Genomic DNA, 230,686 nt, shown 5'->3' on the forward strand with positions numbered 1-230,686 from the left:
GCCATCTTTTCGTAATAAGGCATTACAGTTTTGAGCTGCATATCCTTAATGTCTTGTGGCATGTAACCAAGTTCTACAGCTTTACCAAAAATCTCATCCATATATTCAACGTTGTTCATGTCAATGAATACGCCAATAACAGCGGCAGAAGTCAAAACCTGATTTTGATTGAATCTTGCAAGAGGAGCAAGCTTTTCTTTGCCTTCAGCTGTATCTACAACCAGAAAACGCCAAGGTTGCAAATTGATCGAAGATGGTGCACGGGAAGCTTCTGACAGAATTTCTGTCATTTCTTCACGGCTGATTTTCACTTCAGGATCATACAGTTTAACAGAACGACGACCGTAGGTAATCTCGTTAAAATCATTTGTTTTTTGGAATTTGCTTTGAATCGTACTCATGAATGGATCTCTCCTCTATATATGGGTTAAAAATTGTTCTGCATACGTTCGAGGAAATCAGCGAGCGCTTGAACCTCGTCTTCACTGAAATCCTGCAAAATCTGATTGATGAAATTCGTCTTCTCGGCTTTATAACCTTCAATCTGCTTTCGACCGTGGTCCGTGAGACGAACAAAAGTTACCCGATTATCTTCAGGGTTTTTACGTCTTGTGACCATCAGGTCTGCCTCAAGCTGCTTCAAGTGGCGTGTAATCGCAGCACTATCAATGTTAATGATTTTCTGCAGCATGGACTGGTTGATCTCATCGACCTGATCCAGTTCATGGAGAATCTCAAAGCGTGAGGAACTGATACCTGTGCAACGTTCGAACTTGGGACTGATTTTGTTGCCCAACACGTTCAGCAGGTTGATGATCTGTTCTTCTTTGGAAACAATACGTGTCATGACTAGACCTCCCGGGTGAATCTGAATCATGAACAACGGCGTATGTTAACCAATAAATGATGTTACAGTATACAATGCCATTGCCTAATGATTATTTGTATGCTCTCGATCATTGATGTATCAATAGTTGATGCCTCAATCATTGATGGCTCAATTAATATATCATGCCTTTTATGATTTTGCAACAGGTTATGAAGAAAAGATGATTATACCTGGATTATCCCGGTCCAGAAGCATGTCTTCTGTATAGGATGTCCATCTGCATGAGTTTATATCTATGGGCCATGTTATTGAGAATTATTATCAATTGATCTATAATAAGAAGACATGGCATATCGAGCGAACGCAACAGGCAGCAGTTCATACAACAGCTGAGCAGGCATGAAGGTGGATATGGATCGGAGGGTAAGTACAGAAGATATGAATTTGAATGATCACATCAAGCTGTGGAATCGCTGGATACGATCACAAACATATTACGGAAAGCAAAATAATAGAGCTTAGTCAGGCGAGTATAGGCTTCGATCCGACAAGGGAAGGGACGTCAGCATGAACGAAAATGATTGGATCAAACAAATGGAGCAACTACATTTCTCTGCTGTCCACGTCTGCCAGTACTCTAGCAATCCGGGGACTCTCAGCCGCAGGGTCTGGAAGAGGTACGCCATTTGCAGGATTATTGCTGGCAAGGGATCTTTGACTATGAATAACGTTATACATACGGTGTCCCAAGACGATTGGTTTTTGTTGAAGCCAGGAATGCATGTGGAATTTCAGACAGATATGGAAGCCCTGGTCCGATATCAGATCATTTTATTTTCCTGTGTGACACTTACCCGGAGTCGAAATGCTTGGCATAGCGATACAGTTGATTTTCCTGTTACAGGCAAGCTTAACATTTCTTCCAACGCGTCTGATATTCGGGAGAGCATGGATACCCTGGTACATGGAAAAGACTCTTTCACGAGTCTGGAAAAGACGCGCAGGAAACATCTTTTGCATCAGTTATTGATTCAGCTAATGATACACGTGAATGAAGCAGCTCCCCCTTTAGCGGGGATGGATCGGGCACTTGAATACATGACGCATCAGTATATGAAGGACATTCGAGTCGATCAGATGGCCGGCATGGCAGGGCTTAGTGTGAATCATTTTATAAGAACGTTCAAACGGCAATTAAATATGACTCCGATCGAATACATCCTGAAACAACGTATGGCGAAAGCCAAGCAGCTATTGTTTTCTTCAGATAAAATCAAGGAAATTGCGGAGCAGGTAGGCTATAGGGATGAGCACTATTTCAGCAGAGTCTTCAAGAAAAACGAAGGTGTCGCCCCGACATTGTATATGAAAAATAAAGTGAGTCGCATTGCCACATTGTATTACGGGTTGGATGACTACGTAATAACGCTTGGTATGACGCCAGTGTCCGCACTATCTTATGGTCAGAGAGTGGCTCGCCATGTTGCTGTTCCTGAGCTTCAAGTACACAGTCATCAGGGACTTATCCTGGACAGCTTCAATCAGAACTATGACGGGTTGAGGCGAGTCCAACCGGATCTGATCATTACAAGTAATCGTTTAGAGCCGAATGCATCCCTGCATCATATCGCCCCCACCACTATGCTGGAACATACCAACCATTGTGGTGAAAGACTACTGTATATAGCGGACATTATGGGACGTACCGAACAGGCTGTGCAGTGGATTGAACAACATGCGAACCTGAGTCAGGTGCTTCGAAGACGAATTCAATCGAGATGGGGGAAACAGAGTGCCATGTTCATCCGGGTGACTTCTCATTTCTACCGAATGTATGGATTAAATAACCAGACAGGAGCCCTATTGTATGATGATTTAAGATTCCATTTGCCTAGCCATTTCCCGGAAAATCAGTGGGCTGTGGAGACGCAAGTTAGCGATTTGCAGTTATATGACGCGGATCATGTGTTTGTAATGGTCGATCCCACGGAAGAGGCGCACGCTCAACTACGGCAATTGCAGCAATCTAGTGAATGGTTGGCATTAAAGGCTGTTCAAGAAGGCCATGTCTATAATGCAGGAGATATTTTCTTCAAGACGCTGGGGCCAACCGGACGGACGTGGGCTATGCGATATGTAGCAGAGCAGCTTGGTATTACTGTACGGTGATATTGTGCAAGTGAAGAGCGTGGAATAATCCATGGCAAGCTTGTTTGCTTTTCCCTACTATAATGATAATGATTATTATTATTAAATAGTAGAGGAGATTCACTACAAATGGTAAGACAGAGAGTAGCAACGATGGTACTATTGGCCTTGCTTATATTCGTACTGGCCGCATGTGGCAAGACATCGGAAGTAAATGAAGCAATGCCTGAGCAACAGGATACACCTTTGGAAGAGAGTGGTACACAAACGATCGAGCATCTTAAAGGAACAGCGGTTGTACCGCAAAAAATAGAGCGTATGGTTGTGTTGTCTGCCGCTTACATCGATCACATGTTAACGATTGGTGAGAAACCAGCAGGCGTTAATGTAGAAGTTCGTTATGGCGGAGATTATCTGCCTTATCTTGCAGATCAGCTTGCTGATGTGCCAACAGTAGGGTCGGCAGATAGTCCTAATCTGGAGGCTATTCTTCAGATCAATCCGGATGTCATCGTTGTTGAGAGTCGAACTGCTGAGAGTACATATGAGCAGTTGGAGAAAATTGCTCCGACGATTGTACTGGGTAACGAATGGCTGGATTATGAAGATGACACAACGTATTGGACACAGGATCTGTTGTCCATAGCCGGGTTGTTCAACAAGGTCGATCTGGCCAAGGAGAAAATCGCAGAGGTGGAGCAACAGGCGGAACAACTAAAAGCTAAGATCGAACAATTGGATCAGAAAAAGCTGGCTTACTTGCGTGTCAGAGAGAAGACTTTGCAAATTTATGCGGAAAAAGGGCATCCAACCAACACACTGTTGTATCATGATCTTGGATTTGTGCCCACTGCTGTGACGCCTGGCGAACAGCGTGAGGACCTTTCCATAGAGAAAATTGCGGATATCGATGCCAATTTCGTCGTTCTTGAGGTTGATCCGAATGCCGAGGACTATCTAAACAACATCCATGCAAGCTCACTCTGGAAGAAAGTTCCGGCTGTTGGTGAAGATCAGGTCTTTACGACAGACTCGTTCTGGTTATTTAAGGGCTGGGGAGCAATCGGTCGCAGCGAGATTATTAACGAAGTTGAAGATATGATTCAATAGATGGGACGTTATCCAGGACATAACCATTCAGAGATGTCGGAAGTATTACAGCAATTTTTTGTGACGACGATCCGAGCAGACTGCAATGATTCCAAGTATCCTTTCCGAGTGAAGGATTTGCTGGATGAAGAGAAACGAGACTTAATATTGCGTGAGCAGGCTATGCAACAAGGGCTTCAATTGGATGGAAAAGGGAGTGTAGCTGTCGGTACACTTTTTGCCAAGCGTTATTCGGTGTTGGTAATGGCCGTAATCTCTGCATTCAGTCTATACGACACTACACTTAGTATGGCCGATGATGATATACGGTTCGCATTGAATGGATCAGGCGGCATGCGATATGAGACTCTGCTAGAGAAAACCTTTCTGGCAGGTCCCGATCCTGTCCAGCGCAGGTCAGAGAGTACCTTGCTCAAGAAGAGAATGCTGTTACATATGATACCTGTTCTGCGAGCGGTAGCCATTAGTACAGGGGCAAGTGATAAGGTCATGTGGTCTCTGGTTGCGCATAATGTGCAACAATTATATGAACGCATGATTAATGATCAAAGAATATGGAAGACGGATCAACGGCTTGCACAGATCAAGGAAGATCAGAGCATATGGCTTGACGAACAAAATGAAAATGCATTTACATTTGCCATGGAGCTGAATCACTTTGATCACCCAGAGTGGCAAGGAGCGCCGTTCTTGATACGTCGATATTGTTGTTTGGCTTATCAAGTTGGAGACGGCAGTCATACACATGGTTATTGCAACAGTTGTCCGAAGCTGGATTCGGAATCCCGATTGCATAATCTTCTACAGGAGTGAACTGACATTTTCGTACCGCATCGTCGTATCTGCTTCGACGATCCTGGTTCTCTTCGAAACTGACGCCAGAGGCTTGGGCGAGACCATGTCCCCAAATCCTCTTTATAAAGAATCGGTCTGGACATCGACATGTTCCATAACCTGCAGCCGCTTAAGCCAGCGTCTGCGGGTTTGTTGGTTTTGGACGAGAAAGTTCAGGCAAACGTAGGGATAAAATCCGAGTAAGCTCAAAAATGAATGATTTTTCACGTTTTTGGATTTTGCGTTGATTACCTGGATCGGATATACTTCAAGTTATTGATCAATTCATAACTGTGCGTTGGAAGGGGAAAAATGATGGCTAAAGATACAGCAGCATCGGTTAATCGGCGAAATGATATTATCTCTGCAGCGATTGACGTCTTCGCGGAAATTGGTTATTACCGTGCGACTACAGCTCAAGTGGCTGAACGGGCAGAGATTTCACAGCCGTATATCTTTCGTTTTTTTAAAACAAAAGAAGCTTTATTATTAACTGCAATTGAAGTCTCATGGACACGAGTGATTGAAGCGTTCCGAATCGTTGTGGAGACGGCGACGCCAGATCAGTTGGAAAATGACTTAATTCAAGCCTACGATAAGATTCTGGAATCTCACAAGAGCGAGATCTTGCTTCAAATGCAGGCGCAAACCATCCGGGAAGAAGTCATTCGTCAGGCCATGCAAAAAGGCATTGGTGATGTACGAAGCATGGTACTGGAAGCTTTCACAGTTGCAGGAATTGCGGAACCACTCAAAAGAACCATGATTTTCCTGGCGATTGGGATGTTGTGTAATGTATCTACAGCATTGGATATGCCGGAGCTGAAGGATCGATAGAGAGGGAGTAAAGTCCCTTTTTTAAATTTAGTTATTGATCAATCACTAAATATAGTTTATATTGTTCTCATGAAGTAATTGATCAATCACTAAATTAATGAAAGAGGTCGGTATATGATGAAAAAAGCTATTGTTATTGGAGCTACTGGTGGAACAGGTGCAGCGATTACGGAGGAATTGATTAGACGGGGAATTTCTACGATTGCATTTGGGCGCTCTCGTCAAAAACTGGAGCAACTTGCGGTAAAGCTGGGATCTCCGAGTCACCTACAAATCGCAGTGGGAGATGCATTTCAGTCGGATGATATTATTGCTGCTTCCCAGGAAATTGATATCATGTTCCATTGTGCGAACGTTCCGTATAACGAAATGGAGAGCAGACTGATTCCGCTGGGTGAATCCGTTATGACGGCGGCAGATCACTTGGGGCTGAACGTGGTTGTAATAGACGGAATCTACCCTTATGGCAAAAGACAAATGAAAGAGGTAACGGAAGAACATCCGAAGCAGCCACATACCCGCAAAGGCAAGACACGACTTGCCTATGAACAAATGTTATTCAGCAGAAGATGGAGCAGAGCTCAGGTGATGATTGTTCGCTTGCCAGACTATTATGGCCCAACGGCCAATCAGGCTTCCTATCTGGGTTCCACGCTTGAAGCGATAGCGAAAGGCAAGATGGCTTTTTTTATCGGGAATATGAAGGTAGCCAGAGAGTATATCTATTTGCCGGATGCTGCGGTCATGGTGGTGGAATTGGCAAGCAGGGAGACGACATATGGGCAGAACTGGAACATTCCTGGATCGGGGATCATCTCGGGTCATGAGATTGTGCATATGGCACAGAAGGCTGCGGGGAGAAGAAAACCTGTGATCGCGTTAGGAAAAGTGGGACTGTCATTGATTGGACTGGGTGTACCCGTTATGAAAGAAATTGTAGAGATGTTATATCTGACGGTGGACCCGTTGATCTTGAGTAGACAAAAGTATGAGGAACGGATTGGCCCGGTTGTGGCAACATCTTTTGAAGAAGGAATTGCGTTAACGATTAAGGAGTTGCAGGGGGAGTAGAAGGGAATATATCTTTCGGGACAAGTAATTGATTGATCACTAACTATGGGAGTTTCAGAGGTATCCTGAATGGGGGCGCACAAAGCTAGTCCTGGGCATAGAGTGTACTATTGTAAAAAGCGGAGATTTGACGTGGGTGTACAAGGAGGGGGGGATTTTCTAGTGAGCGTTATGTCCAAAAAGAAACGCAAGATTTCCTCAATTAGTAAAGTTAAACGGAAAGTAAAAAAACAAAAAAAGCACGCTAGCCTTAGGAAGAGCAAGTCTTGTAAAAAAGGCAGACGTAAATGCAAAAAAAAGAAAAGCCACAGAAGCCCTTTCCTTCGAGGCCCACGGGGTTATCGGGGGATGAGAGGATACACTGGAGCAACTGGAGTTACAGGGTTAATCGGAGACCCTGGATCTCCTGGCAAAAGGGGAGCAATCGGTCTAACAGGACGAACTGGAGTAACTGGAATTACGGGAAGTACCGGAGTAACTGGAGCCACAGGAGCTACTGGACTAATGGGGACCACAGGTGTGACTGGAGCTACAGGATTTAAAGGTACGACCGGACCAACGGGTGAGGCGGGAGCAACTGGCATCGGATCGACTGGAGTCTCAGGAACAACCGGCGCAACTGGAATAACCGGATTTGGTAATACAGGCGTGACTGGTGCTACAGGAAATACTGGTATAACTGGCTTTACGGGCAGCACCGGATTTACAGGAGCAACTGGTCCAACTGGAATTGGTGTGATGGGACTAACTGGTTTTACGGGCTCAACCGGTGAAACAGGAGTCACGGGTCCGACTGGTGCAACTGGAATTACTGGCGTTACCGGAGAAACGGGTCTAACTGGGATAACAGGAGTCACGGGTAACACAGGAGTAACTGGCGCAGCCGGAACGACAGGTAGCGTAGGTGTGACCGGAGCTACTGGAGAGACGGGGGTGACCGGGGTTGCAGGTACGGATGGTGCCACGGGACCCACGGGGGCTACTGGGATAACCGGAATGACTGGATTTATGGGGACAACTGGAGTAACCGGTGAAACAGGGACAACAGGAACAACAGGTGTTACTGGAGAAACGGGGTTAACTGGGGCCACCGGAACGACTGGTGTGACGGGACTCATAGGAGTTACTGGGATTACTGGTCCTACCGGCTCAACAGGAGATACAGGAACGACGGGTCCAACAGGAGTAATAGGAGTTACTGGCGTAACAGGGACGACTGGAGCGACAGGTCTAACCGGTCTCACGGGTGTGACCGGAGCCATTGGAGCGACTGGGGAAACGGGACCTGCTGGGATAAATGGAATGACAGGTTCAACCGGCACGACAGGTATTACTGGAATTACTGGTGCCACTGGAGAAACGGGCATAACAGGGGACATAGGTTCAACTGGTGTCACGGGTCCCACTGGTGCTACTGGAGTAACTGGATCTACGGGAGATACAGGAACCATAGGAATGACAGGTGCAACTGGACTTACTGGTATCACGGGGATTACCGGAGTTACGGGCATAACAGGTATGACCGGTCTAACGGGAGTCACCGGTGCGACTGGCTTAACTGGCGTTACGGGTATAACTGGTGTGACCGGTGCAACCGGATTAACTGGAGAAACAGGAACCACGGGCATCACAGGGGAGACGGGTGTAACAGGTGTTACAGGTCCGACTGGGGTAACCGGATTAACTGGAAGTACTGGCATAACTGGTACGACAGGATTCACCGGGACTACGGGTATAACCGGCGAAACAGGCACGACGGGTGTGACAGGGCCAACAGGGGCAACTGGCGAAACAGGAATTTCGGGATTAACAGGTGTCACAGGAATCACAGGAGCAACGGGTAGCATGGGAGTTACTGGCGAGACAGGAACTACAGGCATAACTGGCGTTACGGGAACTACAGGTGCGACAGGAACCACTGGAGAAACTGGAATTACTGGAGAAACAGGTAGCACTGGCATCACGGGTGCGATAGGTGTTACAGGTGCAACAGGTGCAACGGGTATTACAGGACAGATAGGGATAACCGGTGTCACAGGTACCACCGGTGTGACGGGGCCAATAGGTGCAACTGGCGCAACGGGAATCACAGGAGCTACGGGTGTAACAGGGAATACAGGTATCACAGGTGCAACTGGAGGAACTGGTATTACAGGAGAGACAGGGCTTACGGGAGTCACAGGTTCAACTGGTGTTACCGGACCCACTGGAGAAACGGGATTTACTGGGGCTACCGGATCTACCGGATCTACCGGCACGACCGGCATAACGGGAGTAACAGGGGTAACTGGAAATACTGGATTTACAGGTGCAACAGGTGTCACGGGTATTTCAGGTGAGACAGGGATAACTGGAGTCACAGGTACGACGGGTGTGACGGGGCCAACAGGTGCAACTGGGGAAACAGGAATTACTGGAGCAACAGGTAGCACCGGCATCACGGGTACGACGGGTGGGATTGGGTCAACCGGTGCAACAGGCGCCACGGGTATCACAGGTTCGACTGGGGTAACTGGTACCACTGGAGAGACGGGATTTACGGGAGTCACAGGGGTAACTGGTGTGACCGGACCCAATGGATCTACTGGAGAAACGGGATCTACCGGCACGACTGGTATCACGGGAGCAACAGGTGCCACTGGCACGACTGGCGAACAGGGCACGACCGGCATAACCGGTGCAGCGGGTATTACAGGAGAGACAGGGATAACCGGAGTCACAGGTCCAACTGGTGTGACCGGACCCACTGGATCTACTGGAGAAACGGGATCTACCGGCACGACTGGTATCACGGGAGCAACAGGTGCCACTGGCACGACTGGCGAACAGGGCACGACCGGCATAACCGGTGCCACGGGTATTACAGGAGAGACAGGGATAATCGGGGTCACAGGTACAACGGGTGTGACGGGGCCAACAGGTGCAACTGGCGAAACAGGAATTACTGGATTTACGGGTGTCACAGGCTTAACGGGAATCACAGGAGCAACGGGAGCAACAGGTGGCACGGGAGTTACTGGCGAGACAGGAACTACTGGAGAAACTGGATTTACGGGAGCAACAGGTAGCACGGGCGTCACCGGCATCACGGGTGCGACGGGTGTGACTGGGGTAACTGGTATCACTGGAGAGACGGGATTTACGGGAGCAACAGGTGCCACTGGCACGACAGGCGAACAGGGCACGACAGGCATAACTGGTGCCACGGGTATTACAGGAGAGACAGGGATAACCGGTGTCACAGGTACGACGGGTGTGACGGGGCCGACAGGTGCGACCGGCGAAACAGGAATTACTGGATTTACGGGTGTCACTGGCGTAACAGGAATCACAGGAGTTACCGGATCTACCGGCATCACGGGTGCGACAGGTGTGACCGGGTCAACTGGTGCCACAGGTATTACAGGAGAGACAGGGATAACCGGTGTCACAGGCACGACGGGTGTGACGGGGCCAACAGGTGCGACCGGCGAAACAGGAATTACTGGATTTACGGGTGTCACTGGCGTAACTGGAATCACAGGAGTTACCGGATCTACCGGCATCACGGGTGCGACAGGTGTGACCGGGTCAACTGGTGCCACAGGTATTACAGGAGAGACAGGGATAACTGGGGTCACAGGCACGACGGGTGTGACGGGGCCAACAGGTGCAACTGGCGAAACAGGATTTACAGGTGTCACAGGTATCACAGGTACCACGGGAGTTACCGGCGAAACAGGAACTACAGGCATAACTGGGGTCACAGGTCCAATTGGTGTTACAGGACCCACTGGATCTACTGGAGAAACGGGATCGACTGGGTCAACCGGATCTACCGGCATCACGGGTGCGACGGGATTGACTGGAGCAACAGGTGCCACTGGCACAACAGGCATAACTGGTGCCATGGGTATCACAGGTGAGACTGGGGTAACTGGTATTACTGGAGAGACGGGGGTTACGGGAGTTACAGGTACCACAGGATCTACCGGACCCACCGGATCTACTGGAGCAACTGGCATAACCGGCACGACTGGATTAACTGGTGTTACGGGTGCAACAGGTGCGACCGGAGCTACGGGAATAACTGGCACTACAGGAGCAACAGGAACAACAGGCACCACGGGAACAGCAGGAATTACAGGTCCAACCGGCCCGACAGGACCAACTGGGGCTAACGGAATTACGGGGGCAACTGGCGTGACGAGTGCAACAGGTGCGACCGGAGCTACGGGAATAACTGGCACTACAGGAGCAACAGGAATCACAGGGGCTACAGGAGCCACTGGGCCAACCGGGCCTAACTTTGCTACAGAAGGGTTTTCAGCCTTCTTGGCTACACTTTCTACAGCAACGAGCACACAATTAACCAACTGGACGACAACAAGTCCTTATTATGGTAACGCCAACTTCAACGCAACGACAGGAAATTATACGGTACCAGTGACAGGCAGATATTCCATTGTGGCCACGATCAATTATGCAACGACCGCAGCGATCGCCTTATCACTGGGCGCTGGGGTTAACCCAGCCTTTCTTGTCCAGAGAACATCACCTACGGTAACTACGCTTGTTAGTGGTTTGTTGCCCATCTTAAACGTAGCCGTTACATTGCTTACTCTACGGGCAGTCTTGGGGAGCAGTTCTGTTACTTTGGCGGTAGAAGTGGCATTGAATGCTGGAGATGTAATTGGATTGTTCTATGCCGCTAACGGGCTAACGATTACGTTGAACCTGGGTAGCGGCGCAACAAATGGTATTTTTTGGTCTGTACATGAGATCACCTAATAACTTTCCAACGGATTGTGCCTATGGACAAATTCGTAAACTTGTAATAAGTTAGTTTGAAGATATTCGAAATATCTTTTGGAAAGTGGACTAAGAAGTGAGGTGGATTTCATGATTCCTATTCTGGGACGAATTAACGAATTAAGTCGAAAACAACGTAGCGTTGGTTTGACCAAAGAAGAACAAAGCGAGCAGCACGAGCTTAGAAAACAATATTTGCAGGCTATTCGAGGTCAGGTACTGACAACCATGCTGGCAGTATCCGTTGTGGACCCACTGGGTCATGATGTGACCCCTGAGAAATTAACCAATGAAAAATTGCAGCGCCGTGAACAGGCCGGCCAATAGCATTCCTTTAATAAGACAGACCAAGGTACATCTTGGTCTGTCTTTTTTTGTTTTTTGCGAACCTTGAGTCTAAAGGAAGCACACCAAAGAGGAAGGTACCGTCCTGTTAGGTAATTCGTGCGGATTTACAAGCATGTTAGTTATTTTTAGTTTTGATGACAATAAAGCTTCCGTCAACTTCAATTCATCTTCGATAACCCCTATAATAACGCTAATATATTTCAAGAATACAAGGGAAAAGAATCATTTTTCGTGTATTAACTAACAACAAACTGACATCAAAATGATTGAAAAAGACTATTTCATATATGTATCTCGAAAGGGTTGATGAATCATGAGCCTGAAAGCTTTGAATGAGCGTGTGAAAAATGATCTGGATTATTTGTCATTTGGCGGTACGAATTGGGTGCGTCCAAGAGAACATGCAGAGGGTCATGTCTATGATGTTGTCATTGTAGGCGGGGGTCAGAGTGGATTAGGGGCGGCATTTGGACTTCTTCGAGAACGGATCTCCAATATTGTCATCATTGATGAGAATCCATCAGGGCTTGAAGGACCTTGGGAGACTTATGCGCGTATGGTAACTTTGCGTACTCCCAAGCATCTGACTTCCATCGATCTGGGTATCCCCTCGTTAACCTTTCGTTCATGGTGGGAAGCACAGGTTGGACGCGAAGGTTGGGAAGAGGTAGACAAGATCCCGCGTGGAGAATGGATGAATTATTTGCGCTGGTATCGGGAAGTGCTGAATCTGCCTGTGCTTAATGAGGTGAAATTGACACTTGTTGAGCCGATAGAGAACGGAATACATCGACTTCATGTGAATAAAGCAGGAACTCAGATGGATGTCATACTTGCTCGTAAAGTCGTGTTTGCTACGGGGATACAAGGTGGCGGAGAGTGGCATGTGCCATCCATGATTGCGGATAGATTACCTCGGGAGCTGTATGCCCATACGTCTGAAGCGATTAATTTTGATCGGTTAAAAGGTAAAAGGGTTGCTGTGCTTGGTGGCGGCGCTTCTGCTTTTGATAATGCGAGCTATGCTCTTGCCACGGGTGTGGCGGAAGCTCATGTATTTGTAAGGCGGGAACAGCTGCCTAGTGTTAATCCCATTCGTCAGATGGAGCAATCCGGGATGATCGAGCGTTACCACGCTCTTCCGGTTGCCGATAAATATGAAGTGATCTCTCATTTCTTCAAATTCAATCAACCACCTACCAACGATACGTTTAATCGCGCGGCAGCCTGGCCTGGATTCGAACTGCATTTGAACTCGCCTTGGCTGAATGTCGAAGCGACGGAGCAGGGGGCGGTTGTGCATACGGCACAAGGAGCATATACGTTTGATTTTCTAATTATTAGCACAGGTCTGCTAAGTGATCCGGCGCTTCGTCCTGAACTGAGGCTCGTAGAGCCATACATTGCGCGCTGGAAAGACCGTTATGAGGCTCCGTCAGAGCATCGCAATGAATTACTGGATGCACATCCTTACTTGAGTTCGGGGTTTGCGATGACTAGCAGGAGTGAACAAGGTGAGAAGCAGTTACATGGACTGTTTATATTCAATTACTCTGCACTTGCCAGCTGTGGTTTGTCGGCATCGGCCATATCGGGGACCAAGAGTGCCGTGCCAAAACTGGTCTCTGCCATAGCGGATCAATTGTTCCTCGATGATCGGGAGGTTATTTTGCAACAATTCTATGCTTATGAAGAACAGGAATTTACGGCTACATGGGTGAAAACGGGTGCACTCGCTGAGTAAACGCACCTCCATAAAATAGCGAACGTGTGGCATCTGATGCTGCACGTTTTTTGGTTTTTCACATGATGAAGGTTACACTTGCCTTTAAATTGTTGTAAAATGTCGGTTGGAACATGTTAAAGGCAGGGATAATAGATGAATGAAATAAAAATGAACTATGAACAGTTTAGAGCCCATTTGAAAAAAGCGTCGCGCAAACGGAATGTACCTTTGATTAAAATAGTTGCATTTCAAGAGAAATACATGAAGATTGAAGAAGTGCAATTTTACGATGTGGAACAAAATCATATGAGTGTTCAGGCCTGCAATACGTTGTGGTTGCATCTGGAGAATAAATCTTTCCGTAATATGGTGTCCCAACATTTGCAGTTCTATAGAGATATGAAGAACTTGGGTCGGCATTCCTTTGAGAATCTGATCAAAGAACTATATGATACGTCTGTTCCTGTGCTGCTCGATTACAATCCTGCTGATTATTACACCTCGGGACAGCTCGCTGAGATTCTGGTCATGGACGAGGAGAAGCTGATTGAACAATTAGAGATGGGACGCTTCAAGGGGGCGTTTATTAATGAGGATGGCAAATGGCTTAAACCCAAACCGGATGCCATGCTTGTAGAGTCTTGAACGTCATGAGATTCCCATGCACAGCAAAATCCTGCAAACGCCGCGCATAAAGCGCTGGAGGCTGCAGGATTTTTGATGGAGATACGAAAAAACATCGTTCGATCATTAGAATTAGATACTCAAGTGTCGCGACGTACCGTGAATCTGTCTTTGCAACGATTAGGATTGCCAGGGATGGAGACCATCCTCCGCCCTTGAATCATAATTCCCTTTTGACAGGTACGAAAAGCAGGAGACTTTCCGTTCAGGCGACATTTGTTGAAGGTTACAGGGGTAAGCCGCGCCATGGAGGCGATAGAGCTTCCAACAGTGGGAGCTTCAACAATCCATTCCGCAGAGGATTGCGGACCTGAATAACACTGAATTGTGCGGAAGGTCCAGCCTAACGTTAGATTAGAGAGCGTAATGCACCAGGTTTTTGGCGTTAATTTGGCGATGACTGCTCGAATGTGATGACCAGGAGAAACGGGATGTGGAATAATGGTTTCTGCGTTAGGCAGGATCTCCCACCAGGCATAATAGCTAGCCTTGCCTTGAACCCAGTCATGACCTGTTCCGGTCTGAATCAGACTGCTGTTTTTGAAGCCATCAATCCCAATCCATGCGGATGAATACGAGTTACCTTTGCTAGGTAGAACACAGGGAACTGTCCATTCTGCTGAGATGCGGCGGTATTGGTGTGGTGTTCCTGTACAAGCATAACCGCTCCAGTTGGATGAGACCCATCCAAAACGCGAAGAGGAATCTTTCTTTTTCTGATGCAGGGAACAGGGTTTTCGCCGTTTGTGTGGACGATCTGTCATCAGGTCACCACCTTCTATAAAATCGGGACTAGATTATCAGATGCGTGTTTGAGGATTGGGGAAATGGACAACTGGACAAGAAAATGAGTCGAACGATGCAACTTTTTGAAGGTTGTTAAATTATTTTGAATGAAAATGGTTGTTTTTTGAGGAGATTATGATACTATAGAAGCAGTTGGAGGAATGAAGATGCTGACTGAAGAACGATATGCTGCAATTATAGAGCGCTTACATGCACAGGGGATTGTGAAATTGCAGGAGCTTGTTGATGTGTTAGGTGCTTCTGAATCAACGATTAGGCGTGACTTGATTGATCTGGAGAGTCGTCAGATGCTCAAACGCATCCATGGCGGTGCCGCACTGGTGAACGAAAAAACGCTTGAACCGGGCATGGAAGAAAAAACGTTCAAAAACATTCAACAAAAAACAACGATTGCTCGCTTGGCTGCAATGGAGATCGCAAATGGCGAATGCATATATCTGGATGCAGGAACAACAACATTAGCCATGATTCCCTTCATTGAAGCGAAGGACGTAACGGTGGTTACCAACGGACTTTCACATGTTGAAGCTTTGGTAAGCAAGCGTATTCGCAGTTACTTGCTTGGAGGTATGATGAAGATTCATACGAAAGCGGTCATTGGCAGTATCGCATTACAGAACATGGATAACTTCCGTTTTGATAAATGTTTTCTTGGAAGCAACGGCGTTGACCCTGAAATGGGGTATACAACACCCGATCCGGAGGAAGCCTTGATTAAAAGGCGTGCACATCAATTGTCGGGAAAATCTTATGTGCTGGCTGATTCCAGCAAAATAGGGGAAATTACTTTTGCCAAATTGTTTGATTTGGAGGAGGCTGATTTGATTACCGAGCAGATGCCAGAACACTGGCGGCCTGGAATCGCCCAGAAAACTAAAATAATTGAGGGATAACGATGATATATACAATAACACTTAACCCGTCCATTGATTACATCGTGGAAGTTGATGAGCTGAAGCTTGGTGGATTGAATCGAATGAATCGCGATTTGAAGCTGCCTGGAGGCAAAGGCATTAATGTCTCTCGCATACTGAATCAACTTGGCGCAGATAACACGGCCATTGGTTTCCTTGGTGGATTCACAGGGCGTTTCATTAATGACAAGTTGCAAGAAGATCACATCCGGACAGACTTTGTCACAATTGCAGACGATACGCGTATTAACATCAAGTTGAAGCACGGAGAAGAGACAGAGATTAATGGTCTTGGACCTGCAATAAGCGGAGAAGAAGCAGAGCAGCTGCTTCAAAAATTGTCTTCCTTGGAAAAAGGAGATATTGTCATTCTCTCCGGAAGCGTACCACCTGCTCTTGGAACGGATTTTTATGATCGTCTCATTAAAGTCTGCAAGCAAACGGGTGCGGAATTCGTGATTGATACAACTGGCCCTGCGTTAATGGAAGCTCTTGAACATGCACCATTGCTGGTGAAGCCGAATCATCATGAACTAGCCGAACTGTTCGGTGTAACCATTGAGACTCGCGAGGAACTGATTTTATACGGGCGTAAGTTGCTTGAAGCCGGAGCCAAACATGTATTGATCTCCATGGCAGGCGAGGGTGCACTATTCATTACCAAAGCAGAAGTCCATCATGCGAGTGTGCCAAAAGGTACTGTGAAAAACTCGGTGGGTGCTGGTGACTCCATGATTGGTGGATTTGTAGGTACCTATGTACAGAGCGGCGATCTGCTGGAAGCTTTCCGCACAGGGGTTGCATCTGGAAGCGCGACTGCTTTCTCGGATGATCTAGCAACACGTGAATTGATTGATGAATTACGCGATCAAGTAACTATTACGACGATCTAGTCTAACGGAAATATAAAAGTTTCTTATTTGTAATTGTAATGTATTGAGGCCTGCCCATCGCAGGCCGATAGAACCTAAGGGAGTGTACCAAGATGAGAATAACAGACTTGATGATCCAGGAAACGATGATCATGGACCTGCAAGCCACAACGAAAGATGAGGCTATTGATGAACTGATTGCAAGCCTGAACCGAAGCGGACGTATTAATGATCCGGTCCTGTTCAAGGAAATGATCTATAAAAGAGAAGCTGAATCCAGCACGGGGATCGGTGGCGGAATTGCGATGCCACACGCCAAAACAACAGCAGTGAATGAACCAACGGTTGTATTTGCCAAGAGTAGACAAGGCCTTGATTTTGAAGCGTTGGATGATCAGCCAGCTCATGTGTTCTTCATGATTGCCGCTCCAGAAGGCGCAGGGAATACCCATCTGCGTACGCTTGCAGCTCTTTCCAGGTTGTTGATTGATAGCGATTTCATCTCACAGTTGATGAGTACAGATACACCTGCCGAAGTCAGTGCATTGTTTGATGCCAAACAGGCGGAAGCAGCAGAAAAAGAAGCGGCCAAAGAGAAAGCAAAAGCTGAAAAAGCAGCAAATGCCGCATCCGGCACTACTAGTGGTCAGCCACAGAATACCTCTGGTGTGATCGTGGGTAACGCAAACTCGGAAGATTTTGTTGTTGCGGTTACAGCCTGTCCGACAGGTATAGCGCATACGTTCATGGCTGAAGATGCACTTAAAAAGAAAGCTCAGGAAATGGGTATCAACATTCGCGTAGAAACAAACGGCTCCGAAGGAGCACAGAATGTGCTGACGGCTGATGAGATTGCCCGTGCCAAAGGGGTTATCGTTGCCGCAGACAAAAATGTAGAGATGGCACGTTTCGATGGTAAACCGGTATTACAAAGACCGGTGAGCGATGGAATTCGCAAATCCGAAGAGTTGATCCGCAAAGCTGTTAACGGTGATGCACCGATCTATCACAGTCAAGGCGGAGGTACCAAGGAAGAGGGAGGAAGCACTGGCAAGATCAGCGTAGGTAGCAAAATCTATAAAGATCTGATGAATGGTATCTCTCATATGCTGCCGTTTGTTGTAGGTGGCGGTATCCTTCTCGCAATCTCCTTCTTGTTCGAGCAGATTGCTAGTCCTGATAATCCAATTGTGCAACTGCTTCAAACGATCGGTGGCGGAACAGGTGCATTCCACTTCCTAATTCCGGTCCTTGCCGGATTTATCGCGATGAGTATTGGTGATCGTCCAGCCCTGATGCCTGGTATGGTCGGTGGATTGATGGCGGTTAACTCGAACGCAGGTTTCCTTGGTGGTCTGGCTGCCGGTTTCCTGGCGGGTTATGTAGTCATTGGTCTTCGTAAGGCATTGAAAGGTTTGCCAAAAGCAATTGATGGTTTGAAACCAATCTTGCTGTACCCGGTATTCGGTTTGCTGATCGTAGGTGCAATCAGCTTCTACGTCTTCGATCCAATCTTTGGTTCCCTGAACACATGGCTTGTAGATGCACTTGGTAATCTGGGAACAGGAAATAAAGTATTGCTTGGGCTGTTGCTTGGTGGCATGATGGCGATCGATATGGGCGGACCATTCAACAAAGCGGCATATACGTTCGCGATTGGGGTATTCACATCCAGTGGTAACACAGACGGTGCATGGATGGCAGCGGTTATGGCAGGTGGTATGGCGCCTCCTCTGGCAATTGCCCTGGCAACGACGTTCTTCAAATCCAAATTTACGGAGCAAGAACGCAAATCGGGCTTGACCAACTATGTTCTTGGATTGTCTTTCATTACGGAAGGTGCAATTCCATTTGCAGCAGCTGATCCACTTCGTGTATTGACATCATGCATCATTGGTTCTGCTGTTGCGGGCGGACTGACACAATTGTGGAGTATTAATGTACCCGCTCCGCACGGCGGCATCTTTGTTGCTGCACTGGCGAACCACGCAATATTGTTCCTGCTTGCCGTTGCCATTGGTGCAGTGATCTCCGGTCTGATTCTGGGCTTGTGGAAGAAATCACCAACGCTTGTGAAGTAAGGAATATTAGAAACATCTCCTGGGTGGATTTCACCTGGGGGATGTTTTTTTTGTTTCAACTTTTTCATCAGACAACGCATTCATATGAATATATGGTAAAATAAAAATATATAATGAAACAGTGTTTCAACTAATGAAACTTATGCAGGAGGAATTTGAATGTCTGATGTAATCAAGAGTCAGGTGCAGAAGCAGTTTGCGAAAAATGCAGGAAAATACGTGACGAGTGCGGGACATGCCAAAGGTGAAGATCTCGAGTTGCTCGTGTCTTCATCTCAAGCTACTCCAGATATGAACGTGTTGGATATCGCCACTGGAGGAGGACATGTCGCCAATGCTTTGGCTCCTCTTGTTCAGCGGGTGACTGCCCTGGATTTAACGAAGGAGATGCTGCAGGCAGCTGAACAGTTTATCCTGGGGAATGGACACGATAATGTAGATTTTGTAGCCGGGGATGCGGAGAAGCTACCATTCGATGATGATGTCTTTGACCTTGTGACCTGCCGAATCGCGGCTCACCATTTCCCGGACGTTTCTTCGTTTGTTCACGAGGCGTTGCGAGTCATGAAGCCTGGTGGAAGGTTGTTATTGATTGACAACGTGGCACCTGAACGTGATGAGAATGACCAGTTTTACAATGAAGTAGAGAAGTGCCGAGATGCAAGCCATGTTCGAGCATGGCGCAAGACGGAATGGATTCATATGCTGGAGTATGCGGGCTTCCGAATGGAAGCGATGGTTTCTTTCCAGAAGCGCTTTAAGTTTGAAGAGTGGTGTGATCGTGCAGCACTGCCGGAACAGGAGAGGGGTGTACTTGAAGCAAGCATGTTAAGCGCACCGTCCATCATCAGGAAATTTTTTGATTTTGAAGTGACAACGAACGGGAAGCTCGACAGCTTCCAAGGAGAAAGTGTATATATTCAAGCGACTAAGCCGACTCATATCTGATTCGATAGAGCAGACCATTAAGTTAGCAGGTTATGAACGACTAAAAGGGCGGATATTAATCAACAAAAACAAGCAGAGTACCTTGAGGAGGTAGATCTGCTTGTTTTTGTTGGCATATTTATAATCATCAAAGCGACGGTTCAGGGTTTTAGTATAACCTTGGTACATTCGTCTTCATGATCGTTGAAAATACGATACGCATCGCTTGCATTCTCCAGTGGAATTCGATGGGAGATGATCTCGGTTGGATCAAATTCACCAGCTGTGATTTTACGGAATAACTCAGGCATGTAATGTATAACAGGGGCTTGTCCCATTTTGAGATTGATATTACGTTCAAACAGATTGCCTAATGGAAACATGTTGTAGGAAGAACCATATACACCTGTAAGTTGAAGTGTACCGAATTTGCGAATGGCCTTCATGCCAATCTCGATGGCACTCAGGGAACCGCCATGCAATTTCAGCTTCTGTCCAATTTCCTCCAGCGTGCTTTTTTTGCCATCCATACCTACACAGTCGATGACAACGTCGGTTCCACCTTGTGTAATCTCGCGAATGTGTTCACCCATATCATCGTAATCTTCAAAATTAAAAATCTCTGCATCGTTCAAACGTTTGGCTTTCTCCAGTCGATAGGGCAGGCGATCTACAGCAATAACGCGTTTGGCACCTTTCATCCAGGCGAACTTTTGCGTCATCAGTCCAATGGGGCCACTACCGAGTACGGTAACTGTATCTCCCGGTTTAACTCCCGCATTCTCGACACTCCAGTAAGCGGTTGGAAGAACATCGGACAGGAACAATAAGGCCTCATCTTCCAATTCACAGGATTCCGGGATCACAAACGGTGTGAAGTTCCCATAGGGAACACGCAATAACTCTGCCTGACCTCCAGGGTGGTTGCCGTAGCGCTCAGTAAATCCAAAATAACCGCCTGTATGAATATCCGGATTGCCATTGGAATTATCGCACTGACTCTCCATGTCATGATTGCAATAGAAACATTCGCCACAAGCGATATTAAAAGGCAGGACCACACGGTCCCCCTTCTTCACACGTGTTACTTCCGGACCGACTTCTTCTACAATGCCCATCGGTTCATGACCGATAACATAATCTTTGGCAGCGGGCAGGGCTCCCTGATAAATGTGCAGATCGGATCCACATATGGCTGTGGAAGTAATACGAACGATAATGTCATCCTTCTGTTGCAGTGTGGGATCTTCAACCTCTTTGACTTGAATGTCCTTCATTCCCTGAAACGTAACGGCTCTCATCTTCATATTCCTCCTTGTATAGTGGGATTCTCTGACAATTACCCCTTTTCAGCTCAAATGATAGAGAAGATACTAAATTAAACTACAGGCCATTTTATTTTTCGCAGCGCATCGAGCAACTCAGGGGGCGCATTCAGATTGTCGCGGACCAGATCCCGCGGGGTTAACGCCATCCATTGATTCAGGGACACATCCTCAAATCGATCACTTCGGAATATTTCCAAAAACCATAAAGTGTCTGTACCGGTATTCTGTATATAGTGTCCCATTGCGACAGGAACATATCCGACATCTCCAGCCCGATAATCAAATGTTCGAGCAATGCCATTGCCTCCAAAGACGGTCATTCTTCCTTGTCCTGTCAGATAATATTGCCATTCATCTGCATTAGGATGCCAGTGCAGTTCACGCATGGCGCCAGGCCGGATCTCAACAAGTGCAGCTGCAACAGTAGTAGAGATGGGGAAGTTGGTGGAGTCTACAATACGGACGCTTCCGCCAGGTGTAATGAGTGGTTCCTGCGCCAGCAATCGATGTTTGAAAGTGAGTGGAACGGTACCGTATGGCGACTGAACTTCCTGGCTCTCGATGGAGCCCGGGACAGTATCTTGGAAAATGTACACCTGTTCCTTCGGCATCGACTGAAAAGCAGATTCGGGCACGCCGAAATTGACAGACAATACTTCCGGTGGTGTATGGGCAAACCAGTCGGATATGGATAACGTATTCAGATCGGAGAAGGACCCGTCATCAAACACGAGTAGAAATTCACAACCTTCCTCCAGTCCTTGTATGGAATGGGGGAGACCCTTTGGGAAAAACCAGAGATCGCCCGGCCCAACATCTGCAATAAAATTACGTCCGTTCTGATCCACCGAGGTGATTCTCGCTGTTCCCCAGATCATATAGGCCCATTCGGATTGCTGGTGCCAATGGAGTTCTCGTACACCGCCGGGTGTCAGGCTCATGTTCACACCAGCCAGTGTCGTGGCAACAGGAAGATCCCGTACGGTAATTTCACGTGACCAACCCCCATGGTTCAATTGCATATGGGTATCGGAAAAAGACATTCTCAGATTGGGCAATAACCCGTTATCGGTAGCTGGAGGTACCAGCATATCGGGGTTTTGTATATCTCTCATGACATCTCTGGGTCCCAGATCAGGTCCTCCAGCGCCATCACTGCGAATGGGTTGCGGGATGATAAGAGGTTTATCATTTGGTTGCTGTCCTTTGGTCATTGAGTGATCCCTCCAGATTCAGTGGCATGTCACACGCGACATGGTATCGTTATGTCTACACCTATGAATCAGGGCCTGGATAATATGAGGGACAAACGACAAAAAAGACGTGACCGCATGCGGTCACGTCTTCTGATTATCGAATCAGATGAAGGCAGAATTCCAGATCGGATTGAAGATGCCCGTTCATTAGGCGCTCAGCGTGTTTTTGTTATATTTCGTCCTCCTGGTACATCACGATTAGGATGGGGTGGAGGCAGGTTTTTCACGCTGCGTTGTACGAAAACGCTGCTCGTAGATTTCGTGTACACGATGGAGAACGGCAGGACCTTGCTCGGTAAAACGAAGCGCTGTCGCTTTATTTTTCACCAAGAAAGTACCGGATTCATGTCTGGTGGGTGATAAAGCCGCACTGTAGAGCAATGAAGCGCCATGACTTGGATGGGGAAAGAACCATTTCATAATGGGTTTGATATAGAAGGGCAGACCGGATGTTTTGTTGCCCCGTAGCGTATTATTTCCACCGGGATCTACGCTTAGCAATTGTATGCCATCCGCCTTAGCAGATTTGGCAACCTCGCGTGTCCAGAGAGATAAGCCGAGCTTAGAAATGGCATAAGGACCAAACAGCTTTTTGAATTCAGCTGGACGTTCCAGGATGTTTAGATCAAATTGTTTGACCATTTTGAACGCGGTGGTGGAAGTATTAATGACTGTCTTCATCTGTCCTTTGAGCAATAGCTCAGCCAATTCCATGTAAATGATATAAGGGATTACCGTCTGAAGTTCGAAGTGTAGTTCATGCCCCTGATCAGAGAAGCGAAGCTCGGAGGCGCTCCCCCCGGCATTGTTAAACAAGACATCAATCGAATCGGTATCAGATTTGATCTGATCCAGTGCAGTTCTCAGGCTATCGTAGTTGGTCAGATTGGCCTGAACCCAACGAAGCTTGCCTGAACGTAAGGCGTTCTGAATATCGGTATCCTCGGCTGGGAAAGCCGACCGGTTGAGACCGATCACCTGCCATCCTTCATCCAGTAACTTGCGTGTCAGTTCAAGACCAATTCCTGACGTTGAGCCTGTGATGAGAGCGGTGTGAAGCTGATTTTGGTTATTCATATATACCTCCAGAAGAATGGGATTACAGAGCGAATCTGTATGCTGCGCTCATTCTATAACTTGGAGTCGACTCCAAGTCAAGAGGGGGTTCGAATGGATCACGCTTGACTTGGAGTCAACTCCAAGTTGTAATATGGAGAGATATGAATACGGAGGAGGGCTATAGGATGAGCCAAAATGAAGTGTTCTCCATTAAAGAAACGTCAGAACAGGCGGGATTATCGGAAGATACGATTCGTTATTATGAGAAGATTGGACTGCTTCCCCGAGCTGAACGCAGAGCCAATCGCCATCGGGTATACCGTCCGGAGGATATTCATACGATGAAGTTGATCACATGCCTCAAAAAAACGGGAATGTCTCTGGAAGAAATGAAGCCGTACTTGCACATGTCCCTGGATTCGGATCTCGCAGATTTTCCGGAGGAGCGGGAGATGCTGGTTAATTATCGAAAGAAAGTTGAAGCACAGGTCGTTTCGTTGCAGCAGGTGATAGATTTCATCGACGAGAAGTTGCATAAACGAAGTATGTTTCCTGATGAGTGCCCTATTACCGGGGAAAACCAGATGTCTGTTTTTGAGAAAAAGAACATATTCGTTTGACGGACAATTGATATTGAAAAGAGGAAATCTGCCTTGACTCTACAACAATTAAAATATGTAATTGAAGTGGCCACACGCGGCTCGATGAATGAAGCAGCCAAACGCCTGTTTATCTCGCAACCCAGCCTGTCGAATGCCATTCGGGATCTGGAGCAGGAGTTACGAATCACCATTTTTGAACGTACCAATAAGGGGATATCTCTGTCCAAAGAGGGCGTTGAATTTCTAAGTTACGCACGTCAGGTGGTAGAACAGGCTGAACTGTTGGAGAATCGGTATCTGAACGCCAAGCCATCTCCGCAGCATTTCTCCGTATCGACACAACATTATGCTTTTGCGGTGAATGCCTTTGTTCGTCTGGTACAGCAATATGGTCAGGATGAATATGAGTTGGCGCTTCGGGAGACAAAGACCTACGAGATTATTCAGGATGTGAAAAGCCTGCGTAGTGAGATTGGCATCCTGTATTTGAATGAATTCAATGCCAAAGTGATTAACAAATTGTTAAAAGATGCAGGTCTGGTCTTCACAAGCTTGTTCACAGCTAAGCCCCATATCTTTATCAGTGTGAAGAACCCGCTTGCGAAGCAGGATTCGGTTGCGATTGAGCAGCTGCAAGATTATCCGTATCTGTCATTTGACCAGGGAGAGTACAATTCCTTTCATTTTTCCGAAGAGATCCTGAGTACGTTATCTCACCCCAAGAGCATACAGGTCAACGACCGCGCAACATTATTTAACCTGTTGATTGGTTTGAATGGTTATACAATCTCTACGGGTGTGCTTAGCGCTGATCTGAACGGAAACGAGATTATTCCTGTACCGCTGGAATGTGAGGAAACCATTAATGTGGGCTGGATAAGTCATAAGAGTACTTCTCTCTCTAATCTGGGCGTGGAATATGTCCGGGCTTTGCATGAGGCTATAGGGTCTTAATGATGTTGGGAGGTTCGTCAAAAATCCGTTTCCGTACAATCGGGAGCGGTTTTTTTTGTTCTGCTGCAATCACTCAAGTAGAGGGTGGTATGTTGTCATCCCGTGTAATAGAATGAAGGTATATGTCGAATAGGTGTGAGAGCACGAAGGGAGAACGGTTAGTGAGAGTTCTGTATCGAAATAAAAGTGAACAGCATGAGCTGACGGTATATGATACCAAAAAGCTATATGGAGAGAAGGGGCGATTTCGTGTATTGGAGTTCTCCAATGCAGCTGTGCAGGGCGCAATGGATCTGGATGAGCCTGCCCGGATGGTCTTGGAGTATCCAAGAGCGATGGTACATCTAATGGAACTGAATCATCCTGATTTTGAAAGGGTATTTGTGGTCGGACATGGTATTGGCACATTGCCAACCTACTTGTCTGATTGTCAGGTAAAGGTGGCTGAGCTGGACGCAGAGGTCGCTGAGCTGAGCCGAACTTTTTTTGGATTTGAAGGAAGTCCTGTACTCATTGGGGATGGTCGTGAATTATTAGGGCAGGAGCCTTCAGGGATATATGATTATATTATTGTTGATGCGTTTACGGCAACGGGTACACCCGAGCATTTGATATCCAGTGATTTTTTTGCCTTGGTCAAGGACAAGCTGGACAAGAAAGGTGCTGTGCTCCTTAATGTGTTCGGTCATGTTGGCAATGACCGGCTTGTGAGTGCGATCTATACGACACTTCAGGCACACTTTGCTTATACACATGCATTTGCATTGCCCACAGAAACAGCGGATGAAGTTCAAAATCGTATTTTAATGGGCAGTCATCATGCGATCGAATTTCAGATTCCCCACATGGCGGGGTTTGTTGAGCAGGAGCCGGAAGAAGGATATATCATCGTTGATCCAGACTGAACCTGAACAGTGATTCTTCCAGGGAAAGTAAATGTCATTAAATCGTCAATCTTACGATGTAATTGTTAAGATTTCTCAAACTCTTTATTTGATCTTAACAACTTTCGTATAAGATAGAGGGAATATGCTTTTTCATGAAAATCCGGGGGAAGTAAATAATGATTGCACAGATCAAAAGATCCAAATTACGAAGAAAAATAAAAAACATCAAGAAAATCAGCCTTACAGCTTTACTCGGTGGGCTGGTCACCATATCCGTCTTAATGACATTGACCCTCATGGTCATCTCATCTTATACATCTCAGAAACAGTCACTCATTGATAACACCCTAACGCTAAACTATGCAAGCGCTGTGCAAATGAGCCAAACCCTGGATTCGCTTTTTAATTCCATGCAGGAGAGCTTGAAATTTGCAGCCCAATATTTCCCTGATATGGATCAAACCAATGCTAAAGAATTGAATTCCACATTGGATTTGGTTCGCAATAGCAGTAATTTTTTTAATTCCGTTGCTTTGGTAGATAAAGCAGGAGTAGTCAGGTCTACCTCACCTTACTCGCAGGCTAGCGTAGGTAACCATGTTAGTTCAGATGCAGCAAAAGAAGCGATTAAATCGAGAGCTTCCTATATCTCCGAAGCGTACCAGACACCCCGAACCAAACGCAGAATTGTATTTGTCAGTGAACCGATCTTTGATTCGGCAGGTGCGTACCAAGGAACGATTGGTGGAAATATCTTTTTGCAGGAAGATAATATTTTGAGTCTGTCTTTTGGCAGTCAGCTCAAGACAAGCAATGGTTCCTACTTTTTTATTGTGGATAAGAAGGGCACGTTATTATTTCACCCAAACACCAACCGCATTGGGGAAAATGTCAGTAAAAATGAAGTGGTACAGAAGCTGCTCATAAATGAGAACGGTAAAGAACAATACAAGAACCTTGCAGGTGTGGATTCACTTGCCGGTTATTACAAAGTTCCGTCAACAGACTGGGGCGTCGTCATCGTGTCTCCAACCCAAACGGTGTACGATCAATTGAATCATCATATCCGTATGTTGTTACTGTATACTTCTGTGCCTTTCCTGATTCTGACTCTAATTGTACTTCGGGTGGCACGTAAGCTGGCAAGTCCGTTTGTGTTGCTCGCTGATTTGGTGAATCAGGTCGATAAGGGACAAGTGGATCTGCCGGTGATGAAGCCTCATTGGAACAGGGAGGCGGACCTTCTTACACGTACCGTTGTTGGCGCGTTGGCGAACTTTAGGAAGCAGAAGAACCAGCTTGTCTATGATGCCAGAACAGATGTTTTAACAGGTATGAACAATCGCAGAACCTTCGAAGAAGTCATTCAGGAATGGATTCAGGATGAAGCGCCATTCTCCATAATTGTTCTGGATATTGACCGCTTCAAGTCCATTAATGATACATTCGGGCATCATGCTGGGGATGAGGTGCTGAAACACATTGCCAATATCATTCAATTGTCTGTTCGCACGGAAGATGTCTGTGCTCGTTTTGGTGGAGAGGAATTTGTAGTCTTGTTAAGGAATTCCGAGTCTAACGTGGCTTTTGAGATTGCTGAACGTATCCGAATAACGGTCGAAGAAAGCATATTGCCTATTGATCGTTCCGTAACCATCTCAGCTGGTATTGCTGAATATCCGAAGCACTCCACAACATCCACAGAACTGTTTCACTTGGCCGATAATGCATTGTATCAAGCGAAGGAAGAGGGGCGTAATCGTACGGTTACGATCCAGACGGTTATCAAATAAATAAAGAAGCTGTTCCCTAAGAACAAGGGACAGCTTCTTTTGTTTTCTATACCTCTTGTGAGGATCTGGCCAGCACCTCATTGGTATACGTTTCTCCCCAATCTCGCATGCTGAAGATAATTGGTCGTAGCGTTTCACCAAATGCTGTGAGCGAGTACTCCACTTTTGGAGGGATTTGGGGGTAGATTTCACGATGAACAATTCCGCTGCTTTCCAACTCTCGAAGTTGTAGGGTGAGCATACGCTGGGTGATGTCAGGAAACAATTTGCGAAGCTCATTGAATCTCAGAGGACCAGAGAATAAGTGATACAAAATGGCACCTTTCCATTTGCCTCCAATCACACTAAGAGTAACTTCCACGGAACAGCCGTATGGCGTTGGACATGGCTTGGTTGCATCTTTTTTCATTATTAGTGCACCTCCACTTTACGGTGATAATCTATGGTATCCATTTGGGTGATTACATTACATATCGTACGTATAGTTCATGAAAGAGCATATCACTTATTATGCAGATTATAAACCCTAATCCTAGGCGCAGGCAGATGTGATGATGTCTGTAAGAAAAAAAGAGCCCCCGTTTCGTCTTGCGAAACATGGAGGCTCAATAAATGGGATGAATTTTGTACACTATATCAGGGCATCGAGGGAATATGCACCAGCTCCAGCGAGAGCAACACCAAGTAATGATCCAATCATCACAAGGTTATATTCGAATCCTCCGTTCAGATTCCATAGACCTTTATCTGCGTGAACCTTGGCTATGGCTACAACCATCGGAAGCATGAGCAGAATGGCTCCAACGATAATCCATAGACCGACTCCAAACAGGAATCCACCAATTAATTCAGCAAGTCCTGCGTACACGGCCAACGCTCTAGCGGGTTTCAGGCCAATCGCTCCGAAAAATTCAGCCGTCCCTGATACACCCTCACCCTCAAACCAGCCAAACAGTTTCTTGCAGGCATGTCCGATCATAATAAAACCGATAACGAGACGAATGATGAGTAGACCCGTGTCCAACATGAGATGATTTCCTCTTCTCTGAATGTGTTAAAGTATGATAATGAGTGTGTATATGCTACTTCAGTGATGATAGAATGGAGTCACATAGAGCCATCGTTGCAATATTATCCTTGGCGCTGGAATGTGGGACTGTCTGGTTCTGGCAGCACGTGATGAAGTGCGCCATCTCACCAACGAAACCGCGTAGATAAAGGTCGCGATAAGCTCCTGACATGGGAGATCCGGAAGGGGTATATACGGTATCTTGCTCCTCGAGAGATTTCCAGGGAAGGCTTGTCGAGCTTCGGGATTGATGAACAGTAAGAGTGTTGATCTCTTCAGCTAACGCAAATCCGTGATCAAAGGTGACGAGTACACTTTCACTCTCCCGTGACCAGGCACTCATGCCGGTAAAATAAGCACTGCCTACCACGTTATTTTCGAATACAAGGGAAATGCTTTGATTAATGTGCTCCCCATCCTTCACGGTTGTGCCTGTAACACGTATAGCTTCTCCGAATAAGTAGCGCATCAGATCGATCATATGAATGGCAGCGAGTTTGATGAACTGCTCCTCATCCTTGCAAAACGGGGTGCTGTCTACAGCGAATTTCATCTGAAACGAACGCACTTTACCTAGCGATCCACCATTAATGAGTTCTTTTAACTTCAAGTAGACCGGAGCATAACGCTTCATAAAACCAACCATGACAACGACGCCAGCCTGCTCGGCAGCTTCGGCTACAGTGGAGGCTTCCGCAGCGTTCCATCCAAGCGGCTTGTCCACGTATACATTTTTGCCAGCCTGAATGCATTCAAGGACAAGAGCAGTCTGATCCATAGGCTGGGCGACCACAACGACTCCATGACAAGTTTCCTGCTGTAACATAAGCTGAGCGTTATCATACGCTTTGCCATTGCTGCCAAATCTCAGCAGAGCTGCTTCAGATCGTTCCATACTGCGAGTGGCAATGGCCTGGATCTGCGCTCCGCTTTCAACGACAGAAGGATATATATTCGTGGATGCATGAAACCCGGCACCGATAAAGCACAGATGGGTTGTTTTCAAAATGAGATCTCTCCTTCAATGTATCATTCGTATTGGTGGTTTGTTTGCTTGATAATACGATAGGGTGTTTGACGTTGATAAAAAAGGACATATGTCCTTTTTCTGAATGGATAAAAAGAAGTTGCATTATTATTTTGGAGCATGTATACTCTGAATTACGGTAAAACAAGGAATTGCTTCACCGGAACGCTTTTCATCCATGGATGAGGAGATACATAATATGCGGTCGTGGCGGAATTGGCAGACGCGCACGGTTCAGGTCCGTGTGGGCTAACCCCCCGTGGAGGTTCGAGTCCTCTCGACCGCATCAAACCAAAGAAAGGTTCGCGAGTTGCTTTAGAGCAATTCACGAACCTTTCTTTTATTTTTACAATAACATTGTGAATTCGGTATTTCGCTGTTGGCACTCTAATGCTGACGTTGCCGCAGAATGACTGCCATAATGAGTCCGGTGATAGCTCCAGCTATTCCAAACAGTGTAACACTGGCAATAACCTCAACGGACTGGAGACGAAACAAAAAAGCGATACCGCTGCCAAAGGTGGTTCCAGCGAGAAATCCGAGCGAAATTCCTAATTCGTTGGTTAATTTCATAATTCACCTACTTGGACATGTGAGATATGGATTTGCAAATATGGGGAACAGGAAGTAAAGTGTGATCAGGAAAATCATCACATTTTATTTCCTTTTTTATCTTGCGGTTTTAACCCGTTAATTATGCATGATATCTCATATGGGAGGGTAAGAGCGAATGAATATGAACGAACGAATTGCAGCGTGGAATGAAGAAGCACAGCAGTGCGCTTGTGGTCATCAACACCGAGTGGTAGATATGCTCATTCATCTGGAAGCCGGGGCCATTCAGAGGTTACCTCGTTATTTGTCTGAACAAGGGTACCGCCATGTGACGGTTGTTTATGATCGACATACGTTTCGTGCTGCCGGATCTGATGTGCTGAACAGTGTTCGGGAAGCGGGAATGCATGTGGATGAGATCGCTCTGCAGGAGAATCGTACGGGTGATGTTATTGCGGATGAAGTAGCTATTGTGCAGGTCATGTTGGGTGTGAAATTGGAAAGCCAGGCTGTCATTGCGGTGGGCTCAGGTACCATTCATGATCTGGTGCGATTTGTATGTTCCAAAATGAACAAGCCCTTTCTGTCGATACCGACAGCGGCTTCAGTGGATGGGTTTACCTCTGCAGGTGCGCCCTTAATTGTAAGCGGCATCAAACAGACATTTCAGGCTGTTCCGCCCGAGGCCATCTTTGCGGATATGAATATTTTGGAGCAAGCTCCCCAAGAGATGACGGCTGCTGGATTCGGAGATATGCTGGGCAAATATACTTCCCTTGCAGACTGGATTGTTTCTCGAGATCTGGGAGGAGAACCGTTCTGCCCGGTCGCTTATCGGATGACAGAAGAAGCGCTGAATTCCTGCATTAATCAGGTACAAGCTATTGCGGAGGGGCGAGCAGAGGGAGTAGCTGCATTAATGGACGCATTAATTATTTCTGGCATCTCCATGCTGATCATTGACCATTCCCGCCCGGCATCCGGGGGTGAGCATCACCTGTCTCACATCTTGGAGATGGAACTGATGCAGGCTGGAGAAAGACCGGTTCTGCATGGTGCCAAAGTTGGGGTGGCCTGTGCATTGCTTACGGTGAGATATAAAGAACTTGCACAAACTTCGGGTGAACCAGTATTTGCGATATATAACCAATTACCGGAGGCTGCTCAGCTCATCGCATGGTTGGAGCAAGTAGGTGGACCTGTGACTACTGAACAACTTGGTGTAACCCCGGAGATGGTGGAACATGCGTTTACCACAGCGCATACGCTTCGTCCTCGATATACCGGATTGAAATATATCAATGAAGTGTTAAAAACGAGGTAAGGGTTATTTCTAAGGAAGTATGGTCTCCGAGATTGCATAGCATTGGCTTCTAGTGCGCTGAAATGGCCTTGGTTTGGATTAGAAAGCCGTGAAGGGGATCACCTGACGGTGTTGGCGTAAGTGCCAGCAAGGCTGCTTCAAGGTCGGGAGAGAAGAGGGGGATGTTTCATTTAAAAAGGCTCTGGCCTCCTGGGAGGAGATCAGAGCCTTTTGGTTGTTCGCTTATTTAGTTGTTGCGACGATCTTTCAAGATGACATCTGCGAACAAAATAGTTTTCGGGATGCGGAAAAATTGCTCCGCTTGTTCCTGAAACGCAGCGGAAGGCAGTGTTCCCTGATGCAGCCATTTGCGGAAAGTGCCGGGATGAACCCCGATCCAGTGGCTGACATCTGTCACCGACAAATCATGGACCATACACAAGCCTGTCAAGATACGGTTACTAACCGGAGAACGGGTCACTGTACGCTTCATGAAGCGAGATGACTCGGGTTGACATATGACAGGGCTATTACGCACAACTTCCTCATTAAAAAGAATGTGGCGGGGATAGCCGAGCAATTGGCAGGTCTTGTCCAAATTGGTACTGCCGGGTATCCGTCCTTCATATACCCACGCACTGACACTGCGTGAAGAGATGGAAAGGTCTTCTGCGAGCTGGGACAATTTGATATCATTGGCCATCAGTACGGCAAGAAGAACACGATTACGGATTTGACAGCGTGTCGGTTTTCGGAATCGTTTAACACGGACGCCTTTTCCCAAGTATTTACGGTTGATCAGAGACCACGCCTGGATGGAATGTTGTTCTGGTTGATTAGGCATATTTCCTCCGATTTTTTTTAACCAAATACTACAATAAACAACGGGGTACTTTCAAGTGCCGGGTTTACCTGTTTCAAATGCGTCAATGCGTCAATTCCTGATAAAGAGGGAACTACGAACTAGACCATACGCAATTCACATCCTAGTATATTCCTAGATTACAATGTTTCACTAAAAATGAAGGGACAAAATGAGCAGGATTAAAGATAATATAGTTCTAATTACTTATTATTAGGTCTGAAGAACTTTTATCTATTTTTTGTTGATATGATGCGGTTTATTTCCCTGAATTCCCCAAAAATTATTGGATGTGCTTCAACGCATCCGGTAGAAGGTGTGCACAAATCTGAAAGATAAATCCGCAAGTTCAGCATGACATGTGACCTGTCAAATCTCTTACTTTTACATATATTGTAGGGTACTCAAGTAAAGGGAGAGGTGAGGAACGTGAATCTGTCTGTGAATACCTTTGCTGCCATCTCGGGAGCGATAGTTACGTTTGCTTTTGGTGGATGGGATCAATTGCTGAGCCTGCTCGCGGTCGCGATGGCTGTGGATTATGTCACAGGTTTGGCAGCTGCGGTGAGAAGTGGTACGGGGTTGAATAGCAACATTGGCTTCTGGGGGCTTGCTCGCAAAGGGCTCATGCTGACCGTTGTCTTGCTTGCTCACCGAATTGACCTGATCATGGGAACCGATATTATCAAGGGAGGAGCTATTTATTTCTACCTCGTCAATGAACTGATCTCGATAACTGAAAACTATGCGAGAATCGGCCTTCCATTGCCCGGAAAGCTCAGACAGGCTATAGCAGTGTTGAAGAAACAGGAAGATCAGGAGTATTTGCCGGATCGGGAATGGTCAATTCCACAAAGCGAGGATAGTCTCCAACAGCAGGCTGAAACAGGACAAACTTCGCAGGATGAATCCGCGAAACAGGTGGAAGATGGTTCCCGAGAAGAATCCGAACCGAAAAGAGATGGTTCGGGTTAGTTTTTCTTTTCAAGAGAACGTTTCCAAGTATCCTTTCGTAATAGAGAACGTTATGATATATTTTGGATACATGAAAATTCATTCATTTCTACTATTATTATATTAAACGAGGTGCTTGCTCAGATGATTAAACATATTGTCCTGTTCAAAATGAAAGATCGCTCAACAGAAAGTATTGAAGCTGCTGCCCAGGTACTCCGTAATCTGGAGGGTAAGATTGATGTTCTGGTTTCACTTGAAATCGGGATTGATGTGCTTCGCTCGGAGAGATCGTTCGACATTTCACTCACGGCGGAGTTTGCGTCACTGGAGGATCTTCAGGCGTATCAGGTACATCCGCTTCATCAGGAAGTTATCAAGTACATGAATGAAGTCAGAGAACAGTCGATTGCAGTGGACTACGAGATCTGATCTGGTATTCAAACTACGTTGAGATAAAGGGGACTCTGCATGAGCGATTTAAGAGACGTTATGGAATTTCTATATATTTTTGTTGTGTTTCTAATCGCTTGTCCTGTGATGATATTCTGGCTTAAGCGAAGAGGGAAACGGAACCGATAACTCACTGAACGGGAAGTGAACGAATGTATTATGTGAACAGAGAACAGATTGCCCGCCGGCTTGCTGCTGTACCGGAAGTAGCTGAAGGGCTTCGCCGCGCAGCGCAGGCTTGGGATGGCAGTCTCATGCTGGGGATGGTTCAGGAGCGGTGTCTTCATCTGGCGATTGAGATTGTTACCGATGTGGGAAGTTATCTGATTGATGGCTTCATCATGAGAGATGCGAGCAGCTATGATGATATTATTCAGATTAATTATGAAGAAAAGGTTTTTGACAATTCGACCTATGAGATCTTGCGTCAGCTTGTGACGTTACGTAAACCACTGGTGCAGGATTATTACAGTTGGGAGCGATCTGAGCTCCATCCGCTTAGCATAGAGTTGCCGAACATACTTGAACATTTTACTACACAGGTTAGCGCATACGTGGAAACAGAACTTGGTCCTTTCAATGCGGCACAAGCCGAGGGACAGCGCAAGGAATGAGGGAAATCGCATGACAAATGAATCAAAAGAATTCAATGAAGTAAATACTGAAAGTAAAGAACCGAATGAAACGCCTTCCGGATTCCATCCGGTGTATATGGTTGAACTCCTGTTCCGGGAACGTCCGGAGGTAGACCGCCTGCGTTTGCAGGAAGCGATGATTCGTCATACAGGACAAGTTCGACTGGATGTTAAACAAGGAACTGGAGAGCAAGAGCATGAGATGTTAGTCTTCTACCATCTGGACCATAAGGTATCTTTTCAGGAAGGGGCTATCCCTGCTCAGACCTGCATGCTTCCAGTGAATGAAATCGCAGATCGTGCACGTTTTGGCGGAGCTGTGCAACAAGCATGGCATTGGCCGGAAGTGGGACAAGTTGTCAAAGCTTCGCGTTATTCCATCCGGATACATGATATGTTCACGGCTGCCATGCCTCGTAAACAGCGTTTGGAGCTGTTCCAGAAAACTGTACTGGCAATTATGGAGAGTTTGACCTGTGATGCGCTGTATTGGTATGGCAGTGATAAGCTGGTTGAACCGGAAGCTTATACGCAAGCTCAGGAACGTGAGGAACATCTGTATGCAGCTATGAACGTTCGGATGTATCAGGCTGGAGGTACGGAGGAACAGCGCGGGTTGGTCATGGATACCGTAGGATTGTCTGCGCTGGGTGTACCTGATGTACAGTGTCACTTCGTTGGTCTTGATCCAGATACGGTGGCACAGACCTTACTGGGTGCAGCGTATTACATATTTGATCAGGGAGATGTCCTGCAAGATGGACAGACGCTGGGTTCTTCAGGTGGACGTCGCTGGCGTTGTGAACATCAGGCGGCATTAATTGCACCAGGACGATATGTCATTGATTTGGACCCGGGTGATGAGCATGCGGCGGCTGATCTCGAGCCGGCTCGTCAGAGTTGAGTTTAAATCCAAGACATTCTGCAGCCATTCAAAAAGGGCGTTCAGATTATTTTTAACATCTGGAGTGTCAAGTCAAGCCTGTGCTGCTTATAATGCATCAACAGAGTAGGCATTCGCCCGGATGGCTGAGCGACAGATCGTTGCTTCTGATCCGGTACTTAAACCATAGTAAAGGGAGAGATGTGACGTGAAGGATTCTAACAAAAGTTTGTTGTGGGGAGCTCTTATTGGCTCCGTGGTAGGTTCTGTAACAGCGTTATTGCTGGCGCCGAAATCGGGTCGTGAACTTCGTCAGGATATTACAGAAGGTGCTCGTCAGGTATCGGAGAAAGGTCAGGAACTGGCTGGAATCGTGGGGGAACAAAGCTCACAGATCGTATCCAAGGTTAAAGAGACCGCAGATGTCGTGATTCAGGATATTCAATCCTGGCGCAATTGCGGCGAAGGAAAAGAAATTCGTATATCGGCAGCCATTGTAGATACCGCCGATATCGATAAAACAGTTGATGAATCCGGCAATGACATCGTAGCGAAGCTTCCTGCGGATGAGTCCAAGGACGACAACTAAGCAAGCTTGAGATAAGCAGGCTTTCCTCTATTTAGAGGAGAGCCTGCTTTGTTGCGTGTCCACACATAGAAGACGTGGCGCGGATTTAATTTGAACGCCGCGATGAAATCGGGTAAGATGTAGGTACCTTTTTGCCGGAATGTTCATACGGTAGGAAGAAAGCTCTGGAAAACAAATGTAATGAGAACCAATTCAATGAAGAAGGAAGCGGTGTGTTCGTGCAGCAAGCAATCGCTATATTAGACTCCGGTGTGGGGGGATTGACCGTCGCCAAGGAAGTGATGCGTCAGCTCCCGCGGGAAAAGATCATTTATTTTGGGGATACTGCCCGGACACCGTACGGACCCCGTTCGTCCGAACAAGTAAAACAATTTACGGAACAAATCGTTGATTTCTTGATCCAGTTCGATCCGAAGGTTATCGTTATCGCCTGTAACACAGCAACAGCGGCCGCGTTGGAGTATATCCGTTCCAAGGTGAATATGCCCGTCATTGGTGTTATACATCCGGGTGCGCGGGCAGCAATCACAGCGACACGTACAGGACGTATTGGTGTGATTGGTACCACGGGTACCATAGGTAGTGGGGCTTATACATCGGCACTTAAACAGTTGTCCCCCTATATTGATGTGGTCAGTCAGGCTTGTCCGGCGCTGGTGCCGTTGGTGGAACAAGGTGAATTTCGTTCCGAGCACACGACACATACGGTGGAGCAATCATTAGGCGAGATCAAACAGCAGCCAATAGATTGTCTTATTCTGGGTTGTACGCATTATCCCTTTCTCATGGACACCATTCAGGAAGTTATGGGACAGGAAGTGAAGTTAATCAGTTCGGCAGATGAAACGGCACGTGAAATCAGTACGATTTTATATGATAAACGAAAGCTGGCCAGTGGGGATGAGACTCCGGTGCATCAGTTTTTCTGCACTGGCGACCCTCGCATGTTCCAGAATATCACCCGTCGCTGGTTGGGAGAGCAGATCTCCAAGACTCCTGTTGTCTGGCAGGTTACGCAATTATCCTAGTTATACTCAAAATATGCATGAATCAGACTTTAAATTAATGTATTTAATAATGAATGATCCCGGAACTGTGAAGTTTCGGGATTTTTTGTCATGATTATGCATCAACAGGTGATGAACATGATTCATGTCACATGACGGACAACCCGACCTGCATACATATGTTACATAGACGAAGTTGGTGAGAACCGGACAGGAGACCTGTCTTTTCCTGTGGAAAGGAGAGCAACATGGAACTGCAATGGATTATCGTTCAGCGGGGAGATACACTGTCGCGAATTGCGTCAGCACACCATATGACCAGGGAGTTACTTGCCGCACTGAACCCGGAAGCAGCCGCCCAGCCTTACTTGCTGGCAGGTCAGATGCTGCGTATTGTGCCCGGGACAGGTCGCAGATATGCTGTACCGCCTGGAGAACGTGTAGGGGAGATTGCAGGGAGATTTGGTCTGGAGGAAGAAGCGTTGCGACAGGCCAATCCCGAAATCACCAATATTACCGACTGGGTTGGTCGCTGTATTCATATTCCGGTTTCGAATGGAAAAACTATTGTAAAGATTCAGGGAGAGTATGGTTATAGAGAATTAATCAAGGATATAAACAAGCTGGAGCATCAATACCCGTTTATCGAAACGGGGTCCATTGGAACAAGTGTTATGGGGAAGTCGCTGCCTTATTTACGTATCGGGCATGGGTCGAGACATATCCATGTTAACGCTTCTGTTCATGCCAATGAGTGGCTGACATCAGCAGTTCTGATGAAGTTTATCGAAGAGTATGCCGAAGCGTATAGTACACATGGGACATGGCATCAATACCAGACAGAACGCTGGATGCAAGAGACGTCACTCTGGGCAGTGCCGATGGTTAATCCGGACGGTGTCGAACTGGTTCAGGAAGGTGTGGTCAATCAGCACCCACATGCACAGCAGTTGTTAGGCTGGAATGCGGGCAGAGCAAATTTCACCCATTGGAAGGCGAACATCAGAGGAGTTGATCTGAATGATCAATTTCCCGCCCATTGGGATGAAGAGGCAGCGAGAAGAGGTGTGACCTCACCTGGGCCTAGAGATTATGCAGGAACGGCTCCATTGACAGAACCGGAGGCACAGGCGCTTGCGCGGTGGACGCAGCAACACACATTCGATGCGGTTGTGTCCCTGCATAGTCAGGGACAGGAAATCTATTGGAACTACCGTGATCTGGAACCCAGAGAGAGTGCTCCGCTGTCGCGTAGACTCGCCAAAGCTTCGGGTTACAAAGCGGTGAAGCTCGGTGGCAGTGATGCCGGATACAAAGACTGGTTTATCCAAGCTTTTGGTAAGCCGGGCTTCACGGTGGAAGTTGGGTTGGGTGTTAATCCGCTTCCCGTTGAACAGTTTGATGATATCTGTATCGAAGTGGGAATGTTGCTGGCTGAACTGTTATCTAATGGACAGTGAGGCAAGACCCTGAATGATGATGGTGTGAAACTTAACGGTAGATCATTCGTATAACAGGAACGGACGCTATGAGCGACGTTCCGTTTTTATTATTTTTTTATTGTGGCTTATTATGACATACGTTCTGGATGGTTTTCGAACGGGTAATGATGGATGTGCCGTTTGGCGATATATATTATTATACGGAGGGATTCGCATGAAGTGGAGAAGACTGCTGTCATTCAAACGATGGACACAAGTTTTCAAAAGGCTCCCCCGGCTGCTCCGGGCTCCGCAGATTCCTTTGGGAGAAAAGCTGTTATTTATTATTCCGGCCCTGTTGTACTGGGTGCTTCCTGACGTGATGCCGTTTATGCCCATCGATGATATCGGGGTTACTTTGATTCTGATGAATTGGTTTGTAAGCCGGGCAGAACGTAAATATCCTGTGCTTCAGGAGGGTGCACCTTCTTAATATGCAGCTCATGAATCATTTTAACATTGAATTCGCATCAATGTTATTGCGAAGAGCGGTAACTTTCTTTACAATAGATGCTGTAGTTTAAGAATGCTGAAATTGTTGAAACCTGCAATTACAATATAGGAGATGAAGAGAATGAACTGCAAAATTACGCGTAATGCTGCTAAAGTATTGAAGCTTGAATTGGACAAGCCGGAGAACGAAGGAAAAAAACTACGCGTTGTCATCACACATGCACATGGTGACCATGCTCACTACGGGCTTGATCTCGACACACCAAAAGAAAATGATACAGTTGTATCTACCGATAAAGAGATTGATGTTATTCTTGCGAATGACCAGCCTCTGTTGAACGGTGTTAAAATCGACTATCTCTACTTCCCTGAAGAGGGATTCGTTATTACGAATCCGTCCCAAGGCAATCACGGCGACCACTAAGGGCGCGAAGAAGGGGAACTCATGGCTAACGATATCCGCGTATGCGAAAAGTGTAATCATGTTCGATTGAAATCGATTGTGCCCAAGCTGCAAAAAATGGCTCCAGACACGGAGATCAAGATTGGGTGCAAATCCTATTGCGGTCCTTGCGCGAAACGTGCATTTGTTTTTATCAACGGTCGGTATATCAGTGCGCCGACTGAAGAAGAAGTGCTCGTCAAAGTTGCAAAGTTCGTCAAGTAATAGGATGAGATATAACAAGGTGATTGAATGAAAAGTTCACACATCAGAAAGGAGGGGCTACGAGCCTCTCCTTTTTTTTGCGTTTGGGTAGTAGTGAAAGGATAAGTTACTCTATAGCGCCCTTGATCGTTTCAGTGATTTCGAAGGAATCTTCTCTAATTTCAATGGCGATGACGGTATCATCTTTTTTCAAAAAATGTACATGCCCCAGTCGTTCTTCCTCTAATTCCACCCAGCCTGTATCTGCTAACTTCTGAAAATAATCCATTGGCGGGTATAGTCCTTGCTCACCCCCAATATGCTTTAGTTCATATTTAACACCCTCTTTAAGGGTGGGATGATCGGAATAAGCTTTGCCTTCAATAAGCTTCGCATTGCTTGGAACCGGGATATCGGGGTTAATGGATGATTCTGTATATCCTTCTATCTCGTATGTTGCTGGAGCACAGCCTTGTACCCAGATGAGCAGGGGCAACATACAGAGTGTCAGTACTATTTTCTTCAAATGAATTCCTCCCGACTCAGCATGTTTACCTAATAAACGTAGTGAAAGCAATTAAAGTTACGATAAAATCATAAAAGAAGAATAAGGAAGGCTTGTGCTATCCATCCTAAAGGGGTAACAGGAACATGATAATCCCAAGGAGGAATACTCATGCCGAAGCGTTATGATTCCAGTTTGCAAGCCGATACCACCGTATCTCAGGCGCAAAATGCGGTGAACAAGCTTCATTATGCTGTATCTCAGGCCCTGTCACACCCGACAGCACAAACCATAGTACAGGCGGAACGTCGTCTGGCACATACGGAGCAGGCAATGCGTCAAGCAGAGCTTTCGCTCGGAGGACAAGGCGTTGAGTTAGCAGAAGAGATGTTCATCGAGGAGAAGAGAAGATTGAATTCAATCCAGAGTCAGCACGGTCAAGGGAATTTATAACGTTCCTGTCACATCAGAACCCGCAGGGCAGCAATGCTTTGCGGGTTTTTTATATCTTTTGCAACGACTCTCGATTCATGAGTTTACTCCGACAGTATGTCGAATGGTCGCTTAAAATTCTGTGAGAAGGTTAATAGAACGAGAGCAGGCAAAATTCCATACGGGAGGTACAGAATGACAAAACATATTACAGATTGTACGATTCTGAACAACGGAGTAACGATGCCATGGCTAGGATTTGGAACATATAAAGCAAAAGGTAAGGAAGTACAACAGGCGGTTGAGACCGCTTTGGAGGTTGGATATCGGAGCATTGATACCGCGTCCATCTATGGTAATGAAGAAGAAGTGGGACAAGCTATTGCAAGCAGTGGTGTTGCCCGTAACGAACTGTTTGTGACAACCAAGCTCTGGAACGAGGATCAGGGATTTGATTCGACGTTGAGGGCATTTGAAGCCAGTCAGAAGGCACTTGGACTGAATGTGATTGATCTTTACTTAATTCACTGGCCTGGCAGAGACCAGTATAAGGAGACGTGGAGAGCATTCGAACGTCTATATAGCGAAGGAAGCATTCGTGCGATTGGTGTGAGTAATTTCCAAGTACATCATTTGCAAGATATCATAGATGAAGGCGGCACGGTGCCAGCAGTGAATCAGGTGGAGTTGCATCCGGGTCTGATTCAACAGGAATTGCAGGATTTCTGCGGGGCGCAGGGGATTCAACTGGAGGCATGGAGCCCGATCATGAAAGGCAAGCTGAATCAAGAGTCCACCCTCAAAGCACTGGCCCAGAAATATGGGAAAACGCCAGCACAGATCATTCTGCGCTGGGACATTCAGAATCAGATTGTAACGATTCCGAAGTCGGTTACCCCGGATCGTATTCGTGAGAATGCGGACATCTTTGACTTTGAATTGACGCCCGATGAGTTGAAACAGATTGATGCGCTGGACTCGGATAAGCGGACGGGTCCACATCCGGATCAACTGTTTTGGGATTGAGTGGGTAGTCGCTAACTGAATATACATGTTTGATGATCTGTTAGTGGAGGTTCCGGTTACGGATCGTTCTTCGTGAGTTTAAGATGTAAGCATAATCGGTCACGCTAAGACACTACGTGTGCAGAACAATCTTTCGATCGCCGTTATCCCCGGATTTTTTTGAAAGTCCCTTTATCATGGGAGAAATCCGGTGATAAATGCGAGCGCTCCGCTTCTCCAGCTTTGTTCTGCCCACTTCGTTATCGTGAAAATTATAAATCCATCTTTAGTGGATAGGTATATAGTAAGAAATATACAAAAGCAGCAGGATCGGGGAGTGTTCCTTGATCCTGCTGCTTTTTTCGTGTGAATTGGTTTAATTTTTTTTCGGCACTGCGCAGCCGTCATCTGTGCAGACACCACTGCCGTCGGCTTCGGTTGTGTTGGACTCAACCATGGTGAACGGGGAACGTTCGTCCCATGCTTTCTGAATGGCGTCCAGGAACACCTCATCCGGCTGAGCGCCTGACACGGCGAACTTGCGGTCAAATACGAAGAACGGTACGCCGCGGATGCCTAGTTGCTCGCCTTCCGCTTGGTCAGCGCGGACATTGTCGGTGAATTGATCACCGGATAGCACTGCCGTAGCTGTATCTCGATCCAAGCCAACTTCCTCTGCCAACTGAGCCAACACTTCAGGGTCGCCAGAGTGTTTACCTTCAATAAACACAGCTTGGAATATGCGCTCACTCAGTTCAAGCGCTTTGCCTTGTGTATCCGCCCAGTGTGTCAATCGGTGTGCGGAGAAGGAGTTCGTAGGGATCATGGCATCAATATTGTATTCCAGTCCTGCTGTGCGAGCATTGGCATTCATTTGAGCATTCATGCCTTTGGCCTGTTCCACGCTCATATTATATTTGGAAGCAAGATATTCCGTATTGGTTTTGCCGGGGTTCAATTCAGCATTTGGATCAAGCTCGAAGCTTTTGAATTGCAGCTTCACTTCATCACGATGTGGAAACTGTTGCAATACATTCTCCAGGCGGCGTTTGCCGATATAACAGAATGGGCACAGAAAATCTGACCATATCTCAATATTCATGATGTTAAAACCTCCATTATCCTTTTAGTTGAAACTAATATAGTTACAATTATAAAGCCACTTTCTATAATTCGCAAGAAGATTACGATTTATCCCGAAATGCCTTGGTCCAATGATAAGGCTGGATCTCATCCAGTCTTTTGAAGATCAGTTGACCTTCAGGGTCGTATACAGCAGCTTTAACTTCTTCACCCCAATAAAACAATCGTTCCTGACAGACGCCGCAAGGTGTGAGGACCTTGAATTCTGAATGCTCGTCATTACGAGCGATACAGAGGGAGTGGGTGACGCGTTCGTTCAATTTGTGGGCCTCCAGATAAGCTCCTGTTTCCATACACAGATGCGTGGCATCGTTGATGACCTCTGGAGCTACACTAATTAGCAGGGAACCTGCTTCGGTATAGACAGCGCCCGCACCACCCCATCCCTGAGGATAACGTTGCTTCACAAAGTTGGCGGCTGCATCGAATAATTGCTGTTCAATATGGAGTGGTTCAGTATGTGATGTCATGTAATTAGAATTCCCCTTTTTGCAATCCAATTCACTTCATTTTGTGTATTTGTTTAGCTTAACTTGTCATTACGATAAGGCTTATTGCGATGTTACTGCTGAACTGTCTTCCTCTCGAAAGCGCTGAATCAGATCATAGGTAATTACGGTATCAGAGACATGCAATCGCTTGACTGCTTCATCATGAGCGGGACGGCAAGCGTTGATATCTGTTTTGTCACGTGTGGACAGGTCATAACAAGCGCCGTTCTCGTAGATATAATCATCCGATGGAATATAGAATACAGAACCATCCGAGACTGCGCCATTACGCAGCACAACCGTACGTGCAGACCCGTCATATACGTCGTTACCCATATGATAATAGGACTGGTCAGGCACGCCGAGCAGATGCAGCACGGATGGCGTGATGTCCAGTTGTCCCGAAGGTTCGTCGATGGTTCCAACGGCTGCCCCATCCGGTAAATGCACCAGCAGGGGAACCTCGTTCATGATCTGTGCCATATCCAGGTCGTTCAACGAGCGTCCGAGAAACTGCTCGTATTGCGATTGTTCTTTGATTGAGTTGTCATGGTCCCCGTAAAACATAAAAATGGTATTTTCCCATAGTCCTCGACTTTTCAGATCCTCCACCATCTTGCCCAGTGCCGAATCCACGTAATGTACGGATTGCAGATAATCACCAAACATGGTTCCCTGAAACTCGCCTACATCCAGTTGTTGTTTCTCTTTCGGCAATGCATACGGATGGTGACTGCTGAGTGTAATGAGGAACGAATAGAACGGTTCGGTAACCTCACTGCTCATTTTCTCAACGGATTGACGGAAAAAGGATTCATCAGACAGGGACCAGCCAAGCGGGTCATCCTGTGCAAAATCATTTTTACTATAAAACTTGTCATACTTCATGTTCTGATACATCGTATACCGATTCCAGAAGCCGCTCTCATAAGCGTGAAATACGTTGGTACTATACCCGTTATCCTTCAGAATAGAAGGGAGGGAATCATACGTATGGTCTGCATATCGTACAAAGGCTGAACCGACCGGAAGTGGATGTAGGGAAATATTTGCCCCAAAATCGGCATCTGATGTTCTGCCCTGACCGGTCTGGTGGTAAAAGTGACTATAATACTGACTTTCTTTCATCAGTTCATTAAAATGGGGCGTGATCTCCTGTCCGCCAATGCTTTGGCCAATCATGAAGTTCATAAAAGCCTCACCCTGTACAATGATGACGTTGCTGTCTTTATATTTGCCGAACAAAGCATCATTTTGCGGAGCGTTTTGCTGCATTTCAGCGAAGAACGCCTTTGCCTGTTCAACATCAGCGGGTTCAGCCTCTGGCCCGGAACCGATGTGGTCTTTGGCATAGTTGTACAGATCATAACCGTGAAAAGCGAGAAGACCGGTCACATTGTACATGGATACATTCCACCAGTTGTTATCGAACAGGCCCTTGGCCCATGTTTTGCTGTAAAAATAAATCGGGCCAACGGCGAGTCCCAGTCCTAGCACAAGGGCAATGCTGCCAGCAGTGAGTCGGCGGCGCATCTGCCCTTTGCGATCGTTGAACGAATAACTTCCATAACCTTGAACCGATGCACTGGAGTGCTTTGAACGGTAATGTCTGCTGAACAGAACAATCGCTGCGAAAGGTATGACGACAAGCCAATCGGCAAAAAACCAGAAATCACTTGGGAAGATCAATGTAGCGATGCTGTCCCCCAATGCGTCAACCTGTCTGGCTTGCAACAATACCGGGATGGTCAAGAAATCCTGGAAATAGCGATAATACACCATATCGGCGTAGATTAGTGCGGTAAGCAGCAGGTTAAGCACGACCAGAGATACGATCATGCCTCTGCGAGGCAGCCACCAGGTCCAGAAGGACAGGAGGAGCAATGATCCAATGGCAATAACTTTATCCAGAAGTCCCATCGTAATGTTATAGGCGTGCAGATTGTGATGAAGCCACATGAGTTTGAGCAGCATAAACACAAGAAAAATAAGATATAACGTTAGTGGATGATTCAGAAGCCCGCGTGGCATGGAGCTGCGCGTAGGCCGAGTGACAACCATAATCTATGTCCCCTTTGTTTTTGTTGTTTTGTAATCGGAATGTAAAATAGGGCTCCATTCATTATAGCGTGACCTCATGGGTTTTCAACTACGCCTCTGGTAGAATCCATTCGTGGTCGATTAAAGGTGGATGAAGGAGAATTCATATGACTAGAAAAGCGCACAAAAAAGCGCCCCGGCCATGAGTGGCTAGAGCACTTTATAGTTGGAACAATTATGAAGATTGTGGTGTTTTATTTCTTGGAGGTAGTGGGCCCAAATACTGATAGTACTGGGTTTCAATGCGTCCGTTGAACAATTTGCGACGCTTGTCTGCCTTATGGCCGAAATATTCTTCAAAGGCTTTAGTTGACGTAATTGCAAAGAAGGACCATGTTGGCATGTCGAGATAACTGCGCCCTAAAGAGCGGAGTAACTTCTGAACTTCTTTTTCTTCACTTAAACGTTCACCATAAGGAGGGTTGGTGATGATAACACCATATTCGCCTTGTGGTCTTGCGCGATGAGCGGGCAGAACACTGACTTCAATGTCTTTGGCGAAACCTGCGCTTTTGATAGCAGCCTGAGCTACTTCAATCGCTTCCGGATCGATGTCACTACCTGAAATCTGTAACGGGACATCGTCTCGCACAGCATCGAATGCTTCTTCGCGCGCCTGTTCCCACAATTCTTCAGGAATGACAGCCCAGTCCTCAGAGTTGAAGGTCCGACGGAGTCCTGGTGCAATGTTCCAGCCAATCATGGCGGCTTCGATCAGCATTGTGCCTGATCCGCAGCATGGATCATAGAAGGGACGGGATACATTCCAGCGACTGAGCTGAATCAGAGCTGCTGCAAGTGTTTCTTTGAGTGGCGCTTCGGTGACGAGTTTACGATAACCCCGTTTGTGCAAGCCTGGTCCGGTCGTATCCAATGTAAGCAAGGCGCGATCGTTCAGCAAAATAACTTCAATCACATAGCGAGACCCATCTTCGGGGAACCACTCTGTATCATAGGTTAACTTCAGTTTCTCTACGATTGCTTTCTTCACGATCCCTTGTGATGCAGGCACACTGCTTAACTGGGATTTTTGAGAGCGACCTTCTACAGGGAATTCGCCGTCGGCTGGAATCCACTCTTCCCAAGGAAGTGCTTTGGTGCCTTCAAACAATTCGTCAAATGTCGTGGCAGGGAATTCACCCATTTTCACCAATACGCGGTCCGAACTTCTCAGCCACAGATTACAACGGCAAATATCAATATAATCTCCTGTGAAGAAAACCCGGCCGTTGTCGATCGTAACATCTTCATACCCCAGTTGCTTCAGTTCCCGGGCGACAACGGCCTCGAGTCCCATCGCCGAGGTTGCAATCAATTGCAATTGAGCCATGTGATTCATTTCAACTCCATTTCAAGCTGGAGAAGGATATCCTTCTCTCTGCTGTATAGTGACGGTGCGGCCTTGCCGCTTTCCGTGAAAAAACTTACAATGAGAAATGCGGTGAACGTATGCATTCCTCTTTCGAAGTGATGCACCAGTCAACCGCCTGTGTTGATAACAAACATTTATTATAGAACATTGGCATCCATATGGAAAGCAGTCCAAGTGTCCAAGGAGGATTTTAGTGGTGAATCTGACCCCTGATGAATATGTAAATCAATTATTTCAAGAGGATGACCTTTTGCTAAAAGTGAAAGAAGCTATCCGTTCGAACGGTATGCCCGAAGTTTCGGTGGCTGCTGCATATGGACGATTGCTCACGTTTCTAGCCAAGACATCCAAAGCAGAAGCTGCGCTCGAAATCGGTGTGCTGGGCGGTTACAGTGGGATCTGTATTGCACGCGGTTTGCGTGAGAATGGAACCCTGACTTCGCTGGAACTGAAAGAGGAATATGCGGCAATGGCGCGTGGACATCTGGAAGAAGGCGGCTTTGGCGAAAAGGTGGAGTACCGCATTGGACCGGCGGCAGGCAGCCTGGAGCAATTGGAACAGGAGGGTCGCACATTCGATTTCTTCTTTATTGACGCAGATAAGGAGAATTATCCGGTATATCTTGATTATGCCATTAAGCTGGCCCGGCCAGGTGCTGTTATTGTAGGCGATAATTGTTTCCTGCGTGGTCGTACGCTGAATCCGGACAAGCAGGGTCCAGCAGTGCTTGCTGTTCGTCGCTTCAATGAACAGATGGCAAGTGATCCGCGCCTGGTGACGACGATGTTACCGGATTACGATGGGCTGGTACTTGCCTGGGTGAAGTAAAAGTGGATATTTCCTAAAGATAAAACTCCGATGGAACACGATCTCGCGCTTTTATGTTGTGAGGGGGATCGTGATCGGAGTTTTTTAGCCGTTTTTAATATTGGCCGTGTATATTCTGCTCATTGCAATCCTGGTTTTCTTGATTTTTTTGAGCATACACAAAGAAGAGACGACACACCTTGAATCACAGGGAGTATCGTCTCTTTCTTTGCATTTACAGATATTGTTGTAGTAATTCTTTCTTATACTTCAGGTGTTCCGTACGTTTCGAACCATTTTTTGATGGTGTCAAAATCATCACTGAAGGACAAGCCCAGCATCAATAATACACGAGCTTGTTGTGGACTCAGGTTGTCGCCTGCAATAATGCCTTTGCCGCCGCCGTATACACTTCCCGAACCCGTCCGAGTGGTGGTCACGAAAATGACACCTTCTTCGATGGCTTTGGTACGCGCTTGTCCCATCGCTCTGGAGATGCCGCCAGCTCCGGTACCGGAAGTCACGATTCCTTTGGCGCCGCTATTCACGAAACCTTCGATCGCCCCGCCTCCAGCTTCTTGATACGAGATCGCAATTTCAACTTTGGCCAGATCTGCCTTTGTGATTTTACTTAGATCAAATACGGGCTTCGCTGTGCCTTCAGGTTTCAAGGCACGTGCAGGAGCGCGGTAGATTCGAATGTTTTCTTCATCAATATATCCTACAGCGCCGAGCATTGGGGTTTCAAACGTATCTGTCCGATAATCATTGGTCTTGGTTACACCACGAGCAAGCTGGATCGTGTCATTCAACATGAGTACAGTGCCGAATGAAGTGGTACGACCACTGCCTGCAAGCTTGATTGCGTTGTACAGATTGGCTTGAGCGTCAGAACCGATGACAGTCCATGGACGCATGGAGCCTGTGATCACGACCGGTTTGTCACTCTGAACCGTCATATCAAGGAAATAGGCGATTTCCTCCATGGTGTCTGTACCTGTAGTAACGACAACACTGTCATACATTGCAAGAGCTTTATCTACCGTCTGCGACAAGTCATAGAGGTCGGCCATACTATAGGAACCCGAACCTGAGTTTCCAAATTGGAGTGTGCTAACATCAGCAATCTTCTGTTTATCCGGTAAGGCGTCTACCATCTCTCCAATGGGAAGTGTACCTGCCTTATAATTCTGGAAGCTGGTGGCATCTTCGGATTGTCCGGCAATCGTTCCGCCCGTTCCGATTACCAGTACATTCGGAAGTGCAGATTGTTTGGAAGAGTCCGGTATTGCAGGGATGGATGTATTGCGAGCCGGCGTAGTGGTTGCTGTTTGAACAGCGCCTGTTGTGCCTTTCACCTCTACCGTAGCTGCGTGTGCAGCGTAGGTACCAATGGGTGACAACGAGATGGTTAGTGCTGTTAAAGCTGCGGTACTCCATACGGCCCAGGGACGAAGATTGGATGTTTTACTCATGAATAGCACTCTCCTTCAAGTTAGTGTGATGTTAAGTTTGTTAAGAAGAATATGTATACCATTTCAAATCGATTGTATTCCATGTTAAGTAATATGACAAACATAGATATAGGCAGAGTAATCGGTTACATTCATAGATAATGAGAGTAAAGTGATTGTTTATAAGCAATTATGAAATATTATTCATTTTGGTTGAGAGAGAAAATAGCCGATTTTGGTAGTTTTGAAGAAGTTAAACCCCTTTTTATGTTAATTAACATTACATAATGAGTCTTTTGTCCTGATAAAACTGAATATTGTGATAAAAGAATGTCGAATCGGGACGCATATCAGTAGTGGGTAACAGAAGGAGAGGGTGATAGCAGCACATATTAGGTAATGGGGCTCAATTACGGTCTAAAGATTGGTTTCGTTATAGAGTTATGTTTATAATAGGGATGATTAACATATGTAAATAAATATATAATATTGATTGGAGGAGAAACGATGAAACAGGCACCGAGAAAGTATGCGAATTACATTCCGATTCGGGAACTGGAGACTTTGGAAGAGAGGTTATCTCCCTTCAAGGTGTATGCAGAACTTCGTGATAACACTCCAGTCCGATATGATGAGCATCGAGAATGTTGGGATGTTTTCGGTTATGAAGATGTGAAGTACGTATTGAAAAACCCGAAACTGTTCTCTTCTGCTCGTGATCGTGCCAATACGAGCATGTTGACGACAGACCCTCCCAAACACAAACAGCTGCGTGATCTGGTGAACCAGGCGTTTACACCCAAGGCGATTGAAGCGTTGGCTCCGCGTATTCAGGAAATCACGAATGAGTTACTTGCTCCGCACCTGTCAGAAGGATACATGGAACTTATTGATGACCTTGCAACGCCATTACCCGTCATTGTGATTGCAGAATTAATCGGAGTCCCTGCGGCGGATCGTCAAAAGTTCAAAGATTGGTCTGATGTATTGGTGAAAGGTGCACGTGATGATAGTGAACAGGCCTTTCAGGAGTTACTGGAGGAGAAGAAAAGAAATATGCAGGAGCTGCATATCTATTTTACTGGCATTATGGAAGAGCGTCGGTTGCAGCCAGAGGATGATCTGATCTCGTTATTGCTTGCTGCGGAGATTGAGGGTCAGAAGTTGACTGCAGATGAGGTGGTGGGCTTCTGCATTCTCTTGCTTGCGGCCGGTAATGAAACAACCACCAACCTGATTACCAATGCGGTTCGTATATTGTCTGAACAACCCGAGCTACAACAGGAGTTGCGCGAACATCCTGAACGGATTATTTCTGCAATTGAAGAGACACTGCGATATTATCCGCCAATTGTTGCTATTGGGCGGGTCGCGAAGGAAACTGTAGAGTTGAATGGTCAGACGATTCAAGCTGGAGAGCAGGTGATTTCCTGGGTAGGAGCAGCCAATCGGGATGGTGCCCAATTCGAACAACCGGAAGATTTCATCTCTGATCGCAAGCCGAACAGACATATGGGATTTGGATTTGGCATTCATTTTTGTCTGGGTGCACCACTCGCTCGTTTGGAGGCAAGGGTCGTTCTTCATACATTGCTTCATCACATGGAGCACATCCAGCTTGTGCCAGGGACAGCTCTGCAACCGATACAAAGTGCTTTTGTGTTTGGGGTGAAGCATTATCCGATACAATTCAATCTAATAAATAAGAAAATAATGAAAAACACATGAATGAAAAAAAGCCGCTTTCAGGCCAACTAGGCGCTGGAAGCGGCTTTTTTTAGATGGAACGGTGATATGGACTCGTTAAGAGATGGATAGGGAATCAGGATTCCCGAACTGAAGCAGGTTTGTTGTACAATTTGAATCTTACCCAGACCATATTAAGTAGGAGCAGTCCGCCAGAGACGATAAACAGACCTTCGATCCCGATGAATCCTGCCATAAAACCTCCAATGATTGCTCCAAGCATGTTGCCTAACGCAAGGGTGCTCGTATTAAAACTGAATGCACGGCTAATCATGCTATCTGCTGTATAGGAACGGATCAAGGCATTGACGCTCGGAAGCAGGCCACCCATGAACACACCCATCATGAATCGGACAAGAATGAGCTGCCACACGGTCTGAACAAATGCCTGCGGAATAAGCATGAGTCCTGTTCCGATGAGGGAGAACGTCAGCACCTTGTGAGGACCTATCCGGTCACTCAGCTTCCCGAGAACAGGAGACATGGCCATATTGGATAGTCCCGTAACTGCACCGACAAGTCCCGCCCAGAAGGCCACATTTACATCCGAAGCATGCAATTTTTGCACATACAGCGGCAAGAGTGACATGGGGCTAATCATCGCAAACTGCAGCAGGAACGTCACAGCAAACAGTGCCGGAAGTTGAGGTGACTTGTTTAATTCCTTCAGACCGGACAATACGGATTGTGCCGGCAGTTTGGCTGCTTCTTGACGGTCGAATTTCTCTCTCACCAGGAACATGGCGAGCATGGAAGCAACAAAGATTAGTCCACCTGTAATGTAGAAAATAGGCCGGAAGCCTACTGCATCAGCCAGCAAGCCGCCAATGAGTGGACCCAGGATTGTACCGGCAACTTGCCCGGACTGACTGATTCCCATGGCGAAACCCATGCGGTCTTTCGGAGTGGTACCCGATATCAGCGCAACAGCTGCTGGGTTAAAACCGGAGATTGTACCGTTAAGCAAACGCAATAAGAGAAGCTGCCAGGGGTTCTGTGCCAGACCCATAAGGGCAATTACGATGGCCATCCCGAATCCCGAACGAAGCAGCATAACTTTACGACCATACTTGTCCGACAACTTGCCCCACAGCGGTTGAAACAAAAATGAGGTGAGGAAATTGGCTGCAAAAATAAATCCCGCCCAAATGCCAATTTCATGTTCGCCAACAACGCCAAGATCTCTCGCGAGATACAGGGACAAAAATGGGGTAATCATGGTCATGCCCGAATTGACCAAAAATTGTCCGAACCAAAGCACAATGAGGTTTACTTTCCATGTTTTCAAAGTGCTTTCACTTCCTTTCAAAGATATTTCTGTAATTCTCTAAAAAAATCGATTCTTTCATTATAACACAATTGGCATATGGGGGATGAGTGTAAGGAATGTCATAGTATTGTCACGTAGAACGCATCCGCATGTGGTTGTTACAGCTGTTTAAAAAGGGCATAATGGTAATTATGAGTCCAAAAACTATTGGAGGCTTCTTACATGAGCTATAATGATCGACTGATTCGGGCAAGTTTCAAACAACAGGTAGACCGCGTCCCGGTATGGTACATGCGTCAAGCCGGACGTTACGATCCTGAATATCGCAAAATTAAAGAAAAGTACTCCTTGTTAGAAATCTGCAAACAACCCGAGCTGGCGGCTGAAGTTACACTCATGCCGGTACGCAAACTGGGTGTAGATGCGGCTATTTTGTATTCCGATATTATGAATCCGGTTGCCTCATTGGGTATTGATTTTGACATTGTTAAAAATATTGGACCGGTAATCGATAATCCTATTCGTTCAGCTGCAGATGTGGATCGACTACGTCCCATCGACGTAGAAGGAGATCTCTCACATATTCTGGAGACCATTCGAATTCTGGATAAGGAGCTTGACGTGCCTCTTATTACGTTTGCGGGTGCACCTTTCACGATTGCGAGTTATCTGATCGAAGGCCGACCTTCGAAAGGTTATATCCGTACCAAAACGATGATGTACAGCGAGCCTGAGGTGTGGCACAAACTGATGCAGAAGCTTGGTGATATGGTTATTACATATGTCCGTGCGCATATTGCGAATGGCGGCAAGGCTTTCCAGTTGTTTGACAGTTGGGTTGGAGCACTTTCTCCCAAAGACTTCAGAACATATGTGTTGCCTACGATTACCCGTATCTTTACCGAATTATCGGATTTGAATGTACCGAAGATTTATTTCCCTGGTGTCGCCTCGGGCGAATTGTTGCCAGCGCTGCATGATCTGCAAGCCAATGTGATTGGATTGGACTGGAGAGTATCGATTTCGGAAGGGCGTAAACGACTTGGCGGCAAATTTGCCGTACAAGGCAATCTGGACCCTTATTTGCTGACTGCACCGATGGAATTGATTAAGGAACAAGCCAAATTGATTATCGACGAAGGGATCAAGGAGCCGGGGTATATTTTCAATCTGGGGCACGGACTATTTCCTGAAGCCTCCCTTGATAAGCTCAGAGAATTAACGGCTTATATTCATGAGTATTCTGCCGAAGCATTAAAGACAGGGGTGACGATTGCTAATGACTAATACTGTAGGTGTACTGGTGATGTCGTATGGCACACCAGAAAATATGGAAAGTGTTGAAGCGTATTACACACATATCCGCAGAGGACGTCCGCCTGAACCGGAGCAACTGAAGGAACTGACGGATCGATATGAAGCCATTGTTGGCGGTGTATTCCCGCTTCGGGAGAACACGGACAATCAGGTCAAGGCTCTTCAGGAGACTTTAAACCGCGATGAGCGTGGCGCTGATGTGGAATTCCGTTGTTATCAAGGACTGAAGCATGCCTATCCGTTTATTGAGGACGGCGTGGAACAGATGGCGAAGGATGGAATTCAGACTGCAATTGGTATTGTACTGGCTCCTCATTTCTCCACAATGAGTGTGGGCAGTTATATCAAACGTGCGCGTGAAAAGGCAGAAGAACTGGGCATCCATATGTCCTTTATTGAGAGTTATCATCTGCATCCGAAATTAATTCAGGCGCTGTCCACGCGTGTCAGTGCCAAGTTGGATGCGTTTGAGGAAGCTGGAGCAAAACGTGGGGACGTGAAGGTTTTGTTCAGTGCTCACAGCCTGCCGGCACGTATTGTGGAGATGGGTGATCCGTACCCGCAACAACTGCTGGAGACTTCGGAAGTGATTGCCTCACGTGTAGGAATAACCAATTGGCAATTTACGTGGCAAAGTGCCGGACGAACAGCTGAGCCTTGGCTCGGACCGGACATTCTGGATACGTTACAGGAACTTTCGCGTGAACAGGTAGAGGATGTACTTGTGGCACCAATCGGGTTTGTCTCGGATCATCTCGAAGTACTCTATGATCTCGATATTGAGGCCAAATCGATTGCCAAAGAGATCGATATGCGCCTGATGCGTATTGATTCTCTTAATAGCGATCCTCTATACATGGAGACGTTAAGCGACGTTATTATAAGCCAATGGCAGCAAGGGTCGGATGAGTAATGGGTGATAAGAAACGCCGTGTTGTTGTCGTCGGCGGTGGCCTCACCGGCCTCAGCGCGGCATTTTATATCCGCAAGCATTACCGGGAAGCGGGCGTTGAACCTGTGATTACTCTGGTCGAGAAAAGCTCGTCCATGGGGGGCATGATTGAGACACTGCACCGGGATGGATTTGTGATTGAAAAAGGGCCGGATTCCTTCCTCGCTCGCAAAACAGCAATGATTGATTTGGCTAAAGAATTGGAGATTGATCATGAGCTGGTCAGTCAGAATCCGGAGTCGAAGAAAACGTATATCATGCAGCGTGGCAAGCTTCATCCTATGCCAGCAGGACTCGTTCTCGGTATTCCTACAGAATTAAGACCGTTCCTGAGAAGCGGGCTTGTCTCTCCGGCAGGCAAACTGCGGGCGTTGATGGATTTTGTCATCCCGCCTCGTCGTACAACAGAGGATGAATCGCTCGGTTATATGATTGAACGCCGTCTTGGAGCTGAAGTGCTGGAGAACTTGACCGAACCACTGCTCGCGGGAATCTATGCAGGTGATATGCGGAGATTAAGCCTTCAGGCTACATTCCCGCAGTTCGGCGAAGTAGAGCGGGATTACGGCAGCTTGATCCGGGGCATGATGACAGGTCGCAAACCGGCTGAGACGCATACCGGAACCAAAAGGAGCGCTTTTCTGAACTTTCGTCAGGGACTGCAGAGCCTTGTTCATGCACTTGTCCATGAGTTGCAGGATGTGGATCAACGTCTGAACACCGCGGTGAAGTCATTGCAACGTCTTGATGGAACGCAGACCAGATACCATGTTGAGCTGGAAAATGGTGAAATGCTTGAAGCTGATGATGTAGTGGTTACTGTGCCGACATATGTCGCGTCAGATCTGTTGAAGCCTCACGTGGACACAGCGGCACTGGATGCGATTAATTATGTATCTGTGGCCAATGTAGTGCTCGCTTTTGAGAAAAAAGAGGTGGAGCATGTATTCGACGGATCGGGTTTCCTTGTTCCGCGGAAAGAGGGTCGCAATATTACGGCTTGCACGTGGACATCGACGAAATGGCTGCATACCAGCCCGGACGATAAAGTACTGCTCCGCTGTTATGTCGGTCGCTCGGGTGACGAACAGAACGTAGAGCTTCCAGACGAAGCGTTGACGGATCTGGTTCTCAAAGATTTGAGAGAGACGATGGGTATCGAAGCGGTGCCGATCTTCTCCGAAATTACAAGGCTTCGAAAATCCATGCCTCAGTATCCGGTGGGACACCTCCAACATATTGCCTCCCTGCGTGAGGAACTTGGTAGCAAGTTACCGGGTGTGTACATTGCAGGTGCAGGTTATGAGGGCGTAGGCTTGCCGGATTGCATCAAACAAGCGAAGGAAATGTCTATTTTGGCAACACAGGCGCTTGTAGCAGATTAAGTACAGCAAGAGAGCTGTCTCACCGTAGGATTATCTACTGGAGAGATGGCTTTTTTCATATGAAGATCTGGAAGCTAAGCGAGTTTATCCCCTTTCAATCGATGCAGTTCCAAGGAAAGATGGAAATCCAGAATATGCCTGATATAATGGTATGTATGGCTGTGAAGAAGAGGAGTTGCTTATGTATCCCCCAAGATCAGATCGAAGTGTAGAGAGAAAAAAAAGAAAGCGCACCCGTGATAGAATCATCTGGACAATTAATCTTTTATTGATCATGACAATTGGTCTGGTGGGCATTTTTTATGTGATTAACACACGTCAGCAACAGGCAGACCAGCCGGTGAAGCAGCAAATTGTTGATCAGGATCAGCCTTCCATTGGAGACGATGCCAAAGGTGGGGATCAAGTAAGTTCTCCAGACTCGGAGGAGACTGATGAGGCTCCGGAAGAAGACGCCGAAGCAACGAATGAAGAAACAACAGCAGATGCAGGTGATTCATCCGGCGTAGCGAAACCTGATACTTCAGGCAATACCAATAATGGGAAAGCCGAATCCGGAACGAAAAAACCTGCTACAGATTCGACGCCGTCCGGCACCAAGGGAAATGCAGGTGCGGATACCGAGTCAGGGACATCGCAACCTTCCAATTCAGCGAAGGATGTCACCATTAATTTTGTCGGGGATATTCAATTTTCGGGCAAAGTTGCTGAACTGCTGGATAAGAACGGTTATGATTATCCCTTTGCTAAACTCGGCAGATTATTCAAGGATGATGATCTTACCATCGGCAACTTGGAGACACCGATAACCCTGGGAGGTACGGGGGCAGCAGACAAAACATATGTATACAAATCTTCGCCCAAAGCATTGGCGGCAATGGCCTCTGCGGGTTTTGATGCTGTCAATTTGGCTAACAATCATATTCTGGATCAGGGTGTTGAGGGTTTGGTAGATACGTTAACCTATCTCAAGGAATATGGTATTGCTCACACCGGGGCTGGCATGAACAGGGATGAAGCGTATGCACCAGCGTATCTGGAACGCAAAGGTATGAAGATTGCATTGCTTGGGTTCTCCCGTGTTGTACCGGAAACGAGTTGGAAGGCTGAGGGCAATCGGGCTGGCGTGGCTGAAGCCTATGATTCCACAGGAGCGGTCAAAGCGATCCAGGAGGCCCGTAAGAAGGCTGATCTGGTAATCGTGGTTGCGCACTGGGGCGAGGAACGTGTAAGTACTCCGAACAGTGACCAGACCCGATTGGCTCATGAGTTTGTGGATGCTGGCGCAGATCTGGTCATAGGTGGTCATCCTCATGTGTTGCAAGGGTTGGAGTATTATAAGGGGAAATGGATTGCATACAGTACCGGAAATTTTATTTTCTCCAGATCAACCACCGAAGAGACATGGAAAACAGCGGTATTTCAGGCACGTTGTACTCCTGATGCAGCTTGCAGCATGAAAGTCATCCCTTATGAAGCGGCGCTTGGTCAGGCCATTCCAATGATTGATGAGGCAAACAAACTGCTGCTGCAACAGATGGCAAAGCTCTCGCCAGGCATTCGATATGATGGCAATGGAGTCGCTTCGCCTAATTAATAACCTTTTTGAGGAGGGAATCGAATGAACAACCTTTGTGTAGCGCACCGTGGATTTTCTTCTATTGCACCAGAGAATACAATGGCTGCGTTTCTAATGGCCATGGAACGGCCTGAAGTTCAGTGGATGGAGCTGGATGTGCAGTTGTCGCGTGATGGTGTGCCAGTGATCATTCATGATTTTACAGTGGATCGTACGACGAATGGCAAGGGTCTGGTTCGGGAAACCGATTGGGCTGATCTGCAACGTTTGGATGCTGGAGCATGGAAAAACAAGTCTTACAAGGGCGAACGGATTCCGGCGCTAAGTGAATTGTTAGATCGCTCGTGCGGCAGAGTACGTCTTAACATTGAACTGAAAACGCAGGGAGACATGTACCCGGGTCTGCCTGCGGCTGTTATACATGAAGTGAGAAAAAGACATATGCAAAATGATGTGGTGATCACCTCATTTGAACCAGCCGCTCTGATCGAAGTGAAGAAACTTGCACCGGAGATCCAGACGGGGCTGATTATCGATGCACGACCAGGTGATCTGTTAACTGCCCTGCAGCAGATGAATTGTACATTTCTCTCCATTGGATACACCAATGTAGACAAATCCTTAATGAACGAGATGCGGAGTGCAGGTATTCGGGTGATGGCCTGGACAGTAGATGACAAGACCATTATGAAGAAACTGGCCGCAGTTGATCCAGAGCTCATGTTATGTACGAACCGTCCTGACGTATGGGAGCTGGCATTTCAGGAGACGAGCAGCCGATTCTTCAGACCGTAATTACTCTAAATGCACTATTGAATCCAATAAAGGTGGTAATATACCCATGTTGACTAATATTCGCAATGTATACTGTGTAGGACGCAATTATAAACTTCACGCGGAAGAATTGGGTAACGCGGTTCCGGATGAACCAATGATCTTTATGAAACCTTCTCATGCAGTCGTGCCCCTGAGTGGTGAAACGCTTGAATTGCCTGCTACCAAGGGTGAAGTTCACTATGAAGCTGAGCTGGTCGTGCAGATCGGCCGGGCTTATGAGCTAGGTATGACGGTAGATGAGCTGGTGGATGCGTATGCGTTTGGTATTGATTTTACGTTACGTGACGTACAGTCCGTGATTAAGAAAAAGGGCCACCCGTGGACAGCGGCCAAAGGATTCAAAAATTCGGCTCCGGTTTCTGCATTTCAGGCGTTCCCGGGGGCGGCAGCACTGCTGGAGAAAGACTTTACGTTGACTAAAAACGGTGAGGAAGTTCAGCGTGGTAACATTCGTAACATGATCTTCAGTTTACAGGATATTGTGGATTATGTAGGTCACCATTACGGCCTGGGGCAGGGAGATGTCATTTTTACAGGAACACCGGAAGGTGTTGGACCAACACAAGCAGGAGATGTGCTCGAACTGGCATGGGACGGCGAATCCTTGGGTGCATGCACGATTGGGGCAGCGCAATAAGGATTACACAGTACAGATCATACCTGCTTGAGAAGTAGAGATGTTATAGGGTACAAGAAAGGGGCGTGCATACGCTCCTTTTTGTTATGTTATTCATGGCATTTTCACATTTTCATCGTACAGGTAGGTTTTTAATTACGTCAGATTATAAGCTGTATTTGCGCTCTGCGTGACCAATGCCTCCAGTTCGGCTTGTTGTGCAGCGTGTTGCTTCGAGCTGATACTTCCACTTGCGAGTCGCTCATCCAACTGCTCTCTGAGCTGTCTTACTTGTATAGCAATCACCTCATCCCAATTCCCCCTGTTTTCTTCCGTAATCGTTCTCAGCGACTTACCGTTGTAGAGCTTCTGATACAGATCCTCTTCTGAAGACTGATTAAGAGCGCTGAGCAGTTCGTCACTGCTTCCCTCACCAGGATCCAGATCAACGATGGACCATTTGGCAGTAGGTATGGGGGAGATGGCAGATTGGCCCCATGCTGTTCCGGCGAAGGACATGGTGACAAACATGGTGCCTATAATAATGACTCGTTTCATGTTCATATGCATATTCCTCATTTCTGTAGTAGAGTACGAACGAACTGATTCGTAGCTTGTCATAGATGTATTGGTTGATACATCGATCTGTGAATAGTGTAAACGGGAAACCTGAAGTGAAACTTAAAACGGAATAAGTAATTTAACCCGCAGAGAATGACCTTAAAAGAAGCTCACTCACATAATTCACACTTGACAGGTTGGGTTAGTTGGTTATATGATGATCTCAATTATTTTAATACTCATTAAATGAACAGTGAAATAATTTGAACTGAAAATAAATCGAGCTGATTGGACCACCAAAGGCTCCCGGGACTACTCCACTATGGAATGTCCACGGGGGCCTTTTTTCGTGTGCTATTGAGGTTTCAGATGATCAAGGAGGTTACGCATTGAGTGATAGAGACTGGGAAGCGTTGGAGCGGACGGATTGGTTATTTCGCAAAATGGTCAGACGATTCGTCAAGGAGCGGGATCGTATCTCTGTAGAGGGCATCAGCCTGCCGGGCATGCTTATCCTGCACAAGATCATTCGTGAGGGAGAACAGCGTCTTGGAGATCTGGCAGAACAGTTGGACTTCACATCGGGTGCCATTACAGCTCTGACCGATAAGTTGGAGAAAAAGGGACTCACCATCCGCAGACGAAAGGAAGACGATCGCCGGACGGTTTTACTGGACATCACATCCAGCGGGCGGGAGATGTATGCGAGAAACAGCAACATCGGTGCCCGATGTATCACGCTTCTGTTTGAGGGTTTTACGGCGGAGGAACTGGAGCAGCAAAGTCAATTCTACGAGCGGGTAGTAGCGAATCTGGAAGGGTTCTCGGACACAGTGCTGGAATTGGCGGAGAGCAACGGGATACATGAACATGATAGCTCCTCCACAAGTAACTTTGAGCAGAAGCAGCGGAACAATACCGGGAAGAGTAACTATCTCAGTTATTGAGGTTGGATCACAGTAATGACATTTGATATACCACAAACATTCTAGGGGAGAGATGATCAATGGGACACTCAACAATATATCCAACTGGAGCGACGTTATACAAACCGGACAAGGCTTGGGGCGGTTATACCGTCTATCAGGCAGGTGAAGAAGGCGTAGTATTGATTGATATGAATGGCAAGGAGGTTCATCTGTGGAAAGGGTTGTTAGGATTCCCGGCCAAAATATTGCCTGGAGGTTACGTGCTGGGCAGCACAGGTCGTAGAGATCCGAAGTTCGGCATTCAGGATAATGTTGATCTGGTTCAGGTAGATTGGGACGGTAACATTGTATGGAAATACAATAGCTACGAACATATTGAAGATCCGGGGTATGAGCCACTATGGTATGCCCGCCAGCATCATGATTATCAGCGTGAGGGTAATCCGGTAGGGTACTATGCACCTGGGCTTGCACCGAAGACGAAGAGTGGCAACACACTTATCCTGGCTCACAAAAATGTGAGTAACCCGCAAATTTCAGATAAGCCATTGCTTGATGACGCCATTATTGAAGTGGATTGGGAGGGGAAGGTACTTTGGGAATGGCTGCCTAACGAGCACTTTGAAGAATTAGGTTTTGATGAAGCTGCTCGAAATGTTCTGTTCCGTGATCCGAATACACGTTCTTTTGGTCATTTGGGTGGTGGTGTGGGTGATTGGTTACATATTAATTCTGCTTCTTATGTTGGACCCAACCGCTTCTATGAAGACGGAGACGAACGGTTCCACCCTGACAATATTATCTGGGATGCCAGAGAGGCCAATATAATCGCAATTACAGACAGGCAGAGCGGAAAAATCGTATGGAGACTGGGCCCCGACTATACTTCAACTGAAGCGAAGCACATTGGCACAATTATCGGGCAGCATCATGCACATATCATTCCTCAGGGCCTTCCTGGAGAAGGGAACTTGCTTGTATTCGACAATGGCGGCTGGGCAGGTTACGGCCTTCCGAATCCGGCTTCCCCATTTGGATTAAAACATGCGATTCGGGATCACTCGCGTGTGTTGGAGATTAACCCGGTCACCCTGGAGATTGTCTGGCAGTATACATCGGCAGAAGCTGGATTTTCCGTCCCAACGGATTCCTATAAATTTTATAGTCCATACATCAGTTCCGCTCAGCGTTTGCCTAACGGTAACACCCTGATAACCGAAGGTTCCAATGGCAGGTTGTTCGAAGTGACAGCCGAGCATGAGCTGGTCTGGGAATATGTCTCCCCTTACACGGATCGGCGAAATACCAATATGGTCTATCGCTCGTATCGAGTTCCTTATCAGTGGGTTCCACAGTTGGAGAAGCCGCAGGAAGTTCCCATTGAAACCATTGATGTCTCCACCTATAGGGTGCCGGGAGCAGCACCCAAAGGTTCTGCATCCATCGTGAGTGTAGAGACAACTCTTCCGTTTGTGGAGGGAGCAGCCTGTGTGGCAACGTCGGATGAAGGCAAGACGGGCGATTAGGCGTCAAGATCATGACTAGATTGAATGGGGTGTATATTGTGAGAAAACCATGCATAATTACCGGCGTGTTAATAGCATTCCTGGCTACGGCACTCCTATTATCCGGATGCAGTTCAAGCGCAGCAGGGTCCGGAACCAAAGACGCTTCGGGTAAACATGCCGAGAATGTAAAAATTCGAATCGCAGATACCAGTACCAACCCAACGTTCAGGGTAGCCATTGCCAAAGGTTTCTTTGAAAAAAGGGGCATTGACGCAGAGAGTATTACGTTTGGCTCACCGGCTGAAGGTGTAAATGCACTATTTATCAAACAGGTGGATATTGCGTATGGGGCAGATTTTCCCGTATTGAATGCATTGGCTAAAGGAGAATATTCAGTCATCGCTTCGGCTGGTCAGGCTACGGATGAAGCGGCAGCCGCCTGGAAGCTGTATGCAAGGAAGGATATTCAGAGCGGAGCGGATTTGAAAGGCAAGAAAGTAAGTTTCATTCGAGGCACATTTATTCCGTATCTATGGGATGAATATCTGAAAGATCAGGGATTAGCGCTGGGTGATGTGACGCAAATTGGTCAGGGGGCTTTTGATGAGTCCTACATCGCACTGAAACAGGGAGACCTTGATGCCGCCTGGGTGATAGGCTCTGCGTTAACTGATAAATTCGATGCACTCGAAGGGGTCCATCAACTGACGGATATGTCCCAGACCTCTATACGCCTTGGTATGGGGCTGGTATCCAGTAATGAATTCATCCAGGCAAACCCCGAAAAGATAAGTGACTTTCTCGCGGCACTTGATGAGGCATCCGCGTATGCCCAAGCGCATCCTGAAGAAGTTGCGGATCTGATGTATCAAGAGACCAAACAGCCTAAAGATGCCACGTTGAAAGACCTTCCGATCAATCCATGGGAAGTTGGATTTACGCAGGCCGCTTATGACAGTTTGGCAGGTCAGAAGCAATATATGGTGGATACCGGAATCATTGAACAAGATTTTGATCTCGACACCAAACTTAATCTGACCTCTCTCCAGCAGGCTCTGCCGAAAAAAGTGACATATAGCAAATAATTCATTCAAATGGGAGGTGTTCGTGATGTCCTTACCTGCAACTCAGCATACCATTCATATCGAACAGCTTCGGAAAACGTATCATGCCCCGACTAATGGAGATGTGCATTATATCATCAAGGATGTCGATCTGGTTATCAAGGGAGGAGAGTTTTTCGTCCTGCTTGGTCCCAGTGGGTGTGGGAAGTCAACGTTGCTGAACATGATCGCGGGTTTTATCTCCAAGTCGGGTGGCCAGCTCAAAGTGGACAACAAGGAGATTGACAGACCGGGCAGGGATCGGGCGATGGTATTCCAGCAGGCGGATTCCTCTCTTTTTCCATGGCTAACCGTGAGAGAGAATGTGGAATTTGGGCTCCGAATGTCCAAGGTACCTAAGGCACAACGACGTGAGATCTCTGATCGATACATTCAGCTTGTTGGACTAAGTGCTCATGAGGGGAAATTTCCAAAAGAACTCTCGGGGGGCATGAAGCAGCGGGTTCAATTGGCCCGTGTACTTGCGAATGACTCGGCGATCTTGCTGATGGATGAGCCATTCGGTGCGCTGGACGCGATGACGCGGCGTACGATGCAGAAGGAACTGGTGAATATCTGGAAAGAAACTCATAAGACCGTTATCTTTGTCACCCACGATATTCAGGAGGCGTTATTGCTTGGTGAGCGCATAGGTATTATGTCTGTAGGTCCGTCTTCGAATATTACGGATATTTACCACAACACATTACCTTACCCGAGGAACATCGCCTCATCTGAGTTCAACACCCTGTATGACCAAATTCAAGGCCACTTTGAAGAATAACTGAGGTGATATGTGAGATGAAATGGTTGGAAAAAAAATCGGTGTCTATCCCGCTCCTGTGGGCAACAGTCATCCTGATCTGGCAGTTTGGTGCCCTCATCTATGGGCCTGACGTAATCCCTGGCCCTTGGGATACGATTCTGGGAGCGCGTGAACTGATTGCTGATGGTACGCTGATGCAGTATATCGGAATCAGCTTCACGCGTGTACTTGCAGGCTGGGTACTCGGAAGCATCATTGCTATTCCGGTAGGGCTGATTATTGGCAAAGTTCATCTCATCCGGCTGTTCGCGGAACCCTTCCTTAACTTTATACGCTTTATCCCGCCGATCGCCTTTATTACCTTATTCTTGGTGTGGTTCGGTATTGGTGAGCAATCCAAGATTGCACTCATCATGTACGCAACCTTCTTCATTGTTGTGCTAAACACCTTAACGGGTGTGCTCTCCGTTGAAGAAGACAAAATCCGGTCGGCACGCAGTATGGGAGCCAATGAACGGCAGATTCTGCTGCATGTGATTGTTCCGGCGACAACCCCGTATATTTTCACAGGTGTGCGCCTGGCAATGGGAACTTCCTATATGGCTATCATTGGTGCGGAGATGATTGCTGCAAATGAGGGAGTGGGTTACCTGATCTGGAATTCCAGACTCTTTTTCCGTACGGATTGGATCTTTGTCGGACTGATTTCCCTGGGTTTTATGGGATTCCTGACGGATCGATTGTTCAACTGGTTTGGTCGCAGGGTCCTCTACCGATATGGGGTCATTGGCGGAGCAAAACGAGTCTGAATGAGAACATAAGAATACGCAATTCCAGACGTTACTTGAGAAGGGGATTCATCTTGTTGTAACGTTTGGTCAATAACCTGTTTTGGCACTTCTACACGAGGCCGAAACAGGTTTTTTGTGTGCTGGCCTTAGGAGTTTCGGCATTGGCATCAAACCGTGGTATAATTGAATTTCAAAAATACAATTAACGTCATGTGGGCTGTACATATGCTGCATGCAGGAGACATTATGGATTGGATTATTGGCGCCGTATGCGCTTCTATGGTGGCAGGTGCGGCCTATGCGAAAAAGTCGCTAACTCTGTCTGGCTGCTTGGCAGCAATCATGATGGGAACGATATATTACGGAGCGGGTAACCTGTTCTGGTTTGGCACGTTATTGTTATTTTTTATTACTTCAACGTTGCTCTCCAGGTTTCGTAAAGATCGGAAGCAGGAGCTGGAGAAATCCTATGCCAAGTCAGGAAATCGGGACGCTGGGCAAGTAATGGCTAATGGTGGAATGGGCATGTTCCTATGTCTGGGATACTGGATATTTCCACATCCGGCATGGATATATGCGTTCATTGGTGTAATGGCTACCGTGACATCGGACACATGGGCAACTGAACTCGGGAGTCTCAGTCGCAAGCCGCCGCGCTCTGTTCTCACATGGAAGGTACTTACACCAGGTGCTTCAGGAGGTGTCTCATTTCTCGGCACCGCGGCTGCAGCCGCAGGCGGGGCTCTGATTGGTGCGGGAGCCTTCATGTTTTCGTGGATCGCCGGGATCGAAGGCCTTGGTCTGTTTAGTTGGACTTTTGTCGGTCTTGTAGGCGGGTTGGCAGGTGCTTTTGCCGATTCCTATCTGGGCGCAACGGTGCAGAAGATGTATCGTTGCACTGTGTGTGGCCGTGAAGTTGAGGTGCATGAACATTGTGGGCATCCAACGGTTCGGGCTCGTGGCTGGGCATGGATGAGCAACGACCTGGTGAACGTGCTTAGTTCGGTTATCGGAGGATGCGTGGCGATAGGTTTAGGTAACATTTTGGCGTTGTAAGGGGGAGTACATTTGAGTACGGTACAGGGAGACAAATCGGAGGCTATTTTGGATGCGGCCTATGGTATTTTTGGCTCGAAAGGTTTTTATGAGACCAAAATGTCTGATATAGCAGACGAAGCCGGCATTGCAAAAGGCACCATTTATTTATATTTCAAAAGCAAGGAACAACTATTCATCGCAGTATCCAAGCGGGACTGTAACAGTTTTATCAGTCGTCTTGAATATGCTTTGAACTCGCATGACAACACAGGTGATAAACTTGGAGCAATAGCCAAGACCCACCTTACGTATTATTATGAGCGCCGCAATCATACCAAACTCTTTTTTATGGCACCCAATAATGATCCGGATCTAATGAAATTCATGAAGGCATTCATGAACCAATACATGAGCATGGTGCGTAAAGTACTGGAGAGTGCAAGTGTACCTGAGCCTGTATTGCTTGCTGAAGCTTATATTGGAATTCTGGACCGGCTGAAGATGGATATCATGTTGAATCCGGAGTTCAATGAGGAACATCTGAACAAACGAATTGCCTTTGCAGCAGCATTGTTTCTGGACGGATGCCGTTCTTTTTTACAAGTTTAAAGTGAGTGCGTGGATGTGCGTAATATGAATTTTATTTTACAGAGAAGTGGGTACGAGCAATGAACATAATGACGGTAGAGCAGATTGCAAAAAGTTATGGTGAAAAAATATTGTTCAAGGATGCTTCATTTGGCATGGCTGATCAGGATAAGATTGGTGTCGTTGGGGTAAATGGTACCGGGAAATCCACATTTTTGCGTGTGATATCCGGTATGGAACCGGCAGACGCGGGACAGATCTCCATCGGTAATGACGTACGTATTCAATTCCTTGCACAAAATCCGGACTTCAATCCAGACAATACGGTACTGCAACAAGTATTCGAAGGTGACAGCATGGAAATGAAAACCGTGCGTGAATATACGGAAACGATGGAATTATTGGAGCTGAATTCCTCCGATCCAGCGTTGCAAGAGCGATTATTACGTTTGAATCAGCAAATGGAGCAGCTTCAGCTCTGGCAGATGGAGAGTGAAGCGAAGAGTATCTTGTCCAAACTGGGTATTCGTCAATTCGATGCACTGATGGGCACGTTGTCTGGTGGACAACGCAAAAGGGTAGCACTCGCTGCTGCTCTGATTCACCCGTGCGAACTGCTCATTCTGGATGAGCCGACGAACCATATTGATAATGATTCGGTCGTATGGCTCGAGCAGTATTTGCAGAAGCGTCGCGGCGCACTGCTTATGATTACGCATGATCGGTATTTCCTGGATCGTGTGGCCAATGTCATGCTGGAATTGGATCATGGCCGTTTGTTCCGGTATGAAGCCAACTATACACGCTTTCTGGAACTGAAGGCAGAGCGTGAAGAGCGGGAAGCTTCTTCCGAACAGAAGCGTAAAAACTTGCTTCGGACGGAGCTCGCATGGATTCGTCGTGGTGCCAAGGCACGGACGACGAAACAAAAAGCGAGAATTGATCGTTTCGAACAACTCAAAGACCAACAAGGAGTCCAGCGCTCCGGTTCATTGGAAGTGTCGGTTGGCTCCACTCGTCTAGGTAAAAAGATTCTGGAGATCGAGCATCTTTCCAAATCCGTCGGTGGCCGCACACTGATTGAAGATCTGAGTTATATTGCCGTACCTGGAGATCGGGTAGGGATTGTCGGACCGAATGGTAGTGGTAAGTCTACGCTGTTACAGATGATATCTGGCAAATTGGAACCCGATGCAGGCGTGGTTGACGTCGGTCCTACGGTCAATCTGGGCTATTTCACCCAGGAGCATCAGGAGATGGATGAATCTCTTCGTGTCATTGAGTACATCAAGGAAGTGGCCGAGAATGTGAAAACAGCCGATGGCTCTCTGATCACAGCATCCCAGATGCTGGAGCGGTTCCTGTTTACCCCGGCATCCCAGTGGACACCAATCTCCCGCCTCTCTGGTGGAGAGAAACGTCGTCTGTATCTGCTGCGTGTTCTGATGGCTGCGCCGAATGTCTTGCTGCTGGATGAGCCGACGAATGACCTGGACATCCAGACACTCGCTGTACTGGAAGACTATCTGGACGATTTTCCAGGTGTTGTCTTTGTGGTATCCCATGATCGCTATTTCCTTGATCGTACGGTGGATAAAGTGCTGTCTTTTGAGGGCAACGGTGCTGTACGTGTACATGTCGGCGACTACAGTGAGTATGCGGAATGGATGCTGAAAAATGCACCTGGAGCTACGCAAGAGAGTGACCCAGGATCAACGAAGGTGAAGCAGACATCGGAGAAAACAACTCCCGCTGTGTCAGCAGCTAAACCCAAGTTGAAATTCAGCTTCAAGGAGCAACGTGAATACGATCAGATTGATGAAAATATTGAGAAGGCTGAAGCCAATCTTGTCCGGATTAATAAAGAGATGGAAGAGTCATTTAGTGATTCTGCCCTTCTGCAGGAGTTGATGGCGGAGCAGGTTGAGGCTGAACGTCATCTGGACGAATTGATGGAACGCTGGACCATTCTGAATGAACTTGCAGAGCAGATTGAACAGAGCAAGTCTTAATTTATAGTTAAACATCGCCCTTTCTTCTAGAGTGACTTGATGTCGCTTTGGAGGAGAGGGCTATTTTTTGTTTGTGAATTTCGCATGAAAGTGAAACGTTCAGTATATTCATTACGTTGTATAAGTAAAGAATTCCATAGAAGGGAGAGAACACCATACTTATGTATAAAGAAATCAATGAACAGTTGGCGGTACTCAAGGAAAAGGGGAGAATTTACGAGAAATGGACCAAGCGTTTGGAGAAGCTTCAAACGGAAGAAACCGAATGGGAAGCAAAGGTAAAACGTCGTCAGGAGCACCTCCAGAAGGAGCAGAAAGATGTTGATCGACTGAACAGTATGACATTGGCAGCATTTTTCTATCAGCTGATTGGCAAGAAAACGGAGCGGCTGGAGAAGGAAGAACTCGAACTGATGGAAAGCAAGGCTGCATACGATACCGCTTGTCGCATGTTACAAGACGTACAGGAGCAACGAATTCATGTGGAGCAGGAGTTGGAGGGCGGGCGGCAGTATCAATACTGGCAAAGCGATTACAACGCTCTGTGGGGAAAGAAGGAAGGTCGTCTGCTGGACCAGGATGCTGAATTGCAACACATGGCTGAAAATCGGGAACATCTGGCGAGTGAACTTCAGGAACTGGAAGAAGCTTTCCGGGAAGGGGAATACCTGGTCTATGCCCTTGAACGTGCCGAGAAGGCTTTGGCTTCGGCAGGTAATTGGGGCATATATGACATGATGGGTGGTGGGGTAATCTCCACACATATCAAGCGGGGACGTATGGATGACGCTCAGGTCGCCATTATGGATGCAGGAAAGCGTCTACGACGTTTTCAAAAGGAATTGGAGGATGTAGAGATGGCAGTACATGCGGATCTGCATCTGGGAGGTCTGCTTTCTTTCGCAGACTATTTCTTTGATAACCTCTTTGTGGACTGGATGGTTCAGGACAAAATTCGTAAAGCCGAACGTCAGGTGAAAGATGGACTGAGTGCGGTTCGTCAGACCATGCATGTGTTAAGCAATGAAATGCGTGACCACAGGGCAGAGTTAGAGCGTTTGGAGCATAAATATCATGCCTATGTGGAACAGGCAGATTAAGAGATAGGACAGCAAAGGACACTTCTCATCGCACCGAATGGCTGTGCTTGGAAGTGTCCTTTTGCTTAGACGTACATATGGATGTTATTCACGATTTTTAGTAAATGGAAGATTCTGTTTTACTTCGTTGTAATGTAGGCAGCTAGCAAGCGTGCAGTATTCAAGACAGCATCCTTATGTGTGCGCTCCATAGAATGAGATGCGTGAACGCCCGGTCCGATCAGTGCTGCTCGGATATTGTTTCCTCCGCGTAGTGCTGCACTTCCATCTGAGCCATAGTGGGGGTAGATGTCCACAACGTAATCCAACCCATCTTGTTTGGCCAGTTCAATGAGACGACTGGTCATATCGTAGTCATACGGTCCAGAAGAATCTTTGGCACATATGGATACATCGGTTTCTTTACAACTCAGATCATCGCCCATGGCTCCCATGTCTACAGCGATCATTTCACTGATTTCTGCAGGGATATACGAGGCACCATGTCCGACTTCTTCGTAGTTAGAGATGAGCAGAGAAACATTATGTATTGGTTTCCAGCTTTCGCGATGGGCAGACTCAAGGATGCCGAACAATGCAGCTACACTGGCTTTGTCGTCCAGATGACGTGATTTGATATAACCGCTTGGGGTAATAACTGCACGAGCATCAAAGGAGATAAAGTCACCAACAGCGATCCCGAGTTTTAACACATCATCCTTGGAGGAGACAACTTCATCAATTCGCACTTCCATATGGCTCTCGGTCCGTTCAAAGGTACGTGCATCTGGATATACATGTACAGACGGGTGAAGGGAGAGAATGGTGCCTGTGTATGTCTTTCCGTCCCGAGTATGTATGCTGCAATATTCGTTTTCGATACTTTGCATGGAAAATCCACCGACAGAAGTTAATTTCAAGGTGCCGTAGGATGTAATGGAGCGTACCATGGCCCCTAGCGTGTCCACATGGGCACTCAGAGCAATCGTCTTGGATGAATCCTGCCCTGGCAAAGTAAGCACGGCACCACCCTTATTATTGAGCTCACAAGTGATGCCCAGTGATTGAGCTTCTTGGCTAATCATCTCGATAATATGATGGGTGTAGCCGCTTGGACTTGGTGTATCCAGCAATTTTTTCAGAAAAGACAGAACGTAAGATTCATCAATGGTATAACTCATTGTGTAATTTCCTCCTTGAAACGTGGGTATGGTTTTGAAACAAATACAGCCTGTCTGGGGGAGCGAATGTGATACTACCATTCCTGACTCGCCAGCAGGCTGATTCTGTTGGTCACAATGTCCCGGTAGGATTTCCTTTGCGCTGACTCTGGATCGAATCATTCTCCAATAGGCTGTCCGGTTCAGTTGAGTCAAGCGAATCCATCGATTTGAATGAATCGAACGAAGAGTTGCTTGTAGCCGAACTTTCCAATTCAGATACACGCAATTTCAATTGCTTGTTCTCGCGTTGCAGTCGGTATTGGCGATAGATGCCATATGAACCTACAATAATCCCACCGATCAGGGTGCAGCCGAGGATCAGCAAAATCAGCGGGATTTGAACCGTGCTAAATAACAGGTTAACCTGAACAGAATCAACGTTAATAACCGCAAAGATTCCTGTGAGCAGTGCAAAAACAAGACCTGCTATGAGTGCCCATTGCATTTTCATGGTGTTGCCTCCTTGTTGAACAATTGAGAACTAGTATGCATTACCCATATTCGAGTATGTTGCATCTTTCAATGATTGTAAAATCCCTTGCCCAACGGGCAAGGGATGCAGGTCACATGGAACGTTAACCTTACTTGGTTAGTTCCTCCATCTGTTCAATCAATTCCTTGAACACACTCATGGCTTCACGAATTGGCTGTGGTGTAGACATATCCACGCCTGCTTTTTTCAGAATGTTAATGGAGTAGTCACTGCCCCCGCTCTTCAGGAAACCGAGATACCGGTCAACAGCCGGCTGGCCCTCTTCCAGGATTTGCTTGGAGAAGCTGGTCGCTGCGGAGAAGCCAGTAGCATATTTATATACGTAAAAGCTGTTATAGAAGTGGGGAATACGAGCCCATTCCATCTCAATATCTTTGTCAACAACCATGTCCTTACCATGATATTTAACATTCAGATCATAATAGATCTCGGATAACAATTGTGGTGTTAATGCTTCACCTTGTTCCGCGCGTTCGTGAATGATTTTCTCAAATTCAGCAAACATGGTCTGACGGAATACCGTTGTACGGAATTGGTCTGCGTAATAAGTTAACAGATACAATTTTTCCTTTGGATCTGTTGATTTGTTAAGCAGATAATCCATCAATAACGCTTCGTTGGTTGTGGATGCAACCTCAGCTAGGAAGATGGTGTACTGGGCATCACGATACGGAAGTGCTGTATCCGAGTAATGTGAATGCAGAGCGTGACCCATTTCATGAGCAAGGGTGAACATGCTGTTCAGGTTATCTTTGTGATTCAACAAGACATACGGGTGAGTGCCGTACGCGCCCCAGGCATATGCGCCTGAGCGTTTATTTTCATTCTCGTATATATCGATCCAGCGGTTATCATATCCAGTCTGCAATGCATCTGCATAGTCCTTGCCGAGTGGTTTCAGTCCGTCTTTGACGGTTTGTTTCGCTTCGTCATAGGTGATATCCATTTTGTATTCGTCTACGAGTGGAGCGAACAGGTCATACATGTGCAATTGATCCACGCCCAGCAACTTTTTGCGCAGGTTCATATAACGATGCAATAACGGAAGGCTTTCGTGAATCGTGTCTACCAGATTCGTATACACATCCGTTGGGATGTTATCTCCATATAAGGACATTTCCATTACGGAAGGGTACTTCCGAACATTAGCATAGAACATATTTTTGGTTACATTTGCATTCAAGGCAGCCGCAATCGTGTTCTTCTGTTTGGCATAGGTTTCATATACCGCCTTGAAGGCACGTTCACGAACTTCACGATTAGGATTCTCAAGGAACTGAATGTAGCTGCCGTGTGTCAGCTCAACTTCTTTACCATGTTCATCCTTGATTCTTGGAAACTTGAGATCGGCGTTATTCAGCATACTGAAGATGGTCTGTGGTGCTTGCGAAAGGTTGCCTACCTGTGCAAGCAAAGCCTCTTCCGCTTGGCTAAGAACATGCGCTTTTTCCCGTTTCATCTCTTCAAGAGTAAACGTATAAGCAGAGAGTTTTTCGTTGGCGATAAACGCGTCCAACTGATCATCCGGAAGGGAGAGAATCTCTGGAGTGACAAAAGAGAGTGCTTCACCAACCCGTACACCTAATTTCTGGGCTTTTTGGGACAGGTTTTGATATGTAGGATTAGCTGTGTCTTCATCTTGATGCATACGTGCGTATACAAAAAGGCGTTCTATTTTGAGGCTGATCTCATCTTCGAACTCGAAGCAAGATTTGAGTACATCAGGTTGACCCAGTTTACCTTGAAATTCGGAGGCCTTCTTGGTCAAAGACGATACTTCTTCATATTCCTGATCCCAGGCTTTCTGATCGGCAAATAAATCTTCCAGTTTCCAGCTATGCTCAGCCGGCACCTCGGAACGTTTCAATAATTGACTCATGGAAATCCTCCTTTGATAATCTGATGAATGGTTGGACGAAGCTGCCTTCGTCTCGCTTGCCTGTGCGGAGAGAGACGAAGGAATCAGACTAAGTACCAGTATAACAGATAGCGATTTCTGGTATTTCAACGGCCTTCCTCCTTACAATACGAATAATCTCGTATAGTATGACCTTAGGCACGCTGAAATATTTGAGTATCACGGTTCTTTGTGATTAGGTTCCCATGTTATACAGAAAATAAACGATCAGGAAAAAGGCGAAACAAATGAGCAGGGTAGCAATAAGCGCCATTCCACGTCTCAGTCGATCCGGGATAGAATTGCGTCCCAGAATAAGCACAATACCAAGGGAGAAGGCAAGGATAATAAAAATGACGACATTGCTTGAGTCAAGCTGCATGGGTTAGACCCCTTTGAAGGCAGCCATCAATTGACGCCATTCATCCTCACGGTTCTCAAAATCTGCTTTTGGAAAACGGCGTTCAGCCCAGTGCATTAAGGCAGGACGACTAAGGAAAGTATGGCATTCTTCGCCCCACTCTTCCGAAATTTCTCGCAGTACGAGATATTTGCCTTGAACTTCAACGGTCATCATATTCCACTTGTCTGTTTTGTATATTTCATGTTTTTTTATCATAGGTAGTCTCCAAACTAACGGTTTTGGTAAAATGATACCGTACCCTACGATTCAAAGCAAATTTTTTCGACATTTATGGAAAGATAAATTGCAAAATGGAAGCCCATACAGTATAATGAGGGTATTCGCCATAGATGGCGATATTTTTAGGAGGTTTTTCATTTGAAAGGTACAGTTAAATGGTTTAACGCAGAAAAAGGCTATGGCTTTATTTCAGTTGAAGGCGGCGAGGACGTATTCGTACATTTCTCCGCAATCCAAGGAGACGGCTTCAAAACATTGGAAGAAGGTCAAGCGGTAGAATTCGAAATCACTGATGGAAACCGTGGTCCTCAAGCAGCTAACGTAAACAAACTGTAAGAATTTATCCGGTCAACGGACTTCTTATACATGATAAATTTGTAGCTGAATATTAAGAACCCAAGCACAGTCCCCCAAGGGAGGCTGTGCTTTTTTTGATTCTCAATTTACGATGTAAATCACGGTTGAAGATGGTGCAGGTGTGTTCAAGACACACGATTGGTCATGCTGGACCATAACTTTAATCCGAAACCGATCAGTGCAGCCAGAGAGAACGCCATAGCGGTGAGATAGAAGGTTTGTCTGCCCGCGTGTTCCAGCAACAGTCCACCCAACGTTCCGCTAAGCAGTCCCGAAGCACTGGACCAGACAATAGTGAACAAAGCCATACCCGTAGCCCTGTACCCGTCCGGAACCAGACGAATGATATAACGGACTGCCGTAACGTAGAAAATACCGAAGGTCACACTGTGCATCGTCTGAATGGCAACGACAGCTGCCGGTGTATCGGATATGGACATCAGAAGCAAACGAACCGTGTACATCAGCGCAGCAAAAGCAATGAGCGGCAGTTCCTTATAACGGTTTCCATACTTGCTGAGCAGCAGAAATATGGGAATCTCACTTACAGAAGAGATCAGCAAAGACCAACCGATCAGCCCTTCACTGGCACCCAGCTCTTTCAGCGTGATGGTAAGAAAAGCTTCGTTCATCCGATGTCCCATGGCGAGCAGGAATACACAGCCAAAAAAGGTGAGTACCTCTCTGCGTTTCAAAATAGCCCATAGCCCCGATAGATCCATTTTGCTACTACTTCCCGAAGGTTGATCCTTCAATTGAAAACTGATTAACAGTGTAGTGGCCGCAAGACCAACGCAAACCCAGATCGTCCAGGCTGGACCAAAAGATCCAAGGAAATACCCGATACTTAATGCAAAGAAGGCATATCCGATCGATCCGAAGACTCGAATGGAAGTGAAATTTCGACCGTACTTGCTGGCCGTTGTAATCGCCATCGTATCCGAGAGTGGATAGACCGGATAATAGAAAAAGTAAAACAGGGTGACAAGTACAAATACCTGACCGAAGGTTGTTGCATTGGCGAGCATGACTCCTGTAATCAATTGACCACCAAGCAGAATGATCATCACTTTGCGTACTGTTTGGTAACGGTCGCTGGCCATGCTCCAGAACATATTGGAGAACACGGAGATGAGAGGACCAATGCCGTAGAGATAACCAATCTCTGCCCGACTGAAGCCAAGATGACTGAAGTAAAGCTGGAAGTAGGAAACCACTAGAACGGTGGAACCGAAAATGGTGAACATGAGAGCCCGCAGCCAGTTCTGATCCGGGCGGGCGTTGTGACCTAATTTCATGATGAGGGACTCCAATCCTGATAACAGTTCAATGATTTTATTACCCTTTCAGGGTTGTTGATTTACCAGTAGGTGGCACGGACATCGTAGGTTCTTTCTGGGTGCGCCGGATGACAAGCCAGACAATGATAAGTTCGGCGAGCAGGCCAAGGGATTGCGCTACAGCGCCAATCATGCCGTTCCATGCAGGGAAAATACTAACAAGTATAAGCAGCACGATTACCGTGCAGATTGCATTCGCTGTTTGCGAACGAAACATCGTTTTTGTCTGACCGCGAAGCAGAATGATGCCGTTACTGAAATCCAGAAAAGGGAAGATCAGCGGAAATAACACGAACGCACGTAGTGTCCACAGACTTTGTTTTAACAGCTCACCCTGAACGCTCATGACATTTTCAAGTACCCAGGGCCCCAAGGGGGTATAGGCAATCGACACCATTATCGCAAACGGAATAAATCCGGTGACAAGTGCAAATTTTCGTACCAGTTTGGCGTCCACAAGGTAGAAATTGAGCACGATCTGATGAATGTATGTAAAGAAGCTTAGCATCAACTGCATCAGACTGCTTGCAATGGCAAACGATGAAATGGCCAGTGCAATCCCGGTCGTTTTGCCAAGTACGATGTTAATGACGGGGCCTATAAACAGGGCTACAAAGCTGGATAGCAGCAGCGGTTTATAAAAGCGAAATACGTCTCCCCTGCTCTCGACGGGATGATCCTCAAGCTTGGCTGGCATCTTGCGCTTAATGCTGTTTCCCTCCAAAAAGCTGACCAGCGCTTCAATCATCATGCCCGCAGCAAAAATGATAGCGCCTACACGTCCACTGTCAATGCTGTCTGTGTAGATGAAATACAGGGATAGGCCGTACATGCCGGCTAAACGGAATATCATGCCGATGGTTAACCACTTGGTTCGGTTATTCGTAATGATGATCCCCTGATAGATGTTGCGGATCACTGAGAAGATACTCACATACATGAGAATTTCATATACGTCGATGACTTTGTTCAGCAGATCAGGACTTACACCAAACAGATATTTGAACACCCCGGTACCCACGGGAGAATATACGATCAGAAAACCAATAAGAAGTACACAGGCAAGAAATATTTTGGTCACAAACGTGAGGGCCTGAAAGGATAGGCGATCGCGAACCAGTGCGGAACAGGTTTGCCGCAGCAGGGTGGAGGGGCGTTCCGTGAGGGTTAACAAGCTACCGGCGATGGCATAGCTGGCAATCACCGTCTCGGGATGAGCGGAACGTGCTAATGTACTGTTTATAATGACGTGAGAAATGGTGACGAGAGAGGCGGAAATGCCAAGTGGCACAAAAAAAGAAAATAACCGTCTCCACGAAAGTGATTCACTTGACGACATGTCAACGACTCCTTTGATGGATGAAATATGCCTAGTATATCACAAAGCTTTGAGCGCGGATGCGATTTTTTGCGCGGAATATGCGGCAGATCATTTGTACAATTAAGGGGATCATATTATAATAGGAATGGTTAAAAATCGCTCTAATACGTATTCAACCAAGTGGAGGCACATTTATTTTGAGCCAATCAAATCGAAAACGTCATCAATATCCGCGTGGACCGCTGGCATTGATGAGAGGGGTGTACAAATACACCATTCCGGAAACACGGAAGGCTTTGAATGGATGGCGTGCTCAGGCTGAGGCAATTCCGAATGAGGAATTGCGTACGCAGGCACTTGCCAGTCTAAAGGATAAACAGTTTCACTGTGAAGGCGGAACCGTCTACGCGTTAGCTGATTTGCCCAACAGACACATTCTGATTCCGCTGATCGTTTCATATCAGACTATTAGTGATTATTTGGACAATCTGTGCGACCGCAGCACATCGATGGACCCGGATGACTTTCGTCTTCTCCATCAATCTATGCTTGATGCGGTAGATCCCGAAGCAATTCCCGTCAATTATTATGCCCTCCGTGAGGAGCAGGATGACGGTGGATATCTGCGGAATCTGGTGACCACATGTCAGGAACTGACCCGTCAGTTACCAGGCTATGCGTCCGCCAAGCCCCAAATTCAGGATCTGGCAGGCCTATACACGGACCTGCAGGTATATAAGCATATCAAGCCGGAACTGAGAGAAACGGCACTGCTCGAATGGTGGTCGAAGCATCGTCATCGTACACCTCAGTTTCGTTGGAACGAATTTGCTGCTGCGACTGGCTCTACACTGGGCGTTTTCATGCTGTTTCTGGCTGCGAGTGACGATCAGTTGACTGAAGAGCAAGCGGCCTCGATCCACACGGCCTATTTCCCACATGTATGCGCATTGCACATTATGCTCGATTATTTAATTGATCAGGATGAGGACCGCATCGGGGGAGATCTCAACTTCTGCAACTATTATGAGAATGTAGAGACCATGCTGGACAGAATTGCTTTTATTGTGGAGATGGCACGCAGCGATGTGCAGAAGATCCCGGGAAGCTCCTTTCACCGGATGATCATCGAAGGACTGATTGCCATTTACCTGTCTGATCCCAAAGTCAGCGAACAGCAGGAAGTTCGCGTCGTATCCAAACGTCTGATGAAGAATAGTCCAATGACGAGAATATTTTTCTTCATTTTCAGTCGCTGGATACGGAAAAATATGTAAGTCAGGTGTAATTGCGGAGCCTGAAGTGAAACTAGAGGAGGAAGAAACATCATGACAGCAGTAAAGAAAATCGCAGTGTTAACGAGCGGTGGTGATTCACAGGGGATGAACGCGGCCGTTCGTGCGGTTGTTCGCAGCGGACTGTTTCACGGTCTCGAAGTATATGGAGTTCAACGTGGATACCAAGGTCTCTTGAATAATGACATTTTCCCAATGGATTTGCGGAGTGTAGGGGATATCATCCAACGTGGGGGAACGGTCCTTCAATCGGCACGTTGCAAGGAGTTCTACACAGCTGAAGGCCAGCAAAAAGGTGCGGACATTCTGCGTGCACGTGGCATTGACGGTCTGGTTGTTATCGGTGGAGACGGTTCCTACAACGGAGCAAACAAACTGAGCAAACTGGGCATTAACACAATGGGTCTGCCAGGAACAATTGATAATGATATTTCATTCACCGACTATACGATCGGATTTGATACAGCTGTAAGCATAGTAGTTGACGCAGTAAACAAATTGCGTGATACGATGTCTTCACACGAACGTTCTTCCATCGTTGAGGTTATGGGTCGTCACTGTGGGGATATTGCTCTGCATGCCGGACTTGCTTCGGGTGCTGAGACCATTCTTGTGCCGGAAGTTCCGTTTGACATGGACGAAGTGGCAGATCGGATGAAAGCTAACTTTGCACATGGTAAACGTCACAGTATTATCATCGTTGCAGAAGGCGTGGGCAAGGGTGAGGATGTGGCGAAAGAACTGATGGAACGTTGCCCGACATATGAGCCGCGTGTAACCGTTCTGGGTCATATTCAGCGTGGGGGTACGCCAACACCTTTCGACCGTAACCTGGCGAGCCGTCTGGGCGACTTCGCTGTCCGTAGTCTGATCGCAGGCGAGACAGACAAAGGTTGTGGCATTATCAAGGGTGAACTTACCTTGACGGATATTGATAAAGTCGTTAACACGAAAAAAGATTTTGATATGGAGACTTACGAGCTTGCGCAACGTTTGTCCCAATAATTCGATTCATAAGCAAAGAGCACAATCCCGCATGAACGAGGATTGTGCTTTTTTTGTTGTTTTACGTTTTTACGGAAGTGAATATAAATCTTACGCCTTGCGCAGTGCGGCATGTTTTTGTATCCGAAAGAGTCTCCAGAGAAGCGCTGTTGCTCCTACAGCAAGGCCGGCAATGAGTCCGATCCAGTATCCAAAGGCACCGAGAGAAGTATATGTAGCCGTTAGATAACCAACAGGCAAGCCAATAATCCAATAAGCTATGAACGTAATGATTAGTGCCGGATTCACATCTTTGTAGCCACGCAATGCTCCCTGGGTCGGTGTAGCAATGGCATCCGAGATCTGAAAGAAAATGGCGTAAATGAGGAAATGCTGCGTAAGTGCAATGACCTCTCGATCGTTTGAGTACACACCTGCAATCTGTTCACCGAACACAATCAACACGATGGCTGTCAGCAGGGAGAGTCCGATGGCTCCACCAATGCCGAGCAGACTGTACTGTTTGGCATCTTTCAGACGCCCTGCACCTGCCTCAAAACCTACAAGGATCGTAAGAGCCATACATATGCTCACAGGCAGCATGTAGAGCGTAGAAGCGAAGTTCAGAGCCGCCTGATGGGCAGCGATCGTTGTGGTATCAAATCGGCTCATCATTAAAGTCACCGCAGCGAAGATGGACGTTTCGAAAAAAGTCGCGAATCCAATCGGAACCCCGATCTTGAGTAACTCTTTCCATTTGGCCAGGGATACGCGGGTCCACTGACGGAAAATACCGTATTGAGCGAAAGGCTCCATCCGATGGACAAAAAAGAGACTAATGAGAAAGATGAGCCAGTACGTACAAGCTGTAGCGACTCCAGCACCAACGCCGCCCAGTTGGGGAAAGCCCCAGCGGCCGAATATCAGCAGGTAATTCAGCAAGATATTAACGGGCAGCGAGACCAGTGTAATGAACATTGTCGTTCGCGTCTGGCCAAGTGCATCCATGAAGCTGCGCAGCACGGTATAACCGAAGAGTGGGATAATGCCAAAAGCGAGTGCACACAGAAAATAAAAGGCCACTTGGGCAACGTGAGGTTCCAAAGGCATTCCGTTTAGTATAGGGCCAAGTAACAAGGCCCCGGCTCCGATAACGACTAGACTGACAGCAATGCCAAGATACAACGCCTGTATGACGTTATATCCGATCTGATCATTACGTTTGGAACCTAACAGATGAGAGACAACGGGGGTTATGCCAATTAGAATGCCGCTTAGTCCAGTTTGAACTGGCATCCACAGACTTGTGCCAATCGCGACTCCTGCAAGGTCAGCCGGGGAGAACTTGCCTGACATATTCGTGTCAAAGAACGACATGGCAGAGAGGGCGATTTGAGTGGTGAAGATGGGCAAAAATATAATCAGGAATTGCTTCACTTTTTGTGAAAAACTTGTTGTGTTCATGTTCACTGGCAGTGCCTCGCTATTCTAAAGTGATGTCATCCAAGTGTCATATCTGGACAGCTATTCATTGTAGTGGATTTTGTCCGATTTGAATAGGGACAGAAGCAGAAGAGAGGCACAATCGAGAAAGGCAAGCAAAAAAACCTCGTTCCGCCTAAAGCGGAGCGAGGTTGGATGAATACAAAGATATGCAAAAGTGCGGATTACTCATATTGTACACCGGATGTATAACGATTGGACGCATTCCAGAGCAGATATTCATGCACATCCATGTCTTTCATCGCTCTAATCTGGTCTTCCACTTGTTTCTTGCCATACTTGATATAATGCCCACTTCCAAGCCAACTTGCCGTGAAGTCCTGAATCCACGGACGAATGACGGGTTTGAGCTCTTTGGTAGGGTCCAGTTTCTTGTGTGTGTCTTCCATGGAGCCCTTAATGGTGGTGTAAGGATCTTTGTCAGGGTCCTTCACTCCATACCATCCCGTTGAATAGTGACTAGGGTATACCATCGGAGAGATGACGTCCACATTTTCGGATATTTTCACAAAATCTTGTCCAATGCCTTCAGCTGCAGGTACAGAAGCGGCATAACCGAAAATATCCACTGAGACACGAACACCTAACGGCGCGAGCTCCTTGCGTGCATATTGCACGAATTCAGCCACAACATCGACCCGTGACTTGTCGGACTTGGTATATTTCAGTACATCGGCCCGAGTTTCGAAACCTTCCGGGAAACGAACGTAATCGAATTGAATTTCTTTGAATCCAAGTTTGGCCGCTTCCTTTGCAATCTCGATATTATAGTCCCACACTTCCTTGCTGTACGGATTCACGAAGCTGTCGCCTTTGCCATTGGCCCATACAGATCCATCCTTATTTCGGAAGGAAAGCTCTGGATTCTTCTTGGCAAGAATCGTATCTTTGAATACAACGACACGTGCGATCGGGTAGACATCGTGTTTTTGCAGCCGTTTCATCAAGGCATCGATATCCCGAATAAAGGGTTGGGATTTGCCCATTTTCTGTAGCGCTTTGTTTTCTGTGGGATAAGTTATGTATCCGAGATCGTCTTTGATATCAATGACCATGGCATTCAGTTCGGTACTGTCTGTCAGTTCCAGCAATTCTTTCATACGTGCCCCGCCAGCGCTGTAGGCTGTGACGTAAATACCTTTGACCACAGGTGCGTCAGGTTGAGGATCCATTTTGGCAGGTGGGTTATCAGCATCAATAACGACCTGATCTTTTTGAGATTGGATGATTGCGGTGTTAAAACTGTTGGTTAACGATTGGAACTGGGGGTTTCCCTGATCCGCTGCTGCGGGGGTACCACCAAAGCTTCCAAAGGCCATAGCCAATAAAGCCAAAAACATGTTCATTCATTTCCACTCCCTTATGTGCATTCCATATATGAATTATACATTAAAGCCTCCGGGCTTTTAACCATATTAAGCAAGTAATGAAACACATGGAAAAAATGAAAACCGCTTCCTGCAGAGGAAATCCCCTGCAAAAAGCGGCGTGATCAATCTGAAAAAAATTATTGAATGTAAATCTCATTTTGATGCTCACAAATACTGTACTGAATGATTTCCATTGCGTCTCCCTGTTCCAGGATGCCCAGCCCATCCCGGAGGACAATCAGTGAGTCGAGTTCATTCGGTTTCAAGAAAGGGAGCATTTCCGGGCACCATCTGTTGACAATTTCAAACAGTTTTACCGTTTCCATATCCACATTAATCACCCTTTCCTACTCGAATTCCAAAATGGTAAGTCATTCGGTGCATTCGGGAAAGCATATGGCCTGTGAAATTGAAGGGTTGAACCTGCTATACAACATATTTAGGAGCCGTACACCGTTATTATACCACAATGTTGTGAATTGTTAACCGTACAGGTGTCTTAACTTCTGCGAAATGAGCCCATAACACCAACCGTTTCCACTATGTTAACAAAAGCATTTGGATCGGTATCCTTGATAATTCGTTTAATTTCAACCAGCTCGTAGCGGGTGGTAACGGTCATGAGCATGTCCTTTTCAATATCCGTGTATGCTCCCTGAGTCTTAATTTTGGTAACTCCACGAGGCCGAACAAGTAATTTTTTTAACATGGCTTCGGTTTCGTTTGTGATAATATACAGGGTTACCTTGACGTGACTGATATGGATCAGATCAAGCACCTTGCCCGTGATGTAAATGGATACCATGGAGGCCAACGCTGTATTCCAATTGTCACTCAGGTATCCTGCAAGCATAATAATCGAACCGTTCATGCCGGCCATCACTGTACCAATCGGAAAGTCTCGTTTACGTGTGAAAATGGACCCAACAATGTCGAGTCCTCCTGTGGAGCCGCCGACGCGGAAGGAAACGCCAGTGCCCATTCCAATGAGTACACCGCCAAATACAGAACTAAGCAAAGGGTCTGTAGCCACAGCAAAAACAGGCAGAAGCGCAATGAACCAAGAAGTGGCTGCTACCGAGAGAATACTTAATGTAATGAAACGACGTCCAAGAATAAACCAACCTGCAATGAGCAGGGGAATGTTAAGAACAAAATACATTATACTAAGATTCAACGTTGTAAAATAACCCAGAAGCATTGAAATACCGGATACCCCGCCGCTTAAAAGCTGATGGGGGACCAAGAACCAGTTAAAGCCGCAAGCAATAGCTGCGGCACCCAAAATGATCACTAAAGAGTGCCAAATTATTTTGGGCAATTTAATCACCTCATTTATATTTAAAACCAGATTGCTGGTAATCTTGAATTGTTTTGTGATATAATGATTTGTGGATATTCTTGAGTAGGAAACTTTTCCCAAATGGAACGATAAAATTTGAAATGTTTCAAACACATGTATGTAGTTTTAGTCTTATGTTGGGGACCCATTCATGGAATTATAATCGTTCGTGAAAATAATTTGCCCAGTTGGGAACCCTATAAATATTAACGCTACTTAAGAATACAGACAACAAAGTGGATTGTCCACCATGTCCACCATATAAAAGGAGTATGAATAATTTTGACAAATTTAAATTTCACAGATTTCAATCTTGAACCGCTGGTGCTGCAAGCCATCACTGAGCTCGGGTTTGAAGAAGCAACACCAATCCAATCCAAATCAATTCCTTTGGCGCTTGAAGGAAGAGACTTGATTGGTCAAGCACAAACGGGTACTGGTAAAACAGCTGCATTCGGTATTCCATTGATCAGCAAAATCACTAAAAGTGACGAAAAAATCCGCGCCCTCATTATGGCACCTACACGTGAACTTGCAATCCAAGTTGCTGAAGAGATCGAAAAACTCACTCGCTTCAAAGGTCTGCGCTCCCTGCCAATCTATGGCGGACAAGATATCGTTCGTCAGATTCGCGCACTGAAAAGAAAACCACAAATTATCATTGGTACACCTGGACGTCTCCTTGACCACATCAACCGCAAAACAATCAAACTTGATGATGTACAAACTGTTGTATTGGATGAAGCAGATGAAATGCTCGATATGGGTTTCATGGAGGATATTCAGTCTATCCTGAAACAAGTACCAGACGAGCGTCAAACGATGCTGTTCTCAGCAACAATGCCTCCTAACATTCAAAAATTGGCTCAACAATTCTTGAACAACCCTGAACACGTATCTGTAATTCCTAAACAAGTAAGTGCACCATTGATCGACCAAGCTTACATTGAAGTTCCTGAGCGTCAAAAATTCGAAGCACTTAGCCGTTTGCTAGATATGGAATCTCCTGAACTGGCGATCGTATTCGGACGTACCAAACGTCGTGTTGATGAATTGGCTGAAGCTCTGCAAAAACGTGGATATTCTGCTGATGGTCTCCATGGTGACCTTTCCCAGAATCAACGTGATACAGTAATGCGTAAGTTCCGTGACGGCAGCATTGATGTACTCGTTGCAACAGACGTAGCTGCACGTGGTCTCGATGTATCCGGCGTAACTCACGTTGTGAACTTTGACCTTCCGCAAGATCCGGAGAGCTATGTTCACCGTATCGGTCGTACAGGTCGTGCGGGTAAAGAGGGTGCTGCTTGGTCCTTCGTTACACCGCGTGAGATTGATCACTTGCACTTCATTGAGCGTGTAACACGTCACCGTATTCCACGTAAACCACTGCCAACAATGGCAGAAGCTGTTGAAGGAAAACAACGTTTGACAGCAGAACGCTTGCTGGAAATCGTACAATCGGGCGAATTGAACGAATACAAAGGTATCGCGATTCAAATGCTTGAGCAATATGATTCTGTTCAACTGTTGTCGGCTGCTCTGAAGCTCCTGACAGGTGACAAAAAAGATGCTCAAGTTGACCTGACTCCTGAAGATCCAATCCGTGCGAAGCGTCGCAAACCGGATGTTCGCTCTGGCGGACGTAAACCATCTGGCTATAGCGGTAACCGCAGCAGCGGCAGTGGTGGTGGCTACAACCGTGATCGCAACAGCGGTGGCGGCGGACGTGGTGGCTACAACCGTGATCGTAACAGCGGCAGCAGCACTGGTGGCGGAAGCAGAGAAGGTGGTTACAACCGTGACCGCAAACCTCGTCCAAGCTCCAACGAAGGACGTCGTCCAGCAAAAGATTCCTCTTTCGAGTAATATAAATGTGTGAACTTGAAATGGAGCAGGCAACTGCTCCATTTTTTTATTTTTAGATGGCTATTTTCTTTTTTGCTGATTATGCAAAGCGCTGGTCAAAGGCGGAGCTGATCTCTTTTCGGGAAGTACTGGCTTTTCCTATCTATAATAAGGTATATTAATATTAGACTTCAGGTAATACGCAAGGCTGCGGAGGAGGAGAAATGTTTGGAATTTAAAGGAGCTATGGGTGGGATCTACCGGCTTACAGAGTGGATTACGAGACTTGCCGCAACCAATCTGTTGTGGGCTATTTGTTCGTCTCCGTTCTTGTTTTTCTTGATTATGAAACTGCTCGTTATGCAGCAGAACCTCGCCAACGAATCATTGCAAATGAACTGGGCTATAGCCATTGTGGCACCGCTTACACTATTCCCGGCGACGTCGGCGCTGTTTACGGTTGTTCGTAAATGGAATATGGGAGATACGGATGTGCCAATCTTCCGTACGTTCTTTGTAGGTTACAAAGAAAACTACAAGCAAAGTTTAATCGGGGGCATTTTTTACACATTGTTGTTCGCGATCATGTATCTGGATTATACGGTGTACATGACCCAGTTCCGCAACATGCAGCTCGTGGGAATCATCATGCTTGTGCTGCTTCTCTTGTTATTTGTATCACTCTTTAACTTTTTCTCAATGGTTGTACATTATCACATGTCCATTGGACTCATTATCAAAAATGCAGTACTGTTAACGCTGATCAGACCATTCCGTGTATTTTCCACATTGCTGGGAAGCGGACTACTGTTCTACATTGGTTTCCGTTATCCGGTATTGTTCGTCTTCTTCATTATCAGCATCATTGCCTGGTTCGCGTTCTTTAACTTCTACGCAACCTTCAACAAAATGCAGGAGCAGATGGAGAAGATGCAGTTGAAGAAGGAAGAAGAGGAAGCTGCTGCGCTGGCTGAACAATCAGCAGAGAATGGTGAAACATCTGAGCCATCAGACGACAAAAACATTACATTGCAAAAATAAAACATGATGAATCGCCATTTACTTTTTACACAGTTAGGGATATAATAATTGTACATCCTGCGATGTACGTTTCGGTTATTCGTTGTTTTGAACCAATGATGATGTCTTCGGGAGATCAACACAGAATGTTGCTGAAAAGCCCTGTCTATACGACATGGGGACTTCAAAAAGCATTTTTGCGGTCACCCACCTGCCAAGCAGGTTCATAAGACAATGTAGCCGGACGGCATAGGCGGGTTCCTAAATTTTCATGTACAGCACCCTGACTTTCCCTCTTCTGAAGGAATCTCAGGGTGTTTTTAAGTTGTGATGATTGTTTTTGATTGGTTTTGTGATAAATATGATGCTTACCCTTTTGTTACTACTTGAACAATGTTACACTTAGATACATAAATGGAACGGTTACAATCAAAGGAGGAAGGGTCTTGACCTTAAAGAGAACGCTCGTCGGTATCATCCGCAGCATGGAGGGGACCAGCGATCGAGCCAAGGATCCCAAATTAAAAACACGGTATTATAACTTATCTAAAGACAGAGCTTGGGAAGAGGTTTCTTCAACACTCAAAAAAATTCCGGGTTATAAAGTGCTGCACGAAGTGCCTTCTGTTGGAGAAGTTATACTGGAGAAGCGGACTACCTTTGGACGGACGATGGATATTACAGTTTCCATTATCTCGGTAAGTCCTGTTCGTAGTGCGGTGGATATGTATTCAGCTTCACGTGGTTCGCTTGGAGATTTGGGTTCGAATTATCGCACGATTATGAACTTATTCTCCGTACTGGACAAGAAGCTAAGCAAGTATAAAGCGAATGATTGAAATAGATGATAAATAACAAAAAGCGAGTGAAGGTTAACCTTCCTCGCTTTTGTTCTGAACGTGTGGTAACTTCTACAGCAAAGCTTTTACAGCAGCAATGGCTTGTTCGAAGTTAGGGGAGTCTGTCATTTCAGGCAAATACTCCACATATGTAATCCGGTCTTCGGCATCCAAAACAAAAATGGAGCGCATGTCGAGTTGGAATTCTTTGATCAGAACGCCGTAGTCTTCACCGAAAGAACGTGTTTTGTAGTCTGACAATGTAACTACGCGGTCGACACCAGCTGCCCCGCACCAACGGGCTTGAGCGAACGGAAGGTCAACGCTTACTGTCAAGACAACAACATTGTCTCCCAGTTCTCCAGCTTCAACGTTGAAACGACGAGTTTGCGCATCGCATACGCCAGTATCCAGGGAAGGAACAACGCTGATTAATTTGATTTTGCCTGCGTAGTCTTTCAGGGAAGCATCTTCAACCAGGTTTTTGCTCAGTGTAAAATCAGGTGCTTGATCGCCCACTTTCAGTTCGGGTCCGATCAATGTAATAGGGTTGCCTTTGAATGTGGCTGCGCCTGTACGTTCTTGTGTCATAATAATGTTCCTCCTTATAAATTGGTGATCCGTGCCAAAATCCATTATAATCTTTTATGAAAGGCATTGTCCAATTCGGACATGTACCATTACGATGGATCAGAGATTAAGTCCGATCTGAACAGGGTGGAGTGAAAGAAGAAATTTATGATATTTATTCGCTATGAGAACTGGAAAGGTTATCTGAAGTATTTCCCTTTGACGTCGATTTTTTTAATTGCCAATGTTGTGATGTTTATTGTGTTAACGGTGAACGGTGGCTCAACGAACAATATGGTGCTGCTGAAATTCGGGGCACTTACGAATCATGAACTGTTCGCACAGGAGTGGTGGCGTTACATTACATCGATCTTCCTGCATGCGGGCTTCAGTCATTTATTGTTTAACAGCTTTGCGTTAATTGTATTTGCACCACCAATGGAACGTTTGCTCGGGTCGGTAAGGTATGGTGTATTGTATCTGGGTGGTGGTGTATTGGGTAATATCCTTGCTGTTGCATGGTACAACTCGATTGGAAGTATCACCATCTCCGTAGGTGCTTCTGGAGCGATCTATGCCGTCTATGGTGCATTCCTGTATGTAGCGCTGTTCCAGCGAACGATGATGGACGAGGCTTCGCGCAAAACGATGTACACGCTGCTTTTGTTCGGGATCATATTCTCTTTCGCGATGTCGGGCATCAATTGGATGGCGCACCTCGGAGGATTGTTGGGTGGATTCTTTATTTACGGACTGTTGATCAGGTTGTGGAAACCTCGCAGCTTAAAGCGGTAGTCAGAACGTTCTCAAGATGGAATGCAGTCAAGGATAAGTAGGGTATAACAGATTGGAGCGATCAGGACGAGTGGAATTAAGACAGTTGCATTACTTTTTGAAAGTGGCACAGAAGGAACATGTAACACAGGCTGCTGAAGAGCTGCATGTGGCACAGTCGGCGGTGAGTCGTCAGATTCATCAGCTAGAAGAAGAACTGGGCGTGGACCTTTTTATGCAAAAGGGGCGAAACCTGCAGTTGACTGCAGTAGGACAGCTTTTTTGCAAACGAATTGAAGGTATATTAAAAGATTTGGACAAAGCAGTCGGGGAAGTTCATGAGTTTCTTGACCCGGAGCATGGGGAGATCCGCATTGGATTCCCGCATAGCCTGGGGATTCATCTCATTCCTTCCGTTGTAGCTGCTTTTCGTCAGCGCTACCCTAACGTGAAATTCAGATTCAAGCAGGGGATGTTCCCTACATTGATTCGTGACGTGTTATCGGGAGAGGTAGACTTGGCATTCATTTCTCCTTTTCCAGAGAAGCATGATCAAGTGGCTGGTGATATTGTACTCACGGAAGAATTACATGCCATCCTTCCTCCGAATCACCCGTTAGCTGGTGAAGAGACCATTGCGCTTGAACAACTCAAGGATGATAAATTTGTATTGTTTAGCAAAGGTTATTCTCTTCGTCCTATTGTGTGGCATGCCTGTCTGGAAGCTGGTTTTACACCCAAAATTGCTTTTGAAGGGGAAGAGACCGACACGATCCGCGGATTGGTCGCTGCGGGCATGGGGGTCAGCCTCCTGCCTGAGATGGCGCTATTCCAGACAAACCCGTTGCAACCGGCACATGTCGCCATCTCCCATCCAAAAGTAACACGGACCATTGGGTTAATTCACCGTGCAGATGACAAGTTGCCGCTGGTTGCCCAGTCCTTTCGTTCATTTTTGCTTCATTATTTTGGTTTACAACAGAACAATACCCCATCCGATTAACGGTGGGGTATTGTTTTTGTTGTATGAGCTATGCAATTAATCGCGGCTATTGAAGATTCCGATGTAACGAATCAACTCAAGCAGTGAGATCAACGCTGCAGCGACGTAAGTCAAGGCTGCGGCGTTTAGGACTTTTGCAACACCTTTTTCTTCTTCATTACGGATGTACCCTTCAGATACCATAATTTCTCTAGCGCGGTTACTCGCATTGAACTCAACCGGTAACGTGATGAGTTGGAATGCTACAGTTACAGAGAAGAAGATGATACCGATCCCTACAAGGTTCATGGCATTGAAGAGGAATCCTGCAATCAGCAGGAATGGAGCTAATCCGGATGCGAAATTCACAATGGGGAAGATCCGGTGACGCAGTGCCAGCATTGGATAACTTTCTTTATGCTGAATGGCATGACCAACTTCATGGCAGGCTACCGAAACAGCTGAGATTGAGTTTTCATAATATACTGGTTCTGATAACCGTACAACCCGATTGATCGGATCGTAGTGATCTGAGAGCGTGCCGCGTACAGGTTCAATTGGAACATCATGCAGGCCGTTAGCATCCAGCATCTGGCGAGCAGCATCGTAACCCGTCATTCCGTTTTGGTTCGGGACCTCCGACCAACGTCTAAATGTACCTTTAACGCGAAATTGCGCCCATAAAGAGAGCAAAAAGGCGATAATGATCAATACGAACATACCGTTATTAAAACTCATATTCATTCCTCCGCTTTCTGAAATAAGCTACATCATGGTGTTCTCAAGCAAGATTTTAAGTGCCTCCATTGTACCGGCGCTTTTGGTGAGAAGTCCTGCCATCATTTTGCGTGCTTGTACAGGTTTCATCTCTCCAAGGAGCGGTTTGAGTTCATTAACCTCTCGCTCAAGTTGTTGTACGTGAAGTTCCAATGTTGTCAATTTGCTGGCAACTTGTTCTTCTGTACTAACCAGACGCCACTTCTCAAGAGATTGCTTAATCTCGTCGAGACTATACTTCTCTTGTTTCATCTGTACAATACGTTCAAGCCTCGTTAAAGTTTCATTACTATAGAGACGATAATTTTTTTGTGTACGTTCTTCGGGAGCGATCAACCCAAGCTTTGTGTAATAATCAATCGTCCGTTCACTCACACCAGCGGTCTTGGCGAGTTCGCCAATCCGAAAAAGTTTCATATCCCCAATGATATTCACCTCGCTTGCAAGTTCAAATGTAGGGAATTGTAGTTTCCAGTTGCGAATTTCTATACTACGCCCAATTTTTCTTACTAATAAGTATGATACATGATCTTTAACCGTACAGTCAAACGTTATGCTTTGGCGATCAGGATACCGCATTTCTATATCTATGTACTCATAGAATGTGATTATGTACTTAAGTGCAAGAAAAAGACGTATGACTTTATTCCCAGAAATAATTTTCAATTTTGATGAAAATACTCTTGTCAACTTTCCTCTCTTCTGCTTATAATGACATTAAGAGTTTCACGTTATGTGAAGAAACTTAACATAAGAGGGAGTGGGGTATATGAGAAAGAAATGGTTGGTTTCCATGTTAGTAATGCTTACTTTGTTAGCTTTTCCGGTCAGCGCATTTGCGGCTGCGGAGGGTCCGACTAACATTGAACTTCAAAGTGGTTTGAACTCAGCCTTTACGTTTCTGGCTGTGGTACTCGTATTCTTGATGCAAGGGGGATTTGCTTTACTCGAAGCGGGTTCAACACGGATGAAGAATGCAGGACACATTGCAGGTAAGACCATCCTGACATTGGGAATTTCCGTTATTGCCTTCTGGGGGCTGGGTTTTGGTCTAGGCTTCGGTAATGGTAATGGATTTTTTGGAACTACCGGATTCTTCCTAAGTGGAGACAGTATGGCTGCTTCCTTCGAATCACTGGCTTTCTCCGATGTTCCACTGACTATCAAATTTGTATTCCACCTCGCCTTTGCGGCGGTATCTCTGGCCATTGCCTGCGGTGGTATGGCTGAACGTGCAAAGATGAGCGTATATATCGTGTTTGGTACATTGTATACCATTATTATGTATCCGGTTGTTGCTCACTGGGTATGGGGCGGCGGCTGGTTGGCTGAGCTGGGTATGCAAGACTTTGCAGGATCGACGGTAGTTCACTTGACTGGTGCGACTGCAGCATTGGTAGCTACCATCTTGTTGAAACCACGTATCGGTAAATATAACAAAGACGGCAAACCTAACATCATTCCAGGTCACAACCAAGTGTATTCCGTACTCGGGGTTATTATCCTCTGGATCGGTTGGTTTGGATTCAACCCAGGTAGTACGTTATCTGCCATGGGGGATGGATTCTTCGGTTATGTTGCATTGACTACTAACGTAGCTGCAGCAGCAGGTGGTGTTGCTGCGCTGTTAATCTCGTGGGCAGTACTTGGTAAGTCAGATATTCCTAGCATGTTAAACGGTGTGCTTGCGGCACTCGTTGCGATTACAGGGGCATGTGCATTCGTTGAGCCTTGGGCAGCGCTGGTTATCGGTGCTTTGGCGGGTATCATCACATTCTTCACAGCACAGTACTTCGATCGTAAAGGAATTGACGATCCAATCTACGCTTTCTCCGTACATGGTATTGCGGGTATGTGGGGTGCGATTTCCACAGGTTTGTTCGCTACTCCTGAACTTGCCGAGAATGCTGGTGTAGGTCAAGCGGGTCTGTTCTATGGCGGTGGCTTCCACCAATTGGGCGTACAACTTCTAGGTCTGGCGGGTGCTTTTGCCTTCGTACTGGTGATGTCCTTCATTATTCTGGGCGGAATGAAAGCGATCATGGGCATCCGTGTTACTGAAGAAGAAGAAACAATGGGTCTGGATATCAGTGAGCACGGTACTTACGGATACCCTGAACAAATGAAAAGCGTAGATTCAAAATCCAATGGTGGTACGTTCAGCTCCTGAGTTGGATAATGCTGAAACATGCATCAAGGAGGCTGGACATGATGGAACCCATCTCGTTTACAAACTACTCCTGGTCTTATCAGGGAATCGATGGTGCGGTGTCTGTTCCAGAACTGCGCCAGGCACGTGTGATATTACAGAATGAGCTCCAGGATTTGTTGTCCGCTTCCTTGTCGCCAATCGAGTGGTACCAAACGGTAAATGAACTGCATGACCGGATTGCACGGAAAGCAGTAGAGTTATGCATTCAGGGGATGGTTGAGGAAGGCTTAGGCCAACCTCCCGTCCCCTATGCCTTTATCGTATTTGGCAGTTCTGGCAGGGAAGAAGCAACGTTATGGAGTGATCAGGACAATGGCATGATTATTAGCGATATCCCATATGAGGGTAAAGGGGCATACTTTGCCGAGCTTGGACAGCGAATCACGGATATGTTAGAAGGGCTTGGTTACGCCAAGTGCGAAGGCAAAGTTATGTGCTCAGAGTCACTGTGGAGAAAAACGCTGGCATCATGGAAGCAACAATTGGCAGAGTGGAGTTCAGATCTGAATTGGGAGCCTGTTCGTAATCTGATCATCGCTTCAGACATGCGTTTTGTTGCGGGGCAGCAAAGTCTGGCAGAGGAGTGGATCACAAGTTTTTATGAACAATTCAGACTTGTTCCTGAACTTTCGGATGCCGTTCTTCGCAATACGGTTAAACATAAAGCTACATTAAATGTACTTGGACGTGTGGTCACAGAACGATTTGGTGAACATGCAGGTGGATTTGATGTCAAGTATGGTTTGTACATCCCACTTGTGAACAGTGCCCGTTATTTGGCTTTGCAGCATGGGATCAAGGAGTCATCTACGTTAAAAAGAATGGAGAGACTGACTTCACTTGAAGCTGTTCCGTTTACACTACTGGACGCATGTCAGCGGGCCTTCATAGCCGCTTTGAAGTTTCGTCGAAGTACGCCGGTTATCATCCAAGGGGATTTGCAACATAGCAGCGGGTTCCTTGATGAGAAACAGATGAAACAAAAACAGATTCATTATGAGCTCAGGGATACGCTCGGGTTGGTACGACGAGTGCATCGTGCTTTGCAAAGACAGTTGCGTTTTGCAGAAAGGAGACGTCCATGAGAGAGCCGGCAAGGGGCAATACAGGATTCTGGAATTCGCTGCGTCAGGGAGGGGTTCCTTCCGCCATCGCTTCCATTATGGGAGCCCCTACGGCGCAACACATGGCGTTTATCCGCTCGATGATGAGAGAACAGCGCAGACCTGAGGTTCTGCATACGCCTCTAAACGAGTTGGACGCAGTTGTATTTGATCTGGAAACGACGGGTTTTTCGCCCCAGCATGGGGATGAGATTATCTCATTTGGTGCGGTCCGTATACATGGTGGTGTGGTGCTGGAAGGAGAACAGTTCTATACAGTGGTGCAGTCCAAAACTGCGGTCCCGGAACATATTACTGAACTTACAGGTATTACACAGGAGATGACACTGAACGCGCCAACTTTGTTGGAGGGATTACATGATTTCATGTCTTTTGTAGGCGGAAATGTTCTGATCGCACACGCAAGTGCGCATGATCGCGCCTTTCTCAATGCTGCGCTGTGGCGGACTTCAAAAGTAAGACTGACGCATCGTTTAATTGATACGATGATGTTGGCTCGCTGGCTTGAACCAAGCAGGCCGGGGTATGGTCTGGATGAATTACTGGAATCCAGAGGCATTCCGATCTATGGTCGTCACCATGCACTGGAAGATTCGAAAATGACTGCACAGTTATGGTCCTGTTATCTGGAGGACATGATGCGTAAAAATGTGGAGACCCTGGGTGATTTGTATACCCAGCTAAGTCACGCATAACGGAACGGGAAGCAGATGGTAAGAAGGCGCAACGTGGTGTGCTTGATCCGGCAATTCCTTCGAAGATTCAATCTGATATCCGTTCAGATGCATACGCGATCGCAACCCGCTTGTTAGGTCAGGTGAGCCGATGAGGTACATCTGAAGCAAACCGGCGAAGGCGGGAAGAGCTTGCATGTCCTCTAGGGAAGGTACAGGACTAGTCTGCGGATGAGAATGGAAGATGCCGATGAGTTTGGGTTCGGAGAAAACGCACCGAATCCATTCGGCATCGTCCAGAGCAAAATGGTGCAGCGGGTCAGGTGCTACGTTACGAATGGGCTGAAACCGACTGATTCGTATACCGCCCGCTGCGGTTTCACCCAGCATAACCCCGCAGGCTTCTTGCGGCAGCGAAAGGAACATGTGCTTACACATCTCTTGTTCTACGGAAGAAGGGATGTAGAAGGTGTTCTGCTGTCCGTGAAGTGCTGCCATTTGTATTCACCCCTCTCTCTTTGGCTCCTGCTTAGGCAGGAGTCCTTTTTCATTTTATTTTCTGTGATGTGGATTGTAAAATTTTAAAGGAAAAGGGTACAATATTAAAGAGGACATTGGTGAATCATGTTCTGGTGATCTGTAATAGATTGTCGTAAACATCTAACATGCGCGAAATAAGGTTTCAGTTTCAATAGGTTAATTATATAAAAGGGTGGCGGGTTATGAAACGAAACATATACATACTCCTCGGTGTTGTCTTGCTAGTTGGTATTACACTGGCCCAGAATGCGGGTGATGGTATTGCCGCCGTATTTAAGCAGGAGGAACCCATGCCTACTGAGACGGGTCCGCGTGCGGGTCTTCTGGCACCTCCTTTTTCTCTGACAGCAATGGATGGGAAAACGTACAGTGTGGGCGGCGCCAAAGACAAGGCGACTTTCGTCAGTTTCTGGGCATCGTGGTGTGATCCGTGTAAACAGGAAGCTCCCGAGCTGAACAAAATGGCTGAGAAATATAAGGATAAGCTTGATCTCTATGGCGTTAATGTAACATCCTACGATAAACTGAAAGATGCCAAAGCTTTTGTGGATGAATACCAACTGAAGTTCCCCATTCCCTTGGACGAGAAGGGAACCGTGTATGCTCAATACAATGGGGTCGCCTTTCCAACGAATGTTCTGATCGACTCCAGAGGCGTTATACAGGAGATTATTCTGGGCATATTGCCCGAAAAAGAGTTGGAACGTAAGATTAAAGAATTAATTGCAAATTAATTACTGCAAAGAAAGAAGCCTTTGCATCCATGAATCATGGGTACAGAGGCTTCTTTTTATTTTCCGGGAAATACACTTTAATGATTACTCAGCCCGTGAGCAGGAATAGGGAGTGTGCCCGGCTCATCCTGCAATTTTTCTTGAAGCAGCGCATAGCGGAAACTATGCACGAGAGCTTCCCAACTGGCTTCAATTACGTTCTCGGATACACCAACCGTGTTCCACGTGTTTTCCGTATTTTTGGATTCGATCAAAACACGAACTTTGGCAGCAGTGGCATCCTTCTCATCCAGTACACGTACTTTGTAGTCCGAGAGATGCATGTTGGCAAGTGAAGGGAAGTATTGCACCAGTGCTTTCCGAAGCGCATTATCGAGTGCGTTAACCGGACCATTACCTTCAGCAGCGGTATAGACACTTGTTCCAGCTACATTAAGTTTGACAAAAGCTTCAGAGACTACGGATTTGCCCGCCGTTTTCTCCACAAGCATTTTGAATGATTCGAAAGTGAACAATTCTTTCATGTCACCGTTCGCTTCACGAATTAACAATTCGAGCGAGGCGTCAGCGCCTTCGAACTGATAACCCTGATGCTCCAGGTCTTTGATTTTCTCAATAATCTGACGCGAATTGGCACTGCTTGGATCGAATTCAAGCCCCAGTTCCTGCGCTTTGGATACAATATTACTCTGTCCGGCAAGTTCCGATACCAACACACGTTGCTTGTTACCGACAAGTTCAGGCACGATGTGTTCATACGTACGCGAATCCCGCAGGATGGCAGAGACGTGGATCCCACCTTTGTGAGCAAAAGCAGCATTGCCGACATAAGGCTGATTAATCGGCATGTTTACATTGGCAATCTCGCTAACATAACGAGCCACGTTGGTAAGCTGTCTCATGGACTCCTCAGTAACACATTCATAGCCAAGCTTCAGTTGCAGGTTCGGGATAATGGATGCGAGATTGGCGTTACCGCAACGCTCTCCATAACCGTTCATTGTTCCTTGAACCTGACGGGCTCCGGCTTGTACAGCGCTTAGTGTGTTGGCCACAGCCAGTTCACAGTCATTATGTGTATGGATGCCGAGATGTGCATGAGGCAGGCTTCTATGCAGTGTGGATACGATCTCGTACACCTCGTTTGGCATGGTCCCGCCGTTGGTATCACACATGACGAGCCAGTCCGCTCCAGCCTCGTGAGCCTTGGTCAAGACAGCTTGAGCATACTCCGGGTTATGTTTGAATCCGTCAAAGAAGTGTTCTGCATCAAAGATGACTTCCATACCGTTCTGTTTCAGATAGGCGATGGAATCATAGATCATGGACAAGTTCTCTTCCAGGGTGGTTTGCAAAGCAGTATGCACGTGGAAGTCCCATGATTTACCGACTAAGGTTGCAGCTTGGGCACCGGATTCGATCATGCGCTTCAGGTTAGCGTCTTCACTAGCAACGCTGCCTTTACGGCGTGTACTGCCAAAAGCAACGACCTTGGCGTTCAGGTTCAATTCCTTGACTCTTTTGAAAAACTCAATGTCCTTGGTATTGCTGCCTGGAATTCCGCCTTCAATATAATGGACACCCAGGTCATCAAGCTTCTTGGCAATTTTGAGTTTGTCGTCTGCCGATAAGCTGACACCCTCCCCTTGTGTGCCGTCACGTAAAGTCGTATCGAAGATGGAAATGGCCTTTGACATGAAGATCCTCCTTTGAGATAAAGCGCTCTTTAAAAGTTTGGATTGTAAGTTGGGAAAAGCAGTTAAGTACGGTAATGGACAAATCCTTCAATTCGGCAACGCTACACTGTGTTAAACTGGATGCGTTGATTTGTCCTAAAGTCGTCAATTTGTATAATTAATTATTATAGCACCATTATAGCCAAATGCTACATCGAAATCACAGTTTCATGTAATAATTAATGGATTTTAGAGCTAAAAGAAGGATGTTAATCATAATTCGTATGTATGTTATAATTTATTATTGAGTTTTAATAGAAATATGTGGAAAAAAAGGAGGGTTGATTTTGACTTTTGTATGGGAAAATACGATTATTGCCCTGATCACGTTGATTCTTTTTGTGAGTGTAGGTTGGTTAATCATCCGGTCTCTGATCAGATCTCGGAGAAAATAAATGCTCGTGACTGAATTAACATAACATGTTTGATATACTATAGAAGAAAGAAATTCGTTTAATTAGTGTGCATGAAAGGGCGGGGGTCATGATGTCTTCAGACGGCAATCCTCCAGCGAATGTGGATCAATATTACCCTACAGCCGGACGGGTGATACTGCATGTGGATATGAATGCTTTCTACTGCTCTGTACATGAAGCGGAAGAACCGGATCTATATAGAGGAAAAGCAACGGCCGTTGCGGGAAGTAGTGAACTGCGCAAGGGTGTAATTGTAACCTGCTCATATACCGCTCGTAACCGAGGGATCTCAACAGGTATGGTTGTACACCAAGCCATGAAAAAGTGCCCTGACCTCATTGTGATTCGTCCCGATTTTCATCTATACCGTCAATATTCAAGAGCGTTCATGCAGATTGCATATAGTTATACGCCTCAACTTGAGGCAACATCCATTGATGAGTGTTATCTTGATATTACAGGCTCAAGACAATTCGGGAATCCAATGGAGATTGCGGAGAGCATTCAGCGTAGAATCAAGGATGAATTGGGACTGCCTTGTTCCATTGGTATTGCACCCAACAAATTATTGGCGAAAATGGCTTCGGATCTGAAAAAACCGAACGGTATCTCCATTTTGCGCATGAGGGACGTACCCCGGATTCTTTGGCACAGGCCATGTAACGAAATGTTTGGCATTGGCAAAAAAACGGCTGAAAAGTTGAAAAAAATAGGCATTGAAACCATTGGTCAATTGGCCAAGTCGGATGAGAACATGTTGACCGAACTATTTGGAGTCAATGGAGCCTGGCTCAAAAACTCTGCAAATGGCATTAACCATTCCGCGGTTCACGCAGAACGGGAAGCCAATAAGTCCATTGGGCATACGACAACTCTGCCGGCGGATGTATCGGATATGAATGAGATTCATCGGGTATTCCTCAATATAAGTGACCAGGTCGCCAGAAGATTGCGTAAGCACGAAATGTTCAGCCAGGGTATTCAGATTACGATCCGGACACCCGATATGAAGACGATCACCCGATCACGTCTAATGGAAGTTCCTACGGAGGATGCAGCGGTCATTTACCGTGAGGCATGTCAATTATTTGAGAAGCATTGGGGAAGTGGCAAGCCTGTACGTATGCTGGGTGTGACACTTCAAAACCTGATTCCAAGAGAGGAATCCGCTGTGCAGATGGACTTGTTCGAATATGAGCAGAAGCCCAAAAAGGACAATCTGATTCGCATTATGGATCAGTTACGTGATAAATTTGGTGAGAATGCTGTTGTGACTGCAGGCATGCTTGGGGATGATCCTTCCGTACTGCTTCGTAATCATAAAGTGCGGGGGACTTCCCTGCAAAAAGATAACTTGCAAAGTCTTGATTAAATAGGGGATAATAGAGACTTGTGGTTGCAAAATGATTTGTAATTATTCTTACTTTGGTTTAATATGTTTCTAGATAAAAACACTGTACGTTTCGAATTTTAGGAGGAGAGAATGTAAATGAGTAAATATACTTGGGTTGAAAAAGACACTTGCATCGCATGTGGCGCTTGTGGAGCAACGGCTCCAGACATCTACGATTACGATGATGAAGGTTTGGCAGAAGTTATCTTTGACGGCGACGCTAACAAAGGGATCAAAGCTATTCCAGACGACTTGTTTGACGATATGCAGGATGCATGCGACGGCTGCCCTACAGATTCAATCAAAGTAGCGGACGAGCCTTTCAATAAAGAGGGCTAAGGTTTTCTCACATGAACACAGAGCACTTTCTATTGTCTTTACGACAAGGAAAAGTGCTTTTTTTTGTTTTCATTTAACTGGGATTATCTGATCTGTAGATCAAGGAAGAGAATTGTCGAAATGCCTTTTGCCCACCGGGTACTCAAGTCCTATGGATTCAACGACAGTTTATGCCGATATATAAGGATATACGGAAAAAGGCGAAATAGTGGAGGATCGGATGCAAAATACTCATCTAAGAACATATGTCAAGAAACATCCAGACAATAAAATGGCATGGTATTTGCTTGGAAAGGAGTACTTGGGCGAAGGACAGGAGGCCAAAGCCAACTATTGCTTTCAGCAAGCGGGCGAGGTCTACGAGGCATTTGAGCGCAGTAAAGCTCCTGCCGACATCTGGGTAGACTATCAGGAGAAACTGGTGGAGATGTCCGAGCAAAAGGAGAAAAAACAACGTAGACGCAAAATGTGGCTTACGTTATTCATGTTGCTTGTACTGGCAGGTCTGCCACCTGCGGATGCTCCAGGTTTCAGTCGTGAAGCGGCAGACGCGCTATCGGCGGCACTGGAATCCACAGATGACATCGCAGAGCCTGTAGAGGCGGATAAACAGGCTGTAAGTACAGCCACGCCACCAAGTAATGTGTTCACCGCTGCGGGGTTTGGCGGGGGCAATCATGGTGAGGCTGCGCTCGCAGCTGCATGGTCCGGATCTGGACCAAAAGTAGAGACTTCGGCTGTATTGGGAATGCAAACCTCGGAGGATTGGTCTTTGTGGAAGCGAAATATGCCTGTGAAATACATTGTGCAGACGAATACAAGCGGGAAACTAACTGCACAGAGCTATGATGCCAAGCAGTGTAACTGTGAACCTCCAGAAGTCACGCCGAAGATCAAAAAGATGGCTATGGCGTGGACCGCGAAGCAGGAAGCCGCTGCATCATTATCAAGTGCAATTGTTGCTTATCGCAAAAAAAATGACGCTTGGCCCAAGAGTGTAACGCAAATGGCTCAGCCATTTCCCAATAATATTCTCGGAGAGACGGCGCCAGGCATGACCGAGATGTTTCCGAAGCTGCTAGCCTTGCATCAAGGAAAGGCACAGCAAGGAAAGAGTGAAGCCAGTGGAGCAGATAACAGTTCGACGACTTCGAATTCGTCTCAAGGCCAGAATGCCGCTTTTGCGGATACGCTGGGAGGAAAACCTTTTTTGCAGGAACCGCTTGAGATTGTCATTGATAAGGATATACATAAACTTGCATTAATCAGTGGGGATACGATTGTTCGGATGTATGATGTGGGACTTGGCGGTGATCGAACACCAGAAGGTTCATATGTCATTACGGATAAAGTGGTGAATCCGAATGGACGTTCGAATGGTGAGTTTGGTAGCAGGGGGATGCAGCTCTCCAACACGAATTATGCTATCCATGGGACCAACGAGCCAGACAGTATCGGACTGGATGAGTCCCTTGGATGTGTGAGAATGCGTACAGGAGATGTAGAAGAGTTGTTTGCTCTTGCTCCGCAAGGTACTCCGGTACGCATTGGAGAAGATCTACTGCCAGATCTGACACTTGTTCCAGAAGCAAAGCAGCGCTATCAGCATACGCTTGTTCCAAAGCAGGATAACCCGAACAAAACGTATCACTGGCTGAATTGATCTGTTGGATATGTAGAATCAGACGGGTTTAGCCTGAATCATCTACATATTGGCAATAATGATAAGAGCACCAATAATGATGATCAAGCCGCCTACACATGCTGCAGTCCATGCAATGGCTTTGCGATTCACTTCTTCTTTCTTTTGCTGTAATGCAGGTGGTTTACGTTTGGGAGCCATGAGTTATTCCTCCTTATTGGAATAGAACTGGTATAGAGTAACCATGCTCTCATTGTAAAGAATTCAACTCGTCATTACCAGTGGACGGGTGGATTTCTTGTGAGCATTTTGCATGATTCGATTTGTGGTGTCTATGCGTAAACTACTTTCCTTTTTAATAAGAAACAGATAGACTTGTGTGTAGAGTGTTTTTTTACATATGAAAAGGCGGAAAACGGCTTATTGGCGTACCGGACCAGAACGGAGTGAGTGATTTGTTATACAGAAGTCTTGCTAAACCTTTGTTGTTCAAAATGGACCCTGAACAGGCCCATCATCTGATTATTGGCGGCCTTAGTGGCGTGGGTAGCATCCGTCCGGTTCCTTCCGGACTGCGAGTGATGTACGGCGTTCGTGAAACGTCTGATCTGGCTGTTGACATGTTTGGGTGTCATTTCCCTACACCTGTTGGTCTGGCGGCGGGTCTGGACAAAAACGGACAGGCCGTAACGGGCTTTTCTTCCATCGGATTTGGATTCATGGAAGTGGGAACCGTGACACCACTTGCACAACCAGGTAACGACCAACCACGGCTGTTCCGTTTGCCGCCAGATGAGGCTTTGGTGAACCGAATGGGCTTCAACAATCTTGGTGCGGAAGCCATGGCAGGTGAGTTGGCACGTCTACAGGATCGGCGTATTCCAGTGGCTGTTAACATCGGCAAAAATAAGGCAACGTCTAATGAGGAAGCTCACCTGGACTATTCCAAGTGCATACAGGCACTATACGATTATGCTGATCTGTTCGTGGTGAATATCAGTTCACCAAATACACCGGATTTGCGTAATCTGCAACATGGGAATGAATTGAAGGAACTGCTCGCTGCGGTTATGAACGAGATGAATGCGCAGCATGCGCGAGCAGGCGGAGCGACCAAATCCGTTCTGGTGAAGATCGCACCGGATGTGAATGATCAGGAACTTGAATACATGGTTCGCACGATTGCAGACAGTGGTGTTGCTGGCATTATTGCAACGAACACAACCATCAGTCGTACAGGACTTTCTCACCAACATGCGAAGGAAACGGGTGGTCTGAGCGGTAAACCTCTGCGTGAACGTTCAACGGAGATTATTCGCCAGATCTATCGTCAGACCGAAGGCAAACTTCCTATCATCGGTTCAGGTGGCATTTTCACAAGTGAGGATGCATACGAGAAGATTAAAGCCGGAGCAAGCCTGGTCGAAATATATACCGCATTGATCTATGAAGGACCTGAGGTGAATCGGCGCATTCATGCCGGACTGCGTGAGTTACTGCGTAAGGATGGTTATCGTCATATCTCTGAAGCGGTTGGTGCAGAGCATCGTTAAGAAGGATTGTGATTCCCCGGTATGAAAATATAGAAGCATGGAAGAGCGTAATATGGTTCGGGACTCTTCCCCCCACCAAACATCATGTATAATGGAATAGAACAGGGGACGCTATAGAGACAGGAGGCATAAGCATGGACGGTAGAGACTGGGGTACATTTTTACTTCCTTATGAACAAGCGGTAGAGGAATTAAAAGTCAAGTTTAAGACAATGCGGGCGGAGCTGAAAAAACGGGAAGAGTATGCCCCGATTGAATTCGTTACCGGTCGTGTCAAAAAAATATCCAGTATTCTGGAGAAATCCAGACGACTGAATGTGTCGCTTGATGACGTGGAGACAGGCATTGAGGATATTGCAGGTATCCGTATCATGTGCCAATTCGTAGATGATATCCGTCGGGTTGCCGAATACATTCGAGGCCGCAAGGACCTCACGGTGCTCATTGAGAAAGATTATATTACGAATTTCAAAGAGAGTGGCTATCGCAGCTTCCATATGATTATTGAGTATCCCGTTCAGACGGCTCTGGGACAAAAGATCGTATTGGCCGAGATTCAGATCCGTACACTTGCCATGAATTTCTGGGCTACCATTGAACATTCTCTGAGTTACAAATTTCGGGAGAGTTTACCGGATGATATGCGAGCCAGGTTGAAAAAAACAGCGGAGGCCGCTTTTGTACTGGATAATGAGATGTCTGCCATTCGTCTACAGATTTTGGAGGCACAGAAGGCATTTGAGGATGATTCCAATATTGTGTCAAGAACATTGAATATCATTCATCAATTATACTTCTACCACCTTGTCAGTGAAGCGATTGAAGCACAGAAGCGTTTTAACGATTACTGGGAACGACATGATATGGAAGGGCTCAAAGACTTGCTGGATGACGTGAAAACACTTCTGAACAACGCCAGAAAGGGCGAAAACCCGGATGAGCATCTATGAGCCACTGTACATTGATTACTTAATCTACTTCAATCGGGATCAGGATTATTTCGAGTGCCATGAAGTGCTGGAAGAATTGTGGCTTGAACGGAACCGGGATTCTCTCTATAAAGGATTGTTGCAGATTGCGGTTGGTTTATACCACTTCAGGAATGGCAATCTCCGCGGAGGAACGATGATGTTACAGAGTTCACTTGACCTTCTGGAACCTTATCCTGATACGATTCTGGGCATTGACCTTGGGGCTTTGGTACGGGATGTACAGGAAATCGTGAAGGAACTGTCCCAATCAGATGATCAGTCTGTGTCTTACAGGGATTTGTCCATACGAATTGTTGATGAGGTCTTGGAACAGGAGATTTCTAGAAGATCACTTGAGCTAAAACCTAATATTCCGCAACGCCGGAGTCCTACCAGAGGGCGTATATACGAAGAGAAGATGAAGGCGATGAAGCAGGGTGAAAGTTGAGTTGTAATCAGCGTTAGCATTCATACGAGCATCTCATGGATTTGAAATTCCATGGTTATGAAACACCCCGATTATTCCTGTGAAGGGAACAATCGGGGTGTTTTTGAATGTTGCATCATATTCAGATAATTGCAGGTGGCACAGCCTGTCCTTTAACAGATCAGTGTCTGGTGTGTTAGGACCTTAATTGTGCTTAATTATGAAGTTGATCTATCCGTTAGCTTGCCGAAGGAGTGGCATTGCCTTTATATTTTTCGAAAAATTGTTTGTAATCGTCTAACGTGTAGCCTTGATCACTGCCATTCTCTTGCAGTCCGCCAACCATACGGTCTTTCTCGACACCAGCTTCATAATAGACGAGTGTAGGCGTGAACTCGATGTTGTAATCGGTCCATCCTGCTTCGAATTCGCGCAGATTGAACTGCGGAAGCTCAATACCTTCACTGTCAACCAGTGGCATCAACTGAGGTGTTGTGGCACGGCAGTGCGAGCAGTCGGAAGCGAAGAAATAAACAAAGAAGCTGTCTTTGTTATCAATCTTGGCTTTGAGATCCGCGGGAAGAATGATTTGTTGGTAATTGGGATCGCTAAGTAGCTCCCGTGTCGCTGGATTAAGCTTGGAAGCAGCGATGCCATAAGCATTTTCTACTGAATCCATCTGTTTCTTGGATTGTTGGTCTACAACAACCAATGCAGCAATCATAACGACTAAAATACCCAGGAAAATAAGGATCGCAGCACTTTTCTTTTTCTTCTTGGATTTCATCGGACATCCCCCATCGATCATATCGAAATATAGTTTGGGCAAAAATATAGGTTGGGATAATATGCATAAACACCCGGATTTTTGCTCAGGAATCAATCTACTTGCCATTATACTACATTACACGCTGTAGTGGAATAGATACGATATGATAGGAAAGCAAAGCTTGGATATGATAAAATAAAACGATATTGCAATCTTACCAAGACAGGATGAGTGGGAATATGGGTGTAAAGTTACCTTTGATATTTGCTGAGCGAATGAAAAGTTTGCTGGGTGATGAGTATGAACAATTTATGAAATCTTATGAACAGTCTCCTCATGCGGGACTGAGAGTTAATACGCTGAAAATATCGATGGAACAGTTCGATGAGATTGCTCCGTTTGATCTAAGACCTATTCCTTGGTGTGAGACAGGATTCTATGTACCTCATGGTGTTAAACCGGGGCTGCACCCTTATTATCATGCTGGTCTGTATTATATACAGGAACCAAGTGCAATGGCTCCAGTTGAATTATTGCAGGTGAAGCCTGGTGATCGTGTGCTTGATCTCTGTGCTGCCCCAGGAGGGAAAACAACACAGATTGCTGCGAAGCTGCAAGGCAAGGGTGTGCTTGTCACGAACGATATCCATGCTGAACGCACCAAAGCGCTGGCCAAGAACGTGGAATTGTACGGGGTGCGGAACGCCGTTGTTTTGAATGAGTCGCCCGAGCGGATCGCGAATGCATTTCCTCATTATTTTGACAAAGTATTAATTGATGCGCCTTGTTCAGGTGAAGGTATGTTCCGCAAGGATGAAGACATGGTGAAATCGTGGGAACATCATTCGGTGGATAAATGTGTACTCATGCAGCGGGATATTTTGGAGACTGCCGCACGATTGCTGGCTCCAGGAGGTACAATTGTATATTCGACATGTACCTTTGCGCCGGAGGAAAATGAAGCAATGATTGCGGAGTTTCTGAATGTGAACCGTGATTTCGTTGTAAAGGACATTCCTGAAGAGACAGGATTCGCTCCAGGGCGTCCGGAATGGGTGCGTCAGATGATGCCTGAGAAGGCTGATGATACAAAAGAAGTGCTGGATCAAACGCGTGGTACCGCAAGATTGTGGCCTCACCTTTTGGAAGGGGAAGGACATTATGTCGCTGTATTACAGCATCGTGCAGAGCAAGGACTCGAAACAGATCAACCAGGAGTAGTTCAAGAAGGAGCAATGGAGTATGGACAGGTCGAGGATGTGTCCAGGATTGAAGTAGAGGGGAACCAGGATCACTCTATTGCTGCTTCTTCAATTGCTATGACCAAGGCTGATCGTAAAAAGGAACGTTTGCTGCGAATCGAATCCAGAGAGTCCCATGACAGACAAGCTGGTGGAGGCAAGAATACGAGTAGATCGAGCAAAAAAGGTAAAGATTACAGTGGACGTAAATCGGAACGGGGTCAGGGACGCGGAGCTGATCCGGCAAGTATGGACCCGATTGCGATCTATACTTCGTTTATGAAAGAACAATTGGAGATGGATCTAACTGGAGAAACGGTATGTTACGGAGATCGTGTGTATCAATCATCGGTAGGTGCAGCAAGGTTGGAGGGACTGAAAGTCATTCGCCCAGGCTGGTTTATGGGCACAATCAAGAATGGCCGATTTGTTCCTTCCCACCCGCTTGCGTGTGCTCTGAATGCATCTGAGGCACGGCGAAGCGTGAATCTGTCATCGGCTAATGGCGAAGCCGTGAGGTACCTCAAGGGTGAAACGTTGAATATCGAAGAAGAACGAGTGGTGCTCAAGGCGGATACAGTCGCCAAAGGGTATGTTCTTGTGTGTGTAGATGGTTATGCCGCTGGCTGGGGAAAATGGCTGGATGGTGTATTGAAGAATGAATATCCGGCAGGCTGGAGGTGGACATCGGTATGAGTGGAAAAGGCAAACAAACGCTGCGTCTGGACAAAATATTGAGTCATATGGGTGTGGGAACACGAAGTGAACTCAAAAAGATGGTGAAGCAAGGCAGAATCCATGTGGACGGCAAGGCGGTGAAAGATAGTGGTGTACAGGTAAATCCCGAGGTCAACGTCATTGAAGCTGACGGAGAGCGGATTGTGTACCGGGAGATGATCTATCTGATGCTGCATAAACCTCCGGGTGTTGTGTCTGCTACGGAAGACAACAGAGATAAGACGGTGCTGGATCTGCTGCGCAAAGAGGATCGGGTGTTCAATCCTTTTCCTGTGGGACGATTGGATAAGGATACGGAGGGACTGCTCATTCTCACGAATGATGGTCCACTTGCCCATGATCTGTTATCTCCACGCAAGCATGTGCCCAAAACCTATGAAGCCCGTGTATTGGGAAATGTGGATGATGCGGATGTGCAACGTTTCAAAGCGGGCATTCAATTGGATGACGGATACGAGACATTGCCTGCTGAGTTGACTTTACTTGGCCGGGAAGAGACCGAAGAAGGCACGATCTCGTCGATCTCGCTTATTATTCACGAGGGGAAATTTCATCAGGTGAAACGTATGTTTCAGGCGGTGGGCAAGCGAGTGATCTATCTGAAACGCGTAGCGATGGGTGAGCTTGAATTAGCTTCCGATCTAGCCATCGGAAGCTATCGTGAACTAACCGCAGACGAGTTAAACCTTCTGCGGAAGTAAAGCTCCCGTCCTGCGCGAAGCGGAGCAGGGAGTTGTGGAGGGAAGCGAAGCCCCGATACGACCGCCGAAGGCGAGAAAGCTCCCGTCCTGCGCGAAGCGGAGCAGGGAGCTGTGGAGGGGGCGAAGCCCCGATACGACCGCCGAAGGCGAGAAAGCTCCCGTCCTGCGCGAAGCGGAGCAGGGAGTTGTGGAGGGAGGCGAAGCCCCGATACGACCGCCGAAGGCGGGAAAGCTCCCGCTCTTCACGAAGTGAAGCAGGGAGTTGTGGAAGGAGGCGAAGCCCTGATACGAACGCCGAAGGCGGGAAAGCTCCCGCTCTTCACGAAGTGAAGCAGGGAGTTGTGGAAGGAAGCGAAGCCCTGATACGAACGCCGAAGGCGGGAAAGCTCCCGTTCTTCACGAAGTGAAGCAGGGAGTTGTGGAAGGAAGCGAAGCCCCGATACGACCGCCGAAGGCGAGAAAGCTCCCGTTCTTCACGAAGTGAAGCAGGGAGTTGTGGAGGGAAGCGAAGCCCTGCCCGAAATGGTCCCGGTTAAGCTTGGGTGGGATCGCCGCTGATAAGCGGTGTTCCCGGCAACAAGCGTTCCTACGCCAACCGTTACATAGCAAGACCCGACCTACCACCGATGAGCAAGACGGGAGTCCAGAGGGCAGAGCTCTCTGGGGCCCTCCCTCGGAAGGGAGGGTTTGGGTGGGTGCGACTACTTAATAGATGAGGAATGAAGCCAGAATGACGTATAAACTAATTGCACTAGATGTAGATGGAACACTGCTGAATGACCATCATGAACTAACCGAATGGACTCAGGAGACCTTGATCCAAGCTTCCCGTCAGGGAGCAGAGATCGTTCTATGTTCAGGTAGAGGTCCTGCCAATACGATTCCTTTCATGGAGCAGATGGGACTGGATGGATATGTGATTACACATAATGGCGCTGTAACGGCGCAAGTGGATACTCGTGAGGTGGTTCATCATTTTGCATTGGATGGACAAGGACTGGAGCCGATCATATCCTACTGTCGAACCAATGGAGTACATTTTGACATCAATACGGCATTTGGTCTGTATGTGGATCAACCAGAAGGTCTGGGATTGCAGGTGCGTGAGATGTATTACAACTTTATGGCAGAGCCACTGAAGTTACCCAAGTGGGTTGACATGACAGAACCGCTGGCCAAGTTCACTGCATTTGGACCGATTGAACAGATGGATGCCGTACTTCAGGAGTGGTCTACCTGGAATCTGCCTTATTATATGACACGGAGTGGTGATTTTTTTATTGACCTGATGCATCCCGAAGCGTCCAAAGGTGCTGCGCTTAAAAGGCTTGCCGAATCCAAAGGAATCATGCCTTCGGAGATCATGGCGATTGGCAACTACTTCAACGATATTACGATGCTGACTTTTGCGGGCAAAGGCATTGCCATGGATAACTCACCTGACGAGGTGAAAGCTGCCGCGGACGAGGTGACCCTCTCTAATAACGAGCAGGGAGTAGCACACGCAATCCAAAAATATGTCTTATCGGTTTAATCCTGCATCTTATACGTAAAATGCACGCTTTCCTCATAATCTACCGTCCTCAGGGGCATCCTAAGAGAATAACGTTAGGAATTGAGGAGGACACGTGATGAAATATGATGTGGAATTGGTTGCAGACCTGCGGACATCAGGTGGAGAAGTGCAGGACGTGATGATCAATGGTCAATATGCAGGCTCACTTTTTCTCGTGTACAGAGAAGGAGACCGTTTATCAGGCAGTCTTCAGATCGAGCAGGAGTCTCTGCCAGATGACACAGAGCAACTTATTGTGGATAAAGTGCATACCTATGTCCGATCTCTTGCAGATGCGTTGGAAGCTGCATATTATGAAGTGCTGGTTAGTTGCGGCTCATTGCACTCAGTTCTGCATAAGCCTGAGTCAGATACGATGTGGCCGTCTGAGGATATGAATCATCACGATGGCAGCTATGACGATATAGACAGCAGTGAAAGTAAGGTAATTCCTGTTTCACAAGCCGAATCGTTTACATATGAAGATCGGGATCAGGTTCTGGAGATGGAAATGGTAAGCGCAGGACGCAGCATATCCACCTATATATTCAATGATGTCGAAGGACAGGAGCTTGCAGAAGCTTCTCTAAAACAATATGGCGCTGATGTGCAAGGTGAAATACACTGGTATGACGAGCCGGAAGAGAACCAATTGGAAGCCGCAGCAGAGTTGCTGGTCAGAGAGCTGGATGAGGACATCATCGATACGATTACGATCCGCATGTGGCATCAGGGGAATGAACTCGAGACGTTAGAGTGGATACATCGCGATTTCTCCGAGGAATTTGAGGATCTGGATGAATCCGATCAGGATGAGCTGGAAGCTGCTGAAGAAGCATGTTATGTCATGCTGAAACGTAAGGACCGGGAGTTCCGGGTGTATGAGCTATTTCTTCAGGAACGAGGTGGGTTGCCTGTCGGAACAGCAACAATAGACACCTCTCAATCCGATCTGACGGGATACATTGATTACGAGGTTCCTGGAACCAGTGTGCAGCGAAAGAGCCTTGTCGAAGTGTTGATGCAGGAGTTGGACAAGGAGATGGAGTTTGATACCCTTCATCTTACGATGTTGTATCGAAATCAGATTATTGATGAAGCCAGAATAGATGGGTAAAAGGCAACTGCCTTTTACCTTTTTTTGTTCTCATTTTGACGAAAAATTCATTTCCCGGTATAGTACCATTAGTTTAATAGAGCTCAGGAAGCGGAGGAGAACAATATGCACTCATTCAGGATCAGTAGCGAATATATTAACGATGGTTTTCAAGCGGTTCAGGCGAAGCCCGAAGATACGGAGGATGTGATGTCGCTGTTGGTGGAGACAGCCGAATGGTTACAGGGCCAAGGTTCTACCCAATGGAACGCTTTGCTTCAAGGTGAAGATTCACATGATACGGCAGGGGCAATTCGGCGCGGGGATGTGTTTGTATTTAAAAAAGGAGCTGACGTAGCGGGAATGGTCATCCTTATGGTTCAGCCAAGCCCGTGGGATATTCACCTCTGGGGTTCAAAAGCTTACGCCGAGGATGGCGCAATCTATCTGCATCGGCTGGCGATCCGAAGAAAATATGCCCAGAGCGGTCTGGGACGAGCAATATTGGAATGGTCCAGCAGCGGTATACACTTTGAAGGCAAACATACGGTTCGTTTGGACTGCGGAGCCGACAACGCAACGTTAAACGCCTTTTACGCGCGGAACGGGTATACTTTTTTGGGAGAGACTGATGGTTACAGTACATATGAGAAGCCGGTGGAGCTCCTGAGCTGAGCATGATGACTGTACTCTGATTTTAATTATAATTATTATCAAATATATATTGATGACAACAGCAAGTGGTTGATTGCTGGTTTGGTTTAAAGCTTTTGCTTCTGAGCGTCATGTTTCATGAATATGTTGTATATACGAGTGATAACAAAAGCTTATCAGTTCTGTTTAATTCGAGTGGTTTGAATAGCAAGATTTTTGCTGTGTCTATCGTAATATAGATGTTCCGGCTGTCCTATGTCATAATGGATAACAGAGCCGTATCAGAGAAAACAAATGAATGAATATGCATGCAATATAGGATGGGCAATTGAGAGAGATTCTCATTTTGTATCTTTACTGAACATATGTTCTGGTATATCATGAATGAAGATGTATGGAAAGAACGTATGTAGAAAGGGGGAAACTAACAGTGAGATTGCTGCAGGCGCTTTTCTTTCCTCCGGAGCAGCCCGGAGGTGTATCCTCTATGATTCCGTATATGCAAGAGAGATTTACAACCCCAAGGTGGGAAATGGATCTGTTCTCGTTGCCGAAGCGGATTCGCAACAAGGGCAGGGAGGAAGTTCATTTCGAAACGTTTGACTGGACTGAATATCAGGATAGTCCTGTTGTCCAAAAATATATTCAAACCTATCGTGATTATCTATGGTGGACCAAGTTGCGTATTCAGAAGCCCTATGATCTGATTCATGCTCACCACCCCATTGCCGGACTTGCGATGAAAACGGTCTTCCCGGATACACCTCTCATTCAGACGATTCACTCCAGTTATGAACGAGAATTAATCCTTAATGGACGCATTGAAACGGACGGACCGGAGCATCGCTTCCTGCTTGCGATATATGGTGAGCTGGAACATCAGGCAGAGCGTCTCTTGACGGTGTCAGACTCGTTCCGTCGTTATCTGGCTCCCTACGTGAAGGAACCTGATGTCATCGGTGTGATTCCCAATGGATTTGATGAGAAGCGCTTTAAGCCGATTCCTCATGATAATGCGATACCACAGCTAGTGACGGTATGTCGGCTTGTTCCGGCGAAAGGATTGGATATTCTTTTCAAAGCCTGTGCGGAACTCAAGGGCCGAGGTCATGATTATGTGTTACATATTATTGGAGATGGACCGATTCGTCCTGATCTGGAAGAATTGGCGCAGCGATTAGGGATCTATAATGAGACCATTTTCTATGGTTACACACTGCACCCTGAGGAATTCATGCCATTCTTTGATATTTTTGTACTTCCTTCACGAGCAGAGGCATTTGGTTCCGTTTTCGCTGAAGCGGCGCTGAGTTGTCTTGCCCTTGTGGGTACGGATGTAGGTGGAATACCCGAACAGATCGAGAATGGTAGCAATGGGTTGCTTGTACCGGCCGAAGATCCTTCTGCACTGGCTGAAGCGCTTGAAAAGGTGATGCTTGATCCGGCATATCGTTATGAACTTGCCCGTTCAGCATGTGAAAAAGCCAAAACACATTACTCGCTCGGCAGATCAGTCAATGAGCTGAAGAAGATGTATCTACAGTTTCCCAGCAAGACCTAAAAGAGAGAACAAAAAGTGCGAGCCGCTGTGCTAAACAGCGGCTTTTTTTTCATGCAAAAGGTGTGCGCATGAGTGATGAATTGTGGTAAGCAAACGTATGCACATATTCATGAAGTACATAAGCATGTTTATATATTTTTGCGTCCACGAAATGTACCCCAGCGGTTTAATACCAATTTGGCTGCCCAGAACAGTGCCATACTTCCGAAGATAGGGTAAAGGATAGATAGCAGAGAACTGAATCCAAACTGACTGAGTGAGTAACAGAGCAGCATAATGGTTAATGTAATGAAACGGGGATGAACGCGTATATGTTGTCTGAGTTGCAAGGTCATGCCATAGATATCGGCAACAAACGTACTGAATATTTCCATAAAAATAAGGGATACATATACAGATTGTACTGCCCATCCAAGTTGAAAGGCGATGCTGCCCATCGGAATTTCGAATTGGATGATGCCGGGCATCTGTGCCGACATGGCAAAATGGGCTGCCATTAGCATGAAACCTACACCAATTCCACCCAATACTCCGCCCCACTTCAGCACATTCCGACTACGAATCTGGTTCCCTACAGGCACCAGAACAGCTTGAGCTAACGCCAGATTAAATGAAGTGTACAACAGTGGAGACAGCCATACTTGAATAGGATTTGAGTCTGTCGTCAGTGTGATGAATCGGGAAGCTCCCGGATGATGGATGGTACTTGTGATCATGAGCAGAGATAACAGGAGCATCATAGGCACGACAATGCTATTCATTTGAAGGATAGCTTGGATGCCCCGACCGAGAAGCAGATATGTCCCTACAAGTGTGACGATTAGACCGGTCTGATAATGCAAACCGAGATGTTCGACAAAAACGGAACCTGCTCCGGCAAGCATGACACTGTTCACGCCAATGAGAATGAGAAGGGTCACCCAAGTGATCCATTTGCCCGCCTTGTGGCCGAATAAGTGTTTGTTCAGATCCTCATAAGAGCGGGATCCGGTATCGTGGGCGATCAGCATCATTTTGGTACCTAACCAGACAAAGAGCATGGTGGATAAGCCTATGGTGACGGTGGCCCATTTGCCATACTGGGTAAAAAACTGCAAAATTTCCTGCCCTGTAGCGAAGCCGGCTCCGACAACCGTTCCGATGTATGTAAATGCGATCTGCAGCACCCGAAATGCCTGTTTCATGTGTTTCCCCTCTCAGGACCCTGTATAGTTTGGACATGCGGGTACCATGGTACAAGGTATGCTTGACCCACGAAAGTCATGACAATCGATCATGAGCTTTGGCTTGAATCGCGTCTGAAGGACAGCGTCCAGGCAATTTCGCTTGAACTTATAGATAGATATATGATACTTTTACCTCATAGGATAGGCTTGGGAGGTCAAATCATGGAATTATTGAAACAACGAATTTTACAAGAGGGTGTTGTCATCTCGGATCAAGTATTGAAGCTGGATGGTCTGTTGAACCACCAGATTGATCCTGCATTAACGATGGAGATGGGGCGTGAGTTCGCTGCCCGTTTTCGTGAAAGTGGAGTGACCCGTGTAATCACGGTAGAATCCTCAGGGATTCCGGTTGCGTTTGCCGCGGCCTATGAACTTGGGGTGCCACTTGTATTCGCCCGTCGCAAAAAAACACTTCTAGCTGATCCTGATGCTTACTGTGAACGCGTACCGTCCTTTACCAAAGGAATTGTAACTGACATTATGGTATCTCGCGAGTTCATTCATGAGAATGACCGTATTTTGTTCATTGATGATATTATTGCCAATGGAGATGCCGCTCGTGGCGTCATCAAAATCATTGAGCGTTCCGGTGCGGAACTCGTCGGATTCGGTGTTGTGGTAGAGAAATGTTTCCAGGCAGGGGCACGAACGATTCGTGAACAGGGGATTCCGGTGGAAGCCTTGGTACGCATTCGTTCCCTGAACGATGGGACGGTACAATTTGACGATAACGAAATGTGACATTTTAAAGGAATAGGGCCTATTTTTTGAACTATGCCTTTGCATGGCCGCTAATTTCATTTATAATGGGGTTATGTTAGGGAGAGGAGGCAACACCATGGGGAACCAACCGGCAACAGAACAATTCTTTAATGATAAGCTGGCGGAATCGAAAGTTCATTTTGAACGTGCCCTGGATTGTAAACATACGGAATTCGATGACCTTTATCCCTATATGATTGAACATCCTCAATTTTTCTGGTACAAACGCTATGTTGCCTGGTCAGAATTACTGACGATTGTAGGCTTATGCGAAGAGTTGTCCTTCTCTTGGAAAGAACAATTTACACCGCATCAAGTGGAGTACCTTGAAGAACGTGTGATGTCCGCCAAAGTGCTTGATTTTTGGTTCGAGAAGAACGACAGCAAAGAGCACGCGCAGCGGTAACTTTCAGTCGGGACATAATTTCGAATGACATGACAGTCCAATACAGTCACGTGAGACCTAAATGACTTATCATTTAGGTCTCTTTTTGTAAATAAATTTGGAATATAGGAGCCATGAACATGATTAGTGATACAGAATTGGACGCCCTGCGTCTGTCAGGTGAGAAAGTCAGAGTAGTACGGGACGAGCTGGAATCGAACGATGTAACCGGGATTGTCGTTGCCTGGGATGGCGAGCAGGTACTTATCCGTCGTCAGAATCGACGTGTCGTCAAGTTGGATCGTGGTTACCACTATCAGTTGTTCAGCGAACCCCGGCAAAGTCCACTTGGTGAGTAACAGCGATCATTATGTCAGAAGTATGAGCGTACAAATGTTTGGAATTACCATGATTTCTTAGCATAATTGACTCACTCGGGAGAGAAGATAGGTACAGTGAAGAAATTCTGTAACTATAGCCGAGAGGGTGTGCTGCAAGACATGACATTGATGAATGATAAAGTTCATGCCTACAAGGATCAGATTGGAGCATTAAGTGATGTGCTGCCAGGTGTGGTGAAGTCGTATCATGAGTTTACCGGAGAATGCTTCCAACCTGGGGCGATTGATGCGAAGACCAAACAGCTCATCGCGCTTGGTATTGGCTTGTTCGCCAACAATGAGGTATGTACCTTCTATCATGTAGAAGAAGCACGTGCCAAGGGCGCTACAGATCAGGAGATTATGGAGACCGTTGCTGTGGCCGGAGCTGTAGGAGGCGGACATGCCCTGTCCCAGGGCGCGATGCGAGTGCAGAAGGCGCTGCATTAAGTGTAGATGGAGGTAGTCCAAGGACTGTCCTCCTAAAGAGGAAATCAAACAAAAGAGGAGGTTCCGGTTGATCCGGAGCCTCCTCTTTGATATTATACCTACATTTTCCCTAACATTTTATCGTACATAAACTGTCCAGTTACCCGACGTGCTGTTACGTAACGATCATTGAAATAAGGATTGCTCATTTTGGTGATGCTTACCCCTTTGCTGCTGGATGCATGTGCAAATTGTCCGCCGCCGATATAAACACCTGTATGTGAAATGCCTTTGCCTGTTGTGTTAAAGAACACCAGATCACCTGTCCGAACATTGCTCTTGGCTACTGGAGTACCTGCTTTGGCTTGCTGTTGCGAAGTACGTGGCAATTCAATGCTGTATTTATTGAAAATATATCTCATAAACCCGGAACAGTCGAACCCGGCCAGAGTCGTGCCACCCCACTTGTAAGGAATACCTGTCATGTTGTTCACTACGGAGTTAATACTGCTTGCCTCTGTGCTTGTTGCCCCGGATGTAAATAGTACAGCCGCTCCAAAAATGGAGATAATCAGTTTTTTCAAAATCAATGTTCTCCCTTCGATGCCTACGGAGTTAGCTAAGGGTTCGGTAGAAGGTTCCCTATATTTCCTATGTATAAGAATAATTCACCCAAAATGGTTCCCCCGTTTTCAAACCTGAAACTCGGCAATGAATAATTAAGTTTTTGTAACTATTTGAAACTATATTGCATAAATGCGTAATTGTCAAACCCTTTTAAACCCCTTCGTAATACCTCAATGTTAGCGGAATTAACGATTTTATATGAAAGAAGGCGTCAAGTTTGGGTATCATTGATGACAAAAACGTCATTATTGATTCGTTTGAGACGAAATTGGATAAATAAATAAGTTTGTCATGAGTTAAAAGAACTATCCGTTATGTAGAATTTAAGAGATTATATTCATTAAGTTGCATATATTGACAAAAATTGATTTTTTGCATATCATCTGATTATCCAATCCACATATTGGATAAAAATAGATTTTATTATGTTATATATTTAAATTAAGGAGGTTTAAGGACGGGCGTTATAGGTAAGGTAGAATTGTGGATGTTATTACAATGAACATGGGAGAGTGTTACATTTGAAAGCAAAGAAAATAGTTACTTTTGTCCTGGCATGCGCCATGGTGTTCTCATCAGTTGGAATTGCAGTTCTCCCTGTAGGGACGGTATCTGCTGCTGATGCATCGGGTACTACAGCGAGTATTTCAGATATTTTGAAGAACCAACTGCCGGATGGAGGTTGGAGAAAAGATTATAAACAAACAAGTGGAGAGTGGGCGAAGTCCACGATTGACAACAAGGCTACATATTCAGAAATTAGAAGATTGGCGAAGGAATTTAAAAAGACGAATGATCCACGCTACTCCACAGCTGCAATCAAAGGAATCAACTTTTTGATCAATATGCAGTATTCAAACGGCGGATGGCCACAAGTCTACCAAAGCTCTGGATATCACAAGCATATTACCTACAATGATGATGCAATGATTAATGTAATGATCATGCTCGATGAAGTAGCAACACGCAAAGGTGATTTCTCATTTATCGACAGTACACTTGCTAATCGCAGTAAAAATTCAGTTGCCAAAGGTGTGGAGGCGATTCTGAATACTCAGGTCGTCTCAGGCGGGAAGCTTACAGCATGGGGACAACAACATGATTCCAGTTCCCTTAAACCAGCGAGCGCAAGAATCTACGAAGTACCATCGCTGACAGCTGGAGAGAGTGTAACGATTGTTAAATTTCTGAAAACAAGGCCTGCTACCGCTAAAATTACCGCATCCATTAAAGGAGCAGAGGACTGGTTTAACAAGGTGAAAATTACGGGTTACAAGTATGAAAGGGCAAATGGTGATAGCAAGATTATCGCTGATTCCAAAGCAGCACCGATCTGGGCACGCTTCTATGAAATAGGAACGGATAGACCCATTTTCATTGGACGAGACGGGGTAGTTAAATACAAATTGAGTGACATTGATAAAGAAAGAAGAGGCGGTTATGCCTGGTATGGCAATTGGCCTTCCAAGCTGTAGTATGACTCCTTTTTGATGAACCAAATGATTAGTTGAAGGTAAAGCCCGAAATGGACAAGCATGTCTGGTTCGGGCTTTCATGTTATTATTTTCAGTGTTGACATGATAGATTGGGCATGATATATTATTTCTTGTCGCCGAGATTAATCACGGAGATATAATATGCGGTCGTGGCGGAATTGGCAGACGCGCACGGTTCAGGTCCGTGTGGGCTAACCCCCCGTGGAGGTTCGAGTCCTCTCGACCGCATCGAATAAAAAGACTCCTCAAGCTAACGCATGAGGAGTCTTTTTTTGTTTGCATTTTTTGATATTATCCTAACATCAACCATACGGAATGTTTTATTGTGCTGCGGTAACATTAATGCTGTCAATATTCGGTCCTTCCGTTCCCGTTGTAACCACTTTCAAGGTATTGGTCCCGGTGTTCATGGGAACTTGTATTGTTTTTTCAACCCAAGTGGACCAACTTCCCGTTGCTGGAAAGGGCTCATTGCTGATAACTTTGGTTCCGTTAACAAAAATGTCGAGGTTACGTGTTCCGCTTTCCAGCGCATAACGAAACTTTACATTTTTGGTGCCTGTAATCGTGTTGTTAATAGCGTTCCATTGAATGGCTGAACCAGTCATTGCATTGAAGTTGACATACCCGGAGCCTGTGTAACCGGGGTAGATCGTTTCAATGGCAGCTTCCGTAAGTGTTGTTCCGGTCTCTGCTTCATAAGTAGTGCCGCTGCCTGTATTTCCGCCGTTATTCCCACCAGTAATGTTGGCAACAAATGTTGTTACGCTCTGAGCGGGGAGTTGTGCCGTGAAGGCTCCATTGGATACGGTAAGCGAGGCTCCGCTTGCCAGGTTGCGACTGCTGTCCGTAACCCATGAGGACACCGTGGAGGCATTACCATTCTGCAGAACGAATTTTTGGCTTGTGGCCGAAGTTCCACGGTTAATTGCCACGACGACTACTTTGTTATCCCCTTTATAGGCTGAGACAAATGTGTTCGTATCCGGATTTTTCGTTGCATCGACTCGCAGGTAGCCTGGACGCACGAATTTAGAGAAATGAGCCATATTATAACCGCGTTTGCTTATGGTACCGTCCTCTTTCATCGGACCATACTGTCTGCGGATGTACCACCACACATAGGCCTGGAAATCACCCTCCACCATGGCATTGTGCATGTGATAGGAAACCTCCAGTGCTTCAGGCCAGCGGTCTGCTGAGTTGTTGTCACTGTTCGGAACATATACCTCAGTCATCCACAGTTCTTTACCGGCTCCTTTTTGCTTAAAGAGAGGATAGGCAAAGTTCGAAATCTGGGTTCCATACGTATGTGCTCCCAGAATGTCCATGTTGGCAAGTGCCTGCGGATCATTCAGGATTGGATCGGATATGTTCTTCAAGTACTGGAAGGATTCAGGTGCCATGACTTTGGTACCTTGAATGGACCCGGCATTTTCTTTCATGAAACGAAGAATTTCTTGTGGAGTCCACCAGGTCCAGTCATGCGCGTAATCCGGTTCATTTTGCACAGAAATGGCATACAGATCTACGCCGTTATTTTTCATATAGGTTACAAAGTCATTCAGATGTTGCGCATATGCGGCATATTTGTCGTATTTCAAACGTTTGGCATTGGTATCTCCATTACGGTTGAACGTTTCCACCATGCTGCTCGGAGGATTCCATGGGGAGGCGAATACGATAGCTCCCTTCTCAATAGCCCGTTTCGCTGTGGCAACTTCACGATACCAGTTATTGGAATCTGGATCGACGTAGATCCTCAGAATTGAAAAGCCTAACTGATTCTGGTCATTACCAAAAGCAGTCTCACGTTGAGCGGGAGTCAGATCACCAATCCAGGCGGGAAGGTTAATACCCCCAAAGCCCTTGATCAGTTGTTTTTCCGAGGATAAATTAATGTTGGCATCACTTGCCGCCGAAACTTGTGTCGGGGTTAACATCAGGGGTAGTGCTGTTAAACAGGCCAATAAAACATTGATCGTTTTTTTGAATTTGAATTTCACTACTTTCATCCTCCTCGATAATGGTAAATGGTTACATAGAGAAACCGTGACCAGGGAAATAAAAAGAGCTGATAGTCTGGCATTTATTTTATGTAAACCCTTTCAAAACCCCCTTCCAAAAAGTATAGGAAAGAAATGAAACACATTAACTTCTTTCATTTGTTGATTCTACTAAATAATTGCCAAACTGAAAACCTTACAAATTACAGTATTTTTTCTAATTAATCTCTTTTTCTAGCAGTTCAATGACATTTCTTGTCTGATTGTAAAGGTGAAAACGGGGAGATGGCGTGGTTCTCTGAAGATACAGGTCTCCAGTGGTGGGGATATTGTGATTAAGGAAGGCATTGGCTTACATATTCCCCCCTTCATTATCAAACAATGAAATCACAGAAACTTACGGGGAGGGAGTCATGATGATGGAAAATAGAAAGCATTTTCGATTCATTGCAGGTTGCATGGTATTGTTGATTGTAATTTGCGCAGGGATATCGGCAGGAGGGCCAACAGCGGCAGCTTCAGAGTCCACATCGAATCATAAACGATTAGCGATTATCATCGATGATGTTGGTAACGACATGAAAGGTACCGCAGAGATCTTGGCAATGCCAATTAAACTTACGGTAGCAGTCATGCCTTTTTTGCCAACAACGAAGAAAGATGCGATAGCTGCACATGAAAAGGGGATGGATGTGATTGTGCACATGCCCATGGAACCCAAGAAAGGAAGACCTGAATGGCTGGGCCCGGGTGCAATCACATCCAATCTGACAGATGCGGAAGTCCGCTCACGCGTGGAAAAAGCGATTGATGATGTGCCCTACGCAATTGGCATGAACAATCATATGGGTTCCAAAATTACTTCGGACAAACGCATCATGTCCATTGTGCTCGATGTATGCAAGGAGCGGGGCCTATTCTTTGTAGACAGCCGTACGAACTTTCGCTCCGTGGTGGGGGAACTGGCCATATCCAAAAACATGCCACCTGTAGGTAATGACATTTTCCTGGATGATCAGAACTCCAAACAACACATTCGCAAGCAAATGGATCTGGCAGCTCGTCGTGCAATCGACAAGGAGACCTGTGTTGTTATTGGTCATGTCGGACATAGCGGGATGAACACATCAGCTGTAGTTCGTGAATCCGTTTCCCGTCTGCAGGGTCAGGTTGAGTTTGTAGGTATTGGCGATCTTGTGCGCGAAGTGTGGAACTGGCACGCTACCCCTACACTACCGACAGATAATAAATAATGCCGCTCGCAATAGACTCTGCGATTCGTTTTTGCTCTGCGGGGTCACTCATTCTGGCCCGGTCTTCGGCATTGCTCAAAAATCCGGTTTCGACGATGACGGCTGGCTGCTTCACGTAATTCAATAAATAAAAGGGCTTGCCCCACACGACTCCGTGCTCCGTTTTGAACATTTGGTTCATGGCGTCCTGGATGGATTGGGCTAACAGATAGCTTCTGCCTTCCTTCTGGTGCAATACCACGGGGCCGTGTGCAGACGATCGGGGACTCCAGTTCGCATGGATGCTGACCACGATATCCGTACTTACTTCTTCGCTAAGGCTCTTACGTTGGGCAAGATCTCTGGTATGACGCGAGCGGCTGTTCAGCCAGCGGTTGTCGTCACTAAGGGCGTAATCACCAAGTCGATTGATGATAACGGCATAACCTTTGCTGCGAAGCAGGAGATAGACTTTTTGGCTAATGGCGAGGTTGATATCTTTTTCCAGCACACCCTGGGCTGACGTACCGCCGTCAATACCGCCATGGCCTACATCGAGCAGGATAACTGGTGCTGCAAAGGCATGATGACTTGAGCGATAAGCATCTCCATCGGTCACAGGCAGCATGGATGGACTGTTCTGGGACGGGGCTGCTTTTCCATCTGCGACATGGGGCAGCATGGTAAGGCAATAGAAGCTGATTAACAAGGCTACCGAAGCGGTCAGCAGCTTATACATGGGATACACACTCCTTCATGAAATAGGTATCGGATGCAGATTCATGGCTGTCTGGATACCTTTGGCATTAGACTGTGCATTCTGAGGTTTTTCATACCCTTTTCAACAAAAAAAATGTTTAACCAGTACACATCTTGCACACAATAGAACTATCGTAAGCTCCGCGAATGTGCAGGAGCGAAGGAGGCAGATGTTATGGCCAAAAGTGATGAATTGGTAAAATACATTACGCAGCGGGTTGTTCATTATATCGATACGCCGAAGGATGAGCGGAAAGACCGTGCCAAAAGGAAAGAGCCGTGGGCGATGAAATGGTTTGGTATGATTCCCTTCGCTGTATCTCTGTGGGTGGGGAGAAAGGAAAAGGAACTGGATACACCGTCTCATAAACGAAGTTCTTCAGGAAAAGGATAACTGTAGCACACCTATTTCACTCAGTGAGCTTAAAGACACGCCTTGCTGAGTAACCAAAAGACGCAATCCCTTTATTACATGGGAAGGCGTCTTATTTGTTGTAGATATTTAATTGTTCTAACGTTATTTGAATGCTCTGTAGAGTTAGCTGACAGTTAAGGCTTCAAGATGTAAAACTGACCGTCTTGTTGTAATGTGCTCAAAGGCACAAAGCGTTGAATGGATGTTTTTCCACCAAGCGCTACATATAGAATGGACTCTGCTTCATGATCTGCATGCCACAGCTGATAACCGCTGACGGGTAGAGGACCACCGTATACGACGTTGCGATCATCTGCTGAGAAAACAATTTCTTGATCCTCCCCGTGTTGTATCACCTCTCGTGCCCGATTGGCAGCAATAGGCTTGGATGTCATCCACAACAGATTGTCAGCCGGATTGAAGACGGGACGCAAATGAATTGGATCGACTGTGCCCGATGGAGCTATGGATAACTTAGTTATGATCGCAGAAACCTGTTTGGAATAATCCTCCAACAGCTTCAGTAACTCGGAGGGTAATACATCACCATTCGTAGCATCAATATAAAGTGCAGGATGGTTGGGTTGTTCCACTTTCCAATAAGCCAGCAGGGGAAGAGCATAACCACGATGAAGCTCTCCTCCGCCAGCAAGTAACGCCTCAAGATTCACATGTTGTCGATCCAAGGCTTGTCCGAGAAGTTCATTGTTATATGGTGACTGCTCTCCTTGACCATATTCACTAAGCATCAGATGTCCCTGTTCTGTGGCGGTAATAATCATATATCCCATTGGTTTCCCATCCAATGCAGCTTGCACCAGCCAGCTATGTGTACCAGGGCCCAGAGGATAGAAGTCCAGGTCGGCGTTCTTCCAATCAGCTTCCGCGTTAGCCGTACCAAGTGCAGCAGCTTGTTGCTCTGCAAATCGTTGCACAGCAGCGGGAGCTAGTTTGTCATTCTGGGAAGCATGATGTTCGGGACCATATGCTGTAGATGAAGCGAGATATGGTGAAGACGTTTTTTGTTCTTCAGCATTGGCTATCGACCAAAAGGAGAATAGGGCAAGACAACTGAGCAAGCCCAAGGAGATGAAGACTGTTTTCCGAGCGTTGTTCCAACACATATGGAAGAATTGTTTCAAATTCACACCTACTTTTCATTTATCCGTTACCTGAGCCGGTCCTAATTTCATTCTAGGGGACGGGCTATGCAAAGGTTGCCGCAACCTGTCGGGCAGCTGATCATGAATAAACACTACTTTTGCCAGCATTTGCAGGAAAAGTAGTGTCTTCGTCTATCTTAAGTGAAACATGCCGCTGCTAATCGCAGTCACTTTCACTTTGGGTTCGTATTGCCAGATCATCTCGGTCCGGCGTGTCTCGTATTGCAGTTTCATGGCTTCGCGATCGATAACCGCCTGTTTGGCTTTCTCTTCTTCAGCGTCTGTCTCGGTTTCGATCGGCACAACGGCCTCTGCGGCCAGTTCCATATCTGTTCCAATGGGTTTAGCGTTAGTTATATCCAGAACTTTTTTCAGAGATACAGGTGACGTGCGGTTAGAATGGACACTCTCCACGCCTGAGGCTATGTTACCCGGGGGTTCTACTTCAGGTGTATCTTCCCGGAGTACTGCTTCGTAATAGGTATCCAACACGTCCAGCTCCAGATCAAGTCGCTCTTGGGCTTTCTCAGCCCAGCTATAATCGAGTTCCAGCAAGCGGTTCGTCAAATGAGATTCGAGAGCAGCTCCGGCATCGGATAACGATACTTTGGCTGTCTGTACATGCATGTTCTCCGCGAGCCTTGGACTGAGATCACGTCGATTCAGCTTGGTTCCGAACTTCTCTATAATTTCACCTGAGCGAAGGGAGATGCCGAGAAAATGCAATTCTTCCCGTTTCAAATCACAGGCGAACTCTACCTTGAAACAGACACCGAGCCAAGGTTCATATACGGCTGGCGCTGTAGCGCGCAATTGCCGTTTGGCAGCTTGTTCGAACAGATTCACGAAGGCACCCCCTTCACGGGCTGCGCCAAAAATCTGTTGGAGCCTGCGACTGCCGTACACCACTTCTTCACGCAATATCCTTCCTGGTCCCAGTAGTGGCATGGATGGAGTAATGCCGAAATAACGGCCCAGAATGGTTTCTTTCGGTGGCTCGCCTTGAGGACTGCCGTTGGTTGCGCCATTCGTTTGAGCAGTGTCAGGTGATGCTTGCGCTGTTTTGGCTTCTGCTGCTTCAATGGCCTGCTGATAACTGTCAGGATCGAATATAAATGTAAAGGACATTGTCTCAGCGGGTGCTCCGGTTCGCTCCACGAACCCCCAATAATAGGGGCGATTGGTCAACGCTTTGTCTGCCTCAGGCGAAAGTTTAACAGTAACATGGGCAGGCGAACGCTCCATAATCTGACAATCGAGTGCTTCCAGATAGGTGAGAACATATGCCTGCACTTCATGGGGAGTCATGGTCATGGGTCAGCTACCTCCTTTGCGAAGATCTAACAGCCCGGAGACGGCAGGGCCTTCATCGGCAACCTCGCGTTGAATGGAGTTCAGTGATTGCCCAAGTGAATCCATTTTACGGCGAATATCTTCATCATTTTGTGATTCCAACATGATTTTGTACAGGCTTTTCTCAATGGACTCCTTCTTCTCCAGCCGTTCCAGAATGACATCCAGCCCGCCAATCACCATCTCAAACATATTGATCTTCTCATGCAGCAGGTTCAGGATATGTTCCTCAATGGTTCCGGACGTGGATAAGTTGAAAATGTTCACATCATTTTGCTGTCCCAGCCGGTGTACCCGACCGATCCGCTGCTCTACCCGCATAGGGTTCCAAGGCAGATCAAAGTTGATCATATGGTGGCAAAATTGCAGATTAATGCCCTCGCCACCCGCTTCGGTTGCAATCATGGCCTGCACACGCCCGCGGAAGAGATCCATCATCCAGTCTTTTTTGCCTCGATTCATACCACCCCGATAGGGTACAGCTGTAAGCCCATTGTTACGGAAATAGTTTAGCAGATACTCCTGCGTGGCCCGGTATTCGGTGAAGATAATTACTTTTTCATTCATGTTCCGAATTAGCTCCATCGTTTTCTCGGCTTTGGTATTTTCCTTGATCGCTTTAATATGAGCAACGAGTTCCCAAATCTTGTCCCGAAGGGGAGAGTCCAGCGGAAGTTTCTTCGACAGATTAACCAGTGTCACGAATACCGCATCTCGACTACTGCACACTTCACGCTGCAATGTAACAAGGGAAAGCATGCTGCTCAGGTTGCCGCCAGCTTCCTGGTATTGATCCTTAACAAAGGACGTCACCCCATCATAAAGCGCTTGTTCTTCGGGCGATAGTTGCAGATTCACGTTGGAGACGTTCCGTTTGGTAAATTGAACGGGGCCTTCGCCGCGGCGGTTACGAATCATCACTTTGGATAACTCGTTCTTAAGTTGTTCCTGATTTTTCGGAACCCGTTTGTCTACGACAAAGTTGGCCGCAAAGTCACCCTGACGCCCCAACTGACCGGGCTTCAGCAGGTTAATCAGATTAAACAGCTCACTCATATCGTTCTGCACAGGTGTAGCTGTGAGTAGCAAACAGTACTTTTTGCGCAATTTCAGCATGAATTGATAGTTGGTTGTTTTCTTGTTTTTGAGCTTATGTGCTTCATCAATAATGATCATGTCGTAATCAGTGTTCAGCAGCATATCTTTATGGGGGTCACGTTTGGCTGTATCCATGGAAGCAACGACTACTTCATTCTGCCAGGAATAGGCCTTTTTCTGGGCAATGGCAGGAATACCGAATTTCGAATTCAACTCCCGTACCCATTGCAACACAAGAGAAGCCGGTACGAGAATGAGTACCTTGGATACGAGACCCCGAACCATATATTCTTTCAGAATGAGACCGGCTTCAATGGTTTTGCCAAGCCCCACCTCATCGGCGAGAATGGCCCGGCCTGACATTTCAAATAATACTCTGCGTGCAGTGTCCATCTGGTGAGGAAGTGGAGTAAGGCCTTGTAAATGCTTCAAACACTGAATTTCGTCAAAATTGGGAATCAGATTGGTCTCTTCGGCTTGAATGCCCAGTTGAAAGAGTCGGTAATCTCCCCAAGGGCCCCCTTTATCCAGTCGTGATTCCAACTGATTGATCCAGCTTCGATCGAATTCCAGTGGAACGGGCAGCTCGGCTACAGGTTGATTCGTGTGGTGCGGGTTTTTCCGGTTCATGATGCTTCCTCCCCTGCCATACGTGATGACGTTTTATTCGTAGGTAATAGTATGGACGAATGAGAGTGAGTTCATAACTATACAAGTTGAACTACATTTTATTTGCACGAACACTACGATGACAGAACAACCTTCCAATCGCTGTTGTCCCCAGATTTCTTTGATTCCCTTTTCTGAAGGGGAAATCCGGGGATAGCGTATGCTTTCGATGCAGCTTTCTTTCAGAAAGCTATTAGGCGAACGCTTCGCTTTTTCAGGTTTTTTCTGTCCCAAAAAATTCACAGGTTTTGTATGCGTGAGTCTGAGGGTGTGTGAAGAAGCTTGTCCGAGCAGGAGAGTCCAAAAAATAAGGTCTGTGATAAAAGTCATATAGAAAATCAATATATGGTGTAATATACTGGTTTTATATCACTATATGTGGTGTTTCATCATAATTTACTTTTATAGTGAAAATGGAGCGTTAATCGGGGAGGTTGAACGTAGCGATGAAATCAAACCAACGATCGTACCAATTAGAAGGACTTAGCGAAAAAATATTTCTGGACCGATACGCCTGGAAGGATGCTGACTCGAATCATGCCAAGGTCGGAGATGTGGTACTGGTATTAACAAAGGATGATCCCAAGTTCCCAACCAAGGAAGTGGGCGAAATTATAGAACGCCAGGGTCAGCTCGTACAAGTAAGGACTCGAAGCGGAGAGATCATCGAGACCAGCGTGGAGAAACTGACACTCAACATCGAAAAAACACCGGAAGAGCTGTGGAGCCGGCTTGCCAAAGCCATGGCCTATGTTGAATCTACAGCAGATCAGCGGGCAACGTGGGAGTCCAAGTTCCGCTCCGTGTTGGAGGATTGGAAGTTAGTACCCGGAGGGCGTATTGCTGCAGGAGCGGGGGCAAGCGATGAGCTCACACTCTTTAATTGTTATGTTATTCCGTCTCCGCAGGACAGTCGGGGTGGCATCATGAAGACCTTGACCGAGATGACGGAGATTATGGCACGTGGGGGAGGTGTAGGCATTAATTTGTCTTCTTTGCGTCCTCGCCGAGCGGTGGTGAAAGGTGTCAATGGATCATCCAGCGGTTCCGTATCGTGGGGCGGATTGTTCAGTTATACGACAGGACTGATTGAACAGGGCGGAAGCCGACGGGGTGCGCTCATGCTGATGATGAATGACTGGCATCCAGATGTGCTTGATTTTATTACCGTGAAACAAACGATGGGGCAGGTGACCAATGCTAATCTGTCTGTATGTGTGAGCAACGCCTTTATGGAGGCTGTCAAGCAGGACGGAGATTGGGATTTGGTTTTCCCCGATACGAACGATCCAGACTACGACACCAATTGGAACGGGGATATGCAGCAGTGGAAAGCCGCAGGTCATTCGGTGGTACACTATCGTACGCTGAAGGCGCGCGAAATCTGGCATACCATTATTGAATCAGCCTGGAAATCGGCAGAGCCTGGTGTGGTATTCATGGAGTACTATAACCAGATGTCCAACAGCTGGTACTTTAATCCGATCATCTGTACTAATCCATGCGGGGAACAAGGCCTGCCTGGCTGGGGTGTATGTAATCTGTCAGCGATCAATCTGTCCAAATTCTATGATGAAACGAATCATGATGTGGCATGGGATGAACTGGCGGAAACCACTCGCATCTCGGCTCGATTTTTGGACAATGTCATTGATGCAACACCATATCATTTTGAGGAAAACAGACTGAATCAGCAGCGTGAACGCCGGGTGGGGCTTGGCACGATGGGACTGGCAGAGCTGATGATTAAGCTGCGTATAAGGTACGGCAGTCCTGAATCCCTTGAATTTCTGGATAAACTGTATGGATTCATGGCGAAGGAGGCCTATCTGGCATCGGCAGAGATTGCAGCAGAGAAGGGAGCTTTCCCGGCTTTCGAAGCTGAACCGTATTTACAGAGTGGATTCATGAAAAATATGGTTGCGAGGTACCCTGAAGTGGGAGAGGCTATTCGCAAACAGGGCATTCGAAATGTCACGCTGATCACCCAGGCGCCAACGGGAAGTACCGGTACGATGGTAGGCACATCAACAGGGATTGAGCCGTATTTCGCCTTCAAGTATTTCCGTCAAAGCCGTCTGGGTTATGATGAACAGTTCGTACCGATTGCGCAAGAGTGGCTGGATGAACATCCGGGTGAAGCTTTACCAGACTATTATGTGACGGCGATGGATCTGTCGGCTGAGAATCACATCCGGGTGCAGGCTGCGATTCAGCAATGGGTGGATAGTTCCATCTCGAAGACGGCCAACTGTCCGGCTGATTTTACGGTGGAGGATACGGCTGAACTGTATGAACTGGCCTTCGACCTTGGCTGTAAGGGAGTAACGATATATCGAGACGGCAGTAGGGATGTGCAGGTGTTGTCCACTTCGAAGAAGGAAGAGACCCAGGAGACCGAAGATCAGAACACGGCGGAAGCAAAAGAGAAGACGGACGTATCTACAATAGATAACCCGAATAATGTAGGAGGGCAGGCAGGTGTTGAGCCGGTCAGTAGTAAGGTTGATGATGAAATCCATTCTTCCGATCAAACCTCTTCCTCTGCCACAGTGCTGGATAAACAATATAGAAGCCGCCCTCAGGTACTTCGCGGTGCAACATACAAAATTAATACGCCATTCGGAATGGCTTACATTACAATTAATGATCTGGAGGGAACGCCGGGTGAAATCTTCCTGAACGTGGGCAAAGCGGGATCGGATGTGTTCGCCATGGCTGAGGCCCTCGGTCGGGTATGCTCACTGTTTCTTCGATACGGAGATCACGGGCACAAGGTGGAACTGTTGATCAAACATCTCAAGGGAATTGGTGGTTCGGGTGCGATTGGCTTTGGAGCCAACCGGGTGGAATCGATTGCAGATGCCGTCGCCAAAGCATTGGAAAGTCATGTACAGAGCAATGTGCAGGCGAATGAAACGGGAGCTTCACAAGAACAGAACCAAGTGAAGAGCGCATATCCACAAGTGGAGAATCAAAAAAACTTTATCGAATCAAGAGATTTATGCCCTTCTTGTGGTTCTGCATCCCTGATGAATGTGGAAGGATGCAAAACATGCAGTCAATGTGGGTATAGCAAGTGCAATTAAATAGCATTTGAAAAAAAAGAGAAAAAGAAAAGGCGTTCCATGACTCCACCAAGAGTCAGGAATGCCTTTTCTTCATTTAGCTAACTAACACCATTTATGACTACGATCTGCCAATGACTGCAATTCGTTGAATAGAACCCCAGCGTGATAGCCGTCGCACACGGCATGGTGTAACTGAATAGATAAGGGAAGATAAACTTTATCGTTGGTTTGAACATATTTTCCCATCGTGAAGATAGGCAACAAGAAGGTTCCCTCATTGTAAATATTCAGATTAAATCCCGTAAAGTTCACCCAGGGAATACTGGAAACGGGAAATGTATTTGGTGGTTCATTGGGTTTGGCAACCAATTGTTTATGATCTTTGTAATTCTTCATATCGTCCAGATAACGATTGTGGAACGTCTCAAAATCTTCATGGAATGTCGTCCAGATCGTCGAGAAACGTTTGTCGTCCTCATGAAAAATCGTATAGCTCGGAGACATCTCGTCCCAGTAGCCTAATCTCCCCTCGGCGTCGAAACTAGTTCGAAATTCTTGATGTGTATTGACGACCGTAGAGATCATATGAATAAGAGCTGGGTAGAACTTCATGCCTTTAAGTTTTATTTGAGCAATCAATAGCGTGATATCCAGATTAGCAGTCATGCTGTAGGTACATCTGACCTGATTCAAGTAGTGGTCAAAGTAAGGCTTTCGATCCCACTGATCTAACACGATTGGATTAAACATAAGTTATAACCTCCTAAATTTGAATAATGCCTTCATTTAGGAGGTATATTTGACTGATTTGACCATATCCTATCACATTCCCGGTATCCTATTTTTAGACATTGATCCCTCTCAGTATAACATAATAATGAATGTGTGCTTATAGCGTAATACTCCGCAAAGCGCTTTTTCAACCTGCTGCATTACTTTATAATGAAAGTGTATTTATAACGAAGAAGAGAGGGGATTAGATGCGTCAGCCGATAGAAGAACCCAAATTTTATTCTTATCCTGGAATGGTAGCGGTGGTGACTTCACGTCATGAGGGAGTCCAGAATGTGATGGCGTCCGGATGGCATACATACATCGGATCATATCCAGGCGTATATGGCATCTCCCTTCGTAAGGAAACATACTCCTATGAACTCATTGAGAAGAGTGGTGTATTCGGAGTTCATTTCCTACCAGGTCATCGATCAGAGTGGATTCAAGCTGCAGGAACGTTCAGTGGAAGAGATACAGATAAATTTACAAGATTCGGCATTCCATATGAGGAAGGAATGAAGGTAAGTGTACCTATTTTGACGGACGCTTATTTTGCTTATGAATGCAAAGTTATGGATATTACAACATATGGTGACCATGAATGGATTGCAGGCGAGGTGTTGCAGCGATATCAGGATCCGAAGTACTTTCTGGAGAATGGAATGGTTGATCTGGAGAAGTTGCAAATCCCAATGTACACAGGGCGCTCAACATACCGAATCCTGGATGCAAGGACAGAAGAAAAGAATCACCCGTTCTACCTCTAGGGTCCTAGGCAAGAAGAAGCAATTATGAGCAAAACTTTCAATCCGGTCTGACATAGGTTTATAATGGATAGTGGCTGCTGAGCAAGTCGGCAGCCTTTTGTTATGAATTTAATTGTTTCAATGAACGGTTGCGTGGGTATGCTGGTTTGCGCAAGCGGACAGGTAATTTTAGCCACTCGATGAAAAGTACTATATTTAACGACAAAATTAGAGTATGATTTTACAGCTATATGAGCTGGCAGGAAAGGTTACATCGGTTTAAACGTTTGTAAATATTCTTGTAAAGTATGAGGCTTATTTCGGGCGTATAATGCTAAACGTGAACTTACGAATCCATATAAAGAATATTGTAATGATTAAAACTTAATGGACCGGCAACACGTCTACCTTAAGACTGTAGAATTCACCAAGAATGTAGCATCATCGGAACGTGCTTCAAACAGAGGCTTTTCTTATGTTGTAAATGGAAGATGGAAGGTGCAATACGTATGTTAATGACAACCAGAACGATCAGGAGTTCCTTTATGCCCCCAACACCGATGTTGTTGACTCACAGTAACAAGGAGGGGCATGCATGTCACAATCGCCTAACAACAAGCGACATATGAACGGACTGGATGGCTTGCGAGCCATCGCTGTACTTGCGGTAATCGCGTATCATCTCAATTTGGATTTTATTCCGGGTGGATTGCTCGGTGTAGGTATATTCTTTGTTCTCTCTGGATATTTAATTACAGATATCCTCGTGTCACAGTGGCAGGAACATGGACGCATTTCACTCGGTGATTTTTGGGTAAGACGGGTAAGGCGCTTGCTTCCAGGCATGCTGACCATGACAGCTGTGGTAATGATCTGGTTGGCCTGTACAGACCCATCCCGGCTCGCTGCGCTTCGTGGTGATATCGTTTCGGGTGTATTATACATAAGCAATTGGTGGTATATCTTTCACAACGTTTCCTATTTCGAAAGTTTTGGCCCTCCATCACCGTTTGGACATTTCTGGTCACTGGCTGTGGAAGAGCAATTTTATCTCATATGGCCTCTTCTGCTGATCGCAGCAATCGTCGTGTTCAAAAGAAAGGGATGGCTGGTCGTCTTCATTGTCGTCGCAGCTGAGTTGTCTGCTGGCGCAATGGCCATCATGTATAATCCGGATCTGGACCCAAGCCGTGTATATTATGGAACAGACACGCGGGCATTCGCACTGCTTGCTGGTGCTGCTCTTGCCGTGGTGTGGCCTAGTCGCAAGCTCTCGAACTCTCTGCCTGGCATGAATCGGCTTGTACTCGATATATCGGGACTAGCTGCACTCGCTTTATTAATCTACATGATGTTGAACAGCAGTGAATATGATCCGTTTCTGTATCAAGGAGGAATGGTGCTTCAGGCTGTGGCAACAACGTTGCTGGTAGCGGTATTGGCTCACCCATCGTCATTCCTGGCACGGTTCATTGGAGCAAAGCCATTACGCTGGATTGGAGAGCGATCCTACGGATTATATCTATGGCATTATCCAGTTATTATTTTAACCAATCCCGCGGTGGATACGGGAGGAGCGCATCCTGTACGAATCATTTTACAAGTTGCTGTAACGGTTGTACTGGCTTCATTATCTCTTAAGTATATTGAAAATCCGATTCGCTACAACGGATTCCGTGATTCCTGGTCCCGATTATGGGGAAGAGGGCGGTCATCGATCGGTATACGTAATGTGTGGTGGAAGCGGACAGGTCTGTTGATGACGATTCTGCTGTTGTCCTATACGGTATCCCAGATGATGGTCTCACATGCAGCGAATTCTGAGTCCCATTCCGTATCGATGTCGACCACATTGAATGGAGAGAATTCTGTAGCTGAGGAACAGGGACAGGATGTTTTGCCAGCGAATACAGCGACATCGGGCTCAGGTCAAAAGAACGATGCGCATAGCCATAAACCGGAAGCAGGAACGAAAGATAATCCGGAGAACAATGAAAAACCGACAGGAGAGACGGCGCCAGACTCGAAACCTGGGGACCAGGACAATTCAACGAGTGGTGGCAAAGACGGTCAGTCTGAAGATAAGCCGGCTGATGAATCCGTGGCTAACGAGAATGATGCTCCGGACGGAGCTGAAGCGAACCCATCCGATGGAACGGATGATGTACCTGATTCATCTGAGGAACATGAAGAAACGGCTCCTCCTGCCCAGGATGGCAAGATTCATTATACCGTCATTGGAGATTCCGTGATTTTGGATGCAAAACCATATCTGGAGCAAAGTATAGCGGGAGTGTACGTGGATGGACATGTTGGCCGTCAAATGTGGCAGGCAGGCGATGTATTGGAAGGGCTGAAGCGAAACAACCAAATGGGCGGCAAGGTGGTGCTGGAGCTCGGGACGAATGGTTCCTTTAACTCCAAAAACCTGAATGCGGTGCTTGATTATCTGAAGGATGAGGATCAGGTGTATCTGGTTACTGTGCGTGTACCTCGTCCGTGGGAACGAACGGTAAACAGGGCGTTGAATGAAGCAGCATCCAACTACAGTAATGTCTTACTGATTGACTGGAACAGTGCAAGTGAAGGACACGACGAATATTTTGAAAAAGACGGTGTACATCTCACTACGCAAGGGTCAGAAGCTTTTGCAGAACTGGTGAAGAACAGTATTCAATAATACGCAATCCATATTCAATACGATTTAGCACTTATTCATTATTATAACCTAGGTTTAAGCTGCCGATGGCTGCAATAAGAAAGAGCTCTCATTGTGAGGGCTCTTTCTTGTTGCTATGAGCAATAAGTCAGCAATGTAAGTTCCAAACAGGGGAACCGATATTTTTCACCCCTGCATCCGTGGATCGTCACCTTACGGTATGATAACGTTACCATTTACAATAAGTGTAATCAAATCGCCGAGGGGGAATATAGAGATGTTGAAAAAGTGGCTTTCGGGTGTTCTGGCAATAACGTTGTTCTCCATTATTCTAGCTGGCTGTGCTGGCGGAGATACTTCAGAAGGAGGCAGCGGTAATGACAAAGTAACCGTCACACTCTGGCATAACTGGACCGGACAGGATGCAAAGGCGGTGGCAATGCGTCAGATTATTGAAGATTTTCGCACGGCACATCCAGATATTGAAGTCGTGGATGAAGGACTGCCTACAGATGGTCTCAAAACCCGGCTTCGCACGGTGGCAGCTGCCAACGAGATGCCAGACCTGTTCGTAATGTGGCCAGATGCCATGACTAAGGAATTTGTAAAAGGGGATCTGTTACAACCCATTAATACCGAGCTGGACGCGAAGCCGGAGTGGAAAGATAATTTTATCCCGAACGCATTGGACGGATACACCGTGGACGGGAATATCTATTCCGTGCCCATGAATCTGGCGCCGAGTTCCTTCATCTATTACAATGAAGCTCTTTTCAAACAGTACAACGTGAAAGTGCCTGAGACTTGGGCGGAACTGGAACAAGCGATTGCTACGTTTAATCAAAATAAAGTCATTCCCATGGCGCTTGGCAACAAGGCGAACTGGGTAGCACAATCGACCATATTCAGTACCCTGGCTGACCGGATCACCGGCACAGACTGGTTCCTGAAAGCGACAGCACAAGATGGTGCAAGCTTTACCGATCCACCATTTATTGAAGCCCTGAACAAAATGCAGGAGCTCGGCAACAGCAAGGCGTTCCAGGATGGATTCAACAGTATCGATGAGACACAGATGATGCAGCTTTATTTCCAAGGTAAGGCAGCGATGGTCATGAACGGCGGATGGGCCTTGGCCAATCTGGTGAACAATGCACCTGAAGAGGTATTAAACAACACGCATATTACGATTCTCCCTCCAGTGGACGGAGGTAAGGGTGAACCAAGAACCACATCCGGTGTTGTAGGAACCGGGTTGGGTGTAAGCAAAAAGCTGAGCGGTGCACAAAAAGAGGCGGCGATGGAGCTGTTCTACGCACTGGCAGGACCAGATGGTCAGAAGGCTACATTGGATAGCAGCACATTGGTGAGTTACAAGATTGATCTGGACAAAACCAAGGCGCATCCTTTGTTCGTTGAATTATATGATCTGATGCAGGAAGTAAAGATTACGCCTGTATACGATTCCAAGTTGGGATCGGCAACGGTTGAAGTTATTAACAATGCTTTGCAAGAGTTGCTCATGGGAGGTAAAGCCGAAGATATTGCGGCTAAAATCCAGGCGGCTCAAGCCAATGCAGTTAGTCAGTAATTATGGGTCAAACTAGATAGCGATTACGATGGTACAGCCAGACGATAAAGATTCAATGAACTCATCACATCGCGTATTAGCTGGTTATTCGACAAAACCCCTTCCCGGCAGGGGAGGGGTCTTTAAGTATGGAAGGGAAGTGAACAGATGAACGCACTGCGCAGTCGGCGTTTTATTATGCTGGGGCTGGCCCCGGCAGTCATCATTTATGCATTGTTTGTATTTGTACCGGTCGTATGGTCGGCGTACTACGGTTTCTTCAACTGGTCCGGCATCGGCGCATCCAAATATATTGGTATGGATAATTACGTAGAGATCTGGCATGATCCTGTATTTTGGCGGGCACTGAAAAATAACGTTATTTTTGTGTTGGCATCCGTATTTGGACAAATTCCGTTAGCACTGATGCTCGCGGTCATATTACACAAAAGCAATCCGTCACAGCGGTTCCTGCGCTCAGCCGTATTTCTGCCGATGGTACTATCGACTGTAGTGATCGGTATGATCTGGCAGTATATCTACCATCCGCAGATCGGGATATTGAACTTTCTGCTGGACGCACTGGGTCTGGAGAGTTGGAAGCTGCAATGGCTTTCCGATGACAAGATTGCGATCTTTTCCTTAGTGCCGCCGCTGCTCTGGAGCTTTGTGGGGTTGTATCTGATTATCTTCATCTCCGCATTGCAGAATATTCCAGGCGAGATTCATGATGCTGCCAAAATAGACGGTGCTTCAGGCATCCGTAAGCTGGTATCCGTCTCTTTGCCTATGATCTGGGGGACAGTTCAGGTTGCAATCATTTTATGTATCTCGGGGAGTCTGAAATCCTTCGATCTGGTCTACATCATGACCAAGGGTGGTCCGGCACATGCAACAGAACTGCTTGCAACGTATATGTACAATTCAACTTTTACAACATACCGTTATGGTTTTGGTAGTGCGATCTCAACAACCATCGTACTGATCTCCCTGCTGTTGATCGGAACAAGCCAGTGGGTGACCAGTCGCAAACGAAAAGAGAATCAATAGAGAGGAGGGCTATCATGCGTGCGACACCTGTATCCATGCCATCACCACGAAGCGGCTCGGGCCATCCGATTCGCCGCCTCCGCAGCGGAATTGTTTGGACGCTGCTAACGGTCTATGGTATTTTAACATTGTATCCGTTCTACTGGCTCGTGATTAGTGCGTTCAAAACGAATGAAGATTTCTATAGCAGGCCCTTTGGTCTGCCGGAAAACTGGAATGTTGCCAATTTCAGCAATGCATGGGAAAGCTCCAGGTTGGGAACTGCTTTTGGCAATTCACTCATTGTATCCGTCGGATCACTTATTCTAACGCTGTTTATTGCAGCGCTATCTTCATTCATTCTGGCCCGTTTCCAGTTTCGCTGGAAAGGGTTAATCATGACCTTCTTTGTTGTAGGTATGCTCATACCGATCCATAGTACACTTGTCCCTTTATTTATTTTAATGAAACAGATGTCCTTGCTAAATACGTACTGGGCATTAATATTACCTTATACGGCTTTTGCATTACCTACAGCTATTTTCGTGCTTACTGCTTATCTGACAAGTGTTCCACGTGATATTGAAGAGGCAGCTTTTATTGATGGAACAGGGCTTTGGGGGCTATTTACCCGAATCATGCTACCCATGTCGGTACCTGCATTGTCTACCGTTACAATCCTGAGTTTCCTGCATGCGTGGAATGACTTTTCATTTGCGCTTGTATTCATCAACAAAACCGGATTGAAAACGTTACCGCTCGCAATTGCGAACTTTGCGGATGGGTATCAGACGGATTACGGTTTAACCCTTGCTGCCATGACACTGTCAGTTATTCCAACGATTATCTTGTATCTCGTATTCCAGGAACAGGTTATGAAAGGCATGACAGCCGGAGCTGTGAAAGGATAAGCGAAAGCGCATCCAGAGGAGGAGAAACGTTTGGCACGCTGGCTCACATCTTCGTTACAAAGGAAGCTATCCGTCGTTGTGACGGTTTCAATGATTGTGCCACTGCTGGCTTTGGGTCTGTTCGCCTTTCTGATCTCTTCCCGCATCACGGAGCAAAAAACAAAACTGTCCGGCATGGATACGCTGAAGCAGGTGGAAGCCAATCTTCGTTATATGCTGCAGGATGCCGAGAACCTGTCCATTTTCCTGATTGGAGAACGGGATATTCAGAACTACCTTAGCCAAAATGAGGATCACGAGATGGACAGAGTGGATATCCTGGGCAGGATGACCAATCTGGCTGCTTCCAAAAAATATATCGCCAACATCGCCATATACCCTGGACGTTTTGATGCCACATTGTCGACCGCTACCTGGTATGAATCCAGTGAATCCAACCTGACGTATCCCTCTGTTCCAAGTGGTGAAGCAGTCAAACAATGGACGGGGGTATACCCGGTGCAGAATTACGCGGGTATACAAAATGTGATCACATTGGTTCGGCCGATTCGCAGTATCCATGATTATCGACCCATCGGCTGGTTAGCCATTAGTCTGGATGAGAAGGCCATATCCAAGGGATGGGCCGCTCTGGGATTAGGCCGAGGAGAAGGCAGACTGGAGCTCATCGGCAGTTCTGGAGAGATTCTGTCTTCGATGGACAAATCCCGGCTTGGACTTAAGCTGGAGGGTGTCGAACCAGGGGTCACAACGTTAATTCAGGATGGTGTTAGCGGAACCACCACATATGGTAGTGGTGAGGATAAAAGGACCTTGCTCTATTATCCGGAAGAATTGACGGGTTGGACATTGGTTGGAACCGTACCATATGACCAGTACAAGTCCGAGAATCGGTATATCCTTATTTTGACCGGGTGTGCCGTTGCCATGTCTGCTGCGATCAGTGCAGGTTTGGTCTGGTTTACGGTGCGGCGTGTGACGCGGCCGCTTCGTGTGCTTACCAGACATCTGTCCAGAATTGATCCGGAACGTCCTCTTCCACTGTTTCGGTCTGAAAGTGATGACGAGATCGGCAGGCTTGGGGAGAGTTACAATCTGCTCGGTTCACACATTCAGTTATTGAAGGAAGAGGTTATTCGCGGTGAAGCTCGCAAAAAGGAAGCGGATCTTCGGGTGCTCCAGGCGCAGATTAATCCGCACTTCCTATATAACACGCTCTCTTCAATTCACTGGATTGCCTTGATGTCCGAAGAGAAGCGGATCGCGGACATGGTTGAGGGCTTGAGTGATTTTCTGCGCATCAGTTTAAACAATGGTCAGGATTATTATCCTGTGGAACAAGAGATTGCTCATATCCGACATTATGTGCGGGTGCAGTCCATTCGTTTCCCTGATCAATTCGTATTGCATTACATCGTTGATCCAGCGCTTGAGAAGCGAATGATGCTGAAACTGTTGCTGCAACCGCTCGTTGAGAATGCCATGATTCATGGCATTCAGCCCAAAGCAGGCGTGGGTACCATCACTATAATGATTCGCAAGGACCCGGATAATGAACATATGAATGTACTGGTACTGGATGATGGTGTCGGCATGGAGCCGAACAGGCTGGAGCAATTAAGGATAAGTATTAGGGAATGGAAGGGAAAACAGCCGGAAAAACAGCTAAATCAAGGCGGTTATGGACTCTGCAATGTGAATGAGAGACTGCTTCTCCATTATGGAGCGGATGCACAGCTAGAAGTCGACAGCAGGGTTGGGGGAGGTACCCGGATTTCGTTTTCCATTCCAATCTTGGAGGGTTCACCATGAGACTATTAATTGTGGATGATGAAGTAATTATCCGTACAGGGCTTGCCAGCGTTATCGCTTGGCATGAACTCGGAATTGAACTTCTTCAACCGGCTGCCTCGGCAGAGGAGGCGTTAGCACGCATGGCTGAGGAACGTCCGCATATCCTGATGACGGATATTCGGATGACGGGCAGATCAGGGCTGGAACTGGCAGAAGAGGGACTGCGATTGTTACCTGAACTGGAGGTCATTATTTTGTCCGGATACGATGACTTTTCTTATGCGCAGCAGGCGATACGCCAAGGGGTTACAGATTATCTGCTCAAAACAAGCAAGCCGGAAGAGATCATCAAGACCGTATTACAGGCCAAACAACGGATCACGGAACGTTGGGCAGAGAAGTCCAGAGAGGGACAGCTTATGCGGGAGAATCGGGAGCGTTTATTCGCTGGTTGGATCATTGACGGTGACACCACTTCGGGCCAATTTCCTTCGTTTTTGCGTTCTGATGCTGGAATAGAGGCAGCGAATGATGGTCTTGATGATGAACAGATTCGCAGACAAGTCATTGTACTTCGAGCAGAGGGTTGGGATCGATCCTCGGATGCACTATTACGATTCGCGGTGCAGAATACCCTGGAGGATATGCTACCGGGTGCCATTGCGCATATAGAGAAACAGCAAATTATATGTGTAGTTTCATGGCCGCCTGTGGAACAGGAATATCCGTTCAAGCTGGAGAGTGCATTACGTCGGGTGGAGCAATTACTGAAGTGTACTCTGCGTGCAGCAGTAGGTCTGCCTGTGCGTGGATATGCAGATCTGCACGAAAGCTACCGAACGGCTTCAACTGCTTTCCGATATCGAGGTTTGATGGATGATAAAGTATGGCTTTATGAGCACGTTCAGGAGCGCCAAGGTGGTAAAACTGTACTTACGCATGAAGAAGAGACCACACTTGGTTCAATATTGTTAGATAATGATTCAGTGAGGTTAACGACATGGACGCGTGAACTGGTGGCTAATCTGACTACGGAACCGGAGGTCACGCCAGAATCGTTCAGTGCTTGTCTGCACTCTGCGGTCATTGCAGGTCATCGCTGGCTTACCCGTACAATGCGAGCGACAGGGCGTGAAGAAACTGCAAGGCTTGAACCCTGGTTGCCGGAACCGGATGCCGAAGCTGTAGATCTTGGGGATATGTTGTTCCACCATCTGTATGGTCTGATGCATGTCTATCACAGCCGAATGGGTCAGGGACAGGCTGCCCATGTGCAAAAGGCTATTGGTTATATTGAATCATCACTGGCACAGGACATTAATCTGCAGCAGGTAGCTGGACATGTTCATTTGCATCCGGGTCACCTGAGTGAACTTTTTAAAAAAGAAATGGGTGTGACCTTTGGAGATTTTGTCACCGATATGCGTATCCGAAGAGCGATGGATATGCTCGCCGTGTCTCCAGCGAAGGTCAGTGAAGTCGCTGCTATCAGCGGCTACGAAGACGTGAAATATTTTAGCAGGCTGTTCAAAAAACATACCGGCAAGACCCCGAGTGAATATCGCGAAGAGGCGTTATCGTTCAAACCTTCGGGAAGTTAGAAATGAGCAGACCAGGCAGCATGTCTTGCATTTCTGCAAACGTTCTCGATAGAGTATTACTCAGGGTTATTGGAGAGTGAGGGTGTATTAATGAAGATCCATAGTTCAAGTCAGGATTTATCGGGACAATGGAAAATACAGCATTTTGAAGTTGGAGAGAAACGGGCAATGGATGTGGCAGCTGCTGCGCTGGATGACCGTTTCTGGATCGGGGCAGAAGTGCCTGGGGATGTACATGCTGCACTGATTGAGCGCAGTATCATTGATCCGCCCTATTACGGTCATAATGATGCCAAAAGTCGCTGGATTGAGCAAAAGGAATGGTGGTACCGTACAACCTTCAATCTGGTGAGAGATGCGGAGACGGAAGAGCACTTTGAATTGGTGTTTGAAGGATTGGATACGTTTGCAACGGTATATGTGAATGGCCATGAAGTTGGAAAAACGGCGAATATGCTGATGTCACATACGTTTAACGTAACATCTCTGGTACGCAGCGGCTGGAATGCGATTGCTGTTAAGTTTGATCCGCTTCACCTGCATCACCGGGACAAAGAAACCTTCGACTGGTCCTCGTATACGAAGGAACGGCCATGGTTGCGCAAAGCAGCGATGAACTTTGGCTGGGACTGGGGACCACGCATGGTGACGGTGGGAATCTGGGGTGCCGTACGGCTGGAAAAACGAACAATAGCCAAGCTGGAAAGTGTGTATGCTCGAACGGAATCAGTCAGTACAGAGCATGCTGTGTTACACGTCACGGCAGATGTGAAGTCCGTCTTGTCTTTCCGCAGCAGACAGAAACGTGAGCAGGCTGTGGTTACGTCCTGTAATGTTCGTCTGCTGGATCGCAACGGACACGAGGTGGCAGGAGCCACTGAACTGCCTGTAGAAGGTGGTAAGGCAGATACCACGTTGAACGTCACGTCACCTCAGTTATGGTGGACTCATGATCTGGGTGAGCCGTATCTGTATACGCTGGAGGTTACATTATGTGCTGACGGCATCGAGGTGGATCGTTACAGCGAACCTTATGGGTTACGAACGATTGAGCTGGCTCTTCACAATGAACAGGGTGAAGATGCATTTACGTTTATTCTGAACGGAGTCAAAGTATATGCCAAGGGTGCCAACTGGATTCCGGCGGATCATCTGATTGGTGCCATCCCGAGCTCCCGGTATCGTGAGCTTGTCGAGCTGTCGGTAGAAGGACATATGAACATGCTGCGCGTCTGGGCCGGTGGTATCTATGAGAAGGATGTCTTCTACGATGAGTGTGATCGGCAAGGGGTGTTGGTGTGGCAGGATTTTGCATTTGCGAATGCGTTGTTCCCGGATTTCAATCGTGATTTCATGGATAATGTCCGGCAAGAGGTAGAAAACAATGTCATCCGTCTGCGTAACCGTGCCTCGCTTGCCATCTGGTGTGGCAATAACGAGATTGACTGGCTTTATGACATGAAGTCTGCAAGTGGGGATATTACCAGTCCGTTCTACGGCGAACTTATCTATCATGAACTGATCCCTGAAGTGCTGGATCGCTTGGATCTGTCCCGTCCGTACTGGCCTTCTTCGCCGTTTGGGGATAGCAATGGTCAGGATGCGAATGATCCCGATGTCGGGGATCGTCACAACTGGCAGGTATGGCATGGCTCGGTCTATCCAAGGAAGCATGGAGAGCCGCCCCTGCTGGACTATAGTATTGAAGGTGTGACGTTCAAAAATTATAAAAAGGATCATGCGCTTTTCAGCAGTGAATTTGGTATGCATGCCTCGGCCAATCGTTACACGCTGGAGAAAAATATGCCCGCAGGGCAGTTTTATTGGGGCAGTCCGGAGATGGCCTACCGTAACAAGGATACCAACCATCAAAAAGGCATTCTGCTGATGGAAGGTTACACAGGCATTCCGCAAAATATAGAAGAATACATGAACTATTCCATGCTGACTCAAGCAGAAGGATTGCGCTACGGAATTGAACATTTCCGACGGATTAATCACCGTAACAGCGGTGCACTCGTGTGGCAATTAAATGATAGTTGGCCAGGTACAAGCTGGTCCATGATTGATTATGAACTGCTGCCGAAGGCATCCTTTTATTACGGAAAAATATTCTTTCATCCTGTCTTGTTGTCACTGGAGCATGAGCCGGGGGAGCCGCTTGCGTTGTGGGTCGTGAACGATACACGGGACGTGCTGAAAGGCGAGCTTCGGTTCAATGTCTATGAATTGCAAGGAGAGAAGATCTATTCCAGCACACATGCTGTTGCAGTAACATCTCAATCCGCATTGTGTATTGCCGAATTAACTGAAGTAGAGGTGTTACAGGGCAGACGTGCGGAGGAAGTCATGGTTGAGTTGGTATCCGAAGGATTTACGGCGCCGATTAATCGGTACTTCTTGCGTGATCCTAAGGATGTGTCATTGCCGGAATCTCAATTGAGTGTACATGTGAATGAAGAGGAACAGTCTGTAACGGTTACGGCGAGTGGAGCAATTGCACGATTGGTGAAGTTGGAGCTCCCACTTGGGCGTGTGCGATTCAGTGATAATTATTTTGATCTGCTCCCGGGCGAGAGCCGGACGGTAAGACTTCTTCATCCAGAGCGATCGTCTTTGCCACTGGCGGAACTTCGAGTCAGTGCCATGAACGGCAGAGAAGGATAAAATAATAATAATAGACTTCGACTTCGATTCTAGTTCGAGGTTCGAGGTTTTAAGGTGGTAATCCTGATCAGGGATGCCACCTTTTTTGCTTTTGCAGCAAGTGAATTCATGTATTCGTGTCAGGTGATCTTATCGGGTTTTAAAGAAAAGATTCATAGCGCTGCTGAAAAGAAGACTCCATCTCCACTTGTCGTGCAAGTTGCTGCTGAACCTTCGCTCCGCGAATCGTCTGAAGTTCCTGAAGTTGTGCAGTGGAACTGAATTGGTCTGTGGCCATCTGAACAAGTAATTCGGAGAGCACATCCGCATCTTCGAGCGCAGCATTAAGTCCGAACGCACCGGTTGGGGTCATGGTATGAGCGGCATCACCGATGAGTACAACATTGTCTTGTGCCCACGACTGGCAATAGCTGCTTTCGACAGATAACAGAACAAAATCACTCCAGCTCTGAATGTTGGCAGCTACAGAATCAGACAGGCAAGGAAATGCGGAGACAAGTTTGTCTACAAAAGGAGCAATCGGCTGCTCTCGCAGCTTGGAGTATGCTCCTTCGGGGATGTTCCAGCCAATCTGAACATAACCGCCAAACTGTGAGAACAGTGCGAGCTGTTGACCATCCATGCTGGCCATCCGAACAGCCGGTTCCCAACCTATCGGTGCCGGAATACGCGCCCACAGTAGATCATACCCATGCTTGCGAATTTCGGGGGTCAAACCGGAATGTTTACGTACAGCAGAGTATCTGCCATCAGCACCGACAATAACAGATGCTTCGATGGAGGCGGGCACGCCGTTCTGTCGAATGTTAATACCAACGATATGGCCGTTTTTGTCTCGTAGCATACCCGTCATTATCGTATTGAATCGTACTGGTTCGTTTGAACTGTGCTGCTGAGCGTGCGACGTGATGGCTTCCAGGAGATGATCTTGCGGAACATGAATACCCACATGCGATTCTCCGTTACCCGGGGATATTGTATGAACAATCTGTCCATTTTCCCAATATTGAATCTGCTCCAAGAGCAGTGCTCCACGTTCCTTGACGAGGGAATAGAGGCCGTGTTTATTTAAAATTGTTTCGCCGTCCACATTGAGCAACTCTCCGCGGAATGATTTGTGCAGGTGGGGTTGCCGCTCTATGAGCATCGTGGATATTCCTTTTTGATTCAGTAAATATGAAAGTAAGGCACCACCTGGCCCAGCGCCGACGATGCAAACATCCGTTTTTAATGGTGATTGTAAGTTCTGATTCATGTGCATAAGTCCCTTGCAGTATAATGGTGACTCTTGTTTACTTTATAACAACAAATTTATTAAAATCATTAAGTAACTAAAAGTAACTTTGAAGATATAGGTTATTATAAACAAACCCGTTGCCATAATGCAATAGGTACAACCCAAAATAGAACACAAGTCTTTCGGTAGAGTATAAGGTGTCCAATACAAGCGTATTTTTCACAAACATCATAGTGTAAATATGTTACAATATAAGGTAGGTTATGATGAAAGGCAGGAGGAACGTTTATGAGCCCGGATACGGAGCGAAACTCTCAATTGGCAAATGTAGATCAATTGTTGGAGGCCTTCTTCAGATATAAAAATAAAGTATTGGATCAGCAGCAGAAGACCGAAACCAACTGTAAACTGAATCCGACAAAAAGTCATATATTGGGCATGATTTTACGTGAACAACGCTGTATGGCGGTTGATGTGGCGAGACAACTCAGCTTGTCCTCCGGTGCAACCACGATTGTACTGAATCAACTGGAAACGGAAGGCTTGATCCAGAGGGTGCGCAGTGAAGAAGATCGTAGAATTGTTTGGCTGTCCTTAACGGATGAAGGGGCGCAGCTTGCGAAGACACTTAATGCGAATCGTGGCCGAATGACGTGGGAATTGTTGCAAGCACTTTCCGAAGAGGAGCAGCAGCAGATGTTCGGCATGTTGAAGAAAATTGAACTGAAACTGCTGGAGAACATGAAGTCGTTTGAGCAGATCCATCGATAATGCATATATGACTTGTTCTTTTGAAGACGTCAGTCCTCATGAGTTCGTCCCTTTTTGCGGGGGGATGAGCCTTGAAGACTGGCGTTTTTGAGTTTGTTCACAAATGAAAGCGAACCACATGATCCGTCAATCCTTCCTGAATCAACACTTCTTTTTGTTTCCTGCCCATCAGGTCAAAGTGGGGAAATGGCTGCCGCTGATGAATATATCGCGGGTCCAACCCGTGATCGTTACACCAACACTCGAGACGTTCCAGATCTGAACAGCCAACTTTGGTGACACTGGTGATGCCGGGGAATCGGTTGTCAATCCAGAAATGAGTGAGGTACGCAATCTCACCACGAGCAACTTGTTCCTTCCACGCAGCCAACTCTTGTCGTTTAATTCCAAATGCCATAGATACAAGTTCCTTTCCAAACGGGTATTGTCCTGAGCATATTGTAACATCTTATATACAGAATCCATCAGAATTCTTCAAAATAGACTAGTCTGAGACCAGTTGGTTGGGTATATGAATATGACAACATTTTTATAACAAAGTCTGGATTATGTTAAAATAAACCTATACAACAAAGGTTTCACACTTCTATAGCGGAAAGGGATTGTCATCATGGAAATATTTATAGCCGTACTTGTTTTACTGGTACTGATCGGTTTATCGAACATCCTCAACCGGTTTGTACCTTTTATTCCCGTTCCGCTCATTCAAATCGTGCTCGGTGTAGCCATAGCTCTGCTTCCTGCCGGGGTACACTTGCAGTTGAATCCGGAATTGTTCTTTGTACTTTTTATCGCACCTTTGTTATACAACGATGGGAAGCGAACACCAAGGAATGAATTATGGAATCTGCGTGCACCTATCCTTCTGCTTGCGCTGGGACTTGTGTTCGTGACGGTGGTTGTGGCGGGATATGCCATTCATTGGCTGATTCCTACGATTCCGTTACCCGCGGCTTTTGCTCTTGCAGCCATATTGTCCCCGACAGATGCAGTGGCCGTTGGTGCTATGGCAGGACGAGTACATTTGCCTAAAAGCATACATAGGCTTCTTGAAGGTGAAGCATTAATGAATGATGCATCCGGCTTGGTCGCCTTCAAATTCGCCATTGCAGCCACGGTCACAGGTGTGTTTTCCCTGGCACAGGCAACCTTCAGTTTTATTCTGATTGCCATTGGCGGACTTCTCGTCGGTGCATTGTTATCTTTTCTGTTAATCCGGCTCGGGATGTGGATTCGCAGACTGGGCATGGAAGATGTAACAATTCACATGCTGTTGCAAATACTCACGCCATTTATCATCTATCTGGTAAGTGAAGAAATTGGGGTATCAGGTATTCTTGCGGTAGTGGCAGGCGGTATTATCCACGCCATTGAGCGTGACCGCGCTGAATCGGTTCAGCTGAAAATGCAGGTGGTATCTGCCAGCACATGGTCAGTCATTTTATTTATACTAAATGGTCTGGTGTTTGTAATTCTGGGTGTACAGGTCCCGGATGTTCTAAGTACCATTTTCGAAAATGTATCGTTTAATAATCTGCAAGTGCTGGGCTATGTGGGCTTGATCTCGGTGCTACTGCTGGTTCTGCGCTTTCTCTGGATCTATCTGTTCTGGCAAGGGAATGAATGGCTGCGTACCAAATCCTCTATAGGCAGGCCCAAATTCAAGGATATCACGATTATTTCCCTATCTGGGGTACGTGGGGCTGTCACATTGGCGGGTGCCTTCTCCATTCCTTATGTGCTTCAGGATGGTTCACCTTTCCCTGAACGGGATCTCATTATTTTCCTGGCGGCAGGGGTTATCCTTTTCTCCCTGATTGCGGCGAGTGTGTTTCTTCCGGTTTTGGCTAAGAACGCTGGGGGATCCAGCGAAGAAACACCACAGAAGTCCGAGCGAAAAGCACATGACATTATGCTGAATGCCGCAATACGGGCTGTCAAATCCGAAATGAATGATGAAAACAAAGCTGCAGCACTAGCGGTCGTCTCCGATCTGTCCAAATATATCAGGCAGGCCGCAGGTCAGCTTACCGCGGATAAACGCAAATATATCCAGAAACAGGAAACAGCTATTAACCTGATTGCCACCCGAGCGGAGCGAAAAGAAATCGAAGCGATGCTGGATGAAAATGCAATTGCTTCCGATGCTGCTTTCAAATGTGACAGTTGGCTGGATCGTAAGGAAATGATGTTGGCCAATCGCGCAAACACTCAGATGATGACCTCAATCAATGGGATCGGGCGTATGCTGGGTCATCTATTCACCAATCGATCCCAAAAGCCGAGTCAACCCTTCATGCTAGAAAATGCAGAACTTTTCCGTCAGGTGAAGTTACGCACCTCTGAAGCGGCAATTAAGGCCATTCGTGCCCATATGAACGATGGGAATCGAATCGTAGCTTTGTCAGTCATCGCCAAATATGAACGTGTCATTGCCAAACTGCGAACCTGGAACCAAGGGAAAATGGAAGATCCGTTTAATCAGGAGAAGCTTGAGTTGCAGATGGTGGCGATTCAGGAACAGCGCAATACAGTGCAACAATTGTATGAGAACGGTGAGATTAATCGTGATGTGGCTGCCAAGCTGCGCCGGTTTATTAATGATGTGGAAGCAACTGCGTTGAAAAATACCTAATCCGATAAATCCGATATTTTAAATAAGTTAAACGGTCTGATATACTATGGAACAAGAAAATGAATCACTATCCATTATATATCGATCAGTAAGGGAGAGATGACACATGGCAAAACAACAAATACGGTTGGGCAAGACCGATCTGGTCGTAAATCCCATTGGACTGGGTGCAAATGCTGTAGGAGGGCATAATATCTATCCGGATATGCTGAATGATGAGACGGGTAAGGAAGTAGTTCGTACAGCTTTGAAACAAGGGATTAACTTTCTGGATACGGCATATATTTACGGACCTGAGCATTCAGAGCGATTGATCGGCGAAGTATTGAAGGAAACCGGTCAGCGTCAGAATACCATCATTGCGACCAAGGCAGCTCATAAGTTGGTGGATGGCAAGATTGTCATGGATAACTCACCTGCTTTTCTGAAGACATCCGTGGATGAGGCGTTGAAACGTCTGCAAACGGATTACATTGATCTGTTCTACATTCACTTTCCGGATGAACATACGCCTAAGGATGAAGCGGTAGATGCGTTAAAACAATTTAAAGACGCTGGTAAAATTCGTGCGATTGGCGTATCTAATTTCTCCATTGATCAGTTACGTGAAGCCAACAAAGACGGGCATGTAGACGTATTACAGTCAGAATATAATCTGTTCAAAAGAGAAGCGGAGAAAGAGCTGTTGCCGTATACGGCTGAGCATAATATTTCTTTTGTGCCTTACTTCCCACTGGCAGCTGGACTGCTCGGTGGTAAATATAATCGTAATACAACCTTTCAGGATGGACGGGCGAAGAATCCGCTGTTCACGGGTGAAGCCTTCATCGAAAATTTGGATAAAGTTGAGCAACTGCGCAGCATAGCACAATCCAAGGATGTTGAGGTTGCTCATCTGGTTCTGGCCTGGTACCTGACGCAGCCTTCGATTGATGCACTGATTCCAGGTGCGAAGAGACCAGAGCAGGTCATTAACAATCTGCAAACATTAAATGTGGAATTAACTGCTGAAGAAATTGCCGTCGTGGATCAGATCTTTCGTTCATGAGTTCGGGTGAATCGGGAAATGCTAACAGGGAGTTTACGTTTGAAGACAAAGTGAGGACACAACATGAACCTGAAGGCAGCCCGAGTCATCGGATTGTTCACGCTAATTATTTTGCTGGGTAGCAGTTCTGCTTATGCGAAGCCTGTACAGAAGAACCGTCAGTATTATGAGGAACGAGGAGAGATCGTGTGGGAAGTTCCCACACAGGATAAACTCATCGCTCTGACCTTTGATGATGGACCAGATCCGGTTCAGACTCCGCAGATTCTGGCATTGCTTCAGCAATATCAAGCCAAAGGAACCTTTTTTGTACTAGGCAAATGGGCAGAGAAATTTCCTGAACTGATTAAGCAGGAACAGCTCGAAGGGCATGAAATCGCCAATCATACGTATGCGCACACGTATGCAGTCCGATCAACACGTGCGGACAAGTACATGAAGGATATGAACGCAGCGGAAAGTTCCATCATTGAAGCGGGTGCGGAGCGGCCCTTGTTGTTCAGACCGCCTGGCGGTTATTACAATGATATGGTCATTCAGGCTGCCAAACAAAAAGGGTATACCATCGTACTCTGGTCCTGGCATCAGGATACACGAGACTGGGCTTCCCCAGGTGTGTCGGCTATCGTTAAAAAAGTACTGAATAACGCCCGTAATGGGGATATTGTACTCTTCCATGATAAGGTGGAAGGCAAATCCCATACGGTAGCTGCACTCAAAACGATTTTGCCAAAGTTACAGCAGCAGGGATATCGATTCGTGACGGTGTCTGAGCTGCTTGCTGTGAAGGCACGTGAAGCTGCGAAGGATGGGGCTGCACCTTCTTCTTCGTTGAAGCATGTGAAGCCCTAGATATTGCAATTCAATTAGAAACCGCAGGCCTTGGGATATAGAGACCTGCGGTTTCTTTATATTTGATCTCCATATGAAACATGAATCCAGGAGTGGGAAGTGTTGTCTGTCTCCCTTTTGTTTTGAAACCAAAACGTCTACAATAGATGGAGCTTTGTATGAAGAGCTACTTGAACCATGATATGAATGATGACATAGAGGAGAGTGAACATGATGAATGGACAACAACGAATAAATATTAAACCGGGTCTTGAAGTCGACATTGTATTGAAGCAGGACCAAGCTACAGGTAAGCTGACACGTGGCATTGTAAAGGATCTGTTAACCAAGTCCCCTACCCATCCACACGGAATCAAAGTACGACTGACGAGTGGCCAAGTTGGACGTGTGAAACAGGTCATTACAGGATCGAACTAACTGTGGCTCAAGGCGTTGAAATGAGCACGACCGCAGAAGTAATGGCACATCTGGCTTCGGGTAATGCACGTCAGCAGGACGCATATCGCGTAATACAGAGCAGTGGTTTGCTCGAACTATTAGCTGCCTACCACCCCTATCCGGCGGGCACAGTACCGATTGATGTTGATGTTCCGGGCAGTGATCTGGATCTGCTGTGTTATGCGGAGGATCTGGATGCCTTTGAAGCTGAGATGTATGAACAGATCGGAGCGATTGGTGAGTTTCAATGTGTTCGTGGTGGGGATCTTCCAGACCAACGTCCTTATGTGACTTGTCATTTGCAAGTGGGACATTGGCCTGTGGAGATTTTTGCCCAATCCGTGCCAGTTAACAGGCAGAATGCATACCTACATATGATTGTGGAGTGGAGATTGTTACAACTGTGGGGAGACGCAGGACATCGTGAGATCCGCAGACTAAAACAAGCAGGATGGAAGACGGAGCCTGCATTTGCTTCTGTACTTGGATTACAGGGAGATCCATATGTGGAGATGCTGCATCTGGCCGAGATGAAGCGTGAAGAGCTCTGGAGATGGGCGCGTTCACGCACGTTTTTTTAAAATGTCTATTTGAGATGAACTAATCATTTACACGATAACGGAGAGGACAGAAAAAACCTGAAAAAGCGAAGCTACAAGCTTTCTACAAGAAAGCTACTTCTAAAGCATACACTTCGCCTAAAAGCTTTCTGAAAGAAAGCTACATCGGAAGCATATGCTTATTACCGGATTTTCCCTTTATCAAGGGAATCAAAAAATCTGGGAATAACAGCGATTGGAAAGTGCTTCTGTCATCGAAGTGTCAGTGTAAATAACCTTTGCTCAGATCAGAAAGATGGCTACAATCGTCGTTACCGTAAGTCCCAGCAATACAGGCTTCAGGTTGCGTCTTGCAAGTTCAAAAGGACTGACTCCGCAGATTGCAGCAGCAGGAATTAACGCCCATGGAATCAAGGTTCCGCCACCTACCCATATGGCTGCAACCTGACCCAGCGCGGTCAGCACAGGTGCAGAACCTGCCGAACCTGCGAACATGGACGCAATCGAGCCAACCAGGGAAATACCCGAGAACCCCGAACCATCCATTCCGGTCACTGCTCCGGTCACCGTCATTGTAATTGCGCCCACGGTTCCATTCAGTGGTACCAGTCCAGCAAGTGCGACCCCGAGATCATTCACGATCCCGTGAGAACCTTCAGGAAGAGGGTTGCTGAACAACTCCGTAATTGCAGCATCTCCCAGATAAAAAAACGCAGCTATGGGAATAACCGGTCCAAATACCTTGAAACCAAACTGAAATCCTTCTATTAAATAATGGGTCGTTTCCTCAGGTCCAGCATGACGATGTGCGGCAAGGGTGACAGCGATCAGTATGACCACAGCGGTTCCACCAATCAGAGCGGTTGCATCGCCGCCTTGCAACTTCAATACAAACATCAGAATCACATCAACTGCGAATAACAGAGGGATAAGCAGTGCAAAAGCTTTTTGCAGACGGGGTGACATCACTTGACCTTGAACAGGCTGATTAGCAGGTAGGGTGGTGGGCACAGTCTCTGATGAGGAAGAGGGTTCCGTGCTCACGGTACCTGATATGGCATCTGGGGAATGAACAGGTGAGCCTGATCTCATCTCTTTGCGCAGCATCCAGAAGGCTGTAAGGGTAGATACGGTTCCCATGACAATAACCAAAGGGATGCTGGCCGTCATGACGGAAGTAACGGGTAGACCGGCTGCATCAGCTGTGAGTTTGGGAGCCCCCTGAATAATGTAATCTCCTGACAGTGCAATCCCGTGTCCAAACAGGTTCATGGCAATGGCAGCTCCAATGGGAGGAAGACCTACACGCACCGCTACAGGAAGAAGAACTGCACCGACGAGTGCTACGGCCGGCGATGGCCAGAAAAATAGCGATACGACCATCATAATCAATCCGATACCCCAATATGCGACCTGAGGAGAACGGATAAACCGGGTGACGGGTGTCACCATGACCTCATTAATACCGGTTCTGATCAGAACACGGCTCATCGCTACAATAATCGAGATGATAAAGATCGTACTTATCAATTCTTTTGTTGCATAGATAAAACTGCTGAAGATCCCGGCAACTGAGCCGCTTAAGGTTTCGGTTGCCAGAAGTCCAATGGTCATAATACCCGCGACACAGATGATCGTGGTGTCCCTGCGCCGGATCATTACGGCGATGATCAAGACGATAAATGCCAGATAGACATAATGTAATGCAGTGAGTTGAATATTCATTGAACAGGCCTCCCTACATCCTGGTGAATAACCCAAGGAGTGATATATCGTATGCATGTCAAGACCGGGCGTTCGTGGAGTCCGGGGCTTGCTACATCATTTATTTTTAGGGAGAAGCTTCAGAGTAATAATGAAGGATTTTTTTTACAACTGGAGAATTTATTACAACATGAAGCTTGTTACTATCGAAATGGGAGCGGATGAAAGTCACCAGAATTGACATATGAAGGTCACGGGAACCCATAGACAATGGCAAGCAAGGGTGATTACAATAAACATGCCATCATAAGGAAGAAAATAGAAAAATGATGTTGAATCAAAAAAAGTGTGTGTTCAAAAGCAGACTTCTTGAACTACCTCCAAAAGGGCGGGAATCCATGAACTTGATCCGTTCACTTCGTTTTAAATTTATCGTGGGTCTTACATTGATCATGCTGCCACTATTCATGCTGCTTTATTACAACAACGTCTACGCCATGAAAGTCGTCCGTGACAAAGTATCCCTCACCAATATGAGTCATCTCGCCAAGAGTGTGGAGCAGAATGAACGTGTATTACAGGAGACGAATCGGTATTTATATAGTCTGGGCGAGAGGGACCCGGATATTATCTCTCTGTTTTTTCTGAAATATGGCAGCGGCGATTATATTATTGCCAAGCAACGAATTATGAACAAATTCATGACAGATATCGGTTTTTATAATCTAATCGATTCTTTTTTTCTATATGATGCCGTGAATGATGATCTGCTGCTCGCCACTTCAGGCAATTATGATGTCAAAAAGTCGGTTGTGCAGGAGAGTATGCCTGTCCAGATGCAGCAATTGGAAGGGGATATCCAGAAGCCGGAATGGAGCATCGTGCGTGGCGGGACGTGGAATGCACTGGTCAAAACGGTGCGAATCAACCAGCAGTTCTATGCAGGTGCACTTGTCGATATGAATGCATTGAATCACACACAACCATTCACTGAATCCGGGGATCGGAGTGGCGCAGTTATTGTTGGAACAGACGGTGGCGCATTATCTGATTCCACTTTGACTACTGCACAGATTCAGCTTGCTGCAGCGCATCTTCCTGGCCTGAAAGATCCGTATCAGGTGATCTCCGAAGTTGTGAACAAGGGAGAAGCACGTCAATATCTGATGTTGGGTATTGCCTCGGCGATGTCCCAGATGAATTATATCGTGCTGCTGCCTGAGGAAGACATGATGCGTAACCTCCCGTTTTTCCAGCAGATCATTCGTCTGCTCCCCATCGGTGCGGCAGTAATTCTGGTTACTGCACTGATCTTTTTGCGGCATCTGTTATTCCGCCCAATGAATGCGTTGATTCGAGGTATGAGAAGGGTGAGCCGTGGAGATCTCGATGTGAAGCTGGACCCGCCATCTTCTTCGGAACTTGAATTTATGACACGAAGTTTCAATCAGATGACCAGTGAGATCAGGCATCTGAAGATTGATGTGTATGAGGAACAACTGCGAACGCGGGAGGCAGAGTTCAAACAATTACAGATGCAAATTAATCCTCACTTTTACCTGAATTCACTTAATATTATTCATAGTCTGGCTTCCTTGCAAAAGCATGAGTTGGTGCAGCAGATGGCGGGTCATCTTGCCGATTATTTTCGATTCAGTCTGCGCGCAGGCAAACGTGTCATTCGTCTGGATGAAGAGCTGGAGCACATTCGTCATTACTTGGAAATTCAAAAGCTGAGGTTTCCAAGCAGATTCGATTTTGAACTGGATGTCGAACCGAATCTGGAGCATTATGTGATTCCTCCTTTAACCATTCAGCCCTTTGTGGAGAATGCCATTATTCATGGATTTCAGCGCCGGACGCAAGCCTTCGTCATTCGGATCGTGGCACGTTTCGGTACGAACTCATCCGGTCAGGTCGATGGCACGGTGCTTCAATTGATGATTGCAGATAATGGTGTCGGATTTGATAAGGAGTTATTGGAGCGTCTGCAACATGGAAAGTACACTGAAGACCCGAGTGGACAGCATATCGGTATATGGAACGTGGCTCATCGGCTTTTAGTGAAGTATGGTGATCAAGCCAGTTTGCAGTTTGGAAATGGGGCGGATCATGGCGCCAAAGTCATCATTGATTTGCCCGCACAGACCGAAGAGGAGGAAGGGGGAGCCCATGCGGAACCTGTTGATCGTGGATGATGAAGTGTATGCATTACAAGCGATGGTGGAAGGCGTTAACTGGCAAGCAGCAGGCGTCGAGCAGGTATTCAGTGCTTGTGATGCCGAAGAGGCAAGAGAAATCTTAAGAGCAAATGCTATTGATATTATGATCTGTGATATCGAGATGCCTGGTGAAACAGGACTTGACCTGCAAAGCTGGGTGTTAAAACATGATCCAGGCATACTGACCATTTTCCTGACAGGGCATGCTTTATTCGATTATGCTCAGACAGCCATCAAGCTAAATAGCTTTGATTATGTGTTGAAGCCGGCTCCAGCGGATCAATTGATTAAGGTAGTAACCCAGGCGGTGGAGAAGATCAAGGATGGAGAGCAGCGTACCCGTACCAACGAAGTTTATGAGACCGTATACAAGCGCTGGAAGACCCATAAACCGCTACTAACAGAACGCTTCTGGAAAGATGCCATCTCTCAGCGCATCACGTTAACCAAACAACGGTTGCAAGAGCTCGCAGAATTGTATGGTGCCGAGATTGATCCGCAGGCTCGTGTGTTACCCATTGTGATCTCTGTAGAGGAGTGGCTGCGTGAGTTTGACCTGCGCGACGAGGAGGTGCTGGAATATGCGCTCCGTAATGCAGCCAGGGAGATCCTGCTTGGCAACAAGCCGGGTGAGGTGTTTCAGGATCAAAGTGGATTGAATATTGTACTCGCTTACGAGCAAGACGGCATCATCCCGAGTGCGAGCGAAGTGGCACAACGTTGTCAGGGGTATATCCAGGATTGTGGTACGTATTTTTACTGCCGCTTGTCCTGTTATGTTGGTGTCCCGGTTGCTGTAACTGAACTGCAAGGCATGTTAAATGAACTGATGGATATGGAACGCCGCAATATTAAGGAGCTTGAAGAAGTTTTTGTCTATGATGAGCGGGGAAGAGATCAGGAAGATCGCTTTTTGCCTATTCCATGGTTTTCGGAATTATCCATTCTTTTTGAGACGGGGAAAGTAGGGGATTTGCGAGAACGTGTGGATGAAATTTTTGAATTGCTTGCTGCCCAGGAGGGATTGTCTCCTGAAATGCTGCATCTCTACTACCATGCCATGCTGCATGTGGTCTATCCACTGCTTCATCAGAAGAACGTGTCAATACGCAGTCTGTATCCGGGTGAACGGGAGCCGGAAGAGAGTATGGTGACAAGGTCGCTGCCGCAGTTGAAGCAGTGGACGTCGGATCTGATTGATCGTGTTATCCCGGTGTTGTACCCGGACGATCATAGTCCTATGACCATTGTGGATCAGTTGTGCGTTTATATTGAAACCCATATTGGTGAAGAACTTATGCGAGAGGAACTTGCAGCTTTTGCCGGATTCAATCCCGCTTATCTATCCCGTCTGTTTCGGAAAGAGAAGGGCATGTCCCTATCTGAGTTTATCCTGCAGGGCAGAGTAGCTAAAGCGAAAACGTTGTTGTCCCAGTCCACCGTCAAGGTAACGGACATCGCTGGCAAGGTGGGGTATTATAATTACTCGCATTTCACCAAAATGTTCAAAAAGTGCACGGGGATCACACCACAGGAGTTTCGTAAACAGTCACGTACCGTATAGTCCAGGGCGCAGCATGCTGCGTCTTTTGTTTTTTTTGGTACTAAAGTCATAATTTGATAAGTCAACAGGTCACCACAGCAGATAGAGGTCTTACTTTCCCCGCCGTATACTTGAACCACAGGAGCCGCAACGGAGCTTCATCCTGAGGAAGAATTCAAGAGGAGTGAGGGAGAACAAGTTATGAAGACACAACCCCAGGCGGGTAAGGGAGTACGGATATCGGAAATACCGGGAGAAACAGTCCGAAAGCGCAAGTCTGTGTGGCACAATCTTGGCAAATTCAAGGTGCTGTATCTCATGTTCTTGCCAGGTGTCCTGTTTCTGCTGGTGAACAACTATATGCCGATGTTCGGCGTTCTGATCGCATTCAAAAATGTAAACTATGCTGATGGTATTTGGGGAAGCCCGTGGAGTGGATGGGACAATTTCAAATATTTGTTCTCAACCAGTGATGCATGGGAAATTACCCGAAATACACTCGCGTATAACACCGTGTTTATTGCACTGAATCTCTTTGTAGGTGTCGGGCTTGCTATTCTGCTCAATGAAGTGAAAAACAAGGCAATGTCCAAGTTATATCAATCACTTATGTTATTGCCGTATTTCCTGTCCATGATTGTGGTCAGTTATCTGGTACTGGCTTTCCTGGGCAAGGATTCAGGGTTCATGAACTCCACAATTCTGCAGATGTTCGGCGGTCAGCCGATCGACTGGTATTCCGAGCCGAAGTATTGGCCGTATATTTTGCCACTGGTGAATACTTGGAAGAACATTGGATATTATGCCGTCATCTATCTGGCAGCTGTCGTGGGTATCGATGAAGAATACTATGAAGCAGCTGTGCTCGATGGAGCAACCAAATGGCATCAGATCCGCTTCATCACCATTCCGTTCCTCATACCATTAATCGTCATTATGACGTTATTGCAGATTGGCCGTATATTCTATGCGGACTTCAGCCTGTTCTACCAGGTTCCATTGGAGTCAGGAGCACTGTTCCCTGTAACAAATGTACTGGATACTTATGTATATCGTACGTTCCTTATCGGTGGAGATATCGGAATGTCATCAGCAGCAGGTCTATATCAAGCCATCGTCGGATTTGTGCTGGTTCTTGTATCCAATACCATTGTAAGACGAATAGATAAAGATAATGCATTATTTTGAGAGGAGGCAAGTCAGCTGTGAAATCACATGATCCACTAGCCGTATCGAAGCGTTCCGCATCCGTTATTCATGCGATGTTTCTATTCTATGCCGTTGCCTGTATTGTGCCGATCCTGCTTGTCTTCGCCATCTCATTTTCGGACGAGACAACCGTAATTGCCAATGGATATAAGCTTATTCCAGAGAAGTTCAGCCTGACGGCTTATGAGTTTCTGTTCAGAGATATGGATCAGATCCTTCACTCGTATGGTATATCCTTTATTGTTACCGTTGTAGGTACCATAACAAGTGTTGCGCTGACCGCATTGTATGCGTATCCGCTCTCGCGAAGAGATCTGCCTTACCGGGGCTGGTTCGCCTTTTTCATCTTTTTCACAATGTTGTTCAATGGAGGTCTGGTACCTTGGTATCTGGTCTATGTCAATGTATTGGATCTGAAAAACTCCATATTGGCACTCATACTGCCGCTACTGCTATCCCCATTCTTTGTACTGGTTATGCGTACATTCTTCGCGAACTCCATTCCGGTGTCCATTCTGGAATCCGCTCGGATTGATGGTGCAGGAGAATTGAGAACGTTTGCACGTATCGTACTACCGCTCTCTCTTCCCGTTATGGCAACCGTCGCGTTGTTCAGTACACTGAATTACTGGAATGACTGGTACCTTAGCATGATTTTTATATCAGATAACCGGACGATCAGCCTTCAGTACCTTATGTATCGAACGCTGCTCGATATTCAATATTTAACAACCAACTCCAACGTCTCTTCACAGATTTCGTCGCAGGGTGGCTTGCTGAATCTGCCTAACAAAACGCTGCAAATGGCGATGGCTGTGGTCGGTATTGGTCCCATTGTACTGGCATATCCGTTCTTCCAGCGTTATTTCATCAAAGGTCTTACGGTTGGCGCTGTGAAGGGATAACTCTGAACCGGTTAGCGGAGAGGGCAAGGTAAATGAAGATGGACTGAAAGGGCATATACAGAAGTAGTTACAGGTTTATTTGTGAATTGGGGAAATCGGTTGTATGGTTCAACACATGACAGGAGGGGTTCAATTGGTTAGATCATTAAAGGTATGGTCACGCATGATGGCAACAGTTATGGCGCTGAGCCTGGTGCTGGCAGCTTGCTCAACAGACAAGGGTGGAACAACAACACCTGGCGCAGAAGGCGGAGGAGCAAGTGAAGGTGGGGGCAAACCCTACGAAGTGACACTGTTTTATCCAGGGACACCACAGAAGGATGTCGCTCTGGTGGAAGCCGAGATTAACAAAAAGATGGAGCCGAAGATTGGAGCCACGCTTAAGATCAATGCGATTGACTGGGGGCAATGGGATAACAAGCTGAATCTCATGATCTCCTCGGGTGAAAAATCAGACATTATCTTCACTGCAGCTTGGCAGAACTACACGGTGAATGTAGCGAAAGGTGCATTCTTGCCATTGAATGATCTGCTGGATACCTATGGTCAGGATATCAAGAAAAACCTGGACCCTGCCTTTCTGGAAGGTTCCCAGGTGGACGGCGTGAATTACGGGGTTCCTACGAATAAGGAACTCGCTGCCACACGGGGTGTGTTGGTACGTAAAGATCTGGCTGACAAGTATAAGCTGGACCTGACGGCTGTAAAGACTTGGGCTGATCTGGAGCCACTGCTCAAAACAATCAAGGAAAACGAGCCAGGCATTACACCATTCTATATGTCCAACACCAATGGTAACGGGCTGTTAGAGAATCTGGATTGGGATTATCTCGGTGATGCTTCCGTACCTGGAGTGATCTCCAAAACTGCAGGCGGAACAACGGTTCTGAATGAAGTGGAGACGCCTGAATTCAAAGAAGCGGCTGAACTCGCCCGCAAGTGGTATCAAGCAGGATATATCAATAGTGATGCTGCTACGTCCAATGTATTTCCGAAAGACCAAGCGAAGGCTGGAAAAGCGTTTCTCTGGACAGATGGCATGAAGCCAGGCAAGGATAAAGAAGAAGAAGGGTATGTGGGTTTCCCACTGACTCAGATTGAGATGACACAGCCGACAATCACGACAGGTGATGCATCTGGAGCAATGCTTGCAATCTCCCGTTCTTCCGAGCAACCGGAGAAAGCGATGCAGGTCATTAACCTGCTGCATTCCGACAAGGAAATTAACAACTTGCTGAACTTCGGAATTGAAGGCACCCACTATGTGAAAAAAGACGGACAGGATAATATCATTACTCTCCCTGAAGGCGTAGATGCCAACAGTCGTACCTACAATCCAGGTGCCCAGTGGCAGCTTGGTAACCAGTTCCTGAACTTCCTCTGGGATAATGAAGACCCGCAAAAGTGGGAAAAGTTCAAAGAATTTAACGCCAAAGGTGTGAAGTCCCCAGCACTGGGCTTTACATTCAACAGTCAATCGGTCAAAAATGAAATTGCTGCAGTCAACAACGTGAACAAACAGTTCAAGCCGGGCATGACATCGGGCGCCGTTGATCCAAATGAAATGATTCCGAAATATCTGGAAAAATTGAAAGCAGCGGGAATTGATAAAATTATTGCAGCCAAACAGGAACAACTCGATGCATTCCTTGCCAAAAGTAAATAAAATGATCATCAGTTATGCTAAGAGACTTGTATTCTACAAGCTCTTGTCGGTGACAAATCAAAAGGACGTTTTCGGTGAACAACCGAAGACGTTCTTTTATTGTTATTTTTTTGATTTGGATTGTTAATCATAATTAGGAAAAATATGATATAATCAGGTGGTTGATTAGGGGGTGTTTGTGTGTCGAGGACCAGACTTGTGTTCTCTGGGGCTTTATTGCTATTTGCGATCATCTTTACATTTAACCATCATCTTGGTTTTTCTGTTGGAGATACAATACTGTCAGCAATAGGTATATCACCGTATACTACATCTTATTTAAGTGGTGTACATATCACACTTTTCCTCGGATTGGGGATCTTCGCCTGTGGTTTTTATCTTACTCGCAAAGAGATTGGTCGGTCGTTTCCGGGACTTGCGAAAGGGTTGTGGATAGTTGTTCTCGCTCTTGTTCTCAGTTACTCGTATATGACGGATAAATTCATGTATATAGCCAAGTGGGAGGCTAAAGGCATAGATTCGGTATCCTATCTACAGAATGCAAGCTCATGTACCTTTAACGTACTGAAAACGGGTGAGACCCGAGCAACCTGTGACCTGACACTCAAAAATTACGGTAGAGATCCCGTATCCGCTGTGTTATTGCCTGATCTCGCACGCAGTTATAAGTTTAAGGATGATCCACTATTGGAAGCCTTGCGTTCTGTCCAATTAAGGCCAGTACATATTGAGATTGAACCCCATGGAACGTTTACAGGGGAATTGGAGTTTTATGGGAAAGCGGAATCCCCACTGTACGTCAGCGGGAAACTCATGGATATTGTGCTCGATGTAGGCGTGGATGGAGCGAATACGGTGTTTGATTACGATATGCCATAGTTGATATTTTTATAGAAAATAAGAATAATTACATAAACAGATGTGGAATAAGATCAATCTAGATAGAACGTTCGAAGAGATATACTAAAATCAGATTAAGAGCTGGCTCATGGCTGGCTCTTTTTGTGCGTGGAAGTTGCAATTAGTGCTGAAATATTGGTTTTATCTCCTTCCCCCTTCAATTGGTAACGCTTACGCTAGATAATGAATTGGTTTGTCTCAAAAAAATAGTTTGTCTTTACCGCTTACATCATTACAATTAATGTCACGACAAATTAAGACAAGGTGAGATGAAAAGATGTCATATCGGACAAACCTGTTTTCCAAAATGGTCATTCTTATTCTGATTATGCTGATTCCTGTAGTGCTTCTGTACTGGTACTCCAATCACAAAACCACAGCTGTTCTCAGAGATGAGCTGAATCGATCGAATAGTAACCAGCTTGAATTTTTCCAAAATCAAGTGAACACGCACATCGAGCTGTTATCCTCCTGGCCGAATCTGCTCATACATGATCCTGACATTGCCAGCTTCCGGCGAATCTACGCGGATAGTAACTACTTTGACCTAGATGCGATCAATCTGGTCAAACGTATTCAGAATAAGCTAAGTATTCAGGAAAGCTCATCCAATTGGGCGACAAAGTTATATCTGTACTCTCCTTCGCTGGGCAGGGTGGTTTCGGAAAGGGATGCACGTTCTTACGATAAACAAGCGCTGAGGGAGAATATTAGTTCCGGTTGGGATGTACGCAAAATTCAGGATGGGGAAGACGATCGGTTTATGTTTAGCTGGATTACCGTATCTCCATACGGCATTAAAGACCCGGCTAATAATGCGGAAACGATTATTAAACTGGAGTTTGATAGTGACAACATTCGGGATATGCTCGATAAATTCAAGGACGATGGCAGGCATGACCCCTTCTATTTCCGTGAAGAATCGGGAGTTATCTATAATCGGACTTCGGATCGTTCGTTAACGAACCAATTGATGAAAGAACTGTCCATCCATGAACTTCAGGATGTGGATAATCGGACTGTGGTGATAGATGGCGAGCCCTACATGGTTAACACCGTGAAATCAAGCACGACAGGCTGGTATCTGGTGGACTATATGCCTTTATCCGATATTCTGAAGCCGATTCATCAATCGAATATGCTCTTCTATTCTTCGATGATTTGTTTGTTGTTGATGAGTTTTGGCGTGGCCTACTTGTTATATGTCCAGGTGCAGGTACCAGTGAAACAACTTATTCGCGGTTTCCAGCGGTTGAAGCAGGAAGATTATTCGGTGAGGATTAAGCCGAAGGGTCGCAATGAATTCAGTTTTCTGTCTGAACGGTTCAACTTGATGGTGGAGCAGATCCAGCAGTTATTTGAACACGTTTACCTGGAACAGATTCATGTGCGTGAAGCCCGCTTGAAGCAGCTGCAATCGCAGATTAACCCGCACTTCTTCTATAATTGTTTCTCCTTCATTACGAGTATGGCGAAGCTGAAGCGTATGGATGCGGTTGTCGCGATGTCGCATAACCTCTCCCGATATTATCGTTATACGACAAGGCAGGAGCGGGATGTAGTGCCGTTGACAGAGGAAATTGAATTTGTCAGCTGTTATCTGGAGATCCAACGAATGCGTATGGACCGAATTCATTACAAGCTTGATCTGTCTGATGAGATGTTAAGAGAGGAAGTACCGCCCCTGATTGTACAACCACTGGTGGAGAATGCGGTAATCCACGGTATCGAAGCGGATGCGGAAGCCGGAGAAATAAGGGTTTCTGGGGAAAAACAGGGCGGTGTCATGGTTCTTGTCGTAGAAGATGACGGGCAAGGCATGACTCAGGAGGCACGTGAGGCGCTTCTGAATAAGCTCAGGGGAACGATGGATCAGGAGATGGGCTGTGGCCTGTGGAATGTGAATCAGAGACTCCAGCTTCGATATGGGGAGCAGGCAGGGCTTGATATAACGGAATCGGAACTTGGTGGATTACGGGTTACACTATCGTGGCCTGCCGAGAGGGAGCTTCTCCCAGATAGCCAAGATAGTATCGAGAACATGTGAGAGCCTGGTTAGAAATTGAACTTAGTGCATAACGAACGAGATAGGGAGTGACTTGCTTGATAGATATACTGCTAGTAGATGACGAAACGTATGTAACAGAAAGTCTGGAACTTACAATCCCCTGGGGAGAGCTTGGAGTAACGACTGTGTTTCGTGCCGCTTCCGGTAAAGAAGCACTGGAGATTATGGAGGAAAATGCAGTAGATATTGTGGTAACCGATATTCGCATGCCGGGCATGTCCGGACTGGATCTAATTGCAGAGGTAAGCAAGCGTTGGTCCCATATTCGCTGTATCTTGCTGACTGGTCACAGTGATTTTACTTATGCGAAGAAAGCGATTCAATTGCAGGCAGCGGATTATATTTTGAAACCTGTGAACGATGATGAATTTATGAGTTCCGTGTCGGCAGCCATCACATCTCTTCGTGATGAGTGGGATGAATTCGACAAATATCACCGGCTTTTATACAGTCGGAAGTCTGACTATAAAATTTTACGGGAAAATCTGATGCATGATCTGCTGCTGGGACGTGAGATCACGGGGCGGGCACTTCGGGAACAACTGCAACAATATGAGATTCATATTGACCCGGAACAATCGGCTGTGATGATGCTGATTCGTCTCACAGGACGCTTCTCATCAATGGATCAGCAATCTCTGGATCTGATGGATTTTGCGGTAGGGAATATTGCAGAGGAAGTGCTCGGAGAGCAATTCAACGTGTGGTTTGGTCGCGGACCTCATGAGTGTCTGGTTATGTTTTTGCAGAATCAGGGACAGATCGAAGCTCCGCAGATGGACTTGGAGACGTTGAGAACCTCAGCTGAAACTTTCCGTGAGCATGTCATTCGATATCTACAGGGGGATCTGTCCATGGTCGTTACACCATCATTTCCTTTTAATGAATTGACAGCAGCTTATCGAAAAAGCCTGGGTTCCCTTGTCCTTTCAGGACCGGAAGAACACAAGATTATATATATGGACATGGATCAGGCACTCGGCAAAAGATCGGAGAATGATGCGACCCAGGCGCTCGAAGAGTTGTACAAACCGCCTGTACTTCCGCAATTGCTTGAGACCAAGCAATGGGAAGCGGCAGCGCGTAAGCTGAACACGGTCTTTGACGCGGCAGAACAGGTACGATTGTCCCGAGAACATGTGTATGAGATGTATCTGTCTGTAACCAATGCATTCATGTATATTGCCCATAAACAGGGGCATCTGGTACATGAAATTGATCATGCGGGATTCGATCTGCTCCTTGCTCATCAGTTGATCCAATCCCCCGAGAAGCTGCGGCGCTGGGCAACCGAGATGCTGGCGAAGCTTCAGGAAGAGTTGTCCGATCAGGAAGGTGTGCAGAGCCGCAGACATGTGATCAAGCAGGTTCAGGAGCTGGTGACAAGTGATACGGGACAGGATCTGTCGGTGAAGATGATTGCGGACAAGGTATATTTGCACCCCGTATACCTATCAAAAATCTACAAGGCAGAGACTGGGGAAGGTCTCGGGGATTACATGATTCGGATGCGCATGGAACGCGCGCTATATCTGCTTAAAAATAGCAACAAAAAAATATACGAGATTACGAGTGAACTTGGCTATCAGAATCCGCAATATTTCAGCAAAATGTTCAAAAAGCATTATGGGATGACACCCAATGAATTTCGGGATCAGGCATAATTACAACAACATTCCAGAATATAGGTTGGCAAAGGTGCAGAAATCTTGATTTCGTATCATAGGATCAAAGTCCTGGTCAGCCTATAATGAAAGGGTAACCAAAACGATTTAAGGGGGAACAACATGAGAGCGCAATCAACGAAAAAGAGATTCTTGACGCTTCTCGCTACAACGCTGAGTCTAACTGTCGTTCTTGCAGGATGTTCAGGAGGCAGTGGGGGCGGAGATAGTGCAACACCAAGTACGTCTGGAACCCAAAACGAATACAAAGAAAAGTATGATCCGGAAGTAACCATTACAACAGCATGGGGAATCGATCCTGAGCTGAAGTTTAAAAATGGCGAATCCATGGAAAATAACGTGGCAACCAAGTGGGCCAAGGAAAAATTCGGGATTAATGTCAGCGCGCTCTGGTCAGTAACAGACACAAACAGTGCGTTTGCAACTAAACTTCGTCTGGCTATGTCCTCTGGACAGGAAATGCCAGATATCGTGACGATTGGTAGTGCGGACAATCTCGTTGCTCAAGACTTGATCGACTCTGGCATGTACGAAGAGGTCGGTCCACTGTTCGACAAATATGCTTCTGACACATGGAAAAAAGCGATGGAGCAAGATCCTAACGTCTGGAACCAATATAGTCGTGATGGCAAAAGAATGGGTATCCCTGTTCTGGACTATGCCTACAACAATGATTATTTGTTGTGGATTCGTCAGGATTGGCTGGACAAGTTGAATCTGAAAGCACCAAAAACAATCGATGAGCTGGAAACCGTTATGGAAGCATTCAAAAACAATAACCCGGACGGCTTGGCTCCGGATAAAGTCACTCCGCTCAGCGTTGGTTTCAAAACATCCATGAACACTTGGATGGGAGATGTATCTTGGATATTTGGTGCATATGGCACCTTACCTCAACAATGGAATCTTGCTGCGGATGGCAAGTTGGAGTATGGCTCCATCAATCCGGGTATGAAACAAGGTCTGACCAAATTGAGCGAATGGCTCAAAAAAGGATATATCCCGCAGGAAGCAGCGCTATGGGATGAGAACAAAACAGCAGAGCCAGCCGTTGCAGGAACTGCCGGCATTATTCCAGGACCTTACTGGATGAGTGGGTGGCCACTTCTCGATACAGTGAAAAATGTACCGAGTGCGGTATGGAAACCGATTGAAATTCCTACCGGTCCTGAAGGAAAAGCGATGCGTCACGGAACACAGTTCGTGAATGGTGTTACGTTGATCAAAAAGGATATGGCACATCCAGAAGCATTCTTTACGTATCAGAATTACCTCTTCGACAATTATGCAGACCCAGCACCGGGCAGCCCTTATGATAATGGTCTGTTTGCAGGTTATGACTATCAATTGGATGCAAACGGGAAACAATTGCCGATTGACCAGATCGAAGGCGGATACGTGAACGTTGTACGTTATTTGCTTGTTCGTGATGGTGCACGTATTCCAGATGCACAGATGAAAGCTCTGATGAATCTGGCTAATGGCAAAGAGCCTGAAACGAAGCTTGAGAAAGACGTTGCTGTCAATTACGGTAAAGAAACTCCTGCCGCAGCAAAAGTGTTATTGAGCCAGGAAGAAATTTCCTTCAAAAACATGTTCACAGGTCCAACAACACAGACGATGAAATCCAAGCTGGACTATCTGAACAAAATCGAGAACCAGGCATTTAACGAAATTATCTATGGCAAAAATCCGGCTGATGCGTTTGATACCTTTGTACAAACGTGGAAATCGGGTGGCGGTGACCAAATCACGCAAGAGGTTAACGAATGGTATGACAGTGTGAAAAAATAGTTTTAAGCAGCGCCCAGACGATAACGTCTGGGCGCTTTTTTTGGTTTATTCAAGCTGCGGCAAAGTGGTTGAATTTGTGCCATTTATATTGCTTTTATGTGCTGTTTGGACCCCGTAAAAGGTTGATATAATCGCAATATAAGCCACTCAGGGAGTACTTGAGTAGGAAGAAATACAGGGGGAGCAATCATGAGAACTTTGAAACGCACTTGGCCATTCCACGTTATGCTGTTGCCAGCCATTATCTTTCTGATTATCTTCAGTTATGTGCCTATGGGCGGGATTATTATGGCATTCCAGAACTACAAGCCATGGCTTGGAATTAGTGGTTCTGAATGGGTCGGGCTGGACAACTTTAGATATTTGTTTGAACGTGAAGACAGCTTACAGGTCATCTGGAACACATTGATTATTGCTGTACTTAAACTGATTTTCAATTTATTTGTTCCATTTGTTTTTGCCATTCTTTTGAATGAGGTTCGTAAGATGGCTATACAGCGTACGATTCAAACGCTTGTCTATTTACCTCACTTCTTGTCCTGGGTCATCCTGGGCGGGATTTTGATAGATCTGTTGTCAACAGGCGGCTTGGTTAACCGGGTTCTGGGAACCTTCGGACTCGGGCCATATTTCTTCCTGGGAGACAACAGCTGGTTCCGATCTACGGTCATTCTGACAGATGTGTGGAAAGAATTTGGCTATAACATGATTGTTTTTCTGGCTGCCCTTGCCGGAATTAATCCAGCATTGTACGAAGCAGCAGAAATTGACGGAGCGGGACGCTGGAAACAGACACTGCACATTACAATTCCTTCACTTGTGCCGATGCTGATGGTTGTGGGAACACTGGCACTTGGTAACGTACTGAATGCCGGGTTTGACCAGATTTTCAACTTGTATAACCCGCTCGTATATCAAACGGGTGACATCATTGATACATTCGTATATCGTTCCGCAATGCAAAATGGTGAGATGGGCTTTGCAACGGCGATCGGATTATTCAAATCGGTTATTAGCATGATCTTGATTCTTGTATCGTACAGCTTAGCCAAAAAATACGCCGGATACCGCATATTCTAAACGAATGAACAGAGAAAGAAGGGACCACGATGTATCATAAATCATTGCCTTATCGCGTGTTTAATATAGTCAATACCTGCTTTCTGATTTTGGTCGCCATCATGTGTATTGTACCGATGATTCATGTACTGGCAGTATCCTTTAGTACAAAGGCTGCTGCTGATGCAAATCTGGTCAATCTCTGGCCTGTAGGCTTCTCACTTGAGGCATACAAAAAAACGATGAACAATCCAATTTTCTTGAACTCGCTCTGGATCTCGCTCCTGCGTACAGTGATCGGTACAGCCATTACGTTGCTGATTACGTTCCTGGCGGCGTATCCATTGTCCAAAGAAAATAGTGAGTTCAAAGGCAGAACGATCTACTCCTGGATATTTGTATTCAGCATGATTTTCAACGGGGGACTCGTGCCATTCTATATGGTTATTCAGAAGATTGGGTTGATGGATTCCTTCTGGGTACTGGTGCTCCCGGGGGCAGTTAACACATTCCTGGTCATTCTGATGCTGAACTTCTTCCGCGGTATTCCAAAAGAGCTGGAGGAAGCAGCACTGATGGATGGAGCTAACCATTTCAGAACATTGTTCAGTATCTTTCTTCCCATTTCGATGCCGTCCATTGCAACCATTGCATTGTTCAGTATGGTGTTCCACTGGAATTCCTGGTTTGATGGATTGCTCTATATGAATAACGCCAAGGATTACCCACTTGCTACATTTATGCAAACGGTCATTATTGGACGTGATATGAGTAGCATGAGCATGAATCCAAAAGAAATGGAAGCTCTCTCTCAAACTACGGTAAGGGCAGCTCAGATCTTCATCGGAAGTGCACCGATCTTGATTGTGTATCCTTTCCTGCAACGTTTCTTTGTTAAAGGTATGACGTTGGGCTCAGTTAAAGGCTGAGCCTGTACCCCAAATTAATGGAGGTTGATACAGTGAGCAACTTGACGGAAAAGACATTCGTTCTGGGAATGGATGTGTCTTTTATGGATGAAATCGAACAGCATGGCGGGAGCTACAGTGATGTGGATGGCAAGGAACAAGACTTGCTGTCCATCCTGAAGTTCAATGACACGAACGCGATTCGACTTCGAATCTGGAATGATCCTGTTGGTGGATTCTGCAATCTGGAACGCACGGTGGAGATAGCTAAACGGATCAAGAAACAAGGATTGAAATTTTTGCTTGATTTCCATTACTCTGATCGCTGGGCTGATCCAGCCAATCAATGGAAGCCGAAAGCTTGGGAGAATCTGTCCTATGAAGAGCTTCAACGTGCAGTATGCATGTATACGGCTGATGTTCTGAGAACGTTAAAGGAAAACGATGCGCTTCCAGACATGGTGCAGGTCGGCAACGAGATTACGCCGGGCATGTTATGGAATGAGGGACGTGTCGGTGGAGAAGAGCATGATACGGATGAACAGTGGGAGCGTTTTGCAGGCCTTGTGAAGTACGGAATTGCTGCGGTCAAATCCGTTGACCCGGATATCCAGATTATGATACATATTGATCGTGGTGGAGATAACGCCGAGAGCCGCAAGTTTTACGATCGCTTTGAAGCACTCGGTGTGGAGTTCGATATCATTGGTCTATCGTATTATCCTTGGTGGCACGGCACACTTGATGCGTTACGCGACAATCTTCATGATCTGGCTGAGCGTTATGGCAAACCTGTCAATGTGGTTGAAACGGCTTATCCATGGACACTGGAGCAGCCAGAAGGCATCGAATGGATTTTGAATCAGGAAGAATTGTTGTTGCCAGGATACCCTGCAAGTGTAGAGGGGCAGACCCGATATCTGAAGGATCTGTTGCAGATTATTCGCGAAGTTCCTGGTGGTTTGGGGCACGGATTCTATTATTGGGAACCTGCATGGATACCAAGTAAAGAAGAATGGTCCGTTGGACATCCGAATAACTGGGGCAACCTCACCATGTTTGATTTTAAAGGTCGGAAGTTGGAATCGTTTACAGCACTAGCTACTACGGAAGAATCTGATGTTGTGACATACGTGTAATATCATACAGGTTCACAAGTGGTATCTGATGAAAAGATGAAGCCATGCCAGAAGATAAGCTTGGTAATTTGAGTCGTGAATATCGTTGTATTCAATAAAAATTGTAATTCAAAAGCAAGGGAGTTGTCCTTATGACATACAAATATGCACCTGTAAGTTCCAAAGCCCCGCACATGTTGCATGGCGCAGACTATAACCCGGAGCAATGGCTCCGCTACCCTGAAGTTCTGGAAGAAGATATTCGCTTGATGAAGCTTGCCAAGTGTAACGTGATGTCCATTGGTATCTTCTCATGGGTATCCCTTGAGCCGGAAGAGGGTGTATACACGTTTGAATGGCTGGATCAGGTGTTGGATCGTTTTGCAGCAAACGGCATCTATGCATTACTAGCTACACCAAGTGGTGCCAGACCTGCCTGGATGTCCGCCAAGTACCCGGAAGTGCTCCGCGTATCCGAGAATCGTGTCCGCAATCTGCATGGTTTCCGTCACAACCATTGTTATACTTCCCCGGTATACCGTGAGAAGGTTACTGCAATCAATACAAGACTGGCAGAACGTTATTCAGATCATCCGGCTGTCATCGGCTGGCACATCTCGAATGAGTTTGGCGGAGACTGTCATTGTGATTATTGTCAGGAAGCATTCCGTGGTTGGGTTCAGAAGAAGTATCAAACACTTGATGAACTGAACCATTCGTGGTGGACCACATTCTGGAGCCATACGGTTACAGAATGGAGTCAGGTGGAATCTCCGGCTCCACACGGTGAGACACAGGTCCATGCAATGAATCTGGATTGGCGCCGTTTCGTTACGGATCAGACAGCTGATTTCATCATGCATGAAACGAAACCATTGAAAGCTCAGAATCCCGATCTGCCAGTCACAACCAACCTGATGGAATTCTATGGCGGCCTGAACTATTGGAAGTTCGCTGATATTCTGGACTTCCTCTCTTGGGACAGTTATCCCACTTGGCATGATGCAGATGACGATGCGAAACAGGCGTCCCGGATCGCAATGATGCATGACATCGTTCGTTCAATCAAAGGCGGTCAGCCGTTCTTGCTGATGGAGAGTACGCCAAGTTCGACGAATTGGCAAGATGTCAGCAAGCTGAAAAAACCGGGCATGCATCTGCTCTCTTCTCTCCAGGCTGTAGCACACGGTTCCGATAGTGTTCAGTATTTCCAGTGGAGAAAGAGCCGGGGTTCCAGCGAAAAACTTCATGGTGCGGTGGTAGACCACGTAGGAACGGAACATACACGTGTGTTCCAAGATGTCACCGACGTAGGAACGGCGCTTGAAGGCATGGAAGCCATTGTAGGAACAGCGGTTCCAGCAGAAGTTGCAATCATATTCGATTGGGAAAACCGCTGGGCTGTTAATGATTCACAGGGTCCGCGCAATATCGGTGTGAAGTATGAGCAGACCGTGGAGGAGCATTACGAAGCATTTTGGAAAAAAGGAGTCGCTGTAGACGTTATTGATATGGATGCAGACCTGTCCAAGTACAAGTTGTTGATTGCTCCAATGCTCTATCTGGTGCGTGAAGGTGTTGGCGAACGCATTGAGAAGTTTGTAGAACAAGGCGGTACGTTTGTAGCCACTTACTGGTCTGGTATTGTAAACGAAAACGATCTGTGTTTCCTGGGTGGATTCCCAGGGCCACTGCGTAAGACACTTGGCATCTGGTCCGAGGAAATTGACGGATTGCATGATCGTGATCTGAACGGAATTATCCCCGAGCAGGGTAACGAGCTTCAGCTCAATACAGCGTACGATGCGATTGAACTGTGTGATCTGATCCATCTGGAAGGCGCGAAGTCTCTGGCTACGTACCGTTCTGACTTCTATGCCGGACGCCCGGCATTGACAGTTAACCAATTGGGCTCAGGGAAAGCGTATTATGTAGCGACACGTCTGAAAGCACCATTCTATGATGATCTCTACGCAAAACTAATCGCTGACCTGAACATTGAGCGTGGACTTCAAACAGAACTGCCTGCCGGAACAACGGCACATACGCGTACAGATGGTACAGCAGATTATGTATTTGTACAGAACTATACACCAGATGAGAAACGGATTGAATTAGATGCACAGTCCTACACGGATCTGCTCAGTGGTGATGCTGTGGAATCCAGTCTTAGCTTGAATCCATATGACATTCGTGTCCTGCGCAGACCGGCTGCTCGGAAGTAATAGGTTCATCCTTACGTTATAAACGGAGTTAAGATACTAAAAAAGTGCCCTGAACGCCTGACATTGGTGTTTAGGGCATCTTTTTATTAAGTATTTGGCTGTTGAACCACTTTTTCTGGACAAGATAAAGGATAAACGTGTCCGCGCAGCGAAGACAAACAGGTAACTTGTAACTCAAGACTTTCAGTCTGGGAGGAATGGAAATGAATCAAAGAAATCTGGATGGTAACAGCATTATTATTCGACTGGAAATGACAACAAAGGATATCAAGTTTGGCGAAGTGGCTTCGGCCATCTCGGAAGCTGGGGGAGACATCATTGCCATCGACGTGATTTCTACCAATCAGGATGTAAGCGTTCGCGACTTGACAGTCGCTGTTACAGATGCACAAGATAACAGTAAAATTATAGAAGGGGTGCGCCAGCTTAAAGGTGTGTCCATTATTAATGTATCAGATCGGACGTTCCTGCTTCATCTGGGCGGTAAGATCGAAGTAACACCAAAGACACCGATTCACAACCGGGAAGATCTGTCACGTGTGTACACTCCGGATGTGGCTCGTGTATGTTCAGCCATTTCAGAAGAGCCTGGCAAAGCCTTCTCTTTAACAATTAAACGGAATACCGTGGCCGTTATATCGGATGGCAGTGCCGTGCTTGGACTTGGTAATATTGGTCCTCGTGCAGCGATGCCTGTCATGGAAGGTAAAGCAATGTTATTCAAACAATTTGCAGGTGTGGATGCCTTCCCAATCTGCCTGGACACACAGGACACCGAGGAAATCATACGTACTGTGAAAGCGATATCACCTGGCTTTGGCGGCATTAATCTGGAGGATATCTCATCACCTCGCTGTTTCGAGATTGAACGTCGTCTGAATGAAGAATTGGATATTCCGGTATTTCATGATGACCAGCATGGCACAGCAGTTGTGTTATATGCCGGTCTGATCAATGCGCTCAAACTGGTTGGCAAGTCCATTGAAGATGTGAAAATCGTGGTCTGTGGTATTGGTGCAGCAGGTGTAGCATGCAGTAACATATTATTGTCTGCGGGAGCCAGCCGGCTTATAGGTGTCGATCGTGAGGGGGCAATTGTACGGACACAAACTTATGAGAATGAAGTCTGGAGTGATTATGCAGCTCGTACTAACCCCGAACTGGAGACTGGCTCTTTGCGTGATGTTATTCGCGGAGCCGATGTGTTCATTGGCCTGTCCCGCGGCAATCTGTTGACTCGCGAAGATGTGCAGACCATGGCAGAAGATCCAATCGTGTTTGCAATGGCAAATCCGGTACCTGAGATTATGCCTGCCTTGGTGGAAGATATTGTAGCGGTAATGGCAACGGGACGATCCGATTATCCGAATCAGATCAACAACGTGTTATGTTTCCCGGGCATCTTCAGGGCAGTTCTGGACTGCCGAGCCACCGAAATTAATGAAGAAATGAAGCTGGCAGCCGCTCAAGCGATTGCGTCGGCCATTACGGATGAAGAGCGTACACGTTATTACATTATTCCGAGTGTGTTCAATGATAAAGTGGTCAAATCGATGCGCAGTCGCGTCATTGAAGCAGCTGTTAAGACGGGTGTAGCTCGACGTATTCCACGTGAACAGTCCCGTGAAGGCGGGGAATAATAAGATGTCAGAGTTAGATGAAATAACGGCAGGAGAGGCTGTTCTGCGAGCCGCCCGATCTTTTGTTCAAGGTGATTCATCCAAGCATAGTGATGGTCATGACTGGCCGCACATTGAACGAGTGACTGCACTTGCGGTCGAACTCGCTCACCGCATGGGTGCAGATCCATTTGTCTGCGAACTGGCGGCATTATTACATGATGTACCGGATGAAAAGCTGAATGAGAGCTTGGAAGCTGGAATGGCGAAACTGAATGAATGGCTGGATACCCAGCCTCTTGACCCGGATATACGTAATAAGGTTGTGGGTATTATTAGCACCATCTCATATGCGGGAGGCCAGCGTCCTGCGGTCAATTCGCTTGAAGCACAGGTTGTGCAGGATGCGGATCGTCTGGATGCATTGGGTGCGATTGGGATCGCACGCACTTTTGCCTTTTCAGGAGCGAGAGGACGCGAGATGTATGATCCGTCCCTTCCCCCACGGGAGCAGATGACCCGTGAGGAATATCGCAACGGGCGCAGCACAACGATTAATCATTTTTACGAAAAGCTGTTCAAGCTCAAGGATCTGATGAATACCACTTATGGCAAGGAGCTGGCCAAGCAGCGTCATGATTATATGGTGCAGTTCGTGGACCAGTTCAAAAGAGAGTGGGCGGGCACAGACCGTTAGGCAGGCATCGTAAGCATGAGTATTCCTTAGAGATAATATAAACTTAGGCGAATCTTCGAAGTGGTGAAAATCCATTTTGAGGATTTGCTTCTTTTTAGGTTAATAATGTGTATTAACATACATAAATGAATCCATTTCATAGTACCTCTGACTTATGACATGGCAACGGAAGGTCTTCCATGGTACAATAAATCGTTCTCCTGAATGTATTCAGGCAAAAAAAGAAATATGGGGTAATAATGAACATGATTATCAAATGTAAAATTTCAGGTTCGGTAAAGAGGAGGGGTCACCACCATGTCATTTGGTGCTCGTGTACTTAAGACGGGAATTGCGGTCACGCTTGCCTTGTACCTTAGCAGCCTGTTTTTGAACCCGCAATCTCCCGTGCCTGCCGCAATCGCAGCTATATTCGCGATGCAGCCTTCCATCTATCGCTCCTGGAAATACTTTCTGGATCAGCTGCAAACGACCACACTTGGAGCTATTGTGGCCCTGGTTGGCGGCATGGTATTGTCCAATGAGCCAATCGCTGTTGGATTAATTATTGTACTTGTCATCATGATTTGTCTTAAATTGAATATGGGTGAGACGGTTGGATTGACACTGGTCACGGTTGTATCCATTATGGAAGCTTCGGGTGACTGGCATTTTGCACTCAATCGTTTTCTGTTGACACTGGTTGGTATTGTATCGGCGTTTCTCATCAACATTACGGTATTTCCTCCGAAACCGAAGATTCAGTTCGTGAAGCAGATCCAGAGTGTGTTCAGCGGTATGTCGTTGCTTCTGAGAACCTCAATCTCGGATGAAATCAAGGAAGTTGTATTCCGGGAGGAGAAAAGCAACCTGGGCGGTTCCATTAAGTCTTTGTCTGACAAGTATAACTTGTTCGAAGAGGAACAGAAAAAGATGAAACGTTCGAAATTCAGCGAAACCCGGCAGATGGTAGTCTACAAGCAAATGCTGCTGAGTCTGCAAAAAGGCTATGAGGTGCTGGATTCGGTTGAACGTCACTATTTCCAGGCACCACGGTCAACAGCGATGGATCAGTTTTTTGATTCTCATCTGGAACTTGTAATTAAATTCCATGAGCATGCATTGCTCAAGTTCGAGGATAAGCTGAAACCGAACGGAGAAGAGGCCGCACAGTTTGTATTGGACAATGACCGTTTCATGGAGCAGGCGATCACCCAGTTTGATATCGACAAGGAAGGCATGTTACGACTGTCGATCGTGGCTGCTGCGATTTATGATTACGGATATCAGTTGGAACGTCTGAATCGACTTGCCGAGCATGTGCATAGCTCCAGTGAAGACAAAGAATCACAGGACAAAATTTTGAATTGGCTTAAGTGGCCTTAGATGCGAATTGCGTACCTGCTTCATGATCATATACAATGGAATTACAACATTGCCCGGACAATCGTGTCCGGGTTGTTTTGTCGTACATACAGCTGAATGGCATAAATGAATTTTAACGAACTGAGGGATAGACATGATTATAGAGGAATTGGACGCTGAACTAATGGAGTGGTTGAGTGGGACAAATCTGGAGAATAAACAACACGAAGCGATGCAACTGCTGACCGTATCTGAGGATCAGTGGCCGCATCAGGCGATGATTAGTATGGGGGAAGTGATTGCGATAAGTCCCCGTCAGCTTAGACTTGCTCTGTGGCAAGGTACACAGACCAGTATGAACATGAGCAAAACAGGCAAGGCTACCTTGATTGCGGTTCAAGGACAACGATTGCTGCATATTCGTATGAAAGTAGAGTTGCTGCCTGAGATTAAGGGGGCTGTTCATCCGAGAGATCGTTTTGAAGCACAGGTGCTCCAGGTACGTATGGATCATGCGCCATATGCGGAGATCACTTCAGGAATAACTTTTCAACTAAAAGATGAACGTGGAGCAATTACACGTTGGCAAGAGACGATTGAGGAATTACAAAAGTAGGCATAAACAGTTTGATCAGTTGAGGACCCAGTGATTGGGTAATAATGAAGATGAAAACAACAAAAAACGCCTCCGCTTGCATCGGGACGTTGTCACTGGTACAATAAAAAATGGTTTTCAGAAAATTAGAACTAATTAACATATAATTAAAATGTTTACTTTCTAATAATTATACCATTGCCTTTTCGGGCTTGTCAAATGGGATTTTGAGGACACAATCCGGGGAAAGAGGGGCTATTAACATATGAGTACAGAGCAGCAATGGAGCGAAGAGCAGCGACGGGTCAACATGGTGACCGATCAGATTGAACGCAAGATCACAACGTTAGAAGATGAAGTCGGTTCCTTCCGTGATGAAGTGGTTGGCATGAGAAAAGATTTCTGGGACGAAGTGACAATGAACTTTAGCGAAGCGGACGATGTGGGGGAAACTTCAACCAGCATGCGGCAGCAGTCTCAGGTATTGTCCGATCGGGAGCGCAGTCATCTCAATACAGCGGCGGCGTTGGATAAAATGAAACGACTGCATCATTCACCGTATTTTGGCCGGATCGATTTCAAGGAAGAGGGATACCCGAATGCGGAACGCATCTATCTGGGGATTGCATCGTTATTAGACGAGAAAGAGGAATCCTTTCTAGTCTACGACTGGCGTGCACCGATCTCCAACCTCTATTATGACGGAGCACCGGGCCCGATCACATATCGTACACCAAGCGGGGAGATCAGCGGTGATATAGAAATGAAGCGGCAGTTTGTCATTCGGGACGGACGGATTCGTTTTATGTTTGATACAGGCGTAACCATTGGCGATGAATTGTTGCAGGCCGTGCTCAGTCGAACTTCGGATGCACAGATGAAGAGTATTGTTGCGACCATTCAGAAGGAGCAGAACCGGATTATCCGTAATGACCGGACACGCATGCTTATTGTGCAAGGCGCAGCCGGCAGTGGCAAAACATCCGCCGCGCTCCAGCGTGTGGCCTATCTTCTCTATAAATATCGCGAGCATCTGCAAGCGGATCAGATGGTTCTTTTCTCACCAAACCCGATGTTCAACAGTTATGTCTCCACGGTACTGCCTGAGCTTGGGGAGGAAAACATGTTGCAAACGACCTTCCAGGAGTATCTGGAGCGCCGTTTGGGTCGTGAATATCAATTGGAAGATCCGTTTATTCAGCTCGAATATGTACTTACGGGAACAGAAGATCCCGATTATGATGTTCGCATGTCCAGCATTCGGTTCAAATCCTCAGAATCTTTCCTGAAAGTCATTACGCGTTATAAGGAGAGCATGCTGTCAGGTGGCATGAAATTCAAGCCGGTTCGCTTCCAGGGCCGAGCAATTGTCACGTCAGAGGCTATGGCTGAGAAATTCTACAGTTTCGAGTCATCCGTTAAGCTGGTGAGCCGACTGGAGATGTTGCGGGACTGGATGCTGAAAGAACTGTCTGCCTTTGGTAAAGGTGAACTGGATGCGCCTTGGGTCGATCAGCAGCTTGATCTGATGGAGCCGGAGGATCTGCAACGTGCATACCAACGGTTAAAGCGTAAGCAAAAAGGAAAGACCCATACGTTTAATGACTTCGAGCAAGAAAGAGAAATTCTGGCCCGTATGGTAGTCAGTGACCGACTCAAACCGTTACGGAAATGGATCAAGTCCTTGCGGTTCGTCGATATAAGACAATTATATGCACATCTGTTCAACGATGAGGGTCAGATGGTGCGATTGCTGGGTGACGAAGCATTGCCTGCCCAATGGGATGAAATCTGTAGGATGACTTTACGCAGATTGAAGCTCCAGGAGTTGGCATATGAAGATATTACGCCATACTTGTACCTGCGTGAGCTCATGCTTGGTTTCCATATTAACTCCAATATTCGTCATGTCATTATTGATGAAGCCCAGGATTATTCTGCGTTTCAGTTGGCATTTATGAAGAGATTGTTCCCTCGGGCGAAAATAACAGCACTCGGTGACTTCAATCAGGCCATCTATGCCCACTCTTCAGTCCTTAGTGGAACAGGACCTTTGACTAACCTGTACGGTCCAGACAATACAGAGGTAATTGAGCTGACCAGGAGCTATCGTTCTACCCGGGAGATCGTGGAGTTTACCCGTGGCATGGTGCCTGGTGGGGAAGAGATCATTCCATTTAACCGTAGCGGCGAGAAGCCTAAAGTTATCGTTTCTTCTGATTCCGATCGTCATATGAATGTCATCACGACAGACCTCAAGCACTTGATTGAGGAAGGGTATGAATCAGTTGCCGTAATCTGCAAGACCGCCGAAGAGAGCAGAGAGGTACATGCTGCATTGAGCAAGATACTGCCCTCAGCACCGAAGTTAATTAAGAAAACGACGCTGGCTTTTGAACAGGGTGTTCATGTCATTCCTGCGTATCTGGCCAAAGGTGTGGAATTTGATGCTGTCCTGATCTATGACGGCTCTGCGGAGCAGTATGCCCATGAGCATGAACGCAAATTGTTCTACACGGCTTGTACGCGAGCGATGCATCTGCTGCACGTTTACTGCGTGGGCACACCGAGTCCTTTTATTACCTCGCAGTCGGAAGAATGGTATGATCTTGGCAAGGTGTCTGCTGCGCAAGTGGACTGACATATCACATTCATGTGCATGAAGAAGGCTTCCGTTCAGTGGAACGGGAGTCTTTCTGTATATGATACATATATCGGGAAGAAGCTAACTTCACGAGGGGCGTATACATGATGAGATTCCAGCCATATAGGTGATCGTATGGAATGAAAATACCTAACGTGAATTCGTAAGGATTGGGTTCTGTGGATAAATATGACTCCATAATTTGTATTGAGGCACAATGGATGTTATTTTTCTTTACACATGAGGTCTGGACTCATATAATCGTAACAATATATTTTTTTTGGATCGTTTATTAAAGGAGGCAACAATATGAACAAATCATCTTTTGAACGGCCGCTTATGGCCGATTGTGTACCGGATCTGGTCGCTACAGCCCGGGGAGATATGCCAGCGACTTTGGTCATTCGGGGAGGCACGCTCGTAAACGTGATATCAGGTGAGATTTTGCCTGAGATGTCCATAGCTGTACAAGGAGCTCGAATTGCTTATGTTGGTAAAGATGTAAGCCACACGATCGGAGAACATACCCGGATTATTGAAGCGAACGGCAAATATATCGCTCCTGGATTGCTGGATGGACACTGCCATATTGAAAGTACTCAGATGAAAGTAACCGAGTTTGCGAGAGCGGTATTGCCTTCAGGCACAACGGGAGGTTTCTTTGACCCGCATGAGATCTCCAACGTGCTTGGTCTCAAAGGTCTGAGGCTGATGCTGGATGAAGCGCGGACCACACCGATGGCTGCTTATATGCAGGTGGCTTCCTGTGTGCCTTCCACCCATCCGGGACTGGAGACAACAGGTGCTTATATCGGGCCAGAAGAGGTGGCTGAGGCTCTTTCCTGGGGGCCGGACATGATTGGTCTTGGGGAAGTGATGAACTTCCCTGGTGTCGTTTACGGGGACGAGACGATGATTGGTGAGATCCAGGCGACCCTCCGGGCTGGCAAAGTGGCAGATGGTCACTTCACTTGGGCAGCAGATGACTGGCGTTTGCCGGCATACGCAGCAAGTGGAGTTACGGGGGATCATGAATGTGTGACCAAGGAAGATGTGGTCGAACGTCTGCGACTCGGGATGTATGCGAAGATGCGTCAAGGTTCGGCATGGCATGATGTGGCGGAGACCATCAAAGCCTGTACGGAGCTTGGACTGGATACACGCCGGATGATGCTGGTAACCGATGACCGAAGCTCTGAATCCCTGCTCAAAGAAGGGCATATGGACTTTGTTGTTCGTCTCGCCATTTCCCAAGGTGTGAAGCCGGTCACGGCTTTCCAGATGGCTACCATTAACACGGCTGAGCGGTTCGGGGTTGCACGCGACATTGGTGCGGTTATTCCGGGCAATATAGCGGATATTATTCTGCTGGACGGCCGACTGGCTGATGTACGTGTGGGCATGACAATTGCTGCCGGGCAAGTCGTAGCCGAGAACGGGAAAATGACGGCGGTCTGGGACAGCTTCACATACCCGGAGGAAGCGCTGAACACGGTGAAGTTGGAAGCGAATATTCAGCCAGAAGATCTGGAACTTGCTGCACCGATTGCAGAAGGTACGATTGGTGCCAAGATCATTCATGTGACAGAGAATCATGTGGATACAAAGGAGAAACACCTGCCTGTCACGGTGCAGGATGGTAAGGTTGTGGTTTCAACTTCCGGGGAAGTATGCAAAATCGCGGTATTGGAGCGTCACAAACAAACCGGGAATCGGGCGGTTGCTCTTGTTGGAGGCATTGGCTTCACATCACCTGCAGCAATTGCGATGACGGTGGCTCATGATAGTCACAACCTGTTGATTATCGGTAATGATGATGCCCTGATGGCCGAAGCCGGTAACCGGGTCATTCGCATGCAAGGTGGGGTAGCCGTGGTAACGGCAGCAGGGGTGACCGAATTCCCGCTGCGGATTGCAGGTTTGATGTCAACCGAGTCTTTCGAAGTCGTTGCAGCCCAATCGGCAGCAATCAGTGAAGCTTTACAGTCCGCAGGATGTACGTTGAATAATGCGTTCATGACGCTTTCGTTGCTTGCGCTGGTAGTGATTCCGGAATTACGGTTGTCCGACAAGGGGCTTGTGCGGATCTCGGCAGAAGGTATTGAACTGGTCTCCCTTTTCGATGAAGTGGTTGACAGTACACCGGCAGTTCCATCGGGTAATGAATGAATAGATTTATCGATTAGAGCTCGATAAATGGATATACATGAAAAGCCGCCTTAGGGCGGTTTTTTTGTGCGTTTTGGGAGAAAACGCTTTCTAGGTCTTCTGGTTCTTGGTGTACATATGCCAATAATGACTGAAGTCCCGCTGAAATAGGAGTCAATTTAGAAAATAGTGAGTAATTGTGACTTTTGAACTATACATACAGAACTACGAATTCCCGAAATATAATTATATGATTCTTTCGTCGTAAGTCTTAAAGATGATATTGCATATAGAAGCAATCTAAATTCGTCGTAACTAATAAGGTTCCATTAAATGAATATGAAACGACACAATTTCATCCAGATTTGCACGTCAGGGCTGATAACTTCAGAGGGAGTGTACAAATATGAAAAGCAAAAAGGGGTATCGTTTTATCTTGTTACTGTGTTGTTTGATTCTGTGCGCGAGTACAGCCTGTTCTTCCAAAGCCATTGCAGATGGTTCAGTCGACAGTTATGCAACGATTCATGGGAAACTTGATACACCCGTGAGAGCGACATGGGTGTGGGATACCACCCAGATCCGAAGTAATCCTCAAGAGGTGTTAACTTACGCTACAGCCAATAAGATCAATACGATCTATCTACAGATGAACCGGGATATAAAAATTCCTGAGTATAAAAGCTTTATCCGCCAGGCGAGAGCCAAGAATATTGCGGTTGACGTGATGGATGGAAGATCGGCCTGGGGGTTGACGGAAAGTCGGGAACAGATTGCATCTTTCCTGGACTGGATTGAAGCTTATCAAGCGCAGGCATTACCCAATGAGAAATTTGCGGGTATTCATCTGGATATCGAGCCACATGTGCATCCGCAATGGAAAATCAATCAGGCCAGTGTGATTACCCAGTGGCAAGGAAATGTGGAGTACATTGTTGAGCGAGCATCACGGATGAAGATGCCCGTAGCGGCTGATCTGCCATTCTGGCTCGATAACTACAAAATTCCGGGTTCAACGATGGCGGTTAGCAGCTGGATGATTCGAAAGTTTGATTCCATTACGATTATGGCTTACCGTGATACAGCTGCTGCAATCTATAGTGTAGCGAAGGATGAACTTGCAGAAGCGGCTCTGCTTGGCAAAACGATCTCCATAGCTGTGGAAACAAAGCAAAGTAAGGAAGGCGACTTCATTACTTTTTATGAAGAGGGATCTGCTTATATGGAAGCACAATTGAAGTTGGTCGAAAAAATGGCTTCAGTACATGCGTCCTTTAACGGTTTCTCCGTACATGAATACACTTCATGGAAGACATTGAAAAAGTGAGACACCAATGAATAAAGAAGGTGCTTGCAGCCAGAGAGCTGTGAGCACCTTCTTCTATTATACCTGAACCAAGGCAGATTCCATGGCCACATTCTCATAGAACATTTTGCGATACTGTGAAGGCGTTGTGGCTTTATGCCTTTTAAATGTGGTGATAAAGTAGCTTAGATGATCAAAACCGACATCCATGGCGATATCAACAATTTTGTGATCCGTATTCTCAAGCTGGACGCAGGCTTGTTGAACGCGGTAATAGTTAATGTAATCAACCGGGGTTTTCTGCACCATCTGTTTGAAAAAACGGCAGAAGTGTCCTTCGCTCATATTGGCTTCATCGGCCAGTTCTTTCAGCTTCAATGGTTCAGGATAACGCTTGTGGATATACCCGAGCACGGATTTCAGGCGCTCTACCTTGTCATGGCTCCCTGTAGCTACGGTGCCTTTGAGCGGAACAGGTTTCATATGTTCGAACATTCGGGCAAATATGAGATACAGGTATGCTTTCGTTGACATTTCACACGTTTCTGTTCGGGCAGCATGATCGGCAAATATGCGCTTCAGGTGATCCAGAATTTCTTGTCCCCAATCCTCATCTGCTTTGATATGAAAAGGGGGAACTACGGTTTTGCGCACCAGTGGACCGATGAATTTCTCCTGTACCGTATCGAAGGTACGGCTGCCAAGCAGCTCGGGATTAAATACAATGGAAGAGAATACACAGGGAACATCACCCTTCAGATAACCTGCATGAATCTCACCTCGATTGATAAAAATGGCTTCTCCAGCTTGAACCTCAATGGTGTTCATATCAATCTGAAAGACCGCACAGCCCTGAGTAACCATGGTGAACTCCATTTCATCATGCCAGTGGCAATCCAGAATGCTATCGCCGTTCAGTTGTTGTATATCCGGGTATACACTGACTGGATACATGGCATTCCCGTGGATTCGGTCTTCCCGTAATCGTTCACGTTCCATATCAGATTCTCCTTTTTGTATCATTATTAATGTAATCGATTCCATAGATTGGTGCTGATGTTCAAGAATCGGATGGTTATTATCAAAATCGTGATATATTTGGTCAAAATAAGAGAAGAAATTCGTCATTAATATCAATATTATTATAGTATAACCAAAGGGGGAAAGAAAACATGAAATTTACTGATGGATTCTGGATGACTCGTGAAGGGTATCAGATTCAAAACCCGACTGACATTCGTGATATTGTACAAAAAGAAAATTCCTTGACCGTATATGCGGCAACTAAATATATTCGTAGCAAAGGCGACACGTTGAACGGTACATTGCTGAAAGCAACGTACAGCTCACCTATGCCTAACGTTATTCGAGTAACGTTGAATCACCATAAAGGCGGAGTGAAAAAAGGCCCTGTATTTGAGCTTAATACGCAAGATGCAAACGTTGAGATCTCCAAAAATGAACAAGGGGCTGTTCTGAAAAGCGGCAATCTGGAAGTTCAAATCGATAAAACAAACGGTTGGGACGTCAGCTTCCTGTATGGAGGAAAACGCATTACTGGTAGCGGTCAACGAGCGGCTGGTTATATTACAGGTCCGAGCAAGGAAGCGTACTTCCGCGAGCAGCTTGATCTTGGCATTGGTGAATACGTTTACGGACTCGGTGAGCGCTTCACACCGTTTGTTAAAAACGGTCAAATCGTAGATACTTGGAATGAAGATGGCGGTACAAGCAGTGAACAGTCCTATAAAAACATTCCTTTCTATCTGTCCAATAAAGGATATGGTGTATTTGTAAACCATCCGGAGCGCGTATCGTATGAGATTGCATCTGAGAACGTATCTAAAGTACAGTTCAGTGTAGAAGGGGAGACGTTGGAGTACTTCATTATCGGCGGCGACAATCCGAAGGATGTACTGGATAATTATACGAAATTGACAGGTAAACCAGCACTTCCACCCGCATGGACATTTGGTCTGTGGCTGACCACATCATTTACAACAGATTATGATGAAGCAACCGTTAACCATTTCGTAGATGGCATGGCTGAACGTGATCTTCCGCTGTCTGTATTCCACTTTGACTGCTTCTGGATGAAGGAATACCAATGGTCTGATTTTGTATGGGATGAAGCGATGTTCCCGGATCCGGAAGGCATGCTTGCACGTCTGAAAGAGAAGGGTCTCAAAATCTGTGCCTGGATCAATCCATATATTGCAGAGAAATCCTACTTGTTCGATGAAGGTATGGAGAACGGTTATCTGGTTAAAACAGCCGATGGCAGCGTATGGCAATGGGATATGTGGCAAGCAGGTATGGCTCTAGTTGATTTCACGAATCCGGATGCTGTGAATTGGTATAAGAGCAAGCTGGAAGTCCTGCTGGATCAAGGTGTAGATTCCTTTAAGACTGACTTCGGTGAAAGAATTCCGACAGATGTTGTGTACTTCGATGGTTCTGATCCGGTTAAAATGCACAACTATTACACACAGCTCTATAACAAAGCTGTATTTGAATTGCTTGAAGAGAAGATTGGCAAAAACGAAGCTGCCCTGTTTGCACGTTCTGCAACAGCAGGTGGTCAACAGTTCCCGGTTCACTGGGGCGGTGACTGCTCTTCCACGTATGAATCGATGGCTGAATCGCTTCGCGGTGGTCTCTCGCTTGGGCTTTCCGGTTTTGGATTCTGGAGTCATGATATCAGCGGCTTCGAAAGCACAGCGAGCCCTGACGTATACAAACGTTGGGTACAATTCGGACTTTTATCTTCACACAGCCGCCTGCATGGCAGCACTTCGTATCGTGTGCCTTGGTTGTTTGACGAGGAATCCGTGGACGTTGTTCGTGACTTTACCAAACTCAAAATCAGCCTGATGCCGTACCTGTACAATTCTGCGGTGGAGTCAACGGTAAAAGGTATTCCGATGATGCGTGCAATGCTGCTCGATTTCCCGGAGGACCCAACAACATATAACCTGGATACGCAATACATGTTCGGTGATTCAATTCTCGTGGCGCCAATCTTCAACAAGGAAGGCGATGTGCGTTACTACCTGCCTGAAGGAACTTGGACGAACTACCTGACAGGAGCGAAAGTACAAGGTGGACGCTGGATCAGTGAAAATCATGACTTCAAAACGCTTCCAATGATGGTTAAACCAAACAGCCTGATTGCTGTCGGTGCTGTAGATCATAAACCGGATTATGACTTTGCGAATGATGTGTCCCTGCACTTGTTCGAACTGGCTGATGGTCAAACGGCTCAAGCTGTCGTTGTGAACCAAGCTGCTGAACAGGAACTGACAGTTAACGTTACACGTAATGGATCAGTGCTGGATGTTCATGCTGAAGGTGCAGGTAAACCTTGGAACATCGTACTTCGCGGTATTGAAAGTGTATCCAGCGTTGAAGGTGGTTCCCAAGTGTCTGGTGCAACTGGTGTTGTTATTACGGCAGCAACAGGCGCAACCTCGCTTACAATTCAACTGTAAAGTGATATAGTAGATAGACGAAAGGACGGTGCCGCAAGGTGCCGTCTGTTTGTCTACAAGGATAGGAGATTGAATGAAATGAGTACGATGAATTCGGGTTTGCACTGTACGATATCGGCTGAGATGCTGCATCAATTGGTAGAGATTAATTTTGGAAGCGATACCAAAGTGAAGGGGTTTGCACTCCTGCAAGGAGGGCTTTTCAATACAACCTATCGGATTCAACTTGATCATGCAACCCATACGGATGTGATTTTACGTTTGGCTCCAGAGCGGGGAGAGATGGCAGCCGGTTCTGCGAGTGATCCCCTCTTTTCGTTCGAACGTACGATGATGGCAGCTGAACCGATTGTGTATGAATACTACCGTAAGACAGGCATTCCTGCTCCAAACATTATCGCCTGTGATGATAGCGGGTCCATCATTCCAAGAACGTACATGTTTATGACGTTTATTCCCAGTAAGCAATTAAATCACGCATCGATTTCAGGCATGGACAAAGAGCGATTGTATCATCAGCTTGGTGCGTATACCGCCATCATGCATCAGATCGAGGGTGCATCGTTTGGCTGGCCACAAGGAGATGGGACGATTAAAGGCTCGAATCAATGGTCCGAGGTGCTGCACTCTTTTGCTGAAGAAACGGCACTCAAAGCGGCACAAGTCGATTATATGCCAGGTGTGGGGGAAGAGATCGCAGCTATATTCATGAAAAATAAAGACTTATTTGATCAGGTGACCCGTCCGGTACTGGTTCATAATGACCTGTGGGAAGCGAATGTGCTTGTTCATGAGGAAAAGGGTGAGCTACACATTGCGGCCATCATTGATGGAGATCGTTCCATGTTTGCCGACAGGGAGTATGAAGCCATATTGTCGACAGAATCGGTGGCTTTTCATGAAGGATATGATCATCCACTGGACCCGTCCCCAGAAGGACAGGCACGGAGACTTGCGTACCGAATACTGTCTTCATATTTTAATGCTTACGTTCATGAACATCAGGTCAATCAACCTGAAGATGGTCAGAAGTATCGCCAGCGTACGCTGGATTTACTTGAGCAATGGAAGCAACTTGCACATCACTAATTCGCAGGGGGAATGAAGGATGAAGGAGTATCATCAATACCCGATGTGGGATGCATCACGTTCACTTGAGGAACGGTTGGATGACCTGATTGCACGATTAACAACGGAAGAGAAGATCAGACTAATACCTACTCGCGAAGCGGCTGTACCAAGACTGGGCATTCCAGCCTACAACGTTGGGGGCGAAGCTGCCCACGGGGTTGCATGGAAAGGAGAGGCAACGGTATTTCCGCAACCGCTCGGTCTATCGAGTACCTGGAATACGAGACTCATGCGAGAGATTGGTTCAGTCATTGGCGATGAGGCGAGGGCATACCATCACCGTAATCCAGAAGTTCACGGGTTAACCTTGTGGGCACCGACGGTTGACCTTGAACGTGACCCACGCTGGGGCAGAACGGAAGAGGGATATGGCGAAGATCCGGTTCTTACGGGTGAAATGTCGGCAGCTCTCGTCAAAGGTATGCAGGGAAATGATCCTTTTTATCTGAAAATGGTCGCGACATTGAAACACTTTTTTGCCAATAATAATGAGAAAGATCGGCTGAATTGTTCATCGAGCATCGATCCGCGGAATCTGCGGGAATATTATTTAAAAGCCTTTGAGACACCATTTGTGGAAGGCGGTGCCTTGTCCATGATGACAGCTTACAATTCCATCAACGGTACACCTGCCATTGAGAGTCCATATGTGAATGATGTGGTTAAGGGTGAGTGGGCGATGCCAGGTTTTATTGTATGTGATGGAGGGGATCTGTCTCAGACAGTGAACTATCATGGTTATCACACCAGTCATGCCGAATCCGCAGCAGGTGCGTTAAAGGCAGGAGTGGATTGTCTTACGGATGAGGTTGATCTAGTCGTATCTGCTCTGGAAGATGCTCTTGAGCAGAAGCTGTTGGAGATAGCTGATTTGGACCGAGCGATTCGTAACATCTTCGGTGTACGGATGCGTCTCGGACAACTGGATCAATCCGGACGCAACCCCTATGCGTCTATACCTGAGTCGGTACTATGTGCACCGGAGCACGCCAAACTCAGTTATCGTGCTGCTGCCGAATCCATTGTTTTACTGCAAAATGATGGATTACTTCCCTTGAAGCCGGAAGCATTACAGAAGATCAGTGTCATTGGACCACTTGCCGATGTGGTCTATACTGATTGGTACAGTGGCACGCTGCCTTATCGTGTATCCGTCCTCGATGGGCTGCGTAATCGATTACCCCAAACAGACGTAACGTATACAGACGGGAATGACCGTATTCAGTTGAAGACAGCAGACGGACAGGTTATTTCCTTGGGAGCGGAAGGTATTCTCGTCGCCGTACCGGAGGACAGTGCACCTGCAGCCGCCGAGTTTGTACATCAGGATTGGGGCTCGGGAAGTCATACGCTGAGAAGTGTGAACAATCATCGATACGTTAGTTTAACCGAGCAAGGCGTCTATCAGGCAAACGCACCAGAGATTGGCGGCTGGTTTGTGAAGGAAGTTGTTCGAATTGATCCCCAAACGAATGGAAGTAACATCTTGCGGACGTGGAATGGTATTCCCGTTGGAATGAGCGAACATCAGGGACATTCTGCTTTATCGCCAGTGTCACCACAGGCAGAACCAGCGGTTTTTGAGATCGACATTGTGGCACGCGGAATAGAACAAGCCGTAGAAGCAGCACGTGACAGTCAGGCTTCGGTCGTTGTTGTTGGCAACAGCCCGTACATCAATGGCAAAGAAGAAATCGACCGCCCGAGTCTGCTGCTTCCGCCGAATCAGGTCGAACTTGTCAAAGCCGTGTGTGAAGCGAATCCCAATACGGTGGTTGTCATTATGGGCAGTTATCCATTTGCCTTGCAGGAGTTGAAAGGTATTGCCCGGGCAATTGTATATATGACACATGCAGGTCAGGAATTGGGTAATGCGCTTGCGAATGTGCTGTTAGGTCATTATGCCCCGGCAGGCAGACTGAACATGACATGGTATGAAGATGAATCCCAGCTTCCTGACATCATGGATTATGACATTATTCAGAGTGGCATGACCTATATGTATCATCAAGGACCGATCCAATATGCATTTGGTCATGGCCTGACCTATTCGGAGTTTGAATACGAGGCGATTCGTGTAAGTCGTAGTGCCCCGGTGGAAGATACCAACACAGATCATTTGAAGATTGAAGTGGAGATACACAATACAGGTGAACGTGATAGTGATGAAGTCGTGCAAATCTATGGATCTTCATATACCTCGCGAGTGAAGCGTGCTCAGAAGCAACTGCTTGCTTTTCGTCGTATCCATGTGAAGGCAGGGACGCGTGTTACAATAGATTTCGAGGTTCCTGTTCAGAAGCTGGCGCTATGGGATGTTACCCGAGATCGATACTGCCTGGAGACAGCGACCTGGGCTATCCTGGCAGGGCGTTCTTCCGTTGATATTCGCCAGTCGGCAGATATTCAGATTGAAGGTGAGACGATTCCTGATCGTCCGCTGCACATGCTTACCTTTGCCGAGAATTACGATGCTTGTAGAGGTGTTCTGTTGGATGAATGTCTGGAAGGACGTTCGGCAGTTCGGGCAATCACTCGGGAAGAACCTTTGTATCGCGATGGTCAGTCATCCTGGATCGCTTTCAACCATAACGCTGTTCAGGACATACAAGGATTTGAAGCCAGAGTGGCAGCTTATGGGGAAGAGGGCAGACTGGAGATTCGTTCTGGAGGATTGGAGGGCGAACTGCTCGGTGTGTGTGTGGTTTCTGGACCCGGAGGCAGTGTGAATGGGAAAGATATCAAGTGGACAACGGTCCAGTGTTCGCTTGAGGCGTCACATCAGGTGAATGAGCTGTATATTATTTTCAAAGGTGGAGCAGCGTTACGCCACTTTAGATTGGTGTAGTTCTAGACATTATAAGCCAAATAAGCTGTCTTGCACTAATATGTGCAGGCAGCTTATTTGTGTGAACAAGCGGTAACATCCAGCATGTCCTGAATAATCAACCTCCGAAACAAGCACAATAATGCTGTTGTGTGTAGAATCTGTAAAGGTGGTTGTGGTATGAACGATAAAAAGTGGGACCTCGTCGCACTTGCTTCCATCCCTTTAATTATGACCTTGGGTAACTCCATGCTTATACCGATCCTGCCACAGATTGAACGTGAGTTGAAGGTATCTGCATTTAAGGTCAGTATGCTCATTACAGTCTACGCTGTAGTTGCCATCCTGCTTATTCCTCTTGCAGGGTATTTGTCTGATCGTTTTGGCAGAAAAGCAGTCATTATTCCGAGTCTCATCATTGCAGCCGTTGGGGGAGCTGTAGCTGGTGTGGCTGCATGGATGTTAAGCGGAAATATAGCCTACTGGACCATATTAGGTGGCAGGTTATTGCAGGGGGTCGGAGCAGCGGGGGCATTCCCGATTGTGATTCCTTTGGTTGGGGACATGTTCAATGATGAAGATCAGGTATCTAAAAGCCTGGGAATCATTGAAACTTCGAATACATTTGGTAAAGTGTTAAGTCCAATTCTGGGAGCAGCACTGGCTGTTTGGTTATGGTACCTACCTTTTATGGCTATTCCCGTACTCTGTGTTCTGTCGCTGATCCTGGTTATATTCTTGGTGAAAACACCAAAGAAAAAAGAAAAACCGCCCACCTTTACAGAATTTCTGGCTTCCATTAAGGATGTACTAAAAGAAAAAGGACGCTGGTTGTACGCCTTGTTTGCGATCGGTGGAATTTGTATGTTTATTCTTTTTGGTGTGCTTTATTATCTATCCGAGACATTGGAGAGCGAGTTCGCCATGAAGGGCATTGTTAAAGGTCTCGTACTTGCCATTCCACTAGCGGCACTGTGTCTTTTTTCCTTTTTCGCAGGGAAGTGGATTGGAAAGAGTAAACCTCGCATGAAGTGGCTTGGTTTCACAGGACTTATTCTTGTAACCGTTTCGCTGGGTGTTATTGGCGTTTTCGATAATATCTACGTAGTCGTGGGTCTATTCACATTGGGAAGTGCGGGAATAGGGGCAACCTTACCATGTCTGGATGCTCTAATTACAGAAGGTGTGGACAAGAAGCAGAGAGGTACGATTACGGCTTTGTTCAGTAGTATGCGATTCATCGGTGTATCACTCGGCCCACCTGTTGTTTCTTTGCTCATTGGCAAACAACATTTTTTGCTTTTTGGTGTGCTTGCTGCTTCTGCAGCTGTAGGAGGACTACTTACATTATTCGCAGTTAAGCCGGATAAAGGAGACCAACCTACTTCAGGAAGCGGACAGAAACAGGAACGGCACATCGATCGAATGGAGACAAGTAGTGGTTATGCCCCGATAAGGCGCAAGAAAAGTCCACTTTAAATTGAAGGTCCTGTATGCTACGTTCATTTCCGGGCTGTCTTAAGTCGATTTAATATTCAGATCTGTTCCGATAAAAAAACGCGTTTACGTCTAAGAAAGCGGGTGATTTGCTTTCTCGGTGTAAACGCGTTTTTATGTTCAGAATGATTGTAACCAATCAGTCGTGTTTGCTTTTATCTGACTGGCTAGTTTCGGTGGGGATGGCTCCAGATGAATCCTTGTTCTGATCTTGAGGTGAATCCGTTGCAGGGATATGAGTATGAGTGAGCAGAGCATGAGCTTCTATGGAGAAGCTGCCGCTTCGTTTTCCCTGAATCAGATATATAAGCAAGAACAGAATCATAAACATCACGGAATATCGGTACATATCGGTATAACTCGTTATGGCCGCAATGGCGCCAAGAAGAAGCGCACCTGTCGCAATACCCAGATCCAGCGAGTTCAAAAACATGCCATTAGCCATGCCACGTTGAGAAGGAGATACGACTTGAATCATCCAGGTCTGCAGAGACGACTGCATGGAACCATAGCCTATCCCGTATAAAAAGGCAGCAATGAACAGGACTGACATGGAGGATGCATATGAGAGTAGAATGAGTCCGGCAGCAATGAAGATTGCTCCTGGAATCAGCAGTGCTTTTGGACCCTTATTGTCATAGATTCGTCCTGCAAAGGGTCTAACCAATAACACGGCGAGTGCATTAAACAAAAAGAACAGCGCAGGATTGGCCAGATTGGCTTCCTTGCCATACAAGACGATGAATCCGACGAGCCCACCATAGGTGATGGATAACAGGCAATTCAGCACACTGGGCAGAATCAGCTTGCGGTTGAACGGTGTCTTTTGTTTTGGGTTGGATCCTGAATCACTTGTAGTAGCTTGTGGAATGATACGTTCACTGTTATTGTTTCTGGCGGCTTTTTTACGGGTCAGCGTGTAACTAAGTGGATAGATTACAGCGAGAACACCAGCAGTACATAACATCAGGGTTACAAATCCGGCACCCTGGAGCAGGGTCACCCCTATGATGGGTCCCATAGACATAGCCAGACTAGTCGATAGCCCGAAGTAACCCATGCCTTCACCCATTCGTTTGACGGGCACAATGTCCGAGGCCATCGTTGGAAAAGCGGTACTGCTCATACCGAACCCGATACCAAATAACATTCTCAGCAACAAGAGCACGGCTATGCCCGCAGCAAAATAATAGCCGAGCGTTGCCAGCAGGGCTACGGAGAGGCCGATATAGATCATGGCGTTACGAAGACCCTTCTCCAGTGCTTTCGCGGAGTAGAGACGGGCTGCAATGGCACTTAGTGCAAACAGACAGGTGAAGAGGCTGACCTCAAATGCATTAGCGTGAAATCGCTCCTGAACGTAAGACGGAAGTGGTGAGACGATCATGTGCAGTTGTAGAAATAACAAAAAGTTGCATAGCATTAGCAAAATAAAATCGGTGGTCCATAGCCTAACTTGTGTAGATTGTTCTTTCATGATGACGTATTCCCCCTGAGTTGTGATTCTTACAAGTTGCGATTAATGAGGGAAAGAGTATGTTTAAATGCTTCCATCTGGTCTTCGGATATACCTTCAGCAAGTTCTTTATTCATTTCTCTTTCGATCGGAACGAGGACATCAATTAACGCTTTGCCTTCCTTAGTGAGATATAACAGATAGGCTCTGCGATCGTGTTCACTGGTCCGGCGTTCTACCCAACCTTTTTTCTCAAGCAGATCAATGATCCGGGCTGTGGTGGGCTGGTCTTTGAAGACACGTGAAGCAAGTTCTTTCTGATTCACACCTTCCCCACGGTCAACATTAAACAGCACAGAAAATTGCTCTGTTGTAATATCATAAGGTTTGAATCGCATTGCGAGTAGGGCTACCGCTTTACGATGCGTGAAACCCAACATGAATCCGACAGACTGCTCAAGTGTGTAGTCCATATAATTAACGAGACCTCGCTTTCCATCATAAAAAGTTCTGAATCAATTAGTTGTTATAACAACTATATGTGAAACAAGTATTTTTGTCAAAATGAAATATTCCATATCAGTCAAGCCGGAACACTGTACATGGATTAAAAAATACTGTTAGAATGGTAATGAAACCGCTTCGATTCAATGCAAGATCATCGTGCTTTTGAAGAATGGAGAAACCCAATTTCCTCTAACCGCTGTTGGAGAAGACCAAGGAGAGCTGTGTGTGCTGAAAAATATCCCTGCAATAATTCCTCCAGAGTTGCTCAAAATTATGTCTGAAATGGGGCATGGGGACGAGCTGGTGCTGGCTGACGGCAATTTCCCGGCAGCGAGTCATGCCAAGCGACTGGTGCGCTGTGATGCACTGGGAGTTGTCGAACTATTGGAAGCCATCCTGCAATTATACCCACTGGATACCTATGCTGAGCGTCCCGCTGCTGTCATGCAGGTTGTAAAAGGGGATCAGGTGGTACCGATCATATGGGAAGACTATCGCCGTTTAATTGAAGAATATGAAGGCATCACGGATGCATTGGATCATGAAGAGCGATTTGATTTTTATAAACGTGCTTCGAATGCCTATGTGATTGTTGCAACGGGTGAGCGTGCACAATATGCCAATCTGATTCTGAAGAAAGGCGTCATTTTCCCTGATGCTGATCCTGGTCAGCAACAACAGAACGCTGAATCGAACTGAATATTTACGGCGACGGAGCAGCGGATGCTTTGGTCGCCTTTTTATTTTTGCCAATAACAAGGCAGTATAACAAAATGTTCAGAATTGGCATGGACGAACGAATATTCAGCTCAATGCCCAAGATACTACAAACTTTGATACAGATGATGAATGGGGAAAGAGAAGGGATTATTTTAAAATATAAAGATCACAAAGGATGAGACGTTGGTCTCCAATCAAAGGAGTTGAGTGAAGTGCAGCAACGAATCAGACAAGCGGGTCTTCCAGAATGCAATGAGGTGGGTCGATTGTTCAATGAGTACAGGATGTTCTACAACCAGAATGCTGACATTGATGCAGCACGTCAGTATATTAAAGAACGAATGGAACGCCATGACTCGGTGATTTTGGTAGCAGAAACCGATGTGGAAAGTGATCAAGGAAAAGATGATTGTAATGGTATGCCAAGTTCGCATGGCTTGAGTTGTACCGGATTCGTTCAGCTGTATCCCAGTTTCAGTTCGGTATCGATGGGGCCGATCTGGGTGCTTAATGATCTATATGTGCATCCTGATTATCGTCAGAAAGGCATTGCAAGAAAACTGTTGCAAGCAGCCAAGCAATTGGCATCTGAGCGTGGAGTTCTTCGTATATCACTTTCTACTGAGTTAACTAACACGCAAGCGCAAGCTTTATATGAATCCGAAGGATATGCACAGGATACCAAATTCATGTATTATGAACTTAATGTATAAGAGGGTGCTCAAAAAAGCGCATGCGCATGATATAAATGAATGGCAGACCCGTAATAGGGACCGAGGGAGGGGAGTCGCAACATGATGCAGTGGATTGCCATGATCACGATGTTAATTGATCATATAGGGGCTGTCTTTTTTCCACATATTATAGAGTTGAGAATTATAGGTCGTATCGCTTTTCCAATCTATGCTTTTGCAGTGTATATCGGTTATAAACATACACGAGATGTACAAAAATACATATGGCGTCTGTTCTGGATTGCGATAATATCACAGGTGCCGTTCATGGCTGCGTTTAATCATTATTCTCTGAACGTGGTATGGACATTGTGGTCTGCCCTGTTGGTTCTATTCGTTATCGATAAACTGCCTTCCCGTCTACTGGGTATTCCAATCGTCATTGGGGCAGGTTGGTTCATGGAAATTAGCCAAATGGATTACGGAATGTACGGGTTGTTATTGGTTCTGTTATTCCGTTATTTCCAAGGTCCTGTGCTTGTTATGGCACATGTTGTGTTAAATGCACTATATCTTCTGCTGCATCATAGCTCTGTGCAAATGTATAGCGTGTTGGCCACCGCTGGTATTGCTGTTGCTCAGTATTACCAAGCAGGATTCCGGATGAAGGGGCCACGATGGGTCTGGCGCTATTTCTATCCAGCTCACCTCGCCGTCATTGCAATCATTCGCTGGACATAAAATAATGCCCAGAATGCAAAGTGAAGAAGCCATCTTACCGTCAGTGAATGACGATAAGATGGCTTTTCTCTGTGTGGCTATATATATTAATCAGGTTGATGCTAGAGTGGACTTACTCCATTGCTGTTGAAGTGCCATACTGGCGCCGAATTGCGGCGGGGAAATACCCAATCTGAACAGCGTAGTCTAACATGACGGAGATGAATCGATCATCTGTTTTCGCACATGAGATTCCGGCAGGTTCCACATAAGCCGTTGTGACAGGGCAAGCATAGACATAAGCTGAATCCTTCGCTCCGTCGCCTTCAAGCTGTGCAATAGCCAACTGAAGAGCTTCCGGCTCCTTGCTGATGCTGGCATCGAACAACCAACGGGTGTACTCGGCAAAAGGAAGTGTCTCGACATTGTAACCAGCCCGATTCACAGAACGGATCAGCTCATCATAGCGGATCGGCTCCGGGTTACAGATGTGGAACACACGGCCGGCTGTATCCTGACGTAAGGCCAGATGAACGATGGCTTCACTTGCATAGTTGATCGGTGTGAAATCAACCATCCAGTCAGCCGCAGGCGCTTTGCCAAGCAATAACATGGCTTTGATCATGCGATAGAAGGCATTACTATCAATATTGGACTGGAAGCGTCCCGTTTCCGAGTGGCAAGTTAGATTACCTGCACGATAAATGCTGACAGGTACACCTTCCTCGGCCGCCATCATGAGTACTTTCTCGGCTTCAAGCTTGCTGTCCGAATACAGGTTGTCCACATGCAAGTCAGCCGGGAACCGATCATATTGCAGGGAGGATTCCCATTGTCCGCTGAGTGCGAGATCTTCCGGAATGCCCATCGTGGATACATGATGGAAGGAGGCTCCAGGTTTGCTACGAATCAGATCCAGCAAGGCGACCGTTCCTTCCACGTTTGTTTTGGCGAACTGATCGGCATCTCCAAAATGACGTACGTCTGCTGCGCAGTGGATGACACGATCAATTCGTTCATGGACATAAGCCGTTTGTTCAGCTGAAAGACCGAGATTAGGTTGTTCGAGATCCCCTTCAATAATCTCCACGCGGGAAGATAGTTGATCAGTCAGTTGTTTGCCGAAATATCCTTCCAGCACGTTAGTCAAACGTTCCATTGCAGTTATTCCATTGGATGGCCGACGGACCAGCGTGTAGATTCGTGTACTGGAATTCAGAATTAACTGTTGAAGCACATGAGAACCCAGATAACCGGTGGCTCCGGTCAGTAACACATGCTCAGGTTCACGAATGAGCGGATACCCCAACTGGGACGCAAGTTCCACAGGGTGTTCGGATAATTGTGTGATCATGTCATCCGTCACCGCCGAATGCGTTACTTCTGCTGTACTTTGTGACAGTTCTTCCACGCGACGAGCAAGAGCACGGACTGTTTTCTCGGCAAAGAAGTCGGCAATTTTCAGCTGCGGGTAATGTGGCTTCAGAATGACGAGTACATGAATGACCCGGAGTGAATCACCACCGATATTGAAGAAGCTATCTTCGACACCGAAGTCGTCGTGTTGAAGAATTTCTTTCCATGCATCCAGGATAATGGATTCCGTCTCTGTCTCCGGCAGAACCCGGTCAGGGCGGTCTTCATGTCGTTCCACATGAGGCAGGGAGACCATCGCTTTGCGATTGATTTTTCCAGTCGGTGCAATCGGCATTTCATCCAACTGACAGATCCACTTTGGTACAAAATAAGAAGGAAGTTTCGCGGTCAGTGCTGCCTTGATGTCGGAAACGGAAAGGGTACTGCCATCTTTTGATGTAAAATACCCAACCAGCATATTCTGTCCATCCGATTCTTTCTTTGGAATGACCGCAACGTTCTGAATCTGATCAAGCCGTGCAAAGTGATCTTCAATCTCGCCGATCTCAATGCGGTGTCCCCGAATTTTTAGCTGTGAGTCACTGCGACCAACATATTCCAGTAACCCGGTATCCAGCAATTTGGCAATATCGCCAGACTTGTAGATTTTTTCACCTATTGCAAAAGGGTTCTCAATGAATGCTTGCTTTGTACGTTCTGGCTGATTCAGATAACCTTTGGCCAGTGCAGGGGTAGCGATATATACTTCACCAGGTACACCAGCAGGACAGAGCTGTTGTTCTTCATTCACAATGTAGACTTTGTAGTTATGAATCGGTTTACCAATGGGGATGTTCACCACATGTTCTGGAACCTGCTCACTGATGCGGTGAGTGGCTGTGGCTACTGTACATTCGGTAGGTCCGTACACATTAACAATATCAATCTGGTTTCCAAATTTACGCTGGAAGGCACGAACCTGTTCACCATAGAGCGCTTCTCCTGCTACAGTAATGATTCTGACTTTGGCCAGCTTGTGGAAACCTTCATCGGATAAATAGGAAGCAAGCTGATTGAAGAAAATCGTAGGCAGGATCGTAATGATCGTTGTTCCTGTCCGTTCAATTGCACTTGCGAATTCTTCAACAGATACACGTTCTTCCGCAGACAACAGATATAATTCTGCTCCATAGAACAAGGCGCCAACGGTATCCCACACGGATGCATCGAAGCTGTATGTAGCAAACTGGGTTAATACATCACCTGGTTGAATGTCACAATCACGTTGAACCACACTGCCAAGGTTGGTTACACCCCGGTGGGCAATCAGTGCCCCTTTAGGCTTACCGGTCGACCCTGACGTGTAGATAATATACGCAAGATCATCTGGCTGAATATCCAGATTGGGGTTGCTTGCTGCAAATCCGGCTAGACGACCATCCACAGAGAGAATCTGACGGACGGTAGCTATACTGGAGAACAAGCTGGTAGCTTGTGCAAAAGAGGCTTCCGTTGTCAGCACGAATGAAGACGCCGTATCTTCCACAATATAACTGTTACGTTCTTTTGGATGCTCAGGGTCAATTGGAACATATGCACCCCCTGCCTTCAGAATACCCAGCAGGGAGATGATGGTCTCCAGACTTCGATCCATAAAGATACTGACGAATTCACCTTTCTGCAATCCATTGGATAACAGAACGCGTGCAACCTGATTCGCTCGTTCATTCAATTCTCTGTACGTATAACTTTGGGATGGTGATGTTATCGCGGGCGAATCCGGATATGCTGCTGCTGTTGCTTCGAACCAGCCATGGACCGTCTGATTCTCTGGTTCAAGCACGGAAGTATCATTCATCTCCCGGTATAACAATCGATCTGAGGCGGAAAGAATATCCACCGTACCGATCGCTTTCTCACCGTCACGAACGAGGGCGAGTAGAAGAGTCTGATAATATTCTGCATATCTCAGCACGGTAGACTCTTTTAACAGTGAACTATCATAGAACAGATCAAGGATGAGCATGTTCCGATCATCATCTCGAACATTCCAATTTAATATTTGTGGTGCTTGAGGCAACTGTACGCTATTCAGCATGAACAACGTTTCAGGGTATCCACCGTTTTGCAACGTGTATTCAATCTTGAGCTGCTCTGAAACCTGATGACATAGTTGGTTGAAGGTCAATTTACCCTGAATCTGTAAAGAAAGATAGGAAGCTGCCTGATCGGGGGCAAGTATACCTATGGCAAGTTCCTGTTCAGCTGACAATCGGTATAACAAGGCTGCATAAGCTGAGAGGAGTACCGGGTACACCATCTGTTCTCCAAACTTCTGTTTAAGATCACGGCTCAGAGAATCATGTAATGTGATTTGAGCAGACTGATAAGAGAATGATTGTTGACGTCGCCCAAAATCCAGTGGAATCTGCAGAACGGGCAAGCTAGATTCCATGGAATGGCTAGAAGATGGTTGGTTTTCAATCACTTCAGTTATTCCTCCTTGGTTCAAACCGAATGTTTGTGGATTTGAATTATTGTTTGCTTACATTGAAATGAGAGATTAGTTCTTGGAGTTCCTCGGACATGCTGTTAAGGCGTGTGGAGGAGTCTACCAGTGTGATCAAAGATGCTTTTTGCTCATCAACAGATGAGGAAATTTGTTCACTGCTGTTTGCAGTCTTGCTTACGCTTGAAGACAAGTCCTCTGCTGTAGCGGTCATTTCTTCAGTACCCGCAGAGATTTCTTCCGTCGCGCTTGATACTTCCTGAATCTGATTAGATACTTTTTTCGCTGCTTCTAAAATGTCTTCGAACAGTTGACCTGTTTGATCGGCTACGCTGAGCCCTGTATCTACTTCTGACGTACCTTGTTCCATAGCACGTACAGCTTGTTTGATTCCAGCTTGAATCTCCTGGATCAATACGCCAACCTGGCTGGTCGCTTGTTCAGACTGCTCGGCAAGTTTGCGTACTTCACCTGCAACAACTGCAAATCCTCTTCCTTCTTCACCAACACGTGCTGCTTCAATGGAGGCATTCAGGGCAAGCAAGTTTGTTTGGCTGGAGATTCCCGAGATAATATTGAGAATATCGCCAATTTCCTGTGAACGACTCTCCAGAACCTCAATGGCAGAAGCAGTATTCTTAACCGATTCGGTAATCAGGTTCATCTGTTCGGATACTTGACGGACAACGCTGTTACCTTGTTGTGAACGACGTTCCATTTCATAGGCTTCATCCGCTACACTAGCGGAGCTGGTGGCAATTGTCTGGATTACAGTAGCCATCTCGGACATGGCACGTGCACTATCTCGGGTTGCCTGTTCCTGTGAACGAATGTTGGAAGTGATTTGAGTTACGTTGTTATTGATAGAATCTGCATTGTCACTGTTGCGTTCGGAAACTTCATATAGCTCTTTGGCAGACTGATTAACTTCTTGTGATGTGATTTGCACTTTAACGATAGTATCGTTGATTTTGCGAACCATGGTGTTGAACTTCTCATTAACGAGTCCCAGATCGTCTTTGCCTGTCGGAATGTTGACATTCAAATTACCCCGACTGACGTCATCAATTCCTTTGATCAAATGACGGATAGGGGAAAGGGTGTTTTTAACCACAAGGTATTGGATAATCAGGAATAACAGCAAGAAAGCCACAAGGATGATAATTCCGTTTTTTAGCAAGGAGTTAAGTCCTGCGGGTACGGCTGATGCATCTGCATCAATGGCAAAATATGAGAAAATCTTACCGTTACTGTCTTTGATCGGATATGCAATGGTTGTCCAAGTTCCGAAATCATCGGAATAGAATGTGGTGAATGTAGGGCGGTCCGTATTAAGCATTTCTTTCAGTGCGTTGGCTACAACGACCGGCTGCTCATACATGTCACCTATATTTACGTTCTCACTTTGAAAAGCCTCTCTTAGGTTGGTCGGCATCGCTACAAGGGAAGTTAATCTCTTGTTATCGCCACCGAGCTCAACACCGAAGATGTAGGCTTGTGCAATGTTAGGATAATATTCTTGCATTTCATCAAAATACGCTCGTAATTTCGTTTGTGCTGCTCCATCATAGCTGCCTTCCGCAATAGCAGCTTGTACCTCGGCGGGATTGATATCTTCAGCCCATTTTTTGGTGATTTGTTCCACCTGTCCATGCAGTTGATCAACAAGAACTGTTTTTTGAAAATAGTAACTGCTTGCGATAAGTGCTACCCCGATGATAATGATATTGGTAAATGAGAGTAACAAATTTTTGGAGAAAAACGACATGCTTTTCCAACTTAATGATTTCACTAAATTCCACTCCTGATCTTCTTTAAATTAAGAAACTTTAGGTTGCTTTGGTACAGTGAACTAGATCATTCCGGGATCCCCTCCAAAGGAAATTTATGCGACCATGGTCTTGGTTTATCAGTCGCTTTCGTAGAGACTTATGTACCGTATGAACCATAGGTGTCTAATTATTAAAACACATCTATAATTAATATGTCGTATAAAATGTCGTTAAATTGAATAGTATCGTTAAATTTTTTTTAATATTTTACGTATTTATGGACATATCAGACGGTTTATAGGTATTTAGAACTGTTTATTTTAAAATTTCCCATTTTTTAGCTTCATTCTGTATTCTATAACATGGTGGGTAAAAAAACATCCTTCAACAAAACAAAAATAAGATGGCAAAGATGCAACAGAAGGCACGGATATACATCGGAAGCGGTTTTATCTATAATAACTACATATGCATTTCTCAAATTATGAGCAGCGGGGGTTTATAGATGAATCTTAAACAGATAGCAGCAGAGCGTGCGGCGGAATATGTTGAAGATGGAATGAAGGTTGGATTGGGTACAGGTTCAACAGCTTATTATGCCATCTGCCGAATCGGTGAGCGTGTACGTGATGGATTGAACATTCAAGCGGTTGCCACTTCAGAGGCTTCGGACAAGCTTGCCCGTGAATGGGGAATTCCTATCATTCCATTTGACCAGATTGGACGTCTGGATCTGACCATTGATGGCGCTGATGAAGTAGATCCCGAATTTAACCTGATCAAAGGGGGAGGAGGGGCTCTTTTGCGTGAGAAAATCGTGGCGGCCAATAGTGACAAATTGATTATTGTGGCGGATGGCAGCAAAGCCGTGCAAAAGTTGGGTAAATTCCCACTTCCGGTTGAAGTTGTTCCATTTGCTTCGGAGTGGACCTTCCAGGCCCTCGAAAAATTGGGGTGTCAACCACAGTGGCGGATGGATGGACAGCAACGTTATCTGACAGACAACGGAAACCTGATAGCGGATTGTCATATGGAAGCGATTGATCACGCCGCGAGCCTTAATGTTCAATTGAACATGTTACCAGGTGTTGTTGATAACGGACTTTTTGTGGATATGGCGAGCACAGTCATTCTTGCCCAAGCGGACGGCAGTATCGAAGAGCTCCATCGTTCTTAATATGGAAGAGGGTGCGTTACATCTCATGAAAGAACTACCCATCGTGGATGGTGAACTTGTTCTCCGGTGTGTGGAGAAAAAGGATCTGAAAGAACTCTATGAATTGATCTACTGTGATGACGCACCTGAATGGAAGCAATGGGATGCACCTTATTACCCACTTAAACACGAAAGTTATGAAAGTTTCGAACAAGGTATGCTCAAACGATTGGACGTTGATGCAAGTGATTCCAAACCGGTATCGATCCGTATCATTGAATCCGACAGACAAATTGTGGGCACGATCAGCTATTATATAGAAGATGAGTTATCCATGTGGCTGGAAATGGGGATTGTAATATACAGATCTGCCCAGTGGGGACGCGGGGTTGGTACACGTTCACTTGTCATGTGGTCAAGTCATTTGTTCGAACATCTTCCTTTGGTTCGCGTTGGACTGACTACTTGGTCTGGTAATGAACGAATGATGCGTGCGGCCGTAAAAGCCGGATTACAGGTGGAAGGGCGAATGCGGAAGTGTCGTATCGTTCGTGGGGAGTACTATGATTCAATTCGTATGGGAATGCTCCGTGAGGAGTGGGAGCAGAAGCTGGCTCCTCATACGAGCCGAAATGTAAACAACTGATGGAGGATTATTGAAATGCTGAACACGGAGGACAACCGGGAACTGTCTTTACAATTATTCGTGGTTCTTGTTCGGGCCTACAATTCTGTGACCTCACGTTCCAATCGGGACATCCAGAGTCACGGACTGAATACGACAGAATTTGGTGTGCTTGATTTGTTATATCATAAGGGACCGCAGGCATTGCAAAAGATTGGTGAAAAAGTGCTAATGTCCAGTGGTAATATTACGTATGTTGTAGATAAGTTGCAAAATAAAAATCTGCTGTTTCGTCGACCATCCAAGGAAGATCGACGTGTCATTTACGCTGAGTTAACCGATGAAGGAAGAGAATTGTTCACACAGATATTTCCTCAACACCATCAGGTCATCATCGATGCTTTGGAAGGACTTGATCCTTCCGAGAAAGTGGATGCGATTCGGATGTTGAAGAAGCTGGGACTGGCGGCAGAAGGGAAAACTGACTTGCGTTCATAACGCAGGTCAGTTTTTTTGTGGAACCAAATGTAAAGGCTTATACTGGCTGACTGGCTTGCAAGGCCCTCCATAATATAGGAAGATTGTTCTATACATGCATGGCGTTAAATACATGATCATCAAAAATTCATGTATAATGGAACAGAACTTTTTTAGAGCGGAATGGATGGATTGGTTGGATCAAATAGAAGAACCTATCCCGATTGCAAGTTAGCTAACATTGATCTCATTCTGGATAAGTCACGAATGATGATGGAGATGTGATGCGGGTAGAGGAGGGGTGCATCTATGAGTTATCAAGAAGCAGGAGAACGTTTACTCCAGGAATCGGGAAACTTAGCGGATAAAATAACGGAGAAACAGTATCTTAGACAGCCCGATTTACTTGAGCGATTTGGTGAGAACGGAAAAATGCGAACCAAACAGGATTCTCAGTATAGCTTGAACTATTTGGCAGAAAGTGCGCTCTTACAGAGTCCAGGCCTGTTTACTCATTATATTGCCTGGCTGAAAGTTCTACTTGAAGGTTACAAGGTATCACAAGAAGACCTGGCGATTAATCTCAACCTGATTAAAGAGGCATTGGAAGAAGAATTTGACCATCCGTCAAAGGCACTTCTGCTCGATTATCTGGAGATGGGAATATATAGAACGACACAAATGGAGTCACAGGCGGGTTATATTAACGAATCCATGCCATATGGAGATGCTGCGCAATCATACTTGCAGTGTTTACTTGAGAATAAACGGAAAGAAGCCTTCGAGATCATTGAAGCTCAGTTAGAAGCTGGGGTGACGATTCGTGACATTTATCGATATATTTTTCAGCCTACCCAATATGAAGTCGGACGATTGTGGCAGAATCATCAGATCAGTGTGGGGCAAGAGCACTTTTGTACGGCAGCGACCCAATCATTCATCTCACGTCTCTATTCTCGCTGGTTGACTCATGCGGGTGAGGGTAAAAGGCTGGTTGCCACCTGTGTAGGCAGTGAACAACATGAGATCGGACTGCGTATGCTCACAGATGTGTTCGAGATGGAAGGCTGGGATACGCACTATCTGGGAGCCAATGTTCCTAATGGAAGTGTAGTCGAGGCTATAGAGCGCCATCAGGGTGATGTTGTTGCGATTTCAGTTACGATGACGTATCACCTTCATCTGGCCAAAGAATTGATTCAACTGATTCGTCATCATCCGGCAACGGCACATGTGAAGATTATGGTCGGGGGATATCCTTTTAACATTGATCAGGATTTGTGGAAAACGATAGGAGCCGACGGTTATGCTCCGGGAGCCGATGAAGCAGTTGCGGTTGCAGAACAATTATTGGCTCAGCCAGCTACATGCAATCATCTGGATATGGTTAGGGATTAGGAGAGGGATGATGTGATGTCTACTGAGAACGGAGAGATACAGAGGCTGCGCAGAACGATTGAGCAGTTATCGGATCAGATGATTCGGAGCAAAGAGCAAGAGGAACGGATACTCGCGGAGTTCTCGGATATGAATAATGAACTGGTAACACTCCAGCGTCTGCTTGCGAAGAACAATAATAGTCTTGAAGCTGCACGTCAGCAAGCAGTAGATGCAGGGGAATCCAAAAACGCATTTATTGCAGGCATCAGTCATGATTTTCGCACGCCATTAAATGGCATATTGGGGATGGCTGAGATGCTTAAGCTGTCCCCCTTGTCTGAAGAACAGGAGACTTCGGTTTCCGTTATACAGGATGCTGCCAAACTGCTACTTAAGTTGATTCAGGATCTTCTGGATCTATCCAAACTTGAGGCGGGTCAGATGCGGCTTGAACGGGGAGAAGTGGATCTGCAAGAGACGATAAATTATATTGTTCGTTTGCTTGAACCCCAAGTCAGAAAGAACGGCAATCGGTTATCAGTAGACTGTGACCCCTGCATCTCCAATCTTCTTGAAGGGGATTCAACGAGGATTACGCAGATATTGATCAATCTCATTCAAAATGCGAACAAATTCACATCAGAAGGCTCTGTACAGATACGAGTCACTCTTAGTAAGGATGATGTGAACAAGCAACTCATTCGATTTGAAGTTGAAGATACAGGGATTGGTATTTCGGAAGAAGATCAGACCCAGTTATTTCAACCCTATGTGCAGACAGAACGAGGACGCTCGAGAGAGTATGAAGGGACAGGACTCGGATTATCCATTTGCAGATCACTCGTTATTCTAATGGAAGGTGAGATTGGAGTAGAGAGTCAGGAGGGTGAAGGATCAACATTCTGGTTCGAACTTGCACTTGGCAAAAAACACGTTAATCAGGCCGTGAATGAGTCTGCTACATCCACTCCAGAGTATCAGAGGGAGGCTATGCATGATGAAACTGCTTCTGTATCCGTATTACTGGCCGATGATAATGTCATCAACCGGCAGCTTGTTATGCTGCAGCTCAAAAAGCTGGGAATAACCCAAGTGGATTCTGTAGTGAATGGGGAAGAGGCCGTTGCAGCTTTTCACAGCAAAACATACAGTTTGATTCTCATGGATTATATGATGCCATTAATGGATGGTTTGGAAGCAACACGCCAAATCCGCTCCATAGAAATGGATGAAATGCGCCATCCCACACCCATCATTGCAATGACAGGTAATGTTATGCAGGGAGAGAAAGACAAGTGTATGGAAGCCGGGATGAACGACTTTATTGGCAAACCCTTCACGCTGGAAGTGCTGAGTAAGATGATCCAGAAGTGGCAGCAATCCTCCGAAGCGACAGAGGTACTGAATATGAGCATCGTGCATGAGATTGCGGAATTAAACACCGATGGCGATCGCACACTCCTTGGCATGTTGTTGGACATGTATCGTACCGAAACACCTGGCAAAATTGAGGTGCTGCGCAGAAATATTGTGTCTGGCGACCATGTTGCTGCTACTGAAGTAGCCCATGATCTGAAATCAGGGAGTCTGAGTCTGGGGATTCGTTATTTATCAACTTTGTTTGCCCAGATAGAGCAGTTCGCGAAGGAAGGTCAATCACGGAAAGCAGAACCTTTGCTGGATGCTTTGTTACCTGCCTACCAAGCCGCCTGTGCGTCACTGCAACGAGTAAGTAAAGATTGATGATATCTCAATAAGGAAAGAGGGTAGAACCCGTTCATGATATTCTACGTACTTGCAGTAATGGTACTGATCCTTCTTGCTCTTCTGTGGACAGGTGGACTTTATTTTTTCAAAACCGCCATTCGTCGTACGCCAAAAACGTTTTTGGTGGATAATCCGAATCTGATGCCTGAGCCGGACAATGAAATCATCAGCAGTGCTTCTGACCTGAAGTGGCTGGATGCTCAGCCTACAGAAGAGGTAATCCTTCAATCGTATGATGGACTACAACTGCATGGTACATGGCTTAATTCCAATAAGGGGTCAGATCAGACCGTGATTCTGGCACATGGTTATTCGGGGAAAGGCAGAGAAATGGCTGGTTTTGCCCGATTTTATGCGGAAAAGCATGGGTATAACGTGTTAATGCCGGATGATCGGGGTCATGGCCGGAGCGAAGGTGACATCATCGGTTTTGGCTGGTTAGATCGTAAGGATTATGTACAGTGGAGCAACTGGGTGCTTGAAAAAGTGGGTACAAAAGGGGAAATCATATTGCACGGCATATCCATGGGAGGAGCAACCGTACTGATGACAGGTGGTGAAACCCTGCCGGCTCAGGTTAAAGCGATTGTGTCTGATTGTGCATATACATCTGTGGAAGAAGAACTGACGTTCCAGTTAAAGCAACTATACAAGCTGCCTGCATTTCCGTTCATACCTGTCACAAGTCTGATCTCCCGGTGGAAAGCAGGGTATTCCTTCAAAGAGGCTTCTGCGCTCAAGCAACTTGCCAAAGTTAACGTTCCCGTGTTGTTCATTCATGGGGAGGCGGATACATTTGCACCAACATGTTGTCAGTGATCAGGATGTGGAATTTTAGGGAAAATTTTTAGAACAAAATCATCCGGCGATCCATGCCAACGAGTTCCTTTGTTTTTCTCATACGTGAATTTCTCTAAGACTTCTTTCAAGAGATTATTTCTCAGTTCGGGATCATCTGTAAGGTAATAGGTATCAATGACGTGTTCGAATTTAGGAATGAGTATTTCTTTCGCAACATTTCTTTCATTACTGGTAGTGATTGAGACCTTTATATCAGCTTTATTCTTTTGTGCAGCTGCCAATCTTTGGGACAATTTTTGTGATCTATCTAAAAATGTTTCCGTAGAATATATGCCTTGTTCAAGTAAATCATGCAAATTACTCAATTGCTTGGTAAGCTCAGTTATTTCCTTCTCAATAGCCTTCAAAGCTGATATTTGTAAATTTTCTAAATCTGTACTACTTTTGGTTTTTATTTCAGACTGTCTCCATTTTGTTTTGTAAGACTTTAACCATACTTCCAAGGCCTCAACAACCTTTTTCTCAACAACTGACAAAAAAGAACTAACATTTTTACATTCTGGGATTTGGCAATACAGTAGAGGCTCGTGTTTCTGACTTGGTTTGCGGATTAATTTCCTTCCGCATTTTGCGCATTCAGCCAGACCAGCCAAGGGGTTCTTAACTTTGTGACGGTCGGGTATAGGCTTTGAAGCTTTGTTAATTAAGTTCGACTTAGCTAGGTTCCATGTCTCTTCGCTAACAAGACGATCATGAAGGCCATCAACTAAAACAATATTTTGCTCAGAATTTCTCGGACGACTTTTTTTAACAACACCATTGCGTCTTTGTTTTTTTAATGCTCGAGTGCCCCACTTTATTTTACCGTTGTAAACAGGATTACGAAGGATGGAACTAACAGAGTCTCTTGTCCATAAACTTCCTTTTGCAGGTGGGACTTTTAGTGTATTAAGTTTTTTGGCGATTAGCGAGGGGCCTACTCTTTTTACTATGCCATTTTCGTCAGCTTGTCCAATTGTGTATAATTCATAAATCATTCTAACTACATTAGCTTGATCTTCTAAAGGTTTAAGGCTATAACCTTTAGATCCCTTTAATTTAATTTTTTCATATCCATATGGAGGAACACTACCAATGTATTTCCCTTCACTAACAGATGTTTTTCTCCCGTTCTGCAATCGGCGATTAATGGTTTTGAACTCGCGTCTGGACATAAACAAACCAAATTCAAAGTATTCTTCGTCAAATTCATTATTTGGGTCATAGGTTTTTGCTGGGGTAATTATCTTTGTTCCGGCGTACTTAAAAGCTTGTGCAACAACGCCTTGATCTATGGTGTCACCGCGGGCAAGACGTTCGACTTCAACAACTAGGACTCCCTTCCATTTTCCCAGCTCAACTTGGTGCAATAATTTCTGTACTTCTGGCCTATCGTCAATTGTTTCGCCGGATACAACTTCACGGAAAATATAGGTAATATTTATTTTTAATCTTTTCCCGAGATCGAGCAATTGTTTCTCATGTCTGGCTAACGTTTCGCCTTCGCCTCTCGTCTCTGCTTCGATATCCGATCTAGACTTTCTCAAATACAGACAATATTCATCCACTGATTCAGATAGAGCATTATACATTTGAACGTGCCTCCTTAGATTCAAATTTAAAATGGCCTACATACAAACCACATACAACAATTTCGTTTGGTAATACTTCTTTAATTTCATAACGAGGGTTCTCAGGTATCAGTTGTATGTACGGAGATCCTTCAGTCCATTTCATTCGTTTAAGTTGTCCATCCTCTCCGTTTATAACTACAGCAACAATTTGACCGTTATACTCTGCCCAACGCCCTTTTTTAAGATAAACTATATCGCCATCGTTAATTCCCGCTCCAATCATGGAATCCCCTTTCACTGTCAACGCAAAATCAGAATTATTCTTTTTTGAGAGTGGGTAACTTACATAATCCTCAATGTTACTTTCTGCTATCAATCCGTTACCGGCACAGATTGTTCCAACTAAAGGAGTTAGATGGTCTCTCAAGTTGTTAGAAGAATGCTCCTTTAACAAAAGATCTATTGGTAGATCAATATCAGTTCTACCAATTAAGTAATCAGTAGAAGTGCCGAGTATGTCTGCGATTTTCCCTAGTCTATCACTCGGAGGTACGCTTTTATTTCTCTCATAACTTGAAAAGTTTGCTGGATTCATATCAAAAAATTCAGCCATTTGATTTTGGGTATACCCGCGTGCAATGCGCATTTTTTTGATTCTTTCACCCATACTCAAAACAAAAACCTCCAACTCAAATTAAATTTAATAAAATAAGGGTTGCTAAAATTAAATTTGAGTTTTATAATGAGTGACAAGGAGGTGTTGACACTTGATGGAAACTGCAAACACTCAACGTTTGGTATTAAAAGATTGCCGTAAAGCAAAAGGGACTCAACGTAAAGTTGCAACTGACCTTAAAATAACCGAGGCTCATTGGCGTGAGATCGAGAACGGTAATTCCGTTCCTGGAACTCGATTACTTTTCAAAATATGCAACTATTTCGGAAAAAGCGTTTATGTCTTATTCCCCGACTTAACAGAAGCTTCTTAATGACCAAAACTCAAATTAAATTTAACTACTGATTATAATTATTGCTCACAAACAAAATTATATACAGTAACTTAAATTTACGCAACTATTATTTTAGGTTTGACCTGATTTTATTTGTTATACAATGTTTTTTTATCCACAACTCAAATTAAATTTGATAAGAGGTGAACATTGTGGGTGCGCAAGCGGCATTGTATATAGACGGGTATGGGTGCAAAGGTGGTTCTGTGGATATTCCGTGCAAACAGCAAGAAGGTAACGTAGTCAAAACCATCAACTCTGGCAACACGACAATCCATTTCTGTGATGATTTTGTAATCAGAGACGTTTCAGCAATTAATGAAATTTTAAAGAGGTATGAAAGGATCGGATGGGACATCTTTCAAAGTCAAAGGGAAGGGTGACAAAATGGAAGTAAATTGGTTCGCATGGGTCCATCTACAGAGCCTTATCACATTCCGTGATAGTGGGCAGACAATGGATGCCGGAAACGACTGGTTGGATAAAGAGATATCTGATTTAAAAACGGATCTTGGAATACAGGAGGGGCAGACACATGAATCAGCAGTTGCAGTTACGAATCAAACTCTTACAGCAAATGCAGTCTGATCATCCTGATACAGCGAGTTGGTTCGATGAATCTCTTGAGTGTCTGATCAATGAGGAATGCACTAAAGAGACTGAATAAGGGGAGATAGTAGTCGCCCTGAAGTCGTATCAAGACAGAACCCCCCGGGCTAAGTATTAAATCAGGTTCTGCCTATGAGGTAATCGCTAGAGACATCAAGTGCATTTGAGATTTTCAGCAAATTTCTTTGTCTAGGTTCGAACTTGCCATTAAGCCAACGTCTTACGGTGAGAGGTGAAACGTTGGCGAGCATAGCCAAAGCAGCATGGTCTAGGCCGCGTTCTTCCATGATGGATTGCAGCCGCTTGGAGAACTCAGAATCATAAAAAAAGAAAATGAAAAACATGCATCACACTCCATTCGCCCGGAGGGTTCTGCCTTGATACGACGACGATAGGACACTAACAGTTTAGCATATTTTAGGAGATCGATAGACAAGCAACATTGTACTGGAACATTAATGCAACGGTGTATTGGAACAGTGGAAAATAGAACAGTGATAAGGAGGTAAAGAGTTGAAGGACAAACGGCGGGATTTACGCAAACAACATAACGAAATTTGCAGAAAGATCATGGATGCAACAGATGAAAAACAGTTGCTTAAGTTGAAAGCGGATAGGAAGAAGATTGAGGATAAGATTCAACGTACCGAAGGTGGTCCGCTTGTATCAAAAAGCAAGAATAAGCCCAAAAGTCATATTGGTAATTGTCCTTTGTGCTTTCGTCGTATTGAGCGTGGAGATAGTTATGTTCAATCGGGGAAGCTGACGTTTTGTAGCGATCGTCATTATAAAGAATACGTTGCACTTCAAAATGAAAAATGACCACGCCTGGTCCGCGTAGTCATTGATTTAATACTATTCAAAAAATATTACGGCAATCATATCAAATTTCAAATAACAACACAAGGAGGTAAGCCGTGGACATAAACGATTATCTCCGTGAACTACACGCATCACGTACCAGTGCTGATCAGATGAGCGAGTACATTAAGCAGATTAAGCGACTCCGTGAGGAAGCTGATCAGTACGACGAATACTCCCCAGGCGGAATGGTAGAGAAGATTCGTCTACTTACAGATGCCCACATGATCATGGGTCGTGTCTCGGCTCAGAAGGATGGAGATTACGCCAAGATACATGTATTGCGTGACAACGTTGATGCTGAGGCAAGAGCGACGGCCAAACGCGGTGAGAAGGAAGTGGCGGCTGCTCGTGCAACTGCTGAACTGCGAATGATCGAAGCTGATGCACTGGAGCAAAAGGCTTATTGGAAGAATGAGCTTAATTCGGTGAAGGAAAAGATTTATGAGTTGCGCCTACGGGTGCGGATTGAAATGCATATAACAGGAGGCGGAGTACATGGCTGATTTCGGATATAACCCTGCGCCTAAACCAAAGTTTAAGCGCCGTAAGCTCACTCAGGGTCAGCACACGGCCATTACGGCCAAAGTAGATAAGGAAGTATACAGACGCTCAAGCGAGGCTGGATACACGAAATGTGAACGTTGTGGTTGCAGTGTACCACGTTTCCGTTTTGAACGTGCACATATGATCAATGCAAGCCAATACGGTACAGGACGTTCACCGTGGAATATTGTTGTCCTGTGTGGTCCAAAAACGGCTACGGGAACTTGTCATAACTGGGTGGATGAAACCGCCGATGGTCGGGCGTGGAAAGTGAACAAGCAGGCAGAACTTTACATTTACTACACAGTCGGATTGGGTCAAGAACATTGGAAATAGGACGCTCTTTGTCCCTTGGATGTCCCTAGGATGTCCCCGGGGACATGTAGGGGACAGAAGGGGGACATGTTGGGGATGTCTCGTGTCTGTCCTGAGTAAGTCCATTTGCAGGAGGCGGTGAACAACATAGATGTTATGGATTAAGAGTTATCAGGCGACTGATAGGGACCCCCAAACAAAGAAATTCTGTCGTTTGACAGGGCTGGACGTACCCCGTGCAGTAGGTTCATTACACATGATTTGGTGGTGGGCTATGGATTGGGCACCGGATGGAGACATAAGCAATTTCGAGCCAATTGATTTGGCCGATGCAGCACATTATGACGGTGATCCAGAAGCGTTCTTTAATGCATTAGTCGAAGCCAAATATGTGGGGAAAACCCTTGAGGGATATGAGGTTTTGAACTGGCACAATATTGGTGGACAGGTTCTTGAAAGCCGGAAAAAGGCTGCTGCGAAAAAGGCGAAACAGCGTGAAAATGCTGCGGCCAAGAAGGCAGCTGAAGCAGCGGGAAAGACTGATGTCCCCGGGGACATACCAGAGGACATCCCGGGGACAGATCAAGGACGTCCACCCCCTGTCCCGGTATATAAAGAATTAGATATAGATTTAGATAAAGAATTAATTAAAGAAAGAGAAACCTCAGAACAACAAAAAAATGAAGACCCAAACCAAAATCAAGATCAAAACCCGGAATCCAAACCGACCGCCGAAAATTCGACCGAGCCGGAAAAGCCGGGTAAAAAACCGGGAAAAAGTGGAAAAGGGAAAACCGGGAAAAGTAGTCCGCGAAAAATTCCGGAATATGCACCCGATAGCCCTTACCTAAAAATGGCAAATTACCTGAAAGAAAAAATAGACGGCTTCGCAACTGCTGAAAATGTGGCTCATTTGGTGAAACGCTCGAACATGCAGACATGGGCGAATAGTTTCCGGCTGCTGTGCGAAGAGGATGAGCAGGAGGACAAGCGTCTTATCTTTGATGTGATGAACTGGCTTCCCACTAGTACTTTCTGGCGAAAAAATGTCTTATCAGGCAGATCGTTCCGAGATCAATTTTTGAAATTGGTTTTACAGATGCGTGAGGATGTGGCGAAACGTAAAAAGGGTTCCGGCGGCGGGGGCGGCAAGTTCCATAAAGCTGAAATCCCGATTGTCTCAAATGAATCCGGAAAGGATGAAGGTCCATCCGATGCAGAGTTTGAGGAAATGATGCGTAATGCAGCAGCTATGCAGGCCGCAAAGGAGGGTGAACGCTAATGTCCAATCATCGATGGTTAAACCGACAGGAGGCACAAAATTGCGGCATTCCCGTGTTTGTTCCCCGCGAAGAGGAAATCAAAGGTGAATGGATCATGGGCGGACGCTGGAATATGCCCCGACCAATCGGTGACATTTTGCTAACGTATAGCCGTTGCGCGGCGCTGGGGACTCCTGTTCCGGATTTCGAACAGCCTGCGGGCTACTGTTACAAACGGAACGCCACGGATCAGTACCGTTATGTTCCTCTGTTCTCCAGAGCCATGGAGGAATTGGACTTGGACAAGATAACCCCCGCTGAAAAGAGATCCATAGAGGTGCGGCAGACATACGCCGGATATGGGTTGCGGCGGGTGATCAAGCCGGGGGCTGTGCTGATCTGTCTGAGCTGCGGCCAAGACATGACCAAATTTATTAATTCACATCATACGTGCCCCTATTGCGGATTAGGTGGGGAGCAGTTGACTATATCGCAAGTTATTGAAATCGAGATCCATTCGAAAGGGGATAAGAACATGGAAGCTGCTATAGCAAAGCTACAAGCTGAAATGGATGTCAAGGGAAGTAATGCCTATGTGAAAGCAGTCGGTAAATTCGTGATCAACCACATCCAAGCGAATCCGGAAGAAGCAGAAAAAGTATTGGACGCCGACAAGACAATCGCTAAAAGTCTTGAAGTGATGAAAGAACAGGCCAAAAAGAAGGCTGTCGGCGGTATGTCGATGATTTCTGACGCAGAAGGTTATGCAATAGTTTTAAAGTACTTTGGGATTAAAGGGAAAGTGTCAACGGAGCAGACGGCGGTAGAACCTGTAAGTGAAATTAAAACTAATAATTCCGGGAACCGTTTCAGTGCTTCTCTGGATGAATTTTTGTGAAGGAGTGAAAGCCCACATGGATAAAGAGCTTAGAGAAAAACACCGTCTGGAATTCCAAAAACACTTTCCTGAAACTGTTGGCCAACACATTCAAGATTACGTAACAAATGTTCTTCTGAAGCACAGTAGATTCATTTTCACTAAACGTAGTGTGTCAGGAAAGCACGGATGTTTCTGCACTCATTGTAAACATAAATACATGTCCCCGTTGTTAAAACACAACGACACAGCAACATGCCCTAACTGCGAATCGATTTGCATTGTAAAGGCTAGTGGCCGTGGTAGAAAGAAATTGAGCGATCATGCATACCTGGTTTATTACGAAAAATCAGAATGCAGCTCTCATGCCATCATAGCAAGGGGGTTCTATATCACCCGAGATTATTCAGGAGATTACTTGAAAGTAGAAACGAAGTATGACTGTCAGGCTATGTATCTTTTTGAACCGGGTCGGAGCGTGCAGTATTCGCCGCACTACTGGAATAGAGCTTTTGAAGAATTCGAAGTCCGTTCCTTGCATAGCCAATTTTCACAGTGGGCAATTATTGATTGTCCTTATGAGAGCATAGCCGAGGCTGTGAAGGACACCCCATTTCAGTTTAGTACCTGGGAGCATTACCCTGCTCGGGACATGATTCAGTTTTTCAAGCATTATTCCAAATATCCTTGTATTGAATATCTCACCAAGATGGGTATGCGATATTTTGTTGAAGCCAAATTATATGGGGGTAGGACCTACGGCGCAATTAACTGGAACGGAACCAAGATTAATGAAGTGCTGAAGCTTTCTAAGCAACAGCTAAGAGAAATTAAGGAATCAAAGATCGATCTTCACCCACTCACGTTGCGTTTACAGCAGATTGTGGGCAAGGAAAAGTCCAACATTTCACTTCCCGAGCTTCAGGAGATTGCCAAAAAGTATCAACATTGCTTCGAGTGCATCAAAAGAATTGTTAAATATACTACTTTGCGGCGCACTATTGCCTATATAGAAAAACAGGTTAGAAAATATCCAACTGAATGTAACGGACCCACGCACGCTTTTATCTCATGGAAGGACTATATATCCGATTGTAACACCCTAGAAGTGGATCTATCACAGGAATGGAATTTGTTTCCTAAAAACCTAATGGATGCTCATAGAAAAACGATGGAGTTGGTTGAACATAAATCGGATGAGATTTTGAATTCGAAGATCCAGAAGCGGGCTGCCACTTTAGAGAAATTCAACTTCTCACATGAAAACTTGTTCATTCGTCCTGTCATCTCTGCTGATGAGATTATACAGGAGGGCAAGAGCCTGATGCATTGTGTTGGGGGATATGCCAAGGATTATAGCGCTGGTAGGACCAACATATTTGTAATTCGTCAAATTAAAGCACCGGACAAGCCCTTTTACACCATGGAGGTCAAGTCTGGGCGGATCATTCAAACTCAAGGATTTAAACATCGCTCACCAGACGGGGAAGTTCAACGTTTTGTTGATATGTTCAAGTCAGAAAAGCTTGATAAGCCTGCTAAAAAGAATAAATCCAAAAATCAGGGGGTAGCAGTATGAGCCAATTAGCCATCCGCACTATCGAGACAATCGCCATTGAGATTAACAGCATTAAGGAACAGACCCGTAAGATCATGTTGTTCAACAGTATTGAGATTGGTCGGCGTCTGACTGAAGCAAAAGCAATGTTGCCTCATGGCGAGTGGGGTAATTATCTGGCCGATTCAGTTGATTACTCGCAGTCCACTGCCAATAACCTTATGAAAATCTTCTCTGAATATGGGTCAGATCAGCTTTCGCTATTCGGTGAAAATGCAGAGTCCCAAGCGCTTGGAAATTTGAGCTATACGCAGGCAGTAGCCTTACTTGGTATTCCTGCTGAGGAACGCGAGGCATTTGTTCAGGAGAACGATGTGGACAGCATGTCTACCCGTGAACTGGCTGAGGCAGTTAAGGCCCGTAAAGATGCCGAAAAAGCCCAGAAAGCTGCGGAGAAGGAAGTTGAGAAGGTTCAGAAAGCAATGGAGAAGGAACGCAAGTTACGGGAGAAGCTGGAGACACAGCAGGCGGACCATGCATTGATTGTTGAACGGCTCCAAGCCCAAGCAGAGGAAGCATCAGCGGCCGCCGCTAAGGCTGAATCTGGTGAGGATGATGGACAAGCTGCTGCGCTCCAAGAAGCTCTTGAGGAAGCACAACAGCAACATGCTGCATCATTGGCACAGATTAAGCAGCTCGAACAGGAACTGAAAGCGAAGCCTATTGATGTTCCGGCGATTGTTGAGAAGGTTCCGGCAGAGATTGAGGCTGAATTGGCTGAACTCCGGAAGAAGGTTGCCCAGGGGACGGGGGAAGAGGCTGCTATATTCAAAGCTCATTTCAAGAACTTGAGTGATGCCTTTGACAACTTGCTGAAATCCTTGGAAGTGGTGGAAAAGACAGATTCCGAATTGCACGTTAAGTATAAAGGGGCTGTAACGGGCTTGATCGGAAGGATGAATGAGCATCTAGCTTGAAAGGACCCATCCCCCGCTGAGGTAGTGAAGATAGAACGGGCATTAATCCCCCTGATCAGATCAGGATGCGAGGTAGAGCGGATCAAACTTGTTGTCTCTGTTGATACGGACATTGCACATCACAGGGAGATCCGCACAACCTGCGGGATGCTGAGGGTAGCCCCTGACGTTTTCGTACCCAAAGGGGTGTCATATCTGATAGAGGATTCATGGAGGCGTACACGGGCGTTTGCGTGGGTCTCTCGAAATACTAAACCACTGCCTACCGAACCATATAAGGGGTGATATACATGATCAAAGCAATAGCATTCAAGGCAAAGGGCAAGGCAGGACGGTACCTGTGTGACGGTATGGATTGCGGTGACTGGTCAGACGTAAATCTGGATACAGAGGTTTTGTCCGATGCCATGATGATCATCCGTCCGGATCTTGCTGAACCAGGAGAGCAAGACATTAAGAACTTCTTTATTTTCATAACTCATTTGCCACTCAATAACGATGTCCAGTCAATCAAGGATAATTACGAGCCGGTATCTGTGATACTGACACAGGCTGAGTTGAATAAAGTTCGTGCGCGGAATGAATGGTAAGGGGTTGCTGTCATGCCTACAGAGTTTGAATTGGGTGATACAGTAGAATGCCCGGTATGTTGCCAGATGTTCACCATAACCCGCATCGATGACGAAGAGCTGGATGACTCGGATTTGTATTTTGAACATGTAACAATGTGTGATGGAGGGGAACACCATGGCGAGAATCAGATATTTTAAAAGTGAGTTGGCGGGGGAATTGGTTGAGCTGTTCGAAAGCAGCCATCCAGCCCGAGCCATTGCCGATATAGCAGATAAGAAACGTGCCCAGCGAGATCTAATCATTACTCAGATCCCTGAGGCCGTGTACAAGAAGTTGCAAAAGTCTGAGGCGGTGGCAAAATGACCCAACCGACATTAGAGGCAGCACAGGCCAAAATAGACGGTCTGGCGAAGAAATACTTTGATGAATCAGACTATGAACTATTTTGTGCGGTCCTCCTGCAGCTGGAAAAGTATAAAGCTTTGGCAGATAGCAACAGAGAGGCTATGTACAGTCAAGACAAAGAGTTTATCCGACATGCGGAGATCCAGCAAGAAGAAATAGAATCGCTTCGTCGGAGTGTTGAATACTGGCAAAAGAGATGCACGTTATTGTTCGTGGAGAATGACAGGCTAGTAAATGAATCGGGGGAAGGTGCAGAGCATGGGGGCGGTGATCATCCAAATGGAGTTATTTCCAAGAGCGGATAAGACGGACTATGAAGCAGCTCTCAGCATGTTGAAACGATATGTACGTATGAGACAGACGGCCAATGCATTAGATGCCCGTTCACTACTTTCTGAAAAGGAGGAACTGGTTAAAATTGAGTATCAGCAAAAAGCAGATGCTGTGGAAATGGCTGTGAATCTCATTCAAGATGATGGTGTTAGAAAGGTGATGGAATATAGATTCCTTCGAGGGTTTCCGCGCTGGGGTACAGTTAATCGGTTTCAAAGTATAACTGACAGATCAGTTGACAGGCGAATTGTCCGAGGGATAGGATCTGTTGCTGAAACGCTTAAATTAATCGGAGCTATCTAATCAAACCAAAAAAACCAAAGGGGTGGCCTACCCCTTTGGTTTTCTCAGTTCCTATTCGCTAAGTCTACTATGTAAGTAACACAACAGAGCAAAGCTAAATGATGCCCATCCAAATCCCAGCGTTGAGAGAAAATACTCAAGCGTGAATTCTAGGTACACCACCAGGTAAAAGTAAGCAGGTTGTTGCCAGTTTCTCATTATCATCATCCTCTACATTGTTTTACAAGGGCAGATGCCCAGGTCTGGGGAGTAACTGACAGTCACTCCCCAGAAATGCAAAGGATAACGTGAGAAAAAGCATCATCCTACTATTTTTACCTAACAGAAAAGTGTGAACGAACAAATCAAGGAAATGAGAAGAGAAACTGGCGATTTACCCCTGCTTGAAGTAAATCTAATGTCCTTTAGTGATCCGATACTGTTTGACAAGCTTTCGCTTGATCAGACGACACAATATTTTCATAAACCAATTTGGATACACCTTCCTTCTTCATTTTTTAACTTAATTTGTTGTCACATCTGATAGTATAATATCTTCCAGTAATTGTTGCAAGAAACTGTTATATAAAACAAATTAAACCTTAGTTTGAATCAGTGTGGTTTTAGCGTCTGTAGTACGTCTGTAGTGAGTCGGCACAACGTCTGTGGTTCGGACTTACACTAGGCACATAGGGAAGGAAAATTCTTCCCCGGTGTGCCTGCCCGTTATCGCAGCGGACTCGGCTGCGCTGTGGGAAGGCGTTCCTTAGACGTGGATCGTCAAGGGTGCAGTGTGAGGCGGGGTTCGATGCCCCGGACCGCTTCATCCGGGCGGGATATGGAAATACGGATAAATATATAGCAGGCTCTTAACGGGCCTGCATCATGGTCTGGGTAGCAGCAGTCTGGGGGCAGGTCCCGGCAAGGCCAACTACGGTGTTTTCTCCATATCCTTTTTTTAAGTCATCCAACAGCGGGTGGCTTATTTTTTTGTGTAATCCCAAGCGCTTGTAAATATGAAGGGAGGTTTTGAGGATGTCCAAAGGTGGTGGCAGGCTCATTGATTAGAAGTCCGCGCTTTGTAGCTATTAAAGAGCCGCCTATACCATACATATCTAAGTTACAGCCTGTTAAATGTAGAGGCTGCGTTTGGGGTGAATGGGCGGGATCAGTTCAGATGTGTAAGAGGCCAAGATGTCAGAAGGAGGAACAGCAGGGCAAAGGATCGTAGATGGCTCACATGGTTAACACCACAAGGAGTAAGGTCACTGACTGCTGAGAGAGACGAGATACTAAAAGTTAAGTTGCCAGCAGCAAGGGAAGGCACAACGGTGGAGGTTGCTGGCAGAGAAAGAATGATATGGCTTATGTTGCGGCGCGTGCTTCAGTTGAATCAGATGCTTCACTACAACGGGAACCCAGCCACGAGATGCAGACTTCAATAATCATTGAGAATAGGAGGAATGAACAGTGAGCATAAGCTACAGCTACAAGTGTGATGGATGTGGTCGCAGGATCTGGGACAGGCAACAAGCAATGAGTGAAAAATGCAGAAGTTGTGGAGGCAAGTACTTCCCACTAAAGTCTAGCTGTTCCATTGCGATCCTGGCAGCAGAATTCACCTATCGAGAGATTAGGGCAGACCAAGGATTTATTCGTCAAGAAATCAGCAGTTGTAGGGTGAATGCCGAAATCGGATTCGGAACCGGGAGAATGACTTCTAAGTTTGAGTTCCAAGCAGATGAAATTATTCTCGTTGAAGGCGTGCCGGACTTAGCCGCTACTGTGCGCGACTTCATAATCGGTTTAATGAACCTGATTGGATCACGCGAAACACTTGACAATGCCGATTAAACTCAAACGACCATGCAATCATCCGGGATGTCCTGAGCTATCGGGTGAAGCTTATTGTCCAGCGCACAAGAAGCAAAGAGCAAGAGAGATAGACCAAAGGCGCGGCACATCAACACAACGTGGATATAACGGGCAGTGGCGTAAAGCAAGGGAAGGATACCTACGCAAGCATCCTATCTGTGTCGACTGCGAGTCACAAGGACAAGGAACGCCGGCTACTGTGGTCGATCACATCACACCACATAAAGGCGATGACACATTGTTCTGGGATTCAACCAACTGGCAAGCATTGTGTAAGAGGTGTCATGACATCAAGACTGTGACCAAGGATGGCGGCTTTGGCAACGATGTAAGGCCATGAATGGAGGTAGGCCAATGATCAAGCGATACTATAACGAATTGACCGAAGAGTTTGATAAGCAACAGACAAACCCGGATGCAGATAAATGGGCGATCTTCTCAGCTGCTTTAAACAGGGAATTGAGAGAATACACCAGTGACATGAATCCAAAGCATCCGCTTCATCATCCAGCGTTCCATGCCTTCAGACTATGGCAAGACTACAACGCTAAATTGAGAGGCGACAAGCTGAGCGATGAGTGGGAAATGCGAGTTGCAGAAAGCAGACTCGTTCTGAATGTGTTGAAATAATGCACACGTCACCAGACGGACAGAAAAGCCCTTCTAAGCCCTCTAATAAAATTGAAGGCGAATGACTGGACGAAACCAAAAGGGGGCAGGGGGGTGTCAGAAATTTCGCAGGGCGGGGTGGAAAACCGGCTGGGGCGTCTCGTGTAAAAAAAATTCCCTAAATGAAATTTCGGAATTAGGGTTGGCGCTGGATTTAGCTTCCAGAAAAACAGAAGGGAGGGGGTGTCATGGCGAGGCCGCGTCAACCGATTGACTTATTGCTGTACAAGGGACAGAAGAATCTGACCAAGCAAGAAATTGAGGAACGGAAGTCCGCCGAGATAAAAGCACCATCCGATAAAATACGAGCACCATCATATTTGCCAAAAGATTTGCGCCGAGATTTCAAGAAGATTTCGGATGAGTTGATTGCCATCGGAATCATGTCCAATCTGGATGTGGATGCCCTATGCCGTTATCTGATTTCTCGTAAGCTCTACCTTCAGGTTACAAACGAGCTGCTGAATCGAAGCCCGATTGTGCAGTATGAACAATCGGAAGATGACAGCGTGGACGGAGAGTTGATTCCAGGTACAAAAACGGTAGAGATATTTAGTAGTATTTACGCAGACCTTACGCTTAACCAGGACAAGTTTTTCAAACAGTGCCGTCAAGCTGCGAGTGACTTGGGTCTGACAATTTCTTCGAGGTGCAAACTGGTTGTGCCGAAGAAAGAGGAAAAGGGGCCAACGGAGTTTGATGAAAGGTTCGGGGATGTGTAGTGATCAAGCAATATTTGATCGACTATTCCCGAGATGTAATTGACGGGCATGTCGTAGCGTGTCAGAAGCACATATGGGCGTGTATGCGATTCATAAAGGACATTGGTCGGGAGAACACGCCTGATTTTCCTTACGTTTTCGATGAAGACAAGGCCATGCGATTCTTCGAATGGATGAACTTATTCCGACATACAAAAGGGCCGCTACAGGGCGAACGAATTGTACCGCATGAGATCCAGTATTTCATTTTTGGGAACATATATGGATGGGTCAATGCAGACACTGGGTATCGCCGTTTTCGTTATGCGTACTGGCAGGTGGGTCGTAAAAACGCTAAATCTCAAAGCCTAGGCGTAGTTGGATCGTATGAAGAAGCTGCCATGGGTGAAGGTATGGCGGAGGTATATTGCGCCGCAACGAAGAAAGATCAGGCCAAAATAGTATGGAATGAAACCAAAATCATGATTGAAAGGTGCCCGGAGTTACGTTCGAAGTTCAAAACAACTTATGGCGTAATCCACCACCTGAAAAGTAGTTCCATCATGAAACCGTTGAGCAAGGAAGACGGGAAAAAAGGTGACGGTCTGAATCCTCAGTGCGGCATAGTGGATGAATACCATGCCCATGAAACCACGGAAATGTATGACGTAATCGATTCGGGTATGATTTCAAGGACTCAGCCGTTGATGATGATCATTACAACAGCTGGGGAAAACCTGAATAGCCCATGTTATCGAATAGAATACGAGATGGTTTCTCGTTTGCTCGATCCGAATGACGAAGGCACTGAGAATGAATCCTATTTTGCCATGGTCAACGAGCTAGATAAGGACGAAGACGGAAATCTAATTGATGACATTACCGATGAATCAGTTTGGGAAAAGGCGAATCCTATCGCTGCATCTCACGAAGTAGGCCGGACAAGCATACGGAACCGATTGAAGAATGCGTTGAATGCACCTGAGAAGATGGACGATTTTCTGACAAAAAACATGAACGTTTGGGTCAATGGCGGCGCGAAAAAATACATGCGCATGGATGCATGGGCTGCTTGCGGGACGGAAGAAATACATGATGTTCAAGAGCTTGAAGCATATGTTGGCGTAGATATGTCCATGAAAACAGATCTTTCATCTGCTGTATTTGAATTCAAATTACCGGATGGTCGGTATCTGATTAGGCAACGTTCATTCATTCCCGAAGACACATTAGTTCGCAAGAAGAAAACGGATAAGGTTCCATATGATCTATGGATCAAAAAAGGCTGGCTTGAAGTTATACCAGGTCCTGTTGTAGATCAGACTTACATCGAAAATTGGATTGTTAAGGCTTCAGAGGAATGGGGATGTACGATCAAAGAAGTATGTTATGACCCTTACCAAGCTACGCAATTCGCCATTCAGATGTCTGAACGCGGGTACGAGATTGTAGAAATTAGACAAGGTATTCAAACGTTGTCGGAGCCAATCAAAGGTTTCAGAGAATTGGTACTGCTAAAGAAAATCGTCCATGAGAAGGACCAGTTGTTAACTTGGGCAATGAGTAATGCAGTTTTAAAGGTTGACCAAAAGGAAAACGTATTGCTGGACAAAGCGAAGTCCACCAATCGGATTGATCCGGTAGCGGCAACCATTGATGCGCACGTCCGGGCGATTTTCGCGGAACCGAAAATGGATGTTTCCGAGTTTGCGAACGAAGATATGTTGAAACAACTGTGGGGTGATGGAAATTGAATAGAATCGTAACGTTCCTGCGCGACTTTGCGGAGGATTATTTGTTGTTGCTGGGTGTATTGCTTATCAACCTAGCAACTTATCGCATCAGCGTTACGGCGGGGCTATACTGCACCGGAGCATTTTGTTTGGTTGCGGGTGTCCTTGTGGCTTTTATGGCTAGATTACCACCGCGCCGGACAGGGGGTGATTGATAAATGTTCTTCAGGAAAGTGCTCGAACAACGCAGCGTGCCGACCGAAGTTGGATTGAATGACCGAAAACTTCTGGAGATGCTTGGCATTGATTCGGCTGGGGTTAACGTGCGCGGAAAAGGCGCTATGAAGATTGAAACAGTATACACATGCATCAAAATATTATCCGAAACTGTGGCAAAACTGCCACTAAAGATATACCAATCGGATGAAAATGACATTACAAAAGGCACGAAGCATTACCTGTATCCGCTTCTTAAGCTGCAACCTAACCCGTTAATGTCTTCCATCAACTTTTTCAAGGCGCTGGAAGCTTCACGAGCATTTGGGAACGCCTATGCCAATATTGAATTCGATCAACGAACAGGCAAGGTTGTTGCCCTATGGCCCTTGGACAGGGAAAAGGTAACCGTAATTATTGATGACATTGGTTTACTGAACACACAGACCAAGTTATGGTACCAGGTTAATGCGGGTGGAGAATTGAGGAAGATCCCAGCACATGAGATGCTTCACTTCTTAGGAAACGTCACTCTGGATGGACTTGTTGGGGTGCCGACAATGGAGTACTTAAGAGGGACAGTGGAAAATGCGGCTTCAGCCGGGAAATTCATTAATAACTTCTACAAAAATGGCCTTCAGACCAAGGGTTTAATTCAATACACGGGCAGTTTAGACGAACCAGCAAAAAAAGTGTTCCGAGAACAGTTTGAATCCATGTCATCAGGTTTGAAAAACAGTCATCGGGTGTCGCTGTTGCCATTCGGGTATCAATTTACGCCGATCAGCATGAGTATGACGGATGCCCAATTTCTTGAGAATACGGAACTGACCATTCGGCAGCTGGCTGCGGCTTTTGGAATTAAGATGCATCAACTGAATGATCTGGATCGGTCCACGCACAGCAATAACGAGCAGCAACAACAGCAATTTTATACGGATACCATGTTGCCAATCTTGACCACGTATGAACAAGAGATTACACGGAAGCTATTTTTGGACCGTGAAATCGATGATGGGTATTTTGTGCGCTTCAATGTGGATGCTGTGCTGCGTGCTGATTTCAAAACGCGGATGGACGCTTTGGACAAAGCTGTAAAAGGTAGCATCATGTCTCCTGATGAGGCGAGGGCAAAAGAAAACTTACCACCGATGCCAGGAGGAAACAGATTGTACGCTAACGGCAATGTGATCCCACTCGAAAATGCAGGCATTCAGTATAAGAAAGGGGGTGAAGGAACTGGAAAAGACGATGCCAAAGCCGACAAAGGAGACAAGAGCTCTCCCGGTAGCGCTTGAAATTCGCGCTGATGAAGAAAACGGCAAACGGACCATAACCGGTTCAATCAAATACGATACTGATTCCAATGAGATGCGAGATTGGTACGGAGATACATTCGTTGAACAGATTGCGTCCGGTGCATTCACGGACAGTATCAAAAATCGTGGGGTTGTTGGCTTGTGGAGTCATGATACTTCCCAAGTGCTTGGGAATACCAAGTCAGGCACATTGCGTCTAAACGATGGTTTAACTGAACTGCGTTTTGAGTTGGATATACCGGATACAACCGTGGGGAATGACGCTTGGGCTTTGATTCAACGTGGTGACGTAGACGGGATGTCATTTGGGATGAAAGTGACGAAGGATAAATGGTCCAGTGAGAAGCGCGATGATGGAACAAAGGTCTACAAGCGCAGCATCTTAAATGCCGATTTGTTCGAAATCAGCCCTGTTGCTTTCCCGGCATATCCAAGCAATGAGGTAACAGCTCGATCCTTGGAAGACTTCAAGGCTGAAGAAGCTCGCGCAGGCTTGAATGCTGAAAAAGAAAATATCTTGATGGAACTGGACCTGATTTAAAGGCCAGTTTTTTGTTTGACCAAATAATTCATGAGGTGATTCATTTGAGAAAAGAACTTCGCGCTCTTTTAGACGCAATTGAACAAAAGAAACAAGAAATTCGTACCATGGTTTCACAAGATAAGACAGCGGAAGCGAATAACGAAATGGCAGAAGTTCGTAAAATGCAAGAGAAAGCTAATGTATTGCGGGAGTTGGAGGAAGACGAAACACGCGATTACGGTAATAACGGCGGGCAGCCTCTGGGCGAACCGAACAATCTGACCAAACGCGAAGACGCTGAGCTTGAACAAGAATATCGCAGTGTTTTCATGAAAGGTGTAAGACGCCGTGATGTCAGTTCAGAAGAACGCAGCATTATCACTGAATATGAGCGTAGAGCGGTTATGCATGAGGGCGGCGTGTCTGGTCAGACAACCGGGGATGCTTCACTGATCATTCCGCAGGACATTCAAACTCGGATCAACACGGTTTCCCGTCAGTTTATTGATTTGAGCCAATACATCACTGTTGAAGAAGTCGCTACACTTTCCGGCTCCCGTGTAATTGAAAAAGATGCCGAATATGTACCGTTCCCATTGATTGAGGAATATGGGGTAATTCCGGAATCTGACACACCTCAGTTCATTCCATTGAAATACGCGGTAACGAAACGCGGCGGCATTCTCCCTTTAACAAACGAACTGCTGGCCGATTCGGATCAAAATATTATCAGTTACATCAGTACGTGGATTGGTAAAAAGGCTGTGGCAACTCGGAACTCGCTGATTATGACAGAACTGAACAAGCTGGCTAAAAAACCACTTGCGGATTTGGATGCAGTAAAACGAGTAATAAATCTTGGTCTTGATCCGGCCATCAGCGAACGCAGCATTATTCTGACGAATCAACATGGCTTTGCTTGGTTGGACGAACAGAAGGATGCTAATGGCCGATACCTGTTGGTTGATGACATTACACAGCCAGGGAAAAAGCTGTTCAAAGGCCGTCAGGTTGTCGTAGCTTCGAACAGAATGCTTCCAGGGGATACAGCAGGGGGAACAGCTCCGTTTATTGTCGGAGACCTGAAACAGCTCCTAGTGTTGTACTCTCGCAAGTTTTATGAGCTTGCAAGCACTAAAGAGGGCGGCAGCGCCTTTACCCGTGATACAACCGACCTGAGAGCTATCATGCGCCAAGACATCAAGACTTGGGATTCGGGTGCGGCTGTATTTGGTCAACTTGACGTTTCGGCAATCGTTTAAGGCGGGATAACCGCCTTTTATTCTTTTCTGGGAGGGAAAAACAATGGCTAAAGCAACTGCAAAAATTTTGAAATATCCCGTTTTAGAGGTTTTTAGGGATAAAGAGACAAAGAAGAAATATCCGGTTGGGTCGGAGTATGAGACAGATGATCAGGATCGGGCTGAGTATCTCAAAGAATTCGGATATCTTGGCGAACCTGTTACGGATGATGATTCAGGGAAGACGTTGGATGATGAAGTGACGGTGAAACCGGATGATAAAAATCCTGATCCGGCAGAGCCTGAATCCAAAACCAATAGTAAGGCAGACAAGGAATAGTCATGCTGGCAACCGTCAGTAGATTAAAAAAGATGCTCTATATCCCTGACGCAGATAACAGCCAGGACGATGAATTAATGTTCGCTTTGCTTGCTGCGTCTGATGCCATTGAGGGCCATTGTAGACGAAAGTTCGCAAAGAGCACATACACAGAGCGCCGTAGCGGCACAGAATCCAAACATCTGTCCCTTCGGAATTTCCCGATCCATGAAATAACTGAAATAACAGGTCCACATGGGCCAGTAGTCGGGTATACAGAACTAGATGATGGAATATTGTTCAGGTCTGAGGGATGGCCTAGGGGTGAATATAAGATTTTGGCCTCCTACGTTGGCGGCTACGAGCTTCCAAGTGATAATCCAGACTCTAACCCATCCACACTACCAAACACGCTGGAAATGGCCTGTCTAATGCTTGCCAAGATGATGCACACAGGCCAGTGGGGCAAATTGTCTGAACGGATCGATGGCGAGTACACAGCAACGTTCGATAAGGCTGAGCGAGAAACCGACTTGCCTCCAGCCATTCAAGCGCTCTGTGACCGTCACGTTTGGAGGTTGGGATGATGTATAGGGATGTTGTCAAAATCAAGCGCAAGCCGGACGGCAGTGATCCGTGGGCAGGAGGATCTTCAGGAGATCAGCCGGAAGCGTTCCGGGCGAGGGTTACATTCGCAACACAGCGGGTTATAGGCGAGAATGGGCAGGAAGTAACAAGTTCTGTCCATATTCGTATGCCAGGAATAGTTTCGGTTGGATACGGTGATGAAGTCACATTCACTGAACCAGCAGGCACGGAGAAGACCAAGAAAATCATCTCCTACAAGGTGCCGCGAAACTTGGAAGGACAGTTCATGATGACGGTGGTCCATTTATGAGCATGGAAATCAACGCAAGTGCTTTTCTAAAGCAGTTGGATTTGCTGAATGACAGGGCGGTTGCAGCGGCCCAGCGCGGTGTTTTGCTAGCGGTGGATGAATTGGGTGAAGAATCCCACGGATTGGCACCAAAGGGAAAGGGAGGGGTACTGCGGCGTTCGCAACGAGTCGAAGTTGAAACGAAGTCAGGACTTCGAATCACCGCAACACTATCGTATTCAGCCACTCGGGCAATGAAATCGGGCCATCAGTTTAACTATGCTCTTTTCCTTCATGAGGTTGCCGACTTCGACCCGACAACACCAGGGACGGGCCCTAAGTTTCTGGAGCGTCCGTTAAAGGCTAGATCCAGACGGTTTTTGAAGATCATCGCGGATGAAGTGAAGAAGGAGATGCATTTGTAATGCTAAAACCCAAGCAACTAGCGGACATGCTGCAATCTGAGAAGCCTTTCAGGTATTACGCCAATGAATTTCCGACTGGGTCGCCAGATTCAGCAGCCTGGGTGCGTCTGACTGGTGGATATCCTCCGTCTGATTGGTCGCCAAGGAAACAGCCTTCCATGCAGATATTGGTGAGAGGGCCAGAAAAAGAAGCGGTACGGATTGAACAGCACGCCTATGAACTGTATGACCATTTGCATCAACGCCGGGAGTTTTATGCCGGTGGCAGCTTAATAAGAGAATGCACAGCCGATCAATCGAATCCGCTCTATGTGGGCAGGGACGAAAACGATCGGCTTTTGTATTCTCTAAACTTTACATTGGTGGTGATGGGATGAAGAAGATCAAACTGACTAAACAAAATATCCAAGTCAACATGGGCACTAAGGAAAAGCCAGATATCAAGGTTACAGGCGATACAATCGAATTGACTAATGAAGCGGCCGACAAGATGGTGTCACTGGGTTATGGCGAGGAAGTAAAGGAAACAAAATCTAACACGAAAGAAGGACAATCCTAATGACAGTTAATGCCGAGAAAATCAAACTTGGCCCGTGCAAAATCGTCTTCGGTGAAGGGGCAAACGCCATTACGTTCGAAACAACCAAAGGCGGTGTGGTGCTCACATACGAAGAAACGTCACGCGAAGTGGTAATGGACCAGACGGGTACAACTCCACTTAAAGAAATTATCACAGGAAGGGCGGCCAGTGTTGCCGTTCCGTTCGGTGAGTATGATCCTGAGAAACTTCAGGCTGTTCTTCCAGGATCAACACTGATAGTCGATCCAACCGATCCGAATAAGAAGCGAGTTTCGGTTAATGCAACGAAGGTTATCGATCTAATCAAATACGCTAAGGTATTGACGATCATTCCACTATCTGAAGATGCTACACCGGATGACTACGTTACATTGCCAAAAGCTGCGCCTCGCGCCAATTTGAACTACACCTATGACTACGATAACGAATTGATCACCAATATTACTTTCAAAGGCTTCCCGTTAGCATCAGGAGAGTTAATTAGTTTCGGTGATCCAGAGGTTGTGTAGAATAAAAAAACTGACTAGCGGGGCCAATGGCTCCGCTTTTGTCATTTAAGGAGGACCCTATGTTCAATAAATTTAAAAAAGAGAACGTTGCAGGAACGCCGGACCATGTGTTTTTTGGGGACAAGCGTGTCGAGATCCCACGCCTGAGTGTGGGCAAGTGGTTGTCTATGATGGAGCGAGTTGAGACGTTGCCTCAGCTTATCGCAAATGCCGTATCTGCACGCAATACTGAAATGTTTCTGCCTACGTTGATGGTTGGCAGCTTATTGGCGATGGAAGAAGCGATATCCTTGATTGCGGTCCTTTCAGAGGCGAGCGAGGACGAAGTGAGGGAAGCGGACCTGGTTCAATTGCATGACTTTTTAAAATACACGATTGAAAAGAACAACCTGGAGGAAGCTGCAAAAAAGTACCGCGCCGCAATCCAGTCGGTCATGCAAAAAATGCAAGGCGTAGCCAAGAAGAACTCACCTTAACAAACTGGATGTTGGAGGCATCGTTGCTGCTTGGGGTGACGCCGCAGGTACTGAGAGATCAGTACGAGATTTTAGACTTGCCTATGCTTTTATTCCGGCAGACCCAAAAGATTGCGGAGGATCGAATGGCGCAGTTGCACATTGCAATGGGTCCGAACATGACAGAAGAAAGCTTCAAAGGGCTGGTTGACATGCTGGGGTGGCCGTTGCAGGAACAACAGGAAAACAAAGATGAGTTTGACGCTCATGCGCTACGTGCCTTACGCGAACGGATCGGAGGGAGGAATCATGGCGGTTAATGAAACGGTCGGCGGTATCCAGGCTAAGCTGGAGCTAGATGCGGACGGATTTAAAAAAGGGATGAACGAAGCCAAGCAGGACATGCGCAGTATGACGGATGAGTCCAAGAAATTCAACCAAGATTTCAGATCCGTATCCAAGTCGCTACGCGATGTTGGCGTGGATTCAAAAGAGATCCGTAAAATTAAAACTGAACTCCTCGCGGCCAAACCGGAAGTGCTTGAAAAGCAGCTCAAAAACTTGGAATCACAATTGCAGGCGATGGGTGCAAGCTCGGAACAGATTGGTAGCATCTTTGAGCAAATCAAAGAGCAAGGAGAAGCTATCGAATCAACGACTGAGGCCATTGGAGGCATGGATATTCAGTTTGAGCAGGCCGGAACCTCTGCAAGTGATTTAGTCAAAGAGATCCACGGTGTGGGTGCAGCTTATGTTGCTTATGCGGCAGCGGTTGGTCTAATGATTAAAAGTTCAGTAGATATGTCCGCGCAGTTCGAGCAGGCTATGGCAAAGGTTAAGGCCATTAGCCAAGCCACGGCGAAGGAATTTGAATTATTAAGGCAACAAGCTATCGAGCTCGGAGCAACTACAGTGTTCACCTCTAGCCAAGCCGCAGAAGCACAGTCGTTCCTGGCGATGGCCGGTTTTAAAACCAAGGAGATCATGGAAGCCATGCCGGGCGTGCTGTCGCTTGCGGCGGCGGGACAAATGGAGATTGCCCGCACGGCCGACATTGCTTCCAACATCCTCACCGGATTTAGGCTATCGGCTGATCAAACATCAAGCGTAGTGGACGTTCTGGCAAAAGCCATGACCTCAAGTAATACGAATATTGAGCAATTGGGCTATGCGATGAAATACGTGGCTCCTATTGCCGCATCACTTGGTATGTCCATTGAAGAGGCTGCGGCATCGGTTGGCGAGTTGTCCAATGCGGGTATCCAAGGTGAGATGGCAGGTACGCAGCTCAGGGCGATGCTCTTGCGTCTGGCTACGCCTACCAAGGAAGCGCAATTCTATATGGATAAACTCGGCGTAACCACGAAGGATGCGGCGGGGAATATCCTTCCGTTTGCAAACATCATCGGTCAATTCGAGACATCATTTAAAAAGCTGACCCAATCCCAACAAGCTCAGGTGGCTGCGTCTATCGCGGGAACAGAAGCGGCATCCGGTTTCCTTACCCTGATCAGCACAGGGCAATCACAATTGGAGTCGTTCACTGAAGAGCTTGAAAATTCCGGCGGCGCTGCCGATCAACTTGCCAAGACACAGATGGATACCTTGAAAGGATC

The 230,686-nt window shown here is 46.3% G+C and carries 213 protein-coding genes, 2 tRNA genes, 1 other RNA gene, 1 pseudogene and 1 riboswitch (2 of these 218 cut by a window edge); of the genes and pseudogenes, 162 read left to right on the forward strand and 55 right to left on the reverse strand.

Annotated elements, in window-relative coordinates:
* Nucleotides 1-401, reverse strand: the 5' portion of a protein-coding gene (locus tag MKX40_RS09575) for a nitroreductase family protein (protein WP_339241043.1). The gene continues 250 nt to the left of window position 1, outside the view; the window shows 401 of its 651 coding nt (coding positions 1-401); the start codon lies at nt 399-401; the stop codon falls past the left edge of the window.
* A gap of 26 nt (nt 402-427) precedes the next feature.
* The gene (locus MKX40_RS09580) at nt 428-847 is read right to left on the reverse strand and encodes a MarR family transcriptional regulator (RefSeq protein WP_253433129.1); all 420 of its coding nucleotides are present in this window, start codon (nt 845-847) and stop codon (nt 428-430) included.
* Nucleotides 848-1,423: 576 nt separating this feature from the next.
* Between MKX40_RS09580 and MKX40_RS09585 the strand changes: the two genes are divergently transcribed.
* The 9 genes from MKX40_RS09585 (at nt 1,424) to MKX40_RS09625 (ending at nt 14,339) form a co-directional block, all read left to right on the forward strand.
* Complete coding sequence (locus MKX40_RS09585) at nt 1,424-2,998, forward strand: AraC family transcriptional regulator (RefSeq protein WP_339242989.1); 1,575 nt, start codon at nt 1,424-1,426, stop codon at nt 2,996-2,998.
* A 108-nt stretch (nt 2,999-3,106) separates the two neighbouring features.
* Nucleotides 3,107-4,087, forward strand: a complete 981-nt coding sequence (locus MKX40_RS09590) for an ABC transporter substrate-binding protein (RefSeq protein WP_339241046.1) — start codon at nt 3,107-3,109, stop codon at nt 4,085-4,087.
* Nucleotides 4,088-4,120: 33 nt separating this feature from the next.
* Complete coding sequence (locus MKX40_RS09595; RefSeq protein ID WP_339241048.1) at nt 4,121-4,900, forward strand: hypothetical protein; 780 nt, start codon at nt 4,121-4,123, stop codon at nt 4,898-4,900.
* Between the two features lie 336 nt (nt 4,901-5,236).
* On the forward strand, nt 5,237-5,758 hold the full coding sequence (locus tag MKX40_RS09600) for a TetR/AcrR family transcriptional regulator (protein ID WP_339242991.1): 522 nt from the start codon (nt 5,237-5,239) through the stop codon (nt 5,756-5,758).
* Nucleotides 5,759-5,875: 117 nt separating this feature from the next.
* Nucleotides 5,876-6,829, forward strand: a complete 954-nt coding sequence (locus MKX40_RS09605) for an SDR family NAD(P)-dependent oxidoreductase (RefSeq protein ID WP_339242993.1) — start codon at nt 5,876-5,878, stop codon at nt 6,827-6,829.
* 738 nt (nt 6,830-7,567) lie between these two features.
* Complete coding sequence (locus tag MKX40_RS09610) at nt 7,568-11,599, forward strand: collagen-like protein (RefSeq protein ID WP_339242995.1); 4,032 nt, start codon at nt 7,568-7,570, stop codon at nt 11,597-11,599.
* Between the two features lie 111 nt (nt 11,600-11,710).
* Nucleotides 11,711-11,947 carry a DUF896 domain-containing protein gene (locus tag MKX40_RS09615; protein ID WP_339241052.1) on the forward strand — a complete coding sequence of 79 codons (237 nt, stop codon included), beginning with the start codon at nt 11,711-11,713 and terminating at the stop codon, nt 11,945-11,947.
* A 334-nt stretch (nt 11,948-12,281) separates the two neighbouring features.
* Nucleotides 12,282-13,712, forward strand: coding sequence for an NAD(P)/FAD-dependent oxidoreductase (locus MKX40_RS09620; protein ID WP_339241054.1), 1,431 nt, complete (start codon nt 12,282-12,284; stop codon nt 13,710-13,712).
* A gap of 135 nt (nt 13,713-13,847) precedes the next feature.
* Nucleotides 13,848-14,339 carry a hypothetical protein gene (locus tag MKX40_RS09625; protein ID WP_339241055.1) on the forward strand — a complete coding sequence of 164 codons (492 nt, stop codon included), beginning with the start codon at nt 13,848-13,850 and terminating at the stop codon, nt 14,337-14,339.
* 119 nt (nt 14,340-14,458) lie between these two features.
* Here the strand turns inward: MKX40_RS09625 and MKX40_RS09630 are convergent, their stop codons facing one another.
* A complete protein-coding gene (locus MKX40_RS09630; RefSeq protein ID WP_339241059.1) occupies nt 14,459-15,142 on the reverse strand; it encodes a G1 family glutamic endopeptidase in 684 nt (227 codons plus the stop codon).
* A 189-nt stretch (nt 15,143-15,331) separates the two neighbouring features.
* On the opposite strand from MKX40_RS09630, the gene MKX40_RS09635 reads away from it, so the two are divergent.
* From MKX40_RS09635 to MKX40_RS09650, 4 genes are all read left to right on the forward strand, one after another.
* The gene (locus MKX40_RS09635) at nt 15,332-16,078 is read left to right on the forward strand and encodes a DeoR/GlpR family DNA-binding transcription regulator (RefSeq protein ID WP_339241062.1); all 747 of its coding nucleotides are present in this window, start codon (nt 15,332-15,334) and stop codon (nt 16,076-16,078) included.
* A gap of 2 nt (nt 16,079-16,080) precedes the next feature.
* Complete coding sequence (pfkB, locus tag MKX40_RS09640; RefSeq protein WP_339241065.1) at nt 16,081-16,992, forward strand: 1-phosphofructokinase; 912 nt, start codon at nt 16,081-16,083, stop codon at nt 16,990-16,992.
* 92 nt (nt 16,993-17,084) lie between these two features.
* Nucleotides 17,085-19,052 carry a fructose-specific PTS transporter subunit EIIC gene (locus MKX40_RS09645; protein WP_339241067.1) on the forward strand — a complete coding sequence of 656 codons (1,968 nt, stop codon included), beginning with the start codon at nt 17,085-17,087 and terminating at the stop codon, nt 19,050-19,052.
* Between the two features lie 159 nt (nt 19,053-19,211).
* Complete coding sequence (locus tag MKX40_RS09650; protein ID WP_339241071.1) at nt 19,212-20,000, forward strand: class I SAM-dependent methyltransferase; 789 nt, start codon at nt 19,212-19,214, stop codon at nt 19,998-20,000.
* Between the two features lie 140 nt (nt 20,001-20,140).
* Here the strand turns inward: MKX40_RS09650 and MKX40_RS09655 are convergent, their stop codons facing one another.
* The 3 genes from MKX40_RS09655 to MKX40_RS09665 form a co-directional block, all read right to left on the reverse strand.
* On the reverse strand, nt 20,141-21,280 hold the full coding sequence (locus MKX40_RS09655; protein WP_339241074.1) for a zinc-dependent alcohol dehydrogenase: 1,140 nt from the start codon (nt 21,278-21,280) through the stop codon (nt 20,141-20,143).
* A gap of 77 nt (nt 21,281-21,357) precedes the next feature.
* Nucleotides 21,358-22,521, reverse strand: a complete 1,164-nt coding sequence (locus MKX40_RS09660) for an oxalate decarboxylase family bicupin (protein ID WP_339241076.1) — start codon at nt 22,519-22,521, stop codon at nt 21,358-21,360.
* A gap of 240 nt (nt 22,522-22,761) precedes the next feature.
* Nucleotides 22,762-23,640 (reverse strand): SDR family NAD(P)-dependent oxidoreductase, encoded by an 879-nt coding sequence (locus MKX40_RS09665; protein ID WP_339241078.1) that lies wholly within the window; start codon nt 23,638-23,640, stop codon nt 22,762-22,764.
* Between the two features lie 167 nt (nt 23,641-23,807).
* Between MKX40_RS09665 and MKX40_RS09670 the strand changes: the two genes are divergently transcribed.
* The 4 genes from MKX40_RS09670 to MKX40_RS09685 all read left to right on the forward strand — a co-directional run bounded on the left by MKX40_RS09670 (nt 23,808) and on the right by MKX40_RS09685 (nt 27,858).
* A complete protein-coding gene (locus MKX40_RS09670) occupies nt 23,808-24,242 on the forward strand; it encodes a MerR family transcriptional regulator (protein ID WP_339241081.1) in 435 nt (144 codons plus the stop codon).
* A 33-nt stretch (nt 24,243-24,275) separates the two neighbouring features.
* A complete protein-coding gene (locus tag MKX40_RS09675; RefSeq protein WP_339241083.1) occupies nt 24,276-25,178 on the forward strand; it encodes a LysR family transcriptional regulator in 903 nt (300 codons plus the stop codon).
* A gap of 161 nt (nt 25,179-25,339) precedes the next feature.
* On the forward strand, nt 25,340-26,083 hold the full coding sequence (locus tag MKX40_RS09680) for a fused MFS/spermidine synthase (RefSeq protein WP_339241084.1): 744 nt from the start codon (nt 25,340-25,342) through the stop codon (nt 26,081-26,083).
* Between the two features lie 158 nt (nt 26,084-26,241).
* Complete coding sequence (locus tag MKX40_RS09685) at nt 26,242-27,858, forward strand: sensor domain-containing diguanylate cyclase (protein WP_339241085.1); 1,617 nt, start codon at nt 26,242-26,244, stop codon at nt 27,856-27,858.
* Nucleotides 27,859-27,904: 46 nt separating this feature from the next.
* Here the strand turns inward: MKX40_RS09685 and MKX40_RS09690 are convergent, their stop codons facing one another.
* The 3 genes from MKX40_RS09690 to MKX40_RS09700 form a co-directional block, all read right to left on the reverse strand.
* Nucleotides 27,905-28,267 carry a helix-turn-helix domain-containing protein gene (locus tag MKX40_RS09690; protein WP_339241087.1) on the reverse strand — a complete coding sequence of 121 codons (363 nt, stop codon included), beginning with the start codon at nt 28,265-28,267 and terminating at the stop codon, nt 27,905-27,907.
* Nucleotides 28,268-28,489: 222 nt separating this feature from the next.
* On the reverse strand, nt 28,490-28,885 hold the full coding sequence (locus tag MKX40_RS09695) for a DoxX family protein (protein WP_339241090.1): 396 nt from the start codon (nt 28,883-28,885) through the stop codon (nt 28,490-28,492).
* Nucleotides 28,886-28,940: 55 nt separating this feature from the next.
* Nucleotides 28,941-29,933 carry a Gfo/Idh/MocA family oxidoreductase gene (locus MKX40_RS09700; RefSeq protein WP_339241092.1) on the reverse strand — a complete coding sequence of 331 codons (993 nt, stop codon included), beginning with the start codon at nt 29,931-29,933 and terminating at the stop codon, nt 28,941-28,943.
* A gap of 222 nt (nt 29,934-30,155) precedes the next feature.
* Here MKX40_RS09700 and MKX40_RS09705 point away from each other — a divergent pair.
* Nucleotides 30,156-30,240 (forward strand) — tRNA-Leu (locus tag MKX40_RS09705).
* Between the two features lie 101 nt (nt 30,241-30,341).
* On the opposite strand, the gene MKX40_RS09710 is transcribed toward MKX40_RS09705, so the two are convergent.
* Nucleotides 30,342-30,527, reverse strand: a complete 186-nt coding sequence (locus MKX40_RS09710) for a hypothetical protein (RefSeq protein ID WP_339241093.1) — start codon at nt 30,525-30,527, stop codon at nt 30,342-30,344.
* A gap of 157 nt (nt 30,528-30,684) precedes the next feature.
* Between MKX40_RS09710 and MKX40_RS09715 the strand changes: the two genes are divergently transcribed.
* Nucleotides 30,685-31,833 (forward strand): sn-glycerol-1-phosphate dehydrogenase, encoded by a 1,149-nt coding sequence (locus MKX40_RS09715; RefSeq protein WP_339241094.1) that lies wholly within the window; start codon nt 30,685-30,687, stop codon nt 31,831-31,833.
* 226 nt (nt 31,834-32,059) lie between these two features.
* Here MKX40_RS09715 and MKX40_RS09720 read toward each other — a convergent pair whose 3' ends face one another.
* Nucleotides 32,060-32,656 (reverse strand): helix-turn-helix transcriptional regulator, encoded by a 597-nt coding sequence (locus MKX40_RS09720; RefSeq protein WP_017689431.1) that lies wholly within the window; start codon nt 32,654-32,656, stop codon nt 32,060-32,062.
* Between the two features lie 447 nt (nt 32,657-33,103).
* Between MKX40_RS09720 and MKX40_RS09725 the strand changes: the two are divergent.
* The 10 genes and pseudogenes from MKX40_RS09725 to MKX40_RS09770 form a co-directional block, all read left to right on the forward strand.
* Nucleotides 33,104-33,487: pseudogene (locus MKX40_RS09725) on the forward strand (phage holin family protein); the annotation flags it as partial.
* A gap of 285 nt (nt 33,488-33,772) precedes the next feature.
* Nucleotides 33,773-34,060, forward strand: coding sequence for a Dabb family protein (locus tag MKX40_RS09730; protein ID WP_339241097.1), 288 nt, complete (start codon nt 33,773-33,775; stop codon nt 34,058-34,060).
* Nucleotides 34,061-34,233: 173 nt separating this feature from the next.
* Nucleotides 34,234-34,695, forward strand: a complete 462-nt coding sequence (locus tag MKX40_RS09735; protein WP_339241099.1) for a HepT-like ribonuclease domain-containing protein — start codon at nt 34,234-34,236, stop codon at nt 34,693-34,695.
* Nucleotides 34,696-34,705: 10 nt separating this feature from the next.
* Nucleotides 34,706-35,620 (forward strand): DUF4261 domain-containing protein, encoded by a 915-nt coding sequence (locus MKX40_RS09740; RefSeq protein ID WP_339241102.1) that lies wholly within the window; start codon nt 34,706-34,708, stop codon nt 35,618-35,620.
* 187 nt (nt 35,621-35,807) lie between these two features.
* On the forward strand, nt 35,808-36,188 hold the full coding sequence (locus MKX40_RS09745) for a YtxH domain-containing protein (RefSeq protein ID WP_339241104.1): 381 nt from the start codon (nt 35,808-35,810) through the stop codon (nt 36,186-36,188).
* Between the two features lie 218 nt (nt 36,189-36,406).
* The gene (racE, locus tag MKX40_RS09750; RefSeq protein WP_026081161.1) at nt 36,407-37,216 is read left to right on the forward strand and encodes a glutamate racemase; all 810 of its coding nucleotides are present in this window, start codon (nt 36,407-36,409) and stop codon (nt 37,214-37,216) included.
* Nucleotides 37,217-37,449: 233 nt separating this feature from the next.
* The gene (locus tag MKX40_RS09755) at nt 37,450-38,655 is read left to right on the forward strand and encodes a M14 family metallopeptidase (RefSeq protein WP_339242997.1); all 1,206 of its coding nucleotides are present in this window, start codon (nt 37,450-37,452) and stop codon (nt 38,653-38,655) included.
* A gap of 196 nt (nt 38,656-38,851) precedes the next feature.
* Nucleotides 38,852-39,109, forward strand: a complete 258-nt coding sequence (locus MKX40_RS09760; protein ID WP_017689423.1) for a hypothetical protein — start codon at nt 38,852-38,854, stop codon at nt 39,107-39,109.
* 141 nt (nt 39,110-39,250) lie between these two features.
* On the forward strand, nt 39,251-39,553 hold the full coding sequence (locus tag MKX40_RS09765; protein WP_036670085.1) for a heme biosynthesis protein HemY: 303 nt from the start codon (nt 39,251-39,253) through the stop codon (nt 39,551-39,553).
* A gap of 21 nt (nt 39,554-39,574) precedes the next feature.
* Nucleotides 39,575-39,796, forward strand: a complete 222-nt coding sequence (locus MKX40_RS09770; RefSeq protein ID WP_091032287.1) for a DUF1450 domain-containing protein — start codon at nt 39,575-39,577, stop codon at nt 39,794-39,796.
* Nucleotides 39,797-39,902: 106 nt separating this feature from the next.
* On the opposite strand, the gene MKX40_RS09775 is transcribed toward MKX40_RS09770, so the two are convergent.
* On the reverse strand, nt 39,903-40,301 hold the full coding sequence (locus tag MKX40_RS09775) for a hypothetical protein (RefSeq protein ID WP_339241107.1): 399 nt from the start codon (nt 40,299-40,301) through the stop codon (nt 39,903-39,905).
* Between the two features lie 150 nt (nt 40,302-40,451).
* On the opposite strand from MKX40_RS09775, the gene MKX40_RS09780 reads away from it, so the two are divergent.
* Together MKX40_RS09780 and MKX40_RS09785 are read left to right on the forward strand one after the other, a co-directional pair.
* Complete coding sequence (locus MKX40_RS09780) at nt 40,452-40,733, forward strand: hypothetical protein (protein ID WP_091017568.1); 282 nt, start codon at nt 40,452-40,454, stop codon at nt 40,731-40,733.
* A 174-nt stretch (nt 40,734-40,907) separates the two neighbouring features.
* Nucleotides 40,908-41,738, forward strand: a complete 831-nt coding sequence (locus MKX40_RS09785) for an aldo/keto reductase (protein WP_315936499.1) — start codon at nt 40,908-40,910, stop codon at nt 41,736-41,738.
* A gap of 355 nt (nt 41,739-42,093) precedes the next feature.
* Here the strand turns inward: MKX40_RS09785 and MKX40_RS09790 are convergent, their stop codons facing one another.
* From MKX40_RS09790 to MKX40_RS09805, 4 genes are all read right to left on the reverse strand, one after another.
* Nucleotides 42,094-42,819: a DsbA family oxidoreductase gene (locus MKX40_RS09790; protein ID WP_339241112.1), complete on the reverse strand. Its 726-nt coding sequence runs from the start codon at nt 42,817-42,819 to the stop codon at nt 42,094-42,096.
* Between the two features lie 82 nt (nt 42,820-42,901).
* On the reverse strand, nt 42,902-43,330 hold the full coding sequence (locus MKX40_RS09795; protein ID WP_339241116.1) for a cytidine deaminase: 429 nt from the start codon (nt 43,328-43,330) through the stop codon (nt 42,902-42,904).
* An 81-nt stretch (nt 43,331-43,411) separates the two neighbouring features.
* Entirely contained in the window at nt 43,412-45,412 is a 2,001-nt protein-coding gene (locus MKX40_RS09800) for an LTA synthase family protein (RefSeq protein WP_339241118.1), read from the reverse strand.
* Nucleotides 45,413-45,626: 214 nt separating this feature from the next.
* The gene (locus MKX40_RS09805) at nt 45,627-46,781 is read right to left on the reverse strand and encodes a class I SAM-dependent RNA methyltransferase (protein WP_310336624.1); all 1,155 of its coding nucleotides are present in this window, start codon (nt 46,779-46,781) and stop codon (nt 45,627-45,629) included.
* 238 nt (nt 46,782-47,019) lie between these two features.
* Between MKX40_RS09805 and MKX40_RS09810 the strand changes: the two genes are divergently transcribed.
* Complete coding sequence (locus MKX40_RS09810; protein WP_339241119.1) at nt 47,020-47,652, forward strand: O-methyltransferase; 633 nt, start codon at nt 47,020-47,022, stop codon at nt 47,650-47,652.
* 242 nt (nt 47,653-47,894) lie between these two features.
* Here the strand turns inward: MKX40_RS09810 and MKX40_RS09815 are convergent, their stop codons facing one another.
* The gene (locus MKX40_RS09815; protein WP_339241122.1) at nt 47,895-49,106 is read right to left on the reverse strand and encodes an asparaginase; all 1,212 of its coding nucleotides are present in this window, start codon (nt 49,104-49,106) and stop codon (nt 47,895-47,897) included.
* 486 nt (nt 49,107-49,592) lie between these two features.
* Between MKX40_RS09815 and MKX40_RS09820 the strand changes: the two genes are divergently transcribed.
* Nucleotides 49,593-50,813, forward strand: a complete 1,221-nt coding sequence (locus MKX40_RS09820) for a cytochrome P450 (protein ID WP_339241123.1) — start codon at nt 49,593-49,595, stop codon at nt 50,811-50,813.
* A gap of 94 nt (nt 50,814-50,907) precedes the next feature.
* Here MKX40_RS09820 and MKX40_RS09825 read toward each other — a convergent pair whose 3' ends face one another.
* Nucleotides 50,908-52,119 carry an MFS transporter gene (locus tag MKX40_RS09825; protein WP_339241124.1) on the reverse strand — a complete coding sequence of 404 codons (1,212 nt, stop codon included), beginning with the start codon at nt 52,117-52,119 and terminating at the stop codon, nt 50,908-50,910.
* A gap of 204 nt (nt 52,120-52,323) precedes the next feature.
* Here MKX40_RS09825 and hemE point away from each other — a divergent pair, with 204 nt between their 5' ends.
* The 6 genes from hemE to MKX40_RS09855 all read left to right on the forward strand — a co-directional run bounded on the left by hemE (nt 52,324) and on the right by MKX40_RS09855 (nt 58,808).
* Nucleotides 52,324-53,388, forward strand: coding sequence for a uroporphyrinogen decarboxylase (hemE, locus tag MKX40_RS09830; RefSeq protein ID WP_339241126.1), 1,065 nt, complete (start codon nt 52,324-52,326; stop codon nt 53,386-53,388).
* The gene (gene hemH / locus MKX40_RS09835) at nt 53,381-54,331 is read left to right on the forward strand and encodes a ferrochelatase (protein ID WP_339241128.1); all 951 of its coding nucleotides are present in this window, start codon (nt 53,381-53,383) and stop codon (nt 54,329-54,331) included. The genes hemE and hemH overlap by 8 nt, the downstream gene beginning before the upstream one ends.
* The gene (gene hemY, locus MKX40_RS09840; protein WP_091017551.1) at nt 54,331-55,755 is read left to right on the forward strand and encodes a protoporphyrinogen oxidase; all 1,425 of its coding nucleotides are present in this window, start codon (nt 54,331-54,333) and stop codon (nt 55,753-55,755) included. Before hemH ends, hemY begins: the two co-directional genes overlap by 1 nt.
* A 304-nt stretch (nt 55,756-56,059) precedes the next feature.
* Entirely contained in the window at nt 56,060-57,352 is a 1,293-nt protein-coding gene (locus MKX40_RS09845) for a CapA family protein (protein WP_339241130.1), read from the forward strand.
* Nucleotides 57,353-57,376: 24 nt separating this feature from the next.
* Nucleotides 57,377-58,129, forward strand: coding sequence for a glycerophosphodiester phosphodiesterase family protein (locus tag MKX40_RS09850; RefSeq protein WP_253433275.1), 753 nt, complete (start codon nt 57,377-57,379; stop codon nt 58,127-58,129).
* A gap of 46 nt (nt 58,130-58,175) precedes the next feature.
* Nucleotides 58,176-58,808 carry a fumarylacetoacetate hydrolase family protein gene (locus MKX40_RS09855; protein WP_339241133.1) on the forward strand — a complete coding sequence of 211 codons (633 nt, stop codon included), beginning with the start codon at nt 58,176-58,178 and terminating at the stop codon, nt 58,806-58,808.
* Between the two features lie 135 nt (nt 58,809-58,943).
* Here the strand turns inward: MKX40_RS09855 and MKX40_RS09860 are convergent, their stop codons facing one another.
* Nucleotides 58,944-59,351: a hypothetical protein gene (locus MKX40_RS09860; protein WP_339241134.1), complete on the reverse strand. Its 408-nt coding sequence runs from the start codon at nt 59,349-59,351 to the stop codon at nt 58,944-58,946.
* A gap of 386 nt (nt 59,352-59,737) precedes the next feature.
* Between MKX40_RS09860 and MKX40_RS09865 the strand changes: the two genes are divergently transcribed.
* The 9 genes from MKX40_RS09865 to MKX40_RS09905 all read left to right on the forward strand — a co-directional run bounded on the left by MKX40_RS09865 (nt 59,738) and on the right by MKX40_RS09905 (nt 69,183).
* A complete protein-coding gene (locus MKX40_RS09865; protein WP_339241137.1) occupies nt 59,738-60,295 on the forward strand; it encodes a MarR family transcriptional regulator in 558 nt (185 codons plus the stop codon).
* A gap of 59 nt (nt 60,296-60,354) precedes the next feature.
* Nucleotides 60,355-61,803 carry an aryl-sulfate sulfotransferase gene (locus MKX40_RS09870; protein ID WP_339241139.1) on the forward strand — a complete coding sequence of 483 codons (1,449 nt, stop codon included), beginning with the start codon at nt 60,355-60,357 and terminating at the stop codon, nt 61,801-61,803.
* A gap of 11 nt (nt 61,804-61,814) precedes the next feature.
* Nucleotides 61,815-62,870, forward strand: a complete 1,056-nt coding sequence (locus tag MKX40_RS09875) for an ABC transporter substrate-binding protein (protein ID WP_339241141.1) — start codon at nt 61,815-61,817, stop codon at nt 62,868-62,870.
* 25 nt (nt 62,871-62,895) lie between these two features.
* Nucleotides 62,896-63,672 carry an ABC transporter ATP-binding protein gene (locus MKX40_RS09880; protein ID WP_339241144.1) on the forward strand — a complete coding sequence of 259 codons (777 nt, stop codon included), beginning with the start codon at nt 62,896-62,898 and terminating at the stop codon, nt 63,670-63,672.
* A gap of 17 nt (nt 63,673-63,689) precedes the next feature.
* On the forward strand, nt 63,690-64,463 hold the full coding sequence (locus tag MKX40_RS09885) for an ABC transporter permease (protein WP_339241147.1): 774 nt from the start codon (nt 63,690-63,692) through the stop codon (nt 64,461-64,463).
* 228 nt (nt 64,464-64,691) lie between these two features.
* On the forward strand, nt 64,692-65,501 hold the full coding sequence (locus MKX40_RS09890; RefSeq protein ID WP_339241149.1) for a DUF92 domain-containing protein: 810 nt from the start codon (nt 64,692-64,694) through the stop codon (nt 65,499-65,501).
* Between the two features lie 12 nt (nt 65,502-65,513).
* Nucleotides 65,514-66,092, forward strand: a complete 579-nt coding sequence (locus tag MKX40_RS09895; protein ID WP_339241152.1) for a TetR/AcrR family transcriptional regulator — start codon at nt 65,514-65,516, stop codon at nt 66,090-66,092.
* Between the two features lie 59 nt (nt 66,093-66,151).
* On the forward strand, nt 66,152-68,083 hold the full coding sequence (locus tag MKX40_RS09900; RefSeq protein WP_339241154.1) for an ABC-F family ATP-binding cassette domain-containing protein: 1,932 nt from the start codon (nt 66,152-66,154) through the stop codon (nt 68,081-68,083).
* Nucleotides 68,084-68,244: 161 nt separating this feature from the next.
* Complete coding sequence (locus tag MKX40_RS09905) at nt 68,245-69,183, forward strand: hypothetical protein (protein ID WP_339241157.1); 939 nt, start codon at nt 68,245-68,247, stop codon at nt 69,181-69,183.
* Between the two features lie 119 nt (nt 69,184-69,302).
* Here the strand turns inward: MKX40_RS09905 and MKX40_RS09910 are convergent, their stop codons facing one another.
* The 5 genes from MKX40_RS09910 to MKX40_RS09930 all read right to left on the reverse strand — a co-directional run bounded on the left by MKX40_RS09910 (nt 69,303) and on the right by MKX40_RS09930 (nt 73,394).
* Nucleotides 69,303-70,343 (reverse strand): M42 family metallopeptidase, encoded by a 1,041-nt coding sequence (locus MKX40_RS09910; protein ID WP_339241160.1) that lies wholly within the window; start codon nt 70,341-70,343, stop codon nt 69,303-69,305.
* A gap of 112 nt (nt 70,344-70,455) precedes the next feature.
* Nucleotides 70,456-70,836 carry a lipopolysaccharide assembly protein LapA domain-containing protein gene (locus tag MKX40_RS09915; protein ID WP_339241162.1) on the reverse strand — a complete coding sequence of 127 codons (381 nt, stop codon included), beginning with the start codon at nt 70,834-70,836 and terminating at the stop codon, nt 70,456-70,458.
* Nucleotides 70,837-70,966: 130 nt separating this feature from the next.
* Nucleotides 70,967-72,757: an oligoendopeptidase F gene (gene pepF / locus MKX40_RS09920; RefSeq protein WP_339241165.1), complete on the reverse strand. Its 1,791-nt coding sequence runs from the start codon at nt 72,755-72,757 to the stop codon at nt 70,967-70,969.
* Between the two features lie 214 nt (nt 72,758-72,971).
* On the reverse strand, nt 72,972-73,157 hold the full coding sequence (locus MKX40_RS09925) for a hypothetical protein (protein ID WP_047842378.1): 186 nt from the start codon (nt 73,155-73,157) through the stop codon (nt 72,972-72,974).
* A gap of 3 nt (nt 73,158-73,160) precedes the next feature.
* Nucleotides 73,161-73,394, reverse strand: a complete 234-nt coding sequence (locus MKX40_RS09930; RefSeq protein WP_017689395.1) for a hypothetical protein — start codon at nt 73,392-73,394, stop codon at nt 73,161-73,163.
* A 162-nt stretch (nt 73,395-73,556) separates the two neighbouring features.
* On the opposite strand from MKX40_RS09930, the gene MKX40_RS09935 reads away from it, so the two are divergent.
* Nucleotides 73,557-73,754 carry a cold shock domain-containing protein gene (locus tag MKX40_RS09935; RefSeq protein ID WP_017689394.1) on the forward strand — a complete coding sequence of 66 codons (198 nt, stop codon included), beginning with the start codon at nt 73,557-73,559 and terminating at the stop codon, nt 73,752-73,754.
* Nucleotides 73,755-73,900: 146 nt separating this feature from the next.
* On the opposite strand, the gene MKX40_RS09940 is transcribed toward MKX40_RS09935, so the two are convergent.
* Nucleotides 73,901-75,073 (reverse strand): MFS transporter, encoded by a 1,173-nt coding sequence (locus MKX40_RS09940; RefSeq protein WP_339241166.1) that lies wholly within the window; start codon nt 75,071-75,073, stop codon nt 73,901-73,903.
* A 40-nt stretch (nt 75,074-75,113) separates the two neighbouring features.
* Nucleotides 75,114-76,454 carry a multi antimicrobial extrusion protein MatE gene (locus MKX40_RS09945; protein ID WP_339241167.1) on the reverse strand — a complete coding sequence of 447 codons (1,341 nt, stop codon included), beginning with the start codon at nt 76,452-76,454 and terminating at the stop codon, nt 75,114-75,116.
* A gap of 179 nt (nt 76,455-76,633) precedes the next feature.
* On the opposite strand from MKX40_RS09945, the gene MKX40_RS09950 reads away from it, so the two are divergent.
* The gene (locus MKX40_RS09950; RefSeq protein ID WP_339241170.1) at nt 76,634-77,713 is read left to right on the forward strand and encodes a tetraprenyl-beta-curcumene synthase family protein; all 1,080 of its coding nucleotides are present in this window, start codon (nt 76,634-76,636) and stop codon (nt 77,711-77,713) included.
* A gap of 51 nt (nt 77,714-77,764) precedes the next feature.
* Nucleotides 77,765-78,736 carry a 6-phosphofructokinase gene (gene pfkA, locus MKX40_RS09955; protein ID WP_253433325.1) on the forward strand — a complete coding sequence of 324 codons (972 nt, stop codon included), beginning with the start codon at nt 77,765-77,767 and terminating at the stop codon, nt 78,734-78,736.
* A gap of 90 nt (nt 78,737-78,826) precedes the next feature.
* Here the strand turns inward: pfkA and MKX40_RS09960 are convergent, their stop codons facing one another.
* The 4 genes from MKX40_RS09960 to MKX40_RS09975 form a co-directional block, all read right to left on the reverse strand.
* Complete coding sequence (locus MKX40_RS09960; protein ID WP_339243000.1) at nt 78,827-80,179, reverse strand: MATE family efflux transporter; 1,353 nt, start codon at nt 80,177-80,179, stop codon at nt 78,827-78,829.
* 203 nt (nt 80,180-80,382) lie between these two features.
* A complete protein-coding gene (locus MKX40_RS09965; RefSeq protein ID WP_339241173.1) occupies nt 80,383-81,564 on the reverse strand; it encodes a putative glycoside hydrolase in 1,182 nt (393 codons plus the stop codon).
* Nucleotides 81,565-81,725: 161 nt separating this feature from the next.
* Nucleotides 81,726-81,914 carry a hypothetical protein gene (locus tag MKX40_RS09970; protein ID WP_029880762.1) on the reverse strand — a complete coding sequence of 63 codons (189 nt, stop codon included), beginning with the start codon at nt 81,912-81,914 and terminating at the stop codon, nt 81,726-81,728.
* 173 nt (nt 81,915-82,087) lie between these two features.
* Nucleotides 82,088-82,909 carry a YitT family protein gene (locus tag MKX40_RS09975; protein WP_091017520.1) on the reverse strand — a complete coding sequence of 274 codons (822 nt, stop codon included), beginning with the start codon at nt 82,907-82,909 and terminating at the stop codon, nt 82,088-82,090.
* Nucleotides 82,910-83,212: 303 nt separating this feature from the next.
* Here MKX40_RS09975 and MKX40_RS09980 point away from each other — a divergent pair, with 303 nt between their 5' ends.
* From MKX40_RS09980 to MKX40_RS09995, 4 genes are all read left to right on the forward strand, one after another.
* A complete protein-coding gene (locus MKX40_RS09980) occupies nt 83,213-84,799 on the forward strand; it encodes a DEAD/DEAH box helicase (protein ID WP_339241176.1) in 1,587 nt (528 codons plus the stop codon).
* Nucleotides 84,800-85,006: 207 nt separating this feature from the next.
* Nucleotides 85,007-85,819 carry a DUF624 domain-containing protein gene (locus MKX40_RS09985; RefSeq protein WP_017689383.1) on the forward strand — a complete coding sequence of 271 codons (813 nt, stop codon included), beginning with the start codon at nt 85,007-85,009 and terminating at the stop codon, nt 85,817-85,819.
* Between the two features lie 51 nt (nt 85,820-85,870).
* Nucleotides 85,871-86,062, forward strand: a non-coding RNA gene (ssrS, locus tag MKX40_RS09990) — 6S RNA.
* Nucleotides 86,063-86,244: 182 nt separating this feature from the next.
* The gene (locus MKX40_RS09995) at nt 86,245-86,637 is read left to right on the forward strand and encodes a DUF1499 domain-containing protein (protein WP_017689382.1); all 393 of its coding nucleotides are present in this window, start codon (nt 86,245-86,247) and stop codon (nt 86,635-86,637) included.
* A 72-nt stretch (nt 86,638-86,709) separates the two neighbouring features.
* Here MKX40_RS09995 and tpx read toward each other — a convergent pair whose 3' ends face one another.
* Nucleotides 86,710-87,228 carry a thiol peroxidase gene (gene tpx, locus MKX40_RS10000; protein ID WP_339241177.1) on the reverse strand — a complete coding sequence of 173 codons (519 nt, stop codon included), beginning with the start codon at nt 87,226-87,228 and terminating at the stop codon, nt 86,710-86,712.
* A 147-nt stretch (nt 87,229-87,375) separates the two neighbouring features.
* Here tpx and MKX40_RS10005 point away from each other — a divergent pair, with 147 nt between their 5' ends.
* The gene (locus MKX40_RS10005; RefSeq protein WP_253433339.1) at nt 87,376-88,002 is read left to right on the forward strand and encodes a rhomboid family intramembrane serine protease; all 627 of its coding nucleotides are present in this window, start codon (nt 87,376-87,378) and stop codon (nt 88,000-88,002) included.
* A gap of 70 nt (nt 88,003-88,072) precedes the next feature.
* Nucleotides 88,073-88,984: a LysR family transcriptional regulator gene (locus MKX40_RS10010; RefSeq protein WP_339241179.1), complete on the forward strand. Its 912-nt coding sequence runs from the start codon at nt 88,073-88,075 to the stop codon at nt 88,982-88,984.
* Between the two features lie 36 nt (nt 88,985-89,020).
* On the opposite strand, the gene MKX40_RS10015 is transcribed toward MKX40_RS10010, so the two are convergent.
* Together MKX40_RS10015 and MKX40_RS10020 are read right to left on the reverse strand one after the other, a co-directional pair.
* The gene (locus tag MKX40_RS10015; protein WP_338593613.1) at nt 89,021-89,701 is read right to left on the reverse strand and encodes a zinc metallopeptidase; all 681 of its coding nucleotides are present in this window, start codon (nt 89,699-89,701) and stop codon (nt 89,021-89,023) included.
* 27 nt (nt 89,702-89,728) lie between these two features.
* Nucleotides 89,729-90,157, reverse strand: a complete 429-nt coding sequence (locus MKX40_RS10020; RefSeq protein WP_017689377.1) for a MerR family transcriptional regulator — start codon at nt 90,155-90,157, stop codon at nt 89,729-89,731.
* A gap of 352 nt (nt 90,158-90,509) precedes the next feature.
* On the opposite strand from MKX40_RS10020, the gene MKX40_RS10025 reads away from it, so the two are divergent.
* The 3 genes from MKX40_RS10025 to MKX40_RS10035 are packed head-to-tail and all read left to right on the forward strand — an operon-like array spanning nt 90,510 to nt 93,771.
* Nucleotides 90,510-91,910 (forward strand): ammonium transporter, encoded by a 1,401-nt coding sequence (locus MKX40_RS10025; RefSeq protein WP_339241182.1) that lies wholly within the window; start codon nt 90,510-90,512, stop codon nt 91,908-91,910.
* 38 nt (nt 91,911-91,948) lie between these two features.
* On the forward strand, nt 91,949-93,037 hold the full coding sequence (locus MKX40_RS10030; protein ID WP_339241184.1) for a DUF294 nucleotidyltransferase-like domain-containing protein: 1,089 nt from the start codon (nt 91,949-91,951) through the stop codon (nt 93,035-93,037).
* On the forward strand, nt 93,034-93,771 hold the full coding sequence (locus MKX40_RS10035; RefSeq protein WP_339241186.1) for an exonuclease domain-containing protein: 738 nt from the start codon (nt 93,034-93,036) through the stop codon (nt 93,769-93,771). Before MKX40_RS10030 ends, MKX40_RS10035 begins: the two co-directional genes overlap by 4 nt.
* On the opposite strand, the gene MKX40_RS10040 is transcribed toward MKX40_RS10035, so the two are convergent.
* Nucleotides 93,757-94,248 (reverse strand): Mov34/MPN/PAD-1 family protein, encoded by a 492-nt coding sequence (locus tag MKX40_RS10040; RefSeq protein ID WP_339241188.1) that lies wholly within the window; start codon nt 94,246-94,248, stop codon nt 93,757-93,759. The two genes, MKX40_RS10035 and MKX40_RS10040, sit on opposite strands and share 15 nt — an antisense overlap.
* Before the next feature lie 224 nt (nt 94,249-94,472).
* Here MKX40_RS10040 and MKX40_RS10045 point away from each other — a divergent pair, with 224 nt between their 5' ends.
* A complete protein-coding gene (locus MKX40_RS10045; protein ID WP_339241191.1) occupies nt 94,473-95,024 on the forward strand; it encodes a TlpA disulfide reductase family protein in 552 nt (183 codons plus the stop codon).
* Between the two features lie 77 nt (nt 95,025-95,101).
* Here MKX40_RS10045 and cimA read toward each other — a convergent pair whose 3' ends face one another.
* A complete protein-coding gene (gene cimA, locus MKX40_RS10050; RefSeq protein WP_339241194.1) occupies nt 95,102-96,721 on the reverse strand; it encodes a citramalate synthase in 1,620 nt (539 codons plus the stop codon).
* A gap of 525 nt (nt 96,722-97,246) precedes the next feature.
* On the opposite strand from cimA, the gene MKX40_RS10055 reads away from it, so the two are divergent.
* From MKX40_RS10055 to MKX40_RS10065, 3 genes are all read left to right on the forward strand, one after another.
* The gene (locus MKX40_RS10055; RefSeq protein WP_253442473.1) at nt 97,247-98,548 is read left to right on the forward strand and encodes a DNA polymerase IV; all 1,302 of its coding nucleotides are present in this window, start codon (nt 97,247-97,249) and stop codon (nt 98,546-98,548) included.
* A gap of 117 nt (nt 98,549-98,665) precedes the next feature.
* The gene (locus tag MKX40_RS10060; protein WP_090924741.1) at nt 98,666-98,908 is read left to right on the forward strand and encodes a ferredoxin; all 243 of its coding nucleotides are present in this window, start codon (nt 98,666-98,668) and stop codon (nt 98,906-98,908) included.
* 220 nt (nt 98,909-99,128) lie between these two features.
* Nucleotides 99,129-100,571, forward strand: coding sequence for a L,D-transpeptidase (locus MKX40_RS10065; protein WP_339241198.1), 1,443 nt, complete (start codon nt 99,129-99,131; stop codon nt 100,569-100,571).
* 42 nt (nt 100,572-100,613) lie between these two features.
* On the opposite strand, the gene MKX40_RS10070 is transcribed toward MKX40_RS10065, so the two are convergent.
* Nucleotides 100,614-100,751, reverse strand: coding sequence for a hypothetical protein (locus MKX40_RS10070; RefSeq protein ID WP_339241200.1), 138 nt, complete (start codon nt 100,749-100,751; stop codon nt 100,614-100,616).
* 254 nt (nt 100,752-101,005) lie between these two features.
* Here MKX40_RS10070 and MKX40_RS10075 point away from each other — a divergent pair, with 254 nt between their 5' ends.
* From MKX40_RS10075 to MKX40_RS10085, 3 genes are all read left to right on the forward strand, one after another.
* Nucleotides 101,006-102,103: a quinone-dependent dihydroorotate dehydrogenase gene (locus MKX40_RS10075; RefSeq protein WP_339241202.1), complete on the forward strand. Its 1,098-nt coding sequence runs from the start codon at nt 101,006-101,008 to the stop codon at nt 102,101-102,103.
* A gap of 134 nt (nt 102,104-102,237) precedes the next feature.
* Nucleotides 102,238-103,053, forward strand: a complete 816-nt coding sequence (locus MKX40_RS10080) for a GTP pyrophosphokinase family protein (RefSeq protein WP_124113953.1) — start codon at nt 102,238-102,240, stop codon at nt 103,051-103,053.
* A complete protein-coding gene (locus MKX40_RS10085; RefSeq protein ID WP_339241206.1) occupies nt 103,040-103,522 on the forward strand; it encodes a DUF309 domain-containing protein in 483 nt (160 codons plus the stop codon). Before MKX40_RS10080 ends, MKX40_RS10085 begins: the two co-directional genes overlap by 14 nt.
* Nucleotides 103,523-103,739: 217 nt before the next feature.
* Here MKX40_RS10085 and MKX40_RS10090 read toward each other — a convergent pair whose 3' ends face one another.
* Nucleotides 103,740-104,288 (reverse strand): thioredoxin family protein, encoded by a 549-nt coding sequence (locus MKX40_RS10090; protein ID WP_339241208.1) that lies wholly within the window; start codon nt 104,286-104,288, stop codon nt 103,740-103,742.
* Between the two features lie 221 nt (nt 104,289-104,509).
* Here MKX40_RS10090 and MKX40_RS10095 point away from each other — a divergent pair, with 221 nt between their 5' ends.
* The 6 genes from MKX40_RS10095 (at nt 104,510) to MKX40_RS10120 (ending at nt 111,816) form a co-directional block, all read left to right on the forward strand.
* On the forward strand, nt 104,510-106,207 hold the full coding sequence (locus tag MKX40_RS10095) for an RsmB/NOP family class I SAM-dependent RNA methyltransferase (RefSeq protein WP_339241210.1): 1,698 nt from the start codon (nt 104,510-104,512) through the stop codon (nt 106,205-106,207).
* Nucleotides 106,204-106,950 carry a pseudouridine synthase gene (locus tag MKX40_RS10100; RefSeq protein ID WP_339241212.1) on the forward strand — a complete coding sequence of 249 codons (747 nt, stop codon included), beginning with the start codon at nt 106,204-106,206 and terminating at the stop codon, nt 106,948-106,950. The genes MKX40_RS10095 and MKX40_RS10100 overlap by 4 nt, the downstream gene beginning before the upstream one ends.
* A 730-nt stretch (nt 106,951-107,680) precedes the next feature.
* Nucleotides 107,681-108,484: a Cof-type HAD-IIB family hydrolase gene (locus tag MKX40_RS10105; RefSeq protein ID WP_036670159.1), complete on the forward strand. Its 804-nt coding sequence runs from the start codon at nt 107,681-107,683 to the stop codon at nt 108,482-108,484.
* Between the two features lie 97 nt (nt 108,485-108,581).
* Nucleotides 108,582-109,622: a hypothetical protein gene (locus MKX40_RS10110; RefSeq protein WP_339241214.1), complete on the forward strand. Its 1,041-nt coding sequence runs from the start codon at nt 108,582-108,584 to the stop codon at nt 109,620-109,622.
* A gap of 105 nt (nt 109,623-109,727) precedes the next feature.
* Nucleotides 109,728-110,276, forward strand: a complete 549-nt coding sequence (locus MKX40_RS10115; protein WP_339241215.1) for a GNAT family N-acetyltransferase — start codon at nt 109,728-109,730, stop codon at nt 110,274-110,276.
* Between the two features lie 409 nt (nt 110,277-110,685).
* Nucleotides 110,686-111,816 carry a glycosyltransferase family 4 protein gene (locus tag MKX40_RS10120; protein ID WP_339241216.1) on the forward strand — a complete coding sequence of 377 codons (1,131 nt, stop codon included), beginning with the start codon at nt 110,686-110,688 and terminating at the stop codon, nt 111,814-111,816.
* A 128-nt stretch (nt 111,817-111,944) separates the two neighbouring features.
* Here the strand turns inward: MKX40_RS10120 and MKX40_RS10125 are convergent, their stop codons facing one another.
* Complete coding sequence (locus MKX40_RS10125) at nt 111,945-113,000, reverse strand: hypothetical protein (RefSeq protein ID WP_339241217.1); 1,056 nt, start codon at nt 112,998-113,000, stop codon at nt 111,945-111,947.
* A 204-nt stretch (nt 113,001-113,204) separates the two neighbouring features.
* Here MKX40_RS10125 and MKX40_RS10130 point away from each other — a divergent pair, with 204 nt between their 5' ends.
* From MKX40_RS10130 to MKX40_RS10145, 4 genes are all read left to right on the forward strand, one after another.
* On the forward strand, nt 113,205-113,786 hold the full coding sequence (locus MKX40_RS10130) for a xanthine phosphoribosyltransferase (RefSeq protein WP_124113961.1): 582 nt from the start codon (nt 113,205-113,207) through the stop codon (nt 113,784-113,786).
* A 97-nt stretch (nt 113,787-113,883) separates the two neighbouring features.
* Complete coding sequence (locus MKX40_RS10135) at nt 113,884-114,213, forward strand: hypothetical protein (protein ID WP_036609615.1); 330 nt, start codon at nt 113,884-113,886, stop codon at nt 114,211-114,213.
* 119 nt (nt 114,214-114,332) lie between these two features.
* Nucleotides 114,333-114,551 carry a hypothetical protein gene (locus MKX40_RS10140; RefSeq protein WP_339241220.1) on the forward strand — a complete coding sequence of 73 codons (219 nt, stop codon included), beginning with the start codon at nt 114,333-114,335 and terminating at the stop codon, nt 114,549-114,551.
* 141 nt (nt 114,552-114,692) lie between these two features.
* Nucleotides 114,693-115,022 (forward strand): carboxymuconolactone decarboxylase family protein, encoded by a 330-nt coding sequence (locus tag MKX40_RS10145; protein WP_339243003.1) that lies wholly within the window; start codon nt 114,693-114,695, stop codon nt 115,020-115,022.
* Nucleotides 115,023-115,120: 98 nt separating this feature from the next.
* On the opposite strand, the gene MKX40_RS10150 is transcribed toward MKX40_RS10145, so the two are convergent.
* On the reverse strand, nt 115,121-115,585 hold the full coding sequence (locus MKX40_RS10150; RefSeq protein ID WP_339241221.1) for a C40 family peptidase: 465 nt from the start codon (nt 115,583-115,585) through the stop codon (nt 115,121-115,123).
* Between the two features lie 5 nt (nt 115,586-115,590).
* A riboswitch (cyclic di-AMP (ydaO/yuaA leader) is annotated at nt 115,591-115,722 on the reverse strand.
* Nucleotides 115,723-116,140: 418 nt separating this feature from the next.
* Here MKX40_RS10150 and pelA point away from each other — a divergent pair.
* Together pelA and MKX40_RS10160 are read left to right on the forward strand one after the other, a co-directional pair.
* Nucleotides 116,141-117,103, forward strand: coding sequence for a pectate lyase (gene pelA, locus MKX40_RS10155; RefSeq protein ID WP_339241225.1), 963 nt, complete (start codon nt 116,141-116,143; stop codon nt 117,101-117,103).
* Nucleotides 117,104-117,267: 164 nt separating this feature from the next.
* Nucleotides 117,268-117,352 (forward strand) — tRNA-Leu (locus MKX40_RS10160).
* A gap of 92 nt (nt 117,353-117,444) precedes the next feature.
* Here MKX40_RS10160 and MKX40_RS10165 read toward each other — a convergent pair.
* Nucleotides 117,445-119,130: a carbohydrate-binding protein gene (locus MKX40_RS10165; protein WP_339241228.1), complete on the reverse strand. Its 1,686-nt coding sequence runs from the start codon at nt 119,128-119,130 to the stop codon at nt 117,445-117,447.
* Between the two features lie 413 nt (nt 119,131-119,543).
* Here MKX40_RS10165 and MKX40_RS10170 point away from each other — a divergent pair, with 413 nt between their 5' ends.
* Complete coding sequence (locus tag MKX40_RS10170; RefSeq protein WP_339241230.1) at nt 119,544-120,383, forward strand: divergent polysaccharide deacetylase family protein; 840 nt, start codon at nt 119,544-119,546, stop codon at nt 120,381-120,383.
* Here MKX40_RS10170 and MKX40_RS10175 read toward each other — a convergent pair.
* Entirely contained in the window at nt 120,358-121,101 is a 744-nt protein-coding gene (locus tag MKX40_RS10175; RefSeq protein WP_339241231.1) for an N-acetylmuramoyl-L-alanine amidase, read from the reverse strand. The two genes, MKX40_RS10170 and MKX40_RS10175, sit on opposite strands and share 26 nt — an antisense overlap.
* A gap of 195 nt (nt 121,102-121,296) precedes the next feature.
* On the opposite strand from MKX40_RS10175, the gene MKX40_RS10180 reads away from it, so the two are divergent.
* Nucleotides 121,297-121,515 carry a YqzE family protein gene (locus MKX40_RS10180; RefSeq protein WP_339241232.1) on the forward strand — a complete coding sequence of 73 codons (219 nt, stop codon included), beginning with the start codon at nt 121,297-121,299 and terminating at the stop codon, nt 121,513-121,515.
* Nucleotides 121,516-121,670: 155 nt separating this feature from the next.
* Here MKX40_RS10180 and MKX40_RS10185 read toward each other — a convergent pair whose 3' ends face one another.
* The 3 genes from MKX40_RS10185 to MKX40_RS10195 all read right to left on the reverse strand — a co-directional run bounded on the left by MKX40_RS10185 (nt 121,671) and on the right by MKX40_RS10195 (nt 125,780).
* Complete coding sequence (locus tag MKX40_RS10185) at nt 121,671-122,684, reverse strand: hypothetical protein (protein WP_339241234.1); 1,014 nt, start codon at nt 122,682-122,684, stop codon at nt 121,671-121,673.
* Nucleotides 122,685-122,831: 147 nt separating this feature from the next.
* The gene (locus MKX40_RS10190) at nt 122,832-124,013 is read right to left on the reverse strand and encodes a YqhG family protein (RefSeq protein WP_339241236.1); all 1,182 of its coding nucleotides are present in this window, start codon (nt 124,011-124,013) and stop codon (nt 122,832-122,834) included.
* Nucleotides 124,014-124,016: 3 nt separating this feature from the next.
* A complete protein-coding gene (locus MKX40_RS10195) occupies nt 124,017-125,780 on the reverse strand; it encodes an SNF2-related protein (protein WP_339241238.1) in 1,764 nt (587 codons plus the stop codon).
* A 485-nt stretch (nt 125,781-126,265) separates the two neighbouring features.
* On the opposite strand from MKX40_RS10195, the gene MKX40_RS10200 reads away from it, so the two are divergent.
* On the forward strand, nt 126,266-128,908 hold the full coding sequence (locus MKX40_RS10200; RefSeq protein WP_339241240.1) for an adenosylcobalamin-dependent ribonucleoside-diphosphate reductase: 2,643 nt from the start codon (nt 126,266-126,268) through the stop codon (nt 128,906-128,908).
* An 84-nt stretch (nt 128,909-128,992) separates the two neighbouring features.
* Here MKX40_RS10200 and catA read toward each other — a convergent pair whose 3' ends face one another.
* Nucleotides 128,993-129,640, reverse strand: coding sequence for a type A chloramphenicol O-acetyltransferase (catA, locus tag MKX40_RS10205; RefSeq protein ID WP_339241243.1), 648 nt, complete (start codon nt 129,638-129,640; stop codon nt 128,993-128,995).
* 230 nt (nt 129,641-129,870) lie between these two features.
* Here catA and MKX40_RS10210 point away from each other — a divergent pair, with 230 nt between their 5' ends.
* The 8 genes from MKX40_RS10210 to MKX40_RS10245 all read left to right on the forward strand — a co-directional run bounded on the left by MKX40_RS10210 (nt 129,871) and on the right by MKX40_RS10245 (nt 142,641).
* The gene (locus MKX40_RS10210) at nt 129,871-130,431 is read left to right on the forward strand and encodes a flavin reductase family protein (RefSeq protein WP_339241246.1); all 561 of its coding nucleotides are present in this window, start codon (nt 129,871-129,873) and stop codon (nt 130,429-130,431) included.
* Between the two features lie 574 nt (nt 130,432-131,005).
* Nucleotides 131,006-133,090 (forward strand): acyltransferase family protein, encoded by a 2,085-nt coding sequence (locus tag MKX40_RS10215; RefSeq protein WP_339241249.1) that lies wholly within the window; start codon nt 131,006-131,008, stop codon nt 133,088-133,090.
* A 256-nt stretch (nt 133,091-133,346) separates the two neighbouring features.
* Nucleotides 133,347-134,660, forward strand: a complete 1,314-nt coding sequence (locus tag MKX40_RS10220) for an extracellular solute-binding protein (RefSeq protein ID WP_339241251.1) — start codon at nt 133,347-133,349, stop codon at nt 134,658-134,660.
* Nucleotides 134,661-134,807: 147 nt separating this feature from the next.
* Nucleotides 134,808-135,689 carry a sugar ABC transporter permease gene (locus MKX40_RS10225; RefSeq protein ID WP_339241253.1) on the forward strand — a complete coding sequence of 294 codons (882 nt, stop codon included), beginning with the start codon at nt 134,808-134,810 and terminating at the stop codon, nt 135,687-135,689.
* Nucleotides 135,690-135,724: 35 nt separating this feature from the next.
* A complete protein-coding gene (locus tag MKX40_RS10230) occupies nt 135,725-136,579 on the forward strand; it encodes a carbohydrate ABC transporter permease (RefSeq protein WP_253442477.1) in 855 nt (284 codons plus the stop codon).
* Nucleotides 136,580-136,609: 30 nt separating this feature from the next.
* A complete protein-coding gene (locus MKX40_RS10235; protein WP_339241255.1) occupies nt 136,610-138,391 on the forward strand; it encodes a sensor histidine kinase in 1,782 nt (593 codons plus the stop codon).
* Nucleotides 138,388-139,974, forward strand: coding sequence for a helix-turn-helix domain-containing protein (locus tag MKX40_RS10240; protein WP_339241257.1), 1,587 nt, complete (start codon nt 138,388-138,390; stop codon nt 139,972-139,974). The genes MKX40_RS10235 and MKX40_RS10240 overlap by 4 nt, the downstream gene beginning before the upstream one ends.
* A gap of 90 nt (nt 139,975-140,064) precedes the next feature.
* A complete protein-coding gene (locus tag MKX40_RS10245) occupies nt 140,065-142,641 on the forward strand; it encodes a glycoside hydrolase family 2 protein (RefSeq protein ID WP_339241259.1) in 2,577 nt (858 codons plus the stop codon).
* Nucleotides 142,642-142,780: 139 nt separating this feature from the next.
* Here the strand turns inward: MKX40_RS10245 and MKX40_RS10250 are convergent, their stop codons facing one another.
* Nucleotides 142,781-143,896, reverse strand: a complete 1,116-nt coding sequence (locus MKX40_RS10250) for an FAD-dependent monooxygenase (protein ID WP_339241262.1) — start codon at nt 143,894-143,896, stop codon at nt 142,781-142,783.
* Nucleotides 143,897-144,166: 270 nt separating this feature from the next.
* On the opposite strand from MKX40_RS10250, the gene MKX40_RS10255 reads away from it, so the two are divergent.
* Nucleotides 144,167-144,649 carry a MarR family transcriptional regulator gene (locus tag MKX40_RS10255; RefSeq protein ID WP_339241265.1) on the forward strand — a complete coding sequence of 161 codons (483 nt, stop codon included), beginning with the start codon at nt 144,167-144,169 and terminating at the stop codon, nt 144,647-144,649.
* A 97-nt stretch (nt 144,650-144,746) separates the two neighbouring features.
* On the opposite strand, the gene MKX40_RS10260 is transcribed toward MKX40_RS10255, so the two are convergent.
* Nucleotides 144,747-145,046, reverse strand: coding sequence for a hypothetical protein (locus tag MKX40_RS10260; protein WP_339241268.1), 300 nt, complete (start codon nt 145,044-145,046; stop codon nt 144,747-144,749).
* Nucleotides 145,047-145,259: 213 nt separating this feature from the next.
* Between MKX40_RS10260 and MKX40_RS10265 the strand changes: the two genes are divergently transcribed.
* The 5 genes from MKX40_RS10265 (at nt 145,260) to MKX40_RS10285 (ending at nt 150,203) form a co-directional block, all read left to right on the forward strand.
* A complete protein-coding gene (locus tag MKX40_RS10265) occupies nt 145,260-147,284 on the forward strand; it encodes a Na+/H+ antiporter (RefSeq protein ID WP_339241271.1) in 2,025 nt (674 codons plus the stop codon).
* A 106-nt stretch (nt 147,285-147,390) separates the two neighbouring features.
* Complete coding sequence (locus tag MKX40_RS10270) at nt 147,391-148,332, forward strand: aldo/keto reductase (protein WP_339241274.1); 942 nt, start codon at nt 147,391-147,393, stop codon at nt 148,330-148,332.
* Between the two features lie 63 nt (nt 148,333-148,395).
* Nucleotides 148,396-149,184: a polysaccharide deacetylase family protein gene (locus MKX40_RS10275; RefSeq protein ID WP_339241276.1), complete on the forward strand. Its 789-nt coding sequence runs from the start codon at nt 148,396-148,398 to the stop codon at nt 149,182-149,184.
* Nucleotides 149,185-149,397: 213 nt separating this feature from the next.
* The gene (locus tag MKX40_RS10280) at nt 149,398-149,601 is read left to right on the forward strand and encodes a YwbE family protein (protein ID WP_339243006.1); all 204 of its coding nucleotides are present in this window, start codon (nt 149,398-149,400) and stop codon (nt 149,599-149,601) included.
* A 2-nt stretch (nt 149,602-149,603) separates the two neighbouring features.
* Nucleotides 149,604-150,203, forward strand: a complete 600-nt coding sequence (locus MKX40_RS10285) for a DUF4269 domain-containing protein (RefSeq protein ID WP_339241278.1) — start codon at nt 149,604-149,606, stop codon at nt 150,201-150,203.
* Nucleotides 150,204-150,464: 261 nt separating this feature from the next.
* Here the strand turns inward: MKX40_RS10285 and MKX40_RS10290 are convergent, their stop codons facing one another.
* A complete protein-coding gene (locus MKX40_RS10290) occupies nt 150,465-151,907 on the reverse strand; it encodes a hypothetical protein (RefSeq protein ID WP_339241280.1) in 1,443 nt (480 codons plus the stop codon).
* A 377-nt stretch (nt 151,908-152,284) separates the two neighbouring features.
* Here MKX40_RS10290 and MKX40_RS10295 point away from each other — a divergent pair, with 377 nt between their 5' ends.
* The 20 genes from MKX40_RS10295 to MKX40_RS10390 all read left to right on the forward strand — a co-directional run bounded on the left by MKX40_RS10295 (nt 152,285) and on the right by MKX40_RS10390 (nt 181,562).
* Nucleotides 152,285-154,084, forward strand: coding sequence for a sensor histidine kinase (locus MKX40_RS10295; protein WP_339241282.1), 1,800 nt, complete (start codon nt 152,285-152,287; stop codon nt 154,082-154,084).
* Entirely contained in the window at nt 154,059-155,672 is a 1,614-nt protein-coding gene (locus MKX40_RS10300; protein ID WP_339241284.1) for a helix-turn-helix domain-containing protein, read from the forward strand. Before MKX40_RS10295 ends, MKX40_RS10300 begins: the two co-directional genes overlap by 26 nt.
* Before the next feature lie 180 nt (nt 155,673-155,852).
* Complete coding sequence (locus MKX40_RS10305) at nt 155,853-156,839, forward strand: ABC transporter permease subunit (RefSeq protein ID WP_339241286.1); 987 nt, start codon at nt 155,853-155,855, stop codon at nt 156,837-156,839.
* 17 nt (nt 156,840-156,856) lie between these two features.
* Nucleotides 156,857-157,765, forward strand: a complete 909-nt coding sequence (locus MKX40_RS10310) for a carbohydrate ABC transporter permease (RefSeq protein WP_339241288.1) — start codon at nt 156,857-156,859, stop codon at nt 157,763-157,765.
* 133 nt (nt 157,766-157,898) lie between these two features.
* Complete coding sequence (locus MKX40_RS10315) at nt 157,899-159,431, forward strand: ABC transporter substrate-binding protein (protein ID WP_339241290.1); 1,533 nt, start codon at nt 157,899-157,901, stop codon at nt 159,429-159,431.
* Between the two features lie 180 nt (nt 159,432-159,611).
* Nucleotides 159,612-160,310: a hypothetical protein gene (locus tag MKX40_RS10320; protein WP_339241292.1), complete on the forward strand. Its 699-nt coding sequence runs from the start codon at nt 159,612-159,614 to the stop codon at nt 160,308-160,310.
* Between the two features lie 298 nt (nt 160,311-160,608).
* Nucleotides 160,609-162,378, forward strand: a complete 1,770-nt coding sequence (locus tag MKX40_RS10325; RefSeq protein ID WP_339241294.1) for a sensor histidine kinase — start codon at nt 160,609-160,611, stop codon at nt 162,376-162,378.
* A gap of 56 nt (nt 162,379-162,434) precedes the next feature.
* A complete protein-coding gene (locus tag MKX40_RS10330; protein ID WP_339241297.1) occupies nt 162,435-164,063 on the forward strand; it encodes a response regulator in 1,629 nt (542 codons plus the stop codon).
* Between the two features lie 123 nt (nt 164,064-164,186).
* Nucleotides 164,187-165,878, forward strand: coding sequence for a sugar ABC transporter (locus MKX40_RS10335; protein ID WP_339241299.1), 1,692 nt, complete (start codon nt 164,187-164,189; stop codon nt 165,876-165,878).
* 189 nt (nt 165,879-166,067) lie between these two features.
* On the forward strand, nt 166,068-166,958 hold the full coding sequence (locus MKX40_RS10340; RefSeq protein ID WP_074094500.1) for an ABC transporter permease subunit: 891 nt from the start codon (nt 166,068-166,070) through the stop codon (nt 166,956-166,958).
* A gap of 29 nt (nt 166,959-166,987) precedes the next feature.
* The gene (locus MKX40_RS10345) at nt 166,988-167,866 is read left to right on the forward strand and encodes a carbohydrate ABC transporter permease (RefSeq protein WP_076326910.1); all 879 of its coding nucleotides are present in this window, start codon (nt 166,988-166,990) and stop codon (nt 167,864-167,866) included.
* 32 nt (nt 167,867-167,898) lie between these two features.
* A complete protein-coding gene (locus tag MKX40_RS10350) occupies nt 167,899-168,984 on the forward strand; it encodes an arabinogalactan endo-1,4-beta-galactosidase (protein WP_339241302.1) in 1,086 nt (361 codons plus the stop codon).
* Between the two features lie 131 nt (nt 168,985-169,115).
* A complete protein-coding gene (locus tag MKX40_RS10355) occupies nt 169,116-171,188 on the forward strand; it encodes a beta-galactosidase (RefSeq protein WP_339241304.1) in 2,073 nt (690 codons plus the stop codon).
* A 203-nt stretch (nt 171,189-171,391) separates the two neighbouring features.
* The gene (locus MKX40_RS10360) at nt 171,392-172,828 is read left to right on the forward strand and encodes an NAD-dependent malic enzyme (protein WP_339241306.1); all 1,437 of its coding nucleotides are present in this window, start codon (nt 171,392-171,394) and stop codon (nt 172,826-172,828) included.
* A gap of 4 nt (nt 172,829-172,832) precedes the next feature.
* The gene (locus MKX40_RS10365; protein WP_339241308.1) at nt 172,833-173,504 is read left to right on the forward strand and encodes an HD domain-containing protein; all 672 of its coding nucleotides are present in this window, start codon (nt 172,833-172,835) and stop codon (nt 173,502-173,504) included.
* 297 nt (nt 173,505-173,801) lie between these two features.
* Entirely contained in the window at nt 173,802-174,869 is a 1,068-nt protein-coding gene (locus tag MKX40_RS10370) for an aromatic acid exporter family protein (protein WP_339241310.1), read from the forward strand.
* Between the two features lie 133 nt (nt 174,870-175,002).
* On the forward strand, nt 175,003-175,464 hold the full coding sequence (locus MKX40_RS10375) for a pyridoxamine 5'-phosphate oxidase family protein (RefSeq protein ID WP_339241312.1): 462 nt from the start codon (nt 175,003-175,005) through the stop codon (nt 175,462-175,464).
* A gap of 244 nt (nt 175,465-175,708) precedes the next feature.
* The gene (gene helD, locus MKX40_RS10380) at nt 175,709-178,084 is read left to right on the forward strand and encodes an RNA polymerase recycling motor HelD (RefSeq protein WP_339241313.1); all 2,376 of its coding nucleotides are present in this window, start codon (nt 175,709-175,711) and stop codon (nt 178,082-178,084) included.
* Nucleotides 178,085-178,396: 312 nt separating this feature from the next.
* A complete protein-coding gene (locus MKX40_RS10385; protein WP_339241316.1) occupies nt 178,397-180,256 on the forward strand; it encodes an adenine deaminase C-terminal domain-containing protein in 1,860 nt (619 codons plus the stop codon).
* A 385-nt stretch (nt 180,257-180,641) separates the two neighbouring features.
* Entirely contained in the window at nt 180,642-181,562 is a 921-nt protein-coding gene (locus MKX40_RS10390; RefSeq protein WP_339241317.1) for a hypothetical protein, read from the forward strand.
* A gap of 57 nt (nt 181,563-181,619) precedes the next feature.
* On the opposite strand, the gene MKX40_RS10395 is transcribed toward MKX40_RS10390, so the two are convergent.
* Nucleotides 181,620-182,540 carry an AraC family transcriptional regulator gene (locus MKX40_RS10395; protein WP_339241318.1) on the reverse strand — a complete coding sequence of 307 codons (921 nt, stop codon included), beginning with the start codon at nt 182,538-182,540 and terminating at the stop codon, nt 181,620-181,622.
* 173 nt (nt 182,541-182,713) lie between these two features.
* Here MKX40_RS10395 and yicI point away from each other — a divergent pair, with 173 nt between their 5' ends.
* The 4 genes from yicI to MKX40_RS10415 all read left to right on the forward strand — a co-directional run bounded on the left by yicI (nt 182,714) and on the right by MKX40_RS10415 (nt 190,469).
* The gene (gene yicI, locus MKX40_RS10400; protein ID WP_339241319.1) at nt 182,714-185,032 is read left to right on the forward strand and encodes an alpha-xylosidase; all 2,319 of its coding nucleotides are present in this window, start codon (nt 182,714-182,716) and stop codon (nt 185,030-185,032) included.
* A 78-nt stretch (nt 185,033-185,110) separates the two neighbouring features.
* Entirely contained in the window at nt 185,111-186,121 is a 1,011-nt protein-coding gene (locus MKX40_RS10405) for an aminoglycoside phosphotransferase family protein (RefSeq protein ID WP_339241320.1), read from the forward strand.
* Nucleotides 186,122-186,140: 19 nt separating this feature from the next.
* Nucleotides 186,141-189,011 carry a glycoside hydrolase family 3 C-terminal domain-containing protein gene (locus MKX40_RS10410; protein WP_339241322.1) on the forward strand — a complete coding sequence of 957 codons (2,871 nt, stop codon included), beginning with the start codon at nt 186,141-186,143 and terminating at the stop codon, nt 189,009-189,011.
* A gap of 159 nt (nt 189,012-189,170) precedes the next feature.
* The gene (locus MKX40_RS10415) at nt 189,171-190,469 is read left to right on the forward strand and encodes an MFS transporter (protein WP_339241325.1); all 1,299 of its coding nucleotides are present in this window, start codon (nt 189,171-189,173) and stop codon (nt 190,467-190,469) included.
* A 157-nt stretch (nt 190,470-190,626) separates the two neighbouring features.
* On the opposite strand, the gene MKX40_RS10420 is transcribed toward MKX40_RS10415, so the two are convergent.
* Complete coding sequence (locus MKX40_RS10420) at nt 190,627-191,964, reverse strand: MFS transporter (protein ID WP_339241328.1); 1,338 nt, start codon at nt 191,962-191,964, stop codon at nt 190,627-190,629.
* A gap of 29 nt (nt 191,965-191,993) precedes the next feature.
* Nucleotides 191,994-192,416, reverse strand: coding sequence for a MarR family transcriptional regulator (locus MKX40_RS10425; protein WP_339241330.1), 423 nt, complete (start codon nt 192,414-192,416; stop codon nt 191,994-191,996).
* Between the two features lie 259 nt (nt 192,417-192,675).
* Here MKX40_RS10425 and MKX40_RS10430 point away from each other — a divergent pair, with 259 nt between their 5' ends.
* The 3 genes from MKX40_RS10430 to MKX40_RS10440 all read left to right on the forward strand — a co-directional run bounded on the left by MKX40_RS10430 (nt 192,676) and on the right by MKX40_RS10440 (nt 194,585).
* Nucleotides 192,676-193,149: an RbsD/FucU domain-containing protein gene (locus tag MKX40_RS10430; RefSeq protein WP_339241332.1), complete on the forward strand. Its 474-nt coding sequence runs from the start codon at nt 192,676-192,678 to the stop codon at nt 193,147-193,149.
* 233 nt (nt 193,150-193,382) lie between these two features.
* Complete coding sequence (locus tag MKX40_RS10435; RefSeq protein WP_339241334.1) at nt 193,383-193,883, forward strand: GNAT family N-acetyltransferase; 501 nt, start codon at nt 193,383-193,385, stop codon at nt 193,881-193,883.
* 81 nt (nt 193,884-193,964) lie between these two features.
* The gene (locus tag MKX40_RS10440) at nt 193,965-194,585 is read left to right on the forward strand and encodes a TraX family protein (protein WP_339241336.1); all 621 of its coding nucleotides are present in this window, start codon (nt 193,965-193,967) and stop codon (nt 194,583-194,585) included.
* A gap of 112 nt (nt 194,586-194,697) precedes the next feature.
* Here MKX40_RS10440 and MKX40_RS10445 read toward each other — a convergent pair whose 3' ends face one another.
* On the reverse strand, nt 194,698-198,408 hold the full coding sequence (locus MKX40_RS10445; protein WP_339241338.1) for an amino acid adenylation domain-containing protein: 3,711 nt from the start codon (nt 198,406-198,408) through the stop codon (nt 194,698-194,700).
* Nucleotides 198,409-198,454: 46 nt separating this feature from the next.
* Nucleotides 198,455-200,197, reverse strand: a complete 1,743-nt coding sequence (locus MKX40_RS10450; RefSeq protein WP_339243008.1) for a methyl-accepting chemotaxis protein — start codon at nt 200,195-200,197, stop codon at nt 198,455-198,457.
* 509 nt (nt 200,198-200,706) lie between these two features.
* Here MKX40_RS10450 and rpiA point away from each other — a divergent pair.
* From rpiA to MKX40_RS10480, 6 genes are all read left to right on the forward strand, one after another.
* Nucleotides 200,707-201,378 (forward strand): ribose-5-phosphate isomerase RpiA, encoded by a 672-nt coding sequence (rpiA, locus tag MKX40_RS10455; RefSeq protein ID WP_339241340.1) that lies wholly within the window; start codon nt 200,707-200,709, stop codon nt 201,376-201,378.
* A gap of 25 nt (nt 201,379-201,403) precedes the next feature.
* Nucleotides 201,404-202,003 (forward strand): GNAT family protein, encoded by a 600-nt coding sequence (locus tag MKX40_RS10460; RefSeq protein WP_339241342.1) that lies wholly within the window; start codon nt 201,404-201,406, stop codon nt 202,001-202,003.
* 15 nt (nt 202,004-202,018) lie between these two features.
* Entirely contained in the window at nt 202,019-202,480 is a 462-nt protein-coding gene (locus MKX40_RS10465; protein ID WP_339241344.1) for a MarR family transcriptional regulator, read from the forward strand.
* A gap of 288 nt (nt 202,481-202,768) precedes the next feature.
* Nucleotides 202,769-203,857, forward strand: a complete 1,089-nt coding sequence (locus tag MKX40_RS10470) for a cobalamin-dependent protein (protein ID WP_339241346.1) — start codon at nt 202,769-202,771, stop codon at nt 203,855-203,857.
* Between the two features lie 15 nt (nt 203,858-203,872).
* Nucleotides 203,873-205,582 (forward strand): ATP-binding protein, encoded by a 1,710-nt coding sequence (locus MKX40_RS10475; RefSeq protein WP_339243009.1) that lies wholly within the window; start codon nt 203,873-203,875, stop codon nt 205,580-205,582.
* Nucleotides 205,583-205,618: 36 nt separating this feature from the next.
* Nucleotides 205,619-206,425, forward strand: coding sequence for an alpha/beta fold hydrolase (locus MKX40_RS10480; protein ID WP_339241349.1), 807 nt, complete (start codon nt 205,619-205,621; stop codon nt 206,423-206,425).
* Here the strand turns inward: MKX40_RS10480 and MKX40_RS10485 are convergent.
* Both MKX40_RS10485 and MKX40_RS10490 read right to left on the reverse strand, forming a co-directional pair.
* Nucleotides 206,419-208,038, reverse strand: coding sequence for a recombinase family protein (locus MKX40_RS10485; protein WP_339241351.1), 1,620 nt, complete (start codon nt 208,036-208,038; stop codon nt 206,419-206,421). The two genes, MKX40_RS10480 and MKX40_RS10485, sit on opposite strands and share 7 nt — an antisense overlap.
* Nucleotides 208,031-208,687 (reverse strand): S24 family peptidase, encoded by a 657-nt coding sequence (locus MKX40_RS10490; RefSeq protein WP_339243011.1) that lies wholly within the window; start codon nt 208,685-208,687, stop codon nt 208,031-208,033. The genes MKX40_RS10485 and MKX40_RS10490 overlap by 8 nt, the downstream gene beginning before the upstream one ends.
* A 103-nt stretch (nt 208,688-208,790) precedes the next feature.
* Here MKX40_RS10490 and MKX40_RS10495 point away from each other — a divergent pair, with 103 nt between their 5' ends.
* From MKX40_RS10495 to MKX40_RS10655, 33 genes are all read left to right on the forward strand, one after another.
* Complete coding sequence (locus MKX40_RS10495; RefSeq protein WP_339243013.1) at nt 208,791-209,009, forward strand: helix-turn-helix transcriptional regulator; 219 nt, start codon at nt 208,791-208,793, stop codon at nt 209,007-209,009.
* A 556-nt stretch (nt 209,010-209,565) separates the two neighbouring features.
* Nucleotides 209,566-209,697 carry a hypothetical protein gene (locus MKX40_RS10500; RefSeq protein ID WP_339241353.1) on the forward strand — a complete coding sequence of 44 codons (132 nt, stop codon included), beginning with the start codon at nt 209,566-209,568 and terminating at the stop codon, nt 209,695-209,697.
* Nucleotides 209,698-210,152: 455 nt separating this feature from the next.
* A complete protein-coding gene (locus MKX40_RS10505) occupies nt 210,153-210,461 on the forward strand; it encodes a hypothetical protein (RefSeq protein ID WP_339241355.1) in 309 nt (102 codons plus the stop codon).
* Nucleotides 210,462-210,556: 95 nt separating this feature from the next.
* Entirely contained in the window at nt 210,557-211,006 is a 450-nt protein-coding gene (locus MKX40_RS10510; RefSeq protein WP_339241357.1) for a hypothetical protein, read from the forward strand.
* Nucleotides 210,999-211,382: a hypothetical protein gene (locus tag MKX40_RS10515; protein ID WP_339241359.1), complete on the forward strand. Its 384-nt coding sequence runs from the start codon at nt 210,999-211,001 to the stop codon at nt 211,380-211,382. Before MKX40_RS10510 ends, MKX40_RS10515 begins: the two co-directional genes overlap by 8 nt.
* 253 nt (nt 211,383-211,635) lie before the next feature.
* On the forward strand, nt 211,636-212,643 hold the full coding sequence (locus MKX40_RS10520; protein WP_339241362.1) for a hypothetical protein: 1,008 nt from the start codon (nt 211,636-211,638) through the stop codon (nt 212,641-212,643).
* Nucleotides 212,643-213,521: a hypothetical protein gene (locus MKX40_RS10525; RefSeq protein WP_339241363.1), complete on the forward strand. Its 879-nt coding sequence runs from the start codon at nt 212,643-212,645 to the stop codon at nt 213,519-213,521. The genes MKX40_RS10520 and MKX40_RS10525 overlap by 1 nt, the downstream gene beginning before the upstream one ends.
* A gap of 16 nt (nt 213,522-213,537) precedes the next feature.
* A complete protein-coding gene (locus MKX40_RS10530; protein WP_339241366.1) occupies nt 213,538-215,079 on the forward strand; it encodes a PcfJ domain-containing protein in 1,542 nt (513 codons plus the stop codon).
* Nucleotides 215,076-216,035: a DUF3102 domain-containing protein gene (locus tag MKX40_RS10535; protein ID WP_339241368.1), complete on the forward strand. Its 960-nt coding sequence runs from the start codon at nt 215,076-215,078 to the stop codon at nt 216,033-216,035. Before MKX40_RS10530 ends, MKX40_RS10535 begins: the two co-directional genes overlap by 4 nt.
* Nucleotides 216,036-216,325: 290 nt before the next feature.
* Nucleotides 216,326-216,625: a hypothetical protein gene (locus MKX40_RS10540; RefSeq protein WP_339241370.1), complete on the forward strand. Its 300-nt coding sequence runs from the start codon at nt 216,326-216,328 to the stop codon at nt 216,623-216,625.
* A gap of 12 nt (nt 216,626-216,637) precedes the next feature.
* Nucleotides 216,638-216,805 (forward strand): hypothetical protein, encoded by a 168-nt coding sequence (locus MKX40_RS10545; protein WP_339241373.1) that lies wholly within the window; start codon nt 216,638-216,640, stop codon nt 216,803-216,805.
* Nucleotides 216,783-216,971, forward strand: coding sequence for a hypothetical protein (locus MKX40_RS10550; protein WP_339241374.1), 189 nt, complete (start codon nt 216,783-216,785; stop codon nt 216,969-216,971). The genes MKX40_RS10545 and MKX40_RS10550 overlap by 23 nt, the downstream gene beginning before the upstream one ends.
* Nucleotides 216,968-217,318 carry a hypothetical protein gene (locus MKX40_RS10555; RefSeq protein ID WP_339241376.1) on the forward strand — a complete coding sequence of 117 codons (351 nt, stop codon included), beginning with the start codon at nt 216,968-216,970 and terminating at the stop codon, nt 217,316-217,318. The genes MKX40_RS10550 and MKX40_RS10555 overlap by 4 nt, the downstream gene beginning before the upstream one ends.
* The gene (locus MKX40_RS10560) at nt 217,272-217,649 is read left to right on the forward strand and encodes a hypothetical protein (RefSeq protein ID WP_339241379.1); all 378 of its coding nucleotides are present in this window, start codon (nt 217,272-217,274) and stop codon (nt 217,647-217,649) included. The genes MKX40_RS10555 and MKX40_RS10560 overlap by 47 nt, the downstream gene beginning before the upstream one ends.
* Before the next feature lie 1,449 nt (nt 217,650-219,098).
* Nucleotides 219,099-219,482 (forward strand): hypothetical protein, encoded by a 384-nt coding sequence (locus MKX40_RS10565; protein ID WP_339241382.1) that lies wholly within the window; start codon nt 219,099-219,101, stop codon nt 219,480-219,482.
* The gene (locus MKX40_RS10570) at nt 219,472-219,843 is read left to right on the forward strand and encodes an HNH endonuclease signature motif containing protein (RefSeq protein WP_339243015.1); all 372 of its coding nucleotides are present in this window, start codon (nt 219,472-219,474) and stop codon (nt 219,841-219,843) included. Before MKX40_RS10565 ends, MKX40_RS10570 begins: the two co-directional genes overlap by 11 nt.
* 14 nt (nt 219,844-219,857) lie before the next feature.
* A complete protein-coding gene (locus tag MKX40_RS10575; RefSeq protein ID WP_339241384.1) occupies nt 219,858-220,133 on the forward strand; it encodes a hypothetical protein in 276 nt (91 codons plus the stop codon).
* A 227-nt stretch (nt 220,134-220,360) separates the two neighbouring features.
* Nucleotides 220,361-220,894, forward strand: a complete 534-nt coding sequence (locus tag MKX40_RS10580) for a phage terminase small subunit P27 family (protein ID WP_339194600.1) — start codon at nt 220,361-220,363, stop codon at nt 220,892-220,894.
* Entirely contained in the window at nt 220,894-222,627 is a 1,734-nt protein-coding gene (locus tag MKX40_RS10585) for a terminase TerL endonuclease subunit (RefSeq protein WP_339241387.1), read from the forward strand. The genes MKX40_RS10580 and MKX40_RS10585 overlap by 1 nt, the downstream gene beginning before the upstream one ends.
* Complete coding sequence (locus MKX40_RS10590; protein ID WP_278298029.1) at nt 222,624-222,821, forward strand: hypothetical protein; 198 nt, start codon at nt 222,624-222,626, stop codon at nt 222,819-222,821. Before MKX40_RS10585 ends, MKX40_RS10590 begins: the two co-directional genes overlap by 4 nt.
* 3 nt (nt 222,822-222,824) lie before the next feature.
* Complete coding sequence (locus MKX40_RS10595) at nt 222,825-224,120, forward strand: phage portal protein (RefSeq protein WP_339241389.1); 1,296 nt, start codon at nt 222,825-222,827, stop codon at nt 224,118-224,120.
* The gene (locus MKX40_RS10600; protein ID WP_339241392.1) at nt 224,074-224,682 is read left to right on the forward strand and encodes an HK97 family phage prohead protease; all 609 of its coding nucleotides are present in this window, start codon (nt 224,074-224,076) and stop codon (nt 224,680-224,682) included. Before MKX40_RS10595 ends, MKX40_RS10600 begins: the two co-directional genes overlap by 47 nt.
* 35 nt (nt 224,683-224,717) lie before the next feature.
* Complete coding sequence (locus MKX40_RS10605) at nt 224,718-225,926, forward strand: phage major capsid protein (RefSeq protein WP_339243016.1); 1,209 nt, start codon at nt 224,718-224,720, stop codon at nt 225,924-225,926.
* A 43-nt stretch (nt 225,927-225,969) separates the two neighbouring features.
* Nucleotides 225,970-226,245 (forward strand): hypothetical protein, encoded by a 276-nt coding sequence (locus tag MKX40_RS10610; RefSeq protein WP_339241393.1) that lies wholly within the window; start codon nt 225,970-225,972, stop codon nt 226,243-226,245.
* Between the two features lie 2 nt (nt 226,246-226,247).
* Entirely contained in the window at nt 226,248-226,811 is a 564-nt protein-coding gene (locus tag MKX40_RS10615) for a phage gp6-like head-tail connector protein (protein ID WP_339241394.1), read from the forward strand.
* Entirely contained in the window at nt 226,808-227,122 is a 315-nt protein-coding gene (locus MKX40_RS10620; RefSeq protein ID WP_339194582.1) for a hypothetical protein, read from the forward strand. Before MKX40_RS10615 ends, MKX40_RS10620 begins: the two co-directional genes overlap by 4 nt.
* Nucleotides 227,119-227,526 carry a hypothetical protein gene (locus tag MKX40_RS10625; protein ID WP_339241397.1) on the forward strand — a complete coding sequence of 136 codons (408 nt, stop codon included), beginning with the start codon at nt 227,119-227,121 and terminating at the stop codon, nt 227,524-227,526. Before MKX40_RS10620 ends, MKX40_RS10625 begins: the two co-directional genes overlap by 4 nt.
* Nucleotides 227,526-227,903, forward strand: a complete 378-nt coding sequence (locus MKX40_RS10630; protein ID WP_339241398.1) for a minor capsid protein — start codon at nt 227,526-227,528, stop codon at nt 227,901-227,903. Before MKX40_RS10625 ends, MKX40_RS10630 begins: the two co-directional genes overlap by 1 nt.
* Nucleotides 227,900-228,085 (forward strand): hypothetical protein, encoded by a 186-nt coding sequence (locus tag MKX40_RS10635; RefSeq protein ID WP_339241399.1) that lies wholly within the window; start codon nt 227,900-227,902, stop codon nt 228,083-228,085. Before MKX40_RS10630 ends, MKX40_RS10635 begins: the two co-directional genes overlap by 4 nt.
* Nucleotides 228,085-228,615, forward strand: coding sequence for a hypothetical protein (locus tag MKX40_RS10640; protein ID WP_339241402.1), 531 nt, complete (start codon nt 228,085-228,087; stop codon nt 228,613-228,615). Before MKX40_RS10635 ends, MKX40_RS10640 begins: the two co-directional genes overlap by 1 nt.
* 59 nt (nt 228,616-228,674) lie before the next feature.
* Nucleotides 228,675-229,091: a hypothetical protein gene (locus MKX40_RS10645; RefSeq protein WP_339241404.1), complete on the forward strand. Its 417-nt coding sequence runs from the start codon at nt 228,675-228,677 to the stop codon at nt 229,089-229,091.
* Nucleotides 229,092-229,114: 23 nt separating this feature from the next.
* The gene (locus MKX40_RS10650) at nt 229,115-229,390 is read left to right on the forward strand and encodes a hypothetical protein (protein WP_339241406.1); all 276 of its coding nucleotides are present in this window, start codon (nt 229,115-229,117) and stop codon (nt 229,388-229,390) included.
* Nucleotides 229,380-230,686, forward strand: the 5' portion of a protein-coding gene (locus tag MKX40_RS10655) for a phage tail tape measure protein (RefSeq protein ID WP_339241409.1). 3,043 nt of this gene lie beyond the right edge of the window; only the first 1,307 of its 4,350 coding nucleotides appear in the window; it begins with the start codon at nt 229,380-229,382; its stop codon lies off the right edge, out of view. The genes MKX40_RS10650 and MKX40_RS10655 overlap by 11 nt, the downstream gene beginning before the upstream one ends.

This window comes from Paenibacillus sp. FSL R5-0517 (assembly GCF_037974355.1).
Taxonomy (GTDB): Bacteria; Bacillota; Bacilli; order Paenibacillales; family Paenibacillaceae; genus Paenibacillus.

Coding starts and splice junctions, on each gene's coding strand:
- MKX40_RS10555 (WP_339241376.1), top strand. CDS start 216,968: ATGACCCAACCGACATTAGAGGCAGCACAGGCCAAAATAGACGGTCTG.
- MKX40_RS10055 (WP_253442473.1), top strand. CDS start 97,247: ATGTCTTCAGACGGCAATCCTCCAGCGAATGTGGATCAATATTACCCT.
- MKX40_RS10065 (WP_339241198.1), top strand. CDS start 99,129: ATGCAAAATACTCATCTAAGAACATATGTCAAGAAACATCCAGACAAT.
- cimA (WP_339241194.1), bottom strand. CDS start 96,721: ATGTCAAAGGCCATTTCCATCTTCGATACGACTTTACGTGACGGCACA.
- MKX40_RS09945 (WP_339241167.1), bottom strand. CDS start 76,454: ATGTCGTCAAGTGAATCACTTTCGTGGAGACGGTTATTTTCTTTTTTT.
- pepF (WP_339241165.1), bottom strand. CDS start 72,757: ATGAGTCAATTATTGAAACGTTCCGAGGTGCCGGCTGAGCATAGCTGG.
- MKX40_RS09600 (WP_339242991.1), top strand. CDS start 5,237: ATGGCTAAAGATACAGCAGCATCGGTTAATCGGCGAAATGATATTATC.
- MKX40_RS10305 (WP_339241286.1), top strand. CDS start 155,853: ATGAAGACACAACCCCAGGCGGGTAAGGGAGTACGGATATCGGAAATA.
- MKX40_RS10515 (WP_339241359.1), top strand. CDS start 210,999: ATGGCTGATTTCGGATATAACCCTGCGCCTAAACCAAAGTTTAAGCGC.
- MKX40_RS10265 (WP_339241271.1), top strand. CDS start 145,260: ATGGAAATATTTATAGCCGTACTTGTTTTACTGGTACTGATCGGTTTA.
- MKX40_RS09730 (WP_339241097.1), top strand. CDS start 33,773: ATGATTAAACATATTGTCCTGTTCAAAATGAAAGATCGCTCAACAGAA.
- MKX40_RS10295 (WP_339241282.1), top strand. CDS start 152,285: ATGAACTTGATCCGTTCACTTCGTTTTAAATTTATCGTGGGTCTTACA.
- MKX40_RS10615 (WP_339241394.1), top strand. CDS start 226,248: ATGCTGGCAACCGTCAGTAGATTAAAAAAGATGCTCTATATCCCTGAC.
- MKX40_RS10300 (WP_339241284.1), top strand. CDS start 154,059: ATGCGGAACCTGTTGATCGTGGATGATGAAGTGTATGCATTACAAGCG.
- MKX40_RS10110 (WP_339241214.1), top strand. CDS start 108,582: ATGAAATATGATGTGGAATTGGTTGCAGACCTGCGGACATCAGGTGGA.
- helD (WP_339241313.1), top strand. CDS start 175,709: ATGAGTACAGAGCAGCAATGGAGCGAAGAGCAGCGACGGGTCAACATG.
- MKX40_RS10260 (WP_339241268.1), bottom strand. CDS start 145,046: ATGGCATTTGGAATTAAACGACAAGAGTTGGCTGCGTGGAAGGAACAA.
- MKX40_RS09815 (WP_339241122.1), bottom strand. CDS start 49,106: ATGAGTAAAACATCCAATCTTCGTCCCTGGGCCGTATGGAGTACCGCA.
- MKX40_RS10425 (WP_339241330.1), bottom strand. CDS start 192,416: ATGGACTACACACTTGAGCAGTCTGTCGGATTCATGTTGGGTTTCACG.
- MKX40_RS10250 (WP_339241262.1), bottom strand. CDS start 143,896: ATGAATCAGAACTTACAATCACCATTAAAAACGGATGTTTGCATCGTC.
- MKX40_RS10345 (WP_076326910.1), top strand. CDS start 166,988: ATGTATCATAAATCATTGCCTTATCGCGTGTTTAATATAGTCAATACC.
- MKX40_RS09970 (WP_029880762.1), bottom strand. CDS start 81,914: ATGGAAACGGTAAAACTGTTTGAAATTGTCAACAGATGGTGCCCGGAA.
- MKX40_RS10140 (WP_339241220.1), top strand. CDS start 114,333: ATGATTAGTGATACAGAATTGGACGCCCTGCGTCTGTCAGGTGAGAAA.
- hemH (WP_339241128.1), top strand. CDS start 53,381: ATGACTAATACTGTAGGTGTACTGGTGATGTCGTATGGCACACCAGAA.
- MKX40_RS10360 (WP_339241306.1), top strand. CDS start 171,392: ATGAATCAAAGAAATCTGGATGGTAACAGCATTATTATTCGACTGGAA.
- MKX40_RS10525 (WP_339241363.1), top strand. CDS start 212,643: ATGTCCAATCATCGATGGTTAAACCGACAGGAGGCACAAAATTGCGGC.
- MKX40_RS09870 (WP_339241139.1), top strand. CDS start 60,355: ATGGGACACTCAACAATATATCCAACTGGAGCGACGTTATACAAACCG.
- MKX40_RS10545 (WP_339241373.1), top strand. CDS start 216,638: ATGCCTACAGAGTTTGAATTGGGTGATACAGTAGAATGCCCGGTATGT.
- MKX40_RS10355 (WP_339241304.1), top strand. CDS start 169,116: ATGACATACAAATATGCACCTGTAAGTTCCAAAGCCCCGCACATGTTG.
- MKX40_RS10020 (WP_017689377.1), bottom strand. CDS start 90,157: ATGAAACTTTTTCGGATTGGCGAACTCGCCAAGACCGCTGGTGTGAGT.
- MKX40_RS09715 (WP_339241094.1), top strand. CDS start 30,685: ATGAATATGAACGAACGAATTGCAGCGTGGAATGAAGAAGCACAGCAG.
- MKX40_RS09875 (WP_339241141.1), top strand. CDS start 61,815: ATGACTAGATTGAATGGGGTGTATATTGTGAGAAAACCATGCATAATT.
- MKX40_RS10280 (WP_339243006.1), top strand. CDS start 149,398: ATGAATGGACAACAACGAATAAATATTAAACCGGGTCTTGAAGTCGAC.
- MKX40_RS10580 (WP_339194600.1), top strand. CDS start 220,361: ATGGCGAGGCCGCGTCAACCGATTGACTTATTGCTGTACAAGGGACAG.
- MKX40_RS09650 (WP_339241071.1), top strand. CDS start 19,212: ATGTCTGATGTAATCAAGAGTCAGGTGCAGAAGCAGTTTGCGAAAAAT.
- MKX40_RS09850 (WP_253433275.1), top strand. CDS start 57,377: ATGAACAACCTTTGTGTAGCGCACCGTGGATTTTCTTCTATTGCACCA.
- MKX40_RS09820 (WP_339241123.1), top strand. CDS start 49,593: ATGAAACAGGCACCGAGAAAGTATGCGAATTACATTCCGATTCGGGAA.
- MKX40_RS10130 (WP_124113961.1), top strand. CDS start 113,205: ATGGAATTATTGAAACAACGAATTTTACAAGAGGGTGTTGTCATCTCG.
- MKX40_RS10195 (WP_339241238.1), bottom strand. CDS start 125,780: ATGAACCGGAAAAACCCGCACCACACGAATCAACCTGTAGCCGAGCTG.
- MKX40_RS09690 (WP_339241087.1), bottom strand. CDS start 28,267: ATGAAAAAAGATGCAACCAAGCCATGTCCAACGCCATACGGCTGTTCC.
- MKX40_RS10040 (WP_339241188.1), bottom strand. CDS start 94,248: ATGGCAGCACTTCACGGACAGCAGAACACCTTCTACATCCCTTCTTCC.
- MKX40_RS10100 (WP_339241212.1), top strand. CDS start 106,204: ATGAGTGGAAAAGGCAAACAAACGCTGCGTCTGGACAAAATATTGAGT.
- MKX40_RS09910 (WP_339241160.1), bottom strand. CDS start 70,343: ATGAGTTATACCATTGATGAATCTTACGTTCTGTCTTTTCTGAAAAAA.
- MKX40_RS10115 (WP_339241215.1), top strand. CDS start 109,728: ATGCACTCATTCAGGATCAGTAGCGAATATATTAACGATGGTTTTCAA.
- MKX40_RS10450 (WP_339243008.1), bottom strand. CDS start 200,197: ATGTCGTTTTTCTCCAAAAATTTGTTACTCTCATTTACCAATATCATT.
- MKX40_RS10005 (WP_253433339.1), top strand. CDS start 87,376: ATGATATTTATTCGCTATGAGAACTGGAAAGGTTATCTGAAGTATTTC.
- pfkB (WP_339241065.1), top strand. CDS start 16,081: ATGATATATACAATAACACTTAACCCGTCCATTGATTACATCGTGGAA.
- MKX40_RS10210 (WP_339241246.1), top strand. CDS start 129,871: ATGCGTCAGCCGATAGAAGAACCCAAATTTTATTCTTATCCTGGAATG.
- MKX40_RS10390 (WP_339241317.1), top strand. CDS start 180,642: ATGAAAAGCAAAAAGGGGTATCGTTTTATCTTGTTACTGTGTTGTTTG.
- MKX40_RS09785 (WP_315936499.1), top strand. CDS start 40,908: ATGACAAAACATATTACAGATTGTACGATTCTGAACAACGGAGTAACG.
- MKX40_RS10230 (WP_253442477.1), top strand. CDS start 135,725: ATGCCATCACCACGAAGCGGCTCGGGCCATCCGATTCGCCGCCTCCGC.
- MKX40_RS10460 (WP_339241342.1), top strand. CDS start 201,404: ATGAAAGAACTACCCATCGTGGATGGTGAACTTGTTCTCCGGTGTGTG.
- MKX40_RS10395 (WP_339241318.1), bottom strand. CDS start 182,540: ATGGAACGTGAACGATTACGGGAAGACCGAATCCACGGGAATGCCATG.
- MKX40_RS10190 (WP_339241236.1), bottom strand. CDS start 124,013: ATGACCATGACTCCCCATGAAGTGCAGGCATATGTTCTCACCTATCTG.
- MKX40_RS09655 (WP_339241074.1), bottom strand. CDS start 21,280: ATGAGAGCCGTTACGTTTCAGGGAATGAAGGACATTCAAGTCAAAGAG.
- MKX40_RS09885 (WP_339241147.1), top strand. CDS start 63,690: ATGAAATGGTTGGAAAAAAAATCGGTGTCTATCCCGCTCCTGTGGGCA.
- MKX40_RS10085 (WP_339241206.1), top strand. CDS start 103,040: ATGAGCATCTATGAGCCACTGTACATTGATTACTTAATCTACTTCAAT.
- MKX40_RS09740 (WP_339241102.1), top strand. CDS start 34,706: ATGACAAATGAATCAAAAGAATTCAATGAAGTAAATACTGAAAGTAAA.
- MKX40_RS10335 (WP_339241299.1), top strand. CDS start 164,187: ATGAGAGCGCAATCAACGAAAAAGAGATTCTTGACGCTTCTCGCTACA.
- MKX40_RS09605 (WP_339242993.1), top strand. CDS start 5,876: ATGAAAAAAGCTATTGTTATTGGAGCTACTGGTGGAACAGGTGCAGCG.
- MKX40_RS09770 (WP_091032287.1), top strand. CDS start 39,575: ATGGCTAACGATATCCGCGTATGCGAAAAGTGTAATCATGTTCGATTG.
- MKX40_RS09625 (WP_339241055.1), top strand. CDS start 13,848: ATGAATGAAATAAAAATGAACTATGAACAGTTTAGAGCCCATTTGAAA.
- MKX40_RS10520 (WP_339241362.1), top strand. CDS start 211,636: ATGGATTGGGCACCGGATGGAGACATAAGCAATTTCGAGCCAATTGAT.
- MKX40_RS10060 (WP_090924741.1), top strand. CDS start 98,666: ATGAGTAAATATACTTGGGTTGAAAAAGACACTTGCATCGCATGTGGC.
- MKX40_RS10370 (WP_339241310.1), top strand. CDS start 173,802: ATGTCATTTGGTGCTCGTGTACTTAAGACGGGAATTGCGGTCACGCTT.
- MKX40_RS09720 (WP_017689431.1), bottom strand. CDS start 32,656: ATGCCTAATCAACCAGAACAACATTCCATCCAGGCGTGGTCTCTGATC.
- MKX40_RS09665 (WP_339241078.1), bottom strand. CDS start 23,640: ATGAATAACCAAAATCAGCTTCACACCGCTCTCATCACAGGCTCAACG.
- MKX40_RS10270 (WP_339241274.1), top strand. CDS start 147,391: ATGGCAAAACAACAAATACGGTTGGGCAAGACCGATCTGGTCGTAAAT.
- hemE (WP_339241126.1), top strand. CDS start 52,324: ATGAGCTATAATGATCGACTGATTCGGGCAAGTTTCAAACAACAGGTA.
- MKX40_RS10255 (WP_339241265.1), top strand. CDS start 144,167: ATGAGCCCGGATACGGAGCGAAACTCTCAATTGGCAAATGTAGATCAA.
- MKX40_RS09925 (WP_047842378.1), bottom strand. CDS start 73,157: ATGCAGCTTGACTCAAGCAATGTCGTCATTTTTATTATCCTTGCCTTC.
- MKX40_RS09795 (WP_339241116.1), bottom strand. CDS start 43,330: ATGACATCACATACTGAACCACTCCATATTGAACAGCAATTATTCGAT.
- MKX40_RS10465 (WP_339241344.1), top strand. CDS start 202,019: ATGCTGAACACGGAGGACAACCGGGAACTGTCTTTACAATTATTCGTG.
- catA (WP_339241243.1), bottom strand. CDS start 129,640: ATGTTTAATCCAATCGTGTTAGATCAGTGGGATCGAAAGCCTTACTTT.
- MKX40_RS10440 (WP_339241336.1), top strand. CDS start 193,965: ATGATGCAGTGGATTGCCATGATCACGATGTTAATTGATCATATAGGG.
- MKX40_RS09735 (WP_339241099.1), top strand. CDS start 34,234: ATGTATTATGTGAACAGAGAACAGATTGCCCGCCGGCTTGCTGCTGTA.
- MKX40_RS10080 (WP_124113953.1), top strand. CDS start 102,238: ATGGACGGTAGAGACTGGGGTACATTTTTACTTCCTTATGAACAAGCG.
- MKX40_RS10475 (WP_339243009.1), top strand. CDS start 203,873: ATGTCTACTGAGAACGGAGAGATACAGAGGCTGCGCAGAACGATTGAG.
- MKX40_RS09620 (WP_339241054.1), top strand. CDS start 12,282: ATGAGCCTGAAAGCTTTGAATGAGCGTGTGAAAAATGATCTGGATTAT.
- MKX40_RS10105 (WP_036670159.1), top strand. CDS start 107,681: ATGACGTATAAACTAATTGCACTAGATGTAGATGGAACACTGCTGAAT.
- MKX40_RS09780 (WP_091017568.1), top strand. CDS start 40,452: ATGCCGAAGCGTTATGATTCCAGTTTGCAAGCCGATACCACCGTATCT.
- MKX40_RS10550 (WP_339241374.1), top strand. CDS start 216,783: ATGGCGAGAATCAGATATTTTAAAAGTGAGTTGGCGGGGGAATTGGTT.
- MKX40_RS10415 (WP_339241325.1), top strand. CDS start 189,171: ATGAACGATAAAAAGTGGGACCTCGTCGCACTTGCTTCCATCCCTTTA.
- MKX40_RS09580 (WP_253433129.1), bottom strand. CDS start 847: ATGACACGTATTGTTTCCAAAGAAGAACAGATCATCAACCTGCTGAAC.
- MKX40_RS10275 (WP_339241276.1), top strand. CDS start 148,396: ATGAACCTGAAGGCAGCCCGAGTCATCGGATTGTTCACGCTAATTATT.
- MKX40_RS10170 (WP_339241230.1), top strand. CDS start 119,544: ATGATGATGGAAAATAGAAAGCATTTTCGATTCATTGCAGGTTGCATG.
- tpx (WP_339241177.1), bottom strand. CDS start 87,228: ATGACACAAGAACGTACAGGCGCAGCCACATTCAAAGGCAACCCTATT.
- MKX40_RS09670 (WP_339241081.1), top strand. CDS start 23,808: ATGAGCCAAAATGAAGTGTTCTCCATTAAAGAAACGTCAGAACAGGCG.
- MKX40_RS09930 (WP_017689395.1), bottom strand. CDS start 73,394: ATGATAAAAAAACATGAAATATACAAAACAGACAAGTGGAATATGATG.
- MKX40_RS09965 (WP_339241173.1), bottom strand. CDS start 81,564: ATGAACATGTTTTTGGCTTTATTGGCTATGGCCTTTGGAAGCTTTGGT.
- MKX40_RS09710 (WP_339241093.1), bottom strand. CDS start 30,527: ATGAAATTAACCAACGAATTAGGAATTTCGCTCGGATTTCTCGCTGGA.
- MKX40_RS09800 (WP_339241118.1), bottom strand. CDS start 45,412: ATGGTTGTCACTCGGCCTACGCGCAGCTCCATGCCACGCGGGCTTCTG.
- MKX40_RS10635 (WP_339241399.1), top strand. CDS start 227,900: ATGAAGAAGATCAAACTGACTAAACAAAATATCCAAGTCAACATGGGC.
- MKX40_RS10215 (WP_339241249.1), top strand. CDS start 131,006: ATGTCACAATCGCCTAACAACAAGCGACATATGAACGGACTGGATGGC.
- MKX40_RS10470 (WP_339241346.1), top strand. CDS start 202,769: ATGAGTTATCAAGAAGCAGGAGAACGTTTACTCCAGGAATCGGGAAAC.
- hemY (WP_091017551.1), top strand. CDS start 54,331: ATGGGTGATAAGAAACGCCGTGTTGTTGTCGTCGGCGGTGGCCTCACC.
- MKX40_RS09645 (WP_339241067.1), top strand. CDS start 17,085: ATGAGAATAACAGACTTGATGATCCAGGAAACGATGATCATGGACCTG.
- MKX40_RS09855 (WP_339241133.1), top strand. CDS start 58,176: ATGTTGACTAATATTCGCAATGTATACTGTGTAGGACGCAATTATAAA.
- MKX40_RS09635 (WP_339241062.1), top strand. CDS start 15,332: ATGCTGACTGAAGAACGATATGCTGCAATTATAGAGCGCTTACATGCA.
- MKX40_RS10135 (WP_036609615.1), top strand. CDS start 113,884: ATGGGGAACCAACCGGCAACAGAACAATTCTTTAATGATAAGCTGGCG.
- MKX40_RS10070 (WP_339241200.1), bottom strand. CDS start 100,751: ATGGCTCCCAAACGTAAACCACCTGCATTACAGCAAAAGAAAGAAGAA.
- MKX40_RS10595 (WP_339241389.1), top strand. CDS start 222,825: ATGTTCTTCAGGAAAGTGCTCGAACAACGCAGCGTGCCGACCGAAGTT.
- MKX40_RS10640 (WP_339241402.1), top strand. CDS start 228,085: ATGACAGTTAATGCCGAGAAAATCAAACTTGGCCCGTGCAAAATCGTC.
- MKX40_RS10200 (WP_339241240.1), top strand. CDS start 126,266: ATGAAATCAAACCAACGATCGTACCAATTAGAAGGACTTAGCGAAAAA.
- MKX40_RS10015 (WP_338593613.1), bottom strand. CDS start 89,701: ATGAGTTTTAATAACGGTATGTTCGTATTGATCATTATCGCCTTTTTG.
- pfkA (WP_253433325.1), top strand. CDS start 77,765: ATGACAGCAGTAAAGAAAATCGCAGTGTTAACGAGCGGTGGTGATTCA.
- rpiA (WP_339241340.1), top strand. CDS start 200,707: ATGAATCTTAAACAGATAGCAGCAGAGCGTGCGGCGGAATATGTTGAA.
- MKX40_RS10495 (WP_339243013.1), top strand. CDS start 208,791: ATGGAAACTGCAAACACTCAACGTTTGGTATTAAAAGATTGCCGTAAA.
- MKX40_RS09630 (WP_339241059.1), bottom strand. CDS start 15,142: ATGACAGATCGTCCACACAAACGGCGAAAACCCTGTTCCCTGCATCAG.
- MKX40_RS10365 (WP_339241308.1), top strand. CDS start 172,833: ATGTCAGAGTTAGATGAAATAACGGCAGGAGAGGCTGTTCTGCGAGCC.
- MKX40_RS10045 (WP_339241191.1), top strand. CDS start 94,473: ATGAAACGAAACATATACATACTCCTCGGTGTTGTCTTGCTAGTTGGT.
- MKX40_RS10245 (WP_339241259.1), top strand. CDS start 140,065: ATGAAGATCCATAGTTCAAGTCAGGATTTATCGGGACAATGGAAAATA.
- MKX40_RS10090 (WP_339241208.1), bottom strand. CDS start 104,288: ATGAAATCCAAGAAGAAAAAGAAAAGTGCTGCGATCCTTATTTTCCTG.
- MKX40_RS10420 (WP_339241328.1), bottom strand. CDS start 191,964: ATGAAAGAACAATCTACACAAGTTAGGCTATGGACCACCGATTTTATT.
- MKX40_RS10340 (WP_074094500.1), top strand. CDS start 166,068: ATGAGAACTTTGAAACGCACTTGGCCATTCCACGTTATGCTGTTGCCA.
- MKX40_RS10220 (WP_339241251.1), top strand. CDS start 133,347: ATGTTGAAAAAGTGGCTTTCGGGTGTTCTGGCAATAACGTTGTTCTCC.
- MKX40_RS09790 (WP_339241112.1), bottom strand. CDS start 42,819: ATGAATATTGAGATATGGTCAGATTTTCTGTGCCCATTCTGTTATATC.
- MKX40_RS10645 (WP_339241404.1), top strand. CDS start 228,675: ATGTTCAATAAATTTAAAAAAGAGAACGTTGCAGGAACGCCGGACCAT.
- MKX40_RS10035 (WP_339241186.1), top strand. CDS start 93,034: ATGAGAGAGCCGGCAAGGGGCAATACAGGATTCTGGAATTCGCTGCGT.
- MKX40_RS10535 (WP_339241368.1), top strand. CDS start 215,076: ATGAGCCAATTAGCCATCCGCACTATCGAGACAATCGCCATTGAGATT.
- MKX40_RS09660 (WP_339241076.1), bottom strand. CDS start 22,521: ATGACCAAAGGACAGCAACCAAATGATAAACCTCTTATCATCCCGCAA.
- MKX40_RS09610 (WP_339242995.1), top strand. CDS start 7,568: ATGGGACTAACTGGTTTTACGGGCTCAACCGGTGAAACAGGAGTCACG.
- MKX40_RS09900 (WP_339241154.1), top strand. CDS start 66,152: ATGAACATAATGACGGTAGAGCAGATTGCAAAAAGTTATGGTGAAAAA.
- MKX40_RS10405 (WP_339241320.1), top strand. CDS start 185,111: ATGAGTACGATGAATTCGGGTTTGCACTGTACGATATCGGCTGAGATG.
- MKX40_RS09960 (WP_339243000.1), bottom strand. CDS start 80,179: ATGAACACAACAAGTTTTTCACAAAAAGTGAAGCAATTCCTGATTATA.
- MKX40_RS09615 (WP_339241052.1), top strand. CDS start 11,711: ATGATTCCTATTCTGGGACGAATTAACGAATTAAGTCGAAAACAACGT.
- MKX40_RS10500 (WP_339241353.1), top strand. CDS start 209,566: ATGAATCAGCAGTTGCAGTTACGAATCAAACTCTTACAGCAAATGCAG.
- MKX40_RS10610 (WP_339241393.1), top strand. CDS start 225,970: ATGGCTAAAGCAACTGCAAAAATTTTGAAATATCCCGTTTTAGAGGTT.
- MKX40_RS10540 (WP_339241370.1), top strand. CDS start 216,326: ATGATCAAAGCAATAGCATTCAAGGCAAAGGGCAAGGCAGGACGGTAC.
- MKX40_RS10630 (WP_339241398.1), top strand. CDS start 227,526: ATGCTAAAACCCAAGCAACTAGCGGACATGCTGCAATCTGAGAAGCCT.
- MKX40_RS10620 (WP_339194582.1), top strand. CDS start 226,808: ATGATGTATAGGGATGTTGTCAAAATCAAGCGCAAGCCGGACGGCAGT.
- MKX40_RS10375 (WP_339241312.1), top strand. CDS start 175,003: ATGATTATAGAGGAATTGGACGCTGAACTAATGGAGTGGTTGAGTGGG.
- MKX40_RS10560 (WP_339241379.1), top strand. CDS start 217,272: ATGGGGGCGGTGATCATCCAAATGGAGTTATTTCCAAGAGCGGATAAG.
- MKX40_RS09695 (WP_339241090.1), bottom strand. CDS start 28,885: ATGTTGGACACGGGTCTACTCATCATTCGTCTCGTTATCGGTTTTATT.
- MKX40_RS10600 (WP_339241392.1), top strand. CDS start 224,074: ATGCCAAAGCCGACAAAGGAGACAAGAGCTCTCCCGGTAGCGCTTGAA.
- MKX40_RS09685 (WP_339241085.1), top strand. CDS start 26,242: ATGATTGCACAGATCAAAAGATCCAAATTACGAAGAAAAATAAAAAAC.
- MKX40_RS10145 (WP_339243003.1), top strand. CDS start 114,693: ATGACATTGATGAATGATAAAGTTCATGCCTACAAGGATCAGATTGGA.
- MKX40_RS09905 (WP_339241157.1), top strand. CDS start 68,245: ATGTATAAAGAAATCAATGAACAGTTGGCGGTACTCAAGGAAAAGGGG.
- MKX40_RS10625 (WP_339241397.1), top strand. CDS start 227,119: ATGAGCATGGAAATCAACGCAAGTGCTTTTCTAAAGCAGTTGGATTTG.
- MKX40_RS09590 (WP_339241046.1), top strand. CDS start 3,107: ATGGTAAGACAGAGAGTAGCAACGATGGTACTATTGGCCTTGCTTATA.
- MKX40_RS09765 (WP_036670085.1), top strand. CDS start 39,251: ATGAACTGCAAAATTACGCGTAATGCTGCTAAAGTATTGAAGCTTGAA.
- MKX40_RS09890 (WP_339241149.1), top strand. CDS start 64,692: ATGGATTGGATTATTGGCGCCGTATGCGCTTCTATGGTGGCAGGTGCG.
- MKX40_RS10385 (WP_339241316.1), top strand. CDS start 178,397: ATGAACAAATCATCTTTTGAACGGCCGCTTATGGCCGATTGTGTACCG.
- MKX40_RS10325 (WP_339241294.1), top strand. CDS start 160,609: ATGTCATATCGGACAAACCTGTTTTCCAAAATGGTCATTCTTATTCTG.
- MKX40_RS09860 (WP_339241134.1), bottom strand. CDS start 59,351: ATGAACATGAAACGAGTCATTATTATAGGCACCATGTTTGTCACCATG.
- MKX40_RS10290 (WP_339241280.1), bottom strand. CDS start 151,907: ATGAATATTCAACTCACTGCATTACATTATGTCTATCTGGCATTTATC.
- MKX40_RS10125 (WP_339241217.1), bottom strand. CDS start 113,000: ATGAAACAGGCATTTCGGGTGCTGCAGATCGCATTTACATACATCGGA.
- MKX40_RS09880 (WP_339241144.1), top strand. CDS start 62,896: ATGTCCTTACCTGCAACTCAGCATACCATTCATATCGAACAGCTTCGG.
- MKX40_RS09760 (WP_017689423.1), top strand. CDS start 38,852: ATGAAGTGGAGAAGACTGCTGTCATTCAAACGATGGACACAAGTTTTC.
- MKX40_RS09595 (WP_339241048.1), top strand. CDS start 4,121: ATGTCGGAAGTATTACAGCAATTTTTTGTGACGACGATCCGAGCAGAC.
- MKX40_RS10490 (WP_339243011.1), bottom strand. CDS start 208,687: ATGGGTGAAAGAATCAAAAAAATGCGCATTGCACGCGGGTATACCCAA.
- yicI (WP_339241319.1), top strand. CDS start 182,714: ATGAAATTTACTGATGGATTCTGGATGACTCGTGAAGGGTATCAGATT.
- MKX40_RS10030 (WP_339241184.1), top strand. CDS start 91,949: ATGATGGAACCCATCTCGTTTACAAACTACTCCTGGTCTTATCAGGGA.
- MKX40_RS09805 (WP_310336624.1), bottom strand. CDS start 46,781: ATGGCTCAATTGCAATTGATTGCAACCTCGGCGATGGGACTCGAGGCC.
- MKX40_RS10225 (WP_339241253.1), top strand. CDS start 134,808: ATGAACGCACTGCGCAGTCGGCGTTTTATTATGCTGGGGCTGGCCCCG.
- MKX40_RS10570 (WP_339243015.1), top strand. CDS start 219,472: ATGCCGATTAAACTCAAACGACCATGCAATCATCCGGGATGTCCTGAG.
- MKX40_RS10410 (WP_339241322.1), top strand. CDS start 186,141: ATGAAGGAGTATCATCAATACCCGATGTGGGATGCATCACGTTCACTT.
- MKX40_RS10485 (WP_339241351.1), bottom strand. CDS start 208,038: ATGTATAATGCTCTATCTGAATCAGTGGATGAATATTGTCTGTATTTG.
- MKX40_RS10175 (WP_339241231.1), bottom strand. CDS start 121,101: ATGTATAAGCTGCTGACCGCTTCGGTAGCCTTGTTAATCAGCTTCTAT.
- MKX40_RS10530 (WP_339241366.1), top strand. CDS start 213,538: ATGGATAAAGAGCTTAGAGAAAAACACCGTCTGGAATTCCAAAAACAC.
- MKX40_RS09915 (WP_339241162.1), bottom strand. CDS start 70,836: ATGAAAATGCAATGGGCACTCATAGCAGGTCTTGTTTTTGCACTGCTC.
- MKX40_RS10240 (WP_339241257.1), top strand. CDS start 138,388: ATGAGACTATTAATTGTGGATGATGAAGTAATTATCCGTACAGGGCTT.
- MKX40_RS10480 (WP_339241349.1), top strand. CDS start 205,619: ATGATATTCTACGTACTTGCAGTAATGGTACTGATCCTTCTTGCTCTT.
- MKX40_RS09940 (WP_339241166.1), bottom strand. CDS start 75,073: ATGAAATTAGGTCACAACGCCCGCCCGGATCAGAACTGGCTGCGGGCT.
- MKX40_RS10180 (WP_339241232.1), top strand. CDS start 121,297: ATGGCCAAAAGTGATGAATTGGTAAAATACATTACGCAGCGGGTTGTT.
- MKX40_RS10575 (WP_339241384.1), top strand. CDS start 219,858: ATGATCAAGCGATACTATAACGAATTGACCGAAGAGTTTGATAAGCAA.
- MKX40_RS10025 (WP_339241182.1), top strand. CDS start 90,510: ATGAGAAAGAAATGGTTGGTTTCCATGTTAGTAATGCTTACTTTGTTA.
- MKX40_RS10095 (WP_339241210.1), top strand. CDS start 104,510: ATGGGTGTAAAGTTACCTTTGATATTTGCTGAGCGAATGAAAAGTTTG.
- MKX40_RS09585 (WP_339242989.1), top strand. CDS start 1,424: ATGGAGCAACTACATTTCTCTGCTGTCCACGTCTGCCAGTACTCTAGC.